This window comes from Helicobacter pylori, assembly GCF_001653475.1.
Lineage (GTDB): Bacteria > Campylobacterota > Campylobacteria > Campylobacterales > Helicobacteraceae > Helicobacter > Helicobacter pylori_CM.
This window is the reverse complement of the sequence record NZ_CP011487.1, coordinates 1037675-1268360: the sequence shown is the minus strand read 5'-3', so window position 1 is coordinate 1268360 and position 230686 is coordinate 1037675. Positions and strand designations below refer to the sequence as shown.

The 230686-nt window shown below is 39.3% G+C and carries 231 protein-coding genes, 8 tRNA genes and 11 pseudogenes (2 of these 250 cut by a window edge); 169 read left to right on the top strand and 81 right to left on the bottom strand.

Annotated elements, in window-relative coordinates; genetic code table 11:
* The 24 genes and pseudogenes from AA974_RS06195 to ung form a co-directional block, all read left to right on the top strand.
* On the top strand, positions 1 to 431 hold the end of the coding sequence (locus tag AA974_RS06195) for a DNA-methyltransferase (protein ID WP_064433840.1). The gene continues 433 nt to the left of window position 1, outside the view; only the last 431 of its 864 coding nucleotides appear in the window; the start codon falls outside the window, past its left edge; it ends in the stop codon at positions 429 to 431.
* Complete coding sequence (locus AA974_RS06190; RefSeq protein WP_064433839.1) at positions 418 to 1200, top strand: site-specific DNA-methyltransferase; 783 nt, start codon at positions 418 to 420, stop codon at positions 1198 to 1200. The genes AA974_RS06195 and AA974_RS06190 overlap by 14 nt, the downstream gene beginning before the upstream one ends.
* 15 nt (positions 1201 to 1215) lie before the next feature.
* Positions 1216 to 2461: pseudogene (locus AA974_RS06185) on the top strand (restriction endonuclease subunit R).
* Positions 2462 to 2550: 89 nt separating this feature from the next.
* Positions 2551 to 3192, top strand: a complete 642-nt coding sequence (gene crdR / locus AA974_RS06180; protein ID WP_064433838.1) for a copper response regulator transcription factor CrdR — start codon at positions 2551 to 2553, stop codon at positions 3190 to 3192.
* Positions 3158 to 4372, top strand: coding sequence for a copper-sensing histidine kinase CrdS (gene crdS / locus AA974_RS06175; protein ID WP_080471055.1), 1215 nt, complete (start codon positions 3158 to 3160; stop codon positions 4370 to 4372). The genes crdR and crdS overlap by 35 nt, the downstream gene beginning before the upstream one ends.
* A gap of 2 nt (positions 4373 to 4374) precedes the next feature.
* Entirely contained in the window at positions 4375 to 5769 is a 1395-nt protein-coding gene (locus tag AA974_RS06170) for a bifunctional ADP-dependent NAD(P)H-hydrate dehydratase/NAD(P)H-hydrate epimerase (protein ID WP_064433837.1), read from the top strand.
* 11 nt (positions 5770 to 5780) lie between these two features.
* On the top strand, positions 5781 to 7247 hold the full coding sequence (locus tag AA974_RS06165) for a replicative DNA helicase (RefSeq protein WP_064433836.1): 1467 nt from the start codon (positions 5781 to 5783) through the stop codon (positions 7245 to 7247).
* Complete coding sequence (locus tag AA974_RS06160) at positions 7244 to 8557, top strand: ComEC/Rec2 family competence protein (protein WP_064433835.1); 1314 nt, start codon at positions 7244 to 7246, stop codon at positions 8555 to 8557. The genes AA974_RS06165 and AA974_RS06160 overlap by 4 nt, the downstream gene beginning before the upstream one ends.
* 70 nt (positions 8558 to 8627) lie before the next feature.
* Positions 8628 to 9470, top strand: coding sequence for a menaquinone biosynthesis prenyltransferase MqnP (gene mqnP / locus AA974_RS06155; RefSeq protein WP_230380966.1), 843 nt, complete (start codon positions 8628 to 8630; stop codon positions 9468 to 9470).
* Positions 9463 to 9957, top strand: a complete 495-nt coding sequence (locus AA974_RS06150; protein WP_064433833.1) for a hypothetical protein — start codon at positions 9463 to 9465, stop codon at positions 9955 to 9957. The genes mqnP and AA974_RS06150 overlap by 8 nt, the downstream gene beginning before the upstream one ends.
* A 12-nt stretch (positions 9958 to 9969) precedes the next feature.
* Positions 9970 to 10476, top strand: coding sequence for a DUF6115 domain-containing protein (locus AA974_RS06145; protein WP_000953084.1), 507 nt, complete (start codon positions 9970 to 9972; stop codon positions 10474 to 10476).
* Positions 10470 to 11273, top strand: a complete 804-nt coding sequence (locus AA974_RS06140) for a phosphatidylserine decarboxylase (RefSeq protein ID WP_064433832.1) — start codon at positions 10470 to 10472, stop codon at positions 11271 to 11273. The genes AA974_RS06145 and AA974_RS06140 overlap by 7 nt, the downstream gene beginning before the upstream one ends.
* Positions 11263 to 12273, top strand: coding sequence for a quinolinate synthase NadA (nadA, locus tag AA974_RS06135; RefSeq protein ID WP_064433831.1), 1011 nt, complete (start codon positions 11263 to 11265; stop codon positions 12271 to 12273). Before AA974_RS06140 ends, nadA begins: the two co-directional genes overlap by 11 nt.
* A complete protein-coding gene (gene nadC, locus AA974_RS06130) occupies positions 12273 to 13094 on the top strand; it encodes a carboxylating nicotinate-nucleotide diphosphorylase (RefSeq protein WP_064433830.1) in 822 nt (273 codons plus the stop codon). Before nadA ends, nadC begins: the two co-directional genes overlap by 1 nt.
* Before the next feature lie 24 nt (positions 13095 to 13118).
* Entirely contained in the window at positions 13119 to 15632 is a 2514-nt protein-coding gene (locus AA974_RS06125; protein ID WP_064433829.1) for a type ISP restriction/modification enzyme, read from the top strand.
* Between the two features lie 28 nt (positions 15633 to 15660).
* Positions 15661 to 16188 carry a type ISP restriction/modification enzyme gene (locus tag AA974_RS08100; protein ID WP_064433828.1) on the top strand — a complete coding sequence of 176 codons (528 nt, stop codon included), beginning with the start codon at positions 15661 to 15663 and terminating at the stop codon, positions 16186 to 16188.
* Positions 16189 to 16193: 5 nt separating this feature from the next.
* Positions 16194 to 16412 carry a DNA methyltransferase gene (locus AA974_RS08095; RefSeq protein ID WP_154815454.1) on the top strand — a complete coding sequence of 73 codons (219 nt, stop codon included), beginning with the start codon at positions 16194 to 16196 and terminating at the stop codon, positions 16410 to 16412.
* Between the two features lie 119 nt (positions 16413 to 16531).
* Positions 16532 to 17611, top strand: coding sequence for a DNA-methyltransferase (locus tag AA974_RS06115; protein ID WP_064433827.1), 1080 nt, complete (start codon positions 16532 to 16534; stop codon positions 17609 to 17611).
* Positions 17611 to 18480, top strand: a complete 870-nt coding sequence (locus tag AA974_RS06110) for an HpyAIV family type II restriction enzyme (RefSeq protein ID WP_064433826.1) — start codon at positions 17611 to 17613, stop codon at positions 18478 to 18480. The genes AA974_RS06115 and AA974_RS06110 overlap by 1 nt, the downstream gene beginning before the upstream one ends.
* 119 nt (positions 18481 to 18599) lie before the next feature.
* The gene (locus AA974_RS06105; RefSeq protein WP_080471100.1) at positions 18600 to 18743 is read left to right on the top strand and encodes a DNA methyltransferase; all 144 of its coding nucleotides are present in this window, start codon (positions 18600 to 18602) and stop codon (positions 18741 to 18743) included.
* A gap of 110 nt (positions 18744 to 18853) precedes the next feature.
* A complete protein-coding gene (locus AA974_RS06100; RefSeq protein ID WP_064433825.1) occupies positions 18854 to 20218 on the top strand; it encodes a S41 family peptidase in 1365 nt (454 codons plus the stop codon).
* Between the two features lie 6 nt (positions 20219 to 20224).
* Complete coding sequence (locus AA974_RS06095) at positions 20225 to 21400, top strand: SH3 domain-containing protein (protein ID WP_064433824.1); 1176 nt, start codon at positions 20225 to 20227, stop codon at positions 21398 to 21400.
* On the top strand, positions 21387 to 22100 hold the full coding sequence (locus tag AA974_RS06090; RefSeq protein ID WP_064433823.1) for a 1-acyl-sn-glycerol-3-phosphate acyltransferase: 714 nt from the start codon (positions 21387 to 21389) through the stop codon (positions 22098 to 22100). Before AA974_RS06095 ends, AA974_RS06090 begins: the two co-directional genes overlap by 14 nt.
* Positions 22097 to 22798 (top strand): uracil-DNA glycosylase, encoded by a 702-nt coding sequence (ung, locus tag AA974_RS06085; protein WP_064433822.1) that lies wholly within the window; start codon positions 22097 to 22099, stop codon positions 22796 to 22798. The genes AA974_RS06090 and ung overlap by 4 nt, the downstream gene beginning before the upstream one ends.
* Before the next feature lie 21 nt (positions 22799 to 22819).
* Here ung and AA974_RS06080 read toward each other — a convergent pair whose 3' ends face one another.
* Both AA974_RS06080 and AA974_RS08090 read right to left on the bottom strand, forming a co-directional pair.
* Positions 22820 to 23557, bottom strand: coding sequence for a hypothetical protein (locus AA974_RS06080; protein WP_154815452.1), 738 nt, complete (start codon positions 23555 to 23557; stop codon positions 22820 to 22822).
* A gap of 146 nt (positions 23558 to 23703) precedes the next feature.
* Positions 23704 to 24273, bottom strand: a complete 570-nt coding sequence (locus AA974_RS08090; RefSeq protein WP_230380943.1) for a hypothetical protein — start codon at positions 24271 to 24273, stop codon at positions 23704 to 23706.
* Between the two features lie 315 nt (positions 24274 to 24588).
* Between AA974_RS08090 and gap the strand changes: the two genes are divergently transcribed.
* The 5 genes from gap to AA974_RS07685 are packed head-to-tail and all read left to right on the top strand — an operon-like array spanning position 24589 to position 28700.
* On the top strand, positions 24589 to 25581 hold the full coding sequence (gap, locus tag AA974_RS06070) for a type I glyceraldehyde-3-phosphate dehydrogenase (protein ID WP_064433820.1): 993 nt from the start codon (positions 24589 to 24591) through the stop codon (positions 25579 to 25581).
* 15 nt (positions 25582 to 25596) lie between these two features.
* Entirely contained in the window at positions 25597 to 26805 is a 1209-nt protein-coding gene (locus AA974_RS06065; protein ID WP_064433819.1) for a phosphoglycerate kinase, read from the top strand.
* A gap of 15 nt (positions 26806 to 26820) precedes the next feature.
* Positions 26821 to 27783 carry a magnesium/cobalt transporter CorA gene (corA, locus tag AA974_RS06060; protein ID WP_064433818.1) on the top strand — a complete coding sequence of 321 codons (963 nt, stop codon included), beginning with the start codon at positions 26821 to 26823 and terminating at the stop codon, positions 27781 to 27783.
* A 6-nt stretch (positions 27784 to 27789) separates the two neighbouring features.
* Positions 27790 to 28521: a TerC family protein gene (locus tag AA974_RS06055; protein WP_064433817.1), complete on the top strand. Its 732-nt coding sequence runs from the start codon at positions 27790 to 27792 to the stop codon at positions 28519 to 28521.
* Between the two features lie 32 nt (positions 28522 to 28553).
* Positions 28554 to 28700: a hypothetical protein gene (locus AA974_RS07685; protein WP_196207242.1), complete on the top strand. Its 147-nt coding sequence runs from the start codon at positions 28554 to 28556 to the stop codon at positions 28698 to 28700.
* 219 nt (positions 28701 to 28919) lie between these two features.
* Here AA974_RS07685 and AA974_RS06050 read toward each other — a convergent pair whose 3' ends face one another.
* The 3 genes from AA974_RS06050 to exbB are packed head-to-tail and all read right to left on the bottom strand — an operon-like array spanning position 28920 to position 30563.
* A complete protein-coding gene (locus AA974_RS06050; RefSeq protein WP_064433816.1) occupies positions 28920 to 29774 on the bottom strand; it encodes an energy transducer TonB family protein in 855 nt (284 codons plus the stop codon).
* Complete coding sequence (gene exbD, locus AA974_RS06045) at positions 29740 to 30129, bottom strand: TonB system transport protein ExbD (protein ID WP_064433815.1); 390 nt, start codon at positions 30127 to 30129, stop codon at positions 29740 to 29742. Before exbD ends, AA974_RS06050 begins: the two co-directional genes overlap by 35 nt.
* Positions 30126 to 30563 carry a TonB-system energizer ExbB gene (gene exbB, locus AA974_RS06040; protein ID WP_064433814.1) on the bottom strand — a complete coding sequence of 146 codons (438 nt, stop codon included), beginning with the start codon at positions 30561 to 30563 and terminating at the stop codon, positions 30126 to 30128. Before exbB ends, exbD begins: the two co-directional genes overlap by 4 nt.
* A 324-nt stretch (positions 30564 to 30887) precedes the next feature.
* Between exbB and nikR the strand changes: the two genes are divergently transcribed.
* Positions 30888 to 31334 (top strand): nickel-responsive transcriptional regulator NikR, encoded by a 447-nt coding sequence (gene nikR, locus AA974_RS06035; protein WP_064433813.1) that lies wholly within the window; start codon positions 30888 to 30890, stop codon positions 31332 to 31334.
* A complete protein-coding gene (gene nadD / locus AA974_RS06030) occupies positions 31327 to 31842 on the top strand; it encodes a nicotinate (nicotinamide) nucleotide adenylyltransferase (protein ID WP_064433812.1) in 516 nt (171 codons plus the stop codon). Before nikR ends, nadD begins: the two co-directional genes overlap by 8 nt.
* Here nadD and AA974_RS06025 read toward each other — a convergent pair.
* Positions 31839 to 32600: a J domain-containing protein gene (locus AA974_RS06025; RefSeq protein ID WP_064433811.1), complete on the bottom strand. Its 762-nt coding sequence runs from the start codon at positions 32598 to 32600 to the stop codon at positions 31839 to 31841. The genes nadD and AA974_RS06025 overlap by 4 nt on opposite strands.
* Before the next feature lie 140 nt (positions 32601 to 32740).
* Here AA974_RS06025 and mnmA point away from each other — a divergent pair, with 140 nt between their 5' ends.
* The gene (gene mnmA / locus AA974_RS06020) at positions 32741 to 33769 is read left to right on the top strand and encodes a tRNA 2-thiouridine(34) synthase MnmA (protein WP_064433810.1); all 1029 of its coding nucleotides are present in this window, start codon (positions 32741 to 32743) and stop codon (positions 33767 to 33769) included.
* A gap of 43 nt (positions 33770 to 33812) precedes the next feature.
* On the opposite strand, the gene AA974_RS06015 is transcribed toward mnmA, so the two are convergent.
* On the bottom strand, positions 33813 to 34943 hold the full coding sequence (locus AA974_RS06015) for a hypothetical protein (protein ID WP_064433809.1): 1131 nt from the start codon (positions 34941 to 34943) through the stop codon (positions 33813 to 33815).
* 124 nt (positions 34944 to 35067) lie between these two features.
* Here AA974_RS06015 and dnaJ point away from each other — a divergent pair, with 124 nt between their 5' ends.
* Genes dnaJ through AA974_RS06000 form a run of 3 tightly spaced genes read left to right on the top strand, consistent with a single transcriptional unit; the run spans position 35068 to position 37215 of the window.
* Positions 35068 to 36177: a molecular chaperone DnaJ gene (gene dnaJ / locus AA974_RS06010; RefSeq protein ID WP_064433808.1), complete on the top strand. Its 1110-nt coding sequence runs from the start codon at positions 35068 to 35070 to the stop codon at positions 36175 to 36177.
* Between the two features lie 10 nt (positions 36178 to 36187).
* The gene (azlC, locus tag AA974_RS06005; protein ID WP_064433807.1) at positions 36188 to 36874 is read left to right on the top strand and encodes an azaleucine resistance protein AzlC; all 687 of its coding nucleotides are present in this window, start codon (positions 36188 to 36190) and stop codon (positions 36872 to 36874) included.
* Positions 36868 to 37215 (top strand): branched-chain amino acid transporter permease, encoded by a 348-nt coding sequence (locus AA974_RS06000; protein WP_064433806.1) that lies wholly within the window; start codon positions 36868 to 36870, stop codon positions 37213 to 37215. The genes azlC and AA974_RS06000 overlap by 7 nt, the downstream gene beginning before the upstream one ends.
* Before the next feature lie 2 nt (positions 37216 to 37217).
* Here AA974_RS06000 and AA974_RS05995 read toward each other — a convergent pair whose 3' ends face one another.
* Genes AA974_RS05995 through crdA form a run of 4 tightly spaced genes read right to left on the bottom strand, consistent with a single transcriptional unit; the run spans position 37218 to position 42947 of the window.
* Positions 37218 to 40331, bottom strand: a complete 3114-nt coding sequence (locus AA974_RS05995; protein WP_064433805.1) for an efflux RND transporter permease subunit — start codon at positions 40329 to 40331, stop codon at positions 37218 to 37220.
* On the bottom strand, positions 40332 to 41330 hold the full coding sequence (locus tag AA974_RS05990; RefSeq protein ID WP_064433804.1) for an efflux RND transporter periplasmic adaptor subunit: 999 nt from the start codon (positions 41328 to 41330) through the stop codon (positions 40332 to 40334).
* The gene (gene crdB, locus AA974_RS05985; RefSeq protein ID WP_064433803.1) at positions 41327 to 42565 is read right to left on the bottom strand and encodes a copper resistance outer membrane protein CrdB; all 1239 of its coding nucleotides are present in this window, start codon (positions 42563 to 42565) and stop codon (positions 41327 to 41329) included. The genes AA974_RS05990 and crdB overlap by 4 nt, the downstream gene beginning before the upstream one ends.
* Before the next feature lie 4 nt (positions 42566 to 42569).
* Positions 42570 to 42947: a copper resistance determinant CrdA gene (gene crdA, locus AA974_RS05980; RefSeq protein WP_000731571.1), complete on the bottom strand. Its 378-nt coding sequence runs from the start codon at positions 42945 to 42947 to the stop codon at positions 42570 to 42572.
* Between the two features lie 175 nt (positions 42948 to 43122).
* On the opposite strand from crdA, the gene fumC reads away from it, so the two are divergent.
* Together fumC and AA974_RS05965 are read left to right on the top strand one after the other, a co-directional pair.
* Positions 43123 to 44514 (top strand): class II fumarate hydratase, encoded by a 1392-nt coding sequence (fumC, locus tag AA974_RS05975; RefSeq protein WP_064433802.1) that lies wholly within the window; start codon positions 43123 to 43125, stop codon positions 44512 to 44514.
* Positions 44515 to 44687: 173 nt separating this feature from the next.
* Entirely contained in the window at positions 44688 to 45269 is a 582-nt protein-coding gene (locus AA974_RS05965) for a ribonuclease HII (RefSeq protein ID WP_064433801.1), read from the top strand.
* Here AA974_RS05965 and AA974_RS05960 read toward each other — a convergent pair.
* Both AA974_RS05960 and AA974_RS05955 read right to left on the bottom strand, forming a co-directional pair.
* On the bottom strand, positions 45266 to 45856 hold the full coding sequence (locus AA974_RS05960; protein WP_064433800.1) for a hypothetical protein: 591 nt from the start codon (positions 45854 to 45856) through the stop codon (positions 45266 to 45268). The two genes, AA974_RS05965 and AA974_RS05960, sit on opposite strands and share 4 nt — an antisense overlap.
* Before the next feature lie 239 nt (positions 45857 to 46095).
* Positions 46096 to 47178, bottom strand: coding sequence for an ATP-binding protein (locus AA974_RS05955; RefSeq protein WP_064433799.1), 1083 nt, complete (start codon positions 47176 to 47178; stop codon positions 46096 to 46098).
* A gap of 209 nt (positions 47179 to 47387) precedes the next feature.
* Between AA974_RS05955 and rpsJ the strand changes: the two genes are divergently transcribed.
* The 29 genes from rpsJ to rplQ all read left to right on the top strand — a co-directional run bounded on the left by rpsJ (position 47388) and on the right by rplQ (position 61234).
* Positions 47388 to 47702 carry a 30S ribosomal protein S10 gene (gene rpsJ, locus AA974_RS05950; RefSeq protein WP_000411561.1) on the top strand — a complete coding sequence of 105 codons (315 nt, stop codon included), beginning with the start codon at positions 47388 to 47390 and terminating at the stop codon, positions 47700 to 47702.
* A 36-nt stretch (positions 47703 to 47738) separates the two neighbouring features.
* Entirely contained in the window at positions 47739 to 48314 is a 576-nt protein-coding gene (rplC, locus tag AA974_RS05945) for a 50S ribosomal protein L3 (protein ID WP_000395323.1), read from the top strand.
* 36 nt (positions 48315 to 48350) lie between these two features.
* Positions 48351 to 48998 (top strand): 50S ribosomal protein L4, encoded by a 648-nt coding sequence (gene rplD, locus AA974_RS05940; protein WP_064433798.1) that lies wholly within the window; start codon positions 48351 to 48353, stop codon positions 48996 to 48998.
* A 3-nt stretch (positions 48999 to 49001) separates the two neighbouring features.
* Positions 49002 to 49283, top strand: coding sequence for a 50S ribosomal protein L23 (locus tag AA974_RS05935; protein WP_000763613.1), 282 nt, complete (start codon positions 49002 to 49004; stop codon positions 49281 to 49283).
* Between the two features lie 15 nt (positions 49284 to 49298).
* Positions 49299 to 50129 carry a 50S ribosomal protein L2 gene (rplB, locus tag AA974_RS05930; RefSeq protein WP_064433797.1) on the top strand — a complete coding sequence of 277 codons (831 nt, stop codon included), beginning with the start codon at positions 49299 to 49301 and terminating at the stop codon, positions 50127 to 50129.
* A gap of 11 nt (positions 50130 to 50140) precedes the next feature.
* On the top strand, positions 50141 to 50422 hold the full coding sequence (rpsS, locus tag AA974_RS05925) for a 30S ribosomal protein S19 (RefSeq protein WP_000091385.1): 282 nt from the start codon (positions 50141 to 50143) through the stop codon (positions 50420 to 50422).
* A gap of 9 nt (positions 50423 to 50431) precedes the next feature.
* Positions 50432 to 50800, top strand: a complete 369-nt coding sequence (gene rplV / locus AA974_RS05920) for a 50S ribosomal protein L22 (RefSeq protein ID WP_000030375.1) — start codon at positions 50432 to 50434, stop codon at positions 50798 to 50800.
* 3 nt (positions 50801 to 50803) lie between these two features.
* Positions 50804 to 51508, top strand: coding sequence for a 30S ribosomal protein S3 (gene rpsC, locus AA974_RS05915; protein WP_064433796.1), 705 nt, complete (start codon positions 50804 to 50806; stop codon positions 51506 to 51508).
* A 2-nt stretch (positions 51509 to 51510) separates the two neighbouring features.
* Positions 51511 to 51936, top strand: coding sequence for a 50S ribosomal protein L16 (gene rplP, locus AA974_RS05910; protein WP_000928961.1), 426 nt, complete (start codon positions 51511 to 51513; stop codon positions 51934 to 51936).
* Positions 51923 to 52123 (top strand): 50S ribosomal protein L29, encoded by a 201-nt coding sequence (rpmC, locus tag AA974_RS05905; protein ID WP_064433795.1) that lies wholly within the window; start codon positions 51923 to 51925, stop codon positions 52121 to 52123. Before rplP ends, rpmC begins: the two co-directional genes overlap by 14 nt.
* A gap of 13 nt (positions 52124 to 52136) precedes the next feature.
* Positions 52137 to 52397 (top strand): 30S ribosomal protein S17, encoded by a 261-nt coding sequence (rpsQ, locus tag AA974_RS05900; RefSeq protein ID WP_001092747.1) that lies wholly within the window; start codon positions 52137 to 52139, stop codon positions 52395 to 52397.
* A gap of 2 nt (positions 52398 to 52399) precedes the next feature.
* Entirely contained in the window at positions 52400 to 52768 is a 369-nt protein-coding gene (gene rplN / locus AA974_RS05895; protein WP_000616110.1) for a 50S ribosomal protein L14, read from the top strand.
* Entirely contained in the window at positions 52768 to 52989 is a 222-nt protein-coding gene (gene rplX / locus AA974_RS05890) for a 50S ribosomal protein L24 (protein WP_000834238.1), read from the top strand. Before rplN ends, rplX begins: the two co-directional genes overlap by 1 nt.
* A 13-nt stretch (positions 52990 to 53002) precedes the next feature.
* On the top strand, positions 53003 to 53548 hold the full coding sequence (gene rplE / locus AA974_RS05885; RefSeq protein WP_064433794.1) for a 50S ribosomal protein L5: 546 nt from the start codon (positions 53003 to 53005) through the stop codon (positions 53546 to 53548).
* 9 nt (positions 53549 to 53557) lie between these two features.
* Positions 53558 to 53743, top strand: a complete 186-nt coding sequence (locus AA974_RS05880; protein WP_001085694.1) for a type Z 30S ribosomal protein S14 — start codon at positions 53558 to 53560, stop codon at positions 53741 to 53743.
* Between the two features lie 9 nt (positions 53744 to 53752).
* Positions 53753 to 54148 carry a 30S ribosomal protein S8 gene (gene rpsH / locus AA974_RS05875; RefSeq protein WP_000245805.1) on the top strand — a complete coding sequence of 132 codons (396 nt, stop codon included), beginning with the start codon at positions 53753 to 53755 and terminating at the stop codon, positions 54146 to 54148.
* 10 nt (positions 54149 to 54158) lie between these two features.
* A complete protein-coding gene (gene rplF, locus AA974_RS05870; protein ID WP_000086585.1) occupies positions 54159 to 54695 on the top strand; it encodes a 50S ribosomal protein L6 in 537 nt (178 codons plus the stop codon).
* A 13-nt stretch (positions 54696 to 54708) separates the two neighbouring features.
* Complete coding sequence (gene rplR / locus AA974_RS05865) at positions 54709 to 55065, top strand: 50S ribosomal protein L18 (RefSeq protein WP_000991854.1); 357 nt, start codon at positions 54709 to 54711, stop codon at positions 55063 to 55065.
* Between the two features lie 14 nt (positions 55066 to 55079).
* Entirely contained in the window at positions 55080 to 55523 is a 444-nt protein-coding gene (gene rpsE / locus AA974_RS05860) for a 30S ribosomal protein S5 (RefSeq protein ID WP_001860543.1), read from the top strand.
* 17 nt (positions 55524 to 55540) lie between these two features.
* Positions 55541 to 55942 (top strand): 50S ribosomal protein L15, encoded by a 402-nt coding sequence (rplO, locus tag AA974_RS05855; protein ID WP_064433793.1) that lies wholly within the window; start codon positions 55541 to 55543, stop codon positions 55940 to 55942.
* Between the two features lie 42 nt (positions 55943 to 55984).
* Positions 55985 to 57247, top strand: a complete 1263-nt coding sequence (secY, locus tag AA974_RS05850; protein WP_001030183.1) for a preprotein translocase subunit SecY — start codon at positions 55985 to 55987, stop codon at positions 57245 to 57247.
* Entirely contained in the window at positions 57247 to 58008 is a 762-nt protein-coding gene (gene map, locus AA974_RS05845) for a type I methionyl aminopeptidase (protein WP_064433792.1), read from the top strand. The genes secY and map overlap by 1 nt, the downstream gene beginning before the upstream one ends.
* Positions 58008 to 58226 (top strand): translation initiation factor IF-1, encoded by a 219-nt coding sequence (gene infA / locus AA974_RS05840; RefSeq protein WP_000090248.1) that lies wholly within the window; start codon positions 58008 to 58010, stop codon positions 58224 to 58226. The genes map and infA overlap by 1 nt, the downstream gene beginning before the upstream one ends.
* 78 nt (positions 58227 to 58304) lie before the next feature.
* Positions 58305 to 58418 (top strand): 50S ribosomal protein L36, encoded by a 114-nt coding sequence (gene rpmJ / locus AA974_RS05835; RefSeq protein ID WP_000868340.1) that lies wholly within the window; start codon positions 58305 to 58307, stop codon positions 58416 to 58418.
* A gap of 3 nt (positions 58419 to 58421) precedes the next feature.
* Complete coding sequence (gene rpsM, locus AA974_RS05830) at positions 58422 to 58784, top strand: 30S ribosomal protein S13 (RefSeq protein WP_000090809.1); 363 nt, start codon at positions 58422 to 58424, stop codon at positions 58782 to 58784.
* Between the two features lie 22 nt (positions 58785 to 58806).
* The gene (rpsK, locus tag AA974_RS05825; protein WP_001129277.1) at positions 58807 to 59202 is read left to right on the top strand and encodes a 30S ribosomal protein S11; all 396 of its coding nucleotides are present in this window, start codon (positions 58807 to 58809) and stop codon (positions 59200 to 59202) included.
* A gap of 9 nt (positions 59203 to 59211) precedes the next feature.
* Positions 59212 to 59838 (top strand): 30S ribosomal protein S4, encoded by a 627-nt coding sequence (rpsD, locus tag AA974_RS05820; RefSeq protein ID WP_064433791.1) that lies wholly within the window; start codon positions 59212 to 59214, stop codon positions 59836 to 59838.
* 11 nt (positions 59839 to 59849) lie between these two features.
* A complete protein-coding gene (locus AA974_RS05815; protein WP_033619516.1) occupies positions 59850 to 60884 on the top strand; it encodes a DNA-directed RNA polymerase subunit alpha in 1035 nt (344 codons plus the stop codon).
* Positions 60884 to 61234: a 50S ribosomal protein L17 gene (gene rplQ / locus AA974_RS05810; RefSeq protein ID WP_064433790.1), complete on the top strand. Its 351-nt coding sequence runs from the start codon at positions 60884 to 60886 to the stop codon at positions 61232 to 61234. The genes AA974_RS05815 and rplQ overlap by 1 nt, the downstream gene beginning before the upstream one ends.
* 525 nt (positions 61235 to 61759) lie before the next feature.
* Here the strand turns inward: rplQ and AA974_RS05805 are convergent.
* The 4 genes and pseudogenes from AA974_RS05805 to AA974_RS05790 all read right to left on the bottom strand — a co-directional run.
* Positions 61760 to 62119: pseudogene (locus AA974_RS05805) on the bottom strand (thiamine diphosphokinase); the annotation flags it as partial.
* A complete protein-coding gene (pnuC, locus tag AA974_RS05800; protein WP_064433789.1) occupies positions 62107 to 62769 on the bottom strand; it encodes a nicotinamide riboside transporter PnuC in 663 nt (220 codons plus the stop codon). The gene pnuC and the pseudogene AA974_RS05805, both read right to left, overlap by 13 nt.
* 121 nt (positions 62770 to 62890) lie before the next feature.
* The gene (tenA, locus tag AA974_RS05795; RefSeq protein ID WP_064433788.1) at positions 62891 to 63547 is read right to left on the bottom strand and encodes a thiaminase II; all 657 of its coding nucleotides are present in this window, start codon (positions 63545 to 63547) and stop codon (positions 62891 to 62893) included.
* Positions 63548 to 64134: 587 nt separating this feature from the next.
* Complete coding sequence (locus AA974_RS05790) at positions 64135 to 64683, bottom strand: YceI family protein (protein WP_064433787.1); 549 nt, start codon at positions 64681 to 64683, stop codon at positions 64135 to 64137.
* Positions 64684 to 64807: 124 nt separating this feature from the next.
* Between AA974_RS05790 and AA974_RS05785 the strand changes: the two genes are divergently transcribed.
* The 8 genes from AA974_RS05785 (at position 64808) to trpA (ending at position 73208) form a co-directional block, all read left to right on the top strand.
* A complete protein-coding gene (locus AA974_RS05785; protein ID WP_196207240.1) occupies positions 64808 to 65545 on the top strand; it encodes a 5'-nucleotidase, lipoprotein e(P4) family in 738 nt (245 codons plus the stop codon).
* Positions 65546 to 65611: 66 nt separating this feature from the next.
* Positions 65612 to 66670 (top strand): glycosyltransferase family 9 protein, encoded by a 1059-nt coding sequence (locus AA974_RS05780; RefSeq protein WP_064433785.1) that lies wholly within the window; start codon positions 65612 to 65614, stop codon positions 66668 to 66670.
* 131 nt (positions 66671 to 66801) lie between these two features.
* On the top strand, positions 66802 to 68304 hold the full coding sequence (gene trpE, locus AA974_RS05775; RefSeq protein ID WP_064433784.1) for an anthranilate synthase component I: 1503 nt from the start codon (positions 66802 to 66804) through the stop codon (positions 68302 to 68304).
* The gene (locus AA974_RS05770) at positions 68301 to 68885 is read left to right on the top strand and encodes an aminodeoxychorismate/anthranilate synthase component II (protein ID WP_064433783.1); all 585 of its coding nucleotides are present in this window, start codon (positions 68301 to 68303) and stop codon (positions 68883 to 68885) included. Before trpE ends, AA974_RS05770 begins: the two co-directional genes overlap by 4 nt.
* The gene (trpD, locus tag AA974_RS05765; protein WP_064433782.1) at positions 68882 to 69889 is read left to right on the top strand and encodes an anthranilate phosphoribosyltransferase; all 1008 of its coding nucleotides are present in this window, start codon (positions 68882 to 68884) and stop codon (positions 69887 to 69889) included. The genes AA974_RS05770 and trpD overlap by 4 nt, the downstream gene beginning before the upstream one ends.
* Positions 69882 to 71240, top strand: coding sequence for a bifunctional indole-3-glycerol-phosphate synthase TrpC/phosphoribosylanthranilate isomerase TrpF (gene trpCF, locus AA974_RS05760; RefSeq protein ID WP_064433781.1), 1359 nt, complete (start codon positions 69882 to 69884; stop codon positions 71238 to 71240). Before trpD ends, trpCF begins: the two co-directional genes overlap by 8 nt.
* A gap of 1 nt (position 71241) precedes the next feature.
* Positions 71242 to 72423 carry a tryptophan synthase subunit beta gene (gene trpB / locus AA974_RS05755; RefSeq protein ID WP_064433780.1) on the top strand — a complete coding sequence of 394 codons (1182 nt, stop codon included), beginning with the start codon at positions 71242 to 71244 and terminating at the stop codon, positions 72421 to 72423.
* Entirely contained in the window at positions 72420 to 73208 is a 789-nt protein-coding gene (gene trpA / locus AA974_RS05750) for a tryptophan synthase subunit alpha (RefSeq protein ID WP_064433779.1), read from the top strand. The genes trpB and trpA overlap by 4 nt, the downstream gene beginning before the upstream one ends.
* 478 nt (positions 73209 to 73686) lie before the next feature.
* On the opposite strand, the gene AA974_RS08085 is transcribed toward trpA, so the two are convergent.
* The 23 genes and pseudogenes from AA974_RS08085 to secG all read right to left on the bottom strand — a co-directional run bounded on the left by AA974_RS08085 (position 73687) and on the right by secG (position 95443).
* The gene (locus AA974_RS08085; RefSeq protein WP_230380942.1) at positions 73687 to 74037 is read right to left on the bottom strand and encodes a hypothetical protein; all 351 of its coding nucleotides are present in this window, start codon (positions 74035 to 74037) and stop codon (positions 73687 to 73689) included.
* Positions 74037 to 74189, bottom strand: coding sequence for a hypothetical protein (locus tag AA974_RS07945; protein ID WP_196207225.1), 153 nt, complete (start codon positions 74187 to 74189; stop codon positions 74037 to 74039). Before AA974_RS07945 ends, AA974_RS08085 begins: the two co-directional genes overlap by 1 nt.
* Positions 74190 to 74666: 477 nt before the next feature.
* Positions 74667 to 76046 (bottom strand): phosphomannomutase/phosphoglucomutase, encoded by a 1380-nt coding sequence (locus AA974_RS05725; RefSeq protein WP_064433777.1) that lies wholly within the window; start codon positions 76044 to 76046, stop codon positions 74667 to 74669.
* 1 nt (position 76047) lies between these two features.
* Positions 76048 to 78459, bottom strand: coding sequence for a DUF7494 domain-containing protein (locus tag AA974_RS05720; protein WP_064433776.1), 2412 nt, complete (start codon positions 78457 to 78459; stop codon positions 76048 to 76050).
* Positions 78449 to 79921, bottom strand: coding sequence for an NADH-quinone oxidoreductase subunit NuoN (nuoN, locus tag AA974_RS05715; protein ID WP_064433775.1), 1473 nt, complete (start codon positions 79919 to 79921; stop codon positions 78449 to 78451). Before nuoN ends, AA974_RS05720 begins: the two co-directional genes overlap by 11 nt.
* Positions 79908 to 81446: an NADH-quinone oxidoreductase subunit M gene (locus AA974_RS05710; RefSeq protein WP_064433774.1), complete on the bottom strand. Its 1539-nt coding sequence runs from the start codon at positions 81444 to 81446 to the stop codon at positions 79908 to 79910. Before AA974_RS05710 ends, nuoN begins: the two co-directional genes overlap by 14 nt.
* Before the next feature lie 3 nt (positions 81447 to 81449).
* Positions 81450 to 83288 carry an NADH-quinone oxidoreductase subunit L gene (gene nuoL, locus AA974_RS05705; RefSeq protein ID WP_064433773.1) on the bottom strand — a complete coding sequence of 613 codons (1839 nt, stop codon included), beginning with the start codon at positions 83286 to 83288 and terminating at the stop codon, positions 81450 to 81452.
* A 2-nt stretch (positions 83289 to 83290) separates the two neighbouring features.
* Positions 83291 to 83593, bottom strand: coding sequence for an NADH-quinone oxidoreductase subunit NuoK (nuoK, locus tag AA974_RS05700; protein ID WP_000579767.1), 303 nt, complete (start codon positions 83591 to 83593; stop codon positions 83291 to 83293).
* Complete coding sequence (locus AA974_RS05695; RefSeq protein ID WP_064433772.1) at positions 83590 to 84138, bottom strand: NADH-quinone oxidoreductase subunit J; 549 nt, start codon at positions 84136 to 84138, stop codon at positions 83590 to 83592. Before AA974_RS05695 ends, nuoK begins: the two co-directional genes overlap by 4 nt.
* Complete coding sequence (gene nuoI, locus AA974_RS05690) at positions 84131 to 84793, bottom strand: NADH-quinone oxidoreductase subunit NuoI (protein ID WP_064433771.1); 663 nt, start codon at positions 84791 to 84793, stop codon at positions 84131 to 84133. Before nuoI ends, AA974_RS05695 begins: the two co-directional genes overlap by 8 nt.
* A gap of 10 nt (positions 84794 to 84803) precedes the next feature.
* On the bottom strand, positions 84804 to 85793 hold the full coding sequence (gene nuoH, locus AA974_RS05685; protein ID WP_064433770.1) for an NADH-quinone oxidoreductase subunit NuoH: 990 nt from the start codon (positions 85791 to 85793) through the stop codon (positions 84804 to 84806).
* Positions 85790 to 88324 (bottom strand): NADH-quinone oxidoreductase subunit G, encoded by a 2535-nt coding sequence (locus AA974_RS05680; RefSeq protein WP_064433769.1) that lies wholly within the window; start codon positions 88322 to 88324, stop codon positions 85790 to 85792. Before AA974_RS05680 ends, nuoH begins: the two co-directional genes overlap by 4 nt.
* The gene (locus AA974_RS05675) at positions 88321 to 89307 is read right to left on the bottom strand and encodes a hypothetical protein (RefSeq protein WP_064433768.1); all 987 of its coding nucleotides are present in this window, start codon (positions 89305 to 89307) and stop codon (positions 88321 to 88323) included. Before AA974_RS05675 ends, AA974_RS05680 begins: the two co-directional genes overlap by 4 nt.
* 2 nt (positions 89308 to 89309) lie before the next feature.
* Positions 89310 to 89540, bottom strand: coding sequence for an NADH-ubiquinone oxidoreductase subunit E family protein (locus tag AA974_RS05670; RefSeq protein WP_000819168.1), 231 nt, complete (start codon positions 89538 to 89540; stop codon positions 89310 to 89312).
* Positions 89537 to 90766, bottom strand: coding sequence for an NADH dehydrogenase (quinone) subunit D (gene nuoD / locus AA974_RS05665; protein ID WP_000068196.1), 1230 nt, complete (start codon positions 90764 to 90766; stop codon positions 89537 to 89539). Before nuoD ends, AA974_RS05670 begins: the two co-directional genes overlap by 4 nt.
* A 1-nt stretch (position 90767) precedes the next feature.
* Positions 90768 to 91565 carry an NADH-quinone oxidoreductase subunit C gene (locus tag AA974_RS05660; RefSeq protein WP_064433767.1) on the bottom strand — a complete coding sequence of 266 codons (798 nt, stop codon included), beginning with the start codon at positions 91563 to 91565 and terminating at the stop codon, positions 90768 to 90770.
* Complete coding sequence (locus tag AA974_RS05655; protein WP_064433766.1) at positions 91565 to 92044, bottom strand: NuoB/complex I 20 kDa subunit family protein; 480 nt, start codon at positions 92042 to 92044, stop codon at positions 91565 to 91567. Before AA974_RS05655 ends, AA974_RS05660 begins: the two co-directional genes overlap by 1 nt.
* Positions 92044 to 92445 carry an NAD(P)H-quinone oxidoreductase subunit 3 gene (locus tag AA974_RS05650; RefSeq protein WP_015428242.1) on the bottom strand — a complete coding sequence of 134 codons (402 nt, stop codon included), beginning with the start codon at positions 92443 to 92445 and terminating at the stop codon, positions 92044 to 92046. The genes AA974_RS05655 and AA974_RS05650 overlap by 1 nt, the downstream gene beginning before the upstream one ends.
* 102 nt (positions 92446 to 92547) lie before the next feature.
* Positions 92548 to 93237, bottom strand: a pseudogene (locus AA974_RS05645) (SIR2 family NAD-dependent protein deacylase).
* Positions 93234 to 93668, bottom strand: coding sequence for an RDD family protein (locus tag AA974_RS05640; RefSeq protein WP_064433765.1), 435 nt, complete (start codon positions 93666 to 93668; stop codon positions 93234 to 93236). The pseudogene AA974_RS05645 and the gene AA974_RS05640 overlap by 4 nt, the downstream one beginning before the upstream one ends.
* An 18-nt stretch (positions 93669 to 93686) precedes the next feature.
* Positions 93687 to 94292 carry an orotate phosphoribosyltransferase gene (gene pyrE / locus AA974_RS05635; protein ID WP_064433764.1) on the bottom strand — a complete coding sequence of 202 codons (606 nt, stop codon included), beginning with the start codon at positions 94290 to 94292 and terminating at the stop codon, positions 93687 to 93689.
* Between the two features lie 3 nt (positions 94293 to 94295).
* Positions 94296 to 94853 (bottom strand): ribosome recycling factor, encoded by a 558-nt coding sequence (gene frr / locus AA974_RS05630; protein ID WP_064433763.1) that lies wholly within the window; start codon positions 94851 to 94853, stop codon positions 94296 to 94298.
* On the bottom strand, positions 94853 to 95443 hold the full coding sequence (secG, locus tag AA974_RS05625) for a preprotein translocase subunit SecG (protein WP_064433762.1): 591 nt from the start codon (positions 95441 to 95443) through the stop codon (positions 94853 to 94855). The genes frr and secG overlap by 1 nt, the downstream gene beginning before the upstream one ends.
* A 123-nt stretch (positions 95444 to 95566) precedes the next feature.
* Between secG and AA974_RS05620 the strand changes: the two genes are divergently transcribed.
* The 14 genes and pseudogenes from AA974_RS05620 to AA974_RS05555 form a co-directional block, all read left to right on the top strand.
* The gene (locus tag AA974_RS05620) at positions 95567 to 96289 is read left to right on the top strand and encodes a methyltransferase domain-containing protein (protein WP_064433761.1); all 723 of its coding nucleotides are present in this window, start codon (positions 95567 to 95569) and stop codon (positions 96287 to 96289) included.
* Between the two features lie 70 nt (positions 96290 to 96359).
* On the top strand, positions 96360 to 97340 hold the full coding sequence (trpS, locus tag AA974_RS05615; RefSeq protein WP_064433760.1) for a tryptophan--tRNA ligase: 981 nt from the start codon (positions 96360 to 96362) through the stop codon (positions 97338 to 97340).
* Positions 97341 to 99128 (top strand): extracellular solute-binding protein, encoded by a 1788-nt coding sequence (locus AA974_RS05610; protein WP_064433759.1) that lies wholly within the window; start codon positions 97341 to 97343, stop codon positions 99126 to 99128. It abuts the gene before it with no gap.
* Entirely contained in the window at positions 99125 to 100171 is a 1047-nt protein-coding gene (locus tag AA974_RS05605; protein WP_064433758.1) for a microcin C ABC transporter permease YejB, read from the top strand. The genes AA974_RS05610 and AA974_RS05605 overlap by 4 nt, the downstream gene beginning before the upstream one ends.
* Before the next feature lie 8 nt (positions 100172 to 100179).
* Complete coding sequence (locus AA974_RS05600) at positions 100180 to 100761, top strand: SH3 domain-containing protein (RefSeq protein ID WP_064433757.1); 582 nt, start codon at positions 100180 to 100182, stop codon at positions 100759 to 100761.
* A gap of 7 nt (positions 100762 to 100768) precedes the next feature.
* Positions 100769 to 101560: a shikimate dehydrogenase gene (locus tag AA974_RS05595; RefSeq protein ID WP_064433756.1), complete on the top strand. Its 792-nt coding sequence runs from the start codon at positions 100769 to 100771 to the stop codon at positions 101558 to 101560.
* Entirely contained in the window at positions 101560 to 103503 is a 1944-nt protein-coding gene (locus AA974_RS05590) for an RNB domain-containing ribonuclease (RefSeq protein ID WP_064433755.1), read from the top strand. The genes AA974_RS05595 and AA974_RS05590 overlap by 1 nt, the downstream gene beginning before the upstream one ends.
* The gene (gene holA / locus AA974_RS05585; RefSeq protein ID WP_064433754.1) at positions 103493 to 104515 is read left to right on the top strand and encodes a DNA polymerase III subunit delta; all 1023 of its coding nucleotides are present in this window, start codon (positions 103493 to 103495) and stop codon (positions 104513 to 104515) included. The genes AA974_RS05590 and holA overlap by 11 nt, the downstream gene beginning before the upstream one ends.
* A 152-nt stretch (positions 104516 to 104667) precedes the next feature.
* Entirely contained in the window at positions 104668 to 105096 is a 429-nt protein-coding gene (gene rpsF / locus AA974_RS05580; RefSeq protein WP_064433753.1) for a 30S ribosomal protein S6, read from the top strand.
* Positions 105097 to 105105: 9 nt separating this feature from the next.
* Positions 105106 to 105651: a single-stranded DNA-binding protein gene (locus AA974_RS05575; RefSeq protein WP_064433752.1), complete on the top strand. Its 546-nt coding sequence runs from the start codon at positions 105106 to 105108 to the stop codon at positions 105649 to 105651.
* Between the two features lie 22 nt (positions 105652 to 105673).
* Positions 105674 to 105931 (top strand): 30S ribosomal protein S18, encoded by a 258-nt coding sequence (gene rpsR, locus AA974_RS05570; RefSeq protein ID WP_000440196.1) that lies wholly within the window; start codon positions 105674 to 105676, stop codon positions 105929 to 105931.
* 356 nt (positions 105932 to 106287) lie between these two features.
* The gene (gene babA, locus AA974_RS05565; protein WP_064433751.1) at positions 106288 to 108531 is read left to right on the top strand and encodes a Hop family adhesin BabA; all 2244 of its coding nucleotides are present in this window, start codon (positions 106288 to 106290) and stop codon (positions 108529 to 108531) included.
* Positions 108532 to 108880: 349 nt separating this feature from the next.
* Positions 108881 to 109873 carry a DUF874 family protein gene (locus AA974_RS05560; RefSeq protein WP_064433750.1) on the top strand — a complete coding sequence of 331 codons (993 nt, stop codon included), beginning with the start codon at positions 108881 to 108883 and terminating at the stop codon, positions 109871 to 109873.
* A gap of 10 nt (positions 109874 to 109883) precedes the next feature.
* Positions 109884 to 111120, top strand: a pseudogene (locus tag AA974_RS05555) (SabA family sialic acid-binding adhesin); the annotation flags it as partial.
* A 385-nt stretch (positions 111121 to 111505) separates the two neighbouring features.
* On the opposite strand, the gene AA974_RS05550 reads toward AA974_RS05555, so the two are convergent.
* Positions 111506 to 111736 carry a YdcH family protein gene (locus AA974_RS05550; protein WP_000468326.1) on the bottom strand — a complete coding sequence of 77 codons (231 nt, stop codon included), beginning with the start codon at positions 111734 to 111736 and terminating at the stop codon, positions 111506 to 111508.
* Positions 111737 to 111855: 119 nt separating this feature from the next.
* Between AA974_RS05550 and alaS the strand changes: the two genes are divergently transcribed.
* From alaS to AA974_RS08080, 4 genes are all read left to right on the top strand, one after another.
* Complete coding sequence (gene alaS, locus AA974_RS05545; protein ID WP_064433749.1) at positions 111856 to 114399, top strand: alanine--tRNA ligase; 2544 nt, start codon at positions 111856 to 111858, stop codon at positions 114397 to 114399.
* A gap of 1 nt (position 114400) precedes the next feature.
* Positions 114401 to 114973 carry a septum formation inhibitor Maf gene (gene maf / locus AA974_RS05540; RefSeq protein ID WP_064433748.1) on the top strand — a complete coding sequence of 191 codons (573 nt, stop codon included), beginning with the start codon at positions 114401 to 114403 and terminating at the stop codon, positions 114971 to 114973.
* A 136-nt stretch (positions 114974 to 115109) separates the two neighbouring features.
* A complete protein-coding gene (locus AA974_RS07940) occupies positions 115110 to 115520 on the top strand; it encodes a hypothetical protein (protein ID WP_230380941.1) in 411 nt (136 codons plus the stop codon).
* 313 nt (positions 115521 to 115833) lie between these two features.
* The gene (locus tag AA974_RS08080; protein WP_230380940.1) at positions 115834 to 116163 is read left to right on the top strand and encodes a hypothetical protein; all 330 of its coding nucleotides are present in this window, start codon (positions 115834 to 115836) and stop codon (positions 116161 to 116163) included.
* A gap of 59 nt (positions 116164 to 116222) precedes the next feature.
* Here AA974_RS08080 and AA974_RS05525 read toward each other — a convergent pair.
* From AA974_RS05525 to AA974_RS08250, 6 genes and pseudogenes are all read right to left on the bottom strand, one after another.
* Positions 116223 to 117226 (bottom strand): annotated as a pseudogene (locus AA974_RS05525) (formamidase).
* A gap of 168 nt (positions 117227 to 117394) precedes the next feature.
* Complete coding sequence (gene carA / locus AA974_RS05520) at positions 117395 to 118522, bottom strand: glutamine-hydrolyzing carbamoyl-phosphate synthase small subunit (protein ID WP_064433745.1); 1128 nt, start codon at positions 118520 to 118522, stop codon at positions 117395 to 117397.
* Complete coding sequence (locus AA974_RS05515) at positions 118522 to 119073, bottom strand: DUF507 family protein (protein ID WP_064433744.1); 552 nt, start codon at positions 119071 to 119073, stop codon at positions 118522 to 118524. The genes carA and AA974_RS05515 overlap by 1 nt, the downstream gene beginning before the upstream one ends.
* A 78-nt stretch (positions 119074 to 119151) precedes the next feature.
* Positions 119152 to 120399: a glycosyltransferase family 39 protein gene (locus AA974_RS05510; RefSeq protein ID WP_064433743.1), complete on the bottom strand. Its 1248-nt coding sequence runs from the start codon at positions 120397 to 120399 to the stop codon at positions 119152 to 119154.
* Entirely contained in the window at positions 120399 to 121298 is a 900-nt protein-coding gene (locus AA974_RS05505) for a DMT family transporter (protein ID WP_064433742.1), read from the bottom strand. Before AA974_RS05505 ends, AA974_RS05510 begins: the two co-directional genes overlap by 1 nt.
* A 49-nt stretch (positions 121299 to 121347) precedes the next feature.
* Positions 121348 to 121564: pseudogene (locus AA974_RS08250) on the bottom strand (hypothetical protein); the annotation flags it as partial.
* Positions 121565 to 121694: 130 nt separating this feature from the next.
* Between AA974_RS08250 and AA974_RS05500 the strand changes: the two are divergent.
* Positions 121695 to 122156, top strand: a complete 462-nt coding sequence (locus tag AA974_RS05500) for a hypothetical protein (protein WP_064433741.1) — start codon at positions 121695 to 121697, stop codon at positions 122154 to 122156.
* A 19-nt stretch (positions 122157 to 122175) separates the two neighbouring features.
* Here the strand turns inward: AA974_RS05500 and folP are convergent, their stop codons facing one another.
* The 6 genes from folP to AA974_RS05470 form a co-directional block, all read right to left on the bottom strand.
* A complete protein-coding gene (gene folP / locus AA974_RS05495; protein ID WP_064433740.1) occupies positions 122176 to 123318 on the bottom strand; it encodes a dihydropteroate synthase in 1143 nt (380 codons plus the stop codon).
* Positions 123315 to 123971 carry a DNA polymerase III subunit delta' gene (locus AA974_RS05490; protein WP_064433739.1) on the bottom strand — a complete coding sequence of 219 codons (657 nt, stop codon included), beginning with the start codon at positions 123969 to 123971 and terminating at the stop codon, positions 123315 to 123317. Before AA974_RS05490 ends, folP begins: the two co-directional genes overlap by 4 nt.
* Positions 123968 to 124510, bottom strand: coding sequence for a HobA family DNA replication regulator (locus tag AA974_RS05485; RefSeq protein WP_064433738.1), 543 nt, complete (start codon positions 124508 to 124510; stop codon positions 123968 to 123970). The genes AA974_RS05490 and AA974_RS05485 overlap by 4 nt, the downstream gene beginning before the upstream one ends.
* Positions 124507 to 125724: an aspartate kinase gene (locus AA974_RS05480; protein ID WP_064433737.1), complete on the bottom strand. Its 1218-nt coding sequence runs from the start codon at positions 125722 to 125724 to the stop codon at positions 124507 to 124509. The genes AA974_RS05485 and AA974_RS05480 overlap by 4 nt, the downstream gene beginning before the upstream one ends.
* Positions 125718 to 126191 (bottom strand): RNA pyrophosphohydrolase, encoded by a 474-nt coding sequence (locus tag AA974_RS05475; RefSeq protein WP_000902630.1) that lies wholly within the window; start codon positions 126189 to 126191, stop codon positions 125718 to 125720. The genes AA974_RS05480 and AA974_RS05475 overlap by 7 nt, the downstream gene beginning before the upstream one ends.
* A gap of 160 nt (positions 126192 to 126351) precedes the next feature.
* The gene (locus AA974_RS05470) at positions 126352 to 126642 is read right to left on the bottom strand and encodes a c-type cytochrome (protein WP_064433736.1); all 291 of its coding nucleotides are present in this window, start codon (positions 126640 to 126642) and stop codon (positions 126352 to 126354) included.
* Between the two features lie 95 nt (positions 126643 to 126737).
* On the opposite strand from AA974_RS05470, the gene hemW reads away from it, so the two are divergent.
* On the top strand, positions 126738 to 127775 hold the full coding sequence (gene hemW, locus AA974_RS05465) for a radical SAM family heme chaperone HemW (protein ID WP_064434079.1): 1038 nt from the start codon (positions 126738 to 126740) through the stop codon (positions 127773 to 127775).
* A gap of 51 nt (positions 127776 to 127826) precedes the next feature.
* Here hemW and crcB read toward each other — a convergent pair whose 3' ends face one another.
* Genes crcB through AA974_RS05450 form a run of 3 tightly spaced genes read right to left on the bottom strand, consistent with a single transcriptional unit; the run spans position 127827 to position 129281 of the window.
* Positions 127827 to 128219, bottom strand: a complete 393-nt coding sequence (gene crcB / locus AA974_RS05460; RefSeq protein ID WP_064433735.1) for a fluoride efflux transporter CrcB — start codon at positions 128217 to 128219, stop codon at positions 127827 to 127829.
* Between the two features lie 46 nt (positions 128220 to 128265).
* Positions 128266 to 128946: a uroporphyrinogen-III synthase gene (locus AA974_RS05455; protein WP_064433734.1), complete on the bottom strand. Its 681-nt coding sequence runs from the start codon at positions 128944 to 128946 to the stop codon at positions 128266 to 128268.
* A 2-nt stretch (positions 128947 to 128948) separates the two neighbouring features.
* Positions 128949 to 129281 carry a rhodanese-like domain-containing protein gene (locus AA974_RS05450; protein ID WP_064433733.1) on the bottom strand — a complete coding sequence of 111 codons (333 nt, stop codon included), beginning with the start codon at positions 129279 to 129281 and terminating at the stop codon, positions 128949 to 128951.
* 71 nt (positions 129282 to 129352) lie between these two features.
* On the opposite strand from AA974_RS05450, the gene AA974_RS05445 reads away from it, so the two are divergent.
* The 15 genes and pseudogenes from AA974_RS05445 to AA974_RS05370 all read left to right on the top strand — a co-directional run bounded on the left by AA974_RS05445 (position 129353) and on the right by AA974_RS05370 (position 144824).
* Complete coding sequence (locus tag AA974_RS05445) at positions 129353 to 132193, top strand: FAD-binding and (Fe-S)-binding domain-containing protein (RefSeq protein WP_064433732.1); 2841 nt, start codon at positions 129353 to 129355, stop codon at positions 132191 to 132193.
* A gap of 73 nt (positions 132194 to 132266) precedes the next feature.
* On the top strand, positions 132267 to 132938 hold the full coding sequence (locus AA974_RS05440; protein WP_064434078.1) for a di-trans,poly-cis-decaprenylcistransferase: 672 nt from the start codon (positions 132267 to 132269) through the stop codon (positions 132936 to 132938).
* Positions 132932 to 133618 carry an ABC transporter ATP-binding protein gene (locus AA974_RS05435; RefSeq protein ID WP_000959603.1) on the top strand — a complete coding sequence of 229 codons (687 nt, stop codon included), beginning with the start codon at positions 132932 to 132934 and terminating at the stop codon, positions 133616 to 133618. Before AA974_RS05440 ends, AA974_RS05435 begins: the two co-directional genes overlap by 7 nt.
* A gap of 312 nt (positions 133619 to 133930) precedes the next feature.
* A complete protein-coding gene (gene purD, locus AA974_RS05425) occupies positions 133931 to 135205 on the top strand; it encodes a phosphoribosylamine--glycine ligase (RefSeq protein ID WP_064433730.1) in 1275 nt (424 codons plus the stop codon).
* A 41-nt stretch (positions 135206 to 135246) separates the two neighbouring features.
* Positions 135247 to 135726, top strand: coding sequence for an RDD family protein (locus AA974_RS05420; RefSeq protein WP_064433729.1), 480 nt, complete (start codon positions 135247 to 135249; stop codon positions 135724 to 135726).
* A gap of 2 nt (positions 135727 to 135728) precedes the next feature.
* Positions 135729 to 137990: an LPS-assembly protein LptD gene (locus AA974_RS05415; protein WP_064433728.1), complete on the top strand. Its 2262-nt coding sequence runs from the start codon at positions 135729 to 135731 to the stop codon at positions 137988 to 137990.
* Between the two features lie 15 nt (positions 137991 to 138005).
* Complete coding sequence (locus AA974_RS05410) at positions 138006 to 138710, top strand: phosphoribosyltransferase (protein WP_064433727.1); 705 nt, start codon at positions 138006 to 138008, stop codon at positions 138708 to 138710.
* A 2-nt stretch (positions 138711 to 138712) separates the two neighbouring features.
* Positions 138713 to 140779: a polyribonucleotide nucleotidyltransferase gene (locus AA974_RS05405; RefSeq protein WP_064433726.1), complete on the top strand. Its 2067-nt coding sequence runs from the start codon at positions 138713 to 138715 to the stop codon at positions 140777 to 140779.
* A gap of 131 nt (positions 140780 to 140910) precedes the next feature.
* A complete protein-coding gene (locus AA974_RS05400) occupies positions 140911 to 141228 on the top strand; it encodes a F0F1 ATP synthase subunit C (RefSeq protein ID WP_064433725.1) in 318 nt (105 codons plus the stop codon).
* A 68-nt stretch (positions 141229 to 141296) separates the two neighbouring features.
* Positions 141297 to 141383, top strand: a tRNA-Leu gene (locus AA974_RS05395).
* Positions 141384 to 141438: 55 nt separating this feature from the next.
* A tRNA-Leu gene (locus AA974_RS05390) sits at positions 141439 to 141525 on the top strand.
* Positions 141526 to 141775: 250 nt separating this feature from the next.
* A complete protein-coding gene (cysE, locus tag AA974_RS05385) occupies positions 141776 to 142291 on the top strand; it encodes a serine O-acetyltransferase (RefSeq protein ID WP_000886329.1) in 516 nt (171 codons plus the stop codon).
* Between the two features lie 91 nt (positions 142292 to 142382).
* Positions 142383 to 143046 (top strand): annotated as a pseudogene (locus tag AA974_RS08075) (HNH endonuclease).
* Between the two features lie 8 nt (positions 143047 to 143054).
* Complete coding sequence (locus tag AA974_RS05375; RefSeq protein ID WP_064433724.1) at positions 143055 to 144044, top strand: DNA adenine methylase; 990 nt, start codon at positions 143055 to 143057, stop codon at positions 144042 to 144044.
* Between the two features lie 111 nt (positions 144045 to 144155).
* Positions 144156 to 144824: an HAD family hydrolase gene (locus tag AA974_RS05370; protein ID WP_064433723.1), complete on the top strand. Its 669-nt coding sequence runs from the start codon at positions 144156 to 144158 to the stop codon at positions 144822 to 144824.
* A gap of 11 nt (positions 144825 to 144835) precedes the next feature.
* On the opposite strand, the gene AA974_RS05365 is transcribed toward AA974_RS05370, so the two are convergent.
* On the bottom strand, positions 144836 to 146572 hold the full coding sequence (locus AA974_RS05365; RefSeq protein ID WP_064433722.1) for an ABC transporter ATP-binding protein/permease: 1737 nt from the start codon (positions 146570 to 146572) through the stop codon (positions 144836 to 144838).
* A gap of 187 nt (positions 146573 to 146759) precedes the next feature.
* Here AA974_RS05365 and AA974_RS05360 point away from each other — a divergent pair.
* From AA974_RS05360 to AA974_RS07935, 18 genes are all read left to right on the top strand, one after another.
* Positions 146760 to 146835: transfer RNA gene (locus AA974_RS05360), tRNA-Thr, on the top strand.
* A 27-nt stretch (positions 146836 to 146862) separates the two neighbouring features.
* Positions 146863 to 146947, top strand: a tRNA-Tyr gene (locus tag AA974_RS05355).
* Positions 146948 to 146961: 14 nt separating this feature from the next.
* A tRNA-Gly gene (locus tag AA974_RS05350) sits at positions 146962 to 147038 on the top strand.
* Positions 147039 to 147068: 30 nt separating this feature from the next.
* A tRNA-Thr gene (locus tag AA974_RS05345) sits at positions 147069 to 147143 on the top strand.
* 126 nt (positions 147144 to 147269) lie between these two features.
* Positions 147270 to 148469, top strand: coding sequence for an elongation factor Tu (gene tuf / locus AA974_RS05340; RefSeq protein ID WP_001040578.1), 1200 nt, complete (start codon positions 147270 to 147272; stop codon positions 148467 to 148469).
* A gap of 33 nt (positions 148470 to 148502) precedes the next feature.
* On the top strand, positions 148503 to 148661 hold the full coding sequence (rpmG, locus tag AA974_RS05335) for a 50S ribosomal protein L33 (RefSeq protein ID WP_064433721.1): 159 nt from the start codon (positions 148503 to 148505) through the stop codon (positions 148659 to 148661).
* A gap of 40 nt (positions 148662 to 148701) precedes the next feature.
* A tRNA-Trp gene (locus AA974_RS05330) sits at positions 148702 to 148777 on the top strand.
* Between the two features lie 143 nt (positions 148778 to 148920).
* Positions 148921 to 149100, top strand: coding sequence for a preprotein translocase subunit SecE (gene secE, locus AA974_RS05325; RefSeq protein WP_000362125.1), 180 nt, complete (start codon positions 148921 to 148923; stop codon positions 149098 to 149100).
* 29 nt (positions 149101 to 149129) lie between these two features.
* Entirely contained in the window at positions 149130 to 149657 is a 528-nt protein-coding gene (gene nusG, locus AA974_RS05320) for a transcription termination/antitermination protein NusG (RefSeq protein ID WP_064434077.1), read from the top strand.
* 17 nt (positions 149658 to 149674) lie between these two features.
* Positions 149675 to 150100 (top strand): 50S ribosomal protein L11, encoded by a 426-nt coding sequence (rplK, locus tag AA974_RS05315; protein ID WP_064433720.1) that lies wholly within the window; start codon positions 149675 to 149677, stop codon positions 150098 to 150100.
* A 44-nt stretch (positions 150101 to 150144) separates the two neighbouring features.
* Positions 150145 to 150849, top strand: coding sequence for a 50S ribosomal protein L1 (gene rplA / locus AA974_RS05310; RefSeq protein WP_001085846.1), 705 nt, complete (start codon positions 150145 to 150147; stop codon positions 150847 to 150849).
* A gap of 108 nt (positions 150850 to 150957) precedes the next feature.
* Positions 150958 to 151452, top strand: a complete 495-nt coding sequence (gene rplJ, locus AA974_RS05305; protein WP_064433719.1) for a 50S ribosomal protein L10 — start codon at positions 150958 to 150960, stop codon at positions 151450 to 151452.
* Between the two features lie 45 nt (positions 151453 to 151497).
* On the top strand, positions 151498 to 151875 hold the full coding sequence (gene rplL, locus AA974_RS05300; RefSeq protein ID WP_064433718.1) for a 50S ribosomal protein L7/L12: 378 nt from the start codon (positions 151498 to 151500) through the stop codon (positions 151873 to 151875).
* 224 nt (positions 151876 to 152099) lie between these two features.
* Positions 152100 to 160772 carry a DNA-directed RNA polymerase subunit beta/beta' gene (locus AA974_RS05295; protein WP_064433717.1) on the top strand — a complete coding sequence of 2891 codons (8673 nt, stop codon included), beginning with the start codon at positions 152100 to 152102 and terminating at the stop codon, positions 160770 to 160772.
* An 87-nt stretch (positions 160773 to 160859) separates the two neighbouring features.
* Positions 160860 to 161267 (top strand): 30S ribosomal protein S12, encoded by a 408-nt coding sequence (gene rpsL, locus AA974_RS05290; RefSeq protein WP_001142321.1) that lies wholly within the window; start codon positions 160860 to 160862, stop codon positions 161265 to 161267.
* 15 nt (positions 161268 to 161282) lie between these two features.
* Positions 161283 to 161750, top strand: a complete 468-nt coding sequence (rpsG, locus tag AA974_RS05285; RefSeq protein WP_001254365.1) for a 30S ribosomal protein S7 — start codon at positions 161283 to 161285, stop codon at positions 161748 to 161750.
* Positions 161751 to 161761: 11 nt separating this feature from the next.
* Positions 161762 to 163840 (top strand): elongation factor G, encoded by a 2079-nt coding sequence (gene fusA, locus AA974_RS05280; RefSeq protein WP_015429323.1) that lies wholly within the window; start codon positions 161762 to 161764, stop codon positions 163838 to 163840.
* A 541-nt stretch (positions 163841 to 164381) separates the two neighbouring features.
* Complete coding sequence (locus AA974_RS07935; RefSeq protein WP_000744175.1) at positions 164382 to 164546, top strand: hypothetical protein; 165 nt, start codon at positions 164382 to 164384, stop codon at positions 164544 to 164546.
* A 192-nt stretch (positions 164547 to 164738) separates the two neighbouring features.
* On the opposite strand, the gene waaF is transcribed toward AA974_RS07935, so the two are convergent.
* Positions 164739 to 165788, bottom strand: coding sequence for a lipopolysaccharide heptosyltransferase II (gene waaF, locus AA974_RS05275; protein ID WP_064433716.1), 1050 nt, complete (start codon positions 165786 to 165788; stop codon positions 164739 to 164741).
* Positions 165789 to 165849: 61 nt separating this feature from the next.
* On the opposite strand from waaF, the gene hisS reads away from it, so the two are divergent.
* The 3 genes from hisS (at position 165850) to AA974_RS07860 (ending at position 168432) form a co-directional block, all read left to right on the top strand.
* Positions 165850 to 167178, top strand: a complete 1329-nt coding sequence (gene hisS / locus AA974_RS05270; protein WP_064433715.1) for a histidine--tRNA ligase — start codon at positions 165850 to 165852, stop codon at positions 167176 to 167178.
* Positions 167165 to 168202: an aspartate-semialdehyde dehydrogenase gene (gene asd, locus AA974_RS05265; protein WP_064433714.1), complete on the top strand. Its 1038-nt coding sequence runs from the start codon at positions 167165 to 167167 to the stop codon at positions 168200 to 168202. Before hisS ends, asd begins: the two co-directional genes overlap by 14 nt.
* An 83-nt stretch (positions 168203 to 168285) precedes the next feature.
* A complete protein-coding gene (locus AA974_RS07860; RefSeq protein ID WP_154815448.1) occupies positions 168286 to 168432 on the top strand; it encodes a DUF7484 family protein in 147 nt (48 codons plus the stop codon).
* 46 nt (positions 168433 to 168478) lie between these two features.
* Here the strand turns inward: AA974_RS07860 and AA974_RS08070 are convergent, their stop codons facing one another.
* From AA974_RS08070 to AA974_RS05250, 4 genes and pseudogenes are all read right to left on the bottom strand, one after another.
* Complete coding sequence (locus AA974_RS08070; RefSeq protein WP_154815447.1) at positions 168479 to 168679, bottom strand: hypothetical protein; 201 nt, start codon at positions 168677 to 168679, stop codon at positions 168479 to 168481.
* Between the two features lie 458 nt (positions 168680 to 169137).
* The gene (locus AA974_RS05255; protein WP_064433712.1) at positions 169138 to 169326 is read right to left on the bottom strand and encodes a hypothetical protein; all 189 of its coding nucleotides are present in this window, start codon (positions 169324 to 169326) and stop codon (positions 169138 to 169140) included.
* Positions 169327 to 169405: 79 nt separating this feature from the next.
* Positions 169406 to 169684, bottom strand: a pseudogene (locus AA974_RS08065) (hypothetical protein); the annotation flags it as partial.
* A 3-nt stretch (positions 169685 to 169687) separates the two neighbouring features.
* Positions 169688 to 170431, bottom strand: coding sequence for a carbonic anhydrase (locus tag AA974_RS05250; RefSeq protein WP_064433711.1), 744 nt, complete (start codon positions 170429 to 170431; stop codon positions 169688 to 169690).
* A 278-nt stretch (positions 170432 to 170709) separates the two neighbouring features.
* Here AA974_RS05250 and AA974_RS05245 point away from each other — a divergent pair, with 278 nt between their 5' ends.
* From AA974_RS05245 to AA974_RS05235, 3 genes are all read left to right on the top strand, one after another.
* Entirely contained in the window at positions 170710 to 171885 is a 1176-nt protein-coding gene (locus AA974_RS05245; protein WP_064433710.1) for a sugar transporter, read from the top strand.
* Positions 171886 to 172070: 185 nt separating this feature from the next.
* Positions 172071 to 173429 (top strand): HP1184 family multidrug efflux MATE transporter, encoded by a 1359-nt coding sequence (locus AA974_RS05240; RefSeq protein WP_230380939.1) that lies wholly within the window; start codon positions 172071 to 172073, stop codon positions 173427 to 173429.
* 25 nt (positions 173430 to 173454) lie between these two features.
* Positions 173455 to 174606 (top strand): cation:proton antiporter, encoded by a 1152-nt coding sequence (locus AA974_RS05235; RefSeq protein WP_064433708.1) that lies wholly within the window; start codon positions 173455 to 173457, stop codon positions 174604 to 174606.
* Between the two features lie 8 nt (positions 174607 to 174614).
* Here AA974_RS05235 and AA974_RS05230 read toward each other — a convergent pair whose 3' ends face one another.
* Entirely contained in the window at positions 174615 to 175376 is a 762-nt protein-coding gene (locus tag AA974_RS05230; protein ID WP_064433707.1) for a tRNA 2-thiocytidine biosynthesis TtcA family protein, read from the bottom strand.
* An 18-nt stretch (positions 175377 to 175394) separates the two neighbouring features.
* The gene (locus AA974_RS05225) at positions 175395 to 176687 is read right to left on the bottom strand and encodes an MFS transporter (protein ID WP_328287321.1); all 1293 of its coding nucleotides are present in this window, start codon (positions 176685 to 176687) and stop codon (positions 175395 to 175397) included.
* A gap of 184 nt (positions 176688 to 176871) precedes the next feature.
* Here AA974_RS05225 and AA974_RS05220 point away from each other — a divergent pair.
* The 7 genes from AA974_RS05220 (at position 176872) to AA974_RS05190 (ending at position 185558) form a co-directional block, all read left to right on the top strand.
* A tRNA-Met gene (locus AA974_RS05220) sits at positions 176872 to 176949 on the top strand.
* Between the two features lie 105 nt (positions 176950 to 177054).
* The gene (locus AA974_RS05215) at positions 177055 to 178311 is read left to right on the top strand and encodes a NupC/NupG family nucleoside CNT transporter (RefSeq protein WP_064433705.1); all 1257 of its coding nucleotides are present in this window, start codon (positions 177055 to 177057) and stop codon (positions 178309 to 178311) included.
* Positions 178312 to 178322: 11 nt separating this feature from the next.
* Complete coding sequence (locus tag AA974_RS05210) at positions 178323 to 179564, top strand: phosphopentomutase (RefSeq protein ID WP_064433704.1); 1242 nt, start codon at positions 178323 to 178325, stop codon at positions 179562 to 179564.
* Positions 179561 to 180265, top strand: a complete 705-nt coding sequence (gene deoD / locus AA974_RS05205) for a purine-nucleoside phosphorylase (RefSeq protein ID WP_064433703.1) — start codon at positions 179561 to 179563, stop codon at positions 180263 to 180265. Before AA974_RS05210 ends, deoD begins: the two co-directional genes overlap by 4 nt.
* A gap of 262 nt (positions 180266 to 180527) precedes the next feature.
* Positions 180528 to 182441 carry a Hop family adhesin HopQ gene (gene hopQ, locus AA974_RS05200; protein ID WP_064433702.1) on the top strand — a complete coding sequence of 638 codons (1914 nt, stop codon included), beginning with the start codon at positions 180528 to 180530 and terminating at the stop codon, positions 182439 to 182441.
* Positions 182442 to 182897: 456 nt separating this feature from the next.
* Positions 182898 to 184205, top strand: coding sequence for an NCS2 family permease (locus tag AA974_RS05195; RefSeq protein WP_064433701.1), 1308 nt, complete (start codon positions 182898 to 182900; stop codon positions 184203 to 184205).
* Positions 184206 to 184334: 129 nt separating this feature from the next.
* A complete protein-coding gene (locus AA974_RS05190; RefSeq protein ID WP_064433700.1) occupies positions 184335 to 185558 on the top strand; it encodes a sugar MFS transporter in 1224 nt (407 codons plus the stop codon).
* Positions 185559 to 185774: 216 nt separating this feature from the next.
* On the opposite strand, the gene AA974_RS05185 is transcribed toward AA974_RS05190, so the two are convergent.
* The 5 genes from AA974_RS05185 to AA974_RS05165 all read right to left on the bottom strand — a co-directional run bounded on the left by AA974_RS05185 (position 185775) and on the right by AA974_RS05165 (position 189406).
* A complete protein-coding gene (locus tag AA974_RS05185; RefSeq protein ID WP_064433699.1) occupies positions 185775 to 186326 on the bottom strand; it encodes a hypothetical protein in 552 nt (183 codons plus the stop codon).
* Positions 186327 to 186446: 120 nt separating this feature from the next.
* Positions 186447 to 187280: a transporter substrate-binding domain-containing protein gene (locus AA974_RS05180; RefSeq protein WP_064433698.1), complete on the bottom strand. Its 834-nt coding sequence runs from the start codon at positions 187278 to 187280 to the stop codon at positions 186447 to 186449.
* A 50-nt stretch (positions 187281 to 187330) separates the two neighbouring features.
* Complete coding sequence (locus AA974_RS05175; protein WP_064433697.1) at positions 187331 to 188077, bottom strand: amino acid ABC transporter ATP-binding protein; 747 nt, start codon at positions 188075 to 188077, stop codon at positions 187331 to 187333.
* 1 nt (position 188078) lies between these two features.
* Positions 188079 to 188750, bottom strand: coding sequence for an amino acid ABC transporter permease (locus AA974_RS05170; RefSeq protein WP_064433696.1), 672 nt, complete (start codon positions 188748 to 188750; stop codon positions 188079 to 188081).
* A gap of 2 nt (positions 188751 to 188752) precedes the next feature.
* Positions 188753 to 189406: an amino acid ABC transporter permease gene (locus AA974_RS05165; protein WP_064433695.1), complete on the bottom strand. Its 654-nt coding sequence runs from the start codon at positions 189404 to 189406 to the stop codon at positions 188753 to 188755.
* Positions 189407 to 189585: 179 nt separating this feature from the next.
* Here AA974_RS05165 and AA974_RS05160 point away from each other — a divergent pair, with 179 nt between their 5' ends.
* Complete coding sequence (locus tag AA974_RS05160) at positions 189586 to 191676, top strand: carbon starvation CstA family protein (protein WP_196207222.1); 2091 nt, start codon at positions 189586 to 189588, stop codon at positions 191674 to 191676.
* Positions 191677 to 191976: 300 nt separating this feature from the next.
* Here AA974_RS05160 and hofH read toward each other — a convergent pair whose 3' ends face one another.
* Complete coding sequence (gene hofH, locus AA974_RS05155) at positions 191977 to 193392, bottom strand: outer membrane beta-barrel protein HofH (RefSeq protein WP_064433693.1); 1416 nt, start codon at positions 193390 to 193392, stop codon at positions 191977 to 191979.
* Between the two features lie 303 nt (positions 193393 to 193695).
* On the bottom strand, positions 193696 to 195333 hold the full coding sequence (gene pgi, locus AA974_RS05150) for a glucose-6-phosphate isomerase (RefSeq protein WP_064433692.1): 1638 nt from the start codon (positions 195331 to 195333) through the stop codon (positions 193696 to 193698).
* Positions 195334 to 195397: 64 nt separating this feature from the next.
* On the opposite strand from pgi, the pseudogene AA974_RS05145 reads away from it, so the two are divergent.
* Positions 195398 to 196563, top strand: a pseudogene (locus AA974_RS05145) (HP1165 family MFS efflux transporter).
* A gap of 7 nt (positions 196564 to 196570) precedes the next feature.
* Here the strand turns inward: AA974_RS05145 and AA974_RS05140 are convergent.
* The gene (locus tag AA974_RS05140) at positions 196571 to 197545 is read right to left on the bottom strand and encodes an NAD(P)-binding domain-containing protein (RefSeq protein WP_064433691.1); all 975 of its coding nucleotides are present in this window, start codon (positions 197543 to 197545) and stop codon (positions 196571 to 196573) included.
* A gap of 23 nt (positions 197546 to 197568) precedes the next feature.
* A complete protein-coding gene (ccoS, locus tag AA974_RS05135; protein ID WP_001090948.1) occupies positions 197569 to 197760 on the bottom strand; it encodes a cbb3-type cytochrome oxidase assembly protein CcoS in 192 nt (63 codons plus the stop codon).
* Positions 197761 to 197883: 123 nt separating this feature from the next.
* Between ccoS and AA974_RS05130 the strand changes: the two genes are divergently transcribed.
* The 3 genes from AA974_RS05130 (at position 197884) to ybeY (ending at position 199533) form a co-directional block, all read left to right on the top strand.
* Positions 197884 to 198465, top strand: a complete 582-nt coding sequence (locus tag AA974_RS05130) for a DedA family protein (RefSeq protein ID WP_064433690.1) — start codon at positions 197884 to 197886, stop codon at positions 198463 to 198465.
* Between the two features lie 90 nt (positions 198466 to 198555).
* Complete coding sequence (locus AA974_RS05125) at positions 198556 to 199050, top strand: flavodoxin (protein ID WP_064433689.1); 495 nt, start codon at positions 198556 to 198558, stop codon at positions 199048 to 199050.
* A gap of 54 nt (positions 199051 to 199104) precedes the next feature.
* Positions 199105 to 199533: an rRNA maturation RNase YbeY gene (gene ybeY, locus AA974_RS05120; protein WP_064433688.1), complete on the top strand. Its 429-nt coding sequence runs from the start codon at positions 199105 to 199107 to the stop codon at positions 199531 to 199533.
* Between the two features lie 82 nt (positions 199534 to 199615).
* On the opposite strand, the gene AA974_RS08245 is transcribed toward ybeY, so the two are convergent.
* From AA974_RS08245 to fliW, 7 genes are all read right to left on the bottom strand, one after another.
* The gene (locus tag AA974_RS08245; RefSeq protein WP_328287324.1) at positions 199616 to 199771 is read right to left on the bottom strand and encodes a cAMP-induced cell filamentation protein; all 156 of its coding nucleotides are present in this window, start codon (positions 199769 to 199771) and stop codon (positions 199616 to 199618) included.
* A 23-nt stretch (positions 199772 to 199794) separates the two neighbouring features.
* Entirely contained in the window at positions 199795 to 200151 is a 357-nt protein-coding gene (locus AA974_RS05115; protein ID WP_328287320.1) for a Fic family protein, read from the bottom strand.
* Positions 200152 to 200178: 27 nt separating this feature from the next.
* Positions 200179 to 200952, bottom strand: a complete 774-nt coding sequence (gene proC, locus AA974_RS05110; protein ID WP_064433687.1) for a pyrroline-5-carboxylate reductase — start codon at positions 200950 to 200952, stop codon at positions 200179 to 200181.
* 12 nt (positions 200953 to 200964) lie between these two features.
* On the bottom strand, positions 200965 to 204663 hold the full coding sequence (gene hopL, locus AA974_RS05105) for a Hop family outer membrane protein HopL (RefSeq protein WP_064433686.1): 3699 nt from the start codon (positions 204661 to 204663) through the stop codon (positions 200965 to 200967).
* A 22-nt stretch (positions 204664 to 204685) separates the two neighbouring features.
* Positions 204686 to 206770 carry a Hop family outer membrane protein HopI gene (gene hopI / locus AA974_RS05100; RefSeq protein ID WP_064433685.1) on the bottom strand — a complete coding sequence of 695 codons (2085 nt, stop codon included), beginning with the start codon at positions 206768 to 206770 and terminating at the stop codon, positions 204686 to 204688.
* A gap of 107 nt (positions 206771 to 206877) precedes the next feature.
* Complete coding sequence (murG, locus tag AA974_RS05095; protein WP_064433684.1) at positions 206878 to 207939, bottom strand: undecaprenyldiphospho-muramoylpentapeptide beta-N-acetylglucosaminyltransferase; 1062 nt, start codon at positions 207937 to 207939, stop codon at positions 206878 to 206880.
* Between the two features lie 11 nt (positions 207940 to 207950).
* Positions 207951 to 208358, bottom strand: a complete 408-nt coding sequence (gene fliW, locus AA974_RS05090; protein WP_001105851.1) for a flagellar assembly protein FliW — start codon at positions 208356 to 208358, stop codon at positions 207951 to 207953.
* Between the two features lie 137 nt (positions 208359 to 208495).
* Here fliW and valS point away from each other — a divergent pair, with 137 nt between their 5' ends.
* The 8 genes and pseudogenes from valS to AA974_RS05045 all read left to right on the top strand — a co-directional run bounded on the left by valS (position 208496) and on the right by AA974_RS05045 (position 215729).
* Complete coding sequence (gene valS, locus AA974_RS05085; protein ID WP_064433683.1) at positions 208496 to 211114, top strand: valine--tRNA ligase; 2619 nt, start codon at positions 208496 to 208498, stop codon at positions 211112 to 211114.
* 14 nt (positions 211115 to 211128) lie between these two features.
* Positions 211129 to 212475, top strand: coding sequence for a signal recognition particle protein (gene ffh / locus AA974_RS05080; RefSeq protein ID WP_064433682.1), 1347 nt, complete (start codon positions 211129 to 211131; stop codon positions 212473 to 212475).
* Between the two features lie 73 nt (positions 212476 to 212548).
* Positions 212549 to 212779: a 30S ribosomal protein S16 gene (rpsP, locus tag AA974_RS05075; protein WP_000216125.1), complete on the top strand. Its 231-nt coding sequence runs from the start codon at positions 212549 to 212551 to the stop codon at positions 212777 to 212779.
* A gap of 16 nt (positions 212780 to 212795) precedes the next feature.
* Entirely contained in the window at positions 212796 to 213143 is a 348-nt protein-coding gene (locus AA974_RS05070) for a KH domain-containing protein (protein WP_064433681.1), read from the top strand.
* Entirely contained in the window at positions 213144 to 213698 is a 555-nt protein-coding gene (gene rimM / locus AA974_RS05065) for a ribosome maturation factor RimM (RefSeq protein ID WP_064433680.1), read from the top strand.
* Positions 213699 to 214388, top strand: a complete 690-nt coding sequence (gene trmD / locus AA974_RS05060) for a tRNA (guanosine(37)-N1)-methyltransferase TrmD (protein ID WP_064433679.1) — start codon at positions 213699 to 213701, stop codon at positions 214386 to 214388.
* A 21-nt stretch (positions 214389 to 214409) separates the two neighbouring features.
* Positions 214410 to 214766: a 50S ribosomal protein L19 gene (rplS, locus tag AA974_RS05055; protein ID WP_000797699.1), complete on the top strand. Its 357-nt coding sequence runs from the start codon at positions 214410 to 214412 to the stop codon at positions 214764 to 214766.
* A gap of 167 nt (positions 214767 to 214933) precedes the next feature.
* Positions 214934 to 215729: pseudogene (locus AA974_RS05045) on the top strand (NYN domain-containing protein).
* A gap of 314 nt (positions 215730 to 216043) precedes the next feature.
* On the opposite strand, the pseudogene AA974_RS08060 reads toward AA974_RS05045, so the two are convergent.
* Positions 216044 to 216402 (bottom strand): annotated as a pseudogene (locus AA974_RS08060) (hypothetical protein).
* A gap of 77 nt (positions 216403 to 216479) precedes the next feature.
* Here AA974_RS08060 and AA974_RS05035 point away from each other — a divergent pair.
* The 16 genes from AA974_RS05035 to AA974_RS04960 all read left to right on the top strand — a co-directional run.
* Positions 216480 to 217772, top strand: coding sequence for a DUF2130 domain-containing protein (locus AA974_RS05035; protein WP_064433677.1), 1293 nt, complete (start codon positions 216480 to 216482; stop codon positions 217770 to 217772).
* A gap of 43 nt (positions 217773 to 217815) precedes the next feature.
* On the top strand, positions 217816 to 220446 hold the full coding sequence (locus tag AA974_RS05030; protein WP_064433676.1) for a TrlF family AAA-like ATPase: 2631 nt from the start codon (positions 217816 to 217818) through the stop codon (positions 220444 to 220446).
* 1 nt (position 220447) lies between these two features.
* Positions 220448 to 221365, top strand: coding sequence for a methionyl-tRNA formyltransferase (gene fmt, locus AA974_RS05025; protein WP_064433675.1), 918 nt, complete (start codon positions 220448 to 220450; stop codon positions 221363 to 221365).
* Positions 221362 to 222000 carry a biotin--[acetyl-CoA-carboxylase] ligase gene (locus AA974_RS05020; protein WP_064433674.1) on the top strand — a complete coding sequence of 213 codons (639 nt, stop codon included), beginning with the start codon at positions 221362 to 221364 and terminating at the stop codon, positions 221998 to 222000. Before fmt ends, AA974_RS05020 begins: the two co-directional genes overlap by 4 nt.
* Before the next feature lie 5 nt (positions 222001 to 222005).
* Positions 222006 to 222797, top strand: coding sequence for a chromosome partitioning ATPase Soj (gene soj / locus AA974_RS05015; RefSeq protein WP_064434075.1), 792 nt, complete (start codon positions 222006 to 222008; stop codon positions 222795 to 222797).
* A 2-nt stretch (positions 222798 to 222799) separates the two neighbouring features.
* On the top strand, positions 222800 to 223672 hold the full coding sequence (locus AA974_RS05010) for a ParB/RepB/Spo0J family partition protein (protein WP_064433673.1): 873 nt from the start codon (positions 222800 to 222802) through the stop codon (positions 223670 to 223672).
* A 110-nt stretch (positions 223673 to 223782) separates the two neighbouring features.
* A complete protein-coding gene (locus AA974_RS05005) occupies positions 223783 to 224217 on the top strand; it encodes a FoF1 ATP synthase subunit B' (protein ID WP_080471037.1) in 435 nt (144 codons plus the stop codon).
* A 3-nt stretch (positions 224218 to 224220) separates the two neighbouring features.
* Positions 224221 to 224736: a F0F1 ATP synthase subunit B gene (locus AA974_RS05000; RefSeq protein WP_000480445.1), complete on the top strand. Its 516-nt coding sequence runs from the start codon at positions 224221 to 224223 to the stop codon at positions 224734 to 224736.
* Positions 224737 to 225279 (top strand): F0F1 ATP synthase subunit delta, encoded by a 543-nt coding sequence (locus AA974_RS04995; protein ID WP_064433672.1) that lies wholly within the window; start codon positions 224737 to 224739, stop codon positions 225277 to 225279.
* A 22-nt stretch (positions 225280 to 225301) separates the two neighbouring features.
* The gene (gene atpA / locus AA974_RS04990) at positions 225302 to 226813 is read left to right on the top strand and encodes a F0F1 ATP synthase subunit alpha (RefSeq protein WP_064433671.1); all 1512 of its coding nucleotides are present in this window, start codon (positions 225302 to 225304) and stop codon (positions 226811 to 226813) included.
* Between the two features lie 14 nt (positions 226814 to 226827).
* Entirely contained in the window at positions 226828 to 227733 is a 906-nt protein-coding gene (gene atpG / locus AA974_RS04985; protein ID WP_064433670.1) for an ATP synthase F1 subunit gamma, read from the top strand.
* Positions 227734 to 227765: 32 nt separating this feature from the next.
* The gene (atpD, locus tag AA974_RS04980; RefSeq protein WP_064434073.1) at positions 227766 to 229166 is read left to right on the top strand and encodes a F0F1 ATP synthase subunit beta; all 1401 of its coding nucleotides are present in this window, start codon (positions 227766 to 227768) and stop codon (positions 229164 to 229166) included.
* Between the two features lie 10 nt (positions 229167 to 229176).
* Positions 229177 to 229548 carry an ATP synthase F1 subunit epsilon gene (atpC, locus tag AA974_RS04975; RefSeq protein ID WP_001196318.1) on the top strand — a complete coding sequence of 124 codons (372 nt, stop codon included), beginning with the start codon at positions 229177 to 229179 and terminating at the stop codon, positions 229546 to 229548.
* 10 nt (positions 229549 to 229558) lie between these two features.
* Positions 229559 to 230128 (top strand): MotA/TolQ/ExbB proton channel family protein, encoded by a 570-nt coding sequence (locus AA974_RS04970; RefSeq protein ID WP_064433669.1) that lies wholly within the window; start codon positions 229559 to 229561, stop codon positions 230126 to 230128.
* Positions 230129 to 230180: 52 nt separating this feature from the next.
* Positions 230181 to 230582 (top strand): ExbD/TolR family protein, encoded by a 402-nt coding sequence (locus tag AA974_RS04965; protein WP_001105106.1) that lies wholly within the window; start codon positions 230181 to 230183, stop codon positions 230580 to 230582.
* A gap of 18 nt (positions 230583 to 230600) precedes the next feature.
* Positions 230601 to 230686: the beginning of an energy transducer TonB gene (locus tag AA974_RS04960; protein ID WP_064433668.1), read on the top strand. 700 nt of this gene lie beyond the right edge of the window; only the first 86 of its 786 coding nucleotides appear in the window; the start codon lies at positions 230601 to 230603; the stop codon falls past the right edge of the window.

Here is a 230686-nt window from a genome sequence, read left to right as displayed (position 1 = left end):
CTACTAAAAGATTGATGTTTGGGAGCTACCCTTATCCTAGAAATTTTTATGCGCAAAATACTATAGAATTTATCGGCGTGTTTGTCAAAGACGGCAAGCCCAAACAACCCACAGAAGAGCAAAAAGAACAAAGCCAACTGACTCAAGAAGAATGGGTGGAATTTACCAAACAAATTTGGGAAATCCCAATCCCTAATAAAAATGATATTGCTTTTGGCAAGCATGCGGCTTTAATGCCGGCTGAATTGGCAAGGCGTTTGATTAGATTGTATAGCTGCGTGGGCGATGTGGTGCTAGATCCATTTAGCGGGAGCGGGACAACCTTAAGAGAAGCAAAACTTTTAAAAAGAAATTTTATAGGTTATGAACTCTATGAAAATTATAAGCCCTTGATTGAGCAAAAATTAGGAAATTTGTTTGATTTTGAATAAGATTTACATAGAAGATGTTTTCACATTTTTAGACAAATTAGAAGATAAAAGCGTTGATTTAGCCATTATTGATCCCCCCTACAATCTTAAAATTGCTTCATGGGATAGTTTTAAAAATGACGAAGAGTTTTTAACATTTTCTTACGCTTGGATTGATAAAATGCTACCCAAACTTAAAGACACGGGGAGTTTTTATATCTTTAATACCCCTTTTAATTGTGCTTTATTTTTAGCGTATTTGCACCATAAAAAAGCACATTTTTTAAATTTTATCACTTGGGTTAAAAAAGATGGGTTTGCCAACGCCAAAAAGCGTTATAACCACGCACAAGAAAGCATTTTATTTTATAGCATGCACAAGAAAAACTACACTTTTAATGCCGATGAGATTCGCATCGCTTATGAATCCACCGAACGCATCAAACATGCTCAAAGTAAGGGGATTTTAAAAAATAACAAACGCTGGTTCCCTAACCCTAAGGGCAAATTATGCCTTGATGTGTGGGAAATCGCTTCACAAAGGCATGTTGAAAAAGAGAATGGTAAAATCCTTAAGCCAAAACACCCTAGCATTAAACCTAAAGCGCTTATTGAACGCATGATAAAGGCTAGCTCTCACAAAAACGATTTGATTTTAGATTTATTTAGTGGCAGTGGCATGACTAGCTTAGTGGCTAAAAGTTTGGAGCGTAATTTTATAGGGTGTGAAACCCATGCTGAATATGTGCATGAGAGTTTGGAAATGTTTAAGTATAATGAATGCGAATAAAAAAGGATATTTAACATGCCAAAATTAGGAAAAATTTTGTTAGAAATCACACAGCTTGACCCCAGTAAAGAGTGTTTGAAATTCTTAGCTGATCGTATAAGAAGCCCTGATTATAGGGGCTTACACTTATCCCAACACAATCGTTACGATCAAAATAAAATTAAAACCATTATTCAAGCTATTTTTAATGAAGTGGGAGAAGATCTTTTACAAATTCGCACCACCGATATGAGCAAACGCCCTAGCAATATAATAGGCGAAGAGGTTTATGCAAAAGTGGTTGGTAATATCTGCAAGTCTGGAATGCAAGTAACCCAAGATAGCTTGAGAAAAAATCTTTTTGTAGATATGCATAGAATGGGGTTGATTGAACGCTACAATAAAAATAAGGAACCTACAAACCCCTACATTCAAAGCAATATTTAAATATATCAGTTTAACTCTCTCAGCTATAGAATTTTTAAACGCGCAAGATTTGTTAAGAAAAAATTTTTGTTACACGCAAGCTTTAGAAAATCTTTTGCAAGGCTTTGGAGCAGAATGCAGAGAGGTTATGATAGAGCTTGACAACCATTATTTAGACATTGAAGAGATGATGTTTTTTGTTACATTTTTAAATATTGAAAATTTTACTAGAAGTGGAATTACAGAATATGTTAGAGAATACAGGAGTTTAAGCCGTATCCAAAAAGAAAAATTAAAAGAGTTAGTGCAAGATTATTGCAACCCTAACCATTTTAACGGAAATAAGCTAGAAAAGAGAGATTATCATAATTGGAAAAATCAAGCCCAACAAATTTTTAGCTTGTTGGAACAAAGCGTGTTTTTTGAGACCAATAAAGAGAGACTTATTTTAAAAACGCTCAATGAAGAAAACAAACAAAACGATAAAAAACTCAAACGCTCTATTAAAGAGAAAGCCCTTTATTTTGAAAAACATGGCGTTAAAAAAGAAAAGGGCTTTGAATTGCACCATATTGTGCCTTTATGCTTGGCTCGCTCTATAGAAGAATTTGATCTTTTGGATAAATGGGAAAATTTAATCTATATTGATGCTTTTAACCATGCGAGAATATCTCAAACGCAAAATAAACATATTTGTTTGTATTTTGAAAATTGCGATGTGATTTTATCTAAAGGATTAAAAGAAGAACAAGAAAGCCTTTATTTTACTTACATTAAAAATGTGTTATATAGACTTGATTTACAAGATGTTATGTTGGAATACAATAAAGATTTATTGCATTCTAAAAACGGCTGATAAAATAAAGCGGTGTCTTTTTAAAGAGAGCGTTTTTCATAACCGCTTTTAGAGTGTAAAGGCTATAGAATTAGCGCTACAATAACCCCATGCAAAAAAAGATTTTTTTACTAGAAGACGATTACCTTTTAAGCGAGAGCGTTAAGGAGTTTTTAGAGCATTTAGGCTATGAAGTGTTTTGTGCTTTTAACGGGAAAGAAGCTTATGAAAGGCTCTCTGCTGAGCGCTTTAACCTCTTGCTTTTAGATGTGCAAGTGCCTGAAATGAATAGCTTGGAATTGCTCAAACGCATCAAAAACGATTTTTTAATCTCTACGCCTGTGATTTTTATCACCGCCTTGCAGGATAACGCTACCTTAAAGAACGCTTTTAATTTAGGAGCGAGCGATTATTTGAAAAAGCCTTTTGATTTAGACGAATTGGAAGCGCGCATTAAACGATTTTTCAATGATGATCCCATAGAAATTATGCCTAACATTTTTTATTACCAACACTCTTTGAATATTAAAGGGAAAAAGGAAATCCTAGCGCCCAAAACCGCCCAACTTTTAGAATACTTTTTGGAACATAAAGGGCAAATCATTAGCTCTCAAGTGTTAGAAAATAATTTATGGGAGCAAGCTATTGATGATTCCACCTTACGCACTTATATTAAAGTGTTGCGCAAGCTTTTAGGTAAAAATTGCATAGAAACGCATAAGGGGGTGGGCTATCGCTTTAATCCACTATGAAAAAAAATCCCTTAAACTCTTTTTAGGGACTTATTTGGGCTCTTCGTTTGTGTTGATGCTAGTGATTAGCGTTTTAGCGTTTAACTATGAAAAAAACGAAAAAATCAGAATGATACGCATGGACATGGACAAAATGGCTTCTAAGATCGCTAGCGAAGCGATCGCTTTGCACATGCAAACGCATGGGGATTATCAAAACGCTTTAAACGCTCTGATTTCACGCTATAAAGACGCTTCCATAGCCCTTTTTGATAGCAAGAGACGCATTTTGTATTCTAATATCCCTGAAAGCGCGGATTTGATTAAAAACCATAAAAAAGCGGGCTTTTTTAGTTTCAAGGGGGAGTATTACTTATTCAGCGATGAAACTTTCGCTCACTTAGGCGTGGCTAAAATGCTTTTTAAAAATTCTAAACCCCTTCATTTTTCTTCTTTGTATCGTAACATTGTTTTGGTGTTTGTCATGGCGTTTTTATGCGTGATAGGGGTTTCTGTGTTTTTGGGGCGTTTGTTTTTAAAGCCCATTAGGAATGAAATCATTCGCATCGATCATTTTTTAAAAAACACCACGCATGAATTAAACACCCCCATGAGCGCTTTAGTCTTGTCTTTAAAAACCTTAGAAGATAAACAACAGCACCGTCGCATTAAAATCGCTATCCAGCGCATGAGTTTTTTATACCGCTCGCTCTCGTATTTAGTGATGCAAGATATTGATCGCCAATCCCCTATGCTTTTAGATTTAAAAGCCCTAATTACCAAAGAAAACACGCTTTTTAGCGAGATGATAGACTACCACAAGCTGGAATTTAAAAGCGATTTAGCGGGAGTGGTGTTTAAGGCTAAAGAGCAGGATTTCATTTCGCTTTATAGTAATTTGCTCATGAATGCGATCAAATACAGCGTCATGCATGGGTATATCCATATAGAGCTAACGCATGAGTTTTTGAAAGTGAAAAATTTAGGGTATGAAATCCCCAAAGATAAGATCGCAGAATTAAGCGTTCGTTATGCACGTTTCAATTCTAGCGTGTTGGGTTATGGTATAGGGCTAGATTTGGTGAAAAAAGTGTGCGAAAAGTATAGAATGCGTCTAGAAATTCATAGCGAACCCTCTTTAAAAGGATCGTTTCATGAAAATTCGTTTTGCGTTCAATTTCAAGGACAAGGACAAAGATAAAGATGCTTTCAGTGTATGAAAAAGTGAATGCCCTAGACAAAAGGGCGATTGGAGAATTTAATTTAAGCGAAGACATTTTAATGGAAAACGCTGCTATGGCTTTAGAAAGGGCGGTTTTACAAAACGCTTCTTTAGGCGCTAAAGTCATTATCCTTTGTGGGAGCGGGGATAATGGAGGCGATGGCTATGCGTTAGCCAGGCGTTTAGTGGGGCGATTTAAAACGCTAGTCTTTGAAATGAAATCAGCAAAAAGCCCCATGTGCCAATTGCAAAAAGAAAGGGCTAAAAAAGTAGGGGTAGCCATAAAAACATGGGAAGAAAAAAATAAAGATTCAGAATGCGATGTGTTAATAGATTGCGTGATAGGGAGCGATTTTAAGGGCGGATTAGAGCCGTTTTTAAACTTTGAAAGCCTTTCTCAAAAAGCACGCTTTAAGATTGCTTGCGATATTCCTAGCGGGATAGATTCTAAAGGCAGGGTGGATAAGAGGGCGTTTAAAGCGGACATGACTATCAGCATGGGTGCTATCAAATCATGCTTATTAAGCGATAGGGCTAAAGACTATACAGGGGAATTGAAAGTGGGGCATTTAGGGGTTTTTAATCAAATTTATGAGATCCCAACAGACACTTTTTTACTGGAAAAAAGCGATTTGAAACTGCCCTTAAGGGATAAAAAAAACGCTCATAAAGGCGATTACGGGCATGCGCATGTTCTTTTAGGGAAGCATAGCGGAGCCGGGTTATTGAGCGCTTTAAGCGCGTTAAGTTTTGGATCTGGAGTGGTGAGCGTTCAAGCGTTAGAATGCGAGATAACTTCCAGTAACAAGCCTTTGGAATTGGTTCTTTGTGAAAATTTCCCTAACCCGTTAAGCGCGTTCGCTCTTGGCATGGGGTTAGAGGGTTTCCCAAAGGATTTTAATAAGTGGCTTGAATTAGCCCCATGCGTCTTAGATGCGGGCGTTTTTTATCACAAAGAGGTGTTGCAAGCCTTAGAAAAAGAAGCCGTTTTAACCCCTCACCCTAAAGAGTTTTTATCGTTGTTAAAATTAGCGGGGATCAATATAAGCATGCTAGAATTGTTAGACAATAAACTAGAAATCGCAAGGGATTTTTCTCAAAAATACCCCAAGGTGGTGTTGCTTTTAAAGGGGGCTAATACCCTAATCGCTCATCAAGGGCAGGTTTTTATCAACATTTTAGGGAGCGTGGCTTTGGCCAAAGCAGGGAGTGGCGATGTGTTAGCGGGGCTTATTTTAAGCTTGCTTTCTCAAAATTACACGCCTCTAGACGCCGCTATTAACGCAAGTTTAGCGCACGCTCTAGCGAGTTTAGAATTTAAGAGCAATTACGCTTTAACGCCCCTGGATTTGATAGAAAAGATCAAACGATTATAAAAAGGATGAAAATGGATCATTTAAAGCATTTGCAGCAATTGCAAAACATTGAAAGGATCGTGCTTTCAGGCATTGTGTTGGCCAATCATAAGATTGAAGAGGTCCATAGCGTTTTAGAGCCTAGCGATTTTTACTACCCGCCTAACGGCTTGTTTTTTGAAATCGCTTTAAAACTGCATGAAGAAAATTGCCCCATTGATGAGAATTTTATCCGCCAAAAAATGCCTAAAGACAAGCAAATCAAAGAAGAAGATCTAATCGCTATTTTTGCGGCAAGCCCTATAGATAATATTGAAGCCTATGTTGAAGAGATTAAAAACGCTTCCATCAAACGAAAACTTTTTGGCTTGGCTAACACCATCAGAGAGCAAGCCCTAGAAAGCGCGCAAAAATCCAGCGATATTTTAGGCACTGTGGAGCGAGAAGTCTATGCGTTATTGAATGGCAGCACCATAGAGGGCTTTAGGAATATTAAAGAAGTGCTTGAAAGCACGATGGATCTTATTACAGAAAACCAAAGAAAAGGGAGTTTGGAAGTTACTGGCATACCAACTGGCTTTGTCCAATTGGATAATTATACGAGCGGTTTTAATAAGGGGAGTTTAGTCATTATAGGGGCAAGGCCGTCTATGGGTAAAACCAGTTTGATGATGAACATGGTCTTAAGCGCGCTCAATGACGATAGGGGGGTAGCGGTTTTTAGTTTAGAAATGTCTGCGGAGCAACTCGCCTTAAGGGCGCTATCGGATCTCACCTCTATTAACATGCATGATTTAGAGAGCGGGAGGCTTGATGATGATCAATGGGAAAATTTAGCCAAATGCTACGATCACCTTTCTTGCAAAAAACTCTTTTTCTACGATAAAAGTTATGTGAAAATAGAGCAAATCCGTTTGCAACTGCGAAAGCTTAAATCCCAACACAAGGAATTGGGTATCGCTTTTATTGACTATTTGCAACTCATGTCAGGGAGCAAAGCCACTAAAGAGCGTCATGAGCAAATCGCTGAAATTTCAAGGGAGCTTAAAACTTTAGCCAGAGAATTAGAAATCCCTATCATAGCGTTAGTGCAACTCAACCGCAGCCTGGAAAATCGAGACGATAAACGGCCCATTCTTTCTGATATTAAAGACAGCGGGGGGATTGAACAAGACGCTGATATTGTTTTATTTTTATATAGAGGCTATATCTATCAAATGAGGGCTGAAGACAACAAAATAGACAAACTCAAAAAAGAAGGCAAAATGGAAGAGGCGCAAGAGCTGCACCTGAAAGTCAGTGAAGAAAGGCGTATCCACAAGCAAAATGGCAGTATTGAAGAGGCTGAAATCATTGTGGCTAAAAACAGGAATGGGGCTACAGGAACGGTTTATACGCGCTTTAACGCTCCTTTCACGCGCTATGAAGACATGCCTATAAATTCCCATTTAGAAGAGGGACAAGAAACTAAAATGGATTATGATCTCGTTACAACTTGAAAGACAAAACTTTTAAAGGGGCGTTTGAACTTCTTACAACCCCCAAAGAATACTTGTGGTGTGGGGTTATTTTAAGCCTTTTGTTATCACTTAATCTTTATTTAGAATACTTGAATTACCAAAAGCTTGATTTTTCAAAACCTACAAGCCTGAACGCTCAAATCTTGTTGCAATACTCTAAAACTAAAGATCAAAAAACCTATTTTGTTTTAAAGCTCCAATCAAAGGGCATGTTCTTTTACACCACCATTAGAGAGCCTTTAAAAAACCTCCAATACCGCCATGCGCAATTTTTTGGCAGGATCAAACCCTGCCCGTTCTTAGAGTCTCTAAAATCATGCTTTTTTCAAACTTATTCTTTTTCTTTAACACGAAAACAAGATTTTAAATCGCATTTACGCCATTTTATTGATAGCGCTCATTCAAACGCTTTAGCGGGCAATTTGTATCGAGCGTTATTTATAGGGGATAGCTTGAATAAAGATTTAAGAGACAGGGCTAACGCGTTAGGGGTCAACCACTTACTAGCCATTAGCGGGTTTCATTTAGGGATTTTGAGCATGAGCGTGTATTTTCTTTTCTCTCTTTTTTATACCCCCTTACAAAAACGCTATTTCCCTTACAGGAACGCTTTTTATGATATAGGGGTTTTGGTGTGGGTTTTTTTGCTAGGGTATTTATTGCTGTTAGATTTTTTACCCTCTTTTTTCAGAGCGTTTCTAATGGGCTTATTAGGGTTTTTGGCATGCTTTTTTGGGGTAAGGATCTTGAGTTTTAAACTTTTGATTTTAGCGTGCTGTATCGCAATAGCGTTACTCCCTAAATTGCTTTTTAGCGTGGGGTTTTTGCTTTCTGTTTGTGGGGTGTGGTATATCTTTTTGTTTTTAAAACACACTCAAGCCTTTTTTAAAACCTCTTCTTTTTTGATGCGATCGTTTCAAGCCATAAGCTTAAGTGCGCTAGTGTTTTTGAACATGCTCATTATTGTGCATGCCTTTTTCCCTATGTTTTCACCCTACCAACTCTTTAGCATTCCTTTAGGCTTGATGTTTATCGTGTTTTTCCCTTTGAGTTTGTTCTTGCATGCTGTGGGTTTGGGGTCTTTGTTGGATCGCATTTTAAACATGCCTTTAGCAATCCCTACGATTTTTGTTTCTTCGTCTTTATGGCTTTTGGGGGTGCATTTATTTTTAACGATCTTGAGCGCGCGTTTTTTTAAAGTTTATTTAAGCATGAATGTTTTGAGCATGGGCTTTTTCTTGTATTGTTGCTATCAATATATTATAATGCCTGGTTTAATTGTAGGTTAGAAAAGTCATTTTATTAGGGATCAAATCATTGCTTAAAAAAATCACGCATAAAATCAAAGCTTTAAGCGAATTGGTCGCTTTGGAGCATACGATATTTTCTAGCATGTTTTTACTCATGGCTATGGTAATAAGCTCCTATCAAAAAAATCAAACGCTCTTTTTTGGGTTAGAAACCTTAATCCTTTGTTTTTTAGCCTTATTAGGGGCAAGAAACTTCGCTATGGGGTTTAACCGCTTAGTGGATAGAGATATTGATAAGGATAACCCAAGGACCAAAAACCGCCCGAGCGTAGATGGCCGGATCAGCGTTAAAGGCATGGTGGTTTTTAGCGCTTTAAACGCTCTTTTATTCGTGGGGGTGAGCTATTTCATTAACCCTTTAGCTTTCAAGCTTTCGTTACCTTTTTTGATCATTTTAGGGGGGTATTCGTATTTCAAGCGCTTTTCTTCTTTGGCGCATTTTGTCGTGGGTTTGGCTTTGGGTTTAGCCCCCATTGCCGGGAGCGTGGCGGTTTTAGGGGATATTCCTTTATGGAATGTCTTTTTGGCTTTAGGGGTGATGCTGTGGGTGGCTGGGTTTGATTTGCTCTATTCTTTACAGGATATGGAGTTTGATAAAGAAAGGGGCTTGTTTTCCATTCCTAGCCAGTTAGGGGAAAAGTGGTGCTTGAACCTTTCAAGGCTCTTGCACCTTGTGGCACTGATATGCTGGCTTTGTTTTATAAAATGCTATCATGGGGGGCTTTTTGCGTATTTAGGATTAGGGGTTTCAGCCTTGATTTTACTTTATGAGCAGATCTTAGTGGCTAGAGATTATAAAAACATTCCTAAAGCCTTTTTTGTGAGTAATGGCTATTTGGGGGTGGTGTTTTTTATTTTTATTGTCCTTGATGTGGGGTTCAAACATGCATGAGTTGGTTTTAAGATCCCAAGCTTTAGGGTTTGAAACGCGCTTAGTCCAATGCGATTTATCGTTCTCTTATGAAAGGTTTATCTCTAAAACCAAACGCTCTTTAGCAGTATTAGAAGAATTTGACTTATTGGGTTCTGGCTTTGATTTTTCACGCTTGAATGTTGAAAATGACACTTTGGAATTACTCAAAGCGCTGTATTTTAAATTAGAAAAATTAGAGAGCCTGCTTTTAAAAGACAATTTACTTGAATTAGAGCAAAATAACCGCATCACTGCTTTAGGGCATGGACTCATTTGCATCAAAAAACAAAGCCTGATGGTGTCTCAAACTTATTACGGGCGTTGTGTGTTAGAGGGGAAAATCCTAGCCTTTTTTGGCGTGGCAAGGGATCAAAATTTTTTAGAAATCACTCGCATGCACGCCTTAGACATTAAGCGTTATGATTCTTTCATTGTCCATAGCGAAAGAAAGGGCTTAAAATTATGAACGGGAGCAATCATGTTATCTTCTAATGATTTGTTTATGGTCGTTTTAGGGGCGATTTTATTGGTGTTGGTGTGCTTGGTGGGGTATTTGTATCTTAAAGAAAAAGAGTTTTACCATAAAATGAGGCGTTTGGAAAAAACCTTAGATGAATCCTATCAAGAAAATTATATCTATTCTAAGCGTTTGAAAGAATTAGAGGGGCGTTTGGAAGGCATTTCTTTAGAAAAAAGCGCTAAAGAGGACAGCTCATTGAGAACGACCCTTTCACACCTTTATAACCAATTGCAAGAAATCCAAAAATCCATGGATAAAGAGCGCGATTATTTAGAAGAAAAAATCATTATTTTAGAAAACAAATTCAAAGACATGGGGCATTATGCCGCTAGCGACGAAATCAACGAAAAACAGGTTTTGAAAATGTATCAAGAAGGCTATAGCGTGGATTCTATTTCTAAAGAGTTTAAAGTGAGTAAGGGCGAGGTGGAATTTATATTGAATATGGCAGGGTTAAAATGGTAGCTTTAAGCAACGCTCTTTCAAGGGTTTTTGGCTCTGTCGCTGGCTATGAATTCCCTTCTTTTATCCAAAAAGGCATCAACGCCCTTTATGTTAAGATCTTTAAAATTGATTTGAGCGAGTTTGAGCCTTTAGAAAATTATAAGAGTTTGAACGCTCTTTTCACGCGCTCTTTAAAAAAAGAACGCCCCTTTGACAAAGCCCCTAATACTTGCATTGCGCCTTGCGATGCTTTAATCACTGAATGCGCTTTTTTAGACAATGATACCGCTTTACAGATTAAAGGCATGCCCTATAAAACGCATGAATTAGTGGGCGAAATCAACCCCTTAAGCCCTTCTTTTTTCTATGTGAATTTTTACCTTTCGCCCAAAGATTACCACCACTACCACGCCCCTTGCGATTTAGAAATTTTAGAGGCTCGTTGCTTTGCGGGGAAACTACTGCCGGTCAATAAGCCCTCATTACACAAAAACAAAAATCTGTTTGTGGGAAATGAAAGAGTGGCGCTGGTTGCAAAAGACATTCAAGGCAATAGGTTGTATTTTGTAGCGGTGGGAGCGTTAAATGTGGGTAAAATGCGCTTTAATTTTGATAAGAATATCCAAACTAACGCTAAAGCCCGTTTCACGCAAACCTACTCTTACAACCCTCCAATTAAGGTTAAAAAAGGGGATAATTTAGGGAATTTTGAAATGGGCTCTACGATCGTTTTATTCATTCAAAACACCGCTTTTAAAGATTTGAAAGAAAAAAGCGTGAAGTTTGGGGAAAGTATAGGGGAATTTCATGCCAACTGATAACGATTTAAAAACTTCTATTTTGGAATTGTTGCGCGATTTAGATGCGCTTTTAGTGGCTCATTTTTATCAAAAAGATGAGATTGTAGAGTTAGCCCACCATACAGGCGATAGCTTGGAACTGGCTAAAATCGCAAGCCAAAGCGATAAAAACCTCATCGTATTTTGCGGGGTGCATTTTATGGGTGAGAGCGTGAAAGCCCTAGCCTTTAACAAACAAGTGATCATGCCCAAACTCTCATGCTGTTCTATGGCAAGAATGATAGACAGCCATTACTACGATAAGAGCGTCCATTCACTCAAAGAATGCGGCGTTAAAGAATTTTACCCCATCACTTATATCAATTCTAACGCTGAAGTGAAAGCCAAAGTCGCTAAAGATGATGGCGTGGTTTGCACGAGCAGGAACGCTTCTAAAATCTTTAACCACGCTTTAAAACACAATAAAAAAATCTTTTTTTTACCGGATAAATGCTTGGGGGAAAATCTAGCTCTAGAAAATGGCTTAAAAAGCGCGGTTTTAGGCGTAAATAGCCAAGAAGAAATCAAAAACGCTGATGTGATTTGTTATAACGGCTTTTGTTCGGTGCATCAGCTTTTCAAACTAGAAGATATTGAATTTTACCGCCAAAAATACCCGGATATTTTAATCGCTGTCCATCCAGAGTGCGAGCCTAGCGTCGTTCAAAACGCTGATTTTAGCGGATCAACGAGTCAAATCATAGAATTTGTAGAAAGCCTAAGCCCCAATCAAAAAGTCGCCATAGGCACTGAAAGCAATTTAGTCAATCGCTTGAAAGCCAAGCGCAACCATCAAAACACTTTCATTCTTTCTAGCACGCTCGCTCTTTGCCCTACCATGAATGAAACGACTTTAAAAGATTTGTTTGAAGTCTTAAAGGCTTATAAAAACCACAGGGCTTATAATGCGATTGAATTAAAAGATGAGGTGGCGTATTTGGCCAAACTCGCTTTAACTAAAATGATGGAGTTATCCTAATGGAGATTAAAACCTTTTTAGAATGCGCTTTAAAAGAAGATTTAGGGCATGGGGATTTGTTTGAAAGGGTGTTAGAAAAAGATTTTAAAGCCACAGCCTTTGTTAGGGCTAAACAAGAGGGCGTGTTTTCAGGCGAAAAATACGCTTTAGAGTTATTGGAAATGACCGGTATTGAATGCGTTAAAACCATTAAGGATAGAGAACGCTTCAAGCCTAAAGACACTTTAATGGAGATTAGGGGGGATTTTAGCATGCTTTTAAAAATTGAACGCACCCTTTTAAACCTTTTGCAACACAGCAGCGGGATCGCCACTTTAACGAGCTATTTTGTAGAAGCTTTAAATTCTCATAAAGTGCGTTTGCTAGATACGCGAAAAACCAGACCCCTTTTAAGGATCTTTGAAAAATATTCAGTGCTTAATGGGGGAGCGAGCAACCACCGCTTAGGGCTAGATGACGCTTTAATGCTTAAAGACACGCATTTAAAGCATGTGAAAGATCTCAAAAGCTTTTTAACGCATGCCAGAAAAAACTTGCCTTTCACGGCTAAAATTGAAATTGAATGCGAAAGCTTTGAAGAGGCCAAAAACGCCATGAATGCGGGAGCGGATATTGTGATGTGCGATAACATGAGCGTTTTAGAGACTAAAGAAATTGCCGTTTATAGAGATACGCATTATCCCTTTGTTTTATTGGAAGCGAGCGGGAATATCTCGCTAGAGACAATCAACGCTTACGCCCAAAGCGGCGTGAATGCCATTAGCGTAGGGGCTTTAATCCATCAAGCCACTTTTATTGACATGCACATGAAAATGGCTTAAAGACTTTAAAAAGGAGTTATTAGCATGCTAAAAGAATATTTAGAAAGCATTAAAGATCTTACGCCAAAAAAGAATGAACTCACGCACCGCTCCTTTCTACAAAACTTGCTTAATAGGTTAAAAGACCATTTCAATAAAGAGTATAAGATTGAACATGAACCTACAAGAGAGCAAGGAAGTCAGCCTGATTTTCGCATTTCTTTTCAAGGGCTTAACATTGGCTATGTGGAAAATAAAAAAGCAGGGACCAATCTTAGCCAGCTCTTAAAAGACCATCAAATCCTTAAATATTTAGAATTAAACTCTAACCTCATGCTCACCGACTACCTTAATTTCATGTGGGTAGGGAAAGATGAAAATAACGCCCCTTGCATTAAAAAAGAAATCTCTATCGCTAGCCTTGATGAACTCTCTAAACCCCTAAACCATAACCCCCAAACCGAGCGCGACCTGATTGAAATCTTTAGAGGCTTTTTCAACCACGAAGCAACCCCTATCACTAACGCTAAAGATTTCGCAACGCATTTAAGCCCGCGCACCAAGTACTTAAAAGACGCTTTAATCAAATACCAAAAAAACGCGCAAGTTTCTAGCATTTTTAATAATTTTAAAGAATACCTTTATGAAGAATTGAGTTTTGAAGACTTTAGCGATGCGTTCGCTCAAACGCTCACCTACAGCCTTTTTCTAGCCAAGCTCAACCACCCTTCTGAAAAAATTAATTTGGATAATGTGAGAAGTTCCATCCCTAAAAATTTCGCTGTGATCAGAAAAATGGCGGATTTTTTAAAGGAACTTGATGAAATTAAAGAAATCCAATGGCTTTTAAATGAAATTTTAAGCTCAATAAATCATGTTGATATGGGGATTATCATTAAAGATTTGAATGAAGATAAAGACCCTTATTTGCACTTTTATGAAACCTTTTTAAACGCTTATGACCCTAAATTGCGAAAGAGTAAGGGCGTGTATTACACCCCAGATTCTGTGGTGGAATTCATCATTAACGCTTTGGATAGTTTGCTTAAAACGCATTTCAAAGACGCTCCCTTAGGTTTAAAAAGCGCTTTAGATAACGAAAATATCAAGCTCTTAGATTTTGCCACCGGCACAGGCACTTTTTTATTAGAAGCGTTCAGAAAAGCGCTAGAAATGAAAAAGACGAGCGATGGAGGCATCTCCACTAGAGAGAACAAATACCAAAACCTCTTAAAGCAATTTTACGGGTTTGAATACTTGATCGCTCCTTACGCAATCGCTCATTTGAATATCAGCCAAGCCTTTAAGGACGAATTTAAAAAACCTCTCCAAGAAGACGATGCGCTTAAAATCGTTTTAACCAACACCCTCATACAGCCTAGTGAGATCGTTGCTTATCGTGGACTAAACTTGATTTTTGAACAAGAGCTTCGAAGCGCTCAAACAATTAAAAGAGAGGCAGATATCCTTATCATCACCGGTAATCCCCCTTATAGCGGGGCGAGTAGCAATAAGGGCTTGTTTGAATGGGAAGTGAAAGCCACTTACGGCATAGAGCCTGAACTCCAAACAATAGAAATTGAAAAAAAGGTTAAACTCACCGATAAAATCAAAACGCTTTTAAAAAACATTCAAACCCAAAAGCAAGGCGATAAAAGCGTCAAAAACACCAACAAAAACGCCCTAAAGAATCTTAAACAATTCTATTCCAAATACAAACTACAAGATGAGAGAAACCCTAAATGGCTCTTAGACGATTATGTGAAGTTCATGCGTTTCGCTCAAAACAAGATCGAATCATTAGGGCATGGTCTTTTTGGCTTCATCTCTAACAACGCCTTTTTAAACAACCCCACTTTTAGGGGGTTAAGGCACTCTCTTTTAGAATGCTACGATGAGCTTTACATTCTCAATTTGCATGGAGACACGAGGAAAAAGGAGAAAACACCAGAAGGCGCAAAAGATGAAAATGTTTTCAATATCAAACAAGGCGTGTCCATTAACCTCTTTGTCAAAAACCCGCAAACAACAAAGCAAAAAATCCACTATTATGATGTCTATGGCGAAATGGCTGAAAAATACGCCTTTTTAGCCCAAAATGATTTGGATAGTATTGAGTGGCTTGAGCTTACCCCAAGAAAGCCTTTTTACTCGCTGTTGCCTTTACAAACACGCTTGTTAGATGAATACGAACAAGGGTTTAGCGTTAAGGATATGTTTCAAGTTGGAAGCACTGGTATTTGTTCGCAACGAGATCATGTCGTTTTCCATAAAGACAAAGAAAGTTTGCTAGAGCTTTTAAAAGATTTTTCAACCTTAGAACCCAGTGAATTACGCAGAAAATATAATATTGGCGATGATGGCAGAGATTGGCGTTTAGAATATGCTATTAGAGATGTTAGGGCAAATGCTGATAACTTAGAAGAATACATTGTTTTGTGCCAATACCACCCCTTTGATTATCGTTGGACTTATTATACCGGTAAATCAAAGTCTTTTATCTCTTATCCACGAGGCGAAGTCTTTAAGCACATGTTACCCCCCCCCAACAAACCCTAAAACACCCAATCAAACGCGCAAAAATGTCGTGCTAAACACCCCACGACAGCTAAAAAACAACGATAAAAGCTGGACGCAATGCTTTATAAGCTCGCGCATTAACGATCAAGGGTTAAGCTCTGGGGGCAATGGAGCTGGGGTTAATTACCCCCTTTATCAATTCAATAACCCCAACTACACCGAAAATTTTACGCCAAAATTTAGAAGCTTTATTGACAAGCTCTATAACCACCATTTTGAGCCGCTAGAGATTTTAGGCTATATTTATGCGTTATTGTATTCTCCAAACTACCGCAAGCGTTATGAAGACTTTCTCAAAGCCGATTACCCTAAAATCCTTTTCACAAACAATAAAGATTTGTTTAGGGTTTTAAGCCTTTTAGGGATTGAGTTGATCGGCTTGCATGTTTTAAACCAAGAAAGCCTGAATTACAGCTTTGAAAAATTAAAAGACGCTACCATAGGCGAATCCTACTATATAGAAGAGCATGAGCGTAACCCCTACCAATATCGCCCTTATCTTATCGCGCCAAGCCAAAGCCATCGGAGATTTTGACTTTGATGCCGCATTCATCAGTAAAGAAGCAAGCGATAACAACATCTACCGCAGAGGTGGGGGATTGGCTTTCCCCTTATTCTGTATCACCTAATCTCGCTCTAGTTTGCGATAGAGGCTCTAAAGTAAGCCCCATTTCTAATCTTTTTGTAACGAACATGCTTTGCGATTTGCATGTGAATGGATCGGGGAGTTATGCGTTTTTGTTGTATCGTTTAACATAGGTAAAGATAGGCAACTTCTATAATTTGATGAGAACGAATCTAGAGATTAAACATTAAGATGGCCTTAAAACGCTTGTGTTAAAATAATTAGAGTAGAGGATATAAAAGGTTAGTTAATAATGGATTTTTTAAAAGAAAACTTAAATACTATTATAGAGGGGGATTGTTTAGAAAAATTGAAAGATTTTCCTGACAGAAGCGTTGATTTTATCTTTGCTGACCCCCCTTATTTCATGCAAACAGAGGGGGAATTGAAGCGTTTTGAAGGCACAAAATTTCAAGGCGTTGAGGATCGTTGGGATAAATTTGGCTCTTTTAGGGAATACGATACCTTTTGTTTGGGTTGGTTAAAAGAATGCCAAAGGATTTTAAAAGATAATGGCAGTATTTGTGTGATAGGGAGTTTTCAAAATATTTTTAGAATTGGTTTTTATTTGCAAAATTTAGGGTTTTGGATACTCAATGATATTATTTGGCACAAGAGTAATCCGGTGCCTAATTTTGCTGGCAAGAGACTATGCAACGCCCATGAAACGCTTATTTGGTGTGCTAAACACAAAAACAGCAAAGTTAGCTTTAATTATAAAACAATGAAGTATCTTAATAATGACAAACAAGAAAAATCGGTTTGGCAAATCCCTATTTGCATTGGTAACGAAAGATTAAAAGACGCGCAAGGTAAAAAAGTGCATTCCACGCAAAAACCAGAAGCGCTTTTAAAAAAAATCATTTTAAGCGCGACTAAACCTAAAGATATTATTTTAGATCCCTTTTTTGGCACAGGCACAACAGGGGCTGTGGCTAAATCTATGAATAGGTATTTTATTGGTATTGAAAAAGATTCTTTTTATATCAAAGAAGCGGCAAAACGCCTTAATAACACTAGGGATAAAAGTGATTTTATCACTAATTTAGACTTAGAAACTAAACCCCCAAAAATCCCTATGAGTCTTTTAATTTCTAAACAATTGTTAAAAATTGGAGATTTTTTATACTCATCTAACAAAGAAAAAATTTGTCAAGTTTTAGAAAACGGGCAAGTGAGGGATAATGAAAATTATGAAACTTCTATTCATAAGATGAGCGCTAAATATTTGAATAAAACCAACCATAATGGCTGGAAATTTTTTTATGCGTATTATCAAAATCAATTTTTATTGCTAGATGAATTGCGTTATATCTGTCAAAAGGAGTTTTAATGGATTATCAAACCTTTAATGAGATCTTTAATCGTTTCGTCTTTGGAACATCTAAAGCAAAATTACTTGAAAATATTGCTGAAAATCCTGAACGCTATTTGGGGATTTTTAGACCCACTAAGCCTAAAACAAAACTATTACAAAATTTATTGACTTCCCATGAGATTAAGTTTGGCGATGCGTTTGAATACTTAATAGAAGAGTATTTAAAAGAGCATAACTTTTCACCTTTATCTAAAAAAATTCCTTATTACAATAAGGATAAAGAAAAAATGGAATCTTTGGAATTAGATCAGTTTGCTAAAAAAGATAACACATATTATTTTATAGAACAAAAAATGCGAGATGACCATGACAGCGCTAAAAAGAGAGGGCAAATAGATAACTTTGAAAGAAAACTAGAGACTTTAATCCATCATTATGGCGAAAACATTCAAGGCTATTTTTACTTTATAGATGAGAGTTTGAATAAAAATCAAAATTATTATAAAGAAGAATTGCAAAAATTATCTGTTGATTATGGCGTGCCTTTGAGCTTGTGTTATGGTAAGGAGTTGTTTGAAGAACTTAATATCCCACAAGTTTGGAATGAGGTTTTAAACCATTTAGCGCGATGGCGTGAAACCTTACCTGATTTACCCAGTTTGAATTTTGATGAAAATCCTTTAGAGAGCTTTAAAGAAATCAAAGATTTAGCGCCAAGCGTTTATAGAAAGCTTTTGGATAATGATGAAATTTTCAATCTTGTGTTAATTTTATTCCCAGAACAAAAAGTTTTAAAAATGTTAGCAGAGTATTTTAGGCAACAGAATAAAACGATTTATCAGCAATTAGCGTCAAAGTTAGAAGAAAGATTGTTATTAATCTAAAGCCAAGTGGCACTAAGTATCGCAAGACAGAGCAAGGTACAGGGAGCTTGGAGTTCAGTAATGGCAACCGATATACTAATAGAGTTTTGTTGCATAACTTATGGGGCAATAATGCCTTTATACCTAATCTCGCTCTAGTTTGCGATAGAGGCTCTAAAGTAAGCCCCATTTCTAATCTTTTTGTCATTGACATGCTTTGCGATTTGCATTTGAATGGATCGGGGAGTTATGCGTTTTTGTTGTATCGTTTAGGCTCAAAATGAGTGAATGAATGGGCATATTATCTAAATTTTAGATAGAATAAACGCAAAAAATTGAATAAAGCCTTAAAGGTGATTCTTTCTAATCTCAAAAATGGGTGGTGCTATTAACAATGACAAAACGACTTTTTAAAGGGTTGTTAGCGGTTTCTCTTGCTGTGAGTTTGCATGGTGGTGAAGTTAAGGAAAAAAAGCCGGTCAAGCCGGTTAAAGAAGATCCGCAAGAATTAGCGGCTAAAAGGGTGGAAGCGTTCAGTCGTTTCTCTAATGTAGTTACAGAAATTGAAAAAAAATATGTGGATAAAATCACTATTTCTGAGATCATGACTAAAGCGATTGAGGGCTTGCTCTCTAATTTGGACGCGCATTCAGCGTATTTGAATGAAAAGAAGTTTAAGGAATTTCAAGCCCAAACCGAGGGCGAATTTGGGGGGCTTGGGATTACGGTGGGCATGCGCGATGGCGTTTTAACCGTTATCGCCCCTTTAGAAGGCACTCCAGCTTACAAGGCTGGGGTTAAAGCGGGCGATAACATTTTAAAAATCAACAACGAAAGCACGCTGAGCATGAGCATTGATGATGCGATCAATCTCATGCGTGGCAAGCCAAAGACCCCTATTCAGATCACCATTGTAAGAAAAAACGAGCCAAAACCCTTGGTGTTTAACATTATTAGAGACATCATTAAAGTCCCATCTGTCTATGTGAAAACGATTAAAGACACCCCTTATTTGTATGTGAGAGTCAATTCTTTTGATAAAAATGTTACCAAATCGGTTTTAGACGGCTTAAAAGCTAACCCTAATACTAAGGGGATCGTGTTGGATTTAAGGGGGAATCCTGGAGGGCTGTTAAACCAAGCGGTAGGCTTGTCTAACCTGTTTATTAAAGAGGGGGTTTTAGTCTCTCAAAAAGGCAAAAATAAAGAAGAAAATTTAGAATACAAGGCTAATGGCAGAGCCCCTTATACCAATTTGCCTATTGCGGTGTTAGTCAATGGCGGTTCAGCGAGTGCGAGCGAGATCGTAGCAGGGGCGTTGCAAGATCACAAACGAGCCGTGATTATCGGTGAAAAAACCTTTGGTAAGGGAAGCGTGCAGGTGCTGCTCCCTGTCAATAAAGACGAAGCCATTAAAATCACGACCGCACGCTACTATTTGCCGAGTGGGCGCACCATTCAAGCTAAGGGGATCACGCCTGATATTGTGATTTATCCGGGTAAAGTGCCAGAAAATGACAACAAATTGAGCCTGAAAGAAGCAGATTTAAAACACCATTTAGAGCAAGAGCTTAAAAAGATTGATGATAAAACCCCTAATTCCAAAGAGGCGGATAAAGACAAGAAAAACGAAGAGGAAAAAGAGGTTACTCCTAAAATGATCAATGATGATATTCAACTAAAAACCGCTATTGACAGCTTGAAAACCTGGTCTATCGTGGATGATAAAATGGATGAAAAAGCGCCGAAGAAGAAATAAAAACTCATGGGGTTTTTGTTTGAAAAATCGTTAATGGGTTTTTGCACTCATTCAATCAAAATCGTTAAAACCATCAGTTTGATTTTAAGCTTTTTAGCCACTTTTTTGGTTGCTGATTTGGTTGCTGAAAACGCTCATGAGCCAGAAGAAATCAAGGCTAAAGTGGCTTATGTAAAAATCCCCCAATTAGAAGATTTGGAAAACAACCCGGTTTATATCGGTCAGATTATAGGTGTAACTTATGATTTATTGCTGTTTGACGCTGAGTTTTTGGAAGCCAAAATCAAAGACGGGTTGGATAAAACCCAAATTGAGCCTTTAAATAAGATGCCTAAATGGAAAAAGGTGGAAAAAGAGCTTTTCAGAGCGACTTATTATTACAAAATTAAGGGCATAAAAGCGAGCATTCCGCCTTTAGAAGTGAGCGCGTTTTCCAATAAAGACAAATACATAGATCACTCCATAGCCCCAAAAGTTACTTTGCAGGTAACAGATTTATCCAAAAACCCTCGTTACGCGAATATTATGGCTAAAGATTTACAAGTCTTGCAATACAAAACCAAAGATTATGACGATAAAAACAATATTTTGGTGGTGGAATTAGCGTTCAAAGAGGCTAATTGGGAAGATTTTCGCATCAAAGAAGTGCTCAAACAAGGGTTTGATAACGCCTCTTTAAACCAAATCAAGGCTAAAGAAGGGAGCGTTTTTTATTATTGTGTGCTGCCTAAAACCATTCAAAACCTTTCTTTTGATTATTTTTCGCTTTCTGATAGGCAGTTTAAAACCTTATCTTTTTCAACCATTCCCACTCAAGACACTACCGGTATTCAAAGCGATCTCATCCCTAAAAACAATTTTTTAGTCTTTTCTAATGTGGCGCTGCTCGCTTTGTGCGTGTTTTTCTTGGTGTTGTTTTTCATTTTTGGGCGCAAACTCATTTTTTTAGGGCTTGGGATTTTGTGCTTAGGGTTTGTTTTATATAACCTTTTATTCACGCAAAAATCAGCCATTTTGCTCGCTCATAAAAAAATCCGCATTCTGCCCACGCAAAATTCCACCATTTTAGGGCTTTCTAAAAATGAAATGCCGATTAAAATCTTAGGTTCGCATGATGATTATTATAAAATCCTAACGCCGCATGAACAAATAGGATGGGTCAAAAAAGATGAAGTCAAATAAAAAGTCCAATCCTTTAAGAGCGGTTTATAGAGCTTTAGTGATCGCTATAGGCTTAGCCGTTATCATTGTTTTCAATTATTTTAACCGCAAAAACAATAACGCCCGCTCCAGCCGTAGGGCTTGTTCATGCTTTTTTCCCCTCACCGGGGTTAATTTAGAAAAAACAGGCGCTTTTGATACGGACGCTAAACTCATTGTCTTAAACCACCAAAGCTTACTGGATATTATTTATTTAGAAGCCTACCACCCTAGTAATATTTGCTGGATCGCTAAAAAAGAGCTGGGCGAAATCCCTTTTTATGGGCATGCCCTAACCGACACCGGAATGATTTTAATTGACAGAGAGGATAAAAAGGGGATTGTGAGCCTTTTGAAAGCATGCAAAGAAAAACTAGACCAAAACCGCCCTTTAGTGATTTTCCCTGAAGGCACTAGAGGCAAAGGAGGAGCAAAATTCCTCCCTTTCAAGCAAGGGGCTAAAATCATCGCCGAAAAATTCCAGCTCAAAATCCAGCCCATGGTGTTAATCAATTCCATTAAAATCTTTAATTCCAAACCCTTAGAAGCCTATAAAGCCCGCACCCGTTTAGTCATGCTAGAAAGCTATACGCCTGATTTTAACTCGCCTACCTGGTATGAAGAATTAGAAGAGCGCATGCAAAAAGAGTATTTAAAACACTACCATGAATTAAACGCATGAAGCTTTTTGACTACGCTCCTTTAAGTTTGGCTTGGCGGGAGTTTTTGCAAAGCGAATTTAAAAAGCCTTATTTCTTAGAAATAGAAAAACGCTACTTAGAGGCTCTAAAAAGCCCTAAAACCATTTTCCCTAAAAGCTCTAATCTGTTTTATGCACTCAATCTAACGCCCCCTTGCGCGGTTAAAATCATCCTTTTAGGGCAAGATCCCTACCATTCCACCTACCTGGAAAATAAGCAAGAATTGCCTGTGGCGATGGGCTTAAGCTTTAGCGTGGGAAAAAACGCCTCCATCCCCCCAAGCTTAAAAAATATTTTTAAAGAATTGCATGCGAATTTAGGCGTGCCTGTGCCTTGTTGTGGGGATTTGAGTGCATGGGCTAAAAGGGGCATGCTGTTATTGAACGCCATTTTAAGCGTGGAAAAAAACCAGGCCGCTTCGCACAAATACATTGGCTGGGAAGCTTTTAGCGATCAAATATTGATGCGCCTTTTTGAAACGATTTCTCCTTTAATCGTGGTGTTATTAGGGAAAGTCGCCCAAAAAAAGATCGCGCTAATCCCCAAAAACAAGCACATCATCATCACAGCCCCTCACCCTAGCCCATTATCTAGGGGGTTTTTAGGGAGTGGGGTTTTTACAAGCGTTCAAAAAGCTTACAGAGAGGTTTATCGCAAGGATTTTGATTTCAGTTTATGACTCAAAAAGCTCTGCTTCCGTTCAATACCTTCGCTTAGGGCTGAAAGTATAAGTGCCTTTGTTGGTTTTTATTTTGGTCTCTCTAATATTGCTGCAAACTGGTATCTTAAAAACTTCGCCAAACTTTAGGGGGATTTCTATAGTATTACCATGTTCTTTCATCTCTTTGATTTTTTGTTCCACTTGAGCGAGTTCTTGAGCGAGTCGTTTTTGCTCCTGTAGTTTTTCTTGTTGTTTTCGTTGGTATGCTTGCTGTTCTTGTTGTCGTGTTTGTGGGTATGCTTGCTGCTGGTTTGTGATAAAATCAGAGAGTTCTTTGATCTCCTTTTTAACCTCTAAATTGACTAGATTTAAAGCGTATTGCTTGTATTTTTGCAAATAGACTGCGTTTAGTTTTTGGAGTATATCGTTTAAGTATTGACTGAATTTATCTTTTTGCTCTTGTATTGCTGTGTCGTATTTATGTTTGAGTTCTTTGTTGAGTTTTAATTGGCATTCTTCTCTTTCTTCTCCTCCTCTCGAGTAGCACTGATCTCTTGTATGAAGATCATCGCCAAGGTGGTATTTTTCAGAAAGCTCCTGACTCTCGTTTCTGAAATTTATCCAATATTCTGGATCGGTAAGTTGATCGTAATCTTTATCCCCTATGATGCTTTTGACATAATCGCTGATGTAATCTTTGTATATGTGATCGTATCTATAGCGTTCTTGATCGTAATTTTTAGATTCAGCATAACCTTTGAGCACGAGATAGGACATATCATTGTATTCACAATAATAATTTCTATTAAAGTCTTTAGATTCCTTAAAATTTTTATATTCCAACATCCAATCATTAGATTTAGATGAGTAATGATCATCAAAGAACAAGTTAAAGAGAATCGTGATGCTTTCTTTAAAGAACCTTATAGAGTAGAGCTCTTTGCTTTTTGGCGTCTCATTAATAAATAAATATAGCATTTATCAAGACATGGAACGATAGACTGAAAATCTTCGTTATGGAAAATAGAATCATCTTGGTCTTTTTTGTTTATCAACTCATCGTAGGTGTTTATGGCACTGAATTTCTCTTGGATTTTCTTTTGACCCACTTTTATGGCTTCAATTTGAGTTTTGGCTTCTTGTATTTGTTCTAATACCATAGAAGATCCGCTCTTATCCTCCACCACACTATTACTTCTCGCATTTTTAATTTGTTGCATGATCTCGTTTCTTTTGCTCTCATAACTTTTTAAACTCGTGTTGCTTATAACCTTACTCTTGCAATTCCCCCTATTGAGCTCAATATTTTGAATGACAATGTTATCCACATTGGATGAGATTTCAAGGTAGGTTTGTTCTTTAATATTAAAAGTATATTTATTAAAATCACTTTCTGTTTGCGTGCGCACATCAATAGACGTTCCTCCCAATAAAGGCATCGTTAACGCTAGACTTAACACCCCTAGCCCTTTAATCCATAAGTTTGTTTCCATGCTTACTCCTTTGTGTGGTTTGGTTTGTGAGCTATAAATGGTTTGCAACTTTCTTTGAATTTCCTAAATAAAGTTATGAGATCTTTAAAATCTTTTTAAAAAAACATTCTTAATATCAAACACGAGAGTTTTGCTTAAGAACCTCTGAGTATAGTAACTTAGACTTAGCTTAGGCGAGCTCTAAAAAATTTTTGGGGCTGTTAAAGGCGATGAGGTTTTTAAAAGGATTATCCAATTTAATTTGATTAGGAGGATCAAGTAACCTTATTTAAGAGCGTTTGTGATAAAATGGCAATTTTTAAATAAAGGGAAAACATGCCAATTAGAATCGCTATCAATGGGACCGGACGCATCGGTTTGTGCGCTATAAGAGTCGCTAGTCAAAGAAAAGATATAGAAATCGTTGCTATCAATTCTACCGCTGAAACAGAAACTCTTTTGCATTTGATACGCCATGACAGCGTGCATGGGCATTTTGAAGCCAAATTAAACGCTAATAGAACCTTAAATATCGGGCATAGTAAAAATATTTTAGTGTTGAGTGAGCGAGACATTAACAAGCTTGATTTTTCTATTGCTAACGCAGAAATCATCATAGAATGCACCGGGAAATTCAATTCCCTAGAAGCTTCAAGCGCTCATCTTAAAAACAGCGTGAAAAAAGTCATCATCTCCGCTCCTGCACAAAATGCACCCACCTTTGTCTATGGGGTGAATCACACCAATTACCATAACGAAAGCGTGGTTTCTAACGCTTCTTGCACGACTAACGCTACCGCTCCTTTATTAAAAATTTTAGATGAAGCCTTTAAAGTAGAAAATGCGCTTTTAACCACCATCCACAGCTACACTAACGATCAAAACCTTTTAGACACCAAGCACAAAGACATCCGCCGCGCTAGAGCCGCCGGTCTTAATCTCATCCCCACAAGCACCGGCGTGAGCAAAGCCATTTCGCTAGTCTTACCGCATTTAGGTCCTAAAATCACAGGCCTTGCTATTAGAGTGCCTACCCCTAATGTGAGCTTAGTGGATCTATCTTTAAGCTTTAAAAAATCCGTGAGTAAAGCAAGCGTTCAGCATGCACTTAAAGACGCTTGTAAGCATGCCTTTAAGGGGGTTGTGAGCATTGATGAAGAAAGGCTTGTTTCAAGCGATTTTATTTCTTCGCCTTTTAGCGCGATCGTGATTGATGATCAGATCATGACAATAGGCGAAAAAAATGCTAAAGTATTGGCATGGTATGATAATGAAATGGGTTATAGCGAGCGTTTGATAGACATGGTGCAATATATAGCACAAAATTAAAAGAAAGGATTTTTCATGTTAGCTAAAATGTCGTTTATGCAAAATGTTAAAAACATTCAAGAAGTGGAAGTCAGCCACAAAAGGGTGCTTATTAGAGTGGATTTTAATGTGCCTTTAGATGAAAATTTGAACATTACCGATGACACACGCATCAGAGAGAGCTTGCCTACTATCCAATTTTGTATTGACAATAAGGCTAAAGATATTATTTTAGTGAGCCATTTGGGCCGCCCTAAAGGGGTTGAAGAAAAATTAAGCTTAAAGCCTTTTTTGAAACGCCTTGAAAGACTCTTAAACCATGAAGTGGTTTTTTCTCACAATATCGCACAACTCAAGCAAGCCTTAAACGAAAACGCACCTACAAGGATTTTTCTTTTAGAAAATATCCGCTTTTTAAAAGGCGAAGAAGAAAATGATGAAAATCTGGCTAAAGATTTAGCGAGCTTGTGCGATGTGTTTGTGAATGACGCTTTTGGCACGAGCCACAGAAAGCACGCCAGCACTTATGGCACCGCTAAATTCGCCCCCATAAAAGTGAGCGGGTTTTTACTCAAAAAAGAAATTGATTCGTTTTATCAAGCGTTTAACCACCCTTTACGCCCTTTATTGTTGATTGTGGGGGGGGCTAAGGTCAGCTCCAAACTCACCCTGTTAAAAAACATTTTAGATCTTATTGACAAGCTCATCATTGCCGGAGCGATGAGTAACACCTTCTTAAAAGCCTTAGGCTACGATGTGCAAGATTCTTCTGTAGAAGACGCTCTAATCAATGACGCCTTAGAGTTGTTAAAAAGCGCGAAAGAAAAAAAAGTCAAAGTCTATTTACCCATAGACGCCGTAACTACTGATGATATTCTTAACCCTAAACACATCAAAATTTCACCCGTCCAAGACATTGAGCCTAAACACAAGATCGCTGATATAGGGCCTGCGAGCGTGAAATTATTTTCTGAAGTCATAGAGAGCGCGCCCACGATCATATGGAATGGCCCTTTAGGCGTGCATGAAAAACAAGAATTTGCCAGAGGCACAACCTTTTTAGCCCACAAAATCGCTGACACTTACGCTTTCTCGCTCATTGGCGGGGGCGATACCATTGATGCGATCAACCGTGCGGGCGAAAAGGATAACATGAGTTTTATTTCTACCGGTGGGGGAGCGAGTTTGGAATTATTAGAGGGCAAAATTTTACCTTGTTTTGAGGTTTTGGATAAACGCCATTAACTCTAAGGATCGCTTATGGTGAATGTGTTTTTCAAACAGCAAAAATTTGTCATTAAAAAACGCTTTAATGATTTTAATGGCTTTGATGTAGAAGAAAATGAAGTCCTATGGTTTGAGCTCATCAACCCTACACCCAATGAACTGGCCACTCTAAGCCAAGAATACGCTATCCACTACAACACAGACCATTCCCAACGAGTCTCATCAGTTACCAAATATTGGGAAGACAGCTCCAGCGTTACGATCAACGCCTTTTTCACTAACCAGGATGAAAATGAGGCTTTCCGCACGGAAATGGCGACCTTTATTTTGTCTAATAACATTCTTTTCACGATTTATTACGGGACTTTAGAAATCTTTGATTCTATCCAAAAAAAGGTTTTAGCTAGCCCTAAAAAATTTGAAGACGGGTTTGACATTCTAACCAAAATCTTTGAAGTGTATTTTGAAAAAGGGGTAGAATGCCTAGAGTGGATCAACAAGCAAACGAGCTTGTTGCGTAAAAATATCATTTTCAAAGAAACTTCCACGCCTACGCATGAAAATGTTTTGATGCGCTTGTCCAATTTGCAAGAATTTAATGTGGCTTTAAGGGATTCCTTTTTTGACAAACGGCGCATTATTACCGCTTTATTAAGGAGCAATAAAGTGGATAGCGATACCAAAAATAATTTAAATATCATTTTAACCGATTTTAGTTCTTTAGTGGAGTCTACAACGGTCAATCTCAACTCTCTAGACAACATTCAAAACCTGTTCGCTTCTCAAGTCAATGTGGAGCAAAATAAAATCATCAAGCTCTTCACTGTGGTGACCATGGCGATGATGCCCCCCACTTTGATCGGCACGATTTATGGCATGAATTTTAAATTCATGCCGGAGTTAGAATGGCAATACGGGTATCTTTTCGCGTTGATTGTCATGGCGATTTCTACGATTCTCCCTGTGATTTATTTTAAAAAGAAAGGCTGGTTGTAGCCTTTCATGGAGTTTTTATCCTCACTCCTAGACGCTCTTTCTACAACGCATGGCATAGTCTCCTTGACTACGCTCACGCTTTTAGAAATCATTTTGGGGATTGACAATATCATTTTTATCACGGTGATGGTCTATAAACTCCCCAAACACCAGCAAAATAAGGCCAGGATTTTAGGATTAGGCTTGGCTATGTTTGCTCGTATAGGGCTTTTAGGGGGCTTGTTTTTCATCAGCCATTTGCAAAAGCCTTTATTCACTTTAATAAGCATGAGCTTTTCATGGCGTGATGTGGTGTTGCTTTTAGGGGGGGTGTTTTTAGCTTTTAAAGCGTTAGTGGAATTAAAAGATCAGATTTATCCTAAAGGAGAAAAACACCAAGAAAAAGCGTTTGGCTTTTTCATCACTTTAATAGAAATCATGTTTTTAGACATTGTCTTTTCTTTAGACTCTGTGATCACGGCTATTGGTCTTGCCAAGCATTTAGAAATCATGGTCGTTGCCATTATTTTATCCGTAATAGTGATGATGTTTTTTTCCAAAATCATTGGCGATTTTGTTGAAAAACACTACCGTGTTAAAACTCTAGCTTTAGTGTTTTTGCTCGTTGTGGGCGTGAGCTTGTTTCTAGAAGGCTTGCATTTGCACATCAATAAAAACTATTTGTATGCGGGCATTGGTTTTGCCTTACTCATAGAATGCTTGAATATCTTCATAGAAAAGAAAATGAAAAAAAGTTAAAAAGCGTTTTCTTAAAAACAAAATTAAAGAAGTTGTTTGCAAAAGGCTTTCATGCTTTTGCGGATAACCTGGATTGGCTAAGGAATTTAAGCGATTGTATTGGTTTGAAAGACCGCTTAAGCTATCGTATTTATTGGTCTGCAAGATCCTGTATCGCTTTGGTGTTTTTCACCATTTGAACCGCTTCGCTGATTTGATAGCCCGCACTCATATAAAACCCGTCATCTTTTAGCCCTTGATAATGAAGCTATGAGAGAAAGAGAGAGCAATAAGCAATAAATGGAATTTTATATGGCTAATTTTAGCTCTAAATTTCAGAGATTTTTTTGTAAATTGGGAAAAATGGGGATTTGATTCAACTTTTAAGGCTTAAAAACCGCCTTTAAAAGAAAGACTAGCTAGTCTTCTTTCAAGCTATAAGCGATAGGGATTTTTAGATGCACGGTTTCTTCTGGTTTAGGGAATAAATGCGCTGCGTTTTTAATGGCCTCTAAAGCCGCATGGTTTAAAATATCCGTCGTGTTGCTTTTGACTACTTTAATGTCCGTAACGCTCCCATCAGGATTGATCACAAAGCTCACTAACACTTCGCCCTCAATGCCCCTAATCTGCGCCATTTTAGGGTAGCGGTTTTTAGAAGAAATAGCGGTTTGGATCTTCATTAAAAATTCGTTGCTCACCCCTGGGTTATAAGCTTGAGCTTCAGAAGTCGCACCCTCAGAAGTCTTATTAGACTCTTCTTGCTTGTCTTTTTCTTTGACTATATCCTTAGTCGTTACTTGTTTAGGAGCGCTTTTTTCTTTAGCTTCCTCTTTAGCTTCTTCTTTTTTGGGTTCTTCTTTTTTTGGCTCTTCTTTTTTAACCTCTTCAACTTTAGGCTCAGGCTTGGGCTCAGATTTTGGCTTAGGCTCGGGTTTGGGTTTGGGTTTGGGTTTGGGTTTTGGTTTAGGTTTAGGTTTAGGCTTTGAAACCTCTTTTTTGGGTTCTTCTTTTTTTGGCTCTTCTTTCTTGGGTTTTTCTTTAGGCTCTTCTTTGGGCTTAGCCGATTCAGCATTGGTCTTTGTATTGGAATTAGTGTTAATGCTGGCTAAACTCATGGTAACCTTAGTGGTGCCAGCTTGTGCTAAAGGCGCTGGGGCCTCTTCGCGCAGCAAAAAATAACCAAACCCTATAGCGTATAGGGCAAAAGAGATTAAAAAGCTAACACTCGTTGAGACTTTACTTAGCTTCTGTGGAGATGGAGAAATTTTCATGATTATGCTCTTTTAAAATATCCATAATGCTGATAAAAGTTTCAAAACGAGAGCTTTTGTCACTTTTTAAGTCTATAAGGGTTTTAGGATCTGTTTGTTTGACTACAGCGCTCAAAGCTTCTAAACTCGTCGGTTTGTCATCTACGAAAATATTGTCATGCTCATCCACAGAGATGACTACCACTTTTTGATCGTTTGACTGGGATTTTTCCGCATTTTTAGCGTTAGGGAGATTGACTTTAATCTTACCTTGCGCGATAAAAGTAGAAACGCTTAACACAATCGCTAGCAAAACGAGCATGATATCAATAAAAGGGACAATATTCAGCCCATCGCCTCTTCTGATGCTTTTCATTTTTTCATGATCCTGAATTTTTCACTCAACACATCGGATTTTCTCAATAAGCCATTATATGCAATCAGCGTAGGGATCGCTACTGCAAGCCCTAGAGCGGTCGCTTTTAAAGCTAAAGACAAACCTACCATGATCGTTTTAGCGTCCATCCCGCCACTCACGCCCATGTCATAGAAAATCACCATAATCCCTAAAACCGTTCCCAATAAGCCCACATAAGGCGCGTTAGAATAAATCACATAGAGAATGGTTAGATTCTTGGTTAAATCCAAATTGAGGGCATCTATATCATCATAAGCTTTCAAATTGACTTTAGAATAAAAAATAACCCTTTCAATCACAAACCACAAAGCTAAAAAACTGGCCACGCCAAGCACCGCAAAAACAAATACATCCACATAACCTTTCAACATTTCCGTTGAAAAACCGCCCATAAAAACTCCTTGTCTATGATAGAATAATTCCCTTAAGATTAAAGCAACATGCAATACAGCCATACTCTAAGAGCATGCGCTCTTTAAGAAGCATTCGTTCGCATAAATGCTCCAAAATGATAAAAGAATGTTGTATTGTTGATTATATTGTTTTAATAATAACAAGTCAATTATAATTGACTTGGTAATTACAATCAAATTCAAACGCTCTTATGACCAACCATTTAAATCCAGTTTGTATTATAATTGTTAATTTTAAATTAATTCAATAATACTAGCATGAGCGGCTTTTAACAGACTCATGCCAAAAAAGGACTTTTTTCAATGGATACACCCAATAAAGACGATTCAATCATCCGCTTTTCGGTTTCTTTACAACAAAATTTATTAGACGAATTGGACAACCGCATCATTAAAAACGGCTATTCTTCTCGATCAGAATTAGTGCGCGACATGATCAGAGAAAAATTAGTAGAAGACAATTGGGCAGAAGACAATCCTGATGATGGGAGTAAAATCGCCGTGCTTGTGGTGATTTATGATCACCACCAAAGGGAATTAAACCAGCGCATGATAGACATCCAGCATGCCAGCGGGACGCATGTTTTATGCACCACGCACATTCACATGGATGAGCATAATTGTTTAGAGACGATTATTTTACAAGGTAATTCGCTTGAAATCCAACGCTTGCAATTAGAAATCGGGGGGCTTAGAGGGGTTAAATTCGCTAAATTGACTAAGGCGTCTAGCTTTGAACACAATGAATAGCGTCTTAAAATACAAAGAATTAGCGCTCTATGGAGGGAGTTTTGACCCTTTGCACAAGGCTCATTTAGCCATCATTGATCAAACTTTAGAATTATTGCCATCCGCTGAGCTGATTGTCTTACCCGCTTATCAAAACCCTTTCAAAAAGCCATGTTTTTTGGACGCGCAAACCCGTTTTAAAGAATTGGAATCAGCTTTAAAGGGAATAGATAGGGTGCTATTGAGCGATTTTGAAATCAAGCAAGAAAGGGCTGTGCCTACAATAGAAAGCGCGCTTCATTTTCAAAAACTCTATCGCCCCCAAACGCTTTATTTAGTCATAGGGGCGGATTGTTTAAGGCATCTTTCTTCTTGGACTAACGCCAAAGAGCTTTTAAAAAGGGTGGAATTAGTGGTTTTTGAAAGGATTGGCTATGAAGAAATCCAATTTAAGGGGCGTTATTTCTCTTTAAAAGGCATTGATGCACCGATTTCTTCTAGCGCGATTAGGGCTAGTTTAGGGGTTTAAGCGTGTTTTTTAATGTGGCGATAGGCTTCTTGAATGATAGCAAAGCGTTTGGCATAAAGAGCCTTGTTTTCTTTTAGATCGCATAAATCAGGGTGGTAGGTTTTAGCCAATTCTAAATAGCGCTTTTTCACCTCGCTGAAATTTTCATGCTTGATAAAACCTAACGCTTTATAGCATTCCCTTAATTTGCGCTCAGCCAAAGTAGTGTAGCTGTCCTTACCAAAGCCATTAGGATAGATGAAATTCAAGCATGCGTTATGGACGATCTTATTTTCATTGAGCGTTACAATGAGTTCCCAAAAACGCTCTGAATCGCCTCTTATATGCAATTCATCTTGGGTTTCTAAAAACACATAGCCACTAAATTTTTGGCGTAAAAACCGCTTGGCGATAGGGTGTTTGGTGATAAAAAGCACATATTCTGCCCCAAAGGTTAAAACTTTCACTTCTATTTTTTCTAAAAGCGTGTTTTGAGCCATGATTTTGATGCGTATGGGCAGGTGGCTTTTTTGTAAAATCTCTTCTAATGAATATTGGCTAATATCTTTTTCATGCGCGCATTCAAGGGCATGATAGACCCAATTAAGCAAGTAGTTTTTTTTGAAGCATTCCGTATCGTTTAAAATGAGTAACGATGAAGAGAGCATGTGGCACTGGCTGAAGTGTTTTTTAGCGTAGTTTAAAACTTTTTTCAATAAAGGGTGGCTGTTGGGGAGCGCGATTTGCGTGAATTTGGCTAACAATTCAATTTTGGCCATTGCCCTTATTTTCTCCATGCGTTTTGATGCGATTTTTAAAAATCTTTAGGTATTTTAGCATGCCAATGGTTAAAAAAGGTGGTTATGAATGGTTTTTGCGCTAGACTATGAGCTATAACTCATTGAATGAAAGATTAAAAATGAAAATAGCGGTATTACTCAGTGGGGGGGTGGATAGCTCTTATAGTGCTTATAGCTTAAAAGAGCAAGGGCATGAATTAGTGGGGATTTATTTAAAACTCCATGCGAGTGAAAAAAAGCATGATTTATACATTAAAAACGCTCAACAAGCGTGCGAGTTTTTAGGCATTCCTTTAGAGGTGTTGGATTTTCAAAAGGATTTTAAGAGTGCGGTTTATGATGAATTTATCAGTGCTTATGAAGAAGGGCAAACCCCAAACCCTTGCGCGTTGTGCAACCCTTTAATGAAGTTTGGGCTAGCTTTAGAACACGCTTTAAAATTAGGGTGTGAAAAGATCGCTACCGGGCATTATGCGAGAGTCAAAGAAATTGACAAGGTGAGTTATATTCAAGAGGCTTTGGATAAAACTAAAGATCAGAGCTATTTTTTATACGCTTTAGAGCATGAAGTTATCGCTAAACTGGTGTTCCCTTTAGGGGATTTGTTGAAAAAGGATATTAAGCCTTTAGCCTTGAATGCGATGCCTTTTTTAGGCACTCTAGAGACTTATAAGGAATCTCAAGAAATTTGCTTTGTGGAAAAAAGCTATATTGACACTTTAAAAAAGCATGTTGAGGTGGAAAAAGAGGGCGTGGTGAAAAACTTGCAAGGCGAAGTCATTGGCACGCATAAGGGCTATATGCAATACACGATTGGCAAACGCAAAGGCTTTAGCATTAAAGGAGCGTTAGAGCCGCATTTTGTGGTGGGGATTGACGCTAAAAAGAACGAGCTAATTGTGGGCAAAAAAGAAGATTTAGCCACGCGTTTCCTCAAGGCCAAAAACAAATCTTTAATGAAAGATTTTAAAGATGGTGAATATTTTATCAAAGCTCGTTACAGGAGCGTGCCTGCTAAAGCGTTTGTCAGTCTCAAAGATGAAACGATTGAAGTGGAGTTCAAAGAGCCTTTTTATGGCGTGGCTAAAGGGCAAGCCTTGGTCGTTTATAAAGATGACATCTTGCTTGGCGGGGGCGTGATTGTTTAAGGTTTTTACGCCTATAGCCTAATTTAGTTGCTTTTTTAAAAACTCACTCTTGTTTAAAATTTTCAAAGCTAGGGAACCCATGCGGATCTAAACGGATATTTTTAATAAGAGCTTTTCCACCGCTCAAGCCACCGCTCAAATGGAAGGGCTTTTTAGCCTGTTGTTTGGCTAAAAGGGCTAAAACTCGGGCGTTTAGTGCCATGGTTTCATTCAAAAACGCCATTTGCTTACTCAATTCGCTTAAAAATTCTATATTCAAGGTTTTTAGCGTATGCTCGTAATTGGCTAAGATTAAAGCATGCTTTTCTTTATTATTTTTAGCGTTTTTTAATTCTTTGTCTCGTTCTATGAGGGCGTTTTGGTAGCGTTGGTGCAATTGGTTAGCGCATGATTTTAGATTTTCTTTATCGCATAAAAAATGCGTTTTTAAAGTTTCCAGGCGTTTTTCTAAGGGTAAAAAGGTTTTTAGGGCGTCTTCTTTAGCTCGGATTTGGCTTTGAAGCTTGTTTGTAAATTTTTTCAAACGCATGGCTTTATAGGCTTGAAAATCATGGTTCATAAGAGCGTTGTATTCTAGGGTTTTGTTATGGGATTGTTGGTTATGGGCTTGGTTTTCTAAAACTTGATCGCATAAGGCGTTTAAAGCGCTCATCAAATCCAATCGTGAGAGCAAACGGGCGAGTTTAGGCTCTTTGAGTAAGAAAAGGGCGTTGTTTTGCTCTTGGACTTCTAAAGCGTTTGAAGCCTCTTCTAAATTCTTAACGCCGCTCAAATAAGGGCAATGCTCTTGTAAAAAAAGCGTTTGAGATTCTTCTATTAAGCGTTCTTGTTCCATGCCCTCTTTTAAGCGTTTTTCTAAAGCTTGTAATTTTTCTAATTCCAAAGCGCTCTGTTTCAATAACGCATCAGTGTCCATAAGGCGGATTTGGCTAGCGTTAAAAAAACGCCTTTGGCTGGTTAGAGTGCTGTTAGCCTTTTTGATTTCTTTAAGCTGATCCTGGTTGTTGGAAAGCACATTTTGATAGATTCTTAAACTTTCATTGAGTTTATAAAGCATGTCTGAGAGCTGTTCGTTAGAGCGCGAGAGCTTGGCGTTAGTTTGAGAATCAAAAGTCATCATTATCTGTGCGTTTGAAAAGGTTAGAAAAAATAAGAAAAAGCAAAAAAATCTCATGGAGTTATCTTTATTACTATAGTTTCATCGTGTTATTTTATCTAAGTTTTGGCATGCATAAAAACACGCAAACCTATCGCTTTTAAGATAAAATAAGCGTTTTGATGCCATTTTTGGAGCGATCGTGGAATTGAGTTATTATGAAATTTTAGAAGTGGAAAAACACAGCAACCAAGAGACCATTAAAAAGTCTTACAGAAAGCTGGCTTTAAAATACCACCCAGACAGAAACGCCGGCGATAAAGAAGCCGAAGAAAAGTTCAAGCTCATCAATGAAGCCTATGGGGTGTTAAGCGATGAAAAGAAACGGGCCTTATACGATAGGTATGGTAAAAAAGGCTTAAACCAAGCCGGTGCAAGCCAGAGCGATTTTTCTGATTTTTTTGAAGATTTAGGCTCGTTTTTTGAAGACGCTTTTGGGTTTGGCGCTAGAGGGAGTAAAAGGCAAAAAAGCTCTATCGCGCCGGATTATTTGCAAACCATTGAATTGAGCTTCAAAGAAGCGGTTTTTGGCTGTAAAAAGACCATTAAAGTCCAATACCAGAGTGTCTGTGAAAGTTGCGATGGCACGGGCGCTAAAGACAAATCCTTAGAGACTTGCAAGCAATGCAATGGGCAGGGGCAGGTGTTTATGCGTCAAGGTTTTATGAGTTTTGCGCAAACTTGTGGGGCGTGTAAAGGCAAGGGCAAAATCATTAAAACCCCATGCCAAGCGTGTAAGGGTAAAACCTACATTCTTAAAGATGAAGAAATTGACGCGACAATCCCTGAGGGCATTGATGATCAAAACCGCATGGTGCTTAAAAATAAAGGCAATGAATACGAGAAAGGAAAAAGAGGGGATTTGTATTTAGAAGTGCGAGTCAAAGAAGATGAGTATTTCAAGCGCGAAGGCTGTGATTTGTTCATTGAAGCGCCGATATTTTTCACCACTATCGCTTTAGGGCATACGATTAAAGTGCCGTCTTTAAAAGGGGACGAACTGGAATTAAAAATCCCTAGAAACGCCAGAGACAGGCAGACTTTTGCGTTTAGAAACGAGGGCGTGAAACACCCTGAAAGCTCTTATAGAGGGAGTTTGATTGTGGTATTGCAGGTGATTTATCCTAAAAGTTTGAATAAAGAACAGCAAGAGTTATTGGAAAAATTGCATGCGAGTTTTGGCTATGAGGGCGAGCCGCATAAAGGCGTTTTAGAAACCTGTATTTCTAAGTTTAAAGACTGGTTTAAATAAAAGGTTGTTGATGCATGATTTTCTAAAAGCCTTTAGAGACGCTTTCCCTCATACCATTTCTATCTTTTTAGGGTATTTGCTTATGGGAATGACTTTTGGGGTGCTTTTAGTCCAGCATGGCTATGATTATAAAGTCGCCTTGTTCATGTCGTTATTCATCTATGCTGGAGCGGTGCAATTTGTAGCGATCACGCTTTTAAGCACGCAAGCGAGCTTGATGAATGTCGTTATTGTGAGCTTGTTGGTGAATGCGAGACAGACTTGTTATGCGCTTTCTATGCTAGACAGGTTTAAAAACACCCAATGGCGTTTGCCCTATTTAGCGCATGCGCTCACGGATGAAACCTTTGCTTTATTGAATTTATACGCTCCTAAAGAGGGGGTTAGTGAAAAAGACTTTATTTTTAGCATTTCCTTACTCAACCACTCTTATTGGATTTTTGGCTCGTTGGTGGGTTCGTTAGTCGGAACGCATTTTTCTTTTGACACTCAAGGCATGGAATTTGTGATGACAGCGATTTTTATCGTGCTGTTTATGGAGCAATACAAACGCACCGCAAATCATAAAAACGCATGGCTTGGGATTGTTATTGCGGTTGTTTGTTTGGCGCTCTTTGGGACTGAATATTTTTTGCTCATCGCTTTAGTTTTAATGGTGCTTGCTCTTATTTTGTTTAAGAAGCAGTTAGAATGTTAATGCATTCTATACTCATTATTTTAGTCATCATATTAACGACTTATTTCACGCGCATTTGGCCTTTTATGGTGTTTAACGCTAAAAACCCCCCCAACGACTTTGTGCGTTATTTGGGTAGGGCTTTATCATGCTCAGTGATAGGCATGCTCGTGGTTTATTGTTTTAAAGACATTCAGATTTTAAAACCCCCTTATGGGATCAATGAAATCATTGCTTTTTTATCCGTTATCCTTTTACACCGCATTTTTAAGGTGTTTGTTTTAAGCATCACAATCCCTACCATTCTTTATATGGTTTTAGTCCAAAGTCATGTGTTAGAAAAGGCTTTTTTTAATTCCTAAAATTATGTTTGATTCCTAGCGCTTTTAACTTTTGCATTCTTAATCACAAAATACGCCGTAGGGATAATAAAAAGCGTTAAAATAACGCTGCTTATCATACCCCCTAGCATGGGTGCAGCAATGGATTTCATGATCTCAGAACCTGTGCCATGGCTATACATGATCGGAATGAGTGAAGCTAAAATGCTAAAAAAGGTCATAAGCTTGGGCCTTACCCTAAGCACCGCCCCATGCATGATGGCCTCTTTTAAGGTGGTGCTATTTTGCTCTTTTAAAGGGGTTTTGATGAATTTTTGAAACGCATCTTCTAAATAAATAATCATCACAATAGCCGTTTCGCTCGCTACCCCTAAAAGGGCTAAAAAGCCCACTAACGCCGCCACGCTCATGTTAAAGCCCATGATATTCATAAAAATTAACCCCCCCAAAAACGCAAAAGGCAGAGTGAAAAAGCATAGTAAGGAATTAGTGAGATTCTTTAAAGCAAAGACAATTAAAATAAAAATGATAAACACGCTCACCGGCACGATGTATTGTAAGGTTTTAAACGCTTCTTCTAAATACTGGCTTTCGCCGCTAAATTCATAATAATACCCGCTGGGCAATTTTATTTTTTCTAGCACTTTTTTAGCCAGTTGTCTGTAAGTATCAGAGCTGATATTAGCTTGCGGCACGATATAAATAAAATTCACATTCAAGCCCTTTTCGCTCTTTAACACCGCAGGCGAGTTGTCGTAATAGACATGGGCTAACTCCCTTAAGGGCATGTAATTGTAAGCGGTTTTGATGTAGAGGTTTTTTAATTTTTCAATGGTGTTTCTTTCTGTGTCTTTTAAGCGTAAAGAAATGGGGTAGCTTTCTACGCCCTTAATCATGGTGGTGAGCGTGGCTCCTCCAAGAGCGAATTTAATCGTGTCTAACACGGCGTTTTTATTGATGCCATAACGAGCCAGATTTTCATCGTTCAAATCCAGCGTGATGTAGTAGCCATTATTGGATCGCTCAGCAAAGACAGACAAACTCTCTTTTAGGGTTTTGAGCTGTTGTTCCATAAGGATCGCTAATTCTTGTAATTTGTCCGTGTCATTACCATAGAGCTTGATACCTAGGGGCGTTCTGATCCCAGTTAAGAGCATGTCCGTTCTCCCGCGAATGGGGTAAGTCCATGAATTAGTCAATCCTTTTAATTGCAGGGTTTTTTCTAATTTGTCCCTAACTTCTTTATAACTGAGCTTTTCTTTCCATTCGTTTTGCGGCTTTAATTCAATGTAGGTTTCTATCATGGCTAAACCGGCAGCATCGGTGCTGGTGTTAGCGCGCCCTACTTTACCAAAAACCTGTTTGACAAAATCCAACCGCTTGATAGCGCTATTGCTTTTTTTCAAATATTCTAAAGCGGTATCAATGCCCACGCCATTAATGGTTACGGGCATATACATCACTACCCCTTCATTGATTTGGGGGATAAATTCCCAGTTGAGTTTTTTATACGCTATATACAAGCCTCCTAAACCCACAACGCTCGCTATTAAAAAAGCGTATCTGAACTTAAGCACAACATTCAAGCTTACGCCATAAATTTTCATGAAAAAAGCGTTAATCGGGTTTTTAGACTCTTCTAAAATCCGCCCTTTAATGAGCCATACCATTAAAATAGGGACTATGGTGATAGAAAGCAACGCTCCTACTAGCATGGCAAAGGTTTTGGTGTAAGCTAAAGGGGCAAAAAGCTTTTCTTCTTGGCCGGTGAGCGCGAAAATAGGCAAGAAAGAAACCACGATGATCATTAAAGCAAAAAATATCGCCCCCCCCACATGCTTAACCCCTTGCATAATGCCATTAACCCTTTGAGCGTTGTCTTTCGTATCAATGTGTTGCAGATGCTTGTGAGCGTTCTCTACCATCACAATAGCCGCATCCACCATCGCCCCTATAGCGATCGCAATGCCCCCTAAACTCATGATGCTCGCTTCAATATTGAAATAACGCATGAGCAAGAAACTAATGCACACGCTTAAAGGCAGAGTGATAATCACCACTAAAGCGCTCCTGAAATGCAACAAGAAAATCGCAATAATGATCAACACGATTACGCTTTCTTCTATGAGCGTGTGGATTAAATTGTCAATGCCTTTTTCAATCAATTCGCTCCTGTCATACACGCTTGTGATTTTCACATCAGGGTTACTCGCTTGTAGGGTAGCGATTTTTTCTTTAATGGCTTTAAGCACCTTATAAGTGTCAGCGTGATAGCGCACCATAACAATCCCTCCCACCACTTCCTTATCGCCATTCAGGTTGGCAGCCCCTCTGCGTGGTTTTGGTGCTAGCCTCACGCTGGCTATATCTTTGATTTTTAAAGGGATAACCCCTTCTTTTTTAACCACAATTTCTTCTAAATCTTTCAAAGATTGGATATAGCCATGCGATCTTATAATTTTTTCAAACCCGTTTTCTAAAATAACGCCCCCACCGGTATCGTTATTGGAATTTTTAATCGCGTTAGCGACTTGCTCTAAACTCAAGTTATAACGGATTAAAGAATCGTTTTGAAGCGTGATTTCATAATCTTTCACAAAGCCCCCCACGCTTGCGACCTCACTCACCCCATCAACCCCTAAAAGTGCATAGCGGTAATAGAAATCTTGCAAGACTTTCAAATCGCTTAAATTCTTGCTATCGCTAGATAGAGCGTATTGATACGCCCAGCCAATAGAAGTGGAATCGCTCCCTATTTCTACTTTAGCGTCCTTGGGTAGATTGCTAGCTCTGTTTAATTGCTCTAAAACCCTGTCTCTAGCCCAATACAAATTGACGCCGTCTTTAAAAATGATGTAAATCAAACCGCTTTCATAGCTAGAAATCCCCCTAACCGTATCAATGTTAGCGATACTCATAAAAGTAGAAACTAACGGGTAAGTCACCTGCTCTTGCACGATTTTAGGGCTTTGATTGGGATAAGTGATTTGCACGACCACTTGAGCGGGGCTTAAATCCGGCAAAGCGTCTAAACGGACGCTTTTTATCGCCCACAAAGAGGCTAAAAAAATGAGTAAAGTGACTAAAGCGGTCAGGAGCTTGTTTTTAACGCTTAAATCAATGATTTTTTCTATCATTCAATAATCCCCATTGTTTTGAGCGTCAGCGTCTAGCACGAATAAAGCGTTATTAGCGACTTCTTCGCCCGCTTTTAAACCCTCTAAAATTTCATAACTCCCATCGCTCAAGCGAACGGCTTTAATTTCTAACGGGCTTAAGCCAAAATCATCTTTTTTAAACACGATAGCTTTCCCCCCCTTAATCAAAACCGCTTCTTTAGGCAGGATCTTCATTTTTTGTGGTTTTTGAAAGATTTCTACTTGAGCGAACATGTTAGGGTAATAAAGCTGTTTGAGATTAGGCACATTGAAGCGCGCTTCTAGCATTTTATCTTGCGGGTTTATGATGGGGTTGATGTTTTCAAGCGTGATTTCTTGCTTGCCTTTAATCCCTTCTACGAACAAGATCGCTTTATGCGTGTTTTTTAAAAACTCTAAATCTTCTTGATTGACTTTGATAAGCGCCCACAATTGGCTTAAATCTATGATTTGGAACAACTCTTGCCCTTTTTTAATGAAGCTCCCCTCATTGAGATTTGGGCTTTTTTTAAAGATAACGCCGTTGAAACGAGCGTAAATAGTCATTTCATTTTGGACTTTATGAGCGCTGATGATTTTTTCAATGCTAAAGTTTTCTAACCCTAATAGTTTTAATTTTTCTTTAATCGCTCCCACTTGTTGGTTGAATTTCAATGACGATAGTAGTTCGCTTTGAGCGCTCACTAATTCAGGGGAATACACGCTCAATAACCTGTCGCCCTTTTTAATGGGGGTATAGGTTTTATTCGCATAAAGCTTTTCCACATAGCCATCAAAACGCAGGGTTTGAGAAAAAATCAGCGCTTCATTAGGCTCTAAAAGCGCGTAATAGCGCCGGCTTTGAGAAAATTCTTTTTCTATAACCTTAGTGGTGGAAATATTGAAACGGGTTTGGCTTTTAGCTTCTTTAGTTTCTTGAGCGTTAGCGAATAAGGGGCTAAAAAATAGGGTCAAGGCTAACAATAAAAGCCGTTTCATTCTAATCCTTTAAGGTTTTGTAAAGACAAATAAGCGCTATTGAGAGCGCTTAAGGTTTCAAGCTGGGTGATTTGAGTTGTGATTTTGTCATTAAAAGCGTTGTAATAAGCGTTGTAATCGCTATTAGATCTCAAATCAAGCGCATAAATTTGCGCGATTTTTTCATTCTGCTTGATTATTTTATTGATCGATTCTAGGTTTTTTTGCAAGGTTTCTAATTTTTTAAGGAGTTTTAGGGCTAGGTGGCGCGTTTTGTTTTTGGTGTTTTCCACTTCGCTTTTAAACACCAAGCTTTCTTTCTTCTTTTGCTCCACTAATTTGGCTTGCTTGCCATAAATGGGTAAGGGGATAGACAAAGCGACGCTAAACATATCGTAGTTATAGTATTGTTTGGAGCGGAAATAATACACCCCGGTAACATTCACATCTTCTAAAAAGCTTTTTTTGGCTAAAGTGATGTCTTTTTGCGCTTTTTCTTCATCAAGCTTGGCGATCGCAATATCGTAATTAGTGGTATTGATGTTATATAGCTCTTGCTCATGATTGAATTCAAAATTTTTCGGGGCAATGCTTAAAAGCTCGTTTTCTTTAAAAGTCAATTCCCCCATGGAATAATGGCTGCTAGATAGCGCTTCTTCTAAATTGTTTTTTTTGATTTCTAATTGCGATTTTAAAATTTCTAGCTTGGCGATCGCTATTAAATTGGGTGAACTGGAATGGTTGGCTTGATAGAGAGTGTTTTCTAAATTTTTTACCGCTGTATTTAAAAGCTCTATTTCTTGTTGGTTTTTATAATTTTCAATGCCGTTTATCATTAAACTAATCACTAATTGTTGCTTGGTTTTTTTAAGCTCTAATATCTTTTTTTGCTTTTCTAAGTTGATCATTTTAGATTGCGTGAGTTTTTTACCATTTAAATCTACTTTTTGAGACAAACCCAAGCTCATGTTTTGCATTAAGGTGCTATCCAGCCTGAAAAAATCGCTCACATTAGCGTTGTTATAGCCTAAATACAAAATAGGGTTATCCCACTTGCTAACGACTTTTTCTTGAGAATTTAAAGCGTCAATTTGCTCTTGTAGGGCTTGTATCTTTTGATTTTTAGAAAGGTATTTAGCCACAAAAGATTGGATCTCTAAATCTTTAGCAAAACCCAAACTAAAAAGCAATAAAAAAGCGCTTAGAAGGCGTATTGAAACGCCCCTTTTATAAAACGCACTTATCAAAGACAGCATGCTCTTATAAATCCAGGCTTGTTTTAGCGCGATAAACCTGACCCTCTTTAGATTTAATATCCACCCTCACCTGCCATGTCCCGTTCATAGAAAGATTGGTTTTAGCTTCATAAATGCCGTTTTTTTCACTCACTTGCGCCATTTCTTTCATCGCTGGCATGCCAGGCATTTCAGGCATCATAAACTGCACCCTAACGATAGCTTTTTCCAAAGCTTTACCTTTTAAAGTGGGGCTAAGCACGAAAGTGTTATCGCCTTTAATGGGGTTACCCACGGATTTGATTTTCACTTCCAAGTCATTCGCTTTTAGGGTTTGCTCCCATGCGTTTAAACTCATAACCCCCAATGCGCTTATTAAAAATAAAGCGGCTAACTTTTTCATCGTTTTGACCTTTAAATTGAGATGACAAGAAAATTCTTGTTGCGAACGAATGATAACTTTCTTTTGTGTAAAAATTGTGGAAATTGTTTTTAAAAAAATTAGGGTTTTTAAGTAGAAGGTATAAGAGTTTATGCTATTTTTTTAAGGTTTTAAAATCAAATTTCAAAGGATTAGTATGCAATTTAGAATTGAACATGACACGATGGGCGAAATTCAAGTGGATGACAGCCAATACTGGGGAGCTCAAACGCAACGCAGTCTTGAAAACTTTAAAATCGGTACCGAAAAAATGCCTAAAGAACTCATTGGCGCGTTTGCCAAACTCAAAAGGAGTCTGGCGGTTGTCAACCACAAGTTAGGGAAATTAAGCCTAGAAAAATCCCAAGCCATTATCAAGGCGTGCGATTGCATTTTAAAAGGCGAGCTGTGCGGCGAATTCCCGTTAGCGATATGGCAAACAGGGAGCGGGACTCAGACGAATATGAATCTCAATGAAGTCATTGCCAATAAGGCTACAGAAATTTTAGGGGGTAATTTTAGAGAGAAAAAACTCATCCACCCTAACGATGATGTGAACATGTCTCAAAGCTCCAACGACACTTTCCCTACCGCTATGCACATTGTGAGCGTGCTAGAAATCACGCGCAAGTTACTGCCCAGTTTAGAGAATCTGTTAAAGACCTTTAAAGACAAAAGCCAACAATTTAAAGAGATTGTCAAAATCGGGCGCACGCATTTACAAGACGCTACGCCTTTAACTTTGGGGCAGGAATTTAGCGGGTATGCGAGCATGCTAGAGCATTCTAAACAACAAATTTTAGAGAGTTTGGAGCATTTAAGAGAATTAGCTATAGGAGGGACTGCCGTAGGCACAGGGCTAAACGCTCATAAAGAATTGAGCGAAAAAGTGGCTGAAGAATTGAGCCAGTTTAGTGGGGTCAAATTCATCTCAGCGCCCAATAAATTCCACGCGCTCACTAGCCATGACGCTATCGCTTATGCGCATGGGGCTTTTAAGGCTTTAGCGGCGAATTTAATGAAAATCGCTAACGATATTAGATGGCTTGCGAGCGGGCCGCGCTGTGGTTTGGGCGAGCTTAATATCCCTGAAAACGAGCCGGGTAGCTCTATTATGCCTGGTAAAGTCAATCCCACGCAATGCGAAGCGATGACAATGGTGGCCGTGCAAGTGATGGGGAATGATACCGCTATTGGCATTGCGGCCAGTCAGGGTAATTTTGAATTGAATGTGTTTAAACCGGTGATTATTTATAATTTCTTGCAAAGTTTAAGGCTGTTGAGCGACAGCATGGAAAGTTTTAATACCCATTGTGCGATTGGTATTGAGCCTAATAGAGAAAAGATTGATTATTATTTGCACCATTCTTTAATGCTAGTAACCGCCCTAAACCCGCATGTGGGCTATGAAAACGCCGCTAAAATCGCTAAAAACGCCCACAAAAAAGGCATTTCTTTAAAAGAAAGCGCGGTGGAATTGAAACTCCTAAGTGCTGAGGATTTTGACAAATTCGTGGTGCCTGAAAAGATGATCGGGCCTAAGGCTTGAAAACCTGGGCACATGAGATGAATCCTGAAAAAGCCACTCATCCCTCATCGCCAAGCGACAGAAAAAGCGTGAAAAACTTTGAAAAAGGATTAACAGAGTTTATTAAGAAGCTGAGAGAAAACAGGATAACGCATGGAGTGCATGAGTAGGAATACCGGTTTGGTTGCGTATCAATGACTTTAGGCATTGATGAAGCAGGGAGGGGGTGTTTGGCCGGTTCGCTTTTTGTGGCTGGGGTGGTGTGCAGTGAAAAAACAGCGGCAGAGTTTTTGAGCATGGGCTTAAAAGACAGCAAGAAGCTCAGCCCAAAAAAGCGCTTTTTCTTAGAAGATAAAATCAAAACGCATGATGAGGTGGGATTTTGCGTGGTTCAAAAAAGCGCAAATGAGATTGATAACTTAGGCTTAGGGGTGTGTTTGAAGCTCGCTGTGCAAGAAATTTTAGAAAAGGATTGCTCTTTAGCCAACGGGATAAAAATAGACGGCAACACGGCGTTTGGCTTGAATAAACAATACCTCAATATACAAACCATCATCAAGGGCGATGAAAAAGTCGCTCAAATCGCTATGGCGTCTGTTTTAGCGAAAGCCTTTAAGGACAGAGAAATGCTAGAATTGCACGCTTTGTTTAAGGAATACGGTTGGGATAAGAATTGCGGGTATGGGACTAAACAACATATAGAAGCGATCAACAAGCTAGGAACTACGCCCTTTCATCGGCGTAGCTTCACGCTTAAAAACAACTTATTTTCTTAAGTATCCGTATCATTAAACAGCGTTTTATTTAAAATCATGCTCAATTTTTTAGCGCTCGTTGGAGAAAGGTTGATGCGTTTTGCTTTAAAGTAAGCGATCAAATCTTCAGGCTGAACGAAAGGGAATTGCACCATGACATACACACGATGGTTGATGGCATCCACGAACCTTTTAGCTAAAATGGATTTAGATGCTAAAAAATCAACTATTCCAAACAGATTGTTGACGAATTTGTCTTTATCTTGAAACTCCCTATAAATGCGTTCTCGTATTTTCTTGGTCAATAAGACAATCTCTAAAGCGCTATAAGCGTTCATTTTAGCCCTTAAAAAAGCCACTTTTTCAGCATTCTTTTCAGGGGGCAATTTGTCATCATAGGGGATGTAGTTGGAATAAAAATCGTTCCTTTTACCGGAAATAGAAGCCGATCCTACATATTGATTGAGCGGGTTCTTGTCGTTAAAAAGATTGATTTTAAGCCAATTAGGATAGTTAATCGTGTCTTTCAAACTATTAGTATGCGCTGTTTGAGCGAGGAGACCTAGGGATAACAAGGTGCAGAAACTTAATCTTTTCAATGCGTTCATTACAACTTCCTTTCTATAAAAGAATATTAAAAACGCCCTACGCTTTTGGGGTAGGTGGTATTTCCCAAAAAAGCGAAATACTAGGACAGCTTATAGTGTGTTAGCTTAAGAAAAAATAAAAATATATAATAATCATTTAAAAATTTGAATAATAATTATAAATACATAAATACATAAATACATAAATACATAAATACATAAATACATAAATACATAAATACATAAATACATAATAATTATTATACCAAAATAGATTGAATATCCAAAGAAAAATCAATGAAATTAAGGTGTTTGTAGGGGGTATGAGTTGCTAAAATGGGGGCATTGATAGAAACGATTACAATTTTTAAAAACCCATGTTTATGGCACCATAGAAGCTGTTTTTCTAAAAAATGGGGCGTGGGGAAAGCATGGGCGATGAGAGCGAGCTTGTTTGTAGAATTTTTTTGCAAGATAAAAATCCCATTATCATGGGAGTAAAGCTCATGGTTTGGGAATTGCTTGTAAAGCTCTAAAAAAACCATGTTTTCAAAAACATTTAAAAGCGAGGGGCTAGGAGTCAGGCTATAAGGTAAGGCAAAATCGCACAGATACAATTTATTTTTATTATTTTCAAAACTAGGGACTAAAAAAATGATGCGTTGTTTTTCTAGCGCGTGTAAAAATTTATAAAGGGTGTCTTTAGAGATCTTAAGTTCTTTTTTGAGTTGCGTATAAAGATAAAAAGCGCTCACAAACTTAGACTGATACGAGCAGATTTTAGCCATTAAGGGGGCGTAAGCTTGAAAAATTAATTTAATATTTTCTTGTTTTTTTAGGATTTTTTCTTGCTCGTTTTCTGCAAAAAGCGAATCTAAAGCGTTGCCGTCTCTTAAAAAGCGGTTAAACAGAGTGTTTTTAGGGGTGTTGGGTTTGAAAAAGCTAGTATATTCTTTAAAATCCAACCCTAACGCATAGCTCAAGCTGCAATCGGGCGTTGTTATGGGGCTTAAATAATTAGGGATGAGAACGACTTTAGGAAGCTTAGGCAGGCTGAAATCCAAGCGATCAATATGATCTAAAATGAGTAAATCCATTTTCTTTTCTAAATGCCATTTTAAAAGCCATGAGCTCAGAATGTTTTTGTTCAAACGCATGTCATTGTAATTGATATACACAGGGTTTTTAAAACCCTTCGCTAGTTTGAGGGCGAAAGTGGTTTTACCGGATTTCATCGGCCCTAAAAGACAGATTTTATCGCTTGAGTTTAAAAGCGGGTTGTTTAAAGTCGGCTCTTTAGGGGTTTCAAAAGGCCCAAAAGGGTGCAAGCAAGAAAGGGGCATGGAACTTCCTTTCAAATGAGATTGAATAAGACAATCGTAGCGCCTTTTTTTATATTTCCTTATAAAAAGGAAGTAAAAATCTCTAAAAAGCCCTAAAAATAGCAAAAGTTATTGACTAAGTGGCGCATTTTGAGTAGTATTTCAGTTTTTATTTTATTGTTTTATTCTGTTTTTAGTAACGGATGAGACGAGTTCTTTTAGGAGAGTTTATGGAAAAAATCAGGTTGAAGCTCAAAGCTTATGACCATAGAGTGTTGGATCGCTCTGTTGTGGCTATCGTGGAAGCCGTAAAGCGCTCAGGTTCTGAAATTAGAGGGCCTATCCCTTTACCGACTAAGAATAAGCGTTACACCGTTTTACGCTCCCCGCATGTCAATAAGGATTCAAGAGAGCAGTTTGAGATTAGGGTTTATAGCCGATTGATTGATATTATCTCGGCCACCCCAGAAACCGTGGATAGCTTGATGAAGTTGGATTTAGCTCCTGAAGTGGATGTAGAAGTAACTTCTATGGAAACGAAGTAGTCCTAACGCATTGAGATCATAAAATAAGGGTTAGATATGGAATTTTTAGTTCAAAAGATAGGCATGAGCCGCACTATTGACGCTAACAGCACGCCTGTAACCTTGCTTAAAGTCTTGCAAGCGAAAGTGTGCCAGCTAGAAAACGGGAAAGCTTTAGTGGCCTATGCGATGCATAAAAAACACAATAAGGCGATTGAAGGCCAGCAAAAGAAATACCAACTCAGTAAAGAGTTTAACCATTTCGCTACCTTAAAAGCTTCCCAGCAACAAGAGTTGGGCGATTTGGATTTGAGCGCTTTAGAAACGCTTAAAAGGGTTAAAGCGAGCTTTAAAACTAAAGGGAGAGGCTTTGCGGGGGTGATGAAGCGTTGGAATTTCCAAGGCGGGCCTGCCGCTCATGGGAGCCGTTTCCACCGCCGCCCTGGTTCTATTGGTAACAGAGAATGGCCAGGAAGAGTGCAAAAGGGTAGGAAAATGGCAGGGCATTATGGCAATGAGCTAGTTACTTGCCAAAACGAGGTGCTCTCTTTTGATAAAGAAAGTATGGTGTTAGTGCTAAAGGGTTCAGTGGCCGGCTTTTCTGGGGCTTATGGACGCATTAGAGCGGTATAAAACCATACATTGAATATAAAATATAAAGGGTTTGATATGAGTAAGGCCATCGTTTTAGACAGCCATTTGAAAGAAAAGGGTAGCGTGGAGTTACCTAAAAGATATGAGGGTATCAACAGCCATAACCTCTATCTTTATGTGAAACATTATTTATCTTCTGCGCGCGCTAATACCGCTAAAAGTAAAAACCGTGCTGAAGTGAGTGGGGGCGGTAGGAAGCCTTGGGCGCAAAAAGGGGGCGGAAGAGCCAGAGCAGGGAGCATCACTTCGCCTGTATTTGTGGGTGGGGGTGTCTCTCATGGGGCTACGAATAAGCGCAACTACAACCTTAAAATCAATAAAAAACAAAAACGCTTGGCTTTAGAATACGCTTTAGAAGAAAAAGCGCAAGCGAACAAGCTTTTTGTGGTGGAAAAAATCGCTATAAAAGGCGTGGTTGAAGACAATAAAAGAAAGCATTTGACTAAAGAAGCCAACCAAATGTTCCAAGCTTTAGAGCAACGAGACACTTTGTTTGTGTGCATGAACATGGACGAATACACCGAGTTAGCTTTTAGTAACCTTAAAAAATGCCTCATTATTGATACGAGCGAGTTAAACGCTTATCTTTTAGCGGCGTTTAGCTCTGTGGTGATGGAAGAAGCAGCGTTTCAGCATGTGGTGCAAGATAAGACAGAGGAGTAAAAAATGGCAGACATCATGGATATAAAGTCAATTCTTTACACTGAAAAGTCATTAGGATTGCAAGAAAAAGGTGTTTTAGTGGTCCAAACGGCTCAAAATGTAACTAAAAACCAGCTCAAAGAAGTGTTTAAAACTTACTTTGGCTTTGAGCCTTTGAAAATCAATTCTTTGAAACAAGAGGGTAAAGTGAAACGCTTTAGAGGGAAGCTTGGACAAAGAAAGTCGTTTAAGAAATTTTATGTGAAAGTTCCAGAGGGCGCTAGCATTGCCGCCCTTGGTGCGTAGAAAGGAGAAAGCGTTATGGCGATTAAAACTTATAAGCCCTACACCCCAAGCAGACGCTTCATGTCGGTGTTGGACTCTAAAGACATTACCGCAAAAAGCAGTGTCAAAGGCTTACTCACTAAGCTTAAAGCAACAGCAGGGAGAAACAATAACGGGCGTATCACTAGCCGCCACAAAGAGAGAGGGGCTAAAAAACTCTATCGCATTATTGATTTCAAACGCAACAAATACAATATTGAAGGGAAAGTGGCTGCGATTGAGTATGATCCTTACAGAAATGCGCGCATCGCTCTTGTAATCTATCCTGATGGGGATAAACGCTACATTTTACAGCCAAGCGGTTTGAAAGTAGGCGATAGCGTTATCGCTGCTGAAGGCGGTTTGGATATTAAAGCGGGCTTTGCGATGAAGTTAAAAAATATCCCTATAGGAACGGTGGTGCATAATATTGAAATGCATCCAGGGGCTGGCGGGCAATTAGCCAGAAGCGCTGGGATGAGCGCTCAAATCATGGGTAGAGAAAATAAATACACCATTCTTAGGATGCCAAGTTCTGAAATGCGCTACATCTTAAGCGAATGCATGGCGAGTATTGGCGTGGTAGGGAATGAGGATTTTATCAATATCTCTATCGGTAAGGCAGGGCGTAACCGCCACAGAGGTATTCGCCCACAAACTCGTGGAAGCGCTATGAACCCAGTGGATCACCCGCATGGTGGGGGTGAGGGTAAAACAGGGACAAGCGGTCATCCTGTATCGCCTTGGGGTACTCCAGCTAAGGGCTATAAAACTAGAAAGAAAAAAGCTAGCGACAAGCTCATCATTTCCAGAAAGAAACATAAATAAAGGGTTAAAGAATGTCTAGGTCAATTAAAAAGGGTCCTTTTATAGACGACCACTTGATGAAAAAAACGCTCAAGGCAAAAGAGGGTAAGGATAACCGCCCGATTAAAACATGGTCTAGAAGAAGCACCATTTTGCCTGAAATGATTGGTTTTACTTACAATGTGCATAACGGAAGGGTTTTTGTCCCTGTGTATATCACAGAAAACCATGTGGGTTATAAGTTAGGGGAATTCGCTCCTACAAGAACTTTTAAAGGGCACAAAGGCAGTGTCCAAAAAAAGATTGGCAAGTAAGGGGGTAGAATGAGTAAAGCGTTATTAAGATTTGTGCGGTTATCTCCTACTAAAGCCAGATTGATTGCAAGACAGATTCAAGGCATGAACGCTGAACTAGCGATCGCTAGTTTGGAATTTACGCCTAATAAAGCGGCTAGAGTGCTTTCAAAAGTGGTTGCTTCTGCAGTCGCTAACGGCTCTTTAGACGCCAAGAGCGCTCTGATTGTTTCTTGCAGAGTGGATGCTGGTCCTGTGCTTAGGCGCTCCATTCCAAGAGCTAAAGGCAGAGCCACAGCCATCAGAAAGCCAACATCTCATGTATTCGTAGAAGTAGCAGAAGGGAAAGAAATGAAATCTTCTAAAAGCCATAAAAAAAATCAAGCAGAAGGTAAGTAGGGAATGGGACAAAAAGTTAATCCGGTAGGTTTAAGATTAGGTATTAATAGGAATTGGACTTCCAGATGGTTCCCTAACGCTCGCACCGCTCCAAGCAATATTGATGAAGACAATAAGATTAGGAAATTCCTTAAAAAAGAGCTTTATTATGCCGGCGTGAGCGAGATTGTGATTGAAAGAGCGGCTAAAAAACTGCGCGTTACGGTCGTAGCGGCTCGCCCAGGGCTTATCATTGGTAAAAAAGGCGTGGATATTGAAAAAGTCAAAGAAGGCTTAAAAACGCTCATCAAAAAAGAAGTCTCCATTAATATCAAAGAAGTCAAACGCCCCCAAGCTGACGCCCAATTAGCCGCAGAAAATGTAGCCACCCAGCTAGAAAAAAGGGTCGCTTTCCGCCGCGCGATGAAAAAGGTCATGCAAGCGGCGTTAAAATCCGGCGCTAAAGGGATCAAGGTGCGCGTTTCTGGCCGTTTAGCAGGGGCTGAAATCGCTCGCACCGAATGGTATATGGAAGGGCGCGTGCCTTTACACACCTTAAGGGCTAAGATTGATTATGGCTTTGCTGAAGCGATGACGGTATATGGTATTATTGGCGTGAAAGTGTGGATTTTCAAAGGGGAAGTTTTGCAAAAAGGCATCCAATTTGAGAAAAAAGAAGAGGCTAAAGAAGAAAGAGAGCCTAGAAGAAGCAGAAGAGGGAGGCAATAATCATGTTAATGCCAAAAAGAACAAAATACAGAAAGCAAATGAAAGGGCGCAATCGTGGGAAAGCCCATCGTGGTAACTCTATTGCGTTTGGGGATATTGCGATTAAAGCCATAGAGCATGGGAGGATTGATTCACGCCAGATTGAATCCGCAAGGGTGGCCATGACAAGACACATTAAAAGAGCGGGTAAGGTGTGGATTAGAGTGTTTCCTGATAAGCCTTTGACCGCTAAACCTTTAGAAACCAGGATGGGTAAAGGTAAAGGCTCTGTGGAAAAATGGGTGATGAATATCAAGCCGGGCAGAATCGTTTATGAAATGCTAGGCATTGAAGAAGGACTAGCGAGAGAAGCTTTAGCATTAGCTCAGAGCAAACTTCCTTTTAAAACCAAAATTGTAACTTGTGAGAGCGAAAATGAAATATACTGAATTGAAAGATAAAAGTATCAAGGAATTAGAAGAGTTGTTGCATGCTAAAAAAGCGGAGCTTTTTGAGTTGCGCGTTAAGTTAAAGGCTATGCAATTGAGTAATCCTAACGAGATTAAGAAAGCCAGAAGAAATATCGCTCGCATTAACACGGCCATTAATGCGTATTATTCTTCTAGCGTTAAGTAAAAAAGGGTAAGCAATGAATACGAAAGAGCCGCATAAAAGGCTGGTGCAAGGCAGGGTTATCAGCAAGTTTGCTGAAAAAAGTGCTGTGATTCTTGTGGAAAGAAAAGTGGTGCATGAAAAATACCGCAAGATTGTTAAAAAATTCAAAAAATACACCATCCATGATGAAAACAATCAGGTGAAAGTAGGGGATTTTGTGAGCGCGATTGAATGCAGACCGCTTTCTAAAACCAAGTCTTTCACGCTTAAAGAAATTTTAGTAGTGGGAGTATAAGCATGATACAGAGTTTTACAAGATTGAATGTCGCTGACAATAGTGGCGCTAAAGAAATCATGTGCATTAAGGTGTTAGGAGGCAGTCATAAACGCTATGCGAGCGTGGGTAGCGTGATCGTGGCTTCCGTGAAAAAAGCTATCCCTAATGGTAAGGTGAAGCGCGGTCAAGTGGTCAAAGCCGTTGTGGTGAGAACGAAAAAAGAAATCCAAAGGAAAAATGGTTCTTTGGTGCGTTTTGATGACAATGCAGCAGTGATTTTGGACGCTAAAAAAGATCCTGTTGGCACAAGGATTTTTGGGCCAGTGAGCCGAGAAGTGCGTTACGCTAATTTCATGAAAATTATTTCTCTAGCGCCGGAGGTTGTATAATGAAAAGCGAAATCAAAAAAAATGACATGGTGAAAGTCATTGCAGGAGACGATAAGGGTAAGGTTGCTAAGGTTTTAGCGGTGTTGCCTAAGACTTCTCAAGTGGTTGTTGAAGGGTGTAAAGTGGTGAAAAAAGCGATTAAACCTACTGATGATAACCCTAAAGGGGGCTTTATCCATAAAGAAAAGCCCATGCACATTTCCAATGTAAAGAAAGCCTAAGGAGTTTGGATACATGTTTGGTTTGAAACAATTTTATCAAAATGAAGTGAGAGTAAAACTCGCTCAAGAATTAGACATCAAAAACCCCATGCTTTTACCGAAGCTAGAAAAAATCGTTATCAGCGTGGGCGCTGGGGCTCATGCAAAAGACATGAAAATCATGCAAAATATCGCGCAAACGATTTCTTTGATTGCAGGGCAAAAAGCGGTTATCACTAAAGCGAAAAAATCCGTTGCAGGCTTTAAGATTAGAGAAGGCATGGCGGTAGGGGCGAAAGTTACCTTAAGGAATAAACGCATGTATAATTTCTTAGAAAAGCTGATTGTGATTTCACTACCCAGAGTGAAAGACTTTAGAGGGATTTCACGGAATGGTTTTGACGGGCGCGGGAATTACACCTTCGGAATCAATGAACAGTTGATTTTCCCGGAAGTGGTTTATGATGATGTTATGGTAAGTCATGGCATGAACATCACTATGGTAACTTCTACAGACAACGATAAAGAAGCGTTCAAGTTGTTAGAATTGCTTGGATTGCCTTTTGCAAAAGTGAGATAAGGGGTTAATATGGCTAAAAAATCAATGATAGCAAAGGCTCAAAGGAAACCAAAATTCCAAGTAAGAGCCTATACTAGATGCCGCATTTGCGGGAGACCTCATTCGGTTTATAGGGATTTTGGACTTTGTAGGGTGTGCCTAAGAAAAATGGGCAGTGAGGGACTCATCCCAGGCTTGAGAAAAGCTAGTTGGTAAGGATAAGATATGGTAAATGATATAATTGCGGATTCATTAACTCGTTTGAGAAACGCTTCTATGCGCCGATTAGAATTCACACAGCTTTATTATGCAAAGATCGTGGTTTCTATTTTAGAGATTTTTAAAGAAAAAGGTTTCATTAAAGATTTCAATGTCAAAGATAAAGACAAGAAACAATCGGTTTATGTGCAATTGGCTTATGATGAAAAAGGGCATTCAAAAATCAGCGAAGTGAAGCGCTTAAGCAAGCCTGGTCGTCGTGTGTATAAGCAAAAAAACGAGTTGAAGCGCTTTAAAAATGGCTATGGCGTGATTGTGGTAAGCACTTCTAAAGGGGTGATCACCAACGAAGAAGCTTACAGACAAAATGTCGGTGGCGAAGTGCTTTGCAGCATTTGGTAAAGGATTGAAAATGTCAAGAATTGGGAAAAGAATCATTGAAATTCCAAGCTCTGTGCAAGCGAGCGTTGAAGGGAGCAAGCTTCTTTTTAAAAACAGCAAAGAAAAGCATGAGTTAGAAACTCACAACCGAGTGAAAATCACGCTTGAAAACAACCAATTGAGCTTCCAGCCTGTGGGCGAAGACGCGCAGTCTAGGGCTTATTGGGGGACTTATGGGGCGTTAGCTAACAACATTGTAATAGGCTTAAGCACCGGTTTTGCTAAGACTTTAGAAGTCAATGGCGTGGGCTATAAGGTGGCTTTGGGCAATAAAACTTTGGATTTGAGTTTGGGTTTTAGCCACCCGGTGAAATACCCTATTCCAGCGGGGATTGAAATGGTGGTGGAAAAAAACACGATCACTATCAAGGGAAGCGATAAGCAAAAAGTAGGGCAAGTCGCCGCTGAAATCAGGAGCTTCAGACCCCCAGAGCCATACAAGGGCAAGGGCGTGAAATACAGCGATGAAGTCATTATTAGAAAAGCTGGTAAAACAGCTAAAAAATAAATAAGGTGAAGTGATGAACGCAAAAGCATTGTATAAAAAGAAAGCCTTAAGAGATCGCAGGAAATTAAGGATTAAAAGCAAACTCTTGGGCGATGCGTTAAGGCCTAGGGTGAGCGTTTTCCGCTCCAACCGCTATTTCTATGCGCAAGCGATTGATGATGTTAAACAAAGCACCATAACGCATATTGACGGCAGGAAGATGGGCTTTAAAAACACGCAAGAAGACGCTAAAAAATTAGGCGCTCTCTTTGCTGAAGAATTGAAAAAAGCAGGGATTGAGCGAGCGGTTTATGACAGGAATGGTTACCTCTATCATGGCGTGGTGGCAGTGTTTGCTGAAAGCTTGAGAGAGAATGGGATCGCTCTATGACAGAAAGGAAAGGTATGGAAGAGATTAACAGGGAAGAGTTTCAAGAAGTCGTTGTGAATATTGGTCGTGTAACCAAAGTGGTTAAGGGCGGTAGGCGGTTTCGTTTTAACGCTTTAGTGGTTGTGGGCAATAAAAACGGGCTTGTAGGCTTTGGTTTAGGCAAGGCTAAAGAAGTTCCTGATGCGATTAAAAAAGCGGTAGATGATGCGTTTAAAAACCTGATTCATGTAACCATTAAAGGCACGACTATCGCTCATGACATTGAGCATAAATATAACGCAAGCCGTATTTTACTCAAACCGGCCAGTGAGGGAACGGGAGTGATTGCTGGGGGTTCAACGCGCCCTATCGTGGAATTAGCAGGCATTAAGGATATTCTAACCAAATCTTTAGGCTCCAACAACCCCTATAATGTGGTGCGTGCGACTTTTGACGCTTTAGCGAAAATCAAGGCGTAGTTAAAAAGGATATGATGATGGGATTAGAAAATTTAAAACCGGCTAAAGGTAGCGTTAAAAGAATCAAACGAGTGGGCCGTGGTCAAGGAAGCGGGATGGGAAAGACTGCCACAAGAGGCGGTAAAGGCCAAACTGCAAGGACAGGCTATAAGGCTAAAAGAGGCTTTGAAGGGGGTCAGCAACCTTTACAACGCCGTTTGCCTAAAATAGGTTTTAGGACTAAAGATTCTCATATCTATTCTATCAATGTAGAAAAGAATGAAGCGATTAAGGATTTAGAAGAAATCACTTTTTCAAGCTTGCGTGCTTTGCACCATTTCCCCCTTTATATTGAAGGCGTGAAATTGATTGGTAAAGACGCTAAAAACTTGGCTTCTAAAATTAAAGATGAGAGAATCAAAACGAGCGGGCAGAAGTAATGCCCTTATTGTATCAGCTTGATTGGAGAGGAATAAGTTAATATGAATAAAGCTATTGCTAGTAAGATACTCATCACTTTGGGTTTTTTATTTCTCTACAGAGTCTTAGCTTATATCCCCATTCCTGGCGTAGATTTAGCAGCGATCAAGGCTTTTTTTGACAGCAATTCCAACAACGCTTTAGGGTTGTTTAACATGTTTAGCGGGAATGCGGTTTCTCGCTTGAGCATCATCTCTTTGGGTATCATGCCCTATATCACTTCTTCAATTATCATGGAGCTTTTGAGCGCGACTTTCCCCAACCTGGCTAAAATGAAAAAAGAGCGAGACGGCATGCAAAAATACATGCAAATTGTGCGCTATTTGACTATTTTAATCACTCTAATCCAAGCGGTGAGCGTTTCAGTGGGGTTAAGGAGCATTAGCGGAGGAGCTAATGGAGCGATCATGATTGATATGCAAGTCTTTATGATCGTTTCAGCGTTTTCCATGCTTACAGGGACGATGCTGCTCATGTGGATAGGGGAGCAAATCACGCAAAGAGGCGTGGGGAATGGGATCAGTCTCATTATTTTTGCCGGGATTGTTTCAGGGATCCCATCGGCTATTTCAGGCACATTCAACTTGGTCAATACGGGTGTGATCAATATCTTAATGCTCATTGGTATTGTGCTGATTGTTCTAGCGACTATTTTTGCGATTATCTATGTGGAATTGGCTGAGCGCAGGATCCCTATTTCTTACGCGCGTAAAGTGGTGATGCAAAACCAGAACAAGCGCATCATGAATTACATTCCTATTAAGTTGAATTTAAGTGGGGTGATCCCCCCTATTTTCGCTTCAGCTTTGCTCGTGTTTCCTTCTACGATTTTACAGCAAGCCACAAGCAACAAAACCTTGCAAGCGATTGCGGATTTTTTAAGCCCGCAAGGGTATGCGTATAATATTTTGATGTTCCTACTCATTATCTTTTTTGCTTACTTTTATTCCTCTATCGTGTTCAATTCTAAGGATATTGCGGATAATTTAAGGCGTAATGGCGGGTATATTCCAGGGCTTAGGCCTGGAGAGGGGACTTCATCGTTTTTAAATTCTGTAGCGAGCAAGCTCACTTTGTGGGGTTCATTGTATTTAGCACTCATTTCTACCGTGCCTTGGATTTTGGTTAAGGCTATGGGCGTGCCTTTTTACTTTGGAGGCACGGCGGTGCTGATTGTGGTTCAAGTCGCTATTGATACCATGAAAAAGATTGAAGCGCAAATTTATATGAGCAAGTATAAAACTTTAAGTGCGGTAGGCTTTTAATGGCAATCTCTATTAAAAGCCCAAAAGAAATCAAAGCTCTAAGAAAAGCCGGGGAATTAACCGCTCAAGCGTTAGCCCTTTTAGAGCGAGAAGTAAGGCCTGGGGTTTCACTTTTAGAGCTGGATAAAATGGCTGAAGATTTTATCAAATCCTCTCATGCCAGACCTGCTTTTAAGGGGTTGTATGGATTCCCCAACTCTGTGTGCATGTCCTTAAATGAAGTGGTTATTCATGGCATTCCTACGGATTATATTTTACAAGAAGGGGATATTATAGGCTTGGATTTGGGGGTGGAGGTGGATGGCTATTATGGCGATTCAGCTCTCACGCTTCCTATAGGCACGATAAGCCTACAAGATGAAAAATTGCTCGCTTGCTCTAAAGAGAGTTTGATGCATGCCATTAGTTCAATTAAAGTGGGCATGCATTTTAAGGAGTTGAGTCAGATTTTAGAGGGTGCTATTGTGGAAAGGGGCTTTGTGCCTTTAAAGGGATTTTGCGGGCATGGCATTGGTAAAAAACCCCATGAAGAGCCAGAAATCCCTAACTACCTAGAAAAAGGCGTCAAACCTAATAGCGGTCCTAAAATCAAAGAGGGCATGGTATTTTGCTTAGAGCCTATGGTGTGTCAAAAACAGGGCGAGCCTAAAATACTAGCGGATAAGTGGAGCGTGGTTTCAGTGGACGGGCTTAACACAAGCCACCATGAGCATACTATCGCCATAATTGGTAATAAGGCAGTGATTCTTACGGAGCATTAATGGCAAGAGATGATGTTATAGAAGTGGATGGGAAAGTGATTGAGGCGTTGCCTAACGCTACTTTTAAGGTGGAATTAGACAATAAGCATGTGGTGTTGTGCCGTATTTCTGGAAAGATGCGCATGCACTATATTAGGATTGCTTTAGGCGATAGGGTCAAGCTAGAGCTTACACCCTATAGCTTAGACAAGGGTCGGATAACTTTTAGATATAAATGAATTTAAGGGTTATTTCAATGAAAATATGTTAGTATAAAAGTTTTTAGTAGTGCCTAATTTTTTCAAAGGAGAAAAATCATGAAAGTCAGGCCATCAGTGAAAAAGATGTGCGATAAGTGCAAAATTATTAAAAGAAGGGGCGTTATTAGAGTGATCTGCACTACCCCTAAACACAAACAAAGACAAGGATAAAGCATGGCAAGGATTGCTGGTGTAGATTTACCAAAAAAGAAGAGAGTAGAGTATGCCCTTACTTATATTTATGGGATTGGGCTTAAGAGTTCCAGAGAGATTTTAGAAGCAGTAGGCATTTCTTTTGACAAGCGCGTGCATGAATTGAGCGAAGATGAAGTGTCTAGTATCGCTAAAAAAATCCAACAAAGCTACCTGGTAGAGGGCGATTTGCGTAAAAAAGTTCAAATGGATATTAAATCTTTAATGGACTTAGGGAATTATCGTGGGATTAGGCATCGTAAGGGTCTTCCTGTGAGAGGCCAAACCACTAAAAATAACGCTAGGACTCGTAAGGGTAAGAAAAAAACCGTGGGTAGCAAGTAGCAAATAAGGAGATGATGATTTAATGGCTAAGAGAAATGTAGCGGCTAAAAAGAAAGTAGTCAAAAAGAATATCGCTAGAGGGGTTGTTTATATTTCAGCGACCTTTAATAATACCAACATCACTATCACTGATGAAATGGGTAATGTGATTTGCTGGAGCACGGCGGGCGGTTTAGGGTTTAAAGGCTCTAAAAAATCCACCCCTTATGCGGCCCAACAAGCTGTAGAAAGCGCTCTAAGCAAGGCTAAAGAGCATGGCGTTAAAGAAGTGGGCATTAAGGTTCAAGGACCAGGTAGTGGGCGTGAGACCGCTATTAAGAGCGTGGGCGCGACAGAGGGCGTTAAAGTGCTTTGGATTAAAGACATCACCCCGCTCCCTCACAATGGTTGCAGACCCCCTAAAAGAAGAAGAGTGTAAGGAGGCTTTATGGCAAGGTATAGAGACGCAGTAGAAAGACTAGAAAGGCGTTTTGGGGTTTCTTTAGCCTTAAAAGGTGAAAGGCGATTGAGTGGGAAGAGTGCACTAGATAAAAGGGCTTATGGGCCAGGCCAGCATGGGCAAAGGCGTGCTAAGACTTCTGATTACGGGTTGCAATTGAAAGAAAAGCAAAAAGCTAAAATGATGTATGGCATTTCTGAAAAGCAATTCAGGAGTATTTTTGTGGAAGCCAATCGCTTGGACGGCAATACGGGTGAAAACCTTATCCGCTTGATTGAAAGAAGATTGGACAATGTCGTTTATCGCATGGGGTTTGCGACCACTAGAAGCTCTGCTAGGCAATTAGTAACGCATGGGCATGTGCTTGTGGATGGTAAGCGTTTGGATATTCCCTCTTATTTCGTGCGTTCAGGGCAAAAAATTGAGATCAAAGAAAAAACCAAGAGCAACCCTCAAGTGGTGCGTGCGATGGAATTGACAGCTCAAACAGGGATTGTGCCATGGATTGATGTGGAAAAAGATAAAAAATATGGAATCTTCACCCGCTACCCTGAAAGAGAAGAAGTGGTTATCCCTATTGAAGAAAGACTCATTGTAGAATTGTATTCTAAGTAAGGGGTTAGAGCATGAAAGTTATCAAAACAGCACCTTTGATCCCATCAGAAATTAAGGTGCTAGAGAAAGAGGGTAATCGGGTTAAGATTTCTCTGGCTCCATTTGAGTTTGGTTACGCTGTTACGCTCGCTCACCCTATTAGAAGACTCTTGCTTTTAAGCTCTGTGGGGTATGCTCCTATAGGTTTAAAGATTGAAGGCGTCCATCATGAGTTTGACTCATTAAGGGGGGTTACTGAAGATGTGTCGCTTTTTATCATGAATTTAAAGAATATCCGTTTTATAGCCAAAGCGTTAGTGGGGCAAGATAGCTCTTTAGAAAACCAATCGGTTGTGGTGGATTATTCTTTTAAAGGGCCTATGGAGCTTAGGGCTAGGGATTTGAATTCTGAGCATATAGAAATCGTCAATCCTGAAATGCCTCTAGCCACAATCAACGAAGACGCTCAATTGAATTTTTCGCTCATTATCTATAAAGGAATGGGGTATGTCCCAAGCGAAAACACAAGGGAATTGATGCCTGAGGGCTACATGCCGCTAGACGGCTCTTTCACGCCGATTAAAAATGTCGTTTATGAGATTGAAAATGTTTTGGTTGAGGGCGATCCCAACTATGAAAAAATCATTTTTGATATTGAAACAGACGGGCAGATTGACCCCTATAAAGCGTTTTTATCAGCGGTGAAAGTGATGAGCAAGCAATTGGGTGTTTTTGGTGAAAGACCCATTGCTAATACGGAGTATTCAGGCGACTACGCCCAAAGAGATGACGCTAAAGATCTGAGTGCTAAGATTGAAAGCATGAATTTGAGTGCTAGGTGTTTTAATTGCTTGGATAAAATCGGCATCAAGTATGTGGGCGAACTCGTGTTGATGAGCGAAGAAGAGCTTAAAGGCGTGAAAAACATGGGTAAAAAATCCTATGATGAAATCGCTGAAAAATTGAATGATTTGGGCTATCCGGTAGGCACAGAATTAAGCCCTGAACAAAGAGAGAGTTTAAAGAAAAGATTAGAAAAATTAGAAGATAAAGGAGGTAACGACTGATGAGACACAAACACGGATACCGCAAGCTTGGGAGAACCAGCTCGCACAGAAAGGCGTTATTAAAGAATTTAGCGATCGCTTTGATTGAGCATAACAAAATTGAGACAGGGGTTTATAAAGCTAAGGAATTGCGCAGTTACATTGAGAAATTAACGACAGTGGCTCGTGTGGGCGATTTTAACGCGCACCGCTATGTTTTTGCTTATTTGCAAAACAAAGAAGCCACTCACAAGCTTGTAACCGAAATCGCGCCCAAATACGCACAAAGGAATGGCGGATACACCAGGATCCAACGCACCACTTTTAGAAGAGGGGACGCTTCCACTCTAGCCACCATTGAATTTGTGTGAAATTTGATGGACTGCTAGCCAAGATTTTAGTCTTGGTTGGTAATTACCGCCTTGATTTTATCTTTTTAAAAGAAGCGCTTAAAAGCTTTGGTCTTGTTTTATTGAGCAATTATAAAATTTAAAAAATACTAAAAAGCGTTTTTTGTAATCAAAATATAAAAGAGCTTGGCGTTAGTTAAGCGATAGTCTCCAAACTGCAAAAATAAAGTAACTAAAACCCCATTTTTTAAAAAATTAAAATAAATTCAAAACTCGCACCGGCTTCTATCCCACCCTTTAATTGAGCGGTATTTCTTGCATTTTTATTGAGATTTCCAATTGGTTTGATAATTTTAAGAAATCCAAACTACTGAAGATTGAATCAGATGGATTGTGTTTTAGACATGCGAGATATTGGTTATTCCTTTATACTAAACCGCTTTGGATTTTAGCCGATATGAGCGATTGGTTGGTTTATTCGCTTTGGAGTGTTTTCGTTAAAAAATGATGAATTCCTAAAAAACTTGCCTAGCAAAAACCCATTCATATTTTTTTGCAAAATTTAAAATATTCCAACAATAAAAAAGTGTTCGCTAAAGCGTGGTCTTCTCGCTTGCCATTCAATCCTAAAAAAATAAAATCATCACAGCCCCTATTCAAAGCATAAAAAAAGGCTTTGGATAAATCGTTGCTGTTTTGTTCGCTCACGCATATAGGGTTATACAAGGCTTTCAAATACGAATCAATGCTATCCAAATCACCTATAACAACGCTGGGTTTGAGTTTGAGTGTATGCAATGCCATAACAGCCCCATCGCATGCGATTAAAAAGGGAGCGTTTTTTAAAATGTCTAAGCATTTTTGAGATTTAGGAAACTCCCCATTCGCTAAAATCACTGCTTGCATGACTTGTTCCAGCGGTTAAAATAATACATACCAATAAAAAGGTATAGAATCGTTGTGAAGAGTTGCACCAAGCTTTCTGCAGAAATTTGGAAAATACAAAACCACACGACAATAGACACGATATTCCCCAAAGTTACTAGCACATAATTCTCCATATAACGCAAAACCTGTAAAATAAAAGCAATAATAAAGATGACGAAATTAAAACTCTCTGCCCATAAAAAATTCGTTTTAATCTCTTTAAAAAACAAAGCACTCACGCAAGTTAAAACCCCTATGCCTAAAATGAGCGCCAAACGCCAATTTTTGGAAAGTTTTTGAGCTTTAATAGCGCCTTCATGCTGCTCTGTCTTTTTCCACGCAAATAGCCCATAAATCGTTACCGGCATATACAAAAAAAGGCATAAAATCACATCAGCGTTTAATTTCCACTGATAAGCGACATAAGCGTAACTCAAATTATAAACAAGACCAAACACAAAGCAAATCGTTTGCCTTTCTCCGGCAAAAAACGCATATAAAACCCCACTAAGCCCTGCTAAAAGATTGATAAACGAGCCTTTGACAAGAATATTAGTGGTGATCAAAAACACGCAAGCGAGAATGAGTGTGGCGTAAAATCGTTTGGGTAGTTGGGTGGTTATCAACATATTATTTCCTTACGCAAGAATTACCTTGACAAGTTCTACGGGTTTAATCTCAGCCTTTTAAAAACTTGAGCGTTTTTAAAAAGCACCCCTTTCTTTTGATTGTAGCACAAATCAATGAGAATTAGTTTTTTTGATACGCCATATCCCAAAACAGATATTCATATTTGCTTGTAGCGATAAAAATCTCCTTTAATTTTTCAATTTCTTGTTTTGAAGAAGTGAGGGTGAGGGAATCAAGCAAATTAATATTCCACGACACACACGCTTGAAATTTTTTTGAGCTATAGCCCTTAATCCAATACCCATAAAAGGCATGTTCTAAAGCGTTTGGGATTTGGCTTAAATTTTGCGCGATCACTAAATAGCTCCAACCACAGGCCAGAACAGCCACCGTAACTTCTTTAATAGAGCCCTTAATCCCTTCAGCGAGCATGTAGCTTGTATAGGATTGATTAGCTAGAGTGGGGTGCGTGTTTTGCAATTCTATTTGAGTGATTTGAAGTTCTCTAATGTAATGGTTATGGATACTCATCTCGTTATTCAAAATATCTTGTATAGCGTTAGAAAACTCTCTCATCACCGCTTCATCATAAGCTTTAACTACGCCTAAAGCAAACACCTTAGCGTATTCTAAAAGAAACAAATAATCCTGAATAATATAAAAACGAAATTTATCTCTTTCTAAAGTCCCATGCCCTATGCCTTGAACAAACGGATGGGAAATACAATCCCCCCAAATAGATCGCGCGTTTTTATACAGATATTGTGAAACTTGCATTTTTACACTCCTAAAGTCAATTCAACGCATTTTAACACGAAAGCTTGTGATATGGTATAAAAATTTGTTTTTAAAAAGGTTTGTAAGTAAGCTTCTTGCTTTCAAAAATTGAACGCTGTATTAAAATATCTGTGATTTTGAATAGCGATTAATAATATTGCAAGGCTTGTATTGCCTTTATGTTGTTTAAGACTGGCTATCATTTGTAATCACAAAAAGGTTAATTCCATCTCGCTCTGTAGGTTTTTATTTTTAGAAGTTTTTATTATGGGAACTTGCAGTATGGCACTTACAAGATAGGAGTCAATCTTAGATGCATGGTTTCAAACCTAATTACAGAGCGAGATGGAATCAACCTTACTATTTATGATTGGCTTAATCTCTGTATCAAGTGATATCGGTTGAAATCTCAAATAGTTTAGCATAAAAATAAAAAAGCGTCTAATATATTTAAAATAGGCGTTCAATTTTTTAAGCGATTGGTGTAAAAACGCTATTAAAGTGATGTTTTGAGATATCGGGCAGAATAAAGACTCTTATTAGAAAAGAAAGCCACAAGAAACAAAAAATTGTTTCTTGCAAAAAGTTTATTGAGCGTAAGCTTCTAGTTTGATTTCAATCTTTACCTCATCTCCAACGACAGCATCGCTAAATGTTTTACCGATGCCAAAATCCTTGCGGTTGATTTTGCCTTCAGCTTGTAGCACCATGAATTCTTTTTTATTCATGGGGTTTTGCAAGGGGGCTTGGATTTTTGCTTCCAACACGACCGGTTTGGTTACGCCATGAAGGGTCAAATCCCCATGGATTTTACCATCTTCGTATTTTGTCATTTTAAAGCTCCCTTTTGGGTATTTTAGCGCATCAAAAAATTCTGCTGTCCTTAGGTGGTCATCTCTTTTTTTGTTCCTAGTGTTGATGCTTTTAATATCAATTTTGCCTTCAAGAACATTGAGAGCTTTGGTATTAGGATCGGCATCAATTTTGCCATCAAAACTATCAAACACGCCTCTTGTTTCATTGAATTTGAAATGTTTAACCTCAAACCACACGCTAGAGTTTGCCTTATCAATCGTATAAGGTTTTGCAAACACCAAACTAACACCAAAAAGGGTGGATATTAACGCTTTTTTCATTGTTTCCTCACTTCATTCTGAATTAAAAACGCTAACTATACAACAATTCGGTTAATGGTAAAAATACTCCTAATCATCTGTTTTAAGGTATAATACAAAAAATCCCCATTAGGTAGGTGTTGTTATAATGAAAAAGACCCTTGCATCAGTTTTATTAGGATTGAGTTTGATGAGTGTTTTAAATGCCAAAGAATGCGTTTCGCCCATAACAAGAAGCGCTAAGTATCATCAGCAAAGCGCTGAGATTAGAGCCTTGCAATTGCAAAGTTACAAAATGGCGAAAATGGCACTAGATAATAATCTCAAGCTCGTTAAAGACAAAAAGCCAGCCGTCATCTTGGATTTAGATGAAACCGTTTTAAACACTTTTGATTATGCGGGCTATTTGATCAAAAATTGCATTAAATACACCCCAGAAACTTGGGATAAATTTGAAAAAGAAGGCTCTCTTACGCTCATTCCTGGAGCGCTAGACTTTTTAGAATACGCTAATTCTAAGGGCGTTAAGATTTTTTACATTTCTAACCGCACGCAAAAAAATAAGGCATTCACTTTAAAGACGCTCAAAAGTTTTAAACTCCCCCAAGTGAGTGAAGAATCCGTTTTATTAAAAGAAAAAGGCAAGCCTAAAGCCGTTAGGCGAGAGTTAGTCGCTAAGGATTATGCGATTGTTTTACAAGTGGGCGATACTTTGCATGATTTTGACGCTATTTTTGCCAAAGACGCTAAAAACAGCCAAGAACAACGAGCTAAAGTCTTGCAAAACGCTCAAAAATTTGGCACTGAATGGATCATTTTACCCAACTCTCTTTATGGCACTTGGGAAGATGAGCCCATAAAAGCATGGCAGAATAAAAAATAAAATTTATCCATCGCATAAGAACGATTTTTGCTAACATGACAAAAAATTTGATCTCTTAGGAGAGCTATGGATTTTGTAGGGTTTGAAGATTTAAAATGTAAAGATAAGGAAAACTCTCAAAAAGTTTTTGTGATCCGTAACGATAAGTTAGGCGATTTTATTTTAGCCATTCCCGCTTTAATCGCTCTAAAGCATGCTTTTTTAGAAAAAGGCAAGGAAGTGTATTTGGGCGTGGTTGTGCCTAGCTATACCACCCCAATAGCATTAGAATTCCCCTTCATTGATGAAGTCATTATAGAAGACAATCATTTAGCCACCACTCTTAAAAGTAAATCCATTGACGCTCTTATCTTTTTATTTTCTAATTTTAAAAACGCCAGACTCGCTTTCAGACTAAGAAAATCCATTCCTTACATCCTAGCCCCTAAGACCAAAATCTATTCTTGGTTTTATCAAAAGAGCGTGCGCCAAAGCCGATCGCTGTGTTTAAAAACCGAATACGAATACAATTTGGATCTCATCTGTGTTTTTTGTAAAGATCACAATCTCCCTAACGCTCAAATGAAAAAAATCGCATGGAAGCTTAAAGACAAATCCAAAGAGCGATCCATCATCGCTTCAAAACTCAACGCTAATGCTGGTTTATTGTGGATTGGCGTGCACATGCATAGCGGAGGCAGTTCGCCCGTATTGCCTGCTCCACACTTTATTAAACTGATTGATTTTTTACACAAAAAGTTAAGTTGTGAGATCATTCTTATTTGCGGGCCAGGCGAGAGAAAAGCCACAGAAGAACTCCTTAAAAAAGTCCCTTTCACTCACCTTTATGATACGAGCCATAGTTTAGTGGATTTAGCCAAATTGTGCGCGAATTTGTCCGTCTATATTGGGAACGCTTCAGGCCCTTTGCATGTGAACGCTTTATTTGACAACCAATCTATCGGGTTTTATCCTAACGAACTCAGCGCCTCTATTGCCAGATGGCGGCCTTTCAATAGGCGTTTTTTAGGAATCGCCCCACCTAATGTCTCAAACGATATGAGTTTGATTGATATTGGAAAAGAGAGCGAAAAGATTATTGAATTTATTGCACCAAATCTTTCTTGCCACATACAAGAAAAGTAACGGCAACAAGCATCGCACAAACGACCTTAACAACGCTCAAAAGTTTGATCTGATTAAATAAGGCTATTAATTTATTGCCCGTTTATCTATTTCTTGTAAGATAGAAGTTTATTTTTAGCATAAAGAAATTGATGATCAGTTTAATAGAAAAAGCTCCTTACATTCCCTATCCCCTAGCTCTTTATGAAAAATTAGAGCAACAGTACACCTTGCTTTTTGAAAGTGCTGAGATTGAGAGCAAAGCACACACCAAATCCCTTTTAATGGCTAAAGCCTGTTTGAAGCTGATTTGCAACCACAATATCGTAACTATCACTAGCCTGACGCCTAATGGCGGGGCGTTTTTGCAAAAATTGAGTGCGTTTTTTAAAATGCCTATACAAGACAATGCCCTAACTTTAACCTACACCAAAAATAAAAAAACGCAAGATGAGTTTTTAAAACTCTTTGAGCCTAGCCCTTTTGACGCTTTAAGGGGTCTTTTTAAAAGCGTTAAAACCAAACCCAAACACCCCTTTACGCTTTTAAGCGCTGGCGTTTTTTCTTTTGAAATGCTCAATTTTTTTGAAGATTTGCCCCACTTAAAAGCGCAAGACAACACAGCGCATGACTTTATTTTTTTTGTTGCGCAAAATTTGATCATCATAGACCATAAAGAAAAAAGCGCTGAAATCTTGGGGGCGTGTTTTGATGAACGCTTTAAAACAGAGATAGCCCAAGAATTACAGGATTTAAAAGAGTTGGCTCAAAACATCAAAAGCGATTTTATCCCTAAAAAATCCAAGCAAAGTAGAGAAGTTAGCGCTAATTGCGATGATAGCGAGTTTGAAAAAAAGGCGCTATCCTTACAAGAAGAAATCAAAAAAGGCGAGATTTTTCAAGCGGTGTTGTCGCGCAGCTTTTATATGGAGTGCTTGGAGGGTTTGAGCGCGTATTATCATTTAAAGCTAACTAATCCTAGCCCCTATATGTTCTATATCAAAGACAGCGATTTTATTCTTTTTGGGGCAAGCCCTGAGAGCGCCTTAAAATACAATGCTTTAACCAATACGGCTGAAATTTATCCCATTGCTGGCACTCGCTTAAGGGGTAAGGACAAACAAGGGAATATTGATTACGATTTAGATAGTAAAATGGAATTTGACTTGCAACACGACTATAAAGAAAGGGCTGAACACATCATGCTAGTGGATTTAGCCAGAAACGACATGGCCAGAGTTTCAAAAAAACGCTATTGCGATAAGCTTTTAAAAGTGGATAAGTATTCCAATGTCATGCATTTGGTTTCAAGGGTTGTTGGGGAATTGAAAAAAAGGTGCGATAGTTTGCATGCTTACAGGAGCTTTATGAACGCCGGCACGCTTAGTGGGGCGCCTAAAATCTCTGCGATCAAGCTCATTTACCAATTGGAAAATCAAAGGAGAGGCTCTTATGGGGGGAGTGTGGGGTATTTAAATAGTGAGGGTTCTATGGATTCTTGCATCACTATCCGTTCGTGTTTTGTTAAAAACAATAGGGCAGTGATCCAAGCAGGAGCCGGTATTGTGTTAGACAGCGTGCCTAAAAACGAAGCGAATGAAACAAGAGCTAAAGCGCAAGCCCTTATTGATGCGATCAGGAAAACAATCTCATGAAAATCTTTTTTATAGATAATTTTGATTCTTTCTCTTATAACTTGGTGTATGAATTAGAGTGTTTGGGTTATGAAGTGGTTGTTTATCAAAACGATATTGATCCGCATTATCTTATGGGTTTAATGCATAAAGAATCAAAAACCCCTTTATTGTTCATTTCACCCGGACCTGGTAACCCTAGCAGTTCAGGCAATCTTTTAAAAATCATTGAAATGGCTAAAAAGAAATTCTCCATTTTAGGGGTTTGTTTAGGCTTACAAGCTTTAGCGCAAAGCTATGGGGCTAAAATCATAAGGAGTAAAGAAATCGTGCATGGCAAAGCGACAACCATTGCGCTCAAAAAGCATGCCGTTTTTAAAGGCTTAGGGGATAGCATGGTGGTGGGGCGTTACCATTCTTTAATGGCAAGCCGCTTGCCTAAAAATTTAGAAGTGATCGCAAAGCATGATAATATCCCTATGGCTATTATCAATGAAGAAGATAAAATTTTAGCCTACCAATTCCACCCTGAAAGCATCATGACTTTACAAGGGAGAGTGTTGTTAGAGCAAAGCGTGGGGTTTTTAAGAGGGTTATCATGAAAGATATTTTAAACACTCTATACCATCAAAAAAACTTAAACGATGAAGAAGTCAAGAAATTATTCACCCTTATTATCAACGAAAAAGTAAGCCCAGCACAACTCGGGGCAATTTTATGCGCTTTAAAAATCAAGGGCGAGAGCTTTAAGGAAATTAGCGTTGCTGCAACCACGCTTTTAGAGCATGCCCCTAAGCCTTATAATAGCGGCTTGGATTTAATAGACAATTGCGGCACAGGGGGCGATGGGTTAAAAACGATTAACATCAGCACGATTGCTGCGCTCATTGCCAGCTCTATGGGATTATCTATGGCTAAACACGGATCAAGGAGCGTGTCCAGTCATAGCGGGAGTGCGGATTTGTTGGAAAATTTAGGCGTGAATATTAAAATGAATCCCGCGCAATTAGAGAATTGTTTCAAACAAACGCATTTTGGGTTTTTATTCGCGCCTTTATACCATCAAAGTTTTAAAAAATCCGCTCCTTTAAGAAAAGAGCTTTTCACTAAAACGATTTTTAATTGCTTAGGGCCTTTAATCAACCCCTTAAGGCCAAAAATCCAGCTTTTAGGCGTGTATGACAAATCCTTGTGTAAGACTATGGCGCTAGCGTTAAAGGCTTTAGGCGTTAAAAGGGCGATGGTGGTTAATGGAGGGGGGACGGATGAAATCGTGTTGCACGACATGACGCATGCGTGTGAATTGAAAAATAACGAAATTTTAGAGTATGACTTGAGTGCTAAAGATTTTGATTTGCCCCCCTATGATTTGAAAGAATTACAGATTGAAAACGCGCAAGAAAGCGTTCAAGCGTGTTTAGATATTTTAGAAAATAAAGGCAAGCCTTCGCATACAATGGTGGTTGTGGCGAATGTGGCGAGTTTGTTGTATTTAAGCCATAAAGCTAAAGATTTAAAAGAGGGCGTGAGCATGACTTTAGAGCATTTAAAAACCAAAGCGCCTTATACGCATTTACAAAAAATCATAAGATTAAGCCATGCCTAGCGTGTTAGAAAACATCCTTAAAGACAAGCTCCTAGAAGTCTCTGCACTCAAAAAAAATCACACTTTACCGATAAACATAAGCCCAAGCGACAGGGATTTTAAAAAGGCATTACTGGAAAAAAAGACCAGCTTTATTTTAGAATGCAAAAAAGCATCGCCCTCTAAAGGTTTAATAAGAAAAGATTTTGATCTGTTGAAAATAGCCAAGACTTATGAAAAATTCGCCTCTTGTATTTCAGTTTTAGCCGATTCTAAACATTTTTTAGGCTCTTATGAAAACATTAAGATTGTTTCGCAACATTCCACCAAGCCCATTTTATGTAAAGATTTTATCATTGATGCTTTTCAAATCAAACTCGCTAGGGTTATGGGAGCTAATGCGGTGCTTTTAATGTTAAGCGTATTAGATGATAAAAATTATTTAGAGCTTTTTAACCTCGCTAAATCCTTAAACCTAAGCACGCTGACTGAAGTTTCCAACAAGCAAGAAATCAAGCGCTTGCTCAAACTCCAATACGACATTATAGGCATCAATAACAGGGATTTGCACACCTTAAAAACCGATATTAATCACACGCTAGAATTACGCTCCTTATTGCCTAAAGACGCGCTCATTATCAGTGAGTCCGGTATTCATTCGCATGTGCAAATCAAAACCCTAGCCCCTTATGTGAATGGCTTTTTAGTGGGCAGCTCTTTAATGAAAGAAAAGGATTTGAAAAAAGCGTGCACTAAATTGATTTTAGGCGGAAATAAAGTGTGCGGACTTACAAAAATTAAAGACGCTAAAGCCGTTTATAAAAACCATTTTATTTATGGGGGTTTGATTTTTGAAAAATCTTCACCCCGATACATCAAGCCTAAAGAAGCCCTAAAAATCACGAAAGCGGTTAAAAAATTGGATTTTGTGGGCGTGTTTGTGAAAGATGGGATTAAAAAAATTCAAAAAATCGCTAAAAAGCTTGATTTAAAAGCGGTGCAGCTTTATGGCTATTCTCAAAAAGAAATCGCTCAATTAAAAAAATCGCTCCCTAAAACTTGCGCGATTTGGCAAGTAGTGAATGTGATGAACGCTAACGATTTAGCGCCTAAAGCCAAAGAAGCCTCTCTAATCTTATACGACACTAAGGGGGATAAAATGGGAGGCAATGGCGTGAGTTTTGATTGGGGTGTTTTAGAAAATGTCAAAACGCCTTTCATGTTAGCCGGTGGGCTTAATTTGGATAACATTCAAAAAGCCTTGAAAGTTAAAGCGTTGGGTTTGGATTTCAATTCCGGTTTAGAAATAAGCCCTGGGATTAAAAATAAGGATAAAATCAAGCGATTAGCCCGAATTTTAAGAGAGTATTAAAATGAATAAAAGAGCGTATTTTGGGGAGTTTGGAGGGAGTTTTGTTTCAGAGTTGTTAGTGCCTGCATTAAGAGAATTAGAACAGGCGTTTGATGCGTGTTTGAAAGATGAAAAATTCCAAAAAGAATATTTCCATCTTTTAAAAGATTTTGTAGGCCGTCCTAGCCCTTTAACCTTGTGTCAAAATATCGTTTCTAACCCTAAAGTGAAGCTTTATCTAAAACGAGAAGATTTAATCCATGGTGGGGCACATAAGACTAATCAGGCTTTAGGGCAAGCCCTTTTAGCGAAAAAAATGGGTAAAAAAAGGATTATTGCTGAAACAGGTGCTGGGCAACATGGCGTTGCAACGGCTATCGCTTGTGCATTATTGAATTTAAAATGCGTGATTTTTATGGGAGGAAAAGACATCAAGCGCCAAGAAATGAATGTTTTTAGAATGCGCTTATTAGGTGCTGAAATCAGAGAGGTTCATTCAGGGAGCGCGACGCTTAAAGACGCTGTGAATGAAGCCTTAAGAGATTGGGCGAGCAGTTACAAGGACACGCATTATTTGCTAGGCACAGCCGCTGGACCACACCCTTACCCTACGATGGTTAAAACCTTTCAAAAAATGATAGGCGATGAGGTTAAAAGCCAAATTTTAGAAAAAGAAAACCGCTTGCCTGATTATGTTATCGCATGCGTTGGAGGGGGGTCTAACGCTATAGGGATATTTAGCGCATTTTTAAACGATCAAGAGGTTAAACTCATAGGCGTAGAGCCAGCGGGTTTAGGGCTAGAAACCAATAAACATGGGGCGACTTTGAATAAGGGGCGTGTGGGGATCTTGCATGGGAATAAAACCTATCTTTTACAAGATGATGAAGGCCAGATTACAGAAAGCCATAGCATTAGTGCCGGGCTTGATTATCCAGGAGTGGGGCCAGAACACAGCTATTTAAAAGAGAGCGGACGCGCGATTTATGAAAGCGCAAGCGATCTTGAAGCGCTAGAAGCCTTTAGATTGTTGTGCCAAAAAGAAGGCATTATCCCAGCACTAGAAAGCTCACACGCCTTAGCGTATGCTTTAAAACTCGCTCAAAAATGCGCACAAGAAAGTATCATAGTAGTGAGTTTAAGCGGTCGTGGGGATAAGGATTTAAACACCGTTTATAACGCTTTAAAAGGGGATTTAAAATGAGGTATGAAAACATGTTTGAAACCTTAAAAAAACAAGACAAAATGGCGTTTATCCCGTTTGTAACCTTGGGCGATCCGCATTATGCATTGAGTTTTGAAATCATTAAAACCCTAATTGATAGCGGTGTGAGCGCTTTAGAATTGGGGTTTGCTTTCTCAGATCCCATAGCGGATGGCATTACCATACAAGCGAGCCATTTAAGGGCGTTAAAACACGCTAGCATGGCTAAAAATTTCCAGCTTTTAAAAAAGATTAGAGGTTACAACCATGATATCCCCATAGGGCTTTTAGCGTATGCGAATTTAATTTTTTCTTATGGCGTTGATGGTTTTTACGCTCAAGCTAAAGAATGCGGCGTTGATAGCGTTTTAATAGCGGATATGCCCCTAATAGAAAAAGAATTAGTCATCAAATCCGCTCAAAAACACCAAATTAAACAAATCTTTATCGCCAGCCCTAATGCGAGTGATAAAGATTTAGAACAAGCCGCTATGCATTCGCAAGGCTATATCTACACTTTAGCCAGGAGTGGGGTTACAGGGGCGAGCCGTATTTTAGAAAATGACGCGAGCGCTATTATTAAAACCTTAAAAGCCTTTAGCCCTACCCCAGCCTTACTGGGCTTTGGCATTTCTAAAAAAGAACACATCAAAAATGCTAAAGGCATGGGCGCTGATGGCGTGATTTGCGGCTCAGCGTTAGTCAAAATCATAGAAGAAAATTTAAACAATGAAAACGCCATGCTAGAAAAAATTAAAGTCTTTATAGGAAAAATGATTTTTTAAAGGCTTTTAGGCCTTGTTGCGTCAAAAATTAAAGATCATAGATTAACAATCTCATCAAGCTTTATTGCATGCGCCTTATTATGGCGTTAGAAAATACCGCCATAAGCCTAACAGCAATATAAAGGCAACCTTATAGTGGGTTGATAGCGGCTTAAAATCGCAGGTATTTTGATAATAAAAAAGCTAATTTGATACAAGAAAATTGATACAAGCCCACTAAATTCTATAATAATAGCCCTTATTGTCTCAAAAGATTTTTCTTGATAGAGCAATCTGTATGGAAAATTATAAAGTAGGATTTGAAATAATATGCAATACTCTTTAAATTATCAAGATTGTCAGAACTTTCTTTTTCGTATTCTGGAGTAGGGAGATGATGGATAAAATGATTATACTTGTCTAAACACCAAGACTGATACTCATAAGTATAGATAATAAAGTTATGCCAATATTTATCTATGATTGTAGAAATCATTCCTTAATGTTTAGTATTTAACCAATGTTCAAATTCTTGGTGTAGAATGAGAGGGTTATTCTCTAATATCTCTATAACTTGCTTATGCAAATTATCTTTTTGCAATTCTTTTAAGGTTCTTTGAGTTATTTCTTCAATTCTATAAGTTTTTTCCCATTTATCACCCACTTTTTTTAAGAAAAATGGTGAAGAATGAGCTAGATTTTCTATCTTGTTAACATATTTTTTTAACATTGTGCGGTCTTTAACCACTTCTTCTAGCCTAAAGGGACTAGAAGTTCTATAATTATGAACTTGGTAGTTTAATTTTTTTAAAAAAATCAAGAAACTCAGTGCTTGTGGTTTGCAAAACATTACCAACCTTTCTCGCATTCTGGTGCATCTATTTTGCATTCATCATCATCTGTTGGATAAAAACTTTTGCAACCGTTTGCTTCAAAAATTAATTTAACTTGATGTTTATTTTCAATGTTCTCAACTGCTTGTTTAAAATTTTCTTGTGTCATTTGAATTTCCTTTGTTATTATGGTTTGGTATCTATTCTCTTTCGCTATCTTTAGTAAGTTGGTTAATACCATCCACTAATGTTCGAATTGCACTTTCTGTTTCTTCTTTGCATTGGAACATAACTGTTTTTGTTGTTTCGTAGGTATTGACAACCTCTCCATTACGACTATGAACGACTTGCCTATTTGGTTTCGTTGCGCTTGAAAAACGCAAGAGTTCAAGAAGTTTTCTAAGAACTTCAATACCATTGCATTTGATGGTGTTACTTTTTTATCACCCATGCTAACTTCCTTTTTTTTGGTTTTGCTAATCTAACTTAGATAGCATGTAGTAGTATAGTCAACTTCAACTTCGCTTAAATAATGCAAAAAATTTGAGATCTTATGATTTTATGTGTGGTTTTAAAGCAACTTGTTTAATTGATCTAATATTTTTAAGAGTAAGGGATATAAAATGAGATTATCCCAAGCTCTATTTTAAATTTTTTCTAATAGCCCAAGCAACGCCCTTTTATATTCTAACGCCGTTGTTTCATCCTTGCCTTCAAAACGGCTGACTAAATAGGGGGTGGTGTTGCTTGCACGAATAAGCCCAAAACCATGTTCAAAAACCACTCTCACGCCATCAATGCTGATTATTTCTTTGATTTTAGGGAAATGGCTTGGCGGGTTTTTAAGTGTTTTTTGTAAGTTATGCATGATTTCAAATTTTTCTTCTTCGCTCACGGCGATTTTTTCTTCAGGCGTGGTGTAGGAATAGGGGAGGTTTTTAATGGTGCTTTCCAAATCGCTTGGGGTTTGTTCAAGCAATAATTCTAAAGCCCTTAAACATGCATAAAGAGCGTCATCATAGCCAAAATAACGCTCTTTAAAAAAGATATGCCCGCTCATTTCAGCCGCAAAATGCGCATTGGTTTCTTTGAGTTTGATTTTTAAATTGCTGTGCCCGGTTTTATACATAAGCGTCTTACCAAAAGTATTAATCGTGTTATACATCACTTGAGAGCATTTGACTTCGCCGATCACAAAGGGGGTGGTGCCTTGAGCATGCAAGCGTTTAGCGAATAAAACCGCTAATTCATCGCCCGCATAAATATGATGAGAGCTTAACATCGCAATCCTATCCGCATCGCCATCAAAAGCAAAGCCTACCAAAATAGCGTTTTCTTGCATGTGTTTTTCTAAATCTTTTAAGTTTTTCGCTTCGCTGGGGTCTGGGTGGTGGTTAGGGAAATCCCCATTAGGATCGCTATAAAGGCTGCTAAAATCAATGTTTAAAGCCTCTAAAATAGGCTCTAAGCCTAACGCTCCCACGCCATTACCAAAATCTAGGGCGATTTTGTATTGAAGATTTTTTAAATGCTTAAAATCCTTGATCAAATAGTGGTGATACGCTTCTAGGGCATTGATTTTCTCTGGTGTTTCTTTTAGGGGTTTTATTGCATGCTTTGCGTTTAAAAGCGTGTCTTTTAAAGCTTGAATGTCCTTGCCATAAAACGGGTTTTGATTGAGCGTGATTTTAAAGCCGTTGTATTCTTTGGGGTTGTGAGAGCCAGTGATCATGATAGAATTGGGGCATTGGATGCCATCTATTTCATTAAAGGCCGCAAAATACGCTACCGGTGTGGGGATTAGCCCTAAATCATACACTTTCAAGCCTCTTGATTGTAACCCAGCACTCAAAGCTTCAAACAAAAAGCGCCCATGCGCCCTTGCGTCATGCCCTACAAACACGCTTTTATCGTATTCTCGCATGATCTTCCCTAATTCCACGCCGATACTAAAGGCGCTCTTTTCATCTAAAGTAGTGGGGTAAATGCCTCTAATATCATATTCTCTAAAAATGCTAATGTCCATGTCATGACTCCTTGTTTTTGAATAAATTTAAACCCTGTTCGCATAAATTTTGCCATGCGTTTGTTTGATCTTTTTGTTTTAACTGAACGCATTTTTCTAAACTGGCTTTAGATTTTGCTTTTTGATTGGTTAGATCCAGTAAGCTGGATTGCAAGTATAAGGCTTTTTGGTGATCTTCTAAAGAAAGTCTGCGGTTTAAAAGTTTGTCTAGCGTTTCTAACGCTTTTAAATAGTCTTTGGTGGTTCTGTAAGCGTCAATAAGAGCGAATTCGCTAAAGGGCGTGTAAGAATAGTCCTTATAAGCGTCTTGGAGTTTGAGTAAGCTTGTAGCATAAATTTTGACACTTTTAGGATCTTTTTCATTTTCTAGTAATTTAAAATAAACCAACGCCATGCGTTTATCGTCTTTGAAATGCTTTTCTAAAAACGCATGCAAATTGAGAGCCAATTCTTTTTCATTGTTTTGCATGTAATCTGAAAATAAAACAAAAGCAATATCATAAAATTCTTTTTTGTTTAAGCTTTGAGCGAGAATCAAAGCGTCTTTAGAGGCTAAAGTGGAATTTTTAAAATCCCCTAAGCGGTAGTAATTGCGCCCCAAACGATAAAGCCATACCAATTTCTCGCTAGGGGTTTTAGCCGCTTTGAAAGCGTTTAGGGCAATCATTTGCGCTTTTTCTTTGAGCGATGCGAAATACAAGCAATCAAAGGCCTGGATTTCTTCTTTGGGGTTAAACGCAAAGGCTGTGATTTGGGATAAGTATTTTAAGGCTTCTTCACAACGATCGTCCTCTAATGGGGTTTTAGCAAGGATATTGAGCGTTTTTTGGATCAAAGGAGAATCTTTAGGCAAATTTTTTTGCATGCTTAACACTTCAGCATAACGCTTATTTTCAAACAATAGTTGGGCTTTCAATTCTAAAGCCTTTAGGGCTTCATCAGTGTTAGGGAAATTTTGAATGATTTTGTCATAGTGAGCGATTTTTTCTTGCGTGTTCCCCTCCATTGAAAAAAGGGCTTTTTCATCGCGCGCTCTAACGACAGAGGCTTTATCCAATTCCGCATGGTCTTGCAAATATTGCAGATTGTAAAGGTGGGCGTTTTTAAAGTCCTTGATCCTTGCATACAACGCCCCTAAATCATAAAGCGCTTGCTCTTTAGCTTTCAAATCATCGTCTTGATTAAGGAGCAAGTGAGCGATCTCAATTGCGCTTTCATTCATCTGGTTTTTTTTCAATAACTTGAGCAAGTCTAGGGCTGATTCGCTATGCATAGAAATATAATCAGGGTTGGATTGAACCACCTTATCAATGAGGTATTTAGCGTTATTAAAGTTTTGATAGTTTATCTCTGCTTCAGCCCAATTAAGGGCGATTTCACTCGCGCTCTCTTTGTCTTTAGCGTTAGAAAAAGCTTCTTTAAAAAGCATGCTAGCGTTGCTCAAATCAGAGCCTTCAGCCGCTTCAATGGCTAAACGCATTTGGGCTAAAGGAGCGTAGCGGGAGTTTTTGTATTCTAAAAGAATGCGTTTGTAATAGCGCATGGCCTGTTTGTAATTGTTGTTTTCATCTAAAGCTTTAGCGACATAGTATAGCGCTTCAGGGATATTGGGGTCAGTCGGGTAATTTTTAATCCACTTGGTGCCAATGTCTATGAGTAAGGATTTTTTAATGCCTAATTGGCCTAATGCGATAATTTCCAATAAATACAAATCTTTTTTAAAAATCGTTTGAGGGTAGTTTTTAAACGCACGGCTAATCGTTCGTAAAGCGTCAAAATAGGCTTGCGAATGGATTTGTTTTTTAGCCTCTAAATAAGCGTTTAAATCATAGCCCTTTGTGGTGAGTAGGGGTTTGTTATTCACATCTAGCTCTTGAATGATGGGTGTTTGAGCGTCTTTAATGACAATGGGGAAATTCAAGCCTTTTTGAGCGTTGTCTTTTTCACTCAAAAAAGGGATATTTTGATCATAGCCTATGATTTGCCACATTTTGGCTTTAGGATCGTTTTCCACAAAAAGGGGGATCGCCCTTTTATAATCCCTATCAAAAGAAAAAAGGGTGAGTCTTCGCATCACTTTGGGTTTGATGTGTAAAATGAATTGTTGTTGGCGCATAGAATAGGTGATATGGAAAAAAGCGTTTTCTAAAGGGGTAAAGCCCTCCTTAGGGATGGAGTCTATCACGCATTCTATGGGGCGTTTAGCGCGCGTGATGGACAAAGACGCTTCAATCCCTCTTGGCGGTTTTTCATTAGTGTAAAAACAAGAAAACGCCTTGTTGTGTCGTAAGGTTAAAACAGAAAAATCTTCCCCCCCTTCCTTGCCTTGCGTGAGCGTGAGGCTTAAGGCGTTGAGAGAATAAGAGAGCAAGCTCACACCCATTAAAAGAAAGATTTTTGACTTAAGCCACAAACTCTAAAAGTCCTCGCATCATAAAAACAGAGAACAAGCACGCAAACGCCATGGCAATAATGACCGCATAAATGGGCATGGTAGCGTTTTGGGTGTAAATATCGTTTTGAGCGTAGCTTTGTAAGGGTTGATTGAAAAACATCGCCACGAGCCAACGGAAATAATAAAACGCAGCCACCGCACTATTAACTAACATCACCACCGCTAAAAGAATGTGATTACTCTCTAAAGCGCTTTCAACGGCTAAAAATTTCCCCCAAAACACGCTAAAAGGCGGGATCCCTGCAAGCCCAAAAACAAAAATAGCACCCAAGATCGCCACTAAGGGGTGGGTTTTGATAAGGCCGTTGAATTTAGAATAGGGGTGATCGTAGCGTTCATCCCATGTTTTTTCCCGGCTTTTTAAGAGCCATAAAAGGCCAAAAGCCCCAATGTAAGTGAATGCGAACATGAACCAATAAACAAACATCGCTTGTTGGCTGTCTTGAGTGTGGATAAACACGCATGCTAAAGCGAACCCAGAATGCGAAATGGAGCTATAAGCGAGCATTCTTTTGACATCTTCTTGCCATAAAGCGATGAAATTAGGGATGGTGATAGTCATAAGAATGAGAGCGTAAAAAATGTCTTCTACCCAAGCGATGCGAGTGTCTATAAACGCCCCAAAAAGGCGAGTCGCTACCACAAAGCCAGCGATTTTAGGCACAATGGAAATATAGCTCGCAAAGACCGGGTTATTGCCCTCATACACATCAGGCATCCAGGTATGGAAAGGCACTAGAGAAACCTTAAAACCAACCGCTCCAATCAAAAAGATAGCGCCCATCGCAAAGAGCATGGGGTTTGTAACGCCTTCAGTGTGTAAGTATAGGGTGATGACTTCAAGATTCAAGCTCCCTGTAAGCAAGTAAAAAGCCATAGCCCCCATAGCAAAAAACGCGCTCGCCATCGCCCCCATAGTGAAATATTTGATCCCTGCTTCTAAGCCGTAGCGTTTATCGCTCAACGCCATTAACACACAAAGGGGTAAGGATGCGGTTTCTAACCCGATAAGGATTAGCAATAAATGGTTGCTTGAAACCATGAATTGGAAGCCAGCGACAATGAACAAGTATAGGGAATAAAATTCAGCGGTCTGGAATTCGTTGAAGCGCTCTTTTGAAAGGGCTAAGAAAATGAGCAAGAAGGCTGAAATCAAGACAATGCTTTGAGAAACGAGTGAGAGAGTATCCAAGCTCAAAAACCCAAAAAAGGCGTTTTCTTGCTCTTCTAATCCTAAAACCACCAAAAAATCCAAAACCAAAAAGAGCATGCATAAAAACACATTCAAATTGCGTGAAAACCTAGAAGTGAAAGCGTTGATTAAGAGCGTGAAAATCCCCCCACACACCAACACCAACATGGGTAAAATGCTCTCAAAATTAAAGCTGTCAAAAGAGATGTGGAGACTATCTATTAACATAAGAGACCTCTTTTATCTTAGTATCCAATGAACCTAAAAAAGGGAGCGAGCGGATTTCTATCACCTCTAAAAGCTGCTTAGAGCCTTGCTCAATCGGTTTTAAAAGTATTTTAGGATAAATCCCTAAAATTAAAATCAAAGCTAAAATCACGCTTAAAACCCCTATCTCACGAGCGTTTAAATCTTCAAACACGCTTATTTGATTGCTCCCGGCTTTTAAATTACCAAAGAAGACATCTTTATATGAAGTGAGCATGTAAATCGCTGACAAAATGATGCTTGTTCCGGCAATGATAGCCAAAAGAGGGTAAGTGGCAAAAAACCCTAATAAGCTTAAAAACTCTCCCACAAAGCCAATGCTTAAAGGCATGCCTACATTCGCCATTAAAACGATCATAAAAAAGGCTGCAAAAATGGGAGCGCTTTGAGCGACTGATCCAAAGCGAGCGATTTCTAAACTGCTGGCGCGCTCTTCCAAGATGCCAGCGAGTAAAAACAATCCCATGACGATAACGCCATGCGCAAACATCATAAACACCGCCCCTGAAATCCCCTCAACATTGAAAGAAAAAACCCCAAGCACCACGACTCCCATGTGCGAGAACGAGCTATAAGCGATGAGGGTTTTTAAATCTTTTTGAGCGTAGGCTAGAAAACCTCCATAAATGATCATACATAGCGCTACAATGGCTATGGGGGTTAAATAAATTTCTGAAAGCTCAGGAAAAAGCGGGAGCAAGAAGCGTAATAAGGCGTAAGTCCCCATTTTAGAAAGCAAGGCTGAAAGCATGACAGAGCCTAAAGTAGGAGCGTTAGAATACGCATAAGGCAGCCATGTGTGTAAGGGAAAGAGCGGGATTTTAACCGCAATCCCTATTAAGAAAGCCACAAAGAGCCAGGTTTTAACCTCGCTAGAAAAGTTCAATTGATACCAGTCTAAAATATCAAAACTCATCATGCCGTAATTGTTCGCATAGTCATGCCCGATGTATAAAATGCCTAAAAGCATGCATAATGACGCTAAAAAGGTGTAGAGGAAAAACTTCATGCCGGAATAGATTTTATGGTTACGGCCAAAACGACCGATGAGGTATAAAACCGGCAAGAGCGAGATTTCCCAAAAAGCGTAGAAAAAGATCATATTAAGAGAAGAAAACACGCCCATCAAAATCCCCTCTAACAACAAAAGACAGATCGCAAAGTCTTTACGACGCTCTTTGACATAAATCACGGACAATAACACCACGATAGCGTTTAAAAGCAATAAAAAAAGCACGATGCCATCAACGCCCACATGGTAATTCACGCCAATTTGATAGACTAATTCCTTCATTTCTTCAAACTGCATGCCTACTCTTTGAATATCAAACCCATGCCACAACAACAAGACCAACAACAATTCAATCAAAGCGATGACAATCGCATACGCCCTACTCGCTTGATCGCTCATAAAGAACGCTAATAGCGCGCTCAGCATGGGGAAAAAGATCACCACGCTTAAAAGATGCGCATGTAAAAACTGCATTTCTTATCTCCCAAAAAAAGCTACAAACGCTAATAAGATTAAAACTCCGGCCACCATGAAGCACAACATGGAAGTTAAGTTCCCGTCTTGACTGATCCTAAACACACGCCCTATGACAAAAACGCTTCTTCCTATAGTATCCACTATCGCATCAATGATCCTTAATTCCACGACTCGGTGTAAGAATGAAGCGATGGCACCAAAAACTTTTGCAATCCCTTGATAGAGTTGCGGGATATAGTATTGGTTGAGCAAGAGCTTGTATAAAAAGCCCCCCTCTTTTTTGGAAGTGATACCATTTTTATATTTAAATATGGCATAGGCGATACTCAATAACACCACTATGGTGGTGATGCTGATTAAAAGAGCGAGCGGAACGGGATACTCTTCAACGCTAGGGATCACTTGAGAGATGAAATGAAAAAACGGCTCTTCAAAAAATCCGGCAATGACCGCTAAAATTCCTAACGGCAGCATGCTTAAAAGCATGAAATTTTGAGCCTCATGGGGGTGGTTGATGGTGTGTTGTTTGGGCGCAAAAAACACAAGCATGATGAGCCTGAAGCTATAAAAAGCGGTAAAGATCGCTCCGATTAGAAGCACGAACCATAAAATATGGTGGTGCATCCCAAAAGCCACTTCTAAAATTTTGTCTTTAGAAAAGTATCCTGCGAAAGGGTAAATCCCGCACAAAGCCACTGAACCGATAATCATAAAGACAGCTGTGATTTTCATAGGCTTGTATAAAGCGCCCATTTTAGTAATATTTAGATTGTCTTCCATCGCATGCATGACATTCCCTGAGCCTAAGAAAAGGAGGGATTTGAAAAACGCATGCGTAAAGAGGTGGAAAAGCGCGATCGCATAAGCCCCAAGACCGGCCGCTACAAACATATAGCCTAATTGAGAAAGCGTGGAATAAGCCACAATGCGCTTTAAATCCTTATTGACTAAAGCCATGCTCGCTCCAAAAAGAGCCACAAACGCCCCTAAACATGCGATAAAATAACCCACTTCAAACACCGTGCTATACAAAGGATTGGCTCTGATGACCAGATACACCCCAGCGGTTACCATCGTCGCTGCATGGATGAGAGCCGATACTGGGGTAGGCCCCTCCATAGCGTTGGCTAACCATGTGTGCATAGGGAATTGCGCGCTCTTCCCCATAGCGCCAATGAAAAGAAACACGCTAATGTAAAAGAGCATGGAATAATCGGTGTTATTGATCATGCTAAAGACTTCTTTATACTGGAGAGTGCCAAAATTCCAAAAGATCAAAATAATCCCCATGAGCATGCCTAAATCCGTGATTCGATTCATCACAAAGGCTTCAATAGAAGCGTTATTCGCGCTTGTCTTATGATACCAAAAGCCAATGAGCAAGTAAGAGCATAGCCCCACCCCTTCCCAGCCAATGAAAAGCCCTAAAAAATTATCGCTCAACACCAACACCAGCATGGAAAACACAAAGCCGCTGAGGTAGGAAAAATAGCGGTTAAACCCTGTGTCATGCTCCATATAGCCTATAGAATACACATGCACTAAGAAAGAGACTAAAGTTACCACGACAATCATGACCGCATTGATATTATCCAGCATGAGAGAAAAGCCGACTTTAAAATTCCCTACCACAATCCAGTCAAACAAATATTTTTCATAGCTTTGATTGTGCCAGGCTTGAACAAAAAGAACCACAGCGCCAATGAAAGAAATCAGCACGCACAAAGAATTGAAAACGCCCACATGCAACGCTTTAGCTTTAGCCCCAAACAGCCCCGCATAAAGCGCTCCGATTAAAGGCAAAAACAACACCACTGACAGCAAAGAAGAATATTGCATGCTCAACCTTTCATAGCGTTTAAAGAATCAATATCTAAGCTCTTGTATTTCTTAAACCACAAAATCACCAAGCCCAAACCAATAGCCACCTCACTAGCGGCAATAGCGATAATAAAGAGCACGAACATCTGCCCGTCTAAATTATGCGTGTATTTAGAGATCGCTACAAAACCGATATTGATCGCATTGAGCATGATTTCTGTAGAAAAAAAGAGTAACAGAATGTTTTTGCGTTTCAGCATGCCCGCTAAACCAATACAAAAGAGCAGCCCTGAAACAATCAAATAGTGGTTTAACCCTATCATAGAGATTCCTTTATAAATTGCGTGTGATTTTTCCCATGGATTTTTTGAATCCCTGTAGCGATGCCTCCAACCATAGCGACTAAAAGCATTAAAGCCGCCGCTTCAAAAGGGATGAGATAATTGGTAAAAAGCACATAACCAATGGCTTTAATGTTAGGGATTTGCGCATCAATAGCGTTGGAATTGACTTGCTTAGAAAGGTTTTCGCCAATGCTAGGAGCGCTTAAAATCAAGGTGAGTAATACCGCCACGCCAAACGAAAGCACGCACAAGATTTTAGGGCTTTGTTTGCGTTCAACCACTTCTGCAGCGGAGTTGAAAAACATCATGCCAAACGCATACATCACAATGACTGCGCCCACATACACCGTGATTTGCACCACGCCCAAAAACTCAGCGTCTAGCAAAAAGAAAAAAGCGGAAATAAAAACCATGCTGCTAGCAAGAGCGGTAATGGCATAGAGGATATTCGTGGTTGTGATCACCACTAATGCCATGCTTAAAGTAAGGATCGCAAAGAAATAAAAGGCAATGGTTTCAAACATTCTCATCTCCCTTATTGCTTTCTGGGTTTGCTAGAGTCTCTTCCTTTGATTCTTCTTTTGAGGGCTCTTGGACATAATCTAAAGGGGTGGCTTGCATGCGTTCATTGTAATTAGGGCTTACCGCACCAAAGCCTAAAAACTCGGCATGCGAGCAGTTTTTAGCGTCTTGTTCGCTCGTCAGAAACTCGCTTTTAGAGCCGTATTGGGAGCGTTGGGTGCTAGCGTTTTCAAACCGATTCCCCATAACAATCGCTAATTCTGGGCAAACTTCTGCGCACAATCCGCAATAAATGCAACGCCCCAAATTGATCGTATAAGAATCGATCTTTTTGCGGTTGTCTTCGCCCTTATGCGTGATGATCCTTATGCAATTGCTCGTGCAAATCTTTTCGCACAGCCCACAGCCAATACACCTTTCAGAGCCTGAGTCTAAAAGCCGTTGCAAATGATGCACCGCGCGATAGCGTGGACTTAAAGGGAGTTGTTCCATAGGGTAATGGATGGTTACGCTTGGGCTAAAAAACTCCTTGATTGTAAGCCCTAGCCCTTTGAATAGATCTAAACCCAAGCTCGTTTTAATGGTGTCTTTAAATTGCTCGGTTGCGCTATGGATTTCGGCTCGTTTAGGAAGTTGCTTGTATTCTTGTTTGGCCATAAAACCTCCTTTAAATTAAAATAATAATGCCTGTTAGCACGATGTTCAATACCGCTAAAGGCAACATGATTTTCCAGCACATATTCATCAGTTGGTCTGGACGCACATGCGGATAAGTCGCTCTAACCCACATGGATAAAAAGACAAAAAAGCCCGCTTTAATCAAAATCGCTAAGCCCCCAGGGATAAAGCCCCATGCGTTAAACCCGCCAAAAAACACAATAGAAATCACAAAAGAAAAAGCGAATAAATGCGCGTATTCCGCTAAAAAGAACATGCCCCATTTCAAGCCGCTGTATTCGGTGCAATACCCTGCTACAATCTCGGCTTCATGCTCTAACAAGTCAAAGGGGGTTCGATTCAATTCAGCATAACTTGCGATCAAAAACAAAACAAACGCTAGAGGTTGCTTAAACACAAGCCAGTCTAAAAACCCACCGCTTTGGTAATTATTGATTTCCACTAAAGAGAGCGATCCTACCACCATTAAGGGGGCTAGAATAGTTAAAGTGCTGACCACTTCAAAACTGAGCAGTTGGATCGTCGCTCTTGCTGAACCGATTAAAGAGTATTTGTTATTAGAGGCAAGCCCGGCTAAAATAGGTGCATAAATCCCTGCTGCACCTACGGCTAAGAAAAACAAAAAGCCAATATTAATGTCAGAAATAAGGGGTTTGATCTCATAGCCAAACAGAGTGAAATTAGGGAAAAAGGGGATAGGCGCCATGGACACAAACGCGCTCACCATCGCAATAATGGGCGCTAGTGTGAAAATGAACTTGTTTGCGCCTTGGGGGATAATGTCTTCTTTAGTGAAAAGCTTAATGCCGTCTGCTGCGACTTGCAAAAGCCCAAAAGGCCCCACATAACAAGGCCCTAAACGGCGTTGGAAATAGGCTAACACTTTCCTTTCAATGTAAGTGGCAAAGCCTCCTAAAGCCGAAAAAACAGCGACTAAAATCAAAATTTTAATCAAGGTTTCAATGATATAAGCGCTCATGCTTGCTCCTTTAAATCCACGCTATCAAACACACCCTCTCTAAAAAAGCTAGAATGGTTTTTCAAAAGAGAAGGCGAGATAACAAACACTTCTTGATCCAAGCTTTCATCCAGATACAAAACGCCTGTTAATTCCTCTTCTTCTTTAGATAAAGTGATGTTTTGCCCCACTTCTTTATTCAATTTTTTTAAGAAAGCTTTAGACACATAGACACCGGCTTTTAATTGCAAATTCTCGCTTTTATTGGTAGCGTTATTGAATTGCGTTTCTGGGTATTTTAAATACGCGTTGAAAGCGATTTTTTCTTTTAAAGGCTTGATAGGCTCGCATTCTACGATCTCGCATTCTTTAGCGCTCTTTTCAAAATGGCTTGTTCCTAGCAAATAGCCTCTGTGATTGACTCTGTCGTTAGTGAAATAATTGGTTAGATGATCAAATTCTATGGCTTTAAAGCCCGCTTTGGTAGGGAGTTTATGGGTGCATTCTGTGAGATTTTCTTCCACAAAGCCAAAGCCTTGCATAATATCGCTCAAGTCATAGCCTTCAAACCTCAAAGCCGGTTTTAAGGGTAATACACGCCCTTCAATATTAGTGATCGTGCCTTCTAGCTGGTTGAGACTGGGCAGGATAAAATCCACTTTACTGACAGCGTCTTTTCCAAAAACCCTATCATCGCTATTGATAGTGAAATCCCCTTGAGCGCGAATGCCTACAATTTTTTCATCTTCAAAAACTTCCTCGCTCAATTCGCAAAGGGAAGCGATGCCTAAAGCGTTTGCGCTTGGGGGGATAAGAATGAGTTTAATAGCGCTTTTTTGGGCTAACAAACGCAACATTTTAGCGATATTGTGGGCTTGTTTGTGGCTATAGATTTCTTCGCCAACCACTAGCAGGGTGTTATTTGATTTTTGCAAAAGAGCCAGAATTTTTTCATAAGTTTCTACATTGATGCCCGCTTCTTCAAGCAACAAATAAGTGGTTTTGGTAGGGACTTCAATGGTTTCTTCTTTAACCTCTGTCTTATTTTTTTCTTGATTTTCTTCTTTTGGGGTAGCTGCTTCTATCTTATTCTCTTCTGGATTTTCTGCCTTATTTTCTCCAATACTGCACCCTTGTTCGGCTTGCTCTAAAGCTTTTTTTCGCTCCTCTTCTAAGGCTTTAAGAGCCGCTTCATCTGCAATGCTTTGCTTGGAATCTTCTAAGCTTTTTAGAGCCACGCTTTCAATGTTAAGCATTTTTAAAAGCATGCCTAAAAGGATTTCTTCAGCCCCCACTTCATGGGTGATGCAAAAAGAGCTTCGGCACAAATTCGCTAACGCGTTATCCTTGATAGGGTGCATAGCGATTAAAGAAGCTTTATTGAGTTTGAGAGCGTTATTGATGGCATAGCGCACTAAAGGGTTTTCTGTTTTGACAGAAGAGCCCATCGTAATGACTAGATGAGAAGTTTTAATCTCTTCAACGCTGGGGCGTTTAACTTCGCCCAATACTTTTAAGAATTGTTGGAAATGATACACCTTTTGATTGTAGATTTTAAAATCAAGCTCTTTTCTTAAACGCTCTATTAAAAACGCCTCTTCATTCGTAATGTCTCCTCCTATCCGCACCGCTTTGCATTCTTTGAGGGCGTTTTGTGCTTCTTTAAGATTAGCACTGCCTTTAGGGCTAGAGCTCACATCAAAAGCGAAACGGCCTGCCCCACAAATAGGGTTATGATAAAAATCATTAAGCACTCTAAAAATTTTAGATTCTTCGCCCAAAGTATCAAAATGGCGCACATCATAAGAAATCAAACACCCGGCTGAGCAATGCGAACAAGTAGAATGGATCTTTTTTAGTTCCCATGCGTTAGCCGTGTAAGCGAAATCTTTATAGCTCAAAGCGCCCACAGGGCATACCGCAATGCATTCCCCGCAATCATAACAAGGCACGCTGCCCACAAAAGAAATAATGCCTTTTTGCTTACGACTCCACACGCTAAAAGCGTCTTTGGACATGCTGTCTTTAAATTTATCCGGGGCATGCAAGTCGGCTTTAGTGGCTTTAAGGTTGTTTTCGCCCACATTGTCCTTGCAAGTGGTTACGCACCTTTCGCACATGATGCACAAATTAGGATCATACAAGGCTTTTGCCCATGAATCTAGCGCTTTAAAATCATCAGCCACCGCATAAGGTTGGTGCTCTACGCCGGTTAAATGCGTCATGTCTTGCAATTCGCACTCCCCGCTCTTATCGCACACGCCACACTCTAGGGGGTGGTTGACATCATAAGTTTGCATGATGCTTTTTCTTTCATCCATGAGCGTTGGGGTGTTAGTGAGGATAACGGCATTGTTTTTGGCTTTCGTGTTGCAGCTATAAACCCGTTTGCCATCCATTTCAACCATGCACATCTTGCATGCGACTGTGGGCGAGCAACCGCTTAAATAGCAAATAGTAGGGATGTAGAGCCCAGCACTCCTAGCAGCCTCTAAAACGCTTTGTCCCTCTTGGCATTCAATCATTTTGCCATTGATATTCATTGTGATCATGAAACTCCTTGAGAGTGGGATAAAATAGGGATATAAGGGTAAGCGTTAAAAAACGCCCCCTCTAAAATCGCAATCAAGCCCTTCAAATGGGGGCTTTCTTCTAACTCGCATTCTAGCGTTTTATTTGAGATTTGAAACCCCATTTTAGAATGCTGGATTCTATTAGCGATCTTAAATTGCTTGGAAAAAGATAATCTGGGGACTTCAAGGCTCTTGTAAGAAACATAGACAAACGAGCCGTTAGCCTCACCCATTCGCTCTAAAAGTTCTAAATCTTTTGATTGGAGTTGTGACTCAAAAGGCAAAATACCCTCTTTAAGGGCTGTTTCTAGCAGCCATTCATGATCTTTGGAATCGTAAAAAGCGGTCGTTATATTTGAATCATTGCAAGGGATATGTAAAATTTCTAGGTGGTTTTGCAACTCGCTTAAAAGGGTGTATAAAAAAGCGTTGTTAGCATGCTTAGTGATTTCTCTATTTAAAACAAGCACCCTTTTTTTCGCTTTAATTATAAGAGCGGTAAGTTCTTGTAATTCTTCTTCACTCATGTTCGCTTCAGAGCTTAAATACCCCACATCAACCTCTTCTAAAATATGCCCCTTTAATCGGGAAGTTTTTTCTAAAATACCCCTTAAAATCAAGGCCAAAACCGCCGCTTCCGTGTTGATTTCATACGACGCAAAAAGGCAATTTTCTTGCAAGTCTCTTGTATCTTGTAAGGGCCTTAACAAGGCGTAGGGGAGTTTTAATTGGTTAATGTTTTCTAAAATCAATCGTTCATTTTCATTCAAACAAGCGTTTGAAAACCCCCCAAACAAAACGCACAAACCGCTTTCTTTTAAAAGGTTTAAACTCTCTTCACTCATCTTGTAGTTGATCTTAAACCCTTTTTTAAGAGATAATTTTTCTAAGCAATAAGCTTCTTTCAAGCTGAGAGAAGAACTTGCGATTAAGGGAGAATTTAAGGAGTTAAAGCCGCTCAAAATCAAGCCTTTTTTCTCACGACAATCGTCCAATCCGCTTGATTGAAACGCAAAGAATTGAGAAGCTCATGCCCTTTAGATTGGATAAATTCAGCGCTCTTAGGGATATTGGAAAAATCCCCCACTTCAAACATGAAAATAGCGACTTCATTAGGTTGCATTTCTTTTTCAATCAATTCTTCTAAGCGTTCAAAAATACCCGCTTTTAAGGGGCGTAAATCAAAGCGTTTCATCTATCCACCTCGCCAAACACCGCATTGGTTGAGCCAATCACGGTTACTGCATCCGCTAAATATTGCCCCACTAAAATATCGCTTAAAGCCCCAATGTGATAAAAGCTAGGGGCTCTGATCTTTAATCTATGAGGGTAAGGCTCGCCTTCTGAATGGATAAAAAACCCTAATTCCCCTTTAGGGCTTTCTGTGGGGGCATACACTTCCCCAACGGGCGGGCGCATGCCTTGAGCCACTAAAACGAAATGCTGCATCAAGGCGTAGTTTTGCGTCATTATATCTTCTTTAGGGGCAGAAATATAATGCGGATTTTGAGCCATGATGGGCGTATCGGTTTTAGCATACATGGGAATGAGTTGTTCAATGATGCGAATGCTTTCATCAATTTCTAACATATACAAACAATACCTATCATAGCTATCGCCATAATTGCCCACCGGCACATCAAAATCAAGCTCTTTATAAAGCTCATAAGGCTCTTCTTTTCTAATGTCATAAGCGATCCCGCTCCCTCTTAACATGATGCCGCTCATGCCCCAGCTTTGTGCCATTTTGGGCGTTACAACGCCCACATCCTCCAAGCGCATCCGCCAAATGCGATTCTTGTCCAATAAGCCTTGAATGAGTTTTTTGCATTCCCTCATTTCACCCAAGAACTTTTTTAAGCCTTCTAACCAATTAGGGGGTAAATCCAAAGGCACGCCCCCAATCCTTATAGCGTTATGCGTGAGCCTAGCCCCGCAATAATCCTCCATCAAATCTAGCCCGTATTCCCTCGTTTTAAACGCATACAAAAACACGCTCATCGCCCCCACATCTAAAGCATGCACGCTGATAAAAAAGATGTGTGAGATCATGCGGTTAAGCTCTAGTAAAATCGTGCGGATCACTTGCGCTCGGCGAGGGATTTCTAAATTGAGCAAGGTTTCTACCGCATGCGCGTAAGCGTAATTGTTGCTGGTAGAAGAAGTGTAATCCAATCTGTCGGTAGTGGGCATGTATTCGTTATAGGTCATGTTTTCGCCTAACTTTTCACAGCCTCTATGCAAGTAGCCAATTTCAGGGGTAGCCTTAATGATTTTTTCGCCCTCTAATTCCAAAATCAAGCGCAATTGCCCATGACTACTGGGGTGTTGGGGGCCAAAGTTTAAAATCATTTGGTTGTCGTCATGTTCAAAAATGATGTTTTCAAACTGAGGGTTGAGTTTCGTAAAATTTTGAGCCATTTTATAGCCTCTTTTTTAAGATAGTGGGGGCGATTTTGTGCAAATCTTTGACAAAAGGGATTTTCTTAAACGCATGCTTTTCTTCTGTTTCTTTTAATTCTTCGCCCTTGCCCTGCTCATAGCCAATTTTGGCGAAATTGAAAGTGTCTTTTTCATCCACTCTCGCACTGTCTCGTTGCTCTTTACCCACCACTTCTCGGTATTCTTTACCAAAAATTTTATCCACTTCATACCATTGGGCGAACTCATCGCCTTTGAGCGGGTAAGAACGCAATAAAGGGTGGCCCACCCAATCATGCGGCATGATAAGGCGTTTCAAATAGGGGTGTTTGTCAAACACGATACCAAGCATGTCATACGCTTCCCTCTCACTCCAATTAGCCGATCGGTATAAAAAACTCAAAGAATCCACGCTCTCATTGGGCAATAGAATGCATTTCACGCGCACCCTACGGCGATTCTTACAGCTATCGCTAAAACCCACAAATTGATAAAACAATTCAAAATGCCCTTTTTTAGCGCACAAATCTATCGCGCTCATTTCGCTCAAACACTCATAACCCAAATGCCTTAAAATCGTAGCGACAGAAAAAATATCGTCTTTTTTGATCCAAAACACAGCCATGTTAGTTTCTATATATTTGTCTAAAACCTCATGCTTGTAAGAAAGGTGGTTGTAAATGACCTCATAAGCACTGCCCTCTAAATATTTTTTAGGAGTGGGTTCTATGATTTTATGAGGGTCATGCTGGCGCGATTGTTTTTGCACATCTTCATAGGGGGATTGTTTTCTTACCATCACACTAACCTTTTAGGGGTGTCTTGTTTGATCGCTTTAGAGCGTCTGATTTTATCTTGCAAAACCATAAGAGCGTATTGTAAAGTCTCTGGGCGCGGTGCACAACCGGGCAAATAAATATCCACAGGAACAATCCTATCCGCCCCTTGAACGGTCGCATAAGTGTTAAACATCCCGCCCGTATTAGCACAACTCCCCATAGAAATCACCCATTTAGGCTCAGGCATTTGATCATAAAGCCTGCGCATGAATTCGGCATGTTTTTTAGTGAGCGTGCCAGCGATGATCATCACATCAGATTGCCTGGGGCTCGCTCTAAAAATCGTGCCAAATCTGTCAAAATCAAACCTTGAACCCCCTGTCGCCATCATCTCAATCGCGCAACACGCCAAGCCGTAAGTTAAAGGCCAAAGCGAATTAGAACGCCCCCAATTCAATAATTTATCCAAAGTGCTTAGAACAACCGGTGCTTGTTGCATTATTTCACCTCTAATTTTTGCCAGCTCAAAGCGTTTCGCTTTAAAGCGTAAATAAAACCAATGGTTAAAAAGAAGACAAAGCCTAGCATTTCAACGAGTCCAAACAAGCCTAATTCTTTAAAACCAATCGCCCAAGGGAACATGAAAACGATTTCTACATCAAATAAAATAAAAAGCATGGCCATGATATAGAAATGATGGGACACTCTATTGGGCTGTTTGAGAGCCACAGGCCCACATTCATAGGGAGCGAGCTTGAGCTTTTCGCCCTTTTTTTGAGCCATTTTACGGCTTAAAAACCTTTGAATCCTTAAGGTTAAGTTAAACACCCAAAAGGTGAATACCAACAAAACAAAAACGCCAAAATAGGGGTGATTCAATGCTTCTGTGGCTTGTTGCATCGGACTCTCAAACTCCTTTAATTATTAGCAAATAATGAAAACCAATTAAACCATGTTTTTGCTAATCGTTAGCTGAAAAAATAAAAATTATTTTAACATCTCTTAAGAGGCCATTTCTATGAGTTTGGGCATTAAATCTTGCATGGCATGCACCGCGTTATCGCTAATGCATTGGATATTCTGGGGTAAATGGGCGTTTTTAGCCTTAGGGTCAATGTAATAAATGAGAGCGTCTTTAGGCGTATGCACATAGAGGCTAGCGGCGGGATAGACTTGCAAAGAAGCGCCAATGATGATTAAAAGATGCGTTTGTTTGACTAAAGAAATCGCTTCTTTAAGCAAAGGCACAGCTTCGCCAAACCACACAATATCAGGGCGTAATTGCGATTTGTCTTTAGCCAAGTCGCTTAAATTCAAGTCCTTTTCCCATCTATAAACTAAATCAGGATCTTTTTCGCTGCGAACGCTCAATAATTCCCCATGCAAGTGCAAAATGCGAGAAGAACCCGCCCTTTCATGCAAATCATCTACATTTTGGGTGATGATATTAACTTGATAGTATTTTTCCAATTCTGCTAAAGCCTTATGGGCTTTGTTAGGATAAACTTCAAAAAGCTGTCAGCACCTTTGGTTGTAAAAATCCAACACCTTTTACGGGTTCTTTTTCCAGCCATAAGGCGAGGCGACTTCCATGATGTCATGCCCTTCCCACAAGCCATCAGCGTCTCTAAAGGTTTTAATCCCGCTTTCTGCTGAAATACCAGCCCCGCTTAGGATCACTAAATTTTTCATGTTTCCTCCTTGATGGTTTCAATATGAGTGTTGCTGAGTTTGTCATGCAAAAAAAACTTAAAAATAAAAGGCGTAACAAACCCTATAAGCAACCCCATGCTCAACACCCACAAAATAAAGCGCCACAAAGCTAAAAAAAAGCCCACTTTTTGGCGGTTATTTCTGACTAATTTAAACTGAGCGTAACGCATGCCAGGGCTTTGGGATTTAAAAGCGATAAAAAAGCTGTGCGTTAGAGCATAAAAAAGCAAGCATAAAAAAATCGCGCTCTGGTTTTCCCTAAAATCCTTCGCGCTCCCTAAAATCACATAGGTCATTATATAAAGCATGGGGGTATAAATCATAAAAATATCGGTGATAAAGGCTTTTAAACGCAAAGAGAGATACAGCCCTTTTAAAGGGCTTTCTAACGCTTGCTTTTTTTCTGGAATTTTATTTTTTTTGTTTTTTTAGTTGCCACGACTTCCCGGTTTTATAGCAACGCTAGTGGCGCATAAAGGGCAATGGCTAGGCTCGTGCATGTCAAAAACAAAATCTTCTAAAGCAAAAAGGGGCAAATGGCTGGGCAAACACGCACCCTCTTGGGCCTTTAACTGAGAATGAGTGCGCTTGCAAATGCCCCGATTAGCTAGAGCGCCAAAAGCCACGATTTGAGCGCCCTTTTCTTCTAAAACTTTAGTGCATTCCATAGCGGATTTTCCCGTAGTGATAATGTCCTCACACACTAAAATTTTTTCGTTTTCTTTGACTTCAAAACCACGCCTTAACGCCATGGCATTATCCACTCTTTCAGTGAAGATAAAACGCACGCCCAAAGCCCTTGCAAGCTCATACCCAGCCAAGATCCCCCCAATAGCAGGCGAGCACACGCACTCAATATTCAAATGAGCTTCTTTAATCTGTTTGGCCAATTCTTTGGCTAATTGTTCGGCTAGTTTGGGATCTTCTAAAACTTTAGCGGATTGCAAATAATAATTAGAATGGAATCCGCTACTGAGCAAGAAATGCCCCTCTAACAACGCTTTAGCGTTTTGATAACATGCCTTAATATCCATGGTTTAGACCTTTAAAATCGCATCTTCTTTGTTTTTCACGCTTTCATCAATTTTTTTAATGGCTTCATCGGTGATTTTTTGGATCTGTTCTTGGGCTTTTTTGCTTTCATCTTCGCTGATTTCTTTGTCTTTTTCTAATTTTTTCACTTGATTGTTAGCGTCTTGGCGGATATTCCTTACAGCCACTTTAGCCTTTTCACCCATCGCTTTGGCGTCTTTTGCGATGAGTTTCCTTTGCTCGGTTGTCATGGGCGGGAAAAAAAGCTTGATGGTTTCGCCGTCATTATTAGGATTCACGCCGATATTGGCTTCTTGAATGGATCTTTCAATTTCTTTGAGCAGGTTTTTTTCCCATGGGCTGATTTGAATAGTAGTCGCATCCAAGCTCATCACGGATCCGACTTGGTTTAAAGCGGTGGGCGTGCCGTAATAATCCACTTTGATGTGATCTAAAATATTGACTGAAACTTTCGTGCTCCTTAGAGTGGAAAAATCTCTATTCAAAGCTTGAACGCTTTTTTGCATTAAATCTTTGGTTCCGTTATAAATGGCTTGTAACATTACTTTTCATCCTTTTTTTGGTTGGTATGGGCGTTGGTTTGCGTTGCATGCGTTTTAGGCTTTTGGTGGGCGGTTGGGGGCGTTTTTGTATTCTCTTTGGTTTTTTCAACACCCTTTATATTATTCTCTTTGGCATCATTTTTTCCATTCTGTTTGGGGCTTTCAACAGAAGGCGCTTTAGTTGGCTCTTTAGGAAGTTCGTTAGGCGTTTGTTTTGGCATTAAAGGACTAGAGGGGGCTTGCTCTAAAGGATTGAGCGTGGGGTTTAGAGTGGGATTGAGCGTAGGGTTAAGCGTGCCGGTGGCAGGGACTAAGGGTGAAAGCTCTTTATTGGTTTTAGTTTCATCTAAAATGCTTTTGCCGTATTCTTTGTTATAAAAATAGCCCAAAGCAATGGTGTTGATGACAAATAACAGTCCTAAAAACATGGTCAATTTCGCCATAAAGCTTGCAGGTCCTTTAGCACCAAATAAAGAATCGTTGCTCCCGCTATAAGCCCCTAAGCCGATGCTAGAACTTTTTTGCAACAAAACCACCACCACAATCAATACCGCTAAAACAATTTGTAAGCCTAATAGAGCGCTTGTCATAAACACCGATTCCTTAAATGCCTAAAATTTAGAAAAAATTACCCTTGATCTTATCTAAAATTTGCTAAGAACACACTAAAATTCAGTTTTAATTTTAAGCGTGGCGCATTAAAGGCGGTGGTGTTGGACTCTTTTCATTCATTCAATCAGCATGCATTCAATCGGCATGCCAAAACTTATCCCCTCTTTGCTCATATCCAGCAGCAAATCGCTATCTGCCTTGTCCAATTTTTAAAACAAAAACATTACGCTAAAGTTTTGGATCTAGGATCAGGGAGTGGGGCTGTTTTTAACGCTTTAGAGCGGCAAAATATTTTGATTGAAGAGTTTATCGCTTTGGATAATTCTATGAACATGCTCAAATTACACCCCACGCATTCTATTAATATTCAAAAAACCACTTTAGAGCATGCGGATTTTGAAGAACATGTTTTTTGCGCTTATGATTTGGTTGTGTCTTCTTCCTCTTTACAATGGGCAAGGGATTTAAAAAGCGTTTTAGGAAAAATCGCTCTTTCTAGTAAGGAGGCCGCTCTAGCTATTCATACGGATTTCAGTTTGCATGAAGTGCATGAGTTTTTAGGCACGCCTTCGCCTTTAAGGGATCTCAAAACGCTCAAATCCTTAATCAAAAACGCTTTTAAAAATTTTCAAATAGAATTGGAAAACAAGCGCTTCGCTCTTTATTTCAACCGCAAACAAGATTGCTTGAATTACCTTAAAAAATGCGGTCTTTTAGGGGGTTCAACGCTGAGTTTCAAGCAAAAAAAACATTTTTTTCAAAACATAGCGTTTGAAAAATTGAGCTATGAAGTGTTACTCTTTTCTGGGATCAAGCGTTCTTAAAAACTAAGATAAATTAAAATATTAAAATTAGGTGGTTACAATAACACTAACTAAACCAACGAGAAGCAACATGCACAAAAAACGAGTCTTTTCAGGCATCCAACCTACCGGGCAAATCCATTTGGGCAACTATTTAGGAGCGATCAAGCATTGGGTAGAGATGCAAGATGAATATGAAAATCTTTTTTGCGTCGTCAATTCGCATGCGATTACCTTGCCCATAGATCCTGCATTTTTAAGATCCCAAAGCTATGAGCTAGTCAAATTGCTTTTAGCTTGCGGGATTAATCCTAAGCAATCAGGGTTATTCATTCAAAGTGAAGTTAATGAGCACCCGGCTTTAGCATGGCTATTAAATTGTCAGGTGTCTATGGGGGAAATGCAAAGAATGACGCAATTCAAAGACAAGTCCTTAAAAAACCCTAAAAGCGTGAATGTGGGGCTTTTCAATTACCCTATTTTAATGGCGTCAGATATTTTGTTATACCAAAGCGATTTAGTGCCAGTGGGCGAAGATCAAAAACAGCATTTAGAGCTCACACGAAACATTGCAGAAAAATTTAACAGGGATTTTGGGAACTGCTTTAAAGTGCCAGAGCCTTTGATCGCTAAAGTGGGGGCAAGGGTTATGGGGCTAGATGATCCAAAAGTGAAAATGAGTAAATCGCATAAGGGGGCTAACCATGCGATTTTTCTTTTAGATGAGCCAGACATTATTGTAAGAAAAATCAAAAAAGCGGCCACTGATTCTACGGGCGTTATCGCCTTTGATGAAGAAAGAGAGGGCATTTTCAACCTTTTAAATATCTACATGCTTTTAAGCAATGAAAGCCCAGAAAACATAGAAGAGCGTTTCAAAAATAAGGGCTATGGGGATTTTAAAAAGGAATTGGCTGAAGTAGTGATCCAGGCTTTAAAACCCATCCAAGAAAGATACAAAGAAATCAGCGATGATGAAGTGAAAGCCATTTTAAATGGCGGTGTCAAAAAAGCCAGACCTTTGGCGGAAGCGACTTACCAAAAGGCTAAAGAATTGATGGGGTTGGTTTGAGTGGTCTTTAAAATTTTAGGCTTATGGTTGGGGGTGTTTTGTTTCCTTAAGGCTACGCCTTATTTATACTTGGGCGAAGAGCCTAAATATAAAGACAATTTCACGCATTTTGAATACGCTAACCCTGACGCCAGAAAAGGCGGTGTCTTAAGGAATGACGCTATAGGGACTTTTGATAGCCTTAACCCTTTTGTGCTTAAAGGCACTAAAGCCGAAGGCTTGGATTTGATTTATGACACTTTAATGGTGCAAAGTTTGGACGAGCCTTATGCCGAATACCCCTTGATCGCTAAAGACGCCGAAGTGGCTAAGGATAACAGCTATGTGATTTTTACTTTAGACAAAAGAGCGAGATTCAGCAATAACGCTCCCATTTTAGCGAGCGATGTGAAGTTTAGCTTTGATACGATAATGCAATTAGGATCGCCCATTTATCGGCAGTATTACCAAGATGTTAAAAAGGCGGTTATCTTAGACAAACACCATGTTAAATTCCTTTTCAAAACCACTGAAAATAAAGAGTTGCCTCTCATTTTAGGGCAGTTGCAGATCTTTTCCAAAAAAGCGTTTCAAAAGGATTACTTCACCAAAAACCCTTTACTCATTCCTGTTTCTAGCGGCCCTTATGTGATCGATTCTTTTGATGTGGGCAAGAAAATCACCTACCAAAGAAACCCTAATTATTGGGCGAGGAATTTGCCTAGCAGAAAGGGGCAGTTCAATTTTGATCAGGTCAAATTTGAGTATTATAAAGACGAAACCATTGCTTTACAGGCTTTTTTAAGCGGGGCGTATGATTGGCGCCTTGAAAGTACGGCTAAGGTTTGGGCTAGGGGCTATGTGGGGAAAGCTATAGACAATAAAAAAATCACTAAATACCTAATAGCCCATAAAATGCCAAGCGGCATGCAAGGGTTTTTCTTCAACACGCGCCGGGAAATTTTTAAGGATAAAAGGGTGCGTGAAGCCTTATTTTATGCGTTTGATTTTGAATGGGCGAATAAAAATCTGTTTTTTTCGCAATACAAACGCACCACTAGTTTTTTCAGTAACTCTGTTTATGCGTCCCCTCCTCTTCCAAGCCCTGAAGAAAAAGTTCTGTTAGCCCCTTATGAAAAGAGTTTAGATGAAAGGGTTTTTAAAGAGCCTTATGTCGTGCCTAGAACCGATGGGGCTGATGTTTTAGGCTATAACTTGAGGGAAAATCTAAAATACGCTCAAAAGCTTTTAGAAAGCGCGGGCTTTTCTTACAAAAACATGCGTTTAGTGGATAAGAATAACAAGCCGTTTAGTTTCACTTTGCTTTTAAACAGCCCGGCATTTGAAAGATTGGCTCTAGCCTTTGCTAAAAACTTAAGGGTGTTAGGGATTGACATGAAAATCCAAAGAGTGGATTTAAGCCAGTATGTCAATCGGGTCAAAAGCTATGATTTTGACATGATTGTAGGGGTGATAGGCCAATCGTCTTTCCCGGGTAATGAACAGCGCTTTTATTTTGGCTCTTTGAGCGCTAAAGAAAAAGGCGCAAGGAATTATGCGGGAATCTCTAGTAAAGCGGTAGATGATTTGATTGAAAAAATCATTAACGCTAAAGATTACAAGGAGCAATTAGCCGCCATTCAAGCGATGGATAGGGTGCTATTGTGGGGGTTTTATGTGATACCGCATTTTTATTTGCCTAATTACAGGATCGCGGCGTATAATTACATTGGCATGCCTGAAATCAGCCCTAGTTATGGATTTTCGCCGTATTTGTGGTGGGTAAAAAAAGAAAAGAGTCTTCAATGATTGCTTATATTCTCAAACGCTTGCTTTTGATTATCCCGACTTTATTAGCCATCATGACGATTAATTTCTTTCTGATCCAATCGGCTCCTGGAGGCCCTATAGAGCAGATGATGGCTAAAATCAATAACACGCAGTCCAAAGAAACCCAAGGCGTTGTTAAAGATCGTGCCTATAGGGGGTCTCAAGGGTTGGAGAGCGATTTATTAGAAAATTTAAAAAAACTCTATGGCTTTGACAAGCCCATAGGGGAGCGCTACCTTCTTATGCTCAAAAAATACGCGCAATTTGATTTTGGGGAGAGCTTTTACCGCCAGATTAAAGTGGTAGATTTGATTAAGGAAAAATTGCCCGTATCCATTTCGTTAGGGCTTTTTAGCACGCTTTTGATTTATCTTATTTCTATCCCTTTAGGGATTTTCAAGGCCAAACGCAATAACGAGCCTTTAGATGTGCTAAGCAGCGTGGTGATCATTGTCGCTAACGCTATCCCGGCCTTTTTGTTTGCGGTGGTGTTGATCGTGTTTTTTGCTGGAGGGAATTATTGGCACTGGTTCCCTTTAAAGGGGCTAGTGAGCGATAATTTTGAAAGTTTGAGCGCGTTAGGTAAAATCAGGGATTATTTATGGCATATCACTTTGCCCGTTCTTTGCATTTCTTTAGGGGGTTTTGCAAGCCTTACGCTTTTAGTGAAAAACTCTTTTTTAGATGAAATGGGCAAACTTTATGTGGTGAGCGCTAAGGCTAAGGGCTGTTCAGTGGGGCGTATTTTTTATGCGCATGTGTTCCGCAATGCGATTTTGTTAGTGGTGGCGGGTTTCCCGCAAGCTTTTTTGGGCATGTTTTTTAGCTCAAGCTTATTGATAGAAATCGTTTTTAGCCTGGATGGGTTAGGGCTTTTAGGGTATGAAAGCATTGTGAGTAGGGATTATCCTGTCGTGTTTGGTTCGCTTTATATTTTCACGCTTTTAGGTTTGGTAGCGAGTTTGATAAGCGATTTGCTCTGCGTGGTGATTGACCCTAGGATTGATTTTGAAAAGCGTTGAGGGTAGGAATGAAAACTGAGATGAAATCTTTTTTAAAACTTTTTATGCAGCCTTTTTTGGTGGTCTTAGGGTTTATGTTGTTGTATGCTTTAGCGCATGCTGCGCTTGGTTTTTATGTAAAAAAAGACAGCGCTCAAATAAGCCAGAATTCAGAAAAAACCAAGACAGAGCGTCAAAACAGTGCGCTTTCGCCTAAACAAGAAGCCAACACAACCACCACAGAAGAAAACCTCACCAAAGACCCTCCTTTGCCTTTAGAAACAACCACGCAAGAAAAAGAAACTAAACAAGAGAATAAACAAGAGCCAGAAATCCAAAATGAACCTAAACAAAACAGCGTCTCACCCGTTCAAAACAACCAAAAAACCCCCACAACCCCTGCAATTGGAAAAAAACCTTTAGAGTATAAGGTCGCAGTCAGTGGCGTGAATGTGCGTGCTTTTCCTAGCACAAAAGGCAAAATCTTGGGATCGCTTACAAAAGATAAAAGCGTGAAAGTTTTAGAAATCCAAAACGATTGGGCTAAAATTGAATTTTCTAATGAAACAAAGGGCTATGTGTTTTTAAAACTTTTAAAAAAGGCTGAATGAAAGAATAATGAAATTAAAATCTTTTGGGGTTTTTGGAAATCCCATCAAACATTCCAAATCGCCCTTAATCCATAACGCTTGTTTTTTGACTTTTCAAGAAAAATTAGGGTTTTTGGGGCATTACCACCCCATATTACTCCCTTTAGAAAGCCATATCAAAAACGAGTTTTTGCATTTGGGGCTTAGTGGGGCTAATGTAACTTTACCCTTTAAAGAAAGGGCGTTTCAAGTTTGCGATAAAATCAAAGGTATCGCGCTTGAATGCGCTTCAATCAATACGCTTGTTTTGGAAAATGATGAGCTTGTGGGTTATAATACCGACGCTTTAGGGTTTTATCTTTCTTTAAAACACCAAAACTTTCAAAACGCTTTGATTTTAGGCTCTGGGGGGAGCGCTAAAGCCCTAGCGTGCGGATTAAAAAAACAAGGCTTAGAAGTGAGTGTGTTGAACCGCTCTGCTAGGGGATTGGATTTTTTCCAACGCTTGGGCTGTGATTGTTTCATGGAGCCTCCTCAAAGCGCTTTTGATTTGATTATTAACGCTACTTCAGCGAGTTTGAATAACGAATTGCCTTTAAGTAAAGAGGTTTTGAAAGGGTATTTTAAAGAGGGCAAGCTCGCTTATGATTTGGTGTATGGGTTTTTAACGCCCTTTTTGTCTCTGGCCAAAGAGTTAAAAATCCCCTTTCAAGACGGGAAAGACATGCTCATCTATCAAGCTTCTTTAAGTTTTGAAAAATTCAGCGCTTCTCAAGTCCCTTATTCAAAAGCGTTTGAAGTCATGCGAAGTGTTTTTTGATGCAAGGGTTTTTAAGAAGCCTTTTTTTTGGAGTTAAAAAGATCCCTAAACGATTCGCTCCTCTAATAGAAAAGGGCGTTTTAAAAGAAGCGCTTGGATCCAACAAGGAGCGCTATTTTTTAAAAGAAGGCTTTGATATAGGCAGAATTGAATGGGCAGAAAATAAGGCGTTTTTCATTTCTTTAGCGAAAAATTACCCTAAAGACCCTTTAATCAAAAACTTACCCCCTTCTTTCAAAACAGACGCTTTGATTTTATGCAAAATAGAATGTTCTAAAAAACGCCCCATAGCCTTTTTTAAAGCCGCTCTTTTTGATGCAGATCATGCAGATCATACGATGATAGTTTACCTGGCTAAAGAAAATAACCAGATTGTGGCTATCCCTTTTAAAGAGCCTTTTAAAAAACCCGTTCTTTTAAAACACAGCCAAAAATCCTTATTAGAATTGCCCAGGCATTGCGTGGTAAAGATCGATCTGAAAAAGCGTGAAATCAGCGAAATTTTAGGGGCTTTAGAAGACCCTTTAATAGATGAAAACCTTTCTTTAAGCCTTTTTGACAGGGTTAAGGATTTTTCAAAAGATTGTTTGAATTTAGCCCAACATTACGCGCAACTTAAAGCGAGCGATTTTAAAGATAGGATCAATTATTCCCACATCCCTTTTATCACCATTGACCCTAAAGACGCTAAAGATTTTGACGATGCGATTTTTTATGATCAAGAAAAAAGGGTTTTGTTTGTGGCGGTTGCTGATGTGAGCGAATTTGTGCCGAAATATTCCAGTTTGGATAAAGAAGCTAGGCTTAGGGGCTTTAGCGTGTATTTCCCTAATAGCGTGTATCCCATGCTGCCTTTGAGTTTGTCTCAAGGGGCATGCTCACTGAAAGCATTTGAAAAACGCCTGGCTTTAGTGTATGAGATCCCTTTAGATCATTTGAAAAACGCCCGATTGTTTCAAGGCGTTATTGAAGTTAGGGCTAATTGCACTTATGAAGAAATCAATCATTTTTTAAGCGCCCAACAAAGCTCTTTAGATAAAGATTTGCAACAAAGCCTTTTGGGGTTTTTAGAAATGGCTTTAGCGTTAAAAAAGGAGCGTTTAAAAAAAGGGTTTGATTTCAATTCGTTTGAAAACAAGCTGTATTTAAATCAAGAAGGGCGTATAGAAAAAATTGAAACGCAAAAAGAAAGCGGTGCGCACACCCTTATAGAAGAAGCCATGCTGTTAGCCAACCAATCTAGCGCGAGGTTATTAGATAAGCATTTTCAAAATAAGGGGATATACCGCACCCATAAAGAGCCCAGTTTGGAGCAACAAAAACGCCTCTACGACAAGCTTTTTGATTATGAGATCACACGCCCTAAAAACATGGGCTTTTTGCCTTTTTTAGAGCATGCCTTAAAGACAGCCAAAGAAAAGAAGTTAGAAAGAGAAGTTTCGCGCTTAATCATTAAATCTCAAAATTTAGCCCTTTATAGCCCCATGCAAGAAAGCCATTTTGGTTTGGGGTTTGCCAGCTATACGCATTCCACTTCGCCCATTAGACGATACAGCGATTTAGCCTTACACAGGCTTTTAAAAGAATTGTTGTTCCACCAGGCTAAAGGCTGCTCGTATTTGTTAGAAGAAACGCCCGAGTTGTGTTCTGAGTTGAACGCTTTACAAAAAAAGACCGCTTTGATTGAAAGGGATTTTGTCAAACGCAAATTCGCTCGATTAGCTTTAGAACTTTTAGAAAAAGAATTTTTGGGCGTTGTTTTAGAGGTTAAAGATTGGGTGGTGGTGGGGTTAAAAGAATGGGTAGGGCTTAAAGTTTTAGTCAAAACGAACAAGGTTTTTAAGCCTTTAGAAAAGGTGTGCGTTAAAATCACGCATGCGGATTTGGTTTTAGGGCAAGTTTGGGGTGAAATCACAGAAAGGATTAAAGAGCATGTATCGTAAAGATTTGGACAATTATTTAAAACAGCGTCTCCCTAAAGCGGTGTTTTTGTATGGGGAGTTTGATTTTTTCATTCATTATTATATTCAAACGATCAGCTCGCTTTTTAAAGGCGCTAACCCTGACACAGAAACTTCGCTTTTTTATGCGAGCGATTATGAAAAAAGCCAGATTACGACCCTTTTAGAGCAGGATTCTTTATTTGGAGGGAGCAGTTTAGTCGTTTTAAAACTGGACTTTGCGTTGCATAAGAAATTTAAAGAAAACGATATCAATCTTTTTTTAAAAGCTTTAGAGCGGCCTAGCCATAACAAGCTTATCATAGGGCTTTATCATTCTAAAAGCGACACCACAAAATACAAATACACTAGCGATGCTATCGTTAAATTTTTCCAAAAAAGCCCCTTGAAAGATGAAGCGATTCATGCACGCTTTTTTATCCCTAAAATTTGGGAGAGTTTGAAATTCTTACAAGAAAGGGCGAATTTTTTACATTTAGACATCAGCAACCATCTTTTAAACGCTCTTTTTGAAACCAATAACGAAGATTTAGGCGTTTCGTTTAACGATTTAGACAAGCTAGCGCTTTTAAACGCACCAATCGCTTTAGAAGACATTCAAGAATTAAGCTCCAATGCGGGGGATATGGATTTACAAAAGCTCATTTTAGGGCTTTTTTTGAAAAAAAGCGTGCTTGATATTTATGATTATTTGTTAAAAGAGGGCAAAAAGGATGCGGACATTTTAAGGGGGTTAGAGCGGTATTTTTACCAGCTTTTTTTATTTTTCGCTCATATTAAAACGACCGGTTTAATGGACGCTAAAGAGGTTTTAGGCTACGCTCCTCCTAAAGAGATTGCCGAAAATTACGCTAAAAACGCCTTGCGTTTGAAAGAAGCCGGCTATAAGAGGGTTTTTGAAATTTTCAGGTTATGGCACATTCAAAGCATGCAAGGGCAAAAGGAATTGGGCTTTTTGTATTTGACCCCCATTCAAAAAATCATTAACCCTTGAAAAATAATCAAGGCGTTTTTAGTTTTGAGCTTTAATCTTTCAATAAAACTAAATTTAATCTAAAAACAAGCGAAAGCAAGGTATAATCAAAAGTTTTTTAGACCTTGCTCTTTTTTAGTAAAAAAAGGGCTATACAACCACAAGGAGAATGGATGAGGCATTATGAAACGATGTTTATTCTCAAACCTACTTTAGTAGAAGAAGAGATTAAATCCAAAATTGAGTTTTATAAAGAAGTGATCACTAAGCATCATGGCGTGATTGAAACGAGCCTGGATATGGGCATGCGTAATTTGGCTTATGAAATCAAAAAGCACAAAAGAGGCTATTATTATGTGGCGTATTTCAAAGCAGAGCCGTCAATGATTTTAGAGCTTGAACGATTGTATCGCATCAATGAAGATGTGTTGCGTTTCATTGTGATCAAATACGAAAGCAAGAAAGAAGTAGAAGCGTGGCATGCGTTAGTGGATAGGGCTAATAAAAAGCCACCACACGCCAAGGAAAAACACGAAAAAACCGAACACACGCATTCTCACCACGCAGAGGAAGCAGAAAGCGTAGGATCTCATAGCGAATAAGGGCTTATCATGTTTAATAAAGTGATTATGGTAGGGCGTTTGACTAGGAATGTGGAGTTGAAATATTTGCCTAGCGGTTCAGCGGCAGCTACAATAGGTTTAGCCACAAGCAGGCGTTTTAAAAAACAAGACGGCACGCTAGGCGAAGAGGTGTGCTTTATAGATGCTCGTTTGTTTGGGCGAACGGCTGAAATCGCTAACCAGTATTTAAGCAAGGGTTCAAGCGTTTTGATAGAAGGGCGTTTGACTTATGAGAGCTGGATGGATCAAACGGGCAAAAAAAATTCCCGCCACACTATCACAGCGGACTCGTTGCAATTTATGGATAAAAAGTCAGACAATCCCCAAGCAAACGCTATGCAAGATAGCACAATGCATGAGAATTTCAACAACGCTTATCCCGCTAATGATAACGCTCCTAGCCAAGATCCTTTTAACCAAGCCCAAAGTTATGCACAAAACGCTCATGCTAAAGAGAATTTACAAGCACAGCCGTCCAAGTATCAAAACAGCGTGCCTGAAATCAATATTGATGAAGAAGAAATCCCCTTTTAAGGGTTACAATTAAGGAGACATTATGGAAAGAAAACGCTATTCAAAACGCTATTGCAAATACACTGAAGCTAAAATCAGCTTTATTGACTATAAAGATTTAGACATGCTCAAGCACACGCTATCAGAGCGCTATAAAATCATGCCAAGGAGATTGACAGGCAATAGCAAAAAGTGGCAAGAGAGGGTGGAAGTGGCAATCAAAAGAGCCCGCCACATGGCTTTAATCCCCTACATTGTGGATAGGAAAAAAGTCGTAGATAGCCCTTTTAAACAGCACTGAATTTTTGATTAGGGCTAATAGGGGGCATACCCCCCCTTTAATCTTATTTAATCTTGGCTTGGCTTTTATGGAGCGTTAGCGATAAAAACGATAAAAAGCATTTTTAAGACAAAATGAAAAAGCTTGACTTTAGCGGTGGTTTCTTAAGCTAGGAGGTTAGTGGGAATGTTATTCCTAAAATACCCCCTATCCCCTTACAAAACGCATCAAAAGTAAAAAAATGACAAAATTTTTCCAAAATGACAAAAAAAAAAAACGATTTTCTGCTATAATGCCCCAAATACATTCCAATGCAAATGCATTCAATGTATGAAATCCCTAATATTAAATCCCATTCAATCTAAAAAGGAGAAAACATGAAAAAACACATCCTCTCATTCACTTTAGGCTCGCTTTTAGTTTCCGCGTTGAGCGCTGAAGATGACGGCTTTTACATGAGTGCAGGCTATCAAATCGGTGAAGCCGCTCAAATGGTGAAAAACACCAAAGGCATCCAACAGCTTTCAGACAATTATGAGAATTTGAACAATCTTTTAACCAGATACAGCACCCTAAACACCCTTATCAAATTGTCCTCTGATCCGAGCGCGATTAATGCTGCAAGGGAGAATTTGGGCGCGAGCGCGAAGAATTTGACTGGCGATAAAGCCAACTCTCCGGCGTATCAAGCGGTGCTTTTAGCGATCAATGCGGCGGTGGGGTTTTGGAATGTCGTGGGCTATGTTACGCAGTGCGGAGGTAATGCCGATGGTCAAAAGAGCACCTCTTCAACAACCATCTTTAACAACGAGCCAGGGTATCGATCCACTTCCATCACTTGTTCTTTGAACGGGTATACGCCTGGATACTATGGGCCTATGAGTATTGAGAATTTTAAAAAGCTTAACGAAGCCTATCAAATCCTCCAAACGGCTTTAAAAAACGGCTTACCAGCACTCAATCAAAACAACGGGACGATCAATGTAAATTATACCTACACATGCTCAGGGGAAGGGAATAATAACTGCAAACTAACATTGAATGGTAAAGAACTCAAGCAAGATGGCGGGAGCGAAACCACCACCCAAAATATAGACGGCAAACAAGTGAGCACCACCACAAAATCAAGCGTCGTTCTTTATGGAAAAACATATAATGGACAAGAATGGAAAGGGGCGTCTTACACCGAAATCACTAACGCATTGAACGGGGTGCCTGATAACGCTCAAGCGCTGTTAGCGCAAGCGAGCACGCTCATTAACACCATCAACACTGCATGCCCGTATTTCCACGCTACTAATAGTAATGAGGCTAACGCCCCAAAATTCTCTACTACTACTGGGAAAATATGCGGCGCTTTTTCAGAAGAAATCAGCGCGATCCAAAAGATGATTACGGATGCGCAAGAGCTTGTCAATCAAACGAGCACCATTGATGCTAACGGGCAATCAACTCCGGTAGGCGAGAGCGGAAAGCCTTTCAACCCCTACACAGACGCTAACTTTGCACAAGGCATGCTCGCTAACGCTAATGCGCAAATCAAAATGCTCAATTTAGCTAATCAAGTGGGGCAAGCCATTAACCCTGAAAATCTTACCGGGAATTTTAAGAATTTTGTTACAGGCTTTTTAGCCACATGCAATAACCCCTCAACAGCTGGTACTGGTGGAACACAAGGCACGTCTCCAGGCACAGTTGGCACTCAAACTTTCGCTTCCGGTTGCGCCTATGTGGAACAAACCATAACGAATTTAAACAACAGTATCGCTCATTTTGGCACCAAAGAGCAGCAAATCGAGCAAGCAGAAAACATCGCTGACACTCTATTGCATTTCAGATCCCGATACAGCGAATTGGGCAACACTTATAACAGCATCACTACTGCGCTCTCTAGCATCCCTAAAGCCCAATCGTTACAAAATGTGGTGAGCCAAAAGAACAACCCCTATAGCCCGCAAGGCATTAACACCAATTACTACCTCAATCAAAATTCTTACAACCAAATCCAAACCATCAACCAAGAACTAGGGCGTAACCCCTTTAGGAAAATGGGCATCGTCAGTTCTCAAACCAACAACGGCGCGATGAATGGGATTGGCATTCAAGTGGGCTATAAACAATTCTTTGGCCAAAAAAGAAGGTGGGGCGCTAGGTATTACGGCTTTTTTGATTACAACCATGCGTTCATCAAGTCTAGCTTCTTCAATTCGGCTTCTGATGTATGGACTTATGGTTTTGGAGCGGACGCTCTTTATAACTTCATCAACGATAAAGCCACCAATTTCTTAGGCAAAAACAACAAGCTTTCTGTAGGGCTTTTTGGAGGGATTGCATTAGCCGGGACTTCATGGCTTAATTCTGAATATGTGAATTTGGCCACCGTGAATAATGTCTATAACGCTAAAATGAATGTGGCGAATTTCCAATTCTTATTCAACATGGGAGTGAGGATGAATTTAGCCAGGGCTAAGAAAAAAGGCAGCGATCATGCCGCTCAGCATGGCATTGAACTAGGGCTTAAAATCCCCACCATCAACACCAATTACTATTCTTTCATGGGGGCTGAACTCAAATACCGCAGGCTCTATAGCGTGTATTTGAATTATGTGTTCGCGTATTGAGTTTTTATGGAACTCCCTTTTTAAGGGATTTCTTTTGAACTTTCTTTCTTTTAAGGGATTTCTTTTCATAAGAAAATAAGAACACCATAAAATCGTTCTTAGCTTCTAGGAGGCACTAGTCGGTTTCTTGCTATAGAAGAATCGCTTATTAGCTTGCTCCATTTAAGAGGGTGTGAGTTTGGGTATGAGGAAAAACTTGTATCAAGTTTTATTGAAACGGATTAGAAAGATCTGATTGGATTGACCCTTGCAATTTTTCAAACCAATCGTTTAATAACGATTAAATATGACTATATACACTACAATAATAAGATTTTGATGGGTGAAATTGTTTTTTGAAAGGATTTAAATGCCTGTTATAAGAATTTTAGTGGTGCTTGTAACAATAATGATGAAATTAGCAAAAACGGCAAAAGGAAAGAAGGTTTTGAATAATGTGGGAATACCTATAATGGCGGTTGCTTTTTGGGAAGCGATAAAGGTCTCAATAAAAGAACAAATTAAAAAAAGTAATTGGATATGCGGGAATGTTAAGAATGCGGATGATTATTTAAAAACGCATCCTAACTCATGGCTTCATTCAACAATAGGTGCAGCAACGATAACCGCCATGCTGATGAATGTGTGTTTTGCTGATGACCAATCCAAAAAAGAAGTGGCTGAAGCTCAAAAGGAAGCGGAAAACGCTAAGGATAGAGCGAACAAGAGCGGGATAGAACTAGAACAAGAAAAACAAAAGACAAAACAAGAATATCAAAAAACAATTAATATAGAGAAAGATTTCATTAAAGACCTAAAACAAAATTGCAAAGAAAACCTTGGCCAATTCTTTATTGAAAAAGGAGGGATTAAGGCTGGTATTGGTATAGAAATAGAAACGGAATGCAAAACCCCTAAACCTGCAAAAACAAACCAAACCCCTAAAGAGCCAAAACACCTCCCAAACTCTAAACAACCCCACTCTCAAAGAAGATCAAAAACACAAGAGCTTGTAGCTTATTTGCAAAAAGAGCTAGAATTTCTGCCCTATTCACAAAAAGCTATCGTTAAACAAGTGGATTTTTACAGACCGAGTTCTATCGCTTATTTAGAACTAGACCCTAGAGATTTTAACGCTACAAAAGAATGGCAAAACGAAAACCTCAAAATACGCTCTAAAGCTCAAGCTAAAATGCTTGAAATGAGGCATTCAAAACCATACCCACAAACTAACCTTTCAGCCTTTCAAAGCTTTTCAATCATTCAAGAAATAGCCGCTGATATTCATAAAGAAATAGAAACAGCCGCTCATGCTGAAAAACAAGCAGAAAAAGCGGGTTATGGTTATAGTAAAAGGATGTAGGGAGAATGTGATGAAAAAAACCCTTTTACTCTCTCTCTCTCTCGTTTTTGCTCCACGCTGAAGACGACGGCTTTTACATGAGCGCAGGCTATCAAATCGGTGAAGCCGCTCAAATGGTGAAAAACACCAAAGGCATCCAACAGCTTTCAGACAATTATGAAAAGCTAAACAATCTTTTGAATAATTACAGCACCCTAAACACCCTTATCCAATTATCCTCTGATCCGAGCGCGATCAATGACGCAAGAAACAATCTGGGTGCGAGCTCTAGGAATTTATTGAACGAAAAAACCAACTCCCCCGCTTATCAAGCCGTGCTTTTAGCGTTGAATGCTGCAGTGGGGTTGTGGCAAGTTACAAGCTATGCTTTTACTGCTTGTGGTCCTGGCAGTAATGAGAGTGCAAATGGAGGTATCCAAACTTTTAATAATGTGCCAGGAGAAAATACGACGACCATCACTTGCAATTCGTATTACCAGCCAGGACATGGTGGACCTATATCCACTGAAAATTACGCGAAAATCAATCAAGCCTATCAAATCATTCAAAAGGCTTTGACAGCCAATGGATCCCAAGATGGAGATGGGGTCCCCGTTTTAAGCAACACCACTACAAAACTTGATTTCACTATCGATGGAGACAAAAGAACGGGTGGCCAACCAAATACACCTGAAAAATTCCCATGGAGTCATGGGAAATATATTCACACCCAGTGGATTAACACAACACAAACACCAACAGAAACAAAGATCGACACAACCAATAACGCTCAAACCCTTTTAGAACAAGCGAGCATCATTATCACTACCCTGAATGAAGCATGCCCAAACTTTCAGAATGGTGGTAGCGGTTATTGGCAAGGGATAAGCGGCAATGGGACAATGTGCGGGATGTTTGCCAATGAAATCAGCGCTATTCAAGGCATGATCGCTAACGCCCAAGAAGCCGTCGCGCAAGCCAAAATCGTTAGTGAAAACACGCAAAATCAGAGCAACCTGGACACCGGAAAGCCTTTCAACCCCTACACAGACGCTAGCTTTGCGCAAGGCATGCTCGCTAACGCTAATGCGCAAGCAGAGATTTTAAACCAAGCCGAACAAGTGGTGAAAAACTTTGAAAGAATCCCTAAAAGCTTTGTAAGTGACTCTTTAGGGGTGTGTTATCAATATCAAGGTGGTGAGCGTAGGGGCACCAATCCAGGTCAGACAACTCCTAACACTTGGGGAGAAAGCTTTTCTTTTTTAAAACTCGTTTTTTGGGGGATTTTGATGCAAAATCCTTTTTAGCTTTTTTATATCAGTTAATAAAAAATTTGACGCTTAAAGTTTTTAAAAAAACGCTGTTTTTAGGGGGGATTAGTGGGATTAAAAGGGGGGGAGAATGATTTCAAAAGCGCTTCCTATCCTTTTAAGAAAATAAAATAAAACTTTAAAAAAATGAGTTTTACAATGAAATGAGATTGAAAACGATAAAATAAAGTTTTAAAAACCCATTTTTTAAAAATGCAAAGAACATTAAAAATTAATAAAACTTATGGTAAAAATAAAGCTGAAAACAATCTCCAACTAAGTACCAAAGCAAAAACGCCCTTTAAAAAGCGTTTCAGCATGTTTTTATAAAGATGACTAAACCTTAAGCGCGCTCAGATTTTTGCTTTTCTCTATACTCTATGATCATGCTGTGGATTTCATCTTTTAATTTTAATTTTTGTTTTTTCATGTGGCTGATTTCAGCGTCGCTAGCGTTTTGTTGTTCAGCGGTTTTGATGTCATCATCAAGCTGGTTGTGTTTCTCAAAAATCTTATCAAAATGCGGGTTATTCGCTTTTAACACGCTGATTTCGTCTCTAAATTCATGGAACATGGTTTTCTCCTTTAATTTTGGATGTTTAAAGTATGATAAACTATCTTTTTAAAAAAACAACTTAAAAAAGCTATAAAATAGCCTTAAAATGCGCGATAAAACAACAAAAAGGAATACCTATGGATATTCGCAACGAATTTTTACAATTTTTTCAAAATAAGGGGCATGCTATTTACCCTAGCATGCCTTTAGTGCCTAATGATGCCACCTTGCTTTTTACCAATGCTGGCATGGTGCAATTTAAAGATATTTTTACTGGGATTGTGCCACGCCCTAGCATTCCTAGAGCGACAAGTTCGCAATTGTGCATGCGAGCGGGTGGCAAGCATAACGATTTGGAAAATGTCGGTTATACCGCAAGACACCACACGCTTTTTGAAATGCTAGGGAATTTCTCTTTTGGGGATTATTTCAAAGAAGAAGCGATCTTGTTTGCGTGGGAATTTGTAACCAAAAATTTAGGGTTTAAGCCTAAAGATTTATATATCAGCGTGCATGAAAAAGACGATGAAGCCGTTAAATTATGGGAAAAGTTTGTGCCTTTTGACAGGATTAAAAAAATGGGCGATAAAGATAATTTCTGGCAAATGGGCGATAGCGGACCTTGCGGACCTTGCAGTGAAATCTACATTGATCAAGGCGAAAAACACTTTAAGGGGAGCGAGGATTATTTTGGAGGCGAGGGCGATAGGTTTTTAGAAATTTGGAATTTGGTGTTCATGCAATACGAACGCTCTAATGATGGCGTTTTGTCCCCCTTGCCAAAGCCTAGCATTGATACAGGCATGGGATTAGAAAGGGTGCAAGCGCTATTAGAACACAAGCTCAATAATTTTGATTCTTCATTATTTGCACCCTTAATGGAAGAAATCAGCGCGCTTACAAGCTTGGATTATGCGAGCGAATTCCAACCAAGTTTTAGAGTAGTGGCCGATCATGCAAGAGCGGTAGCGTTTTTGCTCGCTCAAGGGGTGCATTTCAATAAGGAAGGCCGTGGCTATGTTTTAAGGCGCATTTTAAGGCGAGCCTTAAGGCATGGGTATTTAATGGGCTTGAAAGAAGCGTTTTTATACAAAGTCGTGGGCGTGGTGTGCGAGCAGTTTTCTAACACGCATGCGTATTTGAAAGAATCTAAAGAAATGGTAATGAAAGAATGCTTTGAAGAAGAAGAGCGCTTTTTAGAGACTTTGGAATCTGGCATGGAATTGTTTAACTTGTCTTTAAAGCATTTGAATGAAAATAAAATCTTTGATGGCAAGATCGCTTTTAAGCTTTATGACACTTTTGGTTTCCCTTTGGATTTAACGAACGATATGCTAAGAAGTCATGGGGCGTGCGTGGATATGCAAGGCTTTGAACTTTGCATGCAAGAGCAAGTGAAACGCTCTAAAGCTTCATGGAAAGGCAAACAAAATAACGCTGATTTTAGCGCCATTTTAAACGCTTATAAGCCCAATGAATTTGTGGGGTATGAAACGACAGAATGTTCTGCTAAAGCTTTAGGGTTTTTTGGTAGCGATTTTAAAGAAATAACAGATGCAAATCCTAACCAAGAAGTCTGGGTGTTGCTAGAAAAAACCCCTTTTTATGCGGAAGGTGGGGGGGCTATAGGCGATAGGGGCGCGCTTTTAAAGGGCAATGAAAAAACGGCTATAGTGTTAGATACAAAAAACTTTTTTGGGCTTAATTTTTCGCTCCTTGAAATCAAAAAAGCGCTAAAAAAAGGCGATCAAGTGATCGCGCAAGTGAGCGATGAGCGCTTAGAAATCGCCAAACACCATAGCGCGACGCATTTATTGCAGAGCGCTTTAAGAGAAGTTTTAGGCTCGCATGTGAGTCAAGCAGGGAGTTTAGTGGAATCCAAACGATTGCGCTTTGATTTCTCGCATGCTAAAGCGCTCAATGATGAAGAGTTAGAAAAAGTAGAAGATTTAGTCAACGCTCAAATTTTCAAACATCTAACCAGCCAAGTGGAGCATATGCCCTTAAACCAAGCTAAAGATAAGGGAGCGTTAGCGTTATTCAGTGAAAAATACGCTGAAAATGTGCGGGTGGTGAGCTTTAAAGAAGCGTCCATTGAATTGTGTGGGGGCATTCATGTGGAAAATACCGGGCTTATTGGGGGGTTTAGGATCCTTAAAGAAAGCGGGGTGAGTAGTGGGGTCAGACGCATTGAAGCGGTGTGTGGGAAAGCCTTTTACCAATTAACTAAAGAAGAAAGTAAAGAGCTTAAAAACGCTAAGATTGCATTAAAAAATAACGATGTGGTAGCCGGCATCAACAAGCTTAAAGAGAGCGTGAAAAACAGCCAAAAAGCTCCAACCCCTATGGATTTACCGGTTGAAAAAATCCATGGCGTGAGTTTAGTGGTGGGCGTAGTGGAACAAGGCGACATTAAAGAAATGATTGACCGATTGAAAAGCAAGCATGAAAGATTGCTCGCTATGGTGTTTAAAAAAGAAAATGAACGAATAGCTCTCGCATGCGGGGTGAAAAACGCGCCCGTAAAAGCGAACGCATGGGCTAATGAAGTGGCGCAAATTTTAGGGGGCAAAGGGGGCGGGAGAGATGATTTTGCGAGCGCTGGAGGCAAGGATATTGAAAAATTGCAAGTTGCGTTTAATTTAGCGAAAAATACCGCTCTTAAAGCTTTAGAGGGATAGCATGGAGTTGGTTTTAGGCTCTCAATCTAGCGCTAGGGCGAATCTTTTAAAAGAGCATGGGATCAAGTTTAAACAAAAAGCGCTCTATTTTGATGAAGAAAGCCTAAAAACCACAGACCCTAGGGAGTTTGTCTATTGGGCGTGCAAGGGGAAATTAGAAAAAGCTAAAGAATTGCTTGCAAACAATTGCACTATAGTGGTTGCTGATAGCACAGTGAATGTGGGTTGTCAAATGCAACGAAAAGCTAAAAACAAGCAAGAAGCCCTTGAATTTTTAAAACGCCAAAATGGTAATGAAATAGAGGTTTTAACTTGCTCTGCATTGATTTCCCCCAAACTAGAATGGTTGGATCTATCGGTTTTTAGAGCGCGTTTAAAGGCGTTTGATCCTAACGAGATAGAAAAATATTTAGAGAGCGGTTTGTGGCAAGAAAGTGCAGGCTGTGTGCGTTTAGAGGATTTTCATAAGCCTTATATTAAAAGCTCAAGCAAGAATTTGAGCGTGGGGCTAGGGCTAAATATAGAAGGCTTGTTAGGGGCACTAAAATTAGGGGCTAAAATTGCATCATTATAAACGCTATTATTTAATATTTGTTCTATAAAACACTCAATAATACTATTTTTTAGCTAGCCACCCCCTTGACAAACAAAAAAAAACGATACACTCTAGCATTTGATGTAAAGGGTTTGTCGCATGGGGCATATATCTCATGTTTGGGGAGCGCTTAAAAAAAGAGATGGAAGAGATAGAAAATTCTGATCCCAATCAAAACAATTCTTTCATTACTGCTGTTACGAGCATTGGAGAAATGGCTATCAGTGTTATTTACCCAGGTGCCAAACCAATCATTGATGGTGTCAAGCCGTTGGCTGAGAAAGGTTTGCAAGAGGTGTTCAGAAAGGATAAGCTCACAGAGGGGCAAAAGCTTACAATTTCTAGCTTAAGATTCTTATCGTTATTTTTTATCGTTGTTGCAGCAATGATAGGCTTGTGTCTTATTGTTTTGGGTTTCGGATGGTCTTTTTGGAAAGTAACAGGCTACTTTATTGTTTATGCGATCACTTGCATTGGCTCAACATTACCAAATGTAGGGATAGTTGGTCTGCTAAATGACCGATAATGGGTTCATGATAAAAAGCAATGTTTTTAAGGCTTATCCCTACTAAAAGATAAGCATTAAAACCGTTTCTTGCTTATTTGACTATAGGCATTTAATCTTTAAGGAGTTGTCATGGGATCTTGGTCTCATATTTTTGTGTCAATCTTGGTGGTGGTTTTGGGATTAGCGCTTATTACCATGCTTTGGGCTTTGGTATCGCATAATGGAATGCGTCAATGAGGTTAGGAAAGGTAGTTGGCTCACTCAAATTCTTACTGGATTTGGTCTTTGGGGTTGGCTTACAAGGGGTTCGGCATCGTCTTTCACTTTCTTGTTGGCTAAGTTTGGGCTTGGGAGCATGTTTGCTGGTCTTGGAGTGGTATTAGCTATTCCAACGCTAGCCGGCCGGCTTTTCAGCCGCAGTGGTCTTACAGCCGGTGAGAGATTTTGGGTTTTTATTTTAGGGGCTATTTCTTTAGCATGTTTAGTGGGAATGATCTATTTTGGCTATGGCATTATTACAGATTTTAGCGCTCTATCAACCGCAATGTGGTGGTGGTCTTTATCCAAAATAACATGGTTTTGCATAGGTTATATCGCTTTATGGGGGCTTACGCTTATTATGGGTTTTCTTAAATGTTCTACAATAGAAGATTTTTCGTAAAAATAGGGGAGAAACCAGAACCTTTAAAAGCAGGTTCTAGCAAAATACAAGGTTAGGGATTATTTCCCAAAACGCCCACCGGTGGTAGGGTAGCCATAAATAGAGCCGTCTTTGATTTTCATGTGATCTTCCCAAGGCAATTTATATTTACCAGCGGCTAAGTCTTTGATGTAGGTTAAGCCTGCGTCATGTTCTCCGCCCGGTTTAGCCACATACCCTCTATGGCCTAAGTTGTAAATGTTGTTTTCTAATCCCCAACCTAAGCGAGCGTTGTCTGCCATTTTAGGATAGATTTCTCCAGTTACAATCTCCCAAGGGTTGCGGTGCCCTTGAACAAGAGTCGTGCCATCAAAGTTACAGATTTGCCCCTCGCCAAAGTAGTAAAAGACATTGTCATAGCCGGCTAAATTCACGCTCACGGTATACATCAAATTGTGCCACGCATTAGAGCGGTTGGTCAAAATCCATTGATCATTGACTTGAGTGCTATAGCCTGAAATACGGATATACACATTGCACCCTTTATAGGCCGCTTCTCTAGCGAGCTCTGGAATCATGCCGTCATGGCAAATGCACACGGCTAATTTTGATCCGCCCGGACCCTCGCACACAGGCATTCCTAAATCCCCAGGATACCATGGCTCAATGGGATTCCATGGGAATAGCTTGCGGTATTTTAAAATGATTTTACCTTGCGGATCGATGATGATGGCGGTGTTGTAGGGGTTTTTGTTAGAATCAGGATTGCGTTCCATGATTGAAAAAACACCATAAACTTTCGCCTCTTTACACGCTTTAGCGTATAGCTCTGTCTCTTTACCTGGGACATCTAATAAAAACTCTTCGCTAAGCCACTTAGCGGTATTCAAACCTTGCGTGCTATACTCAGGGAAAATGATAAGTTCCACTCCCGGATACCCCGCTTTAGTCGCATGCAAGGTTCTAATAATGCTTTCAATATTGTGATCAATATCCTTACGGCTATTGACAATTGGCACAGGAAATTGAATGGCTGCCACTAAAAACCCTTCAATAGGTTTTCCCATATACCGATACTTCCCATAATAACTCCTTCTAAAAGTTTTGTCGCAATAACAATAATAATTATTGCGAGAGAATACTATTGCAAGAGAACTAATTTAAAGTAAATGCGAGATTTTTTTTGATAAAAAGATTTAAATCTATTTTTAAAGTGCTTTTCAACCTCTATAGGTGTTGTTTTTAAAAACCTCTAAAAATCCTTTAACAATCCCACAAATTCTTTAAAAATATAGTGGCTCTCTTTGGGACCGGGGCTGCTTTCTGGGTGGTGCTGGACAGAAATAATGGGAGCGTTTTTATAACGCACGCCCTCAATGGTGTTGTCAAAAAGATTGCGGTGCGTGATAACAGCGATTTCTTCAATTTCTTCAGGGACGCAATAGTTGTGGTTTTGCGCGGTGATTTCAACGGTGTTTGTTTCTAGGTTTTTAACGGGGTGGTTGCTCCCATGATGGCCAAATTTGAGCTTGTAAGTAGGGTAGCCTTGCGCGATAGAGAGCAATTGATGCCCTAAGCAAATGCCAAACATGGGGATTTTAGCGTTAATGAGTTGTTTGATTTCTTCAATTTCTTGCTGCAAACTCAAAGGATCGCCTGGCCCGTTAGAGAGAAAAATCCCGCTAATTTCTTTTTCTTCATAGGCCTTAATCAGATCGTTAGCTTTAGTGTGGTGCGGGTAAATAAGGGCTTTTAACCCCACATTTTGAAGCTCGTTTAAAATATTGCCTTTAGCCCCAAAGTCCAGCACCGCGATAATTTTATGAGAGGTTTTTTCATCAAAAGGCTTGTAATCTAGGGTTTTGAAATCAAAAGTCGCGCGCTGGTGCGTGGTGATTTTTTGCGTAGAAACGCTAGACACTAGGGGGGAGTGAGAAATTCTAGGGGCGTTTTTTAAAATTTCTTCAAGCTTGTTTTTGTCATGCTCTATCGTGGAAGCGACCATCATCAAGCACCCATGATGGCGTAAGGTTTTGATCAAACTTCTGGTATCAACGCCACAAATCCCTAAAACGCCACGCTCTTTCAAATAAGCGCTCAGGCTAAAATCCGCCCTTGAATTAGAAAAAAATTCGTTGTAATGGCGCGCTAAAATCCCTGCGCATGAAAAAAAGGATTCATCATCTTTAAAATTAGCGCCCACAACCCCAATTTCAGGCATGCTAAAAACCACAAATTGCCCCTTATAGCTAGGGTCGCTAATGACTTCTTGATAGCCGCTCATAGAAGTGTTAAAAACAAGCTCGCCTGCTTGCGTGCCACTAGCCCCAAAACTTTGCGCTTGCAAAAAAAGCCCGTTTTCTAAATAAAGAGAGATCATTATAAAAAGCCTTTGCGCCTTAATTCTTCTTCATAGAGCCTTTCAAACACAAGCTCGTATTCATCGCTCCCTACGGGCAGTTTGCGTTTGTAATGCTTGATTTTTTCATGCACTTCATTTTCAATGCTTTCATACGCTTTAGAATAAGTATCAATGGATTTGTAAATCAAATTCCTTATCAAATTCTCTGACACGCTAAACATGATCAAGTCCTCATCTAAGATTTTATTCAAAATCTGGTGCGACAAATCGTTACACCTTTCTTCCCAAAACAAATGAAAGCCCTCTTTTTGAGCGATCTGTCTTTTAATCATCCAAAAAAGCTGTCTTTCATCCATCCGCATGAATTCTATCTCATCGGTGTTTTCTTCTAAAAGCTCTCTGGCTTGCTCATCTATGGCGTTTTCTTTTTTAACGCTTTTTTCCAAAATCCCTTCTATCAATCCGCACAATAATTCTCTAGGGGCTTTTAATTCTAATAATTCTGAATGGATAAAGTCGTTGGCAATCTTATGGCTTATATGGTTGATATGGGTTAGTTTGAGTCTCATGATTTTTCTCGCGTATTTTATTTATTTTTGGAGTGTATTTTATCATTCTTTAGATAAAATGCTTTTTAAAGAATGGGTTTAATGGCGCACCAAACTATAGGATTGTAGAATTTTATCAGCGTAGATGATTTCAATATCAGGGCGTTTTTTAGAAATTTTTGCGTTAATCAGTCTTAACCTCCCCCCCTCTTTAATGCCATAAAATTGAAGCCTTAAAGCGAGTTGTTTATCGTCAGTGCGGATTTGATGAATGCCCCTTAATTGCAAGGCCGTAGCGACTTCTTTGGCTAAGAAATGCCGGTTTAATAATTTTTCATTAGCGCCAGAAATTTTACTCCCCCATAAAAAAAGCGTTTCAGTGAGCATTAAAAGATATAAACTAAAAACGCGCAAATAATACTGCCCCCTAAATTCCTTTAAACGCACCCTAAGGCTATTTAAAACGCTTTTAACGAACAAGGGCAAACCAATTAAAGCTAAGGGGGCGAAAGTTCTTAAATCTATCTCTTGGCGCATGCTCAAAAGCAAAGGGAAAAGCCAACCGCTCGCGCTCATAAAGGCTAGTAACGATGGCTTTTTATCAAAAAGGGCTTTATAGATCGTATAAGGGTAGTAGAGGAACAATAAGGGCGAATATAAAAGCATGAGTTCTAAGCATGTGTCTATAAAATACCCACTAGGCAAGCCCTTATTGAAACTCCCGCTAAAAAGAGCAATATTCACGCCTAAACCCACCAAAGCAAAGATCGCGCTTTTAAAATAGCGTATTCTTAAAGCGTAGGTAAAAACCCCTAGTAAAAGCGGGATAAACGCGCCGTCTAAAAACGCGCAAGCGCTAAGGGTTAAATAAGGGATTTTTTGGGTTTTGATATATAAATAGCTAACCAAAAGCCCAAGGCTTAACACCAGCACGCTTTTAGCCAATAGAATCGCAAAGAGATTCACTCCAGGCAATAAAGTGTAAGTCAATACCACATAAAGGGCGTCTTTAGGCTTTTTTAAAATCTTTCGCCCTATAAAATAAAATAAAAACATGTTAATGATATGAGCGATCAAAAAAGGCAATCTTAAAGCCAAGTCGTTTTGGCCTAAAATGGCGGTGCTTTTTTGAGCGATTTGAACAAACCATGCACTGCTGTAAAAAAAATCCTTCGCTTCATTGTAGCTGATAGAAATTTCTCCACTCATCAACAGCCCCAAGGCTAGGACTAAAAAAACCATGACGATAAAGACTAAATCGCTTAAATCAAAGCTCCTTGTTTTTTTCTCTGGATAAATAAAGTAGCGGAAGTATAACGGAGCGCTTTGTAAGGGGCTTAGTCGCATCACTTAAATTTTTTTAATTCTTTTAAAAGAGCGGGCAAGGCAATGAGTAAGCCTGAACATAAAATCAAAGCCACCCCTAAAGCGCTTTTAAGATCCAAAAATGTATCGCCTAAATACAGCCCAAACAATAGCCCCCAAACAATGCGGGTGTATTCAATTGGGGCAATGATCCCAGCAGGAGCGTTCATGTAAGCATAAGTTAAGAAATACTGCCCCAAAGTCCCGCTAATCCCTATTAAAGAAATCCACAAAATGTCTTCTTTTCTAGGAATATGAATGCCTGTGGATAAAAAAGGAATATCAATAAACATGCCTAATAGCCCAAGAAGGCTCATGCCAAAGGCGAACGCTAAAATCACGGCTTGCTTGTCATAATATTCCCTCAAATCCCTTAAAGTAATATACGCTAAAGACACAAAAATCCCGCTCAATATGCCCATAAAGATTTCAACCGGCCCCACATTTTCCACGCTAGGATCTGAAATCAACACCACCCCCACTAGCCCAATGCATGCGGAAATTAACGCGCTTCTTTTGAGTTTTTCTTTCAAAAGCAAAGGGGAAAGAAGCACCGTGTAAATAGGCGCGCATTGCGAGAAAGCCGTCGCTGTAGCGAGCGAAATTTTTTCAATATTATAAAAAAACGCTAGCATGGCCAAGCCCCCTACAACGACCCTAAAAGCGAGCTTTTTAAAACCGCCTTGTTTGTAACTCTTCAAGCGGTAGGGTTTGAAAGGATAAACGAGCAAGAGTAAGAGCGTCATGGTAATGGAGCGGTAAAACACATTTTCCATAGGGGAAAAATAACCCGCTGTGATCTTCACAAACGCGCTCATGATTCCAAAGCATAAATTCGCCAAGAGTATCATTGAAACGCCAAATAAAATGGTATTACGCATGCCCTTTGCCCATAAAGATTTTTAGGGTAGTTTAACCTAAAATCTCTAATTAAGACTTAAAGTTTTTAAGCTTTAAAAGCATAAAAGTTGCATTGATTGGTAAAATCATGCTATAACAATGTTCTAGGAGTTTTACCTTGTTTGTTTTGTCTAGAATGATTCTAGAAACTTCAGCATTTCAAACTCCTTATAGAAATATGAAAACATAAAAACACGGATCCTTTTTGAAAATAAACTCCTAGACCCTTTTTAAAGGGTTTGAATGCATCGCTTAGAAAACTCTTTTAACCCATCGCTTTGTCTCTTGTTTTGTTGAAAACCCCTGCCAGAAAATTAGTCTCATTAGGGAATGGATTTTGCTTAATTTAGCGTAAAATTCAATTTTAGGAAATTCGCATGGCTGTTTCTTCTATCAATCAGTTTGATTCTAATCTCTATGGGCTTTTGAACGCTAAAAGCGCTCCTAAAGAAGACCTAGCTCCTGTTGAAAACACAGAAAAAATAGATAAAGAAAAAAAGGACGCTCCCACAGAAAACCTCCCCTTTAACCCTGACAAGAGAGAGACTTACGGCTTTTTGGTTTTAGAATTGATGAGCGATAGAGAGTATGAGGCTTTTTTAAGGGCTACGGCCGGAATGGATGAGAGCCAAAAACGCCTTGCCGCTCAGTCGCTCTATAGTTTGACGGATTTTTATAACGGGAAATTCTCTAAAGAAGTGGAAAACGCTCCCAAACAACCGATGAATGGCTTGCACAAAAAAGCCCTACAAACCTTTAACGCTACCAACCATAACGCTTTTTTGCAACGCTACCAAAACGCTTATAACAACCCTTCCTCTATGGATGTTACCCTTTAAAATGGGGGTGAGACGCTTTTTAATCCGTTTCTTCCAAACTCTTAAACACCTTGATGAGATCGATATGCTCATCAATATCATGCACTCTTAAAATACTTGCTCCATTTTGCAACGCCATTAAATGCAAGCTTAAAGTGCCAGCGAGCCGGTTTTGAACTTCACGCCCGGTGATAAGCCCGATCGTGTTTTTACGACTCGCTCCCACTAATAAGGGTTTTTTGAATTTGAGGAAGTGGCTTAAATGCTTGATTAAGGCTAAATTATGCTCTTTTAATTTAGCGAATCCAAACCCAATATCTAAAATAATATCTTGAAGCGCGTATTTTTCTAAAACCTCTAGTTTTTCCTTAAAAAAGCGATCCATTTCATCAAATAAATTGTGGTAAAAAACATTTTCTTGCATGTCTTTGGGGGTTTTTTGAGCGTGCATTAAAATGCAAGTAGGCTTGTAATCTCTTGCGACTTCTAGCATTCCAGCGCTATTAAAACCGCTCACATCATTAAGGACAGAAAAATAATGCTCCAAAGCCATTTGGGCTGTTTTGGCATGGTAGGTGTCTATACTGAATTTAGCGCATTGGTAGAGTTTTTGGGATTTGATTTCTAATAAAACTTCTTTTAAGCGATCTTGCTCTATTTTTGGATCAATGATTTCACTCTGCGGCCTTGAACTGGCCGCGCCTATATCAATGAGCGTGATACCCTTTTCTAGCAATTGATAGATTTCTTCAAGTGCTTTTTTGCTATCAAACCGGCTCTTTTCATAGAAGCTATCCGGAGTCAGGTTTAAAACCGCCATGATCTGCGGGTTATTAGGCTTCTGGGCTTTGAGGTGGCTTTTTAATTCTTGCGCTAAATTTTTAAGCCCAAAGGGTTGGGAATGGCACTTAACAATAAGGCGTTCTAATTGGTTAGTGCTCGCAATCAACACCCCATCATAAAAAGGCTCTTTAGCTAAAATGCAATCTCTTGGCGTGGCAAAATCGCCCCCAACGCTTATGGCTTCTTGCTTTAAAATGAGTGCAGCACTTAAGGGCAGATGTTGGATTTCAAAAACAAAGCTAACGCCTTTTTGGCCCATACGGATTTGCGCGATCTTTTCTGGACCTATTTTTTGTAAAGCGTTTTTTAGTGCATCAGGGTTAAGGCGTTTTAAAATCATGGCGTTTTCTTTTTAGATAAAAGGCTTAAAAGTAGGGGTAAAAGATTATAGCTGAGCTTGTAATAAGAGCTATTAGCCTTGATCGCTAAATCAAAGGCTTGCAATTCTTGCTCATTTAATGGGATTTGGTGCCTGTTAACACTCTCTAACAGGCTTTCAATTTTTTCCCTCTGATTTTCTCTAGAATCAAAACTTTCTTTGTCTGAATTTTTTAAAAACGCATAAATGTCTTTCAAATCCAGCCTTGATAAATCCAAATCTAAAGGTTTTAGGGGGATTTTTTGGCGTTTGTCTTCTTTGATTAAGCGGGATTTAATGGTGGCTAAAACATGGCTTGGGCTTTTAGCAAACATGATAAAACAAACATTATTCGGGGGTTCTTCTAAGATTTTTAAAAGCGCGTTTTGGGCTTCTATGCCATAACTGGGCGCGGCGATTAAAAAGGCGTTCAGTTCACTGTGTTTTAAGTGGGCCTTTGAAATAACTTCTTTGGCATGCTCTATTTTAAAGTCCTTGTTAAAAGTTTTGATCACCTTTTTGTCTTTTTCAATAATCTCCGTGTAGAATTTAATGTGGCGTTTAAAAAGGCTTGCAGTCTCTTCTAGGCTCTCTTCAAGATTGTCCGTATAAATAAGGCGGTTGAAATTTTTCACAGAGTAACCTTATTGTATAGCGCGCTAAAAAGCGCGTTTTCAAAGAGTTTGAAGAGCTGCAATAATTTATAATCCAGCAAGCTGTCATGCTCTTTTAAAAGCAAGCAATCTTCTTTAAGCTCTTCAAAAAGCCATAAAAAACTAGGGATTTTACTCAGTAGTATCGTTTTCAAGCCTTCATTTTCAACCCTCCCAACATGCCAAAACATGGGGTTTTGATAAGTCATCTCTATGGTGGCTAAAGAGAGATTCGCATCGTTTTTGGGGTAGAAAGAAGAAGCGTTAAAATCAATGACTGGCAATAAGGGGCGCTCTTTTAAATCTTTAGGGTTGAGGTTAGAAAGAATGTAGTTTAAAAACCAGCGCCTAGAAGAATCAGCGCTCACTAACAGCGATCCGCCATTAAGCACATGCGAGATGGTTTGCGCGATGAGTTTTGCATAGCTTGATCGCTCTAATTCCAACCACCCGCTTTGTTGGGCGATAAATTCCCCCTGATCGCGCGCAAATTCCTTGATCCAGTCGTAGAAATTTTTCATTGATCTAATTGATACACCGCATGCAAAGTTCTAACGGCTAATTCAGCGTATTTAATGTCAATCAAAACCGAAATTTTAATCTCGCTTGTAGAAATCATCATGATATTGATATTGTCTTTGGCTAGGGCTTTAAAAGCGATACTCGCTACCCCAGAATGCGACTTCATGCCCACGCCCACTATGGAAACTTTAGCGATATTCTCATCATAATCAATGGAATCCATTTGCGCTAAAAAAGGCTTTAAGGCTTGCTTGGTTTCTTCTATTTGGGTTTTAACGATCGTAAAATCCAAATCGGTTTTGCCGTCTCTGCCGATCGTTTGGACTATCATATCCACATTAATGCGATACTCCGCTAAAGCGCCAAAGATTTCAGCGGCAATGCCTGGCCTGTCTTCCACGCCCTCCATGCTCACACGAGCCTGATTTTTATCCAATGCGATCCCGCTCACTATAGGGGTTTCCATGCGTTCTCCTTTAAAGTCTTTTTCAGCCACAATGAGCGTGCCTTCGCTGTGGTTAAACGAATTGCGAGTCACTAACTTCACGCTGAGTTTTTTGGCCAATTCTACCGAGCGGTTTAGTAAAACTTTAGCCCCCATAGAAGCCAGTTCAAGCATTTCATCATAGCTGATTTGCGTGATTTTTTGAGCCTTTTCTTCAATGCGCGGATCAGTGGTATAAACGCCATCCACATCCGTATAGATTTCGCACAAACCCGCTTTTAAAGCCCCGGCCAAAGCGACCGCGCTCAAATCGCTCCCTCCACGCCCTAAAGTCGTTGTTTCGCCTTGAATATCAGCGCCTTGAAACCCAGCGATCACCACGATGTAGTTTTTTTCTAAAAGCTCTGTGATGCGTTGAGTGTCAATGGATTGGATCACGGCGTTTTGAAAATGCGAACTGGTTAAAATGCCCGCTTCTTTCCCGCTCAATGAAATGGCTCTATGCCCATACCTCTCTAACGCCATGCTCAAAGCCGCGCTTGAAACCAATTCCCCCACGCTTACAATCCTGTCCATTTCTCGCTTGTTAGGGTTATGGCTAAAATTCTTACCAAATTCTAAAAGCCTATCGGTTTCGCCGCTCATCGCAGAAACCACCACTACTACCTGATGCCCTGATTTAACGCTTTCTAAAACCCTTTGGGCGACATTGTGGATCCTTTCCACACTGCCCATGCTCGTGCCGCCGTATTTTTGAACGATTAACACCCTAAATACCCCTCTCTCCTGAAATAAGCAATGACTTGGCGGTACACTTGACGCTTAAAGGGAACGATTTTTTTAAGCAAATCCTTAAGATGGATGAATTGATAGGCTCTAAATTCTGGCGTGTGTTTGTTCAAATCAATGTTGTTAGCATGCTTTAGGCGCACTAGAAAATAGCGTTGTTTTTGCCCGTCAAACGAATAAAATTTATGCTCCATGTTGCTTGGGAAATCATAAGCGATCCATCTGGGGTATTGCGCTAAAATCTCTATTTCATTCGTGCCGATTTCTTCTAATAATTCCCTATGGAGCGCTTCTAAAGGGGTTTCGCCCTCATCAATGCCCCCTTGGGGGAACTGCCACGCCCCTTCAATATCTATGCGCTCGGCGATAAAAATTTCGCATGTATTAGGGTAGTCTGGCGACACAATGATAGCCGCAACATTAGGACGATATTTTTTGTGTAGCATAGGTCTTTATTTCAGCTCTTTCTTGTTTGATTAAGATGATATTATAGTGTATGCTGGCTTTAAGTAGGGTTAAGAATGCCATTAAAATCAAAAATTAAGAAAAAAGGGTTTGAAACTCATTTTAATAGCACCCAAATAGCGCTATTAAAACGAAGAGAGTTTATTTGAGAGTGGGGATGTATTTGGCTAAAGCTTTGATGTCTTCATCGCTCAATTTTTTAGCTTGCGCGGTCATGACAGGATTCTTATTAGCACCATTTTTAAAATCCATAAGCTCTTTTTCAATTTCTGCTTCAGTCATCATGTTGACGATTTTGCTCTTGCCTAAAGCTTTCTTTTCAAACTTAACCCCATGGCAAGCGGCACAACTTTTTGCGAGAGCTTTAACGTCTGTTGCCATTAAAGCGTTTGCGAACGCTAAAACGCCTAAAGCCATAATAACCTTTTTCATAAGTTTGTCTCCTTTACTTATCAAAATAATCTTAAAATGATACAATTACAAGTTTAAGTTTTGCTTAAAATGAAATGAAAATGAGAGAAATAAATATGATTTTATACATTCATATCCCCTTTTGTGAAAATAAATGCGGTTATTGCGCTTTCAATTCCTATGAAAATAAGCATGGGTTAAAAGAAGAATACATTCAAGCGTTATGCCTGGATTTAACGCATGCGTTAAGCCAAACTGATGAAGTAATTGAGAGCGTTTTTATTGGCGGCGGCACGCCTAACACTTTAAGCGTGAAGTCTTTTGAAAGGATCTTTGAAAGCATCCATCACAATGCAAATTTGAGCATGGATTGCGAGATCACCACTGAAGCTAACCCCGAATTGATTTCTAAAACTTGGTGTCAAGGCTTAAAAGATTTAGGGATCAACCGTTTGAGTTTAGGGGTGCAAAGTTTTAGGGAAGATAAATTATTGTTTTTAGAGCGCCAACATTCCAAAAATATCGCTCCTGTGATAGAAACTATTTTAAAAAGCAAGATTGAAAATATCAGCATTGATTTGATTTATAATACCCCATTAGATAATGAAAACTCTTTAAAAGAAGAATTAAAGCTCGCTAAAGAACTCCCTATCAACCACTTGAGCGCTTATGCTTTGAGTATTGAAAAAAACACGAATTTAGAAAAAAACGCCAAAAAACCCTCATGCACCCATTTTGACAATATAATAAAAGAGGCTTTAGAGGGCTTTTCTTTCAAGCAATACGAAGTGTCTAATTACGCTAGAGGTTATCAAGTCAAACACAACTTGGCTTACTGGGGGGCTAAAGATTATTTAGGATGCGGGGCTGGGGCTGTAGGTTGCGTGGCGAATGAACGCTTTTATGCGAAAAAACTCATAGAAAACTACATTAAAGACCCCCTAAAACGCCAAGTTGAGACGCTTAGCGAACAAGACAAGCGTTTAGAAAAGCTGTTTTTAGGCTTGAGGTGTGAGTTGGGGGTTGAGCTTAGTTTCTTAGACGCTAATAAAGTAAAGTTTTTGATTGAAGAAAATAAGGCTTTCATTAAAAATAAGCGATTGATAGCGAGCGATTTTTTCATGGCCGATGAAATGGCTTTGTGGCTATTGTAATCGTTAGGTTCTGCTTTAATCAAGCGTTAATAAAACGCTAAAAAGCGTTTTTTAATGAATGCCTACAAAATTTTTAGCCAAAAACCAACCAATGGCTACCCCAATAAGCCCTAAAATGTTAGTGCCTAAGACATAAGAAACGGCTTCCATGTATTGGGATTTTTGCAAGAGTTTTAAAGTGTCTAGCCCGTAAGAAGAAAAGGTCGTAAAACCCCCTAAAACCCCAGTTACAAAGAAAATCCCAAAATCATCACTAAAAACTTTTTTAACAGCCAAATGCCCCATAAAGCCGATGATAAAACACCCTATTACATTCACGCTAAAAGTCCCTAAAGGAAAACTTTCAAACATTAAAAATTTACTGGGCATCATTTTGCCCACAAAATACCTTAGTGAACTCCCTATAGCCCCCCCTAAAGCGGCCCATAAAAAGACAAAATTCATGCATCATCCTTTAAAAAATAACTGAAAGCATTATAATGAGATGTTTTTAACATTCCTTAACCCTCAAACTTAAAGCCAGTTCTAAACACGCTTCTAAGGAGGGCTTTTTAGCGCTATAGCTTTGAATGCCTTGCTCTTGCAAATAAAGAGCGGTCGTGTTGCCAATGCTTATAGCGGTGTAATTTTCTAAAAATTCAAAATAGTGTAAAAAGGCTTTTGCATGGCTTATAGCGGTAAAAATAAGAATGCTCTTTTCTTTGGGTTTTAGGGCGTTTTGTTCGCTTAAAGTCAAATGTTTGAGCTTGTTTTCATAAACAACGGCTTGCTTGAAATCAATGCCATGCTCTAAAAGAAGGGTGTCTAAAGAAGAGGCAATCTCTTTTGCCCTGAGATACAAAACGCTTTTTTCTTCCAATAAAGGAATGATTTCTTGAACGAACTCTTTGCCATGGGCTTTTTTCCCTATAAAGGCGGTTTTAAAATGGTGATCTTGTAAAGTTTTTGCGGTGGGTTCGCTCAAAGCGTAAGCAGGAATATTTTGTAAAATTTGGAGTTTGGGGCTGTTTTTTAGAGTTTCTAGTAAGGAAAACACCGCATTTTTAGAAGTGAAAATAAGGGCACTAAAAGGGGTTGGATCTAATTCTAAGGGATAGTAGCAAAATTCATTTAAAATGAGAGTCTTATAAGGGGCGATTCTTTGAGAATGCACCCATACAATCTCCCTCATGCCTAGTTTTTTTTACCGCTAGTGTCATCATAGACCATTCTAAAGCCGTATTTTTCAAAATCATAGACATCGCCCTCTAAATAATAGGGCGTATAGCCTAATGCATGCATGCTTTTAGCCGCATCTAAAGCCCTGCGACCAGCCCTGCAATGGAGCAACACTTTTTGATCTTTGTGCTGGGATAAAAAATCAGCGAGCTTTTCTTGATCATTAACGCTAATGAGCGTGGCGTTAGGCAAATGCAATTCTTCATATTCGTCCAACTCGCGCACATCCACCACTATGAAATCATTGAAATTGACTTCTTCTAAACCGATTGCATAATCTTCAAGCATGTTTATCCTTAATTTCTAAAATAAGGTTATGTTACAATGATTTGATAAATAGGAATGTTTAAGGAGCGTGTGTGGCAGAAAATTATGACGCTTTTTTTACCGAAGCGAGCGGGTTTTTAAGCGATAGGGTTTTTAAGGATTATTTACGCCGTTTGGCTTATGGCATTGATGCGTCATGTTATCGTTATATCCCTAAAATAGTCGCTTGGGTGAAGAATGAAGAAGAAGTTCAAAAGCTTTGTGTTTTAGCCAAAAAGCATGGCGTTTCATTGACTTTTAGAGCGGCTGGGAGTTCCTTATCAGGGCAAGCGAGCTGTGATGGGGTGCTAGTGATGGCTACGCATTTTTTCAAAGACGCTAAAATTTTAGATAACGCTAAAAGCATCCAGCTCTCATGCGGAGTCATAGGAAGCAACGCGAACGCTTTATTGAAACCTTACCACAAAAAAATAGGCCCGGATCCCGCTACAATAAACACCGCTATGATAGGGGGGATTGTCGCTAATAACGCTAGCGGGATGTGTTGCGGGGTGGAGCAAAACAGCTACAAAACCCTAAAATCCTTAAGAGTCATTTTAGCTGACGGCACTCTTTTAGACACGGCCAATCAGAAGAGCGTTGAGAATTTCAAAAACACGCGCAAAGATTTGATTGAAGGGGTTTTGAATTTAAGAAAAGAGATTTTAGAAGATAAAGCATTGCATGCTTTAATTAAGAAAAAATACGAGATCAAAAACACCACCGGCTACAGCTTAAACGCTCTCATTGATTTTGAAGACCCTATTGAAATTATCAGCCATTTATTCATAGGCTCTGAGGGGACTTTAGGCTTTATTTCAAGCGTGGAATTAGAATGCGTGAAAGACTACGCTTATAAAACTTGCGCGTTATTGTTTTATGAAAATTTAGAGCGATGCGCCAGAGCCGCTCAAATTTTAGCCGCTTTAAAAGCCAGACAGCCTGAAATGATTTCTTCAGCAGAGCTTATGGATTATGCGTCCTTAAAAAGCGTGAAAGGTTTGGAGGGCATGCCTAGTGTGATTTTAGAAGTCAAAGAGTCTAACGCATGCTTACTCATTCAAAGCGAAAGCGATGATCCTTTAATTTTAGAAAACAACATGCAAACGATTTTAAACGCTTTGAGCACGATACCGGTCGTTTTAGATTCTCAAATCAGCAGTGATCCTAATATTTATCAATCGTGGTGGAAGATCAGAAAAGGCATTTTCCCTATCGCAGCGTCTCAAAGAAAAAGCCAAAGCTCTGTGATCATTGAAGACGTGTGCTTTAGTCAAGAGAGTTTTGTAGAGGGGGCAAAAGCGATTGAAGGGCTTTTAAAAAAACATGGCTTTAAGGATAACAGCATTATTTTTGGGCATGCGTTAAGCGGGAATTTGCATTTTGTCGTTACGCCGATTTTAGAAAATGAAGCTGAAAGAAAGGCGTTTGAAAATTTAGTTTCTGACATGTTTTTAATGGTGAGCAAAAGCTCTGGCTCTATTAAAGCCGAACACGGCACAGGCAGGATGGTAGCCCCCTTTGTGGAAATGGAGTGGGGAGAAAAAGCCTATAAAATCCATAAACAAATCAAAGAATTGTTTGATCCTAACGGCATTTTAAACCCTGATGTGATCATCACAAACGATAAAGAAATCCACACTAAAAATTTAAAGAGCATTTACCCTATTGAAGAGCATTTGGACATGTGCATGGAATGTGGGTTTTGTGAAAGGGTTTGCCCTAGCAAAGATTTATCTTTAACGCCACGACAACGAATCGTTATCCACAGAGAGACAGAGCGCTTGAAAGAAAGGGTGAGTCAAGGTCATCATGAAGATCAAGTTTTATTAGACGAGCTTTTAAAAGAGTCTGAATATTTAGCGCACGCCACTTGCGCGGTGTGCCATATGTGTTCTATGCTATGCCCTTTAGGAATTGATACCGGAAGAATCGCCCTAAATCATTATCAAAAAAACCCTAAAGGCGAAAAGATCGCTTCAAAGATCCTTAACAACATGCAAACAACCACAAGCATGGCTCGTTTTTCTTTAAAAAGCGCTCGCTTAGTTCAAAATCTCATAGGATCTCACAAATTAGTAAGCCTGACCAAAGGGATTAAAAAATTCATCAAGCCTTTCCCTAAAGCCTTTAATTATATGCCCAAAAACAACGCCTATCCTTTAGAAAATAAAACGCTTAAGAGCGAAGAAAAAGTCATTTATTTCAGCACCTGCATCAACCGCTCGTTCGCTCCATCAACCAAAATGGCGGATAAAAGATGCATTCAAGAAGTGTTTGAATCCTTATGCCAAAAAGCCAAAGTTTCTGTAATGTATCCTAATGGATTGAACACGCTTTGTTGCGGGAAAGCCTTTATCAATTACACCGACTTGACCAAACAAAACAATGAAAAAAACCATGCGATTTTTTTACAATTAAGCGATAAGGGAAAAATACCGATCGTTTTAGACCATAGTGCATGTTCGACGCATTTTTTCAAGCAAATGAAAGCTTATAAGGATTTGAAAGTCTATGATTTGAGCGTCTATATTGAAGAAGTTTTAAGCCCTAAATTAAAATTCAACCCCGTTAACGAAGACATAGGGCTATACACGATGTGCGCTTTAAAGTTAGAAAATAAAGAAGAGTTGTTATTCAATTTGGCTAAAAAATGCACTTTAGGCGAGATTGTTATCCACAAAGAGACAGGTTGTTGCGCCTTTGCGGGGAATAAGGGCTTTTTTACCCCTGAATTGAACGAGAGCGCTTTAAACGACTTTCAAGCGTTTTACCAATCCTATGATCTTAAAAGGGGTTTTTCCACTTCCAGCACTTGCGAGATCGGTTTGAGTGAAAAAACCCACTTTTCTTGGCAGCATATCGCTTATTTAGTGGATGCTTGCACGCTTTAAATGGTGTATAATTGAAGAATTTCTTTAAAGGGTAAAGGCATTGGATAACACTCTCAAACATCTTGCCATTATTATGGATGGTAATGGCAGGTGGGCTAAATTAAAGAATAAAGCTAGGGCTTATGGGCATAAAAAGGGCGTAAAAACCCTTAAAGACATTACGATCTGGTGCGCTAATCATAAGCTAGAATGCTTGACTTTATACGCTTTTTCTACAGAAAATTGGAAACGCCCTAAAAGTGAAGTGGATTTTTTAATGAAGATGCTTAAAAAATACCTTAAAGACGAGCGATCCACTTATTTGGATAATCACATACGCTTTAGAGCGATAGGGGATTTAGAGGGCTTTTCTAAAGAACTGAGAGATACGATCTTGCAGCTTGAAAACGATACTAGGCATTTTAAGGATTTTACTCAAGTTTTAGCCCTTAATTACGGATCTAAAAACGAGATTTCAAGGGCATTTAAAAGCTTGCTAGAAAGCCCGCCTAGCAATATAAGCCTTTTAGAAAGCTTAGAAAATGAAATTTCTAATCGTTTAGACACGCGCAATTTGCCGGAAGTGGATTTATTGTTACGAACGGGGGGGGAAATGCGCTTGTCTAATTTTTTATTGTGGCAGTCCAGCTATGCGGAATTGTTTTTCACGCCGATTTTATGGCCTGATTTCACCCCTAAAGATTTAGAAAATATCATTAGCGATTTTTACAAAAGAGTGCGCAAATTCGGGGAATTAAAATGCTAGTAGAAATAGAGAATTTGACTAAAACTTATGGGAGTTTAAAAGCGCTAGATAATATCAATTTGAAACTACCCAAACAGCAATTTATAGGGCTTTTAGGCCCTAATGGGGCGGGTAAAACCACTCTGTTAAAAATTTTAGCCGGATTGAATTTGAACTACCAAGGGGAAGTGAAAATTTTAAATCAAAAGATCGGTATAGAAACTAAAAAAAGCGTGGCGTTTTTAAGCGATGGCGATTTTTTAGACCCTAAATTAACGCCTTTAAAAGCGATCGCTTTTTACAAGGATTTTTTTAGCGATTTTGATTCATCAAAAGCCCTAGATTTACTCAAACGCTTCAGCGTGCCTTTAAAAAGAGAGTTCAAAGCCCTTTCAAAAGGCATGAGGGAAAAATTACAGCTGATTTTAACCCTATCACGAAACGCTTCTTTGTATCTTTTTGATGAGCCGGTGGCTGGGATTGACCCTATTGCAAGAGAAGAGATTTTTGAACTCATCGCTAAGGAATTTAGCCAAAACGCAAGCTTGTTAGTTTCTACGCATTTGGTGGTGGATGTGGAAAAGTATTTAGACAGTGCGATCTTTTTAAAAGAAGCTAAAGTGGTGGCTTTTGGGGATGTGGGAGAATTGAAAAAAGGGTATAGCAGTTTGGAAGCGGCGTATAAAGAAAGGTTGAAATAAATCAGTCAGCTTGTCTTAAAACGCCCAAACGCCAATCAAAACTATCACAGATCGCTTGAATATTTTTGCATGGAATTTCTTTAAAATTTAAGTATAATTGTAAGCATCGCCTAGATGATTCGTGTTTCTTATTGATGGCAAGTTCGTTGAAAAAATAAGTTAGGCTAAGGTAGTGGTTTTTGTGTGATGGCATTTTTTAAATCTGCCCCTAAGAAAATCCTCCTAGCCTTATTAGTGTAGGTTTGTTGAACTTATGCGCATGTAAAAGTAGCGGTCATCTGGGTTTAAAAACAACCACATTGCAGGAAAGACATGAAAGATAACAACAACTATAATGTTTTAATTGTGGGGAATAAGGGGCGAGAGTATGCTTTGGCTCAAAGGCTTCAGCAAGATGAGCGAGTGAATGCTTTGTATTTTTGTTTGGGTAATGGTGGCACTCAAGATTTAGGCGAGAATCTGGAATGCGAACATTACGAGCATATCGTGGAATTAGCCCTGAAAAAACAGATCCATTTAGCCATCATTTCAGAAGAAGAGCTTTTGATTTTAGGGCTTACAGAGATGCTAGAAAAAGCGGGGATTTTAGTGTTTGGGGCTTCTAAAGAAGCGGCTAAGTTAGAGGCTTCTAAAAGCTATATGAAAGCTTTTGTTAAAGAGTGCGGTATCAAAAGCGCGTCTTACTTTGAAACAAACGATTTAAAAGAAGCTCTCAATTACATTCAAAACGCTTCCTTCCCTTTAGTGATTAAAGCGTTGAATAAAAACACAAGCATTGTCCATCATCAAGAAGAAGCGCTAAAAATCCTTGAAGACGCTTTCAAACAAAGCAATGAGCCCGTGATCATAGAGCCTTTTTTAGAGGGGTTTGAGCTTTCAGTTACAGCGCTCATAGCCAACGATGATTTTATTTTGTTGCCCTTTTGCCAAAACTACAAACGCTTATTAGAGGGGGATAATGGAGTCAATACAGGGGGTATGGGGGCCATCGCTCCTGCAAACTTTTTCTCTAATGAACTAGAAGAGAAAATAAAAAATCATATCTTTAAACCCGCTTTAGAGAGGCTTCAGGCTAATAACACGCCTTTTAAAGGGGTTTTACTCGCTGAAATTGTGGTCATAGAAGAAAAGGGCGTTTTAGAGCCGTATTTAGTGGATTTTAGCGTGCGTTTTAAAGATATTGAATGCCAGACGATTTTACCCCTTTTAGAAAGCTCGCTTTTAGATTTGTGTTTGGCTACAGCCAAAGGGGAATTAAATTCTCTTGAATTGGTGTTTTCTAAAGAATTTGTGATGAGTGTGGCGCTTGTTTCTAGGAATTACCCCACTAGCTCTTCGCCCAAACAAACCCTTTATATTGATCCGGTTGATGAAAAAAAAGGCCATTTGATTTTAGGGGAGGTGGCGCAGGATAATGGCGTGTTTGAAAGCAGTGGAGGGAGGGTGATCTTTGCCATTGGCAGAGGAAAATCCTTATTAGAAGCCAGAAACCATGCTTATGAAATCGCTCAAAAGGTGCATTTTGAAGGCATGTTTTATCGCAAGGATATTGGTTTTAAGGTGTTAGATTTGAAAGAATATTCTTGAAGTTTGAGACAAACCAAAGAGTTTGTCTTGTTTGTTTTTGAATGCGCTCTCCCAATTTAGAAAAAGAAGAAACTGAAATCATAGAAACACTCCTTATGCGTGAAAAAATGCGTTTATGCCCCTTGTATTGGCGCATCTTAGCGTTTTTAACCGATGGTTTGTTGGTGGCGTTTTTATTGAGCGATCTTTTAAGGGCATGCGATTTCTTGCATTCTCTATATTGGCTGACTAACCCCATTTATCACAGCGTGTTTGTTGTGATGGGTTTTATCATCTTGTATGGCGTTTATGAAATCTTTTTTGTGTGTTTGTGCAAGATGAGTTTGGCTAAACTGGTTTTTAGGATTAAAATTATTGATATTTATTTAGCAGATTGCCCTAGTAGGGCTATTTTATTGAAGCGTTTAGGGCTAAAGATCGTGGTTTTTCTATGCCCCTTTTTATGGTTTGTAGTATTTAAAAACCCCTATCATAGGGCGTGGCATGAAGAAAAAAGCAAAAGTCTTTTGGTGTTGTTTTAATCATGATTTATTGGTTGTATTTGGCGGTCTTTTTTTGGTTAAGCGCATTAGACGCTAAAGAAATCGCTATGCAACGATTTGACAAACAAAACCATAAGATTTTTGAAATCCTTGCGGATAAAGTGAGCGCTAAAGATAATGTGATAACCGCATCAGGGAATGCGATCTTATTGAATTATGATGTGTATATTTTAGCGGACAAGGTGAGCTATGATACCAAGACTAAAGAAGCGTTATTAGAGGGGAATATCAAGGTTTATAGGGGCGAGGGCTTACTGATTAAAACCGATTATGTGAAATTGAGTTTGAATGAAAAATATGAAATCATTTTCCCCTTTTATGTCCAAGATAGCGTGAGCGGGATTTGGGTGAGCGCGGATATTGCTAGCGGGAGGGATCAAAAATATAAGATTAAAAACATGAGCGCTTCAGGGTGTAGCATTGATAACCCCATTTGGCATGTCAATGCGACTTCAGGCTCATTCAACATGCAAAAATCGCATTTGTCTATGTGGAATCCTAAGATCTATGTCGGTGATATTCCTATATTGTATTTGCCCTATATTTTCATGTCCACGAGCAATAAACGCACTACCGGGTTTTTATACCCTGAGTTTGGCACTTCCAATTTGGACGGCTTTATTTATTTGCAACCCTTTTATTTAGCCCCCAAAAACTCATGGGATATGACTTTTACCCCACAAATCCGCTATAAAAGAGGTTTTGGTTTGAATTTTGAAGCGCGCTACATCAACTCTAAAGACGACAGGTTTTTATTCAACGCGCGCTATTTTAGGAATTACACTCAATATGTCAAACGCTATGATTTGAGGAATCAAAATATCTATGGTTTTGAATTTTTAAGCTCTAGTAGGGACACTTTACAAAAATACTTTCACCTTAAGTCTAATATTGACAACGGGCATTACATTGACTTTTTATACATGAACGATTTGGATTATGTGCGTTTTGAAAAGGTTAATAAGCGTATCACGGACGCCACGCACATGTCTAGGGCGAATTACTATTTGCAAACAGAAAATCATTATTACGGCTTGAATATCAAGTATTTTTTAAACTTGAATAAAATCAACAATAACCGCACTTTCCAATCTGTCCCTAATTTGCAATACCATAAATATTTAAATTCTTTGTATTTTAAAAATTTGTTGTATTCGGTGGATTATCAGTTTAGAAACACCGCAAGAGAGATTGGTTATGGCTATGTGCAAAACGCTTTGAATGTGCCGGTGGGTTTGCAATTTTCTTTGTTTAAAAAGTATTTGTCTCTAGGGCTTTGGAATGATCTCCAACTATCTAATGTGGCTTTAATGCAATCTAAAAATTCCTTCGTACCTACAATCCCTAATGAATCAAGGGAATTTGGGAACTTTGTGTCTTCAAATTTTTCCTTATATGCAAACATGGATTTAGCCAGAGAATACAACAAGCTTTTCCACACGATCCAATTGGAAGCGATTTTCAACATCCCTTATTACACCTTTAAAAACGGCTTATTTTCTCAAAACATGTATGCTTTAAGCGCGCAAGCCTTAAACAGCTACACTTCGCCTTTATTGAGAGATTATGATTATCAAGGGCGTTTGTATGACTCTGTGTGGAATCCTAACAGCATTTTACCTAGCGATGCGAGCAATAAGACGGTGAATTTAACCCTAACGCAATACCTCTATGGATTAGGGGGGCAAGAGTTATTGTATTTTAAAATATCGCAACTCATCAATCTTGACGATAAAGTTTCGCCCTTTAGAATGCCATTAGAGAGCAAGATCGGGTTTTCGCCCTTAACAGGATTGAATATCTTTGGGAATGTCTTTTATTCGTTTTATCAAAACCGATTAGAAGAAATCTCCGTGAACGCCAATTACCAACGCAAATTTTTAAGCTTTAACCTCTCTTATTTTTTAAAAAACAATTTTAGCAGCGGGATTAATAGCATTGTAGAAAATCCTGCGGATTATTTAAAGGCGGGTTTTAGCAACGATTTTGGCTATTTTTCCATGAGCGCGGATGTGGGATATGATATTAGAAATAATGTGGTTTTAAATTGGAATGTGGGGCTTTATAAAAAGATCCGGTGTTTTGGGATTGGCTTTAAATTCGTCAACCAACGGCGCCCTATTCTCACCGGCGATCCCAACCAACCTATAAGAGTGTTTGAAAATAACTATGTTAAGCTAGAATTAGACTTTTCACCGATCACTAAAACCAATGTAACTTACCGATCTTTACAGCGTAAGTGAAAAAAAGGAATGCACTTGAATACTGACTTTAGCCATATCACCGATATAGAGGGCATGCGTTTTATTAATGAAGAAGACGCTCTAAATAAATTGATTAATGAAATCCACACGCGCCACATTGATTTAAAAGATTCCATCATGCTCGCTTTGAGTTTTAACGCTTTGTATTTAGCTAACGCTTTAGCGCAAAAATTTGGAGCGACTTATGATATACTTTTTTTAGAACCTATCCTAGCCCCTTTAAACTCAAAATGCGAGATCGCTTTAGTGAGTGAGAGCATGGATATAGTGATGAATGAAAGTTTAATCAATTCCTTTGACATCACTTTAGACTATGTTTATGGGGAATCCAAGCGGGCTTATGAAGAAGACATTTTGTCTCACATCTATCAGTATCGCAAAGGCAATGCGATCAAAAGCTTAAAAGATAAAAATATTTTTATCGTAGATAGGGGGATTGAAACCGGGTTTAGAGCAGGGTTAGGCGTGCAAACTTGCTTGAAAAAAGAATGCCGAGACATTTATATTTTAACCCCCATTGTCGCGCAAAATGTCGCTCAAGGCTTAGAAAGTTTGTGCGATGGGGTGATTAGCGTGTATCGCCCTGAATGTTTTGTCTCTGTGGAGCATCATTATAAAGAACTCAAGCGATTAAGCAATGAAGAAATTGAAAAATACTTGGGCGCTAACAACACTCCCAATTTAAGAAAGGAACATTAAATATGGATTTTATCACCATCAATTCTGGTAACAAAACCGAAGAGTTCGCTCTCAAACAAGTGGCCAAACAAGCCACTAGCTCTCTTATGTATCGCTCAGGAAAAACCATCATTCTAGCGAGCGTGTGCACAGAAAGAGAGCCTGTGAGTGAAGATTTTCTGCCTTTAGTGGTGCAGTTTTTAGAAAAATCTTATGCAGCTGGGAAGATCCCGGGTGGTTTTGTTAAAAGAGAAGGCAGGGCGCAAGATTTTGAAATCTTAACCTCTAGGCTTATAGACAGGACTTTACGCCCTTTATTCCCTAAAGACTACCGCTACCCTACACAGATCACTTTAATGGTCTTAAGCCATGATATTGAAAACGACTTGCAAGTTTCTGCTTTAAACGCTGCTTCAGCCGCTCTCTTTTTGGTCCGTATCGCTCCCATTAAAAGCGTGAGTGCTTGCAGGATCGCTAGGATTGATAACGAATTTATCATTAACCCTAACGCAAGCCTTTTGAATCAATCCAGTTTGGATTTATTCGTGTCCGGCACAAAAGAGAGTTTGAACATGATAGAAATGCGCTCTTTAGGGCAAAAATTAAACGCTTTAGAAGAGCCTTTAATGCTAAAAGCTTTAGAATTGGCTCAAAAAAGTTTGAAAGAAACTTGCACGCTTTATGAAGAAGTGTTCACGCCCCACCAAAACGAGCTGCTTTTTAAAGAGAGCCAAGGAATAGTCTTTAATGAAAGGCTGTTAGATTTATTAAAAAATCAGTATTTTGATGAAATCATCAAAGGCATTGAAAGTTCTGCTTTGAGCGAGCGGGAAAATGTTTTCAATGAAATTGCCAGAAAAATCAGTGAAGCCCACTCAGAATTCAGTTTAGAAGAAATTGAATTGTCTTTAGAAAAAGTGAAAAAAACTGAGATAAGACGCATGATCATTAAGGATAAAATCCGCCCGGATAAGCGCGCGTTAGAAGAAGTGCGGCCCATTGTGATAGAGAGCGATTTGCTCCCTATGGCACATAGCTCCATTTTATTCACTAGGGGGCAAACTCAAAGCTTAGTGGTAGGGGTTTTAGGCACGGATAATGACGCTCAAACCCATGAGAGTTTGGAGCATAAAGCCCCTATCAAAGAGCGGTTCATGTTCCATTATAATTTCCCTCCTTTTTGCGTGGGCGAAGCGAGTTCTATTGGCGCGACTTCAAGGCGCGAATTAGGGCATGGGAATTTAGCTAAAAGGGCCTTAGAAACGAGCATTAAAAATAAAGAGCAGGTGATACGATTGGTTTCTGAGATTTTAGAAAGCAATGGTTCAAGCTCAATGGCGAGCGTGTGCGCAGGCTCTTTAGCCCTTTATGCAAGCGGTGTGGAAATTTATGATTTAGTCGCTGGGGTGGCTATGGGCATGGTGAGCGAAGGGCAAGATCACGCTATTTTAAGCGATATTAGCGGTTTAGAAGACGCAGAAGGCGATATGGATTTTAAGATTGCCGGGAATTTAGAAGGCATTACGGCTATGCAAATGGATACCAAAATGAGCGGTATCCAATTAGAGGTTTTATACCAAGCCTTACTCCAAGCTAAAAGAGCGCGAGAGCATATTTTAAAAATCATGCATGAAGCGAAAGAAAAGATTGTGATCGATTTTTCCCATTTGCCTGCAACTGAAATTTTTAATGTCGTGCCGGATAAAATTGTAGAAATTATCGGTCAAGGGGGGCGTGTGATCAGAGAGATAGTAGAAAAGTTTGAGGTTAAAATTGATTTGAATAAACAAAGCGGTGAAGTGAAAATCATGGGGAATAAAGAGCGTGTTTTAAAAACTAAGGAATTTATTTTAAACTATTTGCATTCTTTAGATCAAGAATTGGAGCAATACGCTATTGATGAGATATTAGAAGCTCAAGTGAAACGAATCGTGGATTTTGGGGCGTTTTTAAGCTTGCCTAAGGGAGGCGAAGGCTTGTTAAGAAAGCAAAATATGGACAGGTGTCAAGTGGTTTTAAAAGAAGGCGATAGCATCAAATGCAGGGTGATTAGTTTCAATAGAGGTAAAATCGCTTTAGATTTGGCTTAAAATTTTAAAAAGCGTTTTTTAAAAGAGATTTTAAGCTAGTTTGTATTAAAATAAATCCTTGCTTGTATTTTTGAAGTAGAGGAACGATTCGAAATGAAAATCAAGCCTAATCTTTGAAACGGAGTGCGAAAATGAAATTTTTAGCGTTATTTCTTCTGGCTTTAGCGGGCGTTGCTTTCGCTCACGATGGTGGAATGGGTGGGATGGATATGATTAAATCTTATTCTATCTTAGGAGCGATGATCGGTCTAGGGATTGCCGCTTTTGGTGGGGCGATCGGCATGGGGAATGCGGCCGCAGCGACCATTACAGGCACAGCGAGAAACCCAGGAGTGGGCGGTAAATTGCTCACAACCATGTTCGTGGCCATGGCGATGATTGAAGCACAAGTGATTTATACTCTAGTGTTTGCTATTATCGCTATTTATAGTAACCCATTCTTAAGTTAAGGGTTTTGGTGGGCTAAATTATTGCTTAAAAAGCATGATTTAGCTATAATATTTGCTTTAAATTTTTAGCACTGGTGGTGGAATTGGTAGACACGCCATCTTGAGGGGGTGGTGGGAGCAATCTCGTGCGAGTTCGAGTCTCGCCCAGTGCACCATTAAGTTTCTTTAAGGAATAAGTGGGTATAATCTCACTCTTTGCTCTATATATACGCCGAAGTGGTGGAATTGGTAGACACGCTAGACTCAAAATCTGGTGGGAGCAATCCCGTGTCGGTTCGAGTCCGACCTTCGGCACCATTGCCGATAATCTTTTTCAATCTGCTTTTTATTTTTCATTTAAAATAGTTTTATTCCCAATAAATACCAAATAAATGATGATTAGTGAGTTTTTAAGCCTTTTTTAAAGGATTGTTTAATCCGTCATAAAAGGAGTGTGAGTTTGGGTATAATGGCAGGAAAAATTTGCATCAAATTTTATTAGAATGGATGAGAAAAAATCTGCTTAAGTCATGTTGATTCAAATATATTTCAACCGGAGACTCTTATCATGCTAGATCTGTCTTATAGCCTAGAGCGTGTCTTGCAAGAAGACCCGGCAGCCAGGAATAAGTGGGAGGTTCTTTTGCTTTATCCGGGCATTCATGCACTGCTTTGCCACCGCCTAGCGCATGCGTTGCACAAGCGGGGGTTTTATTTTATTGCGCGCGCGCTTTCTCAGTTGGCGCGCTTTATTACTGGGATAGAAATCCACCCAGGCGCTAAGATTGGGAGAGGGCTTTTTATTGATCATGGCATGGGTGTGGTGATTGGCGAGACCACAGAGATTGGAGATGATGTTACCATTTATCATGGCGTAACTCTAGGGGGCACGGGCAAGTTTAAGGGCAAGCGCCACCCTACTTTAGGCAACCGAGTGGTAGTGGGGGCAGGGGCTAAGGTCTTGGGCGCAATTTGCGTAGGTGATGATGTGAAGATTGGAGCTAATGCGGTGGTGCTTTCAGATTTACCCACGGGTTCAACGGCTGTAGGCGCTAAAGCTAAAACCATCACAAAAGATCGTTAATTTTAGATAAGTGCTTGGAGTTTGTGCCATGCGGCTTATTTTGAGGTGAATTGATTAGAGTTTATGGAATTTTATAGAGAGGATTTTTAAAATGGGTAAAAGTAAAAAAGAGTTATTTTTGGAACTTGATCAACCTGATAAAAATGGGGTGAGTCGTTGGGTAAGCATTACAGAATTTGTAGGAAAATATCAAGGATTACAGCTGGGTAATGGGGGGAGTTGGTGTAGGGCTAACTTGTCTTTGGCTAAAGAATTTAAATTAGAATCTGATAAAGGGCAAACTCTAGGAAATTTCTATTGATAAAATACGCTTGAATGGCTATAATACCGAATGTGTTTTTAACCAAAGTATCCGTCAAGACATTAAAAATTACTATAGCCAACAATGTTGTGCGATGTGCGGTGTGCGTGGCAACTCTGAAAACACTCAAATAGGGTAGATCATAAAGACAGCCACAAGAATGATTTAAGAGTTTCTGATTTAAATACACAGACTTTTGATGATTTCCAAGCTTTATGTAAAGCTTGTAATGACAAGAAACGCCAGATTTGTAAAAAATGCAAAGAAAACGGCTATAGATTTGATGCGACAAAAATTCCTGGCAGTCATTATCCTTATCTATGAGGGGGTGGCTGAATATGATGGTTGTGTGGGTTGTTATCAATATGACCCCATACAATACAGGAAAACTTGTAATGATAGGATATTTAATGAAGAGTATCAAATTGGATACAATCAAAAAACTACTTTATAGCGGTTGCAATGAACTACATCGGCTCTAAATACAAACTCATTCCCTTTATTAAAGAAAATATCCATGCGGTTGTAGGTCATGATCTCTTTGGTGCGATTTTTTGTGATCTATTCGCTGGGACGGGCATTGTGGGGCGTGCGTTTAAAAAGGCTGTCCATAAAATCATCTCTAACGATTTGGAATATTATAGCTTTGTTTTGAATCAAAATTATATCGGCAACATTCAAGAAATCCCTAATAAAGAAGAGCTTATTGATGAGATTAATAGCGTTGCTTTAAAAAAGGGCTTTATCTATTCGCATTATTCTTTAGGGGGGAGTTCAAGGCAGTATTTTAGTGAAACAAACGCTCAAAAAATTGATGCGATGCGTTTAAAAATTGAAGAGCTTAAGCTTTCTCAAAACATTGATAACCATGCGTATTATTTTTTGCTCGCATCGCTATTAGAAAGCGCGGACAAGGTGGCTAACACTGCTTCAGTTTATGGGGCTTTTTTAAAACGCCTTAAAAAAAGCGCTCAAAAAGAACTCATTTTAAAAGGCGCTCATTTTGATTTGAGTTTAAACGCTAATGAAGTGTATCAGCAAGACGCTAGCGAACTGATCGGGAAGATTTCAGGGGATATTTTGTATTTAGATCCTCCTTATAATGCGAGGCAATACGGATCGAATTACCATTTATTAAACACGATTGCTGCTTATACGCCCTTTGCTCCAAAAGGCAAAACCGGCTTGCCCAGTTACCAGAAATCATCGTTTTGCTCTCGCGCTAAAATCTTAAACGCTTTTGAAAATTTAATCAAAACAGCGCGATTCAAATATATCTTTTTAAGCTATAACAATGAAGGGCTTATGAGTGAAACAGAGATTGGAAATATCTTAAAAAAATACGGCGCTTACTCCTTAATTACCAAAACTTACATGCGTTTTAAAGCGGATAGCAAATGCGCCCACAAAGCCGCACACACCAAAGAGTGTTTGCATATTCTTATCAAATAAGAGTCAAGATAACCCAACCTTAACACTCCAATGATGGCAAAAATCATCGCTTAAATATCGCTTGAATAGGGTAAAATTAAGCCAAAATAAGCTTACAAAAAAGGGGAAATCATGGCGCTTGAAGTGGTTTTATGGGATTTTGATGGCGTGATTTTTGACAGCATGCATTTAAAAAATGAAGGGTTTAAGGCGTTGTTTCAAAAGCATGGTAACAAGAATCAAGAGAATTTGAAACAATTTGAAGTTTATCATTATCAAAGTAGAGGGGTTTCAAGGAATGAAAAAATCCAATATTTTTATAATGAGATTTTAAAAACCCCTATCGCTCAAGAAAAAGTGGATGCATTAGCCCTAGAGTTTGGCGCTATTATAGAACAAAAGCTTTTTGATAGAGAGCATTTGAACAGCGAAGTGATGGCGTTTATTGATAAGCATTATAAAAATTATATTTTCCATATCGCTTCAGCGGCCTTGCATAGTGAATTGCAAGTGTTGTGCGAGTTTTTAGGGATCGTTAAGTATTTTAAGAGCGTTGAAGGGAGTCCGCCTAATAAACCTAAAATCATCGCTAATATCATTCAAAAATATGCCTATAACCCAAGCCGCATGCTAATGATAGGCGATAGCGTCAATGACTATGAAAGCGCTAAAGCTAATGAAGTGGCGTTTTTGGGCTATAACAGCAAGGTTTTGAAAAATTTAGTGGGTCAAAACGGCTATCAAGGGAAGTACTTGGAGAGTTTTAAAGGGTTTGATTTGCAGAACTTTACAAAAGAGTAAAGCCAACTTAATCAGCCAAGATTGTCTTTGTGTTGGCTCATATCAATGATGACTTCACAGCGTTCAATCGTGCTTAAGCGGTGGGCGATAACGATCAGAGTTTTATTTTTAGCGATTTGATAGATTTCATCCATGATTTTCCTCTCGGTTTCATTATCTAGGGCCGAAGTGGCTTCATCTAAAACCAAAATTTCAGGGTTATCGTATAAGGCTCTTGCAATGCCTATGCGCTGTTTTTGACCGCCGCTAAGCTTAGCACCCCCTTCGCCCACTTGGGTTTTAAGGCCTTCAAGCTCGCATAAAAAATCATAAATATGAGCCATTTTGCACACCTTAATCAAGCGTTTTTCATCTATGGCACTCCCAAAAGCGATATTATCCCCCACAGTGCCATCAAAAAGGTAAATATTTTGGGGGATATAGCCTATTTTTTTACGCCATGAGCGCCTGTTTTCGTTGGTTAAAAGGGTGTTATCAATAAAAATTTCCCCGCTTTTAGGGTAGGTAAGCCCCATAATAATATCTGCTAGCGTGGATTTTCCGCACCCGCTATGGCCTATGAGAGCGACTTTTTGACCTTTTTGAATGGTGAGGTTAAAATTTTTTAAAACCGGGTGTTTTGACTTATAAGCGAATGAAATGTTTTGAAGAGTGATTTTTTTATTAAAGTCTAAAGGGACTAAATCCTCTTCAACGATGGTTTTAGAAAGGCTTTTAAAAACAATGTTGGTCGCAAGCTGGTTGTAAGCGATTTCATTGTAGTAATTGATCACTCCAGTTACAGAAGGGAGTATGCGATAAAGCGCTAGAGCATACATAGAAATGGTAGGGAGCACCATTTTAGCTTCGCCGTATTTGAATAGAATGTAAGCGACCGCTAAAATCAACAAACTAAAGCCCACCGTTTCTATTGAATACCTGGGGACTACTTGTAAAGTGGCGTAAATAATCTCGGTGTCATGAGCTTTACGGCTATTTTCTCCAAAAAGCTTGTGGGCTTCTTCGTGGTTGTCTTTGAGTTTAGTGATTTTGAAATTGCTGAAAAATTTTGAAAAAACCTTAAGCGTTTGCGCTTTGGATTTGGCAGCCATCTCACCCTTTTTTTTGATAAGAACGGTGACTTTTTTGACAATAAGAAAAATTTGTAAGGCGAGAATTATAGTAAAAACGAGCGTTATTTTCCAATTAGTTAATATGAGCGTGGAGTAGAAAAAAACGATCACGGTTATTTCAGTGAGTAAATTCAAAAAAGCGTTAAAGCTCGCAAACATGCCCTCTGCTTTATTATTGATAATGTCTCTTAAAGAATCCAAATTGTGGTTAAGGTGGGAGAGATAGTTGCTTTTAATGTGCTGTAAAAAAAGTTGTTGTTTGATTTGATAAGCTTTCTTATTGGAAAAACGCCCTTTCAAATAAGTGAAAGACACCCCATAAAACATCCTGAACAAATAAATCCCCACCAAGCAAAAGCTAAAGAAATACATAAGACGAACGGGAGATGAAAAATGGAAAAAATCATAGACCATTTTCCAATCTTTGTCGTCTAAAGCCCTATTGGGATCGGAAGCGAGAGTGATAAAAGGCATTAGGAGAGTTAGGGACATCACTTCCACAAAAGAAGAAAAAACAGCCATCAACACAAGCAGGAAAAAAACGATTTTTTCCTTGAAAGTGATGAGCATGTAGATTTGCTTTAAAGAGCGCAAAAAGTATTTTAAAGTAGAAATTTTATGTTTTTTTTTCGCCATAATTTAAGTGTCCATAAATTCTTTATATGCAATGAGCTTTGAGCTGTGTTAAGCCAAATTAAGCTAGATTATAGCTAAAATTTTAACCATAGCTCTGTGCCATACGAATAATTTAGCTTTCTGTCATCGTTTCTTGACAAGTCAAGTATAAAACTGCTATAATCCCAAGTCTTTGATTATTTTAGTTGCTGGCTTAGCTCAGTTGGTAGAGCAGCTGCCTTGTAAGCAGCAGGTCGGGGGTTCAAGTCCCTTAGCCAGCTCCAGTTGAAATGTTATTTTGCAAAGTTTTTGGTGAGATACTCAAGTGGCCAACGAGGGCAGACTGTAAATCTGCTGACTATGTCTTCCGTGGTTCGAATCCACGTCTCACCACCATTTGTTTTATAGATGCGGGAATAGCTCAGTTGGCTAGAGCATCAGCCTTCCAAGCTGAGGGTCGCGGGTTCGAGTCCCGTTTCCCGCTCCATTTTTAGGATAACATTTTAATTTTTGAGACGCCTATATAGCTCAGAGGCAGAGCACTTCCTTGGTAAGGAAGAGGTCGGCGGTTCAATTCCGCTTATAGGCTCCAGTTTATAATCTCTTGAATGGCGATGAGACAAAAATGTCTTGAATTTTGTGGTAGCATTTAGGAATACTTAGGATTTTGTTTAGTATAATTCTAAAATCCATTTCAAAAAATTAAGGAGAAATACAAATGGCAAAAGAAAAGTTTAACAGAACTAAGCCGCATGTTAATATTGGAACCATTGGGCATGTAGACCATGGTAAAACGACTTTGAGTGCAGCGATTTCAGCGGTGCTTTCTTTGAAAGGTCTTGCAGAAATGAAAGACTATGATAATATTGATAACGCCCCTGAAGAAAAAGAAAGAGGGATCACTATCGCTACTTCTCACATTGAATATGAGACTGAAAACAGACACTATGCGCATGTGGATTGCCCAGGGCACGCTGACTATGTAAAAAACATGATCACCGGTGCGGCGCAAATGGACGGAGCGATTTTGGTTGTTTCTGCAGCTGATGGTCCTATGCCTCAAACCAGGGAGCATATCTTATTGTCTCGTCAAGTAGGCGTGCCTCACATCGTTGTTTTCTTAAACAAACAAGACATGGTAGATGATCAAGAATTGTTAGAGCTAGTAGAAATGGAAGTGCGCGAATTGTTGAGCGCGTATGAATTCCCTGGTGATGACACTCCTATCGTAGCGGGTTCAGCTTTAAGAGCTTTAGAAGAAGCAAAGGCTGGCAATGTGGGTGAATGGGGTGAAAAAGTGCTTAAGCTCATGGCTGAAGTGGATGCCTATATCCCTACCCCAGAAAGAGACACTGAAAAAACTTTCTTGATGCCGGTTGAAGATGTGTTCTCTATTGCGGGTAGAGGAACTGTGGTTACGGGCAGGATTGAAAGAGGTGTGGTAAAAGTAGGCGATGAAGTGGAAATCGTTGGTATCAGAGCTACACAAAAAACGACTGTAACCGGTGTGGAAATGTTTAGAAAAGAGTTAGAAAAAGGTGAGGCCGGTGATAATGTGGGCGTGCTTTTGAGAGGAACTAAAAAAGAAGAAGTAGAACGAGGTATGGTTCTATGCAAACCAGGTTCTATCACTCCACACAAGAAATTTGAGGGAGAAATTTATGTCCTTTCTAAAGAAGAAGGCGGGAGACACACTCCATTCTTTACCAACTACCGCCCGCAATTCTATGTGCGCACGACTGATGTGACTGGCTCTATTACCCTTCCTGAAGGCGTAGAAATGGTTATGCCTGGCGATAATGTTAAAATCACTGTAGAGTTGATTAGCCCTGTTGCATTGGAATTGGGAACTAAATTTGCGATTCGTGAAGGCGGTAGGACCGTTGGTGCTGGTGTTGTGAGCAATATTATTGAATAATATTAGCAAAAAGAGTTACCATAAAGGGTCATTATGAAAGTTAAAATAGGGTTGAAGTGTTCTGATTGTGAAGACATCAATTACAGCACAACCAAGAACGCTAAAACTAACACTGAAAAACTGGAGCTTAAGAAGTTCTGCCCAAAGGAAAATAAGCACACTCTTCATAAAGAAATCAAATTGAAGAGCTAGCTCTTTCTTTTTGTGTGGTGATTTAAAAGGAGGGGAGGTTAGGTCAGTAGCTCCAATGGTAGAGCGTCGGTCTCCAAAACCGGTTGTTGGGGGTTCGAGTCCCTCCTGGCCTGCCATCTGCTAATTTATTCTATCAAAATTTGTGTTTCAATTGGATTGTTTTTAAATTTTTTAATTTTAGTTTAAGCTATTTTAGATAGAATCGAAAATTCTTTTAATGTATAAATGTATTAAGTTTAAGTGAGGGCGAAGAGAAACTATGGATAAATGGCTCATGCAATATAAATTAGCTAGAGAAGAGCTTTCTAAAGTGATATTTCCTATTAAGGAGCAGATACGCAATGCGCTTGTTTCTGTTTTGGTGGTAGTGAGTGCTATCACGCTATTTTTAGCTTTGTTGGATTTTTCTCTAGGGGCTTTTGTCTCTAGTGTTCTATAGGTTGGTGGCTTTAAATAAGGAGAATAATGATGGATTGGTATGCCATACAAACTTATTCAGGGAGCGAGCAGTCCGTTAAGAAAGCGATTGAGAATCTAGCGAACGATCATAATATAAGAGACAGGATACAAGAGATCATTGTGCCTACTGAAGATATTATAGAGGTTTCTAAAAAAAGCAAGACGAAAGTAACGGAACGAAGCCTTTATCCTGGATATGTTTTTATTAAGGTGGATTTAGATACGGTTTTGTGGCATAAGATACAATCTTTGCCAAGAGTGAGTCGTTTTATTGGAGAAAACAAAAAGCCAACCCCATTGAGTGAAGCGGATATTGGGTATATTTTAGAAAAAATGAATAACCGAGCAGCCCCCAAGCCAAAAATCTTTTTTGAGCAAGGCGAAGTGGTGCGCGTGGTGGAAGGTCCTTTTGCAAACTTTACCGCTACGGTGGAAGAGTATGATGTGGAACACCGCAAGCTTAAGCTCAATGTTTCTATTTTTGGTAGGAACACTCCAATAGAGATTTTGCATTCGCAAGTGGAAAAAATTATATAACTTTTTAAGGAGAAAACATGGCTAAAAAAGTAGTCGGAGAAATCAAACTTCAAATCCCTGCCGGTAAGGCAAACCCTTCACCTCCAGTAGGGCCAGCGTTGGGTCAAAGAGGGGTTAATATCATGGAATTTTGCAAGGCTTTTAATGAGAGAACTAAAGACATGGGGAGTTTTAATATCCCGGTCATTATCACGGTTTATCAAGATAAGAGTTTCACCTTTATCACTAAAAAGCCTCCGGTAACCGATTTAATCAAAAAAGCTTCTGGGGTTGAAAAAGGTTCTGACAACCCGCTTAAAAATAAGATTGCAAAGCTCACCCACAAGCAAGTGGAAGAGATCGCACAATTGAAAATGGAAGATTTAAACACAAGCACCATGGAAGCGGCCAAAAAAATCATTATGGGTAGTGCTAGGAGCATGGGCGTAGAAGTTGTGGATTGATTGGGTTTTATTGGAATTGAAAGAAATTTTTAAGGATTAGAATCGTGGCAAAAAAAGTATTTAAAAGATTAGAAAAACTTTTTTCTAAAATTCAAAACGATAAAGCGTATGGCGTAGAGCAAGGCGTAGAGGTGGTTAAATCCCTCGCTTCAGCCAAATTTGATGAAACCGTGGAAGTGGCGTTAAGACTGGGGGTTGATCCAAGGCATGCGGATCAAATGGTGCGCGGTGCGGTGGTGCTTCCTCATGGAACAGGGAAAAAGGTAAGAGTGGCCGTTTTTGCAAAAGACATTAAGCAAGATGAAGCCAAAAACGCCGGGGCTGATGTCGTTGGCGGAGACGATTTGGCTGAAGAAATCAAAAATGGTCGTATTGATTTTGACATGGTGATCGCAACGCCTGATATGATGGCGGTTGTCGGTAAAGTGGGTAGGATTTTAGGTCCTAAAGGTTTGATGCCAAACCCCAAAACCGGAACCGTTACGATGGATATTGCTAAAGCGGTTACCAACGCTAAAAGCGGTCAAGTGAATTTTAGGGTGGATAAAAAGGGTAATGTTCATGCCCCTATTGGCAAAGCGAGTTTTCCTGAAGAAAAAATCAAAGAAAACATGCTTGAGTTGGTTAAAACAATCAACCGCCTAAAACCCAGTAGTGCGAAAGGCAAGTATATTAGAAACGCCGCTCTTTCGCTCACCATGTCGCCTTCAGTGAATTTGGACGCACAAGAATTGATGGATATTAAATAGCGTTAGGAGTTTTTAATCTTAGGCTGAAGATCGTAAGAGCTAAAAAGCTTAAAATTTCTTTTTTAAAAAGATAATCTTGCAGAGGTCTAGTCTAGAAAGGAGGAAAAGATGCAAAAACAACATCAAAGGCAACATAAAGTAGAGCTAATCGCTAACTTAAAATCGCAATTTGTAGATGCCAAAGCCCTTTTAATTTGCGATTATAAGGGTCTTAGCGTGAGAAAGTTGGAAGTTTTAAGGAATAAAGCTCGCAATCAAGGCATTAAAGTGCAAGTGATTAAGAACACTCTTGCCCATATTGCCATGAAAGAGGCCGGCTATTCTGATTTGGATTTGAAAGAAACCAATGTGTTTTTGTGGGGCGATGATCAAATCGCTCTCTCTAAACTTGTGTTTGACTTCCAAAAAGAGCATAAAGATCACTTTGTGTTGAAAGCGGGCTTGTTTGATAAAGAAAGCGTTAGCGTAGCTCATGTGGAAGCGGTTTCAAAACTTCCGAGCAAAGAAGAGCTTATGGGAATGTTGCTTTCTGTTTGGACGGCTCCGGTACGTTATTTTGTTACGGGTTTAGACAATTTGCGTAAAGCGAAAGAAGAAAACTAAGAGCCTATGATGGCTTTAATTTAAAAAAATTTGAAGGATTGGATTATGGCAATTTCAAAAGAAGAAGTGTTAGAGTATATTGGTTCATTGAGCGTTTTAGAGCTTTCTGAATTGGTTAAAATGTTTGAGGAAAAATTTGGCGTGAGTGCGACTCCAACGGTCGTAGCAGGTGTGGCTGTAGCTGGCGGTGCAGTGGCTGAGAGCGAAGAAAAAACCGAATTTAATGTGATTTTGGCTGATAGCGGTGCTGAAAAAATTAAGGTGATTAAAGTGGTTCGTGAAATTACCGGACTTGGTCTGAAAGAAGCTAAAGACGCTACCGAAAAAACCCCTCATGTGCTTAAAGAGGGCGTGAATAAAGAAGAAGCTGAAACCATCAAGAAGAAACTTGAAGAAGTAGGTGCTAAGGTTGAAGTCAAGTAAGACTTAAAAACAGAAAGGTCTTTGTGCCTTTCTCTGATCTAGCGTTGCAGATGATTTTGCTCCATGATTTTGTTTGTGAGCGTGTGGTCTAAAGTGGTTAGTATTGCAGGTGGGTTTTTGGTATTTTTATCGATGGATGGTTCTAAAGTTTAAAGATCCTTTTGCAATGCTTACTTGAATTAATGCATTAAATAACTCAAAATTTTTGATCAAAGGCTTGAAATATGTCAAAAAAAATTCCCCTAAAAAACCGCTTGAGAGCTGATTTTACAAAAACCCCAACAGATTTAGAAGTTCCTAATTTATTATTATTACAACGAGACAGCTATGATTCTTTCTTGTATTCCAAAGATGGTAGAGAGAGCGGGATTGAAAAGGTTTTTAAATCCATTTTCCCTATTCAAGATGAACATAACCGCATCACTTTAGAATATGTAGGTTGCGAATTTGGCAAGTCTAAATACACCGTTAGAGAAGCGATGGAAAGGGGCATTACCTACTCCATCCCTCTCAAAATTAAAGTGCGCTTGATTTTGTGGGAAAAAGGCACCAAAAGTGGCGAAAAGAACGGCATTAAGGATATTAAAGAACAAAGCATTTTCATTCGTGAGATCCCTTTGATGACAGAACGCACTTCATTTATTATTAATGGGGTGGAGCGCGTGGTCGTCAATCAACTCCACAGAAGCCCCGGTGTGATTTTCAAAGAAGAAGAGTCCAGCACTTCTTTAAACAAGCTCATTTACACAGGGCAAATCATCCCTGATAGAGGTTCGTGGCTGTATTTTGAATACGATTCTAAAGATGCTTTATATGCTCGTATCAATAAACGCCGTAAAGTGCCTGTTACTATTTTATTCAGGGCGATGGATTATCAAAAACAAGACATTATCAAAATGTTCTACCCGCTTGTTAAAGTGCGTTATGAAAACGATAGATATTTGATCCCATTTGCTTCATTAGACGCCAATCAAAGAATGGAATTTGACTTGAAAGATCCTCAAGGCAAGATCATTCTTTTAGCGGGTAAAAAGCTCACTTCAAGAAAGATTAAAGAGCTTAAAGAAAACCATTTAGAATGGGTGGAATACCCTATGGATATTTTACTCAATCGTCATTTAGCTGAGCCTGTTATGGTGGGGAAAGAAGTCTTATTAGACATGCTCACTCAGCTAGATAAAAACAGATTAGAAAAAATCCACGATTTAGGCGTGCAAGAATTTGTGATCATCAACGATTTAGCTTTAGGGCATGACGCTTCCATTATCCATTCTTTTTCAGCCGATTCTGAGTCTTTGAAATTGCTCAAGCAAACTGAAAAAATTGATGATGAAAACGCTCTAGCGGCGATTCGTATCCATAAGGTTATGAAACCAGGCGATCCTGTTACGACTGAAGTGGCTAAGCAGTTTGTCAAAAAACTTTTCTTTGATCCTGAACGCTATGATTTGACCATGGTGGGCCGTATGAAAATGAATCACAAGTTAGGCTTGCATGTGCCTGATTATATTACGACTTTAACGCATGAAGATATTATCACCACCGTTAAATACCTCATGAAGATCAAAAACAATCAGGGCAAGATTGATGACAGAGACCACTTGGGCAATCGTAGAATCAGGGCGGTAGGGGAATTACTAGCGAATGAATTGCATTCAGGATTAGTGAAAATGCAAAAGACCATTAAAGACAAGCTCACTACCATGAGCGGGGCTTTTGATTCGCTCATGCCTCATGATTTGGTTAATTCTAAAATGATCACAAGCACCATCATGGAATTTTTCATGGGCGGTCAGCTCTCGCAATTTATGGATCAAACTAACCCCTTGAGTGAGGTTACGCACAAACGCCGCCTTTCAGCACTCGGTGAAGGGGGGTTGGTGAAAGACAGGGTAGGGTTTGAAGCTAGGGATGTGCACCCCACGCATTATGGTCGAATCTGTCCCATTGAGACCCCAGAAGGTCAAAATATCGGTTTGATCAACACCCTTTCCACTTTCACTAGAGTGAATGATTTAGGCTTTATTGAAGCCCCTTATAAAAAGGTTGTGGATGGCAAGGTAGTGGGTGAGACGATTTATTTGACCGCTATTCAAGAAGACAGCCACATCATCGCTCCCGCAAGCACCCCCATTGATGAAGAGGGTAATATTTTAGGCGATTTGATTGAAACGCGCGTGGAAGGCGAGATTATTTTAAACGAAAAAAGCAAAGTAACTTTAATGGATTTAAGCTCTAGCATGCTAGTAGGGGTAGCCGCATCGCTCATCCCTTTCTTAGAGCATGATGATGCCAACCGTGCCTTAATGGGGACTAACATGCAGCGCCAAGCAGTGCCCTTATTGAGAAGCGACGCTCCCATTGTGGGCACAGGGATTGAAAAAATTATCGCTAGGGATTCTTGGGGAGCGATCAAAGCCAATCGTGCAGGCGTCGTAGAAAAAATTGATTCTAAAAATATTTATATTTTAGGCGAAGGCAAAGAAGAAGCCTATATTGATGCGTATTCTTTGCAAAAAAACTTGCGCACCAACCAAAACACCAGTTTCAATCAAGTCCCTATCGTTAAAGTGGGCGATAAAGTGGAAGCCGGGCAAATCATCGCTGATGGCCCTAGCATGGATAGAGGCGAGTTAGCGTTAGGGAAAAATGTGCGTGTGGCGTTCATGCCTTGGAATGGCTATAACTTTGAAGACGCGATCGTGGTGAGTGAGCGCATCACTAAAGATGATATTTTCACTTCCACCCACATTTATGAAAAAGAAGTGGATGCTAGGGAGCTTAAGCATGGCGTGGAAGAGTTTACCGCTGATATTCCTGATGTGAAAGAAGAAGCGCTCGCTCATCTTGATGAAAGCGGGATCGTTAAAGTAGGCACTTATGTGAGCGCTGGCATGATTTTAGTGGGTAAGACTTCTCCTAAAGGCGAGATTAAAAGCACGCCTGAAGAGCGGCTTTTAAGGGCTATTTTTGGGGATAAAGCCGGGCATGTGGTCAATAAGAGTTTGTATTGCCCCCCAAGTTTGGAAGGCACGGTGATTGATGTGAAAGTCTTCACTAAAAAAGGCTATGAGAAAGATGCGCGAGTTTTGAGCGCGTATGAAGAAGAAAAAGCCAAGCTTGATATGGAGCATTTTGATCGCTTGACCATGCTTAATAGAGAAGAATTGTTGCGCATTAGCTCACTCCTTTCTCAAGCGGTTTTAGAAGAGCCTTTCAGCCATAATGGTAAGGATTATAAAGAAGGCGATCAAATCCCTAAAGAAGAAATCGCTTCAATCAATCGCTTCACTTTGGCTAGTTTGGTGAAAAAGTATTCTAAAGAAGTGCAAAACCACTATGAAATCACTAAAAACAATTTCTTAGAGCAAAAGAAAGTCTTGGGCGAAGAGCATGAAGAAAAGCTCTCTATTTTAGAAAAAGATGATATTTTGCCTAATGGCGTGATCAAAAAAGTCAAGCTTTATATCGCTACAAAACGAAAGCTTAAAGTGGGCGATAAAATGGCAGGAAGGCATGGGAATAAAGGGATTGTGTCTAATATCGTGCCGGTTGCGGATATGCCTTATACCGCTGATGGCGAGCCTGTAGATATTGTCTTAAACCCTTTAGGCGTGCCAAGCCGCATGAATATCGGGCAGATTTTAGAAATGCATTTAGGCTTAGTGGGGAAAGAATTTGGGAAGCAAATCGCTAGCATGCTAGAGGATAAAACCAAAGATTTTGCCAAAGAATTGCGCGCTAAAATGCTAGAAATCACTAACGCCATTAATGAAAAAGACTCCTTGACAATCCATGTTCTTGAGAGTTGTTCTGATGAAGAGCTTTTGGAATACGCAAAAGATTGGAGCAAGGGTGTTAAGATGGCTATCCCTGTGTTTGAAGGCATCTCGCAAGAAAAATTTTATAAGCTATTTGAGTTAGCCAAGATCGCTATGGATGGCAAAATGGATCTGTATGACGGGCGCACAGGCGAGAAAATGAGGGAACGCGTGAATGTGGGCTATATGTATATGATCAAACTCCACCATTTAGTAGATGAAAAAGTCCATGCCAGAAGCACAGGTCCTTATAGCTTAGTAACGCACCAGCCTGTTGGGGGTAAAGCGCTTTTTGGGGGTCAAAGGTTTGGGGAAATGGAAGTGTGGGCGCTAGAAGCTTATGGCGCAGCGCACACTCTAAAAGAAATGCTCACCATTAAATCCGATGATATTAGAGGCAGAGAGAACGCTTATAGGGCTATCGTTAAAGGGGAGCAAGTGGGCGAGAGCGAAATCCCTGAGACTTTCTATGTCTTGACTAAAGAATTGCAATCGCTCGCTTTGGATATTAATATTTTTGGGGACGATGTGGATGAGGATGGAGCGCCTAAACCCATTGTCATTAAAGAAGATGACAGGCCTAAAGACTTTAGCTCTTTCCAGCTCACTCTAGCCAGCCCTGAAAAAATCCATTCTTGGAGTTATGGGGAAGTTAAAAAGCCAGAAACGATCAATTATCGCACCCTAAAACCTGAACGAGACGGCTTGTTTTGCATGAAAATCTTTGGCCCTACTAAAGATTATGAATGCTTGTGCGGTAAATACAAAAAGCCTCGCTTCAAAGACATTGGAACATGCGAAAAATGCGGCGTGGCGATCACGCATTCCAAAGTCAGGCGTTTCAGAATGGGGCATATTGAATTGGCCACTCCTGTAGCGCATATCTGGTATGTCAATTCCTTGCCTAGCCGTATCGGCACGCTTTTAGGCGTTAAGATGAAAGACTTAGAGCGCGTGTTGTATTATGAAGCTTATATCGTTAAAGAGCCAGGCGAAGCCTCTTATGACAATGAAGGCACTAAGCTTGTGATGAAATACGATATTTTGAATGAAGAGCAGTATCAAAATATCTCACGAAGATACGAAGACAGGGGCTTTGTAGCGCAAATGGGCGGTGAAGCGATCAAGGATTTGCTAGAAGAAATTGATTTAATCACCTTATTGCAGAGTTTGAAAGAAGAAGTGAAAGACACTAATTCCGATGCGAAAAAGAAAAAACTCATTAAGCGTTTGAAAGTGGTAGAAAGCTTTTTAAATTCTGGTAACAGGCCTGAGTGGATGATGCTTACGGTTTTACCGGTATTGCCACCGGATTTAAGGCCTTTAGTCGCGCTAGATGGCGGGAAGTTTGCGGTCAGCGATGTGAATGAATTGTATCGCCGTGTCATCAATCGTAACCAACGCTTGAAACGCTTAATGGAGCTTGGGGCACCAGAAATCATTGTGCGCAATGAAAAAAGGATGTTGCAAGAAGCCGTGGATGTGCTTTTTGATAACGGCCGCAGCACCAATGCGGTTAAAGGGGCTAACAAGCGCCCTTTAAAATCGCTCAGTGAAATCATTAAAGGCAAGCAAGGGCGTTTCAGGCAAAACCTTTTAGGCAAGCGCGTGGATTTTTCAGGCAGAAGCGTGATTGTGGTTGGGCCTAATCTTAAAATGGATGAATGCGGATTGCCTAAAAACATGGCGTTAGAACTCTTCAAACCGCATTTGTTATCCAAGCTTGAAGAGAGAGGCTATGCCACCACGCTCAAACAAGCTAAACGCATGATTGAACAAAAAAGCAATGAAGTGTGGGAGTGCTTGCAAGAAATCACAGAGGGGTATCCGGTGTTACTCAACCGTGCTCCTACCTTGCACAAGCAATCCATTCAAGCGTTCCATCCAAAGCTTATTGACGGCAAAGCGATCCAATTGCACCCGTTAGTGTGTTCAGCGTTCAACGCCGATTTTGACGGAGACCAAATGGCGGTGCATGTGCCTTTAAGCCAGGAAGCGATCGCTGAATGCAAAGTGCTGATGCTGAGCTCTATGAATATCCTTTTACCCGCTAGCGGCAAAGCCGTAGCCATTCCTAGCCAGGATATGGTTTTAGGGCTTTATTATCTTTCTTTAGAAAAGAGCGGGGTCAAGGGTGAGCATAAGCTTTTTTCTAGCGTGAATGAAATCATTACCGCTATTGACACGAAAGAATTAGACATCCACGCAAAGATTAGGGTTTTAGATCAAGGGAATATTATCGCTACGAGCGCAGGGCGCATGATCATCAAGTCCATTTTGCCTGATTTTATCCCTACTGATTTGTGGAACAGGTCCATGAAGAAAAAAGATATTGGCGTGCTTGTGGATTATGTGCATAAAGTGGGTGGTATCGGCATTACCGCAACCTTTTTGGATAATTTAAAAACGCTTGGCTTTAGGTATGCGACTAAGGCTGGTATTTCTATCTCTATGGAGGATATTATCACACCAAAAGACAAGCAAAAAATGGTGGAAAAAGCCAAAATAGAGGTTAAAAAAATCCAGCAACAATACGATCAAGGGTTGCTCACTGATCAAGAGCGCTACAATAAGATCATTGACACTTGGACTGAAGTCAATGACAAAATGAGTAAAGAAATGATGACCGCTATCGCACAAGACAAAGAGGGCTTTAACTCTATTTATATGATGGCAGATAGCGGTGCAAGGGGTAGCGCGGCGCAAATCCGTCAGCTTTCAGCGATGAGAGGTCTTATGACAAAGCCAGATGGCAGTATCATTGAAACGCCCATTATTTCTAACTTTAAAGAGGGGTTGAATGTCTTAGAATACTTTAACTCCACGCATGGCGCTAGAAAGGGCTTAGCGGATACAGCGCTAAAAACAGCCAATGCGGGGTATTTGACAAGAAAGCTCATTGATGTTTCGCAAAATGTCAAGGTGGTGTCTGATGATTGCGGCACGCATGAAGGGATTGAAATCACGGATATTGCGGTGGGGAGTGAGCTGATTGAGCCTTTAGAAGAGCGTATTTTTGGGCGCGTTTTATTAGAAGATGTGATCGATCCCATTACGAATGAAATCTTACTTTATGCGGACACTTTGATTGATGAAGAGGGCGCTAAAAAGGTGGTTGAAGCCGGGATTAAATCTATTACGATCCGCACTCCAGTAACTTGTAAAGCGCCAAAGGGCGTGTGCGCAAAATGCTATGGCTTGAATTTAGGCGAAGGCAAGATGAGTTATCCGGGTGAAGCGGTGGGCGTGGTAGCCGCGCAATCTATCGGGGAGCCTGGAACTCAGCTCACTTTAAGGACTTTCCATGTGGGCGGGACAGCGAGCAGGAGTCAGGATGAGCGCGAAATTGTAGCGAGCAAAGAAGGTTTTGTGCGTTTCTACAACCTTAGGACTTACACGAATAAGGAGGGTAAAAACATTATCGCTAACCGCCGTAACGCTTCTATTTTAGTGGTAGAGCCTAAGATTAAAGCGCCTTTTGATGGGGAATTACGCATTGAAACGGTCTATGAAGAAGTCGTTGTGAGCGTGAAAAATAGCGATCAAGAAGCCAAATTTGTTTTAAGAAGAAGCGATATTGTCAAGCCAAGCGAATTAGCCGGTGTTGGCGGTAAGATTGAGGGGAAAGTGTATTTGCCTTATGCTAGTGGGTATAAGGTGCATAAGGGGGGAAGTATCGCTGATATTATCCAAGAGGGCTGGAATGTGCCTAATCGCATCCCTTATGCGAGCGAATTGCTAGTCAAGGATAATGACCCTATTGCACAAGATGTGTATGCCAAAGAAAAAGGCACAATCAAATACTATGTTTTAGAGGCTAATCATTTGGAGCGCACCCATGGGATCAAAAAGGGCGATATTGTGAGCGAAAAAGGCTTGTTTGCGGTGATAGCTGATGATAATGGTAGGGAAGCCGCTCGCCATTATATCGCTAGGGGTTCTGAGATCTTAATTGATGATAATAGTGAAGTGGGCGTTAATAGCGTGATTTCTAAACCCACGACTAACACTTTCAAAACGATTGCCACATGGGATCCTTACAACACCCCTATCATTGCGGACTTTAAAGGTAAGGTGAGTTTTGTGGATATTATCGCAGGGGTTACTGTCGCTGAAAAAGAAGACGAAAATACCGGTATCACAAGCTTAGTGGTGAATGATTACATTCCAAGCGGATACAAACCAAGCTTGTTTTTAGAGGGGGATAATGGCGAAGAAGTGCGTTATTTCCTAGAGCCAAAAACCTCTATCGCTGTTAGTGATGGCTCTAGCGTGGAGCAGGCTGAAGTGTTAGCCAAGATCCCTAAAGCGACCGTTAAATCCAGGGATATTACCGGGGGTCTCCCAAGGGTTTCTGAACTCTTTGAAGCGAGAAAACCCAAGCCTAAAGATGTGGCGATCCTTTCTGAAGTTGATGGGATCGTGAGTTTTGGTAAGCCCATTCGCAATAAAGAACACATTATCGTAACCTCTAAAGATGGCCGTTCCATGGATTATTTTGTGGATAAGGGCAAGCAAATTTTAGTGCATACCGATGAATTTGTGCATGCAGGAGAAGCGATGACGGATGGAGTGGTTTCAAGCCATGATATTTTAAGGATCAGCGGCGAAAAAGAGCTTTATAAATACATTGTGAGCGAAGTCCAGCAAGTGTATCGCAGGCAGGGGGTAAGCATTGCAGATAAGCATATTGAAATCATTGTTTCTCAAATGCTAAGGCAAGTGCGTATTTTAGACAGCGGGGATAGCAAGTTTATTGAAGGGGATTTGGTCAGTAAAAAACTCTTCAAAGAAGAAAACGCTCGTGTGATCGCTTTAAAAGGCGAGCCAGCGATTGCTGAACCGGTGCTTTTAGGGATCACTAGAGCGGCTATCGGGAGCGATAGCATTATTTCAGCGGCCTCTTTCCAAGAAACGACTAAAGTTTTAACAGAAGCCAGTATCGCTATGAAAAAAGACTTTTTAGAGGATTTGAAAGAGAATGTGGTGTTGGGGAGGATGATCCCTGTGGGAACAGGCATGTATAAGAATAAAAAAATCGTGCTAAAAACGCTTGAATATGACTCTAAATTTTGACAAAAAAATCGGTTAAGATTTTTAAAAGAAAAATTAGGGTAGAATGGAAGAACTTTTAGTTTTAAATTTTTAGAATAAGGAAAAATAGTGCCTACTATCAATCAGTTGATTAGAAAAGAAAGGAAAAAGGTGGTTAAAAAAACGAAATCACCTGCATTAGTGGAATGCCCTCAGAGAAGAGGGGTTTGTACTAGGGTTTATACGACTACCCCTAAAAAGCCTAACTCGGCTTTAAGAAAGGTCGCTAAGGTCCGTTTGACCAGTAAATTTGAAGTGATCAGTTACATCCCTGGTGAAGGGCATAACTTGCAAGAACACTCCATTGTGTTAGTGCGTGGGGGTAGGGTTAAGGATTTACCCGGTGTGAAATACCATATCGTTCGTGGCGCTTTAGACACTGCAGGGGTCAATAAAAGAACGGTTTCGCGCTCTAAATACGGGACTAAAAAAGCTAAAGCAACCGACAAGAAAGCAACAGACAACAAGAAAAAATAAGAGGAAAACAAAAACATGAGAAGAAGAAAAGCACCCGTTAGGGAGGTTTTGGGCGATCCTGTTTATGGGAACAAAGTGGTTACTAAGTTTATCAATAAGATGATGTATGACGGCAAGAAAAGTGTAGCGGAAAAAATCATCTACAAAGCTTTTAATAAGATTGAAGAAAAAAGCGGTGAAAAAGGGATTGAAGTATTTGAAAAAGCCCTAGAAAGAGTGCGTCCTTTAGTGGAAGTGCGCAGCAGAAGAGTGGGTGGGGCCACCTATCAAGTGCCGGTAGAAGTGAGAGCGAGCCGCCAACAGTCGCTATCCATCCGTTGGATTTTAGAAGCGACCAGAAAACGCAATGAAAGGATGATGGTGGATAGATTGGCTAACGAGCTTATGGATGCAGCTAGCGATAAGGGTGCGGCTTTTAAGAAAAAAGAAGATGTGCATAAAATGGCAGAAGCGAATAAAGCGTTTGCGCACTACCGTTGGTAATTGGAGTTAGAATGGCTAGAAAAACCCCATTAAATAGGATTAGGAATATCGGTATCGCCGCTCACATTGATGCCGGGAAAACCACCACTTCTGAAAGGATTTTATTCTATACAGGCGTGAGCCATAAGATTGGAGAAGTGCATGACGGTGCGGCGACAATGGACTGGATGGAGCAAGAAAAAGAAAGAGGGATCACTATTACTTCTGCGGCAACGACTTGCTTTTGGAAGGATCACCAAATCAATTTGATTGACACTCCAGGGCATGTGGATTTCACTATTGAAGTGGAACGATCCATGCGTGTGCTAGATGGTGCCGTTTCGGTATTTTGCTCGGTTGGGGGCGTGCAGCCTCAGAGCGAGACCGTGTGGCGTCAAGCGAATAAATACGGCGTGCCTAGGATTGTTTTTGTCAATAAAATGGATAGGATTGGGGCGAATTTCTATAATGTAGAAAACCAGATCAAGCAACGCTTGAAAGCTAATCCTGTGCCTATTAATATCCCTATTGGGGCTGAAGACACTTTTATTGGCGTGATTGATTTAGTCCAAATGAAAGCGATTGTTTGGAATAATGAAACTATGGGGGCCAAATACGATGTGGAAGAAATCCCTAGCGATTTGTTAGAAAAGGCTAAACAATACCGAGAAAAGCTTGTAGAAGCCGTAGCCGAGCAAGATGAAGCCTTGATGGAAAAGTATTTAGGCGGTGAAGAATTAAGTGTTGAAGAAATCAAAAAAGGCATTAAAACAGGTTGTTTGAACATGAGCCTTGTCCCTATGCTTTGTGGTTCTTCTTTTAAAAATAAAGGCGTGCAGACTTTATTAGACGCAGTCATTGATTACTTGCCAGCACCTACGGAGGTTGTGGATATTAAGGGGATTGATCCAAAAACTGAAGAAGAGGTTTTTGTGAAATCCAGCGATGATGGCGAGTTTGCCGGTTTGGCGTTTAAAATCATGACGGATCCTTTTGTGGGCCAGCTCACTTTTGTGCGCGTGTATCGTGGCAAGCTAGAATCCGGTAGCTATGTGTATAACTCCACCAAAGATAAAAAAGAGCGCGTGGGAAGACTTCTTAAAATGCACTCCAATAAGAGAGAAGACATTAAAGAAGTTTATGCGGGTGAGATTTGCGCATTTGTGGGCTTAAAAGACACGCTAACTGGGGACACGCTTTGCGATGAAAAGAACGCCGTCGTTTTAGAAAGGATGGAATTTCCTGAGCCGGTCATTCACATCGCTGTGGAGCCTAAAACGAAAGCAGACCAAGAAAAAATGGGTGTGGCGTTAGGCAAGCTTGCTGAAGAAGATCCAAGCTTTAGGGTGATGACTCAAGAAGAAACCGGGCAAACCCTTATTGGTGGCATGGGTGAATTGCACCTAGAAATCATTGTGGATAGATTAAAAAGAGAATTTAAGGTGGAAGCTGAAATCGGTCAGCCGCAAGTCGCCTTTAGAGAGACTATCCGCTCAAGCGTGAGCAAAGAGCATAAATACGCTAAGCAAAGTGGTGGTCGTGGGCAATACGGGCATGTGTTTATCAAGCTTGAGCCTAAAGAGCCTGGCAGTGGGTATGAATTTGTGAATGAAATTTCTGGGGGCGTGATCCCTAAAGAATATATCCCTGCGGTGGATAAGGGTATCCAAGAAGCGATGCAAAATGGCGTTTTGGCAGGCTATCCGGTGGTGGATTTTAAGGTTACCCTTTATGATGGGAGCTACCATGATGTGGATTCTTCAGAAATGGCGTTTAAAATCGCTGGCTCTATGGCGTTTAAAGAAGCGAGTCGTGCGGCTAACCCGGTTTTACTAGAGCCTATGATGAAAGTGGAAGTGGAAGTCCCTGAAGAATACATGGGCGATGTGATTGGCGATTTGAATAGAAGAAGAGGGCAAATCAATTCTATGGACGACCGATTAGGCTTGAAAATCGTGAATGCTTTTGTGCCATTGGTGGAAATGTTTGGTTATTCTACGGATTTACGATCAGCCACTCAAGGGCGTGGGACTTACTCTATGGAGTTTGATCATTATGGCGAAGTGCCTAGCAATATCGCTAAGGAAATTGTAGAAAAGCGCAAAGGCTGATTTTATCATAACGCTCTCTTGTGAGAGGGTGTTGTGGGGTAGTATTTAAACTTTTTCTCTTTTGGATTTAAAAAGACTTTTTGAGTGTTTTTATCCCTTTTTATCTCTCTAATTACCTTTTTGCTATAAGATTGGCTTTCGGCTCTAATTCTTGTCAAATAGGAGTAACTAAAATTTTTTAATTTTTTAAAAAATGGGGTTTTGGCTACTTTGTTTTATGGTAAAGTTTATTTTCCTAATTTTGTTTAAGAATCATTTTTTTAGGGGATAGGGGGTATTTTGAAATAACTTTTCCCCTTAACACCCGTAAGAGTGCATTATAAGAAATTCCGCTAATAACAAGCTCTTTTGTATTCAATCTTAAAAAACGCTTTTGAGCGTTTTTATTTTTTAAGAAAAATGGCTGATTGCTCCCAAGCGTTTTTTATATAGCAAAACGCAATCTACAAATTTCTTTAGTGAAAATTCTATTGGTTTCTATTCATTTACTTTTGAGAAATATAATTCTCTCGCTTTTAAAATCATCATAAGGAGTTTTCGTATGAAAAAGCAAATCTTGACAGGTGTTTTGTTATCCGTTTTGGCAGTGAGTTCTGCATATGCTCACAAAGATAAAAAAGACGCCAAAAAACCTGAGTTAAGCTCTCAATTAGTGGCTCACAAAGATAAAAAAGACGCCAAAAAACCTAAAAACTCAGTAGCCTAATGGCTTTGACTCAAAAAAGCGTTTTTAAAAACGCTTTTTTGGATACTATCTTATAATTTTTCTTACCATTTTTTTAAAATCCTTGATAGGATTTATCGCTATTCTCACGCCTTCAAAAGTAAAGTTTAAATCTTTTATATACAGAGTTTTATTGAATACGGCTGTGGTTTTTAAAAAGCGCATAAAAGGCGTTTAAGGCTTTTCTAAAAGAGTGTGAGCGGCTTTAAGGACTTCAAGGGGCGTGATAGATTTCATGCACAAATGGTTTTTTTCATTCTTTAAAGGGCAAACTCGTTTCTTGCAAGGTGAACAGCTTAAATGGTGGTTCAATACGATCGTTTTTTGAGCTTTATAGGGGCGAGTCTCTTTTTCATCAGTGGGACCAAAAAGAGCGATTAAGGGGGTTTGCGTGCTAGCAGCCACATGCATAGGACCGCTATCGTTAGTGATGAATAAATCCAAAATAGCGATGCACTCTATCAATTCTTCAATGCTTGTTTTCCCGCACAGATTGTAAGCGTTATTGAATAATAAGGGGTTTTTTAATAAACTTTTGATGAATTTTAAAATTTCTTCAGAAACGATAGCGTCTTCTTTAGCCCCAAAAAAATAAATTTCATGCCCTTCTTCTAATAAAACAGCAGAAACTTCAGCGTAATAAGAAGCTGGCCATCTTTTAGCACTCCCATAGCTTGCGCTAGGGTTAAAGCCGATTTTTTTAGGGGTGTTTGGGGTGTGGGTGGGGGGGTTAAAGGCCAGTTTTAAGGGTAAAACGCTTTTTTTATCCAATTCTTTTTCTAAAAATTGCGAAAATAAAAAGCAATACTTTTCCACTTGATGATACTCTTTAGGGGCAGCAATTACCGCATGGCTGAGAAACAAAGAACGAAAAAATTGAGCGAAACCGATGCGAACGGGCGTTTTTGTCGCATAGAGCAAAAAAGCGGAATAAAAATGGTTGTTTAAAGTGATCGCTATATCGCAACGCCCTATTTTTTGAGCGAGTCTGTAAGTGGCTAGCAGCCTGAAAAAGGATTTTTTGGTGTCATCTGTAAAAACGGATTCTATTTTTTCATCTTTTTTGAAAAGTTCGCAAGTGATTTGTGGGCCCACTAAGATAAAATGCGCGTTAGGGTAGTGGTTTTTAAGGGTGTAAAAAAGCGAGCTTGCCATCACCCCATCGCCTAACCAATTAGGCAAACGCAATAAAATACGCATGCGTTTGGGTGCATTTACGCTCATCAGTAGCCCTTTTTTAAAGATTTTAAGCTAAAATTTTAGCATACAAATACAAGGAAATGGAATGATTACCCCTAAAGTGTTGAGCGGGTTTAAAGACCGCTTGCCTAAAGATGCGATACAAAAAGCCCAGTTGCTTGCGAAAGTTTCAGTCGTGTTTCAAAGTTTTGGTTTTGTGCCGATTGAAACCCCTCATTTGGAATACGCTCAAACGCTATTGCCTGATGCAAGCGGTGATATTCAAAAAGAAATCTATCGTTTTAAAGACCATGGGGGTAGGGATGTGGCTTTAAGGTTTGATTTGACCGTGCCGTTAGCCCGCTTTGTCTCTTTGCACCACCAAACGCTAGGCATGCCCTTTAAACGCTACGCTATAGGCAATGTCTTTAGGGGCGAAAGGGCGCAAAAAGGGCGTTATAGGGAATTTACGCAATGCGATTTTGATTTTATAGGGAGCGAAAGCTTGGTGTGCGATGCTGAGATCATTCAAGTGATTATCGCTTCCTTAAAAGCCTTGGATTTAGAAGATTTTTGCGTCTCTATCAATCACAGAAAAATTCTGAATGGAATATGCGAATATTTTGGCGTTTCTCAAGTGAATGAAGTGTTGCGCATTGTGGATAAATTGGAAAAAATTGGCTTGAATGGGGTTGGAGAAGAATTAAAAAAAGAGTGCGATTTAAAACCAAACATCATTAAAGAGCTTTTAGAAATGGTTCAAATCAAACAAAACGATTTAAGCCATGCGGAATTTTTTGAAAAAATCGCTTATTTGAAAGACTATAATGAAAATCTAAAAAAGGGCATACAGGATTTAGAAAGGCTATACCAGTTGCTAGGGGATTTACAAATTTCTCAAAACTTGTATAAAATTGATTTTTCTATCGCTAGGGGGTTAGGGTATTATACAGGGATTGTGTATGAAACCACGCTTAATGGCATGAAGTCTTTAGGGAGCGTGTGTTCAGGGGGCCGTTACGATCATTTGACTAAAAATTTTTCTCAAGAGAATTTACAAGGGGTAGGGGCTTCTATTGGGATTGACAGATTGATTGTGGCTTTGAGTGAAATGCAATTATTAGACGAGCGCTCCACCCAAGCTAAAGTCTTAATCGCTTGCATGCATGAAGAGTATTTTTCTTATGCAAACCGCTTAGCGGAGTCTTTAAGGCAAAGCGGGATTTTTAGCGAAGTCTATCCAGAAGCTCAAAAAATCAAAAAACCCTTTTCTTATGCTAACCATAAGGGGCATGAGTTTGTGGCTGTCATTGGCGAAGAAGAATTTAAAAGCGAAACTTTAAGCCTGAAAAACATGCATTCAGGCATGCAATTGAATTGTTTGAGTTTTTTAAAAGCCCTTGAAATCATTGGAGAAAACGATGAAGACTTATAATGTCGCTATTGTTGGGGCTAGTGGGGCGGTAGGGCAAGAACTCATTAAGGGTTTAGAAAATTCTTTTTTTCCGATTAAAAAATTTGTCCCGCTCGCTAGCGCTAGGAGTGCCGGTAAAAAGATTAAAGCTTTCAATAAAGACTATGAGATTTTAGAAACCACGCATGAAGTTTTTGAAAAAGAAGGGATAGACATCGCCTTTTTTAGCGCTGGGGGGAGCGTGAGCGAAGAGTTTGCTACAAGCGCTTCAAAAACTGCATTAGTGATCGATAACACGAGCTTTTTTAGATTGGATAAAAAAGTGCCTTTAGTCGTGCCTGAAATCAACGCTAAAGAAATTTTTAACGCTCCTTTAAATATTATCGCTAACCCTAATTGCTCTACCATTCAAATGACGCAAATTTTAAACCCCTTACACCTTCATTTTAAGATAAAAAGCGTTATTGTTAGCACCTATCAAGCCGTGAGTGGGGCAGGGAACAAGGGCATAGAGAGTTTAAAAAATGAGCTAAAAACCGCTTTAGAATGTTTGGAAAAAGACCCCGCTATTGATTTAAGCCAAGTCTTGCAAGCTGGGGCTTTCCCTTACCCGATCGCTTTCAATGCGATCGCTCATATTGATACTTTTAATGAGAATGGCTACACGAAAGAAGAGCTAAAAATGATGCATGAAACCCATAAGATCATGGGCGTGGATTTCCCTATCAGTGCGACTTGCGTGCGCGTGCCGGTATTGAGGAGTCATAGCGAAAGTTTGAGTATCGCTTTTGAAAAAGAATTCGATCTTAAAGAAGTCTATGAAGTTTTAAAAAACGCCCCTAGCGTGGTTGTTTGCGATGATCCTAGCCATAATCTCTACCCCACGCCCTTAAAAGCGAGCAACACGGATAGTGCCTTTATTGGGCGCTTGAGGAAGGATTTGTTTGATAAGAAAACTTTGCACGGCTTTTGCGTGGCAGATCAATTAAGAGTGGGGGCAGCCACCAATGCGCTCAAAATCGCTCTGCATTACATTAAGGCTTGAGTTTAGTTTTAGTCAAGCGATAATTCTTTAAAAAGCGTTATTAGAGAGGATTGCTGTAAAAATACCCTTATCCCCTTAAGGGAGTGAGTTTTATTAAAATTGAGAGTTATGCAGATGCTGAGGAGATGTATCAAGAACAATTAAGAACAGAAGTTAAAGCAGCACTATTTTATAATGACGGTGTAGATTACTCAAGATATATTGCATTGCAATTAGGTAATACTTTATGAAAAAAATATGATACTTATAGTATTTCTACTATAAGTATCATACTAGTTAATTTAATGTTGAGAAACTAGATCTATCATCAGCTTCAGCAATTTGTTTAATTTCGTTAAAAGTAAAGTTTCTGATATCATAGATATTATTAACAATGGACAATATCTTATTTGATATAAAAAAATATTGTTCTTGAGTAATGATGTCATCAACTTCATCTATAATATTATCTAATGTTTGTAAAATTAAAGTACCCATTGTTAAATTATCAATTATTAAAAAAGAGTTATTTTTTGTAATGATAGTTGGAATACTTTTTTACTTACTAAATCAAACTTTGAATTGATTGTAGAAAACTTATTTAATGTAAGATCATAGATACCTTTTTTTAGAATTTTAAAATCTTCTCCTTCAATTCTTTCTCGAATAGTGGAATTCAGAGTGAAATCAATACTATGGGAATTGAAAACTTCATTAATTTTTTCAACTAACTCATTATTACATTCAATACCTTTTCAATACCTTCGTAGATGAAATCCTCTTCTGATATAAATTGTATATTAGCGAATGGAGGTTTGATTACCAGTAACTCCTTCTCAATATCGTCTGCTAGAGTATAATTTTCTGGAATTATCATAATGTTATATCCTTTCTTTTGTAGAATATTTTTATAAAAAATAAGACTTATAGTAAAAACACTATAAGTCTTATGACTATTAAGCAACGAAATCTGCTTTAGTAGCTAACAAGTCGCTTAATGTAACACAACCAATAGAACTAACTTGTTCTTTAATGTGTTTTTCACAGAGAGCTTTAACATACTGAATTGCTTCAGCTGCTAAACATTCTTTTAATTGTTTAGCAGCCCAATCGTATTTAGCCATGATAAAATCTAAATGAAGCAACTAAAACCCCATTTTTAGAAAATCAAGGCTTTAGTTGTCGGTATTCAATGAAACAGTATTAGCGTTATAAGTAACTTTCTTATTCAAACATATCCAACAATTCAGGTGATGTTTGATATTGGTATTTATAGTCGTTATTTCTAAAATGATAAGCCCCCTCAAAGATTTGAGCTGTCAATGCATTTTTAATTTGTGGTAACTTCACATTCTTAAGCACTTCTCTAGGGACTTCAATGACCAACTCCTCTAAATCTTGGTCGCTTAAAGGGTTATCAATATCAAAAATGAAACTTAAGATATTGTGGAGTGAGTTATACGAAACCTTGTCAATTAACGCATAAGTTAGTCTAATTCCCTCTTTTTAGCGGGTCTCAGCTGAGCTTTTAATGATCACGGTGTTGTAGTCAGGTTGGACGGGGCGTTGGTTGGGCGAATTTTTCATGCGTTTTTTGATTTCAGCCAATTGTTTGGCGGAGACTTCCAAAGGCTCTTCTATGACAAACCATGCCACCCCTTCTGTGCAAGGGGGAGCGGTGAGAGAGCCGTTAAAATGGTAGTAATTGATGCTTTTAGGCAAGAAAACGTCTAAAGCCACCTCTTTAAAATTTTGTTTCTTTTGAATGCCTTCTAGAATAGGATCAAGGTTGGGGTTTTCTTTCCCTTCTTCAAAACCAACCGCTAACACTAGCAAACGCCCTTTAGCGTCTTTATGCACGAAATGCGCGCTCAAAGGCCTGGTTTTATTATTGATTAAAAACTCCATAGGGGCGTGGAAATGCACATTATCCAGCGCATAGTCATGCTCTCTATAATTGATGTGGTTAGTCGGCTCAAACGAAGCTTTTAAAGTGTGATGAGTGAAAAAGACCGCTTTAGGTTTAGAAGCGGCGTATTTGAATTGCAAATCGGCTTTATCTTGCGTGTGGTAGTAATGCTCAATGTTGATGGGCGATTGGCTTTTACCGCTTTTGCACACTTCAAAATCTTTGTGCAATTTGTCCCAGCGGTGCGGGCCATTTTCTTTATTTTTATAATCCCATTTGGTATTTTCAGCACCTATAAGAGAAGTTGCTAACGCTAAAGCGATCAAAAAAGTTTTTTTCATTTTAATTATCCTTTATTCTAAAATTCTAAAATATTAAAAAGCAACGACTCAATTCTAGCGCTTAATCAATAATGACCGCAGTTACAAAAAATAGATTGGTTAAAAGTTGGAAATGATTTTAAATTCTGTTTTATATGGTAACAACTCCATTGGATTAATGCGCCTATGGAGCGGAAATATTTTGTTTCAACCAATCCCCAATTTACAAGCGATTAAAATTTTTGTTTTATACTATTAGGTTTTCAAAATTGAATAAAATTTAACCCCTTAAGATTTAAATGATGATGACCAAACAATCGTATCAAAAGTTCGCCTTAATGCGGGTTTTTGTGTTTTCGCTTTCGGCGTTTATTTTTAACACCACGGAGTTTGTCCCTGTCGCGCTCTTGTCAGACATTGCGAAAAGTTTTGAAATGGAGAGTGCAACAGTGGGGCTTATGATCACTGCTTATGCATGGGTGGTGTCTCTTGGCTCATTGCCCTTGATGCTATTTAGCGCTAAAATGGAAAGGAAACGCTTATTGCTTTTCCTTTTTGCCCTTTTTATTCTCAGTCATATCCTTTCAGCGTTAGCGTGGAATTTTTGGGTGTTATTGATTTCTCGTATTGGTATCGCTTTTGCCCACTCTATTTTTTGGTCCATCACGGCTTCTTTAGTCATTCGTGTCGCGCCAAGAAATAAAAAACAACAGGCATTAGGGCTATTAGCGTTAGGGAGTTCGTTAGCGATGATTTTAGGGTTGCCGCTCGGGAGAATCATTGGGCAAATTCTAGATTGGCGCTCTACTTTTGGCGTGATCGGGGGCGTTGCGACTCTTATAGCGTTGCTTATGTATAAATTGCTCCCGCATTTACCCAGTAAAAACGCAGGCACGCTTGCAAGTGTCCCTATATTGATGAAACGGCCGCTTTTAATGGGGATTTATTTGCTTGTGATCATGGTTATCTCTGGGCATTTCACCACTTATAGCTATATTGAGCCTTTTATCATTCAAATCAGCCAATTTTCTCCTGACATTACAACTCTAATGCTGTTTGTGTTTGGGTTAGCAGGCGTGGTGGGGAGTTTTTTATTCGGCCGTTTGTATGCGAAAAATTCAAGAAAATTTATCGCTTTCGCAATGATTTTAGTCATTTGCCCGCAACTCTTGCTTTTTGTGTTTAAAAACTCAGAGTGGGTGGTTTTCTTGCAAATTTTCTTATGGGGGATTGGGATCACTTCGCTTTCAATTTCCTTGCAAATGAGGGTGTTGCAACTCGCGCCAGATGCCACGGATGTCGCGAGCGCGATTTTTTCGGGGAGCTATAATGTGGGGATTGGGGCTGGAGCGTTGTTTGGCAGTATTGTGATCCACCAATTAGGGCTAGGGTATATTGGCTTTGTGGGTGGGGCTTTAGGTTTGTTGGCGCTATTTTGGCTTAGATTCATTACGATAAAGTTTAAAAAAACATAAAGAGCGTTAAAAGGATTAGCCTAATAGAGGAAATCCCTTTCGCGCTAAAAACCATTTTTAAAATTTAATGATACTGCTTAAATCTAAGCACGCTAACGGATAGATTGTCTTTCTTTTTATGTTAAAATAGAAAAATTTGTCATAAATTTTAATGCGTGGTTTAAATGCTAAAAAAAAAGATTGATTTGCATAAAGATTCTATAAGAAAGCTCTTTTTTTATTATTTTATCCCTTTAGCTTTTTCTATGATCTCGCTTTCCACTTACTCTATGATAGATGGCATGTTTGTGGGCAAGAAACTGGGTAAAGAAGCTATCGCTGCAGTCAATATCGCATGGCCTATTTTTCCAGGGCTCATTGCGTATGAATTGCTTTTTGGTTTTGGGGCAGCGAGTATTGTGGGGTATTTTTTGGGTCAAAATAAAACCCATAGGGCTAGGCTTGTGTTTAGCAGCGTGTTTTATTTTGTCGCTATAAGCGCCTTTGTTTTGAGCATGGCGTTATTGCCTTTTAGCGAAACTATTGCGCGCCTTTTGGGGAGCAATGACGCTTTATTGAGCATGTCCAAACGCTACATTGAAATCATTTTAATGGGCGCGGTTTTTATGGTTTTGCACCCTTTGGCGGATGTTTTTGTGGTGAATGACAAACGCCCCATTTTAGCGATGGTGGCGATGCTGGTTGGTTCGTTAGCGAATATCTTTTTCAACTACTTGTTTATTTTTGTTTTGGAAGTGGGGGTTCAAGGCAGTGCGATAGCCACCGTGATAGGGCATGCGATAGGGGTTTTAGTCTTAATGCAGCATTTTTGGTTTAAAAAAGGGCAATTGTATTTCATCAAGCGTTTTTCTTTGTCTTCAGTCATTTCTTCAGCCAAAAGCGGCGTGCCTCAAAGCACGGCAGAATTTAGCGCTTCTGTTATGATTTTGTTGTTTAATACCGCTATCATGCACACTGCAGGGGAAAGGTTTGTGAGCATGTATGGGATCGTTATGTATAATGCGATCATCTTTTTTACGACTTTATTTGCGATTTCTCAAGGCATCCAACCGATTGCGAGCTTTAGCTATGGGGCTAGAAATTTAGAACGCATGAAAGAGGTGTTTGCCTTTGGTTTGAAAGCGGCGTTTTGTATAGGGGTTGTTTTCTACGGAGCTTATTACTTTTTAGATGAATTTTTAATCAAGCTTTATTTGCAGCCAAGCGAACAAGATGCGCTCTTTATGCAAGAGACTAAAAGAGCGATGAATATTTATTATGTTGGCTATGTTTTTTTAGGCATGACTTTGTTGTGCGCGGTGTTTTTCCAATCCATCCAACGCGCTAAAAGTTCGTTTATCATCACCCTTTCACACACGCTAGGGTTTATAGTTATTTTATTGCCGATTTTAAGTCATTTCTATGGGATTAATGGCGTTTGGGTAACTTACCCTATCGCGCAATTTTTAGCGTTTTTAGTAGCGTTAGGGGTAACTTGTTACGAAATCAAAAAAGGGGTTTTTACCACTTATAAAGAGAAAAACCCTATCGCTTTGAAAACTTAATCAATAAATAAGGTAAAATTAAGACATGCATGCAGAATTTTTCACTTTCGCGCTCATTATGCTTTTAATTGTGATGGCTCCTTATATGTCTAGAATCTCTCGTTTGCCTATCACGGTTGTGGAGATTTTATTTGGGTCTGTTGGGGCGTATGTGGGTTTTATTGAGCCTACTAAGGGCTTTGAAATCATGTCTGAGATTGGCTTTTTATTTTTAATGTTTTTATGCGGTTTGGAAGTAGAGATTTATTTGTTTAAAAAATTAGGGGTTTCTCTTTTAAAACGCATTTTTGCTTATCTGTTGATTTTATACACGCTTTCGTTCATCCTTACTTTTAGCCTTAATTTAGAGCCTATTTTTATGGTGATTTTCCCTATCATTAGCTTGGGCATGATCATGACTTTAGTCAAAGATTATCGTAAAGAGATTTTGTGGCTTGATTTGGTTTTAAAAGTGGGCGTTATTGGGGAATTATTAAGCATTTTTGGTTTGGTGGTCGTGGATGGGGTGTATTCGCATGGTTTGGGCATGGATTTGATTAAAGATTTAGGCATTCTCATTGTTTTTTTAATCTTAATTATCGTAGCGTTTCAAATCTTTAAGACTTTGTTTTGGTGGTTCCCGCATTTAAAGCTTTTTGTGATGCCTAAAAGCAGTCAGTTTAACCAAGATGTGCGTTTTTCGCTCATGCTCTTTTTTTCCTTGATTGCGATCGTGGTGTGGCTCAAAATAGAAATGGTTTTAGGGGCGTTTCTAGCAGGGTTGGTGGTTTCTACTTTTTTCCCTCATAAATCAGAGCTGATCCACAAGCTCAATGATGTGGGTTTTGGGTTTTTTGTGCCTTTGTTTTTCATTCATGTAGGCTCTACTTTAGACTTAAAATTAGTGTTTTTAAACCCGCATTTGATTCTCCAAGGGATATTGATTGTCATAGCGATGTTGAGTTTGCACTTAATCACTTCAATCTTATTGTGGCACAAATACTTTAAAGAGGCTAAGCATTTATTTTCATTCGCTTTAGGGGCTTCTATGCCTTTAACTTTTTTAGTAACCACTGCGGCGGTAGGCTTAAAAGCGCAAGCGATCTCACAAAACACCTACTACGCATTGCTCATGGCGGCTATTTTTGAAGGGGTATTATTCACGATCGCGATCAAAATACTCAACAAAAAAGCTTGAATGAAAGCTTAAGCGTCTAAATACTTAGAGTCGCTAAAGCTGTTGGCTTGAACATTATTAAACGCGTTTTCTAAGCTGTCAAAGAAATGAGGGTGCAAGTTTTGCATTTCTTTTAAGAAATTTTTAGTGGCTAATCGTGCGATAGGGGGCTTATCAGAGGTGGGCTGTTTGGCCGGGCAATTGCAATCAGGGGCGACTGGGATATTTTGAGAAGTGACAAAATGAATGCTACTGGCTTCTCGAACCTTAATCAAAGGGCGGATCACCAATAAGCCGTTTTCAGCCCTATAAACGGGGGGCATGCTCCTTAAACTCCCGTTATAAGTGAAATTCATAAAAAAGCTCTCTACTGCATCATCTAAATGGTGCGCGATAGCGACTTTATTATAGCCTTCTTCCAAAGCTTTAGAATACAAAGTCCCTCTCCTCAAACGAGAACAAAACGAACAAAACGAGCTTTTTTCACGGCGTTTTTCGTTGATTGTGGCAGCGATTTGGGTGTAAATGATCTCATGCTCAATGCCTTGCTCTTGGCACAAATCGCTCAACCATTTCAAATCTTCGCCCAAACCATAATGCACGGTAACCGCTTTAAAATCAAATTTGAAAGGGGCATGTTTTTGCATCCTGGCTAAGATGCAAGCGAGCATGATAGAATCCTTGCCCCCGCTCAATCCTAATAAGACTTTATCGCCTTCTTCTATGAGTTTGTAAGCGGCGTTTGTCTTGCCCACAATGTGTAAGACTTTTTTAGAAATTTCATAGGTCATTTTTGATCCTTAATTATTTTATTTTCTGAAATTTTGCGATAAGTGAATGATTTCTTCTTCGCTAATGTGATCGGAATTATATTTCACAATAATGACTTCTTCGCTAATATTAACATACCATTCAATGATTTTGTCCCCTAAAGTTTCAAATTGTTCCTCATTATAAGCGTCTAAGGGGAAATAGACATTTTTTTGCTTGGAAGGGTTGTTGAGTAAAAAGAGCGATAGTCCCCAAATAAGCCCTAAAGCTACAATAATTAAGCTTGTGTTAGAAACGCCTAAATGATGGTAGCTCAACCCTCCGCTCACGCCCCCAACAAAGCTCCCTAAATAGCCAAAAGTGGTGAATTGCCCTAAAACCTTGCCTTTTTCATGCACTCTGGCGAATTTAGACGCTAAAGATTGCATGATAGGCTCTAAGGTGGCAAAGCCAATAAAGAAAAACGCCACCCCAAGAATAAAGAGCCATAAATGTTTCCCTAAAAAGCTAGAGTCGGCTAAAAACAAGCACAAATAACTCACAATAAACAACAGCGCACCAGAAAGCATTACCCCTTTAGGCTTGTTGTATTTTTCAGCCATAACGCTCGCTATTCCCATGCTTAAAACCCCTAATAAGGCTCCAGGCACATACACCAAGATCAAAAAGCTTTCATCTTTATGGAATTCATTCACTAAGGCTAAAGGGATCAGCACAAAAATAAGCGTCATGAACGCTTTTTCAAAAAAAGAGCTCAGATACAAAAGATACAAGGCTTTAGAGTTGGGTTGGTAAGCTTTTATGTTTTTGATCTGGTAAGAAATTTTAGGGGCGTCTTTGACTTTTAAAAGCATCAATAAACTCAATAAAGTTAAGATCGCAGTGAGTAAAAAGAGCCATTTTGCCCCCCCAAAAAACGCCACAACCCCAGGGCCTATGGCCATGCTTATAGTGAAGCTAATGAAAATAAACGCCCCCATGATCGCCATCGCTTTGGTGCGCTCTTCTTCTTTCACTTCATCCGCCACCATCGCGCTAACAACCCCCCCTAAAGCCCCCATGCCTTGAATGAAGCGCCCTATAACGAGCCAAACAATATCATTTGCTATAAAGCACACTAACGAGCCAGCTAAAAACAACAACAAGCATACCATAACCACCACTTTACGGCCTATCTTATCGCTAAGAATGCCCATGGGGGTTTGAAAAACAATTTGCGTAAGATACGCTCCGCCCACAGCCAACCCCACGAGTAAGGGACTGCTTGAATGGAAACTATCCGCATACAAACTGATGACAGGCAAAACAATAAAAAGCCCCAAAAACCGCAACGACGACACTAACGCTAATGGAAAAATTTTCTTAAACATGCGGGTTATTTTACAAGAAAATATCTAATTTTTATCATTAATTTAGGAAAGTAGGATTAATAATAAAAGTTTAATGTAATTTTAATGGATTTTTAAGAAAATTTTTTGTATAATTTCATTCTTTATTTTTTATAAAATTGCTTGTGTCAAGGTAGCTCAGCTGGTTTAGAGCGCTGGTCTCATAAGCCGGAGGTCGGGGGTTCAAGTCCCCCTCTTGACACCATGATTTGATTTGAAATTCATTTGATATCTGTTTAATCTTTTTTTTAGCAAAACTCAACTACAATAACTCTGCATCTTTTAATTTCTTACATTTAGGGATTTGACGATGATTTTTAGCTCTCTTTTTAGTGTTGTAGGGATGGCGGTGCTTTTTCTTATTGCTTGGGCGTTTTCTAGCAATAAAAGGGCTATTAATTATCGCACGATTGTCAGCGCGTTTGTGATCCAGGTGGCTTTAGGGGCGTTGGCTTTATATGTGCCTTTGGGTAGGGAAATGCTGCAAGGTTTAGCCAGTGGCATACAAAGCGTGATCGGTTATGGCTATGAAGGGGTGCGTTTCTTGTTTGGCAATCTCGCTCCAAACGCTAAGGGCGATCAAGGGGTAGGAGGCTTTATCTTTGCGATCAATGTTTTAGCGATCATTATCTTTTTTGCTAGCTTGATTTCACTTCTATACTATTTAAAAATCATGCCTTTAGTGATCAATCTCATCGGTGGGGCGTTGCAAAAATGCTTAGGCACTTCTAAAGCAGAAAGCATGAGTGCAGCGGCTAATATTTTTGTAGCGCACACAGAAGCGCCCTTAGTCATTAAACCTTATTTGAAAAGCATGAGCGATTCAGAGATTTTTGCAGTCATGTGCGTGGGCATGGCTAGCGTTGCGGGGCCTGTGTTGGCCGGGTATGCGAGCATGGGCATTCCTTTACCTTATTTAATAGCCGCTTCGTTTATGTCCGCTCCTGGGGGTTTGTTGTTCGCTAAAATTATTTACCCGCAAAACGAAACCATTTCTAGCCGTGCAGATGTTTCTGCAGAAAAGCATGTCAATGCCATAGAAGCTATCGCTAATGGGGCAAGCACAGGGCTAAATCTAGCTTTGCATGTGGGAGCGATGCTTTTAGCCTTTGTGGGGATGCTTGCGCTCATTAACGGGCTTTTAGGGGTTGTAGGGGGGTTTTTAGGCATGGAGCATTTGTCTTTAGGGTTAATTTTAGGCACGCTTTTAAAACCCTTAGCCTTTATGTTAGGCATTCCTTGGAGCCAGGCTGGGATTGCTGGAGAAATCATAGGCATTAAAATCGCGCTCAATGAATTTATGGGCTATATGCAATTTTTACCTTATTTGGGCGATAACCCTCCTTTAATCTTGAGCGAGAAAACTAAAGCGACCATCACTTTTGCGTTGTGCGGGTTTGCTAACTTAAGCTCAGTCGCTATGCTCATTGGGGGGCTTGGCAATTTAGTGCCTAAAAAGAAAGATTTCATCGTAAGGCTTGCTTTAAAAGCGGTGCTTGTAGGCACGCTTTCTAATTTCATGAGCGCGACTATCGCCGGGTTATTCATAGGACTAAACGCTCATTAAAAGGACAAAACATGCAAAAAAGAGTGGTGGTTTTATTATTGGATTCTTTTGGTATAGGGGCTAGTGAAGACGCTAGAGATTTTGGCGATTGTGGGGCGAACACTTTAGGCAATATCGCTAAGGCTTGTTTCAACAACTTGGCTGATTCTAGTGATCGCAATGGGGCTTTGAAACTGCCTTATTTAGAGAGTTTGGGTTTAGGGTTGAGCGCGTTAAAAGCCACGAATGAATTGCCCTTAGGCTTTGAATCTAAACCTAATTTAATAGGGGCTTACGCTTACGCACAGGAACTTTCTAGTGCTAAGGATACGATTTCTGGGCATTGGGAGATGATGGGCGTGCCCGTTCTTTTTGAGTGGGGGTATTTTAAAGACAAAAATCATTCGTTCCCTAAAGGAATTTTAGATGAAATCATGCGTAAAACTAAGATTAAGGGCTATTTAGGGAATTGCCACGCATCAGGGACAGAAATCATTAAAGATTTAGGCGAAAAGCATTTAGAAACTTTATACCCCATTTTTTACACCTCAGCGGATTCGGTGTTTCAAATCGCTGCGCATGAAGAAAAGTTCGGGCTTGATAATTTATACGCTCTTTGTGAAGAAGCGTTTCAAATTCTAGAGCCTTTAAAGATTGCCAGAGTGATCGCAAGACCCTTTATTGGCGCTAATAGAGAGGATTTCAAACGCACCGCTAACCGCAAAGACTATGCGATAAAGCCCCATAAAAAATTGCTTTTTGAAAAATTCATTGAAGAAAAGCAGGGCGAAGTCATTAGCATTGGAAAAATCGCTGATATTTACGCTCATGTGGGGATCACTCAAAAGTTCAAAGCCGGTAGTTTAATGGAGTTATGCGATGTTACTTTAGAGCAGGTCAAAAACGCCCCAAACAACAGCTTGATTTTTACGAATTTTGTGCATTTTGATAGCGATTATGGGCATAGGCGTGATATTAGCGGGTATGCTAACGCTTTAGAGTGTTTTGATGCGCGCTTAAAAGAGATTTTAGAAAATTTAAGGGAAAACGATTTGCTCATTCTTTGCGCCGATCATGGGTGTGATCCCAGCTTTAAAGGCACGGATCACACCCGAGAATACATTCCTGTTTTGTTTTATCATAAAGATTTACAACCAGCCTTTTTAGGCAAGAGCGAGTCGTTTGCGGATATTGGGCAAAGTATCGCTTATTTTTTAGGATTAAGCCCCTTAGATTATGGCAAAAACTTATTAAACTTTAAAGGACAACCATGACTCCTCACATTAACGCCAAAATCGGCGATTTTTATCCTCAATGCCTTTTATGCGGCGATCCTTTAAGGGTGAGCTACATTGCGAAAAATTTTTTACAAGACGCCAAAGAGATCACGAATGTGCGTAACATGCTAGGCTTTAGCGGGAAGTATAAGGGTAAGGGGATTTCTTTAATGGGGCATGGCATGGGCATTGCGTCATGCACGATTTATGTAACGGAGCTTATTAAAATCTATCAGGTTAAAGAGCTTTTAAGGATTGGCACTTGTGGGGCTATTAGCCCAAAAGTTGGCCTGAAAGACATTATCATGGCAACTGGAGCTTCAACGGATTCCAAAACCAATCGGGTGCGTTTTTTAAACCACGATTTGAGTGCGACGCCTGATTTTGAATTGGGTTTAAGAGCGTATCAAACAGCAAAGCGTTTGGGTATTGATTTGAAAGTGGGCAATGTTTTTTCAAGCGATTTTTTCTATTCCTTTGAAACGCATGCCTTTGATTTAATGGCCCAATACAACCACTTGGCTATTGAAATGGAAGCGGCAGGGTTATACGCCACGGCGATGGAATTGAACGCTAAGGCTTTATGCTTATGCTCGGTTTCAGATCATTTAACCACTAAAGAAGCCTTAAGCCCTAAAGAAAGGGTGGAAAGCTTTGATAACATGATAACTCTAGCTTTAGAGATGATGACGCAATGACGAAATCATTTTAAATCTTTTGATAAAAGCCTTTGATTTTTGTTTGGCCAAATTAGGGGGTTTGAGCGTTAAAACGATACCTAAAACAACACAAACAAAAATAAAATTCTATACAAAAATAATATAAAATCCTCATTTCACAATTTAAAAAAGTAACATTTTATTCAAAATTCAATAAATTTATGCTATAATTAAACGCATTGTAAATAAGTTCTCATTTTGATACATTTTTGCAATAAAACATTACTTTAAGGAACATTTTATGAAAAAAACGAAAAAAACGATTCTGCTTTCTCTAACTCTTGCGGCGTCATTGCTCCATGCTGAAGACAACGGCGTTTTTTTAAGCGTGGGTTATCAAATCGGTGAAGCGGTTCAGAAAGTGAAAAACGCCGACAAGGTGCAAAAACTTTCAGACTCTTATGAAAAATTAAGCAGGCTTTTAACCAACGATAATGGCTCAGGCTCAAAAACAAGCGCGCAAGCGATCAACCAAGCGGTTAATAATTTGAACGAACGCGCAAAGAAATTAACCAGTGGGACGACCCAATCCCCCGCTTATCAAGCCACGCTTTTAGCGCTGAGATCGGTGCTAGGGCTGTGGAATAGCATCGGCTATGCAGTCGTGTGTGGAGGCTATATGAAAACCCCAGGTGAATCACACAAAATTTTCCACTACACCGATGAGAATGGCAACGGCACTAAAATCAATTGCGGTGGGACCATAAACGCTGCTGGCAAAGTTATTGGCGGCACGAATACTTTGCCAGCAGCCAAAAACAGTTCTCTATCCATTAAGCAATACGAAGAAATCCATGAAGCCTATCAAATCCTTTCAAAAGCTCTAAAAGAAGCCGGACTCGCCCCTTTAACAAGCAAAGGCGACAAATTAGAAGCGCATGTAACCACTTCAGTGGATCAACAAGATAATGAAACTAAAACGACAACTTCTGTGATCGATACAACAAACGGTGCACACAATCTTTTAACTTACGCGCAAACGATTGTCAATACCCTTAAAGATTATTGCCCCGTATTGATAGCGAGATCTAGTGGTAATGGTATGACTACCACAAACGCCCCTTCATGGCAAATAGCCGGTGGCGGCAAAAATGCATGCGAGACTTTTGGCAAAGAGTTTAGCGCTGCTTCAGACATGCTCAATAACGCACAAGAAATCGTTAAAAAAACCCAACAACTCAGCGCCAACCAACCAAAAAATATCACACAACCTCATAATTTCAACCTTAACACCCCTAGCAGTCTTACGGCTTTAGCTCAAAAAATGCTCAAAAACGCCCAATCTCAAGCAGAAATTTTAAAGCTGGCTAATCAAGTGGAGAGCGATTTTGGCAAACTTTCTTCAGGTCATCTTAAAGACTACATAGGGAAATGCGATGCAAGCGGCGTGAGTGGTGCGAACATGGCAATGCAAAATCAAAAGAGCAACTGGGGGAAAGGCTGCGCGGGCGTGGAAGAAACTCTAGCTTCGCTAAAAAAAAGCAACTCTTCTTTTGATAGCCAAACGCCACAAATCAATGAAGCGCAAACTCTCGCTAGCACCCTTATTCAAGAACTTGGCAATAACCCTTTTGGGAATGTAGGCATGATCGTTTCTTCAGCCACGAATAACGGCGCCTTGAATGGCTTTGGCGTGCAAGCGGGTTATAAGCAATTTTTTGGAGAAAAGAAAAGATGGGGGTTAAGGTATTATGGTTTCTTTGATTACAACCACGCCTATATCAAATCCAATTTCTTTAACTCGGCTTCTGATGTATGGACTTATGGGGTGGGTAGTGATTTATTGTTTAATTTCATCAATGATAAAAACACCAATTTCTTAGGCAAGAATAACAAGATTTCAGTGGGGCTTTTTGGAGGCATCGCGCTAGCAGGGACTTCATGGCTTAATTCTCAATTTGTGAATTTAAAAACCATCAGCAATGTCTATAGCGCTAAAGTGAATACGGCTAATTTCCAATTTTTATTCAATTTAGGCTTGAGAACCAATCTCACTAGACCTAAGAAGAAAGATAGTCATCATGCGGCTCAACATGGCATGGAATTGGGCGTGAAAATCCCCACCATTAACACGAATTATTATTCTTTTCTAGACACTAAACTAGAATACCGAAGGCTTTATAGCGTGTATCTCAATTATGTGTTTGCTTATTAAAAACTCTCTTTTTAAAAAAAGGGGGGGTTAAACTTCTAAAAAATCTCTGAAGCTAAAAATTTTCAAAAAACAATCATTAAACTCTAAAAAAGAAATTTTAAGGTATAATGTTTTCGCCACTTTTAATTTTCCATGGCAAACTCCTTTTTAGAATTTATCCCCATAATCGCTCTTATGGGGGTGTTTGTTTTACAGCAATCTTTTCAAATTTAAAAAAACGCTCTCTCAAAAACCATTAAAGAGTAGAATTACCTTACAAGATGAGCTTTTTTGTGGCTTTCATTAAAAACGATCATTTTTTAGCGGGGTTTTTAAAAAAAGGGTTTTTTACCCACTCCTCTTGATTTAAACAACACAATCAAGCGTCTTAAGGCAATTTAAAATAAAATAGTGGTAGTATAGTTCCAAAGCCCCTTATTAAATTAATCTATACCAAATAGTAAGGAGTTATCTAACATGGGGTTTTTCAAGCTTAAAGAACACAACACTAACATTGCCACCGAGTTTAGAGCGGGCTTAACGACCTTTATCACCATGATTTACATCGTGCCCTTAAACGCGCTTATCCTTTCTCAAGCCAACATGCCTTATGAAGCCCTCTTGAGTGCAACGGCCATTATCACCATCTTATCGAGCGTGTTTAACGGGTTGTGGGCAAACACCCCCATCGCTATGAGCGTGGGCTTAGGGCTGTCAGCTTATTTCAGCTTTGGGTTGGTTCAAGGACTAAAACTCCCTTGGCAGAGCGCTTTAGGCATCGTAGCGCTCTCTGGAGCGATTTTTGTGATCCTGTCTTTCACCAAATTCAGAAGTTGGGTCATGCGAAGCATCCCTAGCGATTTAAGGCGTGCGGTGAGTGCGGGGATAGGGGCTTTTATCGCATTTATTGGCCTTAAAGAAATGCATATTGTAGTTACCCATAAGGCTACGCTTGTAACTTTAGGCGATTTCAGCGATCCGCATGTGTTATTGGGGGTTGTGGGGATCGTTTTAACTTTTGCGCTCTACACGCTCAAAATCAAGGGTTCTTTTATTATAGCGGTCTTAATCACTTCCATTCTCGCATGGGTTTTAAAGCTAGCTCCTTACCCTAGCGAATTTTTTTCCATGCCCGCTAGCATTAGCCCTATCGCCTTTCAATTAGACTTTAAGGGCATTTTTTTTGATGCGAGTGGGGCTTTCACTTTAGCGTTAGTGCCGGTTATCATCACTTTTTTTGTAACCGATTTGTTTGATTCCTTAGGCACGCTTGCAGGGATTGGCCACAAGACTGATTTTTTCAATGATGAAGAAAAAAACAAGGAATTAGAAAGGACTTTAGAAGCGGATGCGGTGGCTTCTTTAGGGAGCGCGGTAGTGGGCGTTTCTACTACGACTGCTTTTATAGAAAGCGCGAGCGGGGTTGAAGAGGGGGGCCGCACAGGGCTTACAGCGGTTTTTACCGGGCTATTTTTTATTTTAACGCTCTTTTGTTTGCCTCTTTTAAAAGCTATTCCCAGCAATGCGATTTATCCGGTGCTAGTGATAGTAGGGGTTTTGATGTTTAGCGTGTTAGAGGGGGTGAATTTTAAAGACATGGCCGTTAGCGTTTCCACTTTTTTAACCGTGGTGATGATGCCTTTAACCTTCTCCATTACCGATGGCTTAGCCTTTGGCTTTTTGTCTTATGGTATTATCAAATTGGTTCAAAAAGACTTCAAAGCCATCAATTCTGGTATTATCATTCTCTGCATTATTTCTGTTTCTGTGTTTATCTTTCGTTAAGCTCTTTTAAAAGATCTTTGCATTTTTTACCCATTTTGTGGCTTTTTTCCTTAATTTGGGTAGTTTATTATCTCAAAACAATTACAATAGCATTATTATTATTGTATCAGTTCAATCAAAGGAAATGGTATGCAAAAAACTTCTAACACTTTGGCGCTGGGGAGTTTAACAGCGTTATTCTTCTTAATGGGTTTTATCACGGTTTTAAACGATATTTTAATCCCGCATTTAAAACCCATTTTTGACTTGACCTATTTTGAAGCTTCGCTCATTCAATTTTGCTTTTTTGGGGCGTATTTCATCATGGGAGGCGTTTTTGGGAATGTGATCAGTAAAATCGGCTACCCTTTTGGCGTGGTGCTTGGCTTTGTGATCACAGCGAGCGGGTGCGCGTTGTTTTATCCGGCGGCGCATTTTGGCTCTTACGGGTTTTTCTTGGGGGCGTTGTTTATTTTAGCGAGCGGGATTGTGTGCTTACAAACCGCCGGTAATCCCTTTGTAACCTTGCTTTCAAAAGGTAAAGAAGCCAGAAACTTGGTTTTAGTCCAGGCGTTTAATTCGCTTGGCACGACTTTAGGGCCTATTTTTGGGAGCTTGTTGATTTTTAGCACAACTAAAATGGGCGATAATGCGAGTTTGATAGATAAATTAGCGGACGCTAAAAGCGTTCAAATGCCTTATTTGGGCTTGGCAGTGTTTTCGCTTCTTTTAGCGCTCATTATGCATCTTTTGAAATTGCCTGATGTGGAAAAAGAAATGCCCAAAGAGACGACGCAAAAAATCCTGTTTTCGCACAAATACTTTGTTTTTGGGGCTTTAGGAATCTTTTTCTATGTGGGGGGAGAAGTTGCGATTGGCTCATTCTTGGTGCTAAGCTTTGAAAAGCTTTTGAATTTAGACCCTCAATCAAGCGCGCATTACTTGGTGTATTATTGGGGCGGTGCGATGGTGGGCCGTTTCTTAGGCAGTGTTTTGATGAATAAAATTACCCCTAACAAATACCTGGCTTTCAACGCCTTAAGCTCTATTGTTCTCATTGCTTTAGCCATTGTCATTGGAGGCAAGATCGCTTTATTCGCTCTGACTTTTGTGGGCTTTTTCAACTCTATCATGTTCCCTACAATCTTTTCTTTGGCTACGCTCAATTTAGGGCATCTCACTTCTAAGGCTTCTGGGGTGATTAGCATGGCGATTGTAGGAGGAGCGTTAATCCCTCCCATTCAAGGCGTGGTTACAGACATGCTAACAGCAACCGAGTCAAATTTGCTCTACGCTTATGGTGTGCCGTTGTTATGCTATTTTTATATCCTCTTCTTTGCGCTTAAAGGGTATAAGCAAGAAGAAAACTCCTAAAAAAGGGGGGGTTTCTCTTTTACTTTCTTTGTTTTTCTTTTAGCTTGTTTTTAAAAATTTAAAAATGCTAAATAAGGTTTGATTGGTTAGCGTTTGAAATCAAAAGGCATGCATTTTAAAATTTTTAAGATGCGATCACAAATATCCCAACGAATAAGAAAAATCTCCTAACCACAAAAGATTAAGAGATTTTAAGAATGAAGCAAAGAATAAAGACTAGTAAATAGGTTTGGCGTCTTTGAATTTATATTCTGTAAGAAAACCGGTGCCATCAAAATTACCCACTAAAGAGATCTTTGCAATATCGCCCACTTGGCAATCTGTTTCTAAAATAAGATAAGGCACTTCATCTTTACCGATTAAAGTAACCACTCGGCCCTTTTTTTCACGGCTTTGCTTGGGGAACTCTTTAGGATCAAGACCTGTGGTATTATCGCCGGTTTGGAGCATTCTAAAAGCATAGCACATGCCATCATTGATTTGAGTGCTATAAATCTTGCCTTTTTTAACTTCTTTTTTAACTCCCGGTTTGAGCGCGATGCGTATTTCTGAGTGGATCTCAGCTTCTTGCATTTTGCCTTTATAATCTCGCACCTGCACCTTATGCATGCCATTAGGGTCTCCCTTTTTAAGCAGAGAATCTTCATAGCTGAATTTTTGAATGTCTAAATCCCCATCAACAAAACTCCTAGCATCAAGCTGAACGCTCAAAAGCCCTAGCAACCCAACCAATGAAAATTTCAAACAACGCTTATAAAAATGATTCATCAACAAATCCTTTCAATGTAAAATCAAACAAATATATCTCAAAATTAAAAACAAAAAGATCACAAAACCGCTAATTTAACAATCAAAACACGCTCCATCAAGAAAACAAAGCCTAAAAAATCATTCAAAAATGATTTCTTCCGGTTTGATTCCATCGCCATAAACAGGCTTTAAAGTTTCCTTATAAGCTTCTTTTAAGAAGTCGCTAGAAATGAGGGAATCCATTTCGTTATCCAACCATTCTAAAAGCTTAGGGTTGCCTTTTTTAATCGCTGGAGCGATCACATCCTTATCGCCAAGGCTTGTAATGCCTAATTTAAACTCAGGGTGCTGTTTCGCCCAAGCGAGCAATAAAGTGTTGTCATGGGCTAGAGCGATAGCCTTATTGTTTAAAAGGGCTAAAAAAGTCTCTGTGTTTTGCTCAAATTTCAAAAGCTTGATATTGGGGTAATTTTTAGTGAAATAGAAATCCGCTGTCGTGCCTTTATTCACAATTAACTCTTTATCTTTCAACTCTTCTATATTTTTAATGGCCCCGTCTTTAGAAATCACCCCCAAAGCGACTTTCATATACGGCTTAGCAAAATCCACGACTTTTTCTCTTTCTTTAGTGCGCGTGAAATTAGCCATGATAATATCCACTTTATTGGCTTTTAAAAATTCCACCCTAGCTGAAGCTTCTACAGGAATAAACTCAATCTTATTTTCATCGCCCAATAAATCAAGGGCCATGCGTTTAGCAATGACTACATCATAGCCTTGATATTTCCCTTTAGAATCCACAGAGCCAAAAGGAGGCTTATCGCTAAAAACCCCCACTTTTAAAACCCCTCTTTGTTTAATGACTTCCAAAGCGTCCTTTTTTTCTTTATGGCTATCAGAACATGCACTAAAGACTAAAGCGATTAAAACTAAAAACAGCCTCCATACCTTAAAAAGCCCGTTTGTTTTCATAAAAACACCTTTTTTTTTGAAATTAAAATCATCTTTTTAGCAAACTTTATTTAACAATTCCCTAAAAAATGAAAAGTTTCTAAAAATTTTTGCGCTCTTTGAGATTTTGGGTTATTAAAAAATTCTTTAGCACTGTTTTCTTCAGCGATCTTACCGCTATCAAAAAACACGATTTTATGAGCGATTTTTTGCGCGAATTTCATTTCATGCGTTACAATCACCATGCTCATGCCCGTTGTGGCTAATTCTAAAATCACTTCTAAAACTTCTTTAACCATTTCAGGGTCTAAAGAGGCGGTCACTTCATCAAAAAGCATGATTTTTGGCCGCATGCACAAAGAACGCACGATGGCTACTCGCTGTTTTTGCCCGCCGCTCAATTCTTTAGGGTAAGCTTGTTGTTTGCGCTCCAAACCCACTCGTTTTAAAAGCTCTATGGCTTGAGAAAGGGCCTCATCTTTGGATCGTTTTTGCACTTTTAAAGGAGCAAGTAAGATATTATCTAGCACATTTAAATGCGGGAACAATTCATAATTTTGAAACACCATGCCTATTTTTTGGCGCATTTTATTCCAATTAGTGGCCTTGGTGTTAAGGTTAGTGTTTTCAAAAAGAATTTCACCTTCATCAATCTTTTCAAGCCCGTTTAGGCATTTTAAAAAAGTGCTTTTCCCGCACCCGCTAGGCCCTAAAATCACTGCCACTTCACCCTTATTTAAAGTGAAATTGATGCCGTCTAAAACCAAATGGTTTTGATAGGTTTTTTTTAACCCTTTGGTTTCTAAAATCACGCTCATTTTACCCTCTAATGTATTGGAATTTTTTTTCTAAATAGGAACTATACAGGCTCAAACTATAGCATAAACTAAAATAAAACATTAAGATAACGCCATAAACCACAAAGCTCGCATTGGGCATGCGTAAGAGATTAAGTTCTATGATTTGCTGGCCCGCTTTTAACAAATCAATCGCTCCAATGAGAGAGACTAAAGCCGTGGTTTTAATCATGCGCGTGAATAAATTAAGGCTTGAGGGCAGTAAAGACAAAAAGCTTTGGGGGAAAATAATGTTAAAAACCACCCTTTTTGAATCCATGCCTAAAGCCAGAGCGCTTTCTATTTGGTGTTTGCTCACGGAAGTTAAAACCCCTCTGGTTAAATCCATCATTTCAGCGCCACCCCACAAGCTAAAAACAATAACGCTCGCTAAAACAGCGCTAATATGCAAATCAAACAGGCTCGCTAACCCAAAATACACAATAAAAAGCCATGCTAAAAGCGGGATAATGCGGATGCTTTCTAAATACACACGACACGCCAAAACCACTATTTTAGAACCAAACGCCATCAAGCTCCCCAAAAGCATTCCAACAATGATGGAAATAACCGCAGAGCTAAGAGCGATCAAAAGAGTGGTTTCAAACCCTTCTAACAAACGCTTAAGATTGTCTAATTCTAGTAAAACTCCCATTTTTAAGCCACTTTCTTTTTGAAGAAACGCTCTAAGATCACAAACAAAACGCTTAAAGGGAGCAAAGCGATCAAGTAAGTGATGCTTAACATCAAAAGGCTTTCAGTCGTTTTATAATAAATGCCAATAAAATCTTTCGCCACAAACATAATATCGGTTAGGGCTATCGCGCCCACCACAGAAGTTTCTTTGAGTAAAAAAATCACATTCGCCCCTATAGAAGGCATAGAAACGCTTAAACTTTGAGGCAGAATGATGTAATACACCATTTTCAAAGGGCTAAACCCTAAACTCAAAGCGCTTTCTTTTTGAATGGAAGCTAAGCTTTTAAACCCAAGCAAAAAACTTTGACTCATATACCCCCCACCTAAAAACCCTAACGCTAAAATCGCACACTCTAAAGCGCTCAAACCGATTTCATTCAACCCGTAATACAAAAAGAAAAGCTGGATGAGTAGGGGCGTGTTCCTGGCGATTTCGCTATAGATATAGACGATAGGGGAGATAAAGCGCGTTTTAAAATACAAAATGAGCGTGCACAAAAACCCCACCAAAAGAGAGAGCAAAATCCCAAAGAAAGAAATATAAAGCGTGAGTTCTAACCCCTTAAAAAACGCAGGGATGGAGCGAAACATAAAATCCCAATCTAATGCCATAACGCTATACCTTAAAATTAATGACGCTTTAAAGCATCATGTTTAAAAACAGCTCTTATTCACCTTAATTGTTAGAAGTTTGGAAAAACCAAGCCTTTACATGGAAAGTTTTTGAGCCATTCAGTCCCTATTCAAAGAAAATTTGAATTATAATAAAGAACTGGCTGAAATTAACAACAATGGTTAAACAATCATTAAATGGAGAGGACATGCAAAAAAGTTTAGTTTCTTTGGCTTGGGTTTTTGCCGCTATTTTAGGGGCGATCTGTTTAGGGGTGTTAGCCTTACACAAGGGCGAGAGCATTAACACGCTATGGCTTGTAATAGCGAGCGCTTGCATTTATAGCATAGGCTATCGTTTTTATAGCCATTTTATCGCTTATAGGGTGTTAAAGCTAGATGATAACAGAGCCACGCCTGCATGCGTAAGGAATGATGGCAAGGATTTTGTGCCAACCGATAAAGCGATCACTTTTGGGCATCATTTTGCTGCTATTGCTGGGGCTGGCCCTTTAGTAGGCCCAATATTAGCCGCTCAAATGGGTTACTTGCCCTCTATCTTATGGATTTTGATAGGCTCGGTTTTAGGGGGTTGCGTGCATGATTTTGTGGTGCTTTTTGCTTCCATTAGGCGCGATGGCAAGTCTTTAGGCGAAATGATCAAGCTTGAAATGGGTAAATTTGTAGGCATGATCGCCAGTCTTGGCATTTTAGGGATCATGCTCATTATCATTGCGATTTTAGCGATGGTGGTGGTGAAGGCTTTAGCGCATTCGCCTTGGGGCTTTTTTACGATCGCTATGACCATTCCCATTGCGATTCTTATGGGGCTTTACATGCGGTTTTTCAGGCCGCATAAAATTTTGGAAGTTTCTGTTATTGGCTTTATCCTATTGATTATAGCGATTTATGCGGGTAAATATGTTTCTTTAGATCCTAAATTAGCGTCAATATTCACCTTTGATTCTAGTTCTTTAGCGTGGATGATCATGGGCTATGGTTTTGTGGCTTCTATTTTACCGGTATGGTTTTTACTTGCTCCACGAGATTATTTAAGCACTTTTTTAAAAATTGGCGTTATAGGGGTGTTGGTTGTGGCGATTATTTTTGTCGCTCCGCCCTTACAAATCCCTAAAATCACGCCCTTTGTAGATGGCAGTGGGCCTGTGTTTGCAGGAAGCGTGTTCCCTTTCTTGTTTATCACGGTGGCTTGCGGGACGATTAGCGGCTTTCATGCTTTAATTTCTTCAGGCACGACCCCTAAAATGATCGCTAAAGAAAGCGACGCAAGGCTAGTGGGCTATGGCTCTATGGTGATGGAGAGCGTTGTGGCTCTTATGGCGTTGGTGTGTGCAGGGATTTTACACCCAGGGCTTTATTTCGCTATCAATTCGCCAGAAGTGAGCATCGGTAAAGATATAGCTGATGCGGCTTTGGTGATTAGCTCATGGGGGTTTAATATCAGCGCTGAAGAAATCAGTGAGATGACCAAAAACATCGGCGAAAGCTCCATTTTGAGCCGCACCGGTGGGGCGCCCACTTTTGCGATTGGTTTAGCGATGATTGTGTATCGCATTTTAGGGGATCCAAGCGTGATGGCGTTTTGGTATCATTTTGCGATTTTGTTTGAAGCTTTGTTCATTTTAACCGCTGTGGATGCTGGCACACGAACCGCTCGTTTTATGATCCAAGATTTGCTCGGTAATGTTTATAAGCCTTTGGGTAATCTTAGCTCTTATAAGACTGGGATTTTTGCCACTCTTTTGTGCGTGGCAGGGTGGGGGTATTTCTTGTATCAAGGCACGATTGATCCTAAAGGGGGGATTTATACGCTATGGCCTTTATTTGGCGTGAGCAATCAGATGTTAGCGGGCATGGCGTTGTTGTTGGTTACGGTGGTGTTGTTTAAAATGGGGCGTTTTAAGGGAGCGATGATAAGCGCCTTGCCGGCAGTTTTGATTTTAGCGATCACTTTTTATAGCGGTATTTTAAAGGTGGTGCCAAAGAGCGATGATAGCGTGCTTAATAATGTCTCGCATGTGGCACAAATGCAAATCATCAAAGAAAAAATCGCGCTCACTACCGATGAAAAAGCGCTAAAAACGCTCCAAAAATCCTTTTTTAACCACGCTATTGATGCGATTTTGTGCGTGTTTTTCATGCTTGTAGCGCTACTAGTCTTAATAGTGAGTGTTAGGATTTGCTCAAACGCTTATTTTAAAAATAAAATTTATCCGCCGCTGGCTGAAACGCCCTATATCAAAGCCTAAAAAAGGGGTTTTAACCCCCCTTTAAAGGAAAAAAGTTTGACCTTGTTCGTGAAGCGCTCAAACACTAAAGATGTTTGGGATTTCTGCTTTGGTTTTTAAAAAGCTATCGCTTGATTTTTAACAAACTCTTTATTATTTTCTAAAAATGCTAAAAGCTCAATTTCAAAGATGATTTAAAGATGATGGATATTTTGCTTAACGGGTATGATTTAAAAAGGGCTTTTGCTTGAAAAGAAATTTATATATAGAAATTAGAGAAACGGCGTTAAAAAACGCCTACTCTATTTTGTGATCATAGTATCAAAATGACGCTATAAGGGCCGTGTATAACGCGCTCCTGTCAGAATAAAGGGCAGGGAAGTTTTTAGGCACAGGCCCGTTTTCACCCGGTTTAAAGCCTTTGTTAGTATGCACGCCATAATATGAAAGATCGATGCTGCCGCTCAGATATTCAGAGAATTTATAGCCTAAAGAGATCATCGCTCTTGCTTCCCAAGAAACCACTGAATTGGAGTATTGTGTGGCGAATTTCCATGTGAATTTTTTGGCAAAATGAGTGCCACCACAAGAAAGTAAAATGGTAGCGGCGTCTCTTTTAAGGGCTGTGCCTGAAAAACCAGCATACACGCTGTTACCTGACATTATCACACCGCTTGGATTACCCATATTGCCTATCCAACCATTAGCGTTTTGAAAGACTTTATAAAAAGCGATTGAAACATTGTAATTGTTTATATCAAAGCGTTGGCGGATAATGAGGTTTTGCCCGTTTTGAGTGGCAGGCGTGTCGTATCTATAGACTGGACTCCCATTGGATTTAACGATCATCCAAGGGTAGTAAATGGGAAAAAACCCTATGATAGCTGTATCAGAGCGAAAGCCTGTGCCGCTAAAATTAGGGTTAGAGTCCCAACCAATCTTAACGCCCGGAGCGTTAAAGATTTGAGGCGAAAGGTAATAAAAGCCTTCTATGAGAAAACGATGAGGTTTATAGGTGAGTTGCACCGCATGCGTGCCATAAAGCACCTTTTGCCCATGGCTATCGTAACCTCCCTTATCGTTTTTGGTAAAGCCTCCGCTATAAGTGGTCCTAGCGGCAAACCAATCCATCAAAAACGAACCATAGGCGAATGCCCTACCCCATGAGCTAAACCAAGTCAAGCGCGCATGCTTGTATTGTCCAGAAACTTGAAAGCCTTGCGTTTGACCGCTTTTATAAGGCATAGTGGATAAATAGCGTCCGGCTTTTATTTCAAAATAATTTTTATAGGCATATTCTAAATACGCATCGCTAAAGACATAATTGCGGACATTTTTATTGTATTTCATGTTCTGTGTCGCTAAATCATCGCTTTGTAAGATGTTTGTATAACCCCCCATGAACCCATCATAATAACCAAAGAGATTGTAAGCTACAGATCCGTCTTCAAACTTCTTCGTGCCGTCATAGAAAATAGATCCCACCATGCCCCCTATTTTGCCTTTTAGAACATGGTCTGAAACCTTTTTGGGTAACAGGCTAAAACCAAGCCCTAAATAGCCCGCAATCGTTGCGAATTGCTGCATAGGGTAGATGCCTCTTTCTTTATTGATTTTATGCTGGTTAAAACCGATAGTGCTGGATTGATCCACAAAGCCAACGAGCTTAGCTTCAAAACCTTGTAAAGAAGAACTTAAAAATGCCCCAAAGAATAAAACCTGACTTGCCTTTTTCATGCATGCCTCCTAAAATGAGATTGATAAACGCAAATACTTTTAAAGATAAATCTATTCTTTGATTTTTATTATTCTTAGCTTTGAAATAATTATAATATGTAAAATAATGCATATGATGAGAAAGTCAAGCTTTTAAAAGTTAAAAACGATTAATTTGTGGAAAATTTACTCTCTTTAAATTCAAATGGCTAATATATGGCGCTAAAATCCGTTATGATCAACGGATGATTTTGAATGGATCGCTTGAGGATGGGGTTAAGCTTCTTTATTGTTTTGAGGTTTTATCTTGTTATCAAACAAAGCTTATTGGTTGTAATTTTTATACAATTCTATTAAGTGCTTAGTGGAGCTGTCAAAATAAGCGTTGCTTTTATGCCCTTCTAATTCTTGTAAAATCGGCACGGCCAGTTCTTTCCCAAGCTCCACACCCCATTGATCAAAGCTGTTAATATCCCAAATAACCCCTTGCACAAAGACTTTATGCTCATAAAGAGCCACTAGCGCCCCTATATTACTTGGTGAAATCTTTTCTAATAAAAGGATATTAGAGGGGCGGTTGCCAAAAAACACCCTGTGGTGGGCTAAATCTTTGGCTTCATCTTTGTCTAACCCTTTAAAGAGCAATTCCCCAAGCACTTCTTCATAACTCTTGCCTTTCATGAAGGCTTGTGCTTGCGCTAAAACATTGCTGAATAAAATTTCATGATGACCTTTAGCGTTAGGCTTTTTATCTAAGGAAGCGATAAAATCAATGGGTATTAAATGCGTGCCTTGATGCAAGAGCTGGAAAAAGGCGTGCTGAGCGTTAATGCCCATATCGCCCCAAACAACAGGGCATGTGTCATAGGGGATGATTTCGCCTTTTTTGCTGATGCGTTTGCCATTACTTTCCATATCTAATTGCTGAATGAATTTAGGGAAATGCCTTAAATACTGATCGTAAGGAGCGATTAAATGGCTTTTGGATTGGAAAAAATTGATATACCACACGCCAATTAGCCCCATTAAAACGGGTAAATTGCTTTCAAAAGGGGCGTTTCTGAAATGCTCATCCATCAAATACGCTCCTTTCAAAAGAGCGTTAAAATTTTTTTTCCCTAAATAGATCATGATGGATAAGCCAATAGCCGACCACAAACTATAGCGCCCCCCTACAAAATCCCAAAATTCAAACATGTTATGCTCGTCGATGCCAAATTGTTGCACGGCTTCTTTATTGGTGGATACCGCTACAAAGTGCTTAGCGATATGCTTTTCATCGCCGCTTCTTTCTACAAACCATTTCCTGGCGGTTAGGGCGTTGGTTAAGGTTTCTTGAGTGGAAAAAGTCTTAGAAGCCACGATAAAAAGCGTGCTGGCTGGATTGAGTTTTTCTAAAACATCTAAAATCTGTGTGCCATCCACATTAGACACAAAATGCATTTTTAATCTCGGGTGGGCGTAGCGTTTTAAGGCGGTGCAAACCATTAAAGCACCTAAATCTGACCCCCCAATGCCGATGTTGACAATATCGGTGATCACTTGATGGGTATAGCCCAGTCTTTTACCGCTCCTCACGCTATCGCTAAAGGCTCGCATGCGTTTTAAAACGCTCCTTATGCTTTTTAACACTTCCATGTTGTCTAGTAAAATTTCAGTGTCATTCAAGCTTCTTAAAGCGGTGTGTAAAACGGCTCTCTTTTCGGTGGTGTTGATTTTTTCACCCTTAAACATCGCTTCAATTTTTTCTTTTAAAGAGCAGTCATTCGCTAATTCAAAAAGAAGCTTTAAAGTGGTATCGTTCAGGCGGTTTTTGGAATAATCCAAGCTCAAGCTTTCAAATTGCACAAAATATCGACTCGCTCGCTCTTTGTCTTTAGAAAACCAATCGCGCATGTGCACTTCTTTGATTTCTTCATAATGTTTGAGTAATTTTGGATAGGTTTTTAATTGGGTTAGCATCAATACCCCTTCAATTAGAAGATATAACGCTGTATTATAAGCTAGTTTTAATTACAATTTTCAAATGGAAACTTTAAGAAAAAACATTTTAGCTTACTATGGGGCGAAATTTCTCTTAATTATCGCTCAAACTTACCCCATGCGATTTTAACCCCTTTGTTGCTTTCTAAAGGGCTTAGTTTGAGTGGAATCTTGCTCGTGCAAACCTTTTTTAGCTTTTGTGTGCTGGTGGCTGAATACCCAAGCGGCGTTTTAGCGGATTTGATGAGCCGGAAAAATTTATTCCTTGTTTCTAATGTCTTTTTAATCGCTAGCTTTTCGTTTGTGCTATTTTTTGATCTTTATATTTTCATGCTTTTAGCATGGGGTCTGTATGGTTTGTCTAGCGCATGCTCTAGCGGCACGATTGAAGCTTCACTCATCACAAGCATTAAAGAAAACAAAAAGGATTTGTCCCAATTTTTAGCCAAAAACAATCAAATCGCTTATTTGGGCATGATTATAGGGAGTTCTTTGGGGTCGTTTTTGTATCTCAAAGTCCATGCGATGCTGTATATCGTGGGGATTCTTTTAATCATGCTCTGCATGTTAATGATCATGATTTATTTTAAAGAAAATCAAGGAGATTTTAAAAGCCAAAAAAGCCTGAAATTCCTTAAAGAGCAAGTTAAAGGCAGTCTTAAAGAGCTTAAAGATAACCCCAAGCTTAAAATTTTGGTAGTGGGGCATTTGATTACGCCCGTCTTTTTTATGAGCCATTTTCAAATGTGGCAAGCGTATTTTTTAAAACAAGGCATTAAAGAGCAATACCTTTTTATATTTTATATCGCTTTTCAAGCGATTTCCATCCTCATTCATTTTTTAAAAGCTTCAAATTACAGCCAAAAAATCGCCCTAAGTTCGCTTTTGGTGCTACTGGGCGTTAGCCCCTTATTGCTTATGAATATCCCTTATTGTTTCATAGGGGTGTATGCGCTCATGGTGGCGTTTTTCACTTACATGAGTTATTGCTTGGGGTATCAATTCTCCAAATTTGTTTCTAAAAACAACATTTCATCGCTCTCATCGCTTTTATCAAGCGGTGTGCGCGTGGTCTCTGTGCTAATCTTATCGCTCAGCAGTCTGGAATTGCGTTATTTTTCGCCCCTAACTATCATAACCATGCATTTTGCCTTAACGCTTATAGCACTCTTTTTCTTTTTGTATAAGGTTAAGCCGTTTGCTGAGTGAGTTTGCTTTAAGACTGCAACCTTTTAGCGATTTCTATAGCGGCATCATAGCCATGGTTTAAAGCGGTAGCGATGCTCGCCCCTGATTTGAATAAAATATCGCCCACGATGAATAAATTAGGGATATTGTTGCTCTCTAAATTTTCTTTCACTACAGGGATATTGGTGCTAGGATCTAGTTCTAAAGAACAGCGTTTAAAAAATTCTAAAGGGGTAGAGCCGCCGATCGCATACAGCAAGCGATCAAAACTCTCGCTCATGTTATCGGTGAAATTAACCTTAATTTGAGTGCCATCTTCTTCTAGGCTTTCAATATCCACTCCAAGTTTACTTTTAAGCGTGTGATTGCCTAGGACTTCTTGCAGGTTTTTAGCGTTGTCTTCATTGATGCGGCTGAATTCTTTTTTGCGGTAATTGAGAGTGGTAGGGGTGGTTTTACACAAAGCAATGGCGTATTCCACCGCTGAGTTGCCTCCGCCGATCACAAGGGTTTTTTCATTTTCCTTACAATCGTTGATGCTAAAAACCACTTGTTTGGAGAGTGCAACAGGGATTTTGTAAGTAGTAGGGCGGTTTGGCTGGCCCATTTTCCCGATCGCAACCACTACAAATTTAGCATGATAGGTTGTATTAGAAGTGGTGGTGATTTTAAAGTATTCGCCTTCTTTTTTCACGCTCTCAATATCGGTTTTATAGCTTGGCGTGATGTGATGCTCTTTTAAAAGGTTAGTGAAATTCTCTAAAGTCTCTTCTTTAAAGCTGTCTTTAAAAGGGATATGCCCTTTAAGCTCTACGACTTGCTTTTTATAATCTTTATCAATCCTTTTACCGGCTTTATAAAACTTCTCTATCATGCCTGAATGGCTTTCGGTTTTTTCGCATAAAAGCACCTTTTTAACGCCGGCTATTTCGCATTCTACGGCTGTGGCAATGCCCCCAGGCCCTGCGCCCACTATCAACACATCTAAAATTTCTTGGTTCATTTCTGTCCTTTTATTTATTCTTTTTAATTCTCTTGGCGTTTTTCTTGTAAAATTGCTTCGTTCAAATCGCTTGCGCTGTCATACAACACGCTTTCAAGCATGCGTTTTTCATCGTCAAACTGACCGCTTTTAACCCCCCATAAAAACGCTATTAAGCCTACCAATCCCATAAGCACTGAGACCACTAACATGATGGTTAAAATTTCTGTATTCATCTCTATATCTTTTAGGTTATTAGGATAACGCTGTCATTATACTAAAAGATAGCGTTTAAATCACCAATAGGTTGAATAAGTTTGGATAACATGAAAATAAAAACGAATCAAAAGAGGGTTTTTATGCAAGAAGCGTTGTTGCGTTTTCAAGAGGGTTTTAAGGAGTGGGGTTATCTCATTTTATTTGTGTATTCTTTAGGGGGCGGGTATGTGGGGATTGTCATCGCCTCTATTTTGAGTGCTACCACGCACGCTTTGGATATAAAAATAACCATTCTTGTCGCTTTTTTAGGGAATTTAATAGGGAGTGGGGCTCTTGTAGTCTTTGCTCGCTATCAAAAAAGAGAGTTTTTGAAGTATTTTCATAAGCACAGAAGAAAGCTTGCTTTAGCGAGTTTGTGGGTGAAACGCTACGCCTTACTCATGATTTTTGTCAATAAATATTTGTATGGGATTAAAAGCGTTGTGCCTTTGGCGGTTGGTTTTAGCAAATACCCTTTAAAAAGATTTTTATGGCTTAATGTTTTATCCAGTTTTTTGTGGGCGCTGATCGTGGGGAGCGTTTCTTTTCAAGCGAGCGATTGGGTGAAAACTTTGTATGAAAGGCTTTCTCATTATTCTTCGTTTTTTCTTATTGGTTTTGTTCTTATAGCGCTTTTAATATGGTTTTTATTGAAACGATATTCGCACAAAATGGGTTTTTAAGCAAGATTTTTAATTAAATGCGCTAAACTACGCCCACAAGCATTCGCATAAAGCGGGTGCGTTAATATCTTTAAACACAAGGATTGGAATATGGGAAAAATTGGTATCTTTTTTGGGACAGACAGCGGAAACGCTGAAGCTATCGCTGAAAAAATCAGCAAGGCTATTGGTAATGCCGAAGTGGTTGATGTGGCTAAGGCTTCTAAAGAGCAATTTGATAGCTTTACAAAGGTTATTCTAGTCGCTCCAACAGCCGGTGCGGGCGATTTGCAAACAGATTGGGAAGACTTTTTAGGCACATTGGAAGCGAGCGATTTTGCGAATAAAACCATTGGGCTTGTAGGCTTGGGCGATCAAGACACTTACAGCGAAACTTTTGCGGAAGGCATTTTCCACATCTATGAAAAAGCTAAAGCCGGTAAAGTGGTAGGGCAAACTCCCACTGATGGTTATCATTTTGAAGCTTCTAAAGCGGTAGAAGGCGGTAAATTTGTCGGTCTCGTGATTGATGAAGACAATCAAGACGATTTGACGGATGAGAGGATTTCAAAATGGGTGGAACAAATTAAAGGTTCTTTCGCTTAATCTTTATAAGCCCTAAATTTTAGGGCTTTTTTAAACTTCTTTTTTATATCTTTAATGCTAGAAATAGACAACCAAACTCCGCTAGAATCAGACTTTTTATTATTAGAAAAAATCGCAAATTTTTTAGCCCCCACTCAAATCATTGAGCTTATTTTAGTGAGCGGTGAAACCATGCGAGAGATCAACAGGGATTTAAGGGATTGCGATTACGCTACCGATGTTTTGAGCTTCCCTTTAGAGGTTGTTCCTCACGCCCCTTTAGGGAGCGTGGTTATTAACATGCCATTAGCTCAAGAAAACGCCCTGAAATTAGGGCATAGATTAGAAGATGAGATCGCTCTTTTATTCATCCATGGGGTGTTGCATTTGTTAGGCTATGACCATGAAAAGGATAAGGGCGAGCAACGCCAAAAAGAGAGCGAACTCATTAAAGCGTTTAACTTGCCTTTGAGTTTGATTGAACGGATACAGGATCAGTTTTAGATCGCTCTAACGCTGACAAATAAAGCTTTTAATTTTTAAGAATGGTATTTTTAAGATTTGAAAAAATGCTTTTTGGAATTTTTTAAAGCCCTTCATAATAATACGACTGCGTGATGCCTTTAATGAAAGTTAAGGGATCGTTAATATTAGAACTCAAATGCTTTTTTAAAAGCGTTTTGATTTCCAAATCATTCACAGGACTCCTTTTTATTGCGCTTAAATAAGCGGCTTTATCAATCCTATCTTAAAGCACGATTTTTTTCAATTCCTTTTTAAGCAATAAATCAAGCCCCATATCCTAGCCGTTCTGCCATTACCCTCTAAAAAAGGGTGAGCGATATTCATTCCCACATATTTTTCTATGATTTGATTGAAATCGCTTTGCGGCATGCTCTCAATTCTGGGTAAAATCAAATCCAAATACAAGCAGCTAGCGAACCTGAAATTCCCTTTAGCAATGTTTTTATCCCTGATTTTCCCAGCAAATTCATACAACCCTTCAAACAAAAACCGATGGATTTCTTGCAAGCCCTTGATTGTGCCCACTTCTATGGTGTCAATCAGACCGCTTTGGATCAAATGCTTGGCTTTTTCTAAACTCTGCCTGTCTAAATGCATCGTGCTTATTTTTTAAGAGTGTAATTTTTAGAGGTGCATTTTTTTCACGCTCTTATGGCATGCTTTGATAAACACTCCCCTAACCCCCTTTTTTTCTAAAACGCTCAAGCCTTCAATAGTTGTGCCTTTAGGGGTGCAAATTTGCTCTATAATCATCTCGGGGCGTTCTTTTTCTAACAGCTTGGCAAAGCCTTTAAAACTCATCTTCACCAATTCTAAAGAATCTTTAGCGTTCAGACCCTCCCTAATACCGGCGTCTTTCAAACTGCTCGCTACTAAGCTTAAAAACGCAAGCGCGCTCCCGTTTGTCGCCACGCTAGCATCCACCTGCTCTTCATTGCCCACTCGCACGCAATTCCCAAAACTCTCAATGATACTCAAAGCCTTTTGGCTTATTGAAGGCATGGGTGATTTTTCGCACACCGCTGTAGAAGAAAGGGCGAACTTGCTCGCAATATTGGGCATGCATTTGAGGTAATGCAAAGAATTTATCGCATCGCTTAAAGCTTTAAAACCCACGCCGGCTAAAGCGCTCAAAACGCTTTTAGCTTGCCCTTGATAATTAAAATCCTTAAGGTTATAAGGCTTAAAAAGTAAAAACACGAATTTTTGGTGTATATCAATAGCGTTTTTGTAAGGCACGATTTGAGCTTGAATGTTTTTTTCTTGCAAAAAGGGGGCGATTTTTTCAGGGTTTCGCCCAGTAATCTCTAAAATAAAACGCTTGGATAAAATTTCATGAGAGCCTTCTAAAATCGCTTGAGCCATATTCCCATAGCCGATGAATTGCAAGATTTCCATGACACACCTTTTTTAAAACCCCATGATGTAATTGATATAGAAAGTATAAAGCCTTCTGTAGCTCACATCAGCCCCAGCGCTTTTTAAATACGCTTGATTGATGAGAGGCACTTTGATCCCAAATTCCACGCTCTTTTGGCTGATAACCCCTTGATTGTGGAATTTCTTAGCAAAACGCTTAAACTCCGCAAAGTTGGTGCGCACCCCAAAATTCAGCGCCACTTGAAAATTCGTTGAATGGATGTCATTAGCGTTCCCCCAATTGTCAATGATTTGTTGCCTCAAAGAGCTAAGCCAAGTTGCGCCACCCAGTTGGACTCCAGCAAATAGCCCGAAATTCAACGCTTTAGTGTTGTAAGTCCTCCTGAATAAATTCCATAAAAAATCCGTGCCTACCCCATAAGCAAAGATATTCGCTTTCACGCTTTGATTGGCTAAACCTATTTCACTATAGCCGTAATCAAAGAAAAAATAATGCCTAAGGCCTAATTTTCTCGCTTTACCAAAGAAGTATTTATAACCCAAACCAACCCCTAAGCCATTGCTCATGCCGTGTTGGGTGCTTTTAGCAGCCGCATACTGGCTTAAAATGGGTTGAGAGCCGTAGTTATTGGCTTGATTTTGCGCGTTTTGAACCTGATTTCTAGCGTTAATCATCGCATCAATGAGTTTTTGTTGCACCATAAAGAATGTTTTATCCCCTAAAAGCTGCCGTAAGGTTTGCGAGAATGACTGAATGGTGGTGGTGTTAGAAGTGATTTCTTGGAGCAAGGTTAAAATCGCACTAGGGCTAATATCGTTTTGTAAGGCTTGAAACCCTTGAGAAATAGCGCTCGTAATGGCTTGAAAAGCGCTTGTGAGGCTAGCATTACTGCTATTATTATCATTATTTTGGATAAACCCGGCGGTTTTAATAAATTCAGTGAGCAAGTTAATTAAATTATTCGTATCGCTCACCCCATTTGTGGGGATTGCCCCTAAAAGGTTGATAAGCCCACCGGAGCAAGTAGCGCTACTACTACCGCTACTACCATTACACAAATGACTGAGACTGTTGCTATTATTTTTTAACGCTTCAAAGAATTGTTTTAAGCCGTTTTCAACGCCTTTATTATTCCCAGAGCTGGCGATAATGTTGGCTATTTTTTGGGCGTCATTATAGACTTTTTGCAAGTTGGTTTCGCTAGTGGTTGCGGTGGTGGCGTTTTGTTGTTTGCTAGGGGTGTAGCAATTGCTCCCACTCGTCCCGTTGCTCCCGTTGGTGCTATTGCATGGCGTATAGCCGTTATTACTGCCACTATTATTATTACTACTACTATAAGTCCCTAATTTCCCATCGCTGGCGTCTGTGAGCATTTGGTAGGCTGTGTTGATTTGACTGGTTCCATTTCCGTTTCCACTGATTCCCCCATTGCCTCCATTAACGCTCTTAAGATTGGTGATAATTTGATTGAGCAACCCACCGCTAGTGAGCGTGATTTGTTGGACATTGTAGGTGGTATTGTTCGTGCCATTGCCATTTTGAGTTGTTGCTTGTGTTTGATACCCTAAAGCGCTTTGTAACCCGCTGTAATAAGCCTTAGAATCTGACCATTGCTGATAACACCAGTTACTACCACTCCCATTCGTTCCGCCCGCGCATGCGTTATTATTGCTCGCTGATCCACTAGTTTGCTGGGTTTGTTGGCTTTGATTGATTAAAGCGTTCATGTCTGTAGGCACTTGCTGGTTAATGGTATTGATGAGCTGGTAGAAATTCGCTCTCAATTGGATGCGTAAATCTTGGTTAGTGTTAAGCGTCATATCTTGCGACTGACTCCCATTAGTGTTATAAATCGCGTTCGCCCAAGCTTGGATATTACTTTCTTGGTTTTGAAAAGCGCTTTGAATGCTTTGTTGGAAATTGCTGACATTTTGCAATACGGTGTTTAAAGCTCCCATTACCGTGTTGTTAGGGGATTGAGTGGTTGCCCCACTGCTTTGATTGGAGTCAGTCGTTTTAGCTTCTTCATTATTCACAACCACCATCGCTTTTAACTTGGAAGCGTTGCTTTTAGCTTGAGCGTTAGCGCTAGTCCCATTAGTAGAGCTTAAAATATTTTGCAATTGGGCGTTCCCGCTGATGCTCAAACCCCCTGAAGAGCTGGCGTTATTGCATGAGCTTGTCCCAGATTGCGTCCCATTAGCGCATAAGATATTGGCGTTTTTTTGCAAATTGGCTTCTGAAGTTTTTAAAGAGTTATAAACGCTCCACACTTGAGAGACAAGGTTAAAAGAATTCACGCCGATCTGCTCTTTGCCCCCTATGGTTTGGACTTTGGAGGTGGCGACTAAAGAATTGTCAAAACTGCTTGTGTTGCTTGTGGAGCTTGTGGCTTTGCATGAAATCCCGCTAGAAGTATCGCTAGAAAGGCTTCCGGTAGCGCTTGTGCAATCATAGGCGCTGATATTTTGCCCTTGATTGTTAGTAACGGTGCCGATTTGGTAGTTATTAGAAGTGTTTTTGAGCAAGTTTTTAGGCTCAGTGAAACTGATCCAAGAAATTTGCTTTAAAGCGTTATTGTATTGTTCTATCGTGCTTTCATAGGCTTGGAAATTCAAAGCGTTGTGCAAGTTGTTTAAATTATAGGTGGTGTTGTTGATCGCATTGTTGTCTAAAGTGTTGATGGCAATGCTTTGAAGCTTTTGAGCAATGGCTTGGACTTGTTGGTTGGCTTGGTTATTTGAAGTGGGGGTTGCGGCTAAAGGGGCTAAATTTTGAATGAATTGCTCTAAACACTGGACTTGATTGGTGCAACCATTGAGGTTATTTGGATTATTATTAGCGCTCAATTCCCCTTGTAAGGTGTTCATTAAAAGGGTGTTGTTGTATTGTTGTTGGTTATTGCTGTTTGAAGAAGTAGAGCCTAAAATGGAATTAGTGGGATAAAATACGATTTGTCCCGGCGGGTTTAACACCACATGCGTTGTGGTCGTTGTAGGGAAATACCCCACCCCAAGGGTGTTTAAAGCGTTTTTTAAAGCGCTCACATAGATGGTATTATTGCTAGAGGCATTCACTGCATCGGTTAGATTGGTGAGTAAGGATTGCGCATAAGTGGTGCTAGCGGTTTTAGTGATGCTGTGTTCAATTTGTTGCAATAATTCTGTCATGGATTGCACGGTGTTTTGGAGCTGGGCTTTGACTTCTTTGGCGTTGTTGCTAGGATTAAGGCTATTGATAGAGCTAATGATATTAGAGCTTAGCGCGATGCCTTCATCAAACGCGCTCTGGGTGTTAGAAAGGAGTTTGGCTGTGATTTGTGAAGAATGGGCTTTTAAAGGATCAGAGCTCCCTTTAAGCCCTATGATTTGCTGGGAAATGCTAGAGATTTGACGGCTAGAATAAAAGTCTTTTCTTTTGCCAATTTGATTTAAGATATTAGAAATGCCTTCTAATTGGTTGCCCACGGTGTTACTCACGCCATAGCCTAAAGCGTCAATGACGCTTTGAGAGCTTAAAGTGATAAGGCCAGTAGTAGGCCCTGCAATATTGATCGCGCTTTGAGTCACGCTGTTGATGATGTTTTGATTTTCTAAGAGTTGTTTGTTATTGATAAATTGTTGCGTGCCACCGATTTGATAGCCTACAGACATATACCATCCATTGTCTTCAGCTAAGAGAGAGCCAATTAAAAAGAATGGTATAAATTTTTTAGCTTTTTTTATCATATTTTTCCCTTATTTTATTTAATCAAAAGCCTATGTTGTAGCCCACATAAAAACTAAAGGCTCTTCTATACTTCGCTGTAACGCCTTCTGATTGGTAATAGGTGTGATAAAGCACCGGTATTTTAAGGCCAAATTCTATCCCTTGAGAAAAACGAGATCTTTTTTGATTAGCGATTTTGGAAAAATTAGTCCTTATGCCTAAATCAAAAAGGAATTGGAAAGAAGTGTCCTTAGGCTTAAGATGGTTGCCATCTACCTGGTTTAAAAAATTCGTATTCCAGGTTTGCCCTGCAAGTTGGATGCCGGCAAAAAAACCTATATCTATCGCTTCAGTCCCCCTTTTTCGGGTAAAAATATTAAGAAGAAAGTCTGTGCCTGCTCCATAGCTAGAGAGAGTGGCTTTCACTAAAGAAGATCCTGTGCCAAATTGAGCGTAACCAAAATCATAAAAACCATAATACCTAAGCCCAAACATGCGCTTTTTGCCAAAGAATTGCTTATAGCCCATTTTCACGCCAAAGCCGTTCATGTTATTAGAATTAGAGTTATGTTCCAAAAAATTCCTAGCAAAGCCCATTTGATAGACTTGATTCACTTTAGTTTGCATTTCATCAATCACCCCATGAATCACTTCTTTAGAGCGATAAAGCCCATAAGCCATTAAAGTTTTTGCCGTGGGGGAATAGGGGCTAGCTAAGATCTTGTCTATTTGTGCGGTGGTGGGGGCGTTTGTGGCTTGCTCTAGTTGGTTTATGATGACTTTTTGCTCTTGTTGGGCTTGTTGTGGGGTTAGATTTTGTGGGTTTGCATTATTGGTATTAGCTTTTTCTCCATAGCTAGGCAAGAAATTCAAACCTTTATTATTCAAATCCAAATAGGGGGCGACCCAATTAGTGATAAAATCCCCATACGCTGCGGTGTTACTGAGCAAACTTTCCCCATAGCTGATCGCATCTTGCATCTGGCTATAGCTTGAAGTGCCTGTCAGTTTAGCGGCTTTATTGGCGAAGTTTTGCATGCCTGAAAAAATCATAGAAGCGGTGATGCCATTAGCGATGATGCTATCAGCTAAATAATAGACTGCCGAGCTAGGGTGGTAGGTGTATTGGCCATTGCCTGATCCAATCGTCGCTCCAGCGGGTAAGTCTTTTAAGGGCGCTTGCGTAGTGTCATTTTTGGTGTAATAACCCGGGCCGCTAAAGCTTTGGTAGCCTTGTTGGGAATTGTTGCCATTAGGGGCTTTATTATAAGTGAAGCCAAATTGCTTTTCATTGGCTAAGCCCCCTAAAATCCCTGCTTGCATTAAAGCCTGGAAGATGTTTTGGGCGTTTTGAGCGATAGAGTTAGCTTCATTAGTAGCGGTGCATTGGTTTTGACTGCTGCAAATGGTTTGATTACTGCTTGCTGTGGCTAAGCCGTCTTGTAAAAGGTGTTGCAAGACTTCGGGGCTAAAACTTACAGGGCTGCCATTAGGGGTGCTAAAAGATTTATCCGTTAAGGTTTGGTTATACCAGAGCGTGGTTAAAGCGTTGGTAATATCATCATTTAAAGCGTTCATGACATTGGCTAGACCCTCAGGCAATGCAATAACAGTGCTTTGATTGCCAAATTTGATATTAACGATTTTGGCGTTAGAAAGATTTTCAGGGTTACGGATTAAAGTCTCGCCGATGAGTTGGGTGAGCTTGTCTAAATTATTGACTAGAGATTGCATATCAAAGGTGGCATTGACATTGCCTCTTGGAGGGTTGTTGCCTGTATCGCCGTTATTTTCTTTAGGATAGCCCCCCGCATAAAGCAAACATCTTTTAGAAGGATCAGGGCAGAGCATTTGCATTAAAACTCTAGTTTGTTGCCCCATCGCTTCTAAATAATAGGCTAAAGGCACTGCCGCAGATTCTAGAGCGATAGCGTTTTGGCGGATGTAGGTGGATGCGTCTTGACTGGCGTTAAGCCCTGAGTTATCCACCCTTTGAATGGCTAGAGAAGTTTGATAACTCACCCCCATAAAAAACCCATCATCTTCTGCCGCTAAGGGATTAAGAAAAAATAAGGGGAGTAGGCTAGAATAGATAAGCCATTTTTTATTAAAAACAAAGTTTTGCAAGGGGTTATCCTTTTCTTTTTAAAAGATTTGAGCTATCCTAAATTTTATTTTATTTATCGCTTAAGTTTAATGGTTAGTCGCTTAATTGTTGATTAAAATGGGCTATTTTAGGTGTTCAAAATCGTTTCAATGATGGTTTTTGCGCCGTTTTTAGCGATTTTTTGTTGCAATTTGTTGCTGATAGTGGTGAGGTTTTTATTGTCTTGCTCGTCTTTTTGGTTGAGCTTTCTAATGACTTCAAAGAGCTTTTTAGGCAATAATTCATTTTGAGGCACGACATAGCATAAGTTTTCTTTTTCAAATTCTAAGACATTGTAATACTGGTGGTTATTGCTCGCAAAAGGGTAGGGGATAAAAATCGTGGGTAAGCCATTGGCGCACAATTCCCACACGCTGCTCGCTCCGGATCTGCTCACACACAAATCCGCCTTGCACATGACCTCTATGATGTTGTTGTGGAAAGCAAACAATTCTACCTTATCCAACAGCCCTAATTCCTGGTAAAAAAAGCGCACTTTTTCATAAGAATTGGAGCCGCAAATGTGCGTGATTTGAATCCCTTGTTTGGTGAGTTTAGGAGCGTTTAATAAAGCGAATTCATTGATCGCTTTGGCTCCTTGCGAACCGCCTAAAAATAAAATATGCTTGATTTCAGTGCGAGTCCTAGCAAAATCAAAAAAAGCGTTTTGCACGGGATAGGAGGTTAAAACATGATTTCCCTTATCTTTAAAGGCATAGCTTGAAAACACCGCTTTAGCTTTAGGGGAAAGGTAGCTATTAAGAGAGCCTTTAATCGCATTTTGCTCATGGATATAAAGGGGTATTTTATTGAACAAGCTTGCAAAACTCGCAGGCCCTGCACTAAATCCTCCCACGCTAATGGTGTGCGTGATCTGGTGTTTTTTTAAGATTTCTTTAGCCTTAAAAGCGGCTTTAGCTTGCAAGAATAAAGAGCCTATTTTTTTAAAGAAGCTTTTATTGACCACGCCTTGCGTGTTGAAAAAATAGCGTTCGCTAAACAGGGGGCTGTTTTCAAACCATTCTTTATCCTGCCCATAAGTTGAGCCTAAATAAATAGTCTCTATGCCTTGCTTTTCTAATTCTATGGCTAAGGCTTTAGCGATAGAGAGATGCCCCCCTGTGCCTCCCCCTGTAAGAGCGAATTTCATGTTAAAAACCTTTAAGCTCGTTCTCTTTCTTGAATCACAAAGCTTTTTAAGGGGTCCCTAAAGCCAAAATCCGGATAATCCATCATAGAAAGTGCCACTTGAGCGCCAAAGCCGTTTTTGGAATTAAACACTAAAGGGGCTAAGAAATTAACCATAGAATCTTCTAAATTTTTTTGCAACACGACCACGCAATACACCTCAACTTTGGAATGAGAATCTAATTCTAGCAGTAATTCTATGTATTTGGGTATCACAAAGCTGTATTCCCTCAAACAATAAGGATTCACTAAGACCATATCCAACGCCATAGGGGAATTGGTTTGACCAATTAATCGGCTGAATAAGGAATCAATTTTTTCCAAACGCACTTCATTGATATGCTCAAATCCTAAAATAGGGGCTTTTAAAAAGTAATTCACTGGACTATCCTTTTTAATTTAAATGCTTTGTTGTATAATTTTAAAAAAATACGCAACAATTAAAAGCGTAAAAGCAAAAGGCGTTCCAAAATCCAACCATTTTTTAAGGAACGCTCTATTTTAGGATAATAACAATAATGAAACAAGAACCCACCACCTACCAACCCCAAGAGATAGAAAAAAAGATTTATGAAATTTGCTCTCATAGGGGGTATTTTGAAATTGATAGCAATGAAGCAATCCAAGAAAAAGGCAAACGATTTTGTTTGATGATGCCCCCTCCTAATGTGACTGGCATCTTACACATAGGGCATGCCCTAACTTTAAGTTTGCAAGACATTTTAGCGCGTTACAAGCGCATGGACGGGTATAAGACTTTGTATCAGCCAGGGTTGGATCACGCCGGTATTGCGACGCAAAATGTCGTAGAAAAGCAACTTTTAAATCAAGGGATTAAAAAAGAAGATTTAGGGCGTGAAGAGTTCATTCAAAAAGTGTGGGAATGGAAAGAAAAGAGCGGGGGAGCGATTTTAGAGCAAATGAAGCGTTTAGGCGTGAGCGCGGCCTTTTCTAGGACTCGTTTCACGATGGATAAGGGCTTGCAAAGAGCGGTTAAATTGGCGTTTTTGAAATGGTATGAAAAAGGCTTCATCATTCAAGATAATTACATGGTGAATTGGTGCACTAAAGACGGGGCGCTGAGCGATATTGAAGTGGAGTATGAAGAGCGTAAGGGGGCGTTGTATTATATTAGATATTTTTTAGAAAATCAAAAAGATTATTTAGTGGTGGCTACCACACGCCCTGAAACTTTGTTTGGTGATAGCGCGCTGATAGTCAATCCTAATGATGAGAGATACAAGCATTTAGTGGGGCAAAAAGCGATCTTGCCTTTAATCAATCGCACAATCCCTATTATCGCTGATGCGCATGTGGAAATGGAGTTTGGCACAGGGTGTGTGAAGGTTACCCCTGGGCATGATTTTAACGATTATGAAGTGGGCAAACGCCACCATTTGGAGGCGATTAAAATCTTTGATGAAAAGGGGATTTTGAACGCGCATTGCGGGGAGTTTGAAAATTTAGAGCGTTTAGAAGCCAGAGAAAAGGTCGTAGAAAAATTAAAAGAAAACGCCTTATTAGAAAAGATAGAAGAACATACGCATCAAGTGGGGCATTGCTATCGTTGTCATAATGTGGTAGAGCCTTATGTGTCTAAGCAATGGTTTGTCAAGCCTGAAATCGCTCAAAGTTCTATTGAAAAAATCCAACAAGGTTTAGCGCAATTCTACCCTTCTAATTGGATCAATAACTACAACGCTTGGATGAGGGAATTACGCCCTTGGTGTATCAGCAGGCAATTGTTTTGGGGGCATCAAATACCGGTATTTACTTGCGAAAACAACCACCAGTTTGTAAGCCTAGACACCCCTTTAAACTGCCCTACTTGTAAGAGTGAAAAACTAGAGCAAGATAAAGATGTGCTAGACACATGGTTTAGTTCAGGGCTATGGGCGTTCTCTACTTTGGGGTGGGGGCAAGAAAAAAGCGATTTGTTTAATGAAAACGATTTGAAAGATTTCTACCCTAACACAACGCTCATTACCGGGTTTGACATCCTCTTTTTTTGGGTGGCCAGGATGCTTTTTTGCAGCGAATCGCTTTTAGGTGAATTGCCCTTTAAAGATATTTACTTGCACGCCTTAGTGAGGGATGAAAAAGGCGAAAAAATGAGCAAATCTAAAGGTAATGTGATCGATCCTTTAGAGATGATAGAAAAATACGGAGCGGATAGCTTGCGTTTCACTTTAGCCAATTTGTGCGCTACGGGCAGAGACATTAAGCTTTCTACTACGCATTTAGAAAATAACAAGAATTTTGCCAACAAGATTTTCAATGCGGTGAGTTATTTGAAACTCAAACAAGAAGCTTTTAAAGACAGAGAGCGTTTGAACGAATACCAAACGCCTTTAGGGCGTTATGCGAAATCGCGCTTAAATTCAGCGACTAAAGAGGCGCGTAACGCTTTAGATAACTACCGCTTTAATGATGCGACCACTTTGTTATACCGCTTTTTGTGGGGGGAATTTTGCGATTGGTTCATTGAATTTTCTAAAGTGGAAAATGAAGCGATAGACGAATTAGGGAGCGTGTTAAAAGAGGCTTTAAAACTCTTGCACCCTTTCATGCCCTTTATCAGCGAGTCTTTATACCACAAGCTCAGTAACACTCAGCTAGAAAACACCCGTTCTATCATGATCATGCCTTACCCTAAAGATTTGGCACAAGATGAACCATTAGAGCATGAATTTGAAGTGATCAAAGATTGCATTGTGTCTTTAAGGCGTTTAAAAATCATGCTAGAAACCCCACCGATTGTTTTAAAAGAAGCGAGCGTAAGATTAAGTAAAGCCATAGAAAACACAGAGCGTTTGCAAACTTACGCCCAAAAATTAGCGAGATTAGAAAAAGTCAGCGTGATTGGTTCTAAGCCTTTAAAAAGCGTGAGCGATGTAGGGGAATTTTGCCAAACTTATGCGAATTTAGAAAATCTTGATTTAAGCCCGCTTGTTGCGCGTTTAAAAAAGCAGTTAGAAAAATTGGAAAAAGAAAAATTAAAACTCAATTTGCACAATGAAAATTTTGTCAAAAACGCGCCTAAAAGCGTGTTAGAAAAAGCGCAAGAGAGTTTAAAAACGCTTTTAGAAAAAGAGAGTAAGATCCAGCAAGAATTGGATTTGTTAGAACAACCATAATAAAAGGATAGAAAATGTTTCAAGCATTAAGCGATGGGTTTAAAAACGCACTCAATAAAATCCGCTTTCAAGATGATGAAAAAGCGCTAGACAGAGCGTTAGATGAATTGAAAAAAACGCTTTTAAAAAATGATGTGCATCATAAAGTGGCTAGAGAATTGCTCAAAAAAGTGGAAAGTCAAACTAAACTGAATGGCGTTGGTAAGCAGCAATTTTTAGACGCTTTAGGAAAGAGTTTGTTAGAAATTTTAAACGCTAAAGGGAGCAGTGGTTTTACTTTCGCTCAAACGCCTCCCACCGTGGTTTTAATGGCAGGTTTGCAAGGGAGCGGTAAGACAACCACCACCGCTAAACTCGCTCATTATTTAAAAACCAAAAATAAAAAAGTGCTTTTATGTGCGTGCGATTTGCAACGCCTAGCGGCAGTGGAGCAATTAAAGGTTTTGGGCGAACAGGTGGGCGTGGAAGTTTTTTATGAAGAAAATAAAAGCGTGAAAGAAATCGCTAACAACGCTTTAAAAAGGGCTAAAGAAGCGCAATTTGATGTTTTGATCGTAGATAGCGCGGGGCGTTTAGCCATTGATAAAGAGCTTATGCAAGAATTAAAAGAAGTTAAAGAAGTCTTAAACCCCCATGAGGTGCTGTATGTCGCAGACGCATTGAGCGGGCAAGATGGGGTCAAAAGCGCGAACACATTTAATGAAGAAATAGGCGTGAACGGGGTGGTGTTAAGCAAATTTGATAGCGATTCTAAAGGGGGTATCGCCTTAGGCATCACTTATCAATTAGGCTTGCCCTTGCGTTTTATCGGGAGCGGGGAAAAAATCCCGGATTTAGATGTGTTTGTGCCTGAAAGGATTGTGGGGCGTTTGATGGGGGCTGGAGATATTATCTCGCTCGCTGAAAAAACCGCTAGCGTTTTAAACCCTAATGAAGCCAAAGATTTAAGCAAAAAACTCAAAAAAGGGCAATTCACTTTCAATGACTTTTTAAACCAGATTGAAAAGGTGAAAAAATTAGGCTCTATGAGTTCTCTAATCTCTATGATTCCAGGTTTAGGGAATATGGCAAACGCGTTAAAAGACACGGATTTAGAAAGCTCTTTAGAAGTGAAAAAAATCAAGGCTATGGTCAATTCCATGACGAAAAAAGAGCAAGAAAACCCCGAGATTTTAAACGGCAGCCGAAGAAAAAGGATCGCTTTAGGGAGCGGCTTAGAAGTGTCTGAAATCAATCGCATCATCAAACGCTTTGATCAAGCGAGCAAAATGGCGAAACGCTTAACGAATAAAAAGGGCATTAGCGATTTGATGAATCTAATGAGTCAGGCTAAAAATCAAACACCCCCTAAAATGCGCTGATTTTTAAGCATGTTTTAGGCACTTTTGTTGTATAATCTCAAATCTAATATGAATATTTTAGGAGATTTTTGTAATGACAGTCATTAGACTCACGCGCATTGGGAGAAAGAAAAAGCCTTTTTACAGAGTGGTGGTAACCGATTCTAGGAAAAGAAGGGATGGGGGTTGGATTGAATCCATTGGGTATTACAACCCTTTAAGCGAGCCTAAAGATATTAAGATTGATAAGGAACGCTTGAATTACTGGAAAGGTGTGGGGGCTAAAATGAGCGAGAGGGTGGAAAAACTTTCTCAAAAAGCCTAAGGTTTTGTGAGATTAAATGCACGAATTAGATCCTTTGAACACGCCTTTTTCTCAAGCTGAGTGTAAGGACTATTCGTATTGCGTGGCAACTTTTTTAGAAAAATATTTAAAAAAGGTTGTTTCTTTTCCTCAAGCTTTGAGCGTAGAGTACACGCTTTTAGAAGATAAAGTCAAACAAATCACTATTTATACCCACCCGTCAGACATGGGGCATGTGATCGGTAAAGAGGGCAAAATGGTGAGCACAATTAAGGCGTTTGTTTCTGGTGTGAAAGCCAAAGACGGGTTTTCTTATAAAATCGTTGTTTTTGCTAGTAAAAATGGTGATAAAAATCCCCATGTTTTAGGCGATCAAACGCCTTGAATGGTTTCTATGCTTTTAGTGGGCAGAATTGGTAAAAGCGTGGGGCTTAAGGGGGGGTTAAAGCTTCATTTAGAGAGCGATTTTCCGGAGTGCTTAAAAAAAGGCGTTAAGGTGAGTGTCGCTTCCCTAAATGCTTTCTCTTGCACTTCTTCTTTTAAAGAATATATCATCCATTCTTATGAACATGCCAAAAACCTGTTGTTTTTAGAGACTATCCACACGCCCGAAAAGGCTAAAGAGCTGACTAATTTAGGGCTTTTTATGAGCGAAGCAGAGAGTAAAAAACTCTGTGTTTTAAAAGATGGGGAGTTTTTTTATTGCGATTTAGTAGGGCTTAGCGTGGTGGAAGAAAACGAGATTTTAGGAAAAGTCATAGAAATCCAAAGGATTTCTCAAATAGATTATTTTATGGTTGAAACCACGAAAAGTTTGGTTGAAAAAGGTTTGGCTAAGATTTTTTTAATCCCTTATAGGGATTTTTATATCAAAGAAATCCTTTTGCAAGACAAAAAAATAACCACCAATAACGCTAAAACGCTTTTAGAGAATAGTTGAGTGAAATTCAGCGTTTTAACCCTTTTCCCGCAACTCGTATGGCCTTATTTTGAAGATTCTATTTTAAAAAGAGCGTTAGAAAAAAATCTCTTTGAATTAGAAGTGTTAAGCCTTAGAGATTTTAGCACTAATAAATATCAAAAAGCGGATCACACGCTCATTGGTGGGGGTGCAGGGCAAATTTTAGACCCTGAGATGATAGAAAATGCGCTCCATTCTGTTAAAAACCCTAAACACACGATTTTTTTAAGCGCGGTGGGCAAGCCTTTCAAGCAAATAGACGCGATGCGTTTGGCTCAAAAAAAACATGTCGTTTTGGTGTGCGGGCGTTATGAGGGCTTTGATGAACGCTCTATTGAACTTGGTGCTGATGAGGTTTTTTGTATAGGCGATTTTATTTTAACAGGGGGCGAGCTTGGGGCGTTGTGCTTGATAGATAGTGTCGCTCGCTATATTCAAGGGGTTTTGGGCAACGCTCAATCTTTAGAAAATGAGAGCTTTGAAAACCATTATTTGGAAGCCCCTAATTTCGCTAACGCTGTTTTTAAATCCAAAGAAATCAATAAAATCCCTGCCCCTTCAGAATATTCTAAAGGAAATCATGCTAGAATCAAGCAACTAAGACTTGATTTGTCAAAATTAAGGACAAAATTTTACCGCCTTGATTTATTCAAACAGCACAAATCATGAAATTGACATTAAGGAAAACACATGAAAAACCGCTACATTCAGCAGTTTGAAGACGCTCAATTAAAAGACAAGACCATGCCAGCATTTAAAGCCGGCGATACTTTGAGGCTTGGTATTACCATTAAAGAAGGCGAAAAAACACGAACTCAGTATTTTGAGGGCGTGTGCATTGCGATTAGAGGCAATGGCGTGGATAAGACTTTTTGCGTGCGTAAAATAGGGGCTAACAATATCGGCGTGGAGAAAATTTTCCCTTTTTATAGCGAAAGTTTAGCGAGCGTTGAGGTGTTGCGTGTGGGTAGGGTTCGCCGTGCGAAACTCTACTATTTGCGCGATAGGAGAGGTAAGGCAGCAAGGATCAAAGAAGTCCGCCATTAATTTCTGTTAAGATTCTTTTTTAGAAAGATTAGTTAAAAATTAAATAAGGCTTTGAGTGTCTGTATTTGATGAGAACAGAACCTTTATTCTCTTTAAAAAACAAGGCATGTTTAGATCCCCATGCTATACTCAACCCTTATGGCAAAGTTCGTATTTTGGGAGAAAACATGGAAAAAACTGAAACCACGATTTTTGTGGATTGGGACAATCTACGCTCTGATTTGAGGGCAATCCAAGAAACGGATGAGCGTTTTAAAGAGTCTTTTTTTAATTTCAATATCCCCGAGCAGCTCTTATCGCTAATCCGTTCGTTCTTGGAGCCTGAAGAGGAATTGAAACGGATCTACTTTTATGTATCTGAGCCTTTCACAGAAGTCGAGCCCAGAATCAAGGGCAATAAAAACGAAGAACTTGAGAAGTATAAAAAGAATAATCCTGAAGAAAGAATATGAAGAGAAAGTAAAAAAGTCAGGGATTATCCAAATTTTCAACCACAATATCGCCCAACAAAATCAGGTGAAGTTATGAGTCGGTCGGGTAATGTTCGAATTCGTATATGAGTTCGAATATAAAGAAGTCCATAATGGCATAGAAGCCAAAATTCTCATACCGCACTTAAAGTTGCGTCAAAAACAAATTGATGTGCTGTTGGCACACGATATTACCAAGCTATATTGCACCAAACAAGGAGGGTGTATTTTGCTGTTCAGCAAGGATACCGATTTTGTGCCTGTGTTAGAAGCCGCTTGGGAGAAAGGCTTTGAAGTATTCATCGCCAACATTCAAGAATGCCCCATTTCTGTCCCTTCAGAATTAAAGAAGTCTTGCAATGTGAGAGAGCGTAGTGTTGCCGAAATTGTAGATAGCTTGCCAAAAAGTCAATATACCCCCAAGAAAAAGAGCTCCAAAGAGAATATTAACAGCTCACTTAAAGACCAACTCTCTGAGATTAAGAAGAAGTAATGTGCTTTTCCCCACCAAAGCGGACAAAAAAGCACCCAATTTAAAAGGGTCAAGAGAGCTTAAGCAGATTTTTCTAATCCATAGATTTCACTTTTTCTCCCTATTATGAAATGGTTTTGAAAACGGAGATAAATTAGCGCTTAATAGCGTATTTATAGGGAATGCACGCGTGTTTTTGGCGGTATTTAGATTTCTTAAAATCCGATCGTTTTAAAATTTTAACTTACTTTTGTCAAAAATCTTTAATTCTTTTGATTAGATTTACTGCTTCTTTTTATTTAATGTTTAATGTTTTGGTTTTGGTGTTTTTGATTTTAGAGTTTTAAACGCTCAAGGATTTGGGTTTTAATTTCTTTCGGATCTAGTTGAAAAGTTGTTGGCGTTCAAAATTGCGTTCCTGAAAATCAATGCAATAACTCAAAAATAACAAAATCGTTTTCATAGGGGGCAACTAGGCGCATGCCCGAATAATGGAATTGAGTGCAAGAAAGCGCAATAAATGCACTGTAGGGTTTTAATAAGGGATTTTCATTTTTGTTTTCATCAGAGTGGCTTTGTAAAATAACTTGTTTTAAAAAATGATTGATGAGTGGCGCTCTATGCACCGATGCGGATTTAGTGCGGATTTAGGGATAGACGCTTTTTGTAATGCTAATGCAAGACTTCTTCCCATCGTATTGTTCTCTAACTTAAGTTAAATTGATCTCATTCTATTATAAAATATAAAAAATCAAATCTTAAAGGAAAATCATGCAAGAAAATCAAATCAAATGCCCCAATTGTCAAGCGCCAATTAATGTGAATGAAGCGCTATTGAAACAGATAGAATCAGAAAATCAAAGCAGGTTTTTAGCCCAACAAAAAGAGTTTGAAAAAGAGGTGGATGCAAAAAGAGCGGAGTATCAGAGCCAACTCAAAGAGTTAAAGCAAAAAGAAGAGGCCCTAAAAGAGCAAGAGAAAGAACAAAAGGCTAAATTTAATGATGCAGTCAAACAAGAGAGCGCGTTAGCCTTGCAAGATGAAAGGGCTAAAATCATTGAAGAAGCCAGAAAAAACGCTTTTTTAGAGCAGCAAAAAGGATTGGAATTGTTGCAAAAAGAATTGGATGAGAAGTCCAAACAAGTCCAAGAATTGCACCAAAAAGAAGCGGAAATTGAAAGGCTAAAAAGAGAAAATAACGAAGCAGAGAGCCGATTGAAAGCTGAAAATGAAAAAAAATTGAATGAAAAATTGGATGTGGAGAGGGAAAGGATAGCAAAAGCCTTGCATGAAAAAAATGAATTGAAATTCAAGCAGCAAGAAGAGCAATTAGAAATGTTAAGAAACGAGTTGAAAAACGCTCAAAGAAAGGCTGAATTAAGCTCGCAGCAATTCCAAGGCGAGGTGCAAGAATTGGCGATTGAAGAGTTTTTGAGGCAAAAATTCCCCTTAGATAGTATTGAAGAAATCAAAAAAGGGCAAAGAGGGGGCGATTGCATTCAAGTGGTGCATACTAGGGAATTTCAAAATTGCGGGAAAATTTATTATGAGAGCAAACGCACTAAAGAATTTCAAAAAGCTTGGGTTGAAAAGCTTAAAAGCGACATGCGAGAGATTGGGGCTGATGTGGGGGTGATTGTGAGTGAAGTGCTGCCTAAAGAGATGGAGAGAATGGGGTTATTTGAGGGGGTGTGGGTGTGTTCGTTTGAAGAGTTTAAGGGGTTAAGCACGGTGTTAAGAGAGGGGGTTATTCAAGTGGGTTTGGCTAAAAAAAGTCAGGAAAATAAGGGCGATAAAGTGAATCTGCTCTATCATTATTTGACAAGCTCTGAATTTTCTATGCAAGTGAATGCGATTATAGAGGGGTTTGAGCAATTGAGAGCGGATTTAGAAAGCGAAAAACGCGCGATGGCTAGGATTTGGAAAAGCAGGGAAAAACAAATGGAAAAAGTGTTTGAGAGCACGATTAACATGTATGGCTCTATCAAGGGCATTGCAGGCAATGCGATCGGGCAAGTGAAAGCGTTGGAGCTTGGGTATGATGGGGAAGATTTAGAAGATTAGTTTTTGTGGTATGCTTTGAGATAATATTATATTAGGAGAAAATATGGGTAATAATAACAAAGGTTCAAGTTGGCATAAATGGGATTTGCATGTACATACGCCATATACATATTTAAATAATAAGACGTATAAATGTTCTGAAGAGGAGTTTATACAAAAACTATGCGATAGCGAGATTGATTGTGTTGGACTAACGAACTATTTTAAGTTTAATGAGAAAGAATTTGAATTAAAAGAAAAAATAGAAAAGAGGGGTATTAAGGTTTTTTATAATTTAGAAGTCAGGTTGGATTATAAAAATAATAAGAATGGTTGTTTGGATTTTCACATTATTTTTTCAGATGAGGTTTCAAGTGATGGCATAAAAAGGTTTTTATCAACAATGAAAGCCAATGTTGATGGGACTTATTATGTGCTTGACGATTTAGAAAAAGATGGTTTGAAGAAAGCGTTAGTTAGTTTTGATCAATTGTTGGAGTGTTTGGAAGAGGAATCATTAAAATTAAAAGATAAATATTTATTAGGGTTTTTATCAAGGGGGCATGGCGGTATTGAATGTGAGTTTCTTGAAAAAGATAGTCGCAATGAGACTATCTACAAAAAAGTCATTAATAAGTCGCATTTTTTAATCCACTCATCAGATAACCAAGAAAATCTTAAAAAGGATAGAGAATTTTGGCTTGGAGATAGATATAACAAACCTCTCTTGCAGAGTAGTGATGCCCATAAAAAGGAGTTAATAGGGCAAAAATACACTTGGATAAAGGCTGAAAAAACTTTTGAGGGGTTAAAGCAAATTATTTATGAGCCAGAAACAAGAGTGAGTATTGATCAAGGGCAATCTCAAGACCCTTTGCATAAGATAGATTGTGTAGAGTTGTGCTTTGATGGAGAGGTAAAAATCACCGATGAAAAAGGCGATACTCCTTTTTGTTATGCAGGATTTAATGAAAAACTATTTTTTAGTCCGTATTTTACTTGTGTGATAGGGGGTAGAGGGAGTGGTAAAAGCACTTTGTTGCAATTGATAGTCTCAGCAATTAAAGATAAAAGTTTTGTGAAAGGCTTAAAACATGAAACCATTCAAGAATATATAAAGATACAGCCAGACATAGACATAGTGGATAGCGTAGAGTATTTAGCTCAAAATGAGATAGAAGAATTTGCAACTAATGTTTCAAAATTCACAGAGGTTATTTTTAACAGAATAGATAGCAAGTTAAGTGGAAAACTTAAGGAGTTAGAAAGGCAAATTACAAAAGGCATTGAAAAGTTTGATGAGCAGATCGCATATTGGCAAGAAAAGACCAAACTGGAAGAACAACTAAAAGAGAGCGAAAAAACAAGCAAGAAATACCAAAGTATTGCAGATGCTTATACAGATAAAAACTATTTGAACAAAAGAGACAAATTGCAAGCAAAACGCAAAGTGCTAATTGACTTAAAACAATCTAAAGAGGGGTTTTTGACTTTTATTAAAGAATTAAAACGGGTTGTGAATTTTGAACCAAAAGAAAACATGGAAGAAAAAAATAGCTATGATAAGGTCTATAACCAGCTCAAACAAAATATTTGTAAGGAACTTGAAGAAATAGATAAGAGTATAAAAAATGGGTGTTTTAATAGCGATGACGAGAAAATAAGGACGCTAGAATCAGAACTCCAGACATTACGCAAAGAGATTGGGAAATTTCTTATTAAAGAAAAAGGTGTGAGCGATGAAAGTGTAGGAGATATTATAACCGCTAATGAATATTTGGTAAACATAAAAATGAATGTTAATGATTTAGAGCATGAAATAGAAGAGATTGATAACAAAATAAAGGGTTTTTCTCATGAAAGTATTAATAAAAATATTGAAGAGTTTGAAAAACAAATCAATGAGAAATTAAAAGAAATCAATTCTGATTTTAAAAAAATTTCAAAAAAGCACAAAGAAGTGAAACCAATTACCATAAAATATCGTTTGAATAAAGATATTTTTGAAGGGGTTTTTGAGGATTTTGATAAGTTAGTGGATAAGGGTTTGAATATCCAAAGACACCAATCAAAAATCAAGGAATCTTTAAAGAAAATTGAATTAAAAGACATTACAGGTATGCAACACGCAGAATTTATAGAAAAGCTTTATAGCTCAATTGAAAATAAAAAAGCGGTATTTTATGAAACCATGAAGAATATATTGGATAGAGAAATTCATTTTCAAATCTATCGGCTTCTCATTCTCAAACATTTAATGAATGTTGAAAAATATAAAATTTTTGAAGTCTGTTATGACAAAAGAGATTTAAATAAAACTTCCTTTGGGCAAAAATGCACTGCTGTATTGGTTGTCCTTTTATCTTTAGGGAATAACCCCATCATCATTGATGAACCAGAAGCACACCTGGATAGTACTTTAATCGCTAATTATTTAGTTGCTTTAATTAAAAAGCAGAAACAAAAAAGACAAATTATTTTTGCCACCCATAACGCTAATTTTGTTTTGAACGCTGATGCAGAGTTAATTATTCAGTTAAAAAATGAGAATAATAAGATAGTTGTGCAGTCTTTTATGATGGAGAGCGATGAATATAAAGAGGATTTATTGAAATTAGAGAGAGGCGAAAAAGCTTTTAAGGATCGTGAAAGAAAGTATGGCATTACAAAAGATAAAACTAAAAACAAGGAATAACATGCACATCGTATTTATGGGAACGCCTGGTTTTGCTGAAGTGATCTTAAGGGCGTTAGTTGAAAATAAGGATAACAATATAGAAGTGGTGGGGCTATTCACTCAAATGGATAAACCTTTTGGGCGTAAAAAGGAATTGAAAGCCCCAGAGACTAAAACATACATTCTAGAAAATCGTTTAAATATCCCCATTTTCCAGCCACAAAGTTTGAAAGAGCCTGAAGCTCAAATCTTAAAAGATCTAAAGCCTGATTTTATCGTGGTGGTGGCTTATGGTAAGATTTTGCCTAGAGAGGTTTTAACAATCGCCCCTTGCATCAATGTGCATGCGTCGTTATTGCCTAAATACAGGGGGGCTTCGCCCATTCATGAAATGATACTCAATGACGATAGGATTTATGGTATAAGCACCATGCTTATGGATTTGGAGTTGGATAGCGGGGATATTTTAGAAAGCGCTTCTTTTTTAAGAGAAGATTATTTGAATTTAGACGCTTTAAGTTTAAAATTAGCGCATATGGGGGCAACCTTACTCCTTTCAACGCTCAAAAATTTCTCTTCCATCACCCCAAAACCTCAAGATCACGCGCAGGCTAGTTTTTGTAAAAAAATCACCAAAGCCGATGGTTTAGTGGGTTTTAAAGACGCTAAAAAGTTATTTTTAAAGTCGCTCGCTTTTAAAGCTTGGCCTGAAATTTTTTTAGAAAACAACCTTAAACTTTTAGAAGTGGAGTTGGTGGAGGATGAAAAGAGCTATAAAGAAGGCGAGATTTTAGAAATTGATGAAAAAGGCGTTCTTGTAGGTTGCTTGAAAGGCAGCGTGCGTATAGCAAGGTTGCAAGCGGTTGGTAAAAAGCCTTTGAAAGCGAAGGATTATTTGAATGGCAAGCGTTTGAAAGCGGGCGGTATTTTAGCATGAGACAATGTGAAAAAAGAGTTTTTGAGAGTTTGCCTTCCACGCAAACCTATCTTTTAGAAAAACTTAAAAACGATGGACTCAAAGCCCCCATTTTGATCTTGGCTAAAAACCAAAGCGCTGGGATAGGCAGTAGGGGGAATATTTGGGAGGGCGTGAAAAGCGCTTTGACTTTTTCGCTCGCTTTAAACGCAAGCGATTTGCCTAAAGATTTACCCATGCAAGCGAACGCTTTGTATTTAGGGTTTTTATTCAAAGAAGTTTTAAAAGAGCTAGGCTCTCAAACCTGGCTTAAATGGCCTAACGATTTGTATGTAGAGGATCAAAAAATAGGGGGCGTGCTGGTTAATATTTATAAAGACATGCGGGTGTGCGGCATTGGCGTGAATAGGGTTTCAAAGAAATGGGCATGTTTAGATATTGGTGCAAGCGATGATTTGATTATAGAGGGCTTTTTAAAAAAAATAGAAGAAAATCTTTTTTGGGGGGAAGTTTTAAGTAAGTATGCGTTAGAATTCCATAAAAACAACTCTTTTAGCTTCCATAATGATTGTGGCGAAGCGGTGAGTTTGAGAGGTGCGGAATTGTTAGAAGACGGCCGCATTTGCATTAAGGATAAGATATATAGTAGGATGTGAGTATGGTGAATGAAATCATTGCAGTGGCCAATCAAAAAGGAGGTGTGGGTAAAACGACAACAGCGGTTAATTTAGCGGCTTCTTTAGCGGTGCATGAAAAAAAAATCTTGTTGATTGATTTTGACCCTCAAGCTAACGCCACTTCAAGCTTGGGTTTTAGGCGCGATAAAATTGATTATGATATTTATCATGTGTTGATTGGCCGTAAGCAAATTTCTCAAGTGATCTTAAAAACCCAAATGCCTTTTTTAGATTTAGTGCCTTCTAATTTGGGTTTAGCCGGGTTTGAAAAAACCTTTTATGATAGCCAAGATGAGAACAAACGAGGCGAGCTCATGCTCAAAAACGCCTTAGAGAGCGTGGTGGGGCTTTATGATTATATCATTATTGATTCCCCGCCGGCTCTAGGGCCTCTCACGATCAATTCGCTTTCAGCAGCCCATTCGGTGATCATTCCTATCCAATGCGAGTTTTTTGCCCTTGAAGGCACTAAATTATTGCTTAACACCATTAGAATGCTGCAAAAAAGCACGAACCCTAAGCTCAAAATCAGAGGTTTTTTACCCACGATGCATGTCCCTCAACTCAATTTGACAAAAGGGGTTTTAGCGGAATTGTTTAAGTATTTTGACTCAGAGTTTTTTAGAGATGCGGTTACAGGAGAGTATATTATGATCCCTAAAAGCGTGAAACTAGCGGAATCGCCTAGTTTTGGTAAGCCTATCTTGCTCTATGATATTAAATCTAATGGCAGTATCGCTTATCAAAAATTAGCTCAAAGCATTCTTCAGGGGTAGTGATGGCAAAAAATAAAGTGTTGGGTAGGGGTTTAGCGGATATTTTCCCTGAAATCAATGAAGTGTATGAACAGGGGCTATATGAAAGAGCGAATCGGGTTGTGGAGCTTGGTATTGATGAGGTGATGCCTAATCCTTACCAGCCTAGAAAGGTTTTTAGCGAAGATTCTTTAGAAGAATTAGCGCAATCCATTAAAGAACATGGTTTGTTGCAACCGGTTTTAGTGGTGAGTGAGAACGGGAATTACCATTTGATCGCCGGTGAAAGGCGTTTAAGAGCGAGCAAATTGGCTAAAATGCCTACGATTAAAGCGATTGTTGTGGATATTGAGCAAGAAAGAATGCGTGAAGTCGCTTTGATTGAAAATATCCAGCGAGAAGATTTAAACCCTTTAGAATTAGCCAAATCTTATAAAGAATTGCTTGAAAGCTATCAAATGACCCAAGAAGAGCTCTCTAAAATCGTTAAAAAATCCAGAGCCCATGTGGCTAATATCATGCGTTTATTGACGCTCTCTTCTAAGGTTCAAAACGCTCTTTTAGAAGAAAAAATCACTTCAGGGCATGCAAAAGTTTTGGTGGGTTTGGATGAAGAAAAACAAGAATTGATCTTAAACTCCATTATGGGGCAGAAACTCAGCGTGCGCCAGACAGAAGATTTAGTGCGCGATTTTAAAATAAACGCAAATTCTGAAAATAAAAAACATGGTTTCAGGGAAACCCAAACGCTCATCGCTGAAGATGAATTGGAACGCTTTAATCAAAGTTTGTGGGATCATTACAAGCTTAAAGCAACTTTGAAAGGGAATAAAATCGTTTTACGATGTTATAAAAATTCTCTTTTAGAGGCTTTTATGAAAAAAATGATGTTTTAATGCTTAGATATTCTCAAATTTTAAGCGATTTTTTGTTAAGATAGAGTTAATGTTTTTATAACAAATGCGAGTTTCAAATATTTTATAGGATTTTAGGAAAGAAATAGGTTATGAATATATCGGTTAACCCCTATTTAATGGCGGTTGTTTTTGTGGTGTTTGTGTTATTGTTGTGGGCGATGAATGTTTGGGTGTATAGGCCTTTGTTGGCTTTTATGGATAACAGACAGGCAGAGATAAAGGATAGCTTGGCTAAAATTAAAACGGATAACACCCAAAGCGTGGAGATCCGCCATCAAATTGAGACTCTTCTTAAAGAAGCTGCTGAAAGGCGTAGGGAAATGATAGCTGAAGCGATTCAAAAAGCTACAGAGTCCTATAACGCTGTGATCAAACAAAAAGAGAACGAACTCAATCAAGAGTTTGAAGCGTTTGCAAAGCAATTACAAAATGAAAAGCAAGTCTTAAAAGAGCAGTTGCAAGTGCAAATACCGGTATTTGAAGACGAATTAAACAAGCGTGTAGCTATGGGTTTAGGGAGTTGATGGATGTTTTTAGTTAAAATGGTGTTAGGGTTTTTGATCCTTTTAAGCCCTTTGTGTGCTACTGGGTTGGATATTTCACAAACAGATATTATAGAGCGTTCTTTAAATTTTCTCTTATTTGCGGGGATTTTGTGGTATTTTTTGGCTAAAAAACTGCGTTCATTTTTACGCTCCAAAAGCCTTGAAATCTCCAAACGCTTAGAAGAAATTCAAGCCCAACTTAAAGTGAGTAAAGAGAATAAGAAAAAACTCTTAAAAGAATTAGAGCAAGCCAAAGAAAAAGCTGAATTGATTATTTCTGATGCGAATAAAGAAGCTTACACGATCACGCAAAAATACGAATTGCAAACCAAAATGGATGTGGAAAATTTGATCAAAAATTCTAAGGCGTTGATGGATTTAGAAGTTAAAAAGATCAAAAGAGAGTTGGTTGAAAGCGTTTTTAAAGATCTAAGAGAGAGCAAAAAAGTCTCTTTCAATGCGCAAGATTGCGTGAATATTTTGAAACAAAGGCTTTAAATGCAAGATTTAAAAGTGATCGCTAAGCATTATGCTAAGGCGTTGAAAAACCACACTAAAAGCGATTTAGCGTTATTGGAAGAAATTGTTGTGGGGCTTAAAAATGTAGCAGAAGCCATAAGATTGCACAAACTCAACCGGGTGTTAGCCCATGTTTCTTTAAAAGTTAAAAAAGAGGTTGTATTTGAAATCTTAGAAAAAATAACTTCCACAAAAGCATGTTCAGTCTTAAAGCCTGTAATGGAAGTGGTGTTAAAAAATAACAGGCTTGATATGTTGGAATTGATCACTGAAGAGCTGTCTTTTGATTCTAAAGAGACTTTAGAAGCCACACTTTTAGTCCCGCAAAAGCTTGGAAATAATGAACTAGAAGCCGTGCAAAAAAAATTGCAAGTGCGTTTTAACGCTCCTGTAGAAATCACTCAAGACACTTGGTCTAAAAAAGGGGTTTCTTTGAGCGTTTCAAGCCTGGATTTAGAAATAGGCTTTTCTAAAGAAGATATTTTAAAGAAAATAGAAAAACAGATTATTCAATCTATTTAATCAATCTAAGGAGATAAAGATAATGTCCCAACTAAAATTGGAAGAAATCAGCTCGGTTATTGAAGAAAAAATCAAGAATTTTGAACTTGATTGCGATATGGCTGAAGTAGGAAAAGTCGTTTCATACGCTGATGGTGTGGCTAAGGTTTATGGCTTAAATGGTGTGATGTCGTATGAAGTGCTGGAGTTTGAAACAGGGGATAAAGGCGTTGCGGCTAACTTAGAAGAAGATAGCGTTGGCGTGATTGTGTTTGGTTTTGGCAACAATATTAAAGAGGGGACTGGCGTTAAACGCACGAAGAGTTTGATGAAAGTTCCTGTTGGCGATGCGGTTGTAGGGCGCGTGTTGAACGCTTTGGGTGAGTCTATTGATGGCAAGGGTGAGATAGAAACGAATGAGTTTAGCCTCATCGAGCAAAAAGCCCCAGGCATTATGGACAGAAAATCTGTGCATGAGCCTTTGCAAACAGGCATTAAAGCCATTGATGCGTTGGTGCCTATTGGGCGCGGGCAAAGGGAATTGATCATTGGGGACAAACAAACCGGTAAAACCACTGTAGCGATCGATGCGATCATTAACCAAAAAGGGCAAAATGTGATCTGTATCTATGTGGCTATTGGGCAAAAAGAATCCACTGTCGCGCAAGTGGTTCGCAAATTAGAAGAATACGGAGCGATGGAATACAGCGTCGTGATCAACGCTTCGGCTTCAGATTCAGCGGCGATGCAATATTTAGCCCCTTATTCAGGTGTGGCTATGGGGGAATACTTTAGAGATCATGCCCGCCATGCCCTAATCATTTATGATGATTTGAGTAAGCATGCTGTCGCTTACAGAGAGATTTCTTTGATTTTGAGAAGACCCCCAGGTAGGGAGGCTTTTCCTGGAGATGTGTTTTATATCCACTCACGACTTTTAGAAAGAGCGGCTAAACTTTGCGATGAAAAGGGTGCAGGCTCTTTAACCGCGCTCCCTATTGTGGAAACTCAAGCGGGCGATGTTTCAGCTTATATCCCTACGAATATCATTTCTATTACAGATGGGCAAATTTTCTTGGAAACGGATTTGTTTTATTCAGGGATCCGCCCGGCTATCAATGTAGGCTTATCGGTTTCAAGGGTTGGAGGGGCCGCTCAAATCAAAGCGACCAAGCAGGTTTCAGGGACTTTACGCCTGGATTTAGCGCAATACAGAGAGTTGCAAGCTTTCACGCAATTTGCTTCTGATTTAGATGAAGCGAGTAAAAAGCAATTAGAAAGGGGGCAACGCATGGTAGAAGTGCTGAAACAAGCCCCTTATTCGCCCTTACCTATTGAAAAGCAAGTGGTCATTATTTACGCTGGGGCTAAGGGCTTTTTAGATAGCGTGAGCATGAAAAAAGTCGTGGATTTTGAAGAGCAACTGCACCCTTTCTTGGAAGCAAAATACCCCCAAGTTTTAGAAGAAATCCATACTAAAAAAGCGCTAGATAAGGATTTAGAAGCCATGCTAAGAAAAGTCTTAGAGGAATTTAAGCTCACTTATAGCGAGTAGGAGACGGCTAGAATATGGCGAATTTAAGAGACATTAGAAAGAAAATTGGAAGCGTTAAAAACACGCAAAAAATCACGCATGCAATGAAACTCGTTTCCACTTCAAAGTCAAGAAAAGCCGAAGAAGTTGCAAGAAATTCTAGAGCGTATGCGTTGAAACTAGACGCTGTGTTTGATGATGTGCTATCCAAGATGAGAAATCAAGGGATTAAAGACATTCAAAGCAAGTATTTTAGAGAACTAGAAAGACTTGAAATCAAAAAAGTGGATATTATTTTTATCACAGCCGACAAGGGGCTTTGTGGGGGTTTTAACACCAATACTATTAAAAAAGTTTTGGCATGCACGAATGAATACAAAGAAAAAGACATTAAAGTGCGTTTGCGCAGTATCGGTAAAAAGGGTAATGAGTATTTTAGCTTTAATGGGATAGAGGTTTTAGACAAGATCAATAATTTGAGTTCTATGCCTAATTATGAACGCGCGCAGGAATTCATGAAAAAAGTGGTAGAGGATTATTTGAGTGGGAAAACCGATAAGGTCATCATCATTCATAATGGCTTTAAAAACATGATCAGTCAAGAAATAAGAGTCAAAACAATTTTGCCTATTGGGTATAAAATCATCCACCAAAACTCTCAGCCTAGTGAGACGCAAGAGACTATTACTAGTGAGCCAAGCGGGAGTGAAGATGAAATTTTAGACTCTTTGGCAGAAAAATATGTGGAGTATAGTTTATACTACGCTTTGATTGATTCTTTAGCCGCAGAGCATAGCGCTAGAATGCAGGCTATGGATACAGCGACGAATAACGCTAAAGATTTGGTTAAAACCTTAACTATTTCTTACAATAAAGCCAGACAAGAGGCGATTACGACCGAGCTAGTAGAAATCAATGCGGGCGTAGAAGCCCTAAAATAAAAATTATATTAAAATAAGGAGCGATGAAAGCGATGGAAGGTAAAATCATTCAGGTTTTAGGCCCTGTGGTAGATGTGGAGTTTGAGTCCTATTTACCGGCGATTTTTGAAGCGTTAGACATTAATTTTGAAGTCAATGGCGTTCAAAAATCTTTAGTTTTAGAGGTGGCAGCCCATTTGGGCGGTAATCGGGTGCGAGCGATTGCTATGGATATGACAGAAGGCTTAGTGCGTAACCAAGCCGTCAAGGCTCGCGGCAAAATGATTGAAGTGCCTGTGGGCGAAGAAGTGTTAGGGCGCATTTTTAATGTTGTGGGCGAGAGTATTGACAATTTAGAGCCTCTTAAGCCGTCCTTAACTTGGCCCATTCACAGAAAAGCCCCTAGTTTTGAGCAGCAAAGCACTAAAACAGAAATGTTTGAAACTGGTATCAAAGTCATTGACTTGCTCGCGCCTTATTCTAAGGGCGGTAAAGTAGGCTTGTTTGGTGGGGCTGGCGTAGGGAAAACAGTGATCATTATGGAGCTTATCCATAATGTGGCTTATAAGCATAATGGGTATTCGGTGTTTGCAGGTGTGGGGGAACGCACCAGAGAAGGGAATGATCTGTATTTTGAGATGAAAGAAGGGGGCGTTTTAGACAAAGTTGCACTGTGCTATGGGCAAATGAATGAGCCACCAGGCGCGAGAAACCGCATCGCATTCACTGGCTTGACTATGGCGGAGTATTTTCGTGATGAAAAGGGCTTAGATGTGCTGATGTTTATTGACAACATCTTTAGATACGCTCAAAGCGGTGCGGAAATGAGCGCGCTATTAGGCCGTATCCCTTCAGCCGTGGGGTATCAGCCCACGCTAGCCGGGGAAATGGGGAAACTTCAAGAGCGTATCGCTTCCACTAAAAATGGCTCTATCACTTCGGTTCAAGCGGTTTATGTGCCAGCAGATGACTTGACTGACCCAGCCCCTGCTTCAGTGTTTACGCATTTGGATGCGACTACGGTATTGAATAGAAAGATCGCTGAAAAAGGGATTTATCCTGCAGTTGATCCTTTGGATTCCACTTCAAGGATTTTAAGCCCTCAAATGATCGGCGAGAAGCACTATGAAATCGCTACCGGTATCCAGCAGGTTTTGCAAAAATACAAGGATTTGCAAGATATTATTGCGATTTTGGGATTAGACGAATTGAGCGAAGAGGATAAAAAGATTGTTGAGAGAGCCAGAAAAATTGAGAAGTTTTTATCCCAGCCGTTTTTTGTGGCTGAGGTGTTTACGGGAAGTCCTGGTAAGTATGTGACTCTTCAAGAGACTTTAGAGGGCTTTGGGGGGATTTTAGAGGGTAAATACGATCATATTCCTGAAAACGCATTTTACATGGTGGGCAGCATTCAAGAGGTTTTAGAAAAAGCTAAAAACATGAAAAATTCCTGAGGGTTTTGCCATGGCTTTGTTGAAAATTAGTGTGGTAGTTCCTGAGGGGGAAGTTTATACAGGAGAGGTTAAAAGCGTTGTGTTGCCAGGAGTTGAAGGGGAATTCGGGGTGCTTTATGGACATAGCAACATGATCACCTTGCTTCAAGCGGGAGTGATTGAGATTGAAACTGAAAACCAAAAAGAGCACATTGCGATCAATTGGGGTTATGCAGAAGTTACCAAAGAACGGGTGGATATTTTAGCCGATGGGGCGGTCTTTATTAAAAAAGAATCAGATGACAGAGATGATGCTATCTCTAGGGCTAAAAAGCTTTTAGAGGACGCAAGCTCTGACAGGTTGGCGGTCTCTAGCGTGCTTGCTAAGATTGAGTCTCTTTAAGGGGATAATCATGTTAGATTCAATCGTTTATTTTTTCAATAAGAGCGGGTTTGTTACCACGCTTGTTTTAGTTTGGATTTCGCTTTATTTGGTGATGACTTTGTGGGTCTTTTTGTATAAGAGCATTGTGCTAAAGATTGAACTCAGGCGCGAGATGCAATCTTTGTCTAACATTCTTAATGGGGTGCAAGACGCTCCAGAACATTTTATGTTTAATAAAAAAAGAAATGATGAGACCAAAAGGTATTCTAATGAATTGTTGCAGGCTTGGAAACACCAGGTTCTTAAGCAAAGCACGACAGGTTTAGTAGTATTGAGCATTATCTCTTCTACAGCCCCCTTTATTGGTTTGTTTGGAACGGTGGTTGAAATTTTAGAAGCGTTTAACAATTTGGGCGCGTTAGGTCAAGCTTCTTTTGGGGTGATCGCACCCATTATTTCTAAGGCTCTTATCGCCACCGCTGCAGGGATTTTAGCGGCCATTCCAGCCTATTCTTTTTACTTGATTTTAAAACGCAAGGTGTATGATTTATCGGTTTATGTGCAGATGCAAGTGGATATTTTGTCTTCTAAAAAATAGAGCTTTTAAGGGGATTTTATAAATATCTTAAATAGGGAGTTAGAAGGTTTTTATGAATTATGATAACTATTGGGATGAGGACAAACCAGAACTCAATATCACGCCCTTAGTGGATGTGATGCTTGTTTTATTGGCTATTCTTATGGTAACGACGCCCACTCTTACTTATAAAGAAGAGATTGCTTTGCCTTCTGGCTCAAAAACTGCTAGAGCCACTCAAGATAAAATGATAGAGATCCGCATGGATAAAGACGCAAAAATCTATATAGATAGTCAAACCTATGAATACAACTCCTTCCCGGATACTTTTAACTTGCTTTCTAAGAAATACGATAAAGATACTAGGGTTAGTATCCGCGCGGACAAACGATTGACTTATGACAAAGTGATTTATTTGTTAAAAACGATTAAAGAAGCGGGTTTTTTAAAAGTTTCTTTAATCACAAGTCCTTAAAAAGTAGGGCTAATTTGCATGAGTAAGAGCGCGATCTTTGTTGTTTCTGGATTTTTAGCGTTCTTGCTCTATGCTTTGTTATTGTATGGTTTGTTATTAGAAAG

Coding starts and splice junctions, on each gene's coding strand:
- crdR (WP_064433838.1), top strand. CDS start 2,551: ATGCAAAAAAAGATTTTTTTACTAGAAGACGATTACCTTTTAAGCGAG.
- AA974_RS06170 (WP_064433837.1), top strand. CDS start 4,375: ATGCTTTCAGTGTATGAAAAAGTGAATGCCCTAGACAAAAGGGCGATT.
- AA974_RS06165 (WP_064433836.1), top strand. CDS start 5,781: ATGGATCATTTAAAGCATTTGCAGCAATTGCAAAACATTGAAAGGATC.
- AA974_RS06150 (WP_064433833.1), top strand. CDS start 9,463: ATGCATGAGTTGGTTTTAAGATCCCAAGCTTTAGGGTTTGAAACGCGC.
- AA974_RS06145 (WP_000953084.1), top strand. CDS start 9,970: ATGTTATCTTCTAATGATTTGTTTATGGTCGTTTTAGGGGCGATTTTA.
- AA974_RS06140 (WP_064433832.1), top strand. CDS start 10,470: ATGGTAGCTTTAAGCAACGCTCTTTCAAGGGTTTTTGGCTCTGTCGCT.
- nadA (WP_064433831.1), top strand. CDS start 11,263: ATGCCAACTGATAACGATTTAAAAACTTCTATTTTGGAATTGTTGCGC.
- nadC (WP_064433830.1), top strand. CDS start 12,273: ATGGAGATTAAAACCTTTTTAGAATGCGCTTTAAAAGAAGATTTAGGG.
- AA974_RS06125 (WP_064433829.1), top strand. CDS start 13,119: ATGCTAAAAGAATATTTAGAAAGCATTAAAGATCTTACGCCAAAAAAG.
- AA974_RS08095 (WP_154815454.1), top strand. CDS start 16,194: ATGCCGCATTCATCAGTAAAGAAGCAAGCGATAACAACATCTACCGCA.
- AA974_RS06115 (WP_064433827.1), top strand. CDS start 16,532: ATGGATTTTTTAAAAGAAAACTTAAATACTATTATAGAGGGGGATTGT.
- AA974_RS06110 (WP_064433826.1), top strand. CDS start 17,611: ATGGATTATCAAACCTTTAATGAGATCTTTAATCGTTTCGTCTTTGGA.
- AA974_RS06100 (WP_064433825.1), top strand. CDS start 18,854: ATGACAAAACGACTTTTTAAAGGGTTGTTAGCGGTTTCTCTTGCTGTG.
- AA974_RS06095 (WP_064433824.1), top strand. CDS start 20,225: ATGGGGTTTTTGTTTGAAAAATCGTTAATGGGTTTTTGCACTCATTCA.
- AA974_RS06090 (WP_064433823.1), top strand. CDS start 21,387: ATGAAGTCAAATAAAAAGTCCAATCCTTTAAGAGCGGTTTATAGAGCT.
- ung (WP_064433822.1), top strand. CDS start 22,097: ATGAAGCTTTTTGACTACGCTCCTTTAAGTTTGGCTTGGCGGGAGTTT.
- AA974_RS06080 (WP_154815452.1), bottom strand. CDS start 23,557: ATGTCCTATCTCGTGCTCAAAGGTTATGCTGAATCTAAAAATTACGAT.
- AA974_RS08090 (WP_230380943.1), bottom strand. CDS start 24,273: ATGGAAACAAACTTATGGATTAAAGGGCTAGGGGTGTTAAGTCTAGCG.
- gap (WP_064433820.1), top strand. CDS start 24,589: ATGCCAATTAGAATCGCTATCAATGGGACCGGACGCATCGGTTTGTGC.
- AA974_RS06065 (WP_064433819.1), top strand. CDS start 25,597: ATGTTAGCTAAAATGTCGTTTATGCAAAATGTTAAAAACATTCAAGAA.
- corA (WP_064433818.1), top strand. CDS start 26,821: ATGGTGAATGTGTTTTTCAAACAGCAAAAATTTGTCATTAAAAAACGC.
- AA974_RS06055 (WP_064433817.1), top strand. CDS start 27,790: ATGGAGTTTTTATCCTCACTCCTAGACGCTCTTTCTACAACGCATGGC.
- AA974_RS06050 (WP_064433816.1), bottom strand. CDS start 29,774: ATGAAAATTTCTCCATCTCCACAGAAGCTAAGTAAAGTCTCAACGAGT.
- exbD (WP_064433815.1), bottom strand. CDS start 30,129: ATGAAAAGCATCAGAAGAGGCGATGGGCTGAATATTGTCCCTTTTATT.
- exbB (WP_064433814.1), bottom strand. CDS start 30,563: ATGGGCGGTTTTTCAACGGAAATGTTGAAAGGTTATGTGGATGTATTT.
- nikR (WP_064433813.1), top strand. CDS start 30,888: ATGGATACACCCAATAAAGACGATTCAATCATCCGCTTTTCGGTTTCT.
- nadD (WP_064433812.1), top strand. CDS start 31,327: ATGAATAGCGTCTTAAAATACAAAGAATTAGCGCTCTATGGAGGGAGT.
- AA974_RS06025 (WP_064433811.1), bottom strand. CDS start 32,600: ATGGCCAAAATTGAATTGTTAGCCAAATTCACGCAAATCGCGCTCCCC.
- mnmA (WP_064433810.1), top strand. CDS start 32,741: ATGAAAATAGCGGTATTACTCAGTGGGGGGGTGGATAGCTCTTATAGT.
- AA974_RS06015 (WP_064433809.1), bottom strand. CDS start 34,943: ATGAGATTTTTTTGCTTTTTCTTATTTTTTCTAACCTTTTCAAACGCA.
- azlC (WP_064433807.1), top strand. CDS start 36,188: ATGCATGATTTTCTAAAAGCCTTTAGAGACGCTTTCCCTCATACCATT.
- AA974_RS06000 (WP_064433806.1), top strand. CDS start 36,868: ATGTTAATGCATTCTATACTCATTATTTTAGTCATCATATTAACGACT.
- AA974_RS05995 (WP_064433805.1), bottom strand. CDS start 40,331: ATGATAGAAAAAATCATTGATTTAAGCGTTAAAAACAAGCTCCTGACC.
- AA974_RS05990 (WP_064433804.1), bottom strand. CDS start 41,330: ATGAAACGGCTTTTATTGTTAGCCTTGACCCTATTTTTTAGCCCCTTA.
- crdB (WP_064433803.1), bottom strand. CDS start 42,565: ATGCTGTCTTTGATAAGTGCGTTTTATAAAAGGGGCGTTTCAATACGC.
- crdA (WP_000731571.1), bottom strand. CDS start 42,947: ATGAAAAAGTTAGCCGCTTTATTTTTAATAAGCGCATTGGGGGTTATG.
- fumC (WP_064433802.1), top strand. CDS start 43,123: ATGCAATTTAGAATTGAACATGACACGATGGGCGAAATTCAAGTGGAT.
- AA974_RS05965 (WP_064433801.1), top strand. CDS start 44,688: ATGACTTTAGGCATTGATGAAGCAGGGAGGGGGTGTTTGGCCGGTTCG.
- AA974_RS05960 (WP_064433800.1), bottom strand. CDS start 45,856: ATGAACGCATTGAAAAGATTAAGTTTCTGCACCTTGTTATCCCTAGGT.
- AA974_RS05955 (WP_064433799.1), bottom strand. CDS start 47,178: ATGCCCCTTTCTTGCTTGCACCCTTTTGGGCCTTTTGAAACCCCTAAA.
- rpsJ (WP_000411561.1), top strand. CDS start 47,388: ATGGAAAAAATCAGGTTGAAGCTCAAAGCTTATGACCATAGAGTGTTG.
- rplC (WP_000395323.1), top strand. CDS start 47,739: ATGGAATTTTTAGTTCAAAAGATAGGCATGAGCCGCACTATTGACGCT.
- rplD (WP_064433798.1), top strand. CDS start 48,351: ATGAGTAAGGCCATCGTTTTAGACAGCCATTTGAAAGAAAAGGGTAGC.
- AA974_RS05935 (WP_000763613.1), top strand. CDS start 49,002: ATGGCAGACATCATGGATATAAAGTCAATTCTTTACACTGAAAAGTCA.
- rplB (WP_064433797.1), top strand. CDS start 49,299: ATGGCGATTAAAACTTATAAGCCCTACACCCCAAGCAGACGCTTCATG.
- rpsS (WP_000091385.1), top strand. CDS start 50,141: ATGTCTAGGTCAATTAAAAAGGGTCCTTTTATAGACGACCACTTGATG.
- rplV (WP_000030375.1), top strand. CDS start 50,432: ATGAGTAAAGCGTTATTAAGATTTGTGCGGTTATCTCCTACTAAAGCC.
- rpsC (WP_064433796.1), top strand. CDS start 50,804: ATGGGACAAAAAGTTAATCCGGTAGGTTTAAGATTAGGTATTAATAGG.
- rplP (WP_000928961.1), top strand. CDS start 51,511: ATGTTAATGCCAAAAAGAACAAAATACAGAAAGCAAATGAAAGGGCGC.
- rpmC (WP_064433795.1), top strand. CDS start 51,923: ATGAAATATACTGAATTGAAAGATAAAAGTATCAAGGAATTAGAAGAG.
- rpsQ (WP_001092747.1), top strand. CDS start 52,137: ATGAATACGAAAGAGCCGCATAAAAGGCTGGTGCAAGGCAGGGTTATC.
- rplN (WP_000616110.1), top strand. CDS start 52,400: ATGATACAGAGTTTTACAAGATTGAATGTCGCTGACAATAGTGGCGCT.
- rplX (WP_000834238.1), top strand. CDS start 52,768: ATGAAAAGCGAAATCAAAAAAAATGACATGGTGAAAGTCATTGCAGGA.
- rplE (WP_064433794.1), top strand. CDS start 53,003: ATGTTTGGTTTGAAACAATTTTATCAAAATGAAGTGAGAGTAAAACTC.
- AA974_RS05880 (WP_001085694.1), top strand. CDS start 53,558: ATGGCTAAAAAATCAATGATAGCAAAGGCTCAAAGGAAACCAAAATTC.
- rpsH (WP_000245805.1), top strand. CDS start 53,753: ATGGTAAATGATATAATTGCGGATTCATTAACTCGTTTGAGAAACGCT.
- rplF (WP_000086585.1), top strand. CDS start 54,159: ATGTCAAGAATTGGGAAAAGAATCATTGAAATTCCAAGCTCTGTGCAA.
- rplR (WP_000991854.1), top strand. CDS start 54,709: ATGAACGCAAAAGCATTGTATAAAAAGAAAGCCTTAAGAGATCGCAGG.
- rpsE (WP_001860543.1), top strand. CDS start 55,080: ATGGAAGAGATTAACAGGGAAGAGTTTCAAGAAGTCGTTGTGAATATT.
- rplO (WP_064433793.1), top strand. CDS start 55,541: ATGGGATTAGAAAATTTAAAACCGGCTAAAGGTAGCGTTAAAAGAATC.
- secY (WP_001030183.1), top strand. CDS start 55,985: ATGAATAAAGCTATTGCTAGTAAGATACTCATCACTTTGGGTTTTTTA.
- map (WP_064433792.1), top strand. CDS start 57,247: ATGGCAATCTCTATTAAAAGCCCAAAAGAAATCAAAGCTCTAAGAAAA.
- infA (WP_000090248.1), top strand. CDS start 58,008: ATGGCAAGAGATGATGTTATAGAAGTGGATGGGAAAGTGATTGAGGCG.
- rpmJ (WP_000868340.1), top strand. CDS start 58,305: ATGAAAGTCAGGCCATCAGTGAAAAAGATGTGCGATAAGTGCAAAATT.
- rpsM (WP_000090809.1), top strand. CDS start 58,422: ATGGCAAGGATTGCTGGTGTAGATTTACCAAAAAAGAAGAGAGTAGAG.
- rpsK (WP_001129277.1), top strand. CDS start 58,807: ATGGCTAAGAGAAATGTAGCGGCTAAAAAGAAAGTAGTCAAAAAGAAT.
- rpsD (WP_064433791.1), top strand. CDS start 59,212: ATGGCAAGGTATAGAGACGCAGTAGAAAGACTAGAAAGGCGTTTTGGG.
- AA974_RS05815 (WP_033619516.1), top strand. CDS start 59,850: ATGAAAGTTATCAAAACAGCACCTTTGATCCCATCAGAAATTAAGGTG.
- rplQ (WP_064433790.1), top strand. CDS start 60,884: ATGAGACACAAACACGGATACCGCAAGCTTGGGAGAACCAGCTCGCAC.
- pnuC (WP_064433789.1), bottom strand. CDS start 62,769: ATGTTGATAACCACCCAACTACCCAAACGATTTTACGCCACACTCATT.
- tenA (WP_064433788.1), bottom strand. CDS start 63,547: ATGCAAGTTTCACAATATCTGTATAAAAACGCGCGATCTATTTGGGGG.
- AA974_RS05790 (WP_064433787.1), bottom strand. CDS start 64,683: ATGAAAAAAGCGTTAATATCCACCCTTTTTGGTGTTAGTTTGGTGTTT.
- AA974_RS05780 (WP_064433785.1), top strand. CDS start 65,612: ATGGATTTTGTAGGGTTTGAAGATTTAAAATGTAAAGATAAGGAAAAC.
- trpE (WP_064433784.1), top strand. CDS start 66,802: ATGATCAGTTTAATAGAAAAAGCTCCTTACATTCCCTATCCCCTAGCT.
- AA974_RS05770 (WP_064433783.1), top strand. CDS start 68,301: ATGAAAATCTTTTTTATAGATAATTTTGATTCTTTCTCTTATAACTTG.
- trpD (WP_064433782.1), top strand. CDS start 68,882: ATGAAAGATATTTTAAACACTCTATACCATCAAAAAAACTTAAACGAT.
- trpCF (WP_064433781.1), top strand. CDS start 69,882: ATGCCTAGCGTGTTAGAAAACATCCTTAAAGACAAGCTCCTAGAAGTC.
- trpB (WP_064433780.1), top strand. CDS start 71,242: ATGAATAAAAGAGCGTATTTTGGGGAGTTTGGAGGGAGTTTTGTTTCA.
- trpA (WP_064433779.1), top strand. CDS start 72,420: ATGAGGTATGAAAACATGTTTGAAACCTTAAAAAAACAAGACAAAATG.
- AA974_RS08085 (WP_230380942.1), bottom strand. CDS start 74,037: ATGTTTTGCAAACCACAAGCACTGAGTTTCTTGATTTTTTTAAAAAAA.
- AA974_RS07945 (WP_196207225.1), bottom strand. CDS start 74,189: ATGACACAAGAAAATTTTAAACAAGCAGTTGAGAACATTGAAAATAAA.
- AA974_RS05725 (WP_064433777.1), bottom strand. CDS start 76,046: ATGGACATTAGCATTTTTAGAGAATATGATATTAGAGGCATTTACCCC.
- nuoN (WP_064433775.1), bottom strand. CDS start 79,921: ATGTTAATAGATAGTCTCCACATCTCTTTTGACAGCTTTAATTTTGAG.
- AA974_RS05710 (WP_064433774.1), bottom strand. CDS start 81,446: ATGCAGTTTTTACATGCGCATCTTTTAAGCGTGGTGATCTTTTTCCCC.
- nuoL (WP_064433773.1), bottom strand. CDS start 83,288: ATGCAATATTCTTCTTTGCTGTCAGTGGTGTTGTTTTTGCCTTTAATC.
- nuoK (WP_000579767.1), bottom strand. CDS start 83,593: ATGATAGGGTTAAACCACTATTTGATTGTTTCAGGGCTGCTCTTTTGT.
- AA974_RS05695 (WP_064433772.1), bottom strand. CDS start 84,138: ATGTTTGAAACCATTGCCTTTTATTTCTTTGCGATCCTTACTTTAAGC.
- nuoI (WP_064433771.1), bottom strand. CDS start 84,793: ATGGCCAAACAAGAATACAAGCAACTTCCTAAACGAGCCGAAATCCAT.
- nuoH (WP_064433770.1), bottom strand. CDS start 85,793: ATGAGCGCTTATATCATTGAAACCTTGATTAAAATTTTGATTTTAGTC.
- AA974_RS05680 (WP_064433769.1), bottom strand. CDS start 88,324: ATGATCACAATGAATATCAATGGCAAAATGATTGAATGCCAAGAGGGA.
- AA974_RS05670 (WP_000819168.1), bottom strand. CDS start 89,540: ATGAAACGCTTTGATTTACGCCCCTTAAAAGCGGGTATTTTTGAACGC.
- nuoD (WP_000068196.1), bottom strand. CDS start 90,766: ATGGCTCAAAATTTTACGAAACTCAACCCTCAGTTTGAAAACATCATT.
- AA974_RS05660 (WP_064433767.1), bottom strand. CDS start 91,565: ATGGTAAGAAAACAATCCCCCTATGAAGATGTGCAAAAACAATCGCGC.
- AA974_RS05655 (WP_064433766.1), bottom strand. CDS start 92,044: ATGCAACAAGCACCGGTTGTTCTAAGCACTTTGGATAAATTATTGAAT.
- AA974_RS05650 (WP_015428242.1), bottom strand. CDS start 92,445: ATGCAACAAGCCACAGAAGCATTGAATCACCCCTATTTTGGCGTTTTT.
- pyrE (WP_064433764.1), bottom strand. CDS start 94,292: ATGGATATTAAGGCATGTTATCAAAACGCTAAAGCGTTGTTAGAGGGG.
- frr (WP_064433763.1), bottom strand. CDS start 94,853: ATGTTACAAGCCATTTATAACGGAACCAAAGATTTAATGCAAAAAAGC.
- secG (WP_064433762.1), bottom strand. CDS start 95,443: ATGACAAGCGCTCTATTAGGCTTACAAATTGTTTTAGCGGTATTGATT.
- trpS (WP_064433760.1), top strand. CDS start 96,360: ATGCACAAAAAACGAGTCTTTTCAGGCATCCAACCTACCGGGCAAATC.
- AA974_RS05605 (WP_064433758.1), top strand. CDS start 99,125: ATGATTGCTTATATTCTCAAACGCTTGCTTTTGATTATCCCGACTTTA.
- AA974_RS05600 (WP_064433757.1), top strand. CDS start 100,180: ATGAAAACTGAGATGAAATCTTTTTTAAAACTTTTTATGCAGCCTTTT.
- AA974_RS05595 (WP_064433756.1), top strand. CDS start 100,769: ATGAAATTAAAATCTTTTGGGGTTTTTGGAAATCCCATCAAACATTCC.
- AA974_RS05590 (WP_064433755.1), top strand. CDS start 101,560: ATGCAAGGGTTTTTAAGAAGCCTTTTTTTTGGAGTTAAAAAGATCCCT.
- holA (WP_064433754.1), top strand. CDS start 103,493: ATGTATCGTAAAGATTTGGACAATTATTTAAAACAGCGTCTCCCTAAA.
- rpsF (WP_064433753.1), top strand. CDS start 104,668: ATGAGGCATTATGAAACGATGTTTATTCTCAAACCTACTTTAGTAGAA.
- AA974_RS05575 (WP_064433752.1), top strand. CDS start 105,106: ATGTTTAATAAAGTGATTATGGTAGGGCGTTTGACTAGGAATGTGGAG.
- rpsR (WP_000440196.1), top strand. CDS start 105,674: ATGGAAAGAAAACGCTATTCAAAACGCTATTGCAAATACACTGAAGCT.
- babA (WP_064433751.1), top strand. CDS start 106,288: ATGAAAAAACACATCCTCTCATTCACTTTAGGCTCGCTTTTAGTTTCC.
- AA974_RS05560 (WP_064433750.1), top strand. CDS start 108,881: ATGCCTGTTATAAGAATTTTAGTGGTGCTTGTAACAATAATGATGAAA.
- AA974_RS05550 (WP_000468326.1), bottom strand. CDS start 111,736: ATGTTCCATGAATTTAGAGACGAAATCAGCGTGTTAAAAGCGAATAAC.
- alaS (WP_064433749.1), top strand. CDS start 111,856: ATGGATATTCGCAACGAATTTTTACAATTTTTTCAAAATAAGGGGCAT.
- maf (WP_064433748.1), top strand. CDS start 114,401: ATGGAGTTGGTTTTAGGCTCTCAATCTAGCGCTAGGGCGAATCTTTTA.
- AA974_RS07940 (WP_230380941.1), top strand. CDS start 115,110: ATGTTTGGGGAGCGCTTAAAAAAAGAGATGGAAGAGATAGAAAATTCT.
- carA (WP_064433745.1), bottom strand. CDS start 118,522: ATGATCTCTCTTTATTTAGAAAACGGGCTTTTTTTGCAAGCGCAAAGT.
- AA974_RS05515 (WP_064433744.1), bottom strand. CDS start 119,073: ATGAGACTCAAACTAACCCATATCAACCATATAAGCCATAAGATTGCC.
- AA974_RS05510 (WP_064433743.1), bottom strand. CDS start 120,399: ATGCGACTAAGCCCCTTACAAAGCGCTCCGTTATACTTCCGCTACTTT.
- AA974_RS05505 (WP_064433742.1), bottom strand. CDS start 121,298: ATGCGTAATACCATTTTATTTGGCGTTTCAATGATACTCTTGGCGAAT.
- AA974_RS05500 (WP_064433741.1), top strand. CDS start 121,695: ATGGCTGTTTCTTCTATCAATCAGTTTGATTCTAATCTCTATGGGCTT.
- folP (WP_064433740.1), bottom strand. CDS start 123,318: ATGATTTTAAAACGCCTTAACCCTGATGCACTAAAAAACGCTTTACAA.
- AA974_RS05485 (WP_064433738.1), bottom strand. CDS start 124,510: ATGAAAAATTTCTACGACTGGATCAAGGAATTTGCGCGCGATCAGGGG.
- AA974_RS05475 (WP_000902630.1), bottom strand. CDS start 126,191: ATGCTACACAAAAAATATCGTCCTAATGTTGCGGCTATCATTGTGTCG.
- AA974_RS05470 (WP_064433736.1), bottom strand. CDS start 126,642: ATGAAAAAGGTTATTATGGCTTTAGGCGTTTTAGCGTTCGCAAACGCT.
- hemW (WP_064434079.1), top strand. CDS start 126,738: ATGATTTTATACATTCATATCCCCTTTTGTGAAAATAAATGCGGTTAT.
- crcB (WP_064433735.1), bottom strand. CDS start 128,219: ATGAATTTTGTCTTTTTATGGGCCGCTTTAGGGGGGGCTATAGGGAGT.
- AA974_RS05455 (WP_064433734.1), bottom strand. CDS start 128,946: ATGAGGGAGATTGTATGGGTGCATTCTCAAAGAATCGCCCCTTATAAG.
- AA974_RS05450 (WP_064433733.1), bottom strand. CDS start 129,281: ATGCTTGAAGATTATGCAATCGGTTTAGAAGAAGTCAATTTCAATGAT.
- AA974_RS05440 (WP_064434078.1), top strand. CDS start 132,267: ATGGATGGTAATGGCAGGTGGGCTAAATTAAAGAATAAAGCTAGGGCT.
- AA974_RS05435 (WP_000959603.1), top strand. CDS start 132,932: ATGCTAGTAGAAATAGAGAATTTGACTAAAACTTATGGGAGTTTAAAA.
- purD (WP_064433730.1), top strand. CDS start 133,931: ATGAAAGATAACAACAACTATAATGTTTTAATTGTGGGGAATAAGGGG.
- AA974_RS05420 (WP_064433729.1), top strand. CDS start 135,247: ATGCGCTCTCCCAATTTAGAAAAAGAAGAAACTGAAATCATAGAAACA.
- AA974_RS05415 (WP_064433728.1), top strand. CDS start 135,729: ATGATTTATTGGTTGTATTTGGCGGTCTTTTTTTGGTTAAGCGCATTA.
- AA974_RS05405 (WP_064433726.1), top strand. CDS start 138,713: ATGGATTTTATCACCATCAATTCTGGTAACAAAACCGAAGAGTTCGCT.
- AA974_RS05400 (WP_064433725.1), top strand. CDS start 140,911: ATGAAATTTTTAGCGTTATTTCTTCTGGCTTTAGCGGGCGTTGCTTTC.
- cysE (WP_000886329.1), top strand. CDS start 141,776: ATGCTAGATCTGTCTTATAGCCTAGAGCGTGTCTTGCAAGAAGACCCG.
- AA974_RS05375 (WP_064433724.1), top strand. CDS start 143,055: ATGAACTACATCGGCTCTAAATACAAACTCATTCCCTTTATTAAAGAA.
- AA974_RS05370 (WP_064433723.1), top strand. CDS start 144,156: ATGGCGCTTGAAGTGGTTTTATGGGATTTTGATGGCGTGATTTTTGAC.
- AA974_RS05365 (WP_064433722.1), bottom strand. CDS start 146,572: ATGGCGAAAAAAAAACATAAAATTTCTACTTTAAAATACTTTTTGCGC.
- tuf (WP_001040578.1), top strand. CDS start 147,270: ATGGCAAAAGAAAAGTTTAACAGAACTAAGCCGCATGTTAATATTGGA.
- rpmG (WP_064433721.1), top strand. CDS start 148,503: ATGAAAGTTAAAATAGGGTTGAAGTGTTCTGATTGTGAAGACATCAAT.
- secE (WP_000362125.1), top strand. CDS start 148,921: ATGGATAAATGGCTCATGCAATATAAATTAGCTAGAGAAGAGCTTTCT.
- nusG (WP_064434077.1), top strand. CDS start 149,130: ATGGATTGGTATGCCATACAAACTTATTCAGGGAGCGAGCAGTCCGTT.
- rplK (WP_064433720.1), top strand. CDS start 149,675: ATGGCTAAAAAAGTAGTCGGAGAAATCAAACTTCAAATCCCTGCCGGT.
- rplJ (WP_064433719.1), top strand. CDS start 150,958: ATGCAAAAACAACATCAAAGGCAACATAAAGTAGAGCTAATCGCTAAC.
- rplL (WP_064433718.1), top strand. CDS start 151,498: ATGGCAATTTCAAAAGAAGAAGTGTTAGAGTATATTGGTTCATTGAGC.
- AA974_RS05295 (WP_064433717.1), top strand. CDS start 152,100: ATGTCAAAAAAAATTCCCCTAAAAAACCGCTTGAGAGCTGATTTTACA.
- rpsG (WP_001254365.1), top strand. CDS start 161,283: ATGAGAAGAAGAAAAGCACCCGTTAGGGAGGTTTTGGGCGATCCTGTT.
- fusA (WP_015429323.1), top strand. CDS start 161,762: ATGGCTAGAAAAACCCCATTAAATAGGATTAGGAATATCGGTATCGCC.
- AA974_RS07935 (WP_000744175.1), top strand. CDS start 164,382: ATGAAAAAGCAAATCTTGACAGGTGTTTTGTTATCCGTTTTGGCAGTG.
- waaF (WP_064433716.1), bottom strand. CDS start 165,788: ATGAGCGTAAATGCACCCAAACGCATGCGTATTTTATTGCGTTTGCCT.
- hisS (WP_064433715.1), top strand. CDS start 165,850: ATGATTACCCCTAAAGTGTTGAGCGGGTTTAAAGACCGCTTGCCTAAA.
- asd (WP_064433714.1), top strand. CDS start 167,165: ATGAAGACTTATAATGTCGCTATTGTTGGGGCTAGTGGGGCGGTAGGG.
- AA974_RS08070 (WP_154815447.1), bottom strand. CDS start 168,679: ATGGGTACTTTAATTTTACAAACATTAGATAATATTATAGATGAAGTT.
- AA974_RS05250 (WP_064433711.1), bottom strand. CDS start 170,431: ATGAAAAAAACTTTTTTGATCGCTTTAGCGTTAGCAACTTCTCTTATA.
- AA974_RS05245 (WP_064433710.1), top strand. CDS start 170,710: ATGATGATGACCAAACAATCGTATCAAAAGTTCGCCTTAATGCGGGTT.
- AA974_RS05235 (WP_064433708.1), top strand. CDS start 173,455: ATGCATGCAGAATTTTTCACTTTCGCGCTCATTATGCTTTTAATTGTG.
- AA974_RS05230 (WP_064433707.1), bottom strand. CDS start 175,376: ATGACCTATGAAATTTCTAAAAAAGTCTTACACATTGTGGGCAAGACA.
- AA974_RS05215 (WP_064433705.1), top strand. CDS start 177,055: ATGATTTTTAGCTCTCTTTTTAGTGTTGTAGGGATGGCGGTGCTTTTT.
- AA974_RS05210 (WP_064433704.1), top strand. CDS start 178,323: ATGCAAAAAAGAGTGGTGGTTTTATTATTGGATTCTTTTGGTATAGGG.
- deoD (WP_064433703.1), top strand. CDS start 179,561: ATGACTCCTCACATTAACGCCAAAATCGGCGATTTTTATCCTCAATGC.
- hopQ (WP_064433702.1), top strand. CDS start 180,528: ATGAAAAAAACGAAAAAAACGATTCTGCTTTCTCTAACTCTTGCGGCG.
- AA974_RS05195 (WP_064433701.1), top strand. CDS start 182,898: ATGGGGTTTTTCAAGCTTAAAGAACACAACACTAACATTGCCACCGAG.
- AA974_RS05190 (WP_064433700.1), top strand. CDS start 184,335: ATGCAAAAAACTTCTAACACTTTGGCGCTGGGGAGTTTAACAGCGTTA.
- AA974_RS05185 (WP_064433699.1), bottom strand. CDS start 186,326: ATGAATCATTTTTATAAGCGTTGTTTGAAATTTTCATTGGTTGGGTTG.
- AA974_RS05180 (WP_064433698.1), bottom strand. CDS start 187,280: ATGAAAACAAACGGGCTTTTTAAGGTATGGAGGCTGTTTTTAGTTTTA.
- AA974_RS05175 (WP_064433697.1), bottom strand. CDS start 188,077: ATGAGCGTGATTTTAGAAACCAAAGGGTTAAAAAAAACCTATCAAAAC.
- AA974_RS05170 (WP_064433696.1), bottom strand. CDS start 188,750: ATGGGAGTTTTACTAGAATTAGACAATCTTAAGCGTTTGTTAGAAGGG.
- AA974_RS05165 (WP_064433695.1), bottom strand. CDS start 189,406: ATGGCATTAGATTGGGATTTTATGTTTCGCTCCATCCCTGCGTTTTTT.
- AA974_RS05160 (WP_196207222.1), top strand. CDS start 189,586: ATGGTTAAACAATCATTAAATGGAGAGGACATGCAAAAAAGTTTAGTT.
- hofH (WP_064433693.1), bottom strand. CDS start 193,392: ATGAAAAAGGCAAGTCAGGTTTTATTCTTTGGGGCATTTTTAAGTTCT.
- pgi (WP_064433692.1), bottom strand. CDS start 195,333: ATGCTAACCCAATTAAAAACCTATCCAAAATTACTCAAACATTATGAA.
- AA974_RS05140 (WP_064433691.1), bottom strand. CDS start 197,545: ATGAACCAAGAAATTTTAGATGTGTTGATAGTGGGCGCAGGGCCTGGG.
- ccoS (WP_001090948.1), bottom strand. CDS start 197,760: ATGAATACAGAAATTTTAACCATCATGTTAGTGGTCTCAGTGCTTATG.
- AA974_RS05130 (WP_064433690.1), top strand. CDS start 197,884: ATGCAAGAAGCGTTGTTGCGTTTTCAAGAGGGTTTTAAGGAGTGGGGT.
- AA974_RS05125 (WP_064433689.1), top strand. CDS start 198,556: ATGGGAAAAATTGGTATCTTTTTTGGGACAGACAGCGGAAACGCTGAA.
- ybeY (WP_064433688.1), top strand. CDS start 199,105: ATGCTAGAAATAGACAACCAAACTCCGCTAGAATCAGACTTTTTATTA.
- AA974_RS05115 (WP_328287320.1), bottom strand. CDS start 200,151: ATGCATTTAGACAGGCAGAGTTTAGAAAAAGCCAAGCATTTGATCCAA.
- proC (WP_064433687.1), bottom strand. CDS start 200,952: ATGGAAATCTTGCAATTCATCGGCTATGGGAATATGGCTCAAGCGATT.
- hopL (WP_064433686.1), bottom strand. CDS start 204,663: ATGATAAAAAAAGCTAAAAAATTTATACCATTCTTTTTAATTGGCTCT.
- murG (WP_064433684.1), bottom strand. CDS start 207,939: ATGAAATTCGCTCTTACAGGGGGAGGCACAGGGGGGCATCTCTCTATC.
- valS (WP_064433683.1), top strand. CDS start 208,496: ATGAAACAAGAACCCACCACCTACCAACCCCAAGAGATAGAAAAAAAG.
- ffh (WP_064433682.1), top strand. CDS start 211,129: ATGTTTCAAGCATTAAGCGATGGGTTTAAAAACGCACTCAATAAAATC.
- rpsP (WP_000216125.1), top strand. CDS start 212,549: ATGACAGTCATTAGACTCACGCGCATTGGGAGAAAGAAAAAGCCTTTT.
- AA974_RS05070 (WP_064433681.1), top strand. CDS start 212,796: ATGCACGAATTAGATCCTTTGAACACGCCTTTTTCTCAAGCTGAGTGT.
- rimM (WP_064433680.1), top strand. CDS start 213,144: ATGGTTTCTATGCTTTTAGTGGGCAGAATTGGTAAAAGCGTGGGGCTT.
- rplS (WP_000797699.1), top strand. CDS start 214,410: ATGAAAAACCGCTACATTCAGCAGTTTGAAGACGCTCAATTAAAAGAC.
- AA974_RS05035 (WP_064433677.1), top strand. CDS start 216,480: ATGCAAGAAAATCAAATCAAATGCCCCAATTGTCAAGCGCCAATTAAT.
- AA974_RS05030 (WP_064433676.1), top strand. CDS start 217,816: ATGGGTAATAATAACAAAGGTTCAAGTTGGCATAAATGGGATTTGCAT.
- fmt (WP_064433675.1), top strand. CDS start 220,448: ATGCACATCGTATTTATGGGAACGCCTGGTTTTGCTGAAGTGATCTTA.
- AA974_RS05020 (WP_064433674.1), top strand. CDS start 221,362: ATGAGACAATGTGAAAAAAGAGTTTTTGAGAGTTTGCCTTCCACGCAA.
- AA974_RS05010 (WP_064433673.1), top strand. CDS start 222,800: ATGGCAAAAAATAAAGTGTTGGGTAGGGGTTTAGCGGATATTTTCCCT.
- AA974_RS05005 (WP_080471037.1), top strand. CDS start 223,783: ATGAATATATCGGTTAACCCCTATTTAATGGCGGTTGTTTTTGTGGTG.
- AA974_RS05000 (WP_000480445.1), top strand. CDS start 224,221: ATGTTTTTAGTTAAAATGGTGTTAGGGTTTTTGATCCTTTTAAGCCCT.
- AA974_RS04995 (WP_064433672.1), top strand. CDS start 224,737: ATGCAAGATTTAAAAGTGATCGCTAAGCATTATGCTAAGGCGTTGAAA.
- atpA (WP_064433671.1), top strand. CDS start 225,302: ATGTCCCAACTAAAATTGGAAGAAATCAGCTCGGTTATTGAAGAAAAA.
- atpG (WP_064433670.1), top strand. CDS start 226,828: ATGGCGAATTTAAGAGACATTAGAAAGAAAATTGGAAGCGTTAAAAAC.
- atpD (WP_064434073.1), top strand. CDS start 227,766: ATGGAAGGTAAAATCATTCAGGTTTTAGGCCCTGTGGTAGATGTGGAG.
- atpC (WP_001196318.1), top strand. CDS start 229,177: ATGGCTTTGTTGAAAATTAGTGTGGTAGTTCCTGAGGGGGAAGTTTAT.
- AA974_RS04970 (WP_064433669.1), top strand. CDS start 229,559: ATGTTAGATTCAATCGTTTATTTTTTCAATAAGAGCGGGTTTGTTACC.
- AA974_RS04965 (WP_001105106.1), top strand. CDS start 230,181: ATGAATTATGATAACTATTGGGATGAGGACAAACCAGAACTCAATATC.